Consider the following 230,686-nt stretch of genomic DNA (forward strand, 5'->3'; position numbering starts at 1 on the left):
TGAGCTGTTGAATCGTGGAATTATTCCAGATTTTGTGACAGACCAAACATCTGCACATGATCCGATTAATGGCTATGTACCAAATGGCATGACCTTTGAAGAAGCGCTAAAACTTCGCAAAGAGGATGTAAAAACATATGAGCGTAAAGCAAAAGAAACAATGGCAGAGCATGTTCGTACAATGCTAGAGTTCCAAGAGGCAGGCGCAGAAGTATTTGATTATGGGAATAACATTCGCGCCTATGCCAAAGAGATGGGTGTGACAAATGCCTTTGATTTCCCAGGCTTTGTACCAGCGTATATTCGTCCGTTATTCTGTGAAGGAAAGGGCCCATTCCGTTGGGCAGCGCTTTCAGGAAATCCTGAGGACATTTATAAAACAGATGCACTGGCGAAAGAGATGTTCGCTGAAGATGAGGGTCTTGTCAATTGGATTGATATGGCACAAAAAATGGTGAAATGGCAAGGGTTACCTGCACGCATTTGCTGGTTAGGCTATGGTGATCGTCATCGTTTTGCATTAAAGGTAAATGAAATGGTTGCAAGTGGTGAATTATCAGCACCGATTGTCTTTGGTCGTGATCACTTAGATTCAGGTTCTGTAGCATCACCAAATCGTGAAACAGAAGGGATGCTAGATGGTTCAGATGCGGTATCGGATTGGCCGATTTTAAATGCTCTTGTTAATACTGCTAGTGGTGCAAGCTGGGTAAGCGTACACCATGGTGGTGGTGTAGGAATGGGTTATTCACAGCATGCAGGTCAAGTCTTAGTAGCAGATGGATCAGAGCTTGCTGCTGAAAAAATTGCACGTGTATTAGTTTCAGACCCTGGAATGGGTGTTGCTCGTCATGCTGATGCAGGCTACGATATTGCTATCAATACAGCAAAAAACAAAGGTGTCCATATACCAATGTTAAAGGGTGATGCGAAGTGACCATTCTAATAAAAAATGCAAATGAAGTAATTACCTTGAAAAGTAATGCACAAGGACCACGTACAAAAGAACAAATGCAGGAAATTGCAGTAATAGAAAATGGCAGTGTTCTAATTGAGGAAGAGCGTATTGTAGCAGTAGGAGCTTATGAGCAACTAAAAGCCGACTTCCCAGAAATAATAAAGAAAGCAGAAACGATTGATGCTACTGGTAAGATTGTTATGCCTGGCTTAGTGGATTGTCATACACATTTAGTGCATGGTGGAACACGCGAGCATGAGTTTAATATGAGACTAAATGGTTCTACCTATATGGAAATCATGAATGCAGGAGGTGGCATTCATGCTACAACAAAGCGTACACGAGAAACAAGCTTTAACGAATTATATGAAAAGACGATGCAGCATTTAGATGTATTTTTAAAGCATGGTGTAACAACAGTTGAAGCAAAATCAGGCTATGGCTTAGACTGGGAAACGGAAAAGAAACAGCTAGAGGTCGCAAAAGAATTACAAGCTGCACATCATATTGATGTCATCAGCACGTTTATGGGAGCCCATGCAGTTCCTCGTGATTATAAGGGGCGTGAGGATGAATTTGTGGAAGTTGTGGTCCAAGAGATGCTGCCAAAAGTAGCGGAACTAGAGTTGGCTGAATTTAATGATGTATTTTGTGAAAAAGGCGTCTTTACACCCGAACAATCCCGACGCATTTTAGAGGCTGGAAAAGCACTTGGCTTAACACCGAAAATACATGCGGATGAAATCGAGCCGTATCAAGGCGCCGAGCTTGCTGCCGAAGTAGGGGCCATTTCGGCAGAGCATTTGTTAGTTGCTTCTGATGAGGGAATTCGAAAAATGGCTGAAGCGGGTACGATTGCTGTATTGCTGCCAGGTACCGCATTCTTTTTACGTGCACCTTACGCAAGAGGGCGGCTTATGATTGACGAGGGAGTACCTGTAGCGATATCAACAGACTTTAATCCTGGATCATCCCCGACAATGAGTCTACCTTTTATTATGAATTTAGCTTGTATGCATATGGGTATGACATTGGAGGAAGTATTAACGGCAACAACAATTAATGCGGCATATGCACTGAATCGAGGAGAGCAAGTTGGTTCCCTTGAAGCACATAAAAAAGCGGATGTACTGATCCTTGATGTAGAGAACTACAAGCAGCTGCAATACTTCTACGGTATGAACCATACACATACGGTAATCAAAAATGGGCAAGTTGTTGTACAAAACGGAATTTTGCTGAAAGATCAATAATAAGAATGGGCATAAATAAGGCAGAGTTGCTTTATTTATGCTTTTTTTATAAATCAGTTGCAAAAGCTTTGAAGAAAGATTATAATTTTAATAAATAGTAATTAGTGAATTACAAATTACTAGAACCTTGGAATTATAGAAGGGGTTATACAATGACAAAATTCCGTACTGAAGAAGAAGTGCTTGCACATTATGATTCTTCAAAATATCAAACACCTGATGGATATACCGCAGATATTGCCATTTTTACAATTACCTCAGAGAAAACAGAGGATAAGGCACCGCCAAACATGACGCTAAAGATTATGTTGATTAAGCGTGCTATTAAGGATGCTGAAGGTAATCCCAATATTGAAGGAGGGAAATGGGCACTTCCAGGAGGCTTTGTAGATGCCAATCAAAAAGAAACGGCCTTCATGGCAGCAAAGAGAGAATTAAAAGAAGAGACAAATGTAGAAGGTTTACATGTTCAACATTTTGGTGTTTATGATGAGATCGATCGAGATCCACGTGGTTGGATGATTTCGAATGCATTTTATGCCATTGTTCCTGAGACATATATTGAGCAACGTCAAGCGAATGATGATGCAGACGATGTAGAACTGTTTGATATAGAAAGTGTATTTACGCTTCCATTAGCTTTCGATCACCGAAAAATCATTTCCGATGCGTTGCATTTTATTAAAAGGGATATGATACAGACAACTGTTGCTAAAAACTTTTTACCACAAGAGTTTACATTGTCAGAGTTGCAACGAGTACTTCTAACAGTTGGAGAAGATCCACGAATCTCTAATGATTCTGTATTCTTTACAAAAGCACCGAAATTACCCTTTATCGAAAAAGCATTGGATGAAGAAGGTAAACCAAAGAAAACGAAACGAAATTCATTTAGGCCTTCACAACTTTATACATTCAATGATTTTGAAATCGTGGAGTCCATTTATCATTAGGAAAGAGCTTTCTTTCCTGATTATTTTAAAGAATGTAATTTGTAATTTAAAAATTACTAATTAAAAAATAGGAGTGATGAAATGATGAAAAAGCGTGCATTAATTAATATTGATTATACAGTGGATTTTGTTGCGACGGATGGGGCTCTTACTTGTGGAGAACCTGGGCAGCTGCTCGAACATGCAAATGTTGATTTAACAAAGGAGTTTATTAAGAGTGGTGATTTTACTGTATTTGCGGTAGATGTTCATGAAAAGGGAGATGTTTATCATCCAGAAACTAAGCTATTCCCACCTCATAATATTCGTCATACAGAAGGTAGAGAGTTATATGGTGCATTAAACTCATTATATGAAGAAAATAAAGACCAAGATCACGTCTATTACATTGATAAAACGCGTTATTCTTCTTTTGCAGGAACAGATTTAGAATTGAAATTGCGTGAAAGAGGAATTACTGAGCTACATTTAATCGGCGTTTGTACAGATATCTGTGTTCTTCATACAGCAGTAGATGCTTATAATAAAGGGTTCGATATCGTCATTCATAAAAATGCTGTCGCATCCTTTAATCAAGCTGGACATGAGTGGGCATTAAATCATTTCGAGCATACTCTAGGTGCCACTATTATTTGACATGAATGGAGGAGGAAATATGAAATATGTAGATGATAGTTTCATGTTACACACAGACCTATACCAAATTAATATGGTTCAAACGTATTGGCAAGATGGTGTTCATCAACGTAAAGCTGTTTTCGAACTATATTTTAGAAAGCTTCCATTTGGCAATGGCTATGGAGTTTTCGCTGGATTGAAAAAAGTGATTGAGTTTATTAATAACTTTGGTTTCTCTCAAAGTGATATTCAATATTTACGAGAAGAGGGGAAGTATCCTGAGGAATTTCTTGAATACCTAAAAGAACTTAAATTTACAGGGACAATTAAAGGGATGAGAGAGGGAGAACTTGTCTTTGCTAACGAGCCTATCCTGCGAATTGAGGCACCATTAGCCGAAGCCCAATTAATTGAAACGCCGTTGTTAAATATCGTTAATTACCAAACCCTGATTGCGACAAAAGCTTCACGTATCAAGCAAGTGACGGGTGAGGATGTTGTAATGGAATTTGGAACCCGCCGTGCACATGAATTTGATGCTGCTATTTGGGGAACGCGTGCTGCTTATATAGGTGGATTCTCTGCAACAAGCAATGTAAGAGCAGGAAAATTATTCGGTATTCCTGTGTCAGGAACACATGCCCATGCGATGATTCAAACCTATCGAGATGAATATACTGCGTTTAAAAAATACGCAGCAGCACATAAAGACTGTGTTTTTCTAGTAGATACTTATGACACACTACGTTCTGGTGTTCCTAATGCTATCCGCGTAGCGAAGGAGCTAGGGAATCAAATTAATTTTATTGGTATCCGTTTAGACAGTGGAGATTTAGCCTATCTCTCAAAACAAGCAAGGAAAATGCTAGATGAAGCAGGATTTACAGCAGCTAAAATAATGGCTTCGAATGACTTGGATGAATATACAATCATGCATTTAAAGTCGCAAGGAGCGCAAATTGATGCTTGGGGAATCGGAACTAAGCTGATTACAGCCTATGATCAAGCAGCTCTTGGTGGAGTATATAAATTAGTTGCGATAGAAAACGAAAGTGGAGAACTGGTTGATACCATTAAAATTTCAGCAAATCCTGAGAAAGTGACTACACCTGGACGTAAACGCGTTTACCGTATTATTAATGCAGAGAATGGTCATGCTGAAGGAGATTATATTGCGTTAGATAATGAAAACATACAGCAAGAAGAAAGATTGAAAATGTTCCACCCTATTCATACGTATATTAGTAAATTTGTTACAAATTTTACGGCAAAAGAGTTACATGAAAGTATCGTAGAAAACGGAAATATTGTTTATAAGGAGCCAACTATTCAAGAAACACAAAAATATGTAAAGGAAAACTTACATTTATTGTGGTGCGAATATAAGCGAACAATGAATCCTGAAGAATATCCAGTCGATTTAAGTCAAGCATGTTGGGACAATAAAATGGCATGCATACAGGCGATAAAAGAAAAGGTCTCACAACGTATTTAAAAGAAAATTGTAGGAGGTAGAGACGATGGCGAGAATAGGCATTTATGGTTCATCATTTGATCCTATTACCAATGTCCATCTTTGGACAGCAAGCACTGTCGCACATCGGTGTAAGTTAGATAAGGTTATTTTTTTGCCTTGTTCAAATAAACGCAAAGATAAAACCATCAAAACAGCTGATACACATCGTTGGAATATGCTTCAGTTAGCCATAGCTAAGGACGATCGTTTTATTGCAGATTCCTATGAGATGGATCAAGAAGGCTGGAATATTTACACATATGACACCATGAAATACTTTAGAGAGAAGAACCCAGAGGATGAGATACATTTTATTATGGGTGCTGATTTATTAGTGGATATTGGTGCAGGGTTATGGAAAAAGGGTGACGCATTAGTAGCGGAGAATAAATTTATTGTAATGGCACGACATGGCATCGATATGCTATCAACCATTAGTCGTTCCCCCATTTTAAGAAATAATGATGATGGAAGATTTCACCTTATCGATAAAGGGCTAGCGATGGAAATTAGCTCTACCTATATTCGAGAAGAATTTGCAATGGGGGGAGAACCAAGATACCTCTTGCCTACTGCTTGTTACAACTATATTAAAGAACATCATCTTTATCAAAAATAAAATAGTGAAGCTACAATTATAAGTGTGGATGACTACCACACTTATTTTAATTTTGAAAAGATGGTGAATTTTATCATATAGGCCTCAGCGTAAGCTATAATAAAAATAGCAATGGTATACAATTTTTTTGCTGTCAATAATTAATAATGATTAATGTTAGAAAGGAATTCATGAATGTGCAGCTTACATTAACATTTCTTATTTTAGGAGCAACAATTTTCGCATTTGTGACCAATAAAATACGAGCAGATCTTGTAGCAATTGTGTCACTTTTAGCATTTGTCATTATGGACATTTTAACGCCCGCGGAGGCATTAGCTGGTTTTTCAAACTCTGTAGTTTTAATGATTGCAGGGTTATTTGTCGTGGGTGCAGGGATTTTACGAACTGGCCTAGCAGGCATGGCGGGGCGACTCTTACTAAAATGGTCAGGCAATAGTGAGCTCAAGTTATTTGTGCTACTTCTTATTATTGTAGGATCGGTCGGTGCATTTATGAGTAATACAGGTACTGTCGCCTTAATGATGCCAATCGTTGTAAGTATAGCGATTAGTATGAAAGTAAGTCCTTCTAAATTTCTACTACCGCTCTCCTATGTGGCAAGTCTTTCAGGTTTGATGACACTGATTGCGTCACCAACCAATTTAATTGTCAGTCAGTTATTAGTTGATCGAGGCTATAATAAACTTGGCTTTTTTGAAGTGACTCCTATTGGCATCGTGGGGATGATTGCTGGCATTACTTATTTAGTACTTGTAAGAAATATTTTATTACCAAATGATCAAAACCGCACACAAAGCAATGAAGGCTATAAACTTTCGCCCAAAAAAATTATTAAACAATATGATTTAAATAATCGTCTATTTAAAATCTCTGTTCCTGAGGAGTCGCCTATTATTGAAACATCGTTAGCGGAATTAAAACTACCAGCTAAGTATATGCTCTGTATGATGAAAATTCACCGTAAATCTCAGGAGGGTATTAATTTATTACCGATGACTTATCAAGAAATGGCAGGACCAACTAGTGTCATTCATGCCAAGGATGAGTTATATGTTCAAGGAGAAATAGAGGATATTCATCGTTTTGTTGAGGATTATCATCTTGAGATGCAAGGATTAGTTGAAGGGGAAGCCGATGAATTAGTATCGAAGCATCTGGGTATTGCTGAGGTATTGCTTACCCCTAATTCGAGCTTTATCAATGAAACGGTTAGCTCCCTCGGTTTCAGAGAAAAATACAATCTAAATATCATTGGTATTAATCGCAAGGGTGGTTATAAACTTCAGGATATGGTATCTCACAAATTAAAATTTGGAGACGCAATATTAGTACAGGGAGCATGGGATGAAATTCTTTTGTTAGCAAGAGAAACACAGGATGTCGTGGTTGTTGGCCAGCCGAAAGAACACGCAAGTGTGGCAGCGGCTACAGGCAAAGCTGGAATTGCGGGAATTATTATGTTATTCATGATTATTTTGATGGCATTTGAAATTTTCCCTGCTGTAATCTCTGTGATGATTGGTGCCGTACTGATGATTTTAACAGGTTGCTTGAGAAACATGGAAGATGCCTATAGCAATATGAATTTTGAAAGTATTGTGTTAGTGGCTGCTATGTTACCAATGGCGACAGCGTTAGAAAAAACAGGAGGCATGACCATTTTATCTGATGGTATTATTAATGCTTTAGGTGGTTTCGGACCATATGGTGTACTCATAGGGATTTACATTTTGACAGCCATTTTTGGTCAATTCATTAGTAATACGGCAACGGCTGTATTGTTTGCCCCCATTGCCATGAGTGCTGCCATTGCCATTGAGGTTAGTCCCACAACATTTATGATTGCAGTCGCAGTCGCAGCAAGTATGGCGTTTGCTACGCCAATTGCTTCCCCCACGAATGCACTGGTAATGACGGCAGGGGGCTATAAATTTATGGATTTTGTAAGAATAGGGATACCGTTACAAATTATTATGTTTATTGTGATGATGATAGCCATCCCGTTCTTTTTCCCATTTTAAAAACTCGGTTTCTCTACCGAGTTTTTTGTTTTTTTAAAGATCTATTATTTTTTTGTAGGAAATTATGATAAAATTATTTTCTAGTTCATGGTCTAACATTGAACTAGCTTGTGATTAGATTTTAAAGTTATTAATATAGGAAGTTTTCCGTTGATAATAAAAAAAATAAAGTTTTTTATTAAAAAGTGTTGACCTTTTAAAAATAAGGGTGTAGTATTATACAAGTCGCCAGGGTGACACGCTAAAACAAAGCAAAACATGAACCTTGAAAACTGAACAAGCAAAACGTAATCAATAAAGTTTTAAGTAGCTAGCTTTGCTAGTAAACGAAACACAATTTTGGACATCAAACATGATGCCAGCAAAACAATTTGAGCTAATCAAATTTCTTTTATGGAGAGTTTGATCCTGGCTCAGGACGAACGCTGGCGGCGTGCCTAATACATGCAAGTCGAGCGAACAGAGAAGGAGCTTGCTCCTTTGACGTTAGCGGCGGACGGGTGAGTAACACGTGGGCAACCTACCCTATAGTTTGGGATAACTCCGGGAAACCGGGGCTAATACCGAATAATCTCTTTTGCTTCATGGCAAGAGACTGAAAGACGGCATCTCGCTGTCGCTATAGGATGGGCCCGCGGCGCATTAGCTAGTTGGTGAGGTAACGGCTCACCAAGGCGACGATGCGTAGCCGACCTGAGAGGGTGATCGGCCACACTGGGACTGAGACACGGCCCAGACTCCTACGGGAGGCAGCAGTAGGGAATCTTCCACAATGGGCGAAAGCCTGATGGAGCAACGCCGCGTGAGTGAAGAAGGTTTTCGGATCGTAAAACTCTGTTGTAAGGGAAGAACAAGTACAGTAGTAACTGGCTGTACCTTGACGGTACCTTATTAGAAAGCCACGGCTAACTACGTGCCAGCAGCCGCGGTAATACGTAGGTGGCAAGCGTTGTCCGGAATTATTGGGCGTAAAGCGCGCGCAGGCGGTCCTTTAAGTCTGATGTGAAAGCCCACGGCTCAACCGTGGAGGGTCATTGGAAACTGGGGGACTTGAGTGCAGAAGAGGAAAGTGGAATTCCAAGTGTAGCGGTGAAATGCGTAGAGATTTGGAGGAACACCAGTGGCGAAGGCGACTTTCTGGTCTGTAACTGACGCTGAGGCGCGAAAGCGTGGGGAGCAAACAGGATTAGATACCCTGGTAGTCCACGCCGTAAACGATGAGTGCTAAGTGTTAGGGGGTTTCCGCCCCTTAGTGCTGCAGCTAACGCATTAAGCACTCCGCCTGGGGAGTACGGTCGCAAGACTGAAACTCAAAGGAATTGACGGGGGCCCGCACAAGCGGTGGAGCATGTGGTTTAATTCGAAGCAACGCGAAGAACCTTACCAGGTCTTGACATCCCGTTGACCACTGTAGAGATATAGTTTCCCCTTCGGGGGCAACGGTGACAGGTGGTGCATGGTTGTCGTCAGCTCGTGTCGTGAGATGTTGGGTTAAGTCCCGCAACGAGCGCAACCCTTGATCTTAGTTGCCATCATTTAGTTGGGCACTCTAAGGTGACTGCCGGTGACAAACCGGAGGAAGGTGGGGATGACGTCAAATCATCATGCCCCTTATGACCTGGGCTACACACGTGCTACAATGGACGATACAAACGGTTGCCAACTCGCGAGAGGGAGCTAATCCGATAAAGTCGTTCTCAGTTCGGATTGTAGGCTGCAACTCGCCTACATGAAGCCGGAATCGCTAGTAATCGCGGATCAGCATGCCGCGGTGAATACGTTCCCGGGCCTTGTACACACCGCCCGTCACACCACGAGAGTTTGTAACACCCGAAGTCGGTGAGGTAACCTTTTGGAGCCAGCCGCCGAAGGTGGGATAGATGATTGGGGTGAAGTCGTAACAAGGTAGCCGTATCGGAAGGTGCGGCTGGATCACCTCCTTTCTAAGGATTATTTCGGAATACAAACCTTGGGTTTGTAAGATTACGTTTTGCGTTCAGTTTTGAAGGTTCATTCTTTCTGAATGAAATACTTCAAAACTTGTTCTTTGAAAACTGGATAAAACGACATTGAAATTGTAACAAACACATTTATTTTTTAAGTTTTTTTATAGGCTTAATAACTTGGTTAAGTTATTAAGGGCGCACGGCGAATGCCTTGGCACTAGGAGCCGAAGAAGGACGGCACTAACACCGATATGCTTCGGGGAGCTGTAAGTGAGCTTTGATCCGGAGATTTCCGAATGGGGGAACCCACTACGTTTAATCGCGTAGTATCTTGACGTGAATACATAGCGTCTTGAAGGCAGACCCAGGGAACTGAAACATCTAAGTACCTGGAGGAAGAGAAAGAAAAATCGATTCCCTGAGTAGCGGCGAGCGAAACGGGAAGAGCCCAAACCAAGAGGCTTGCCTCTTGGGGTTGTAGGACACTCTATACGGAGTTACAAAAGAGCGAGTTAGATGAAGCGACTTGGAAAGGTCCGCCAGAGCAGGTAAAAGCCCTGTAGTCGAAAGTTCGTTCTCTCCTGAGTGGATCCTGAGTACGGCGGAACACGTGAAATTCCGTCGGAATCCGGGAGGACCATCTCCCAAGGCTAAATACTACCTAGTGACCGATAGTGAACCAGTACCGTGAGGGAAAGGTGAAAAGCACCCCGGAAGGGGAGTGAAAGAGATCCTGAAACCGTGTGCCTACAAGTAGTTAGAGCCCGTTAATGGGTGATAGCGTGCCTTTTGTAGAATGAACCGGCGAGTTACGATTACGTGCAAGGTTAAGCTTTAGAAGGCGGAGCCGCAGCGAAAGCGAGTCTGAATAGGGCGATGTAGTACGTGGTCGTAGACCCGAAACCAGGTGATCTACCCATGTCCAGGGTGAAGGTGAGGTAACACTTACTGGAGGCCCGAACCCACGCACGTTGAAAAGTGCGGGGATGAGGTGTGGGTAGCGGAGAAATTCCAATCGAACTTGGAGATAGCTGGTTCTCTCCGAAATAGCTTTAGGGCTAGCCTCGTGATGAGAATACTGGAGGTAGAGCACTGTTTGGACTAGGGGGCCATCCCGGTTTACCGAATTCAGACAAACTCCGAATGCCAGATATTTATACACGGGAGTCAGACTGCGAGTGATAAGATCCGTAGTCAAAAGGGAAACAGCCCAGACCACCAGCTAAGGTCCCAAAGTAATCGTTAAGTGGAAAAGGATGTGGCGTTGCACAGACAACCAGGATGTTGGCTTAGAAGCAGCCATCATTTAAAGAGTGCGTAATAGCTCACTGGTCGAGTGACGCTGCGCCGAAAATGTATCGGGGCTAAACGATTCACCGAAGCTGTGGATTGACATCTACGATGTCAGTGGTAGGAGAGCGTTCTAAGTGCGTTGAAGTCAGACCGGAAGGACTGGTGGAGCGCTTAGAAGTGAGAATGCCGGTATGAGTAGCGAAAGACGGGTGAGAATCCCGTCCACCGTATGACTAAGGTTTCCTGAGGAAGGCTCGTCCGCTCAGGGTTAGTCGGGACCTAAGCCGAGGCCGATAGGCGTAGGCGATGGACAACAGGTTGATATTCCTGTACCACCTCCTCACCGTTTGAGAAATGGGGGGACGCAGTAGGATAGGGTAAGCGCGCCGTTGGTTGTGCGCGTCCAAGCAGTAAGGCGTGTGTGTAGGCAAATCCGCACACTGTAACGTTGAGCTGTGATGGCGAGTCCGTATGGACGAAGTTCCTGATTTCACACTGCCAAGAAAAGCCTCTATCGAGGTGAGAGGTGCCCGTACCGCAAACCGACACAGGTAGTCGAGGAGAGAATCCTAAGGTGTGCGAGAGAACTCTCGTTAAGGAACTCGGCAAAATGACCCCGTAACTTCGGGAGAAGGGGTGCTCTTGAGCGTGCAAGCGCATGAGAGCCGCAGTGAATAGGCCCAGGCGACTGTTTAGCAAAAACACAGGTCTCTGCAAAACCGTAAGGTGACGTATAGGGGCTGACGCCTGCCCGGTGCTGGAAGGTTAAGAGGAGTGGTTAGCGCAAGCGAAGCTGCGAATTGAAGCCCCAGTAAACGGCGGCCGTAACTATAACGGTCCTAAGGTAGCGAAATTCCTTGTCGGGTAAGTTCCGACCCGCACGAAAGGCGTAACGATCTGGGCACTGTCTCAACGAGAGACTCGGTGAAATTATAGTACCTGTGAAGATGCAGGTTACCCGCGACAGGACGGAAAGACCCCGTGGAGCTTTACTGTAGCCTGATATTGAATTTTGGTACAACTTGTACAGGATAGGTAGGAGCCAGAGATCTCGGAGCGCCAGCTTCGAAGGAGGCGTCGGTGGGATACTACCCTGGTTGTATTGAAATTCTAACCCATGCCCCTTAGCGGGGCAGGAGACAGTGTCAGGCGGACAGTTTGACTGGGGCGGTCGCCTCCTAAAAGGTAACGGAGGCGCCCAAAGGTTCCCTCAGAATGGTTGGAAATCATTCGTAGAGTGTAAAGGCACAAGGGAGCTTGACTGCGAGACCTACAAGTCGAGCAGGGTCGAAAGACGGGCTTAGTGATCCGGTGGTTCCGCATGGAAGGGCCATCGCTCAACGGATAAAAGCTACCCCGGGGATAACAGGCTTATCTCCCCCAAGAGTCCACATCGACGGGGAGGTTTGGCACCTCGATGTCGGCTCATCGCATCCTGGGGCTGTAGTCGGTCCCAAGGGTTGGGCTGTTCGCCCATTAAAGCGGTACGCGAGCTGGGTTCAGAACGTCGTGAGACAGTTCGGTCCCTATCCGTCGTGGGCGTAGGAAATTTGAGAGGAGCTGTCCTTAGTACGAGAGGACCGGGATGGACACACCGCTGGTGTACCAGTTGTCTTGCCAAAGGCATCGCTGGGTAGCTATGTGTGGACGGGATAAGTGCTGAAAGCATCTAAGCATGAAGCCCCCCTCAAGATGAGATTTCCCATTACGCAAGTAAGTAAGATCCCTCAAAGACGATGAGGTAGATAGGTTCGAGGTGGAAGTGTGGTGACACATGGAGCTGACGAATACTAATCGATCGAGGACTTAACCAATATGTTTGAAGCATTCAATGTATCGTTTATCTAGTTTTGAAAGAATAAGTCTTTCAGCTGAATAAGTGAAGTGATGATGGCAAAGAGGTCACACCCGTTCCCATACCGAACACGGAAGTTAAGCTCTTTAGCGCCGATGGTAGTTGGGGGCTTCCCCCTGTGAGAGTAGGACGTCGCTTCGCTTATTTTTTGTGGAGGATTAGCTCAGCTGGGAGAGCACCTGCCTTACAAGCAGGGGGTCGGCGGTTCGAGCCCGTCATCCTCCACCATTTTGGTCCCGTGGTGTAGCGGTTAACATGCCTGCCTGTCACGCAGGAGATCGCCGGTTCGATCCCGGTCGGGACCGCCATTATTATTGCCGGTGTAGCTCAGTTGGTAGAGCAACTGACTTGTAATCAGTAGGTCGTGGGTTCGACTCCTATCGCCGGCACCATTCCCTTGGAGGGGTAGCGAAGTGGCTAAACGCGGCGGACTGTAAATCCGCTCCTTAGGGTTCGGCGGTTCGAATCCGTCCCCCTCCACCATTTTAGGGGCATAGTTCAACGGTAGAATAGAGGTCTCCAAAACCTTTGGTGTGGGTTCGATTCCTACTGCCCCTGCCAGGTATTGAGGTACTCGTTCATATACAGCTATTATAAATTTATATAGTGGCGATTGTGGCGAAGTGGTTAACGCATCGGATTGTGGTTCCGACATTCGTGGGTTCGATTCCCATCAGTCGCCCCATTTTAACATTGGGGTATAGCCAAGCGGTAAGGCAACGGATTTTGATTCCGTCATGCCTAGGTTCGAATCCTAGTACCCCAGCCATTTTTTCTTTTTTTATGAGCCATTAGCTCAGTTGGTAGAGCATCTGACTTTTAATCAGAGGGTCGAAGGTTCGAGTCCTTCATGGCTCATCATTTTTTAATTAATATGCGCCCGTAGCTCAATTGGATAGAGCGTCTGACTACGGATCAGAAGGTTATGGGTTCGACTCCTGTCGGGCGCGCCAATAAATTCATGTTTACGGAATGTAGCTCAGCTTGGTAGAGCACTTGGTTTGGGACCAAGGGGTCGTAGGTTCGAATCCTGTCATTCCGACCATCTTTCATGATTAATGGGGCCTTAGCTCAGCTGGGAGAGCGCCTGCCTTGCACGCAGGAGGTCAGCGGTTCGATACCGCTAGGCTCCACCATTTTAATATTTTTGGAGGTATACCCAAGTCTGGCTGAAGGGATCGGTCTTGAAAACCGACAGGCGGGTAACACCGCGCGGGGGTTCGAATCCCTCTACCTCCTCCATTTTCGGGTCAGTAGCTCAGTTGGTAGAGCATTAGATTGAAGCTCTAAGTGTCGGCGGTTCGATTCCGTCCTGACCCACCATTATTGCGGGTGTAGTTTAATGGTAAAACCTCAGCCTTCCAAGCTGATGTCGTGAGTTCGATTCTCATCACCCGCTCCAAAATGGGCCTATAGCTCAGCTGGTTAGAGCGCACGCCTGATAAGCGTGAGGTCGATGGTTCGAGTCCATTTAGGCCCATCATTATTCCGAAGTAGCTCAGTTGGTAGTAGCACCTGACTGTTAATCAGGTTGTCGCAGGTTCGAGTCCTGCCTTCGGAGCCACGGCCCGTTGGTCAAGTGGTTAAGACACCGCCCTTTCACGGCGGTAACACGGGTTCGAATCCCGTACGGGTCATCAAGCATGTAGCACAGATGTGTGTTACATGCTTTTTTCTATTCTCCTTTAATTCTATTCTCCTTTTTCATGTTGTTGAAAAAAGATCACTAGCAGAAAAAGACCTTTTAGCAAGGTAGAGGTAGATTTCCGTTCTGCCAGCTTCCTTTCCAGGCGGCGTCCGATGAGCCGCTTCACTCACTTACGTTCGCTCCAGGGTACATCTGTGACGCTAAATCCCCCTCGGCGTGACGCTGGCTCCTCTCCAATCAACCATTCTGCAAAGTGTCTTTCCTTTTTTCAAAGTAGCATAGCGATCAAAAAGCCCATTATCTGTATTCTCAGAGAGGATAAGCCCTTATCTTCAATGTGGAGAAGGGAATGAGTTACAACAGCCATCCATAAGTGAATACCTACAATTTATTTGTGTGGATAAATGAGGAAGACTACTTATTGCCGGGGTTAGTCAGACAGAGACTAGCCCCAGCGCGAAAGTAAAGCGTCAGCAGCATGTAAGTAGCCTAAAATGGAAAGACTTTTATCTTTCACAAAATTCTATTGATTGCTTTGCTGCAACACTATGAAGATTACATGATTAATGTAGTCTTTTTATAATAATTAGGATCTCTCTTACATTCTCTTACGAAAGTGAGTCTATAGAGTAAATTTGAACAAACTATTTCATATATAAAATATGTATGTTTTTTTAATTACTATTTTCATGGTGCTTGTTGTTTTGTTCCTCTAATATGAGGATAAGTGGAGGAATCGATATGAATATACAGGAGATACAGCAGTTTTTAAGTCTATACCAGACAGAACAAAATGAATCAGAACTTTGGTTAAAGAATAGATTACAGGCAGTTAAGGATGCAGGTGAATATCACCCAACAACAGAAGAGTTAGTTTTTGGTGCACGAGTGGCATGGCGTAATAGCAATAAATGTATCGGACGTCTGTTTTGGCAGTCACTCCACGTGGTAGATGCACGCGATGTTTTAGATGAAAAGGCTATTTTCCGAAAATTACTAGAACATATTGATTATGCGACAAATCATGGGAAAATCCGTCCAACAATAACAGTGTTTGCTTCAGATAGAGTACGGATTTGGAATCATCAACTAATTCGCTATGCAGGCTATGAAACAGAGGCAGGCGTTATTGGAGATTCGCAGTCCATTGAGTTTACAAAAGTATGTGAATCTCTAGGGTGGAAAGGCAAAGGAACAGCTTTTGATGTGCTACCACTCGTTATACAGGTAGATAGCCGGGCTCCCCAAGTGTTTGTAATTCCTGAAGAAAATATAGTAGAGGTTCCAATCCGCCATCCAGAGTCAATCGATGTGGAGAAATTAGGAATGAAGTGGTATGCTGTACCCATTATTTCGAGTATGCGTTTTCAAATGGCAGGAATTGACTTTCAAGCAGCCCCATTTAACGGATGGTATATGGGAACAGAAATCGGTGCACGCAATTTAGCAGATCATGAGCGCTATAACATGCTACCTGCTATTGCAGAAATTTTTAATCTAGATACAACTAAACAAGCATCACTTTGGCGTGATCGTGCATTAGTCGAACTTAATATTGCTGTTCTTCATTCATTTAAAGAAGATGGTGTGAGCATTGTTGATCATCATACAGCGGCTCAGCAGTTTAAATTGTTTGAGGAAGCAGAAAAAACAGCAGGAAGAGAAGTTACAGGCAACTGGACATGGTTAATCCCGCCACTTTCGCCTGCAACGACTCATATATTTCATAAACCCTATGTAAATATATATCATACACCAAATTATTTTTATCAAAAACCATGCTATTAGAGTAAAGGAACTGTTTACTTTCAATAGTTAATTATCCATTCGTTATACTTTCGATGAGAGAGGGCTTACTATGTTAGATCAGCAAATTCCCAATATCCCATGGAGACAATTGACAACACCTTATGGTAGAGGTACAGCTATTCCTCAGCTGATTGAACAGGAGCAATACACACAGCTAGCTGATTTAATTGAACATCAAGGTACACTGTGGCAGGTGACACCATGGGTTTTGCTTATTCTTTTAAAAAAGCTTAAAAGTAAAAAAATAGAGGATGTCTCCTTACAAGAATTACAGTTATATTTAGCTGTGGCACATGCTATTACGAAGGATTATCTAGACCCAACCAATACTGTTGAAAATATGCAGGAGCTATTAAAAGTCAACTATTTATGGAGAGAACATGAGGACAATGATGAGCAGGAGTGGGAGGAAGAAACGCCAAAGGGCTATGAGCAGCAAGCTTTTATAGGCTATTACTATTATAGTTATAAGCTCTTACAAGAAGCTGTTCCTATTTTTTCTGCTATAACAGCTCGTAATAATGAAGAATCAGATTACCTTGCTGAATTGCTAACATTACTCCAGCAACTCGACAATTAAGTAATGTGGAAACACTATATAGAAATAGAGCAGATGGAGGAAGTCGATCCACCTGCTTTATTTAATTTTAATGCACATATTCATCCTTAGAGGCTCTCATTGAGCAAAAGAAGAGTAACATTGCCACAACGACAAAGAGCCATCCCGCAATATTCCAGCCACCAAATAAATCATGCAAGAAGCCAAAAAGAATAGGACCGATTGCGGCAAATAAATAACCCAAAGATTGGGCAAAGCCTGATAAATCTGCTGCTTCAAATGCAGTACGAGTGCGGAGAGTGAAGAACATCATTGCTAGAGCGAATGAAGAACCACCTGCTAACCCTAGAAGAACCATCCATAGTACTCCAAGACTTGTCCATTCCATGACAACCCCAACAAAGCCTACTAAATAGAAGGAAGTAAACATCAATACAAGTGGGCGTTGAGAAGTCATTTTGCCTGCAATAATAGGCACTGCCAAGGCCATTGGTACTTGTGAGAATTGCATGATTGAAAACATCCAGCCAGCTTTATCAGGTGCTAAACCTTGAGCAATATAGATTTCAGGTATCCAAGCTGCTGTTGTGTAGAATAATAAAGACTGTAAACCCATTGCCCCTGTGACAGCCCAAGTAACAGGTGATTTCCACAGAGGTGTACTGGTCTTTTTAGATGTAGTAACTGGTTCCGGTTTATTTGACTTTAGTTGAGGTATCCAAATTAAGATTGTAACTAGAACAAGTATGAGTGCAATGGATAGCGCCCCTTGCCAGCCTAACGATGAATTAGCTATAGGATAGCTAATACCAGCACCAAGGCCAGCAGTAAAATTCATGGACATGGTGAAAAAGGCCATCAATAAACCAACATGATATGGAAATTTCAATTTTAATAATCCAGGAATTAATACATTTCCAAAAGAAATGGCTACGCCAATTAACACAGTACCCAATAGAAGTAATTCTGTTGTACCAAGTGAGCGTAGGACAATCCCTAAGGCCAAGAGAAAAGTGGATAAAAATAATGTTAGCTCGAGCCCTAATTTGCGTGCTACAACTGGCGCAAATGGAGATATAATAGCAAAAGCCAGCAATGGAATAGTTGTTAGAAAGCCTGCCAATACATTAGATATCCCTAGATCTTCACGGATAAAGGATATAATTGGGCCAACAACAGTTAGTGGCATTCGTAATGTAGAGGCTATAAAGATAACGCCAAAGACTAAAAGTAAGGTTGTTCCTTTCCAGCTAATTTTTTTACTTGGAAAACTAGTGGAATGATCATTTGTAGTCAAAATAAAATCCCCCCTAATAATAACCATTCTAATTGAACTACTATAACACTTTATCACACTATTAAAAATAGTAGAAGATTCATAAAATACAGAACATTTCCCGTTGTATTGAAATGTCTATGGTCTTATGTTAGTATAATAAACATCATAAATTTAATAATTATATGCCTCATGTTTGTATTGAGGTAGAGGTCGCGATATTTATAAGTATGCTAATTGAAATGACAAGCATTGATGAAATTAGCTGAAAGGAAATATTGCCGAAGTGTGAGGGGACTTGAAAACCTCATGCTGGGGCTGTCTCCGAAAGGAACAGAACTGTCACGTTTGCACAACGTGTTGAGCTATCATGTAAGAAAAACTGAGGATTAACGTAGCCATCACAGTGTATATGTGATGGCATTTTTTTGCCTCATAAATAGGAAGGAAGCTATATCGTGAGTGAAATAAAAGTAAATCAGTTCGGACATAAAGCACCGAAGCTGAAAAAAGAATTAAAAAGTCGTCATATCACAATGATTTCTTTAGGCGGTACAATTGGTACGGGGCTATTTTTAGCCAGTGGTGGTGCTATTGCTCAGGCAGGACCTGGAGGAGCATTGCTTGCCTATGCTTTAATCGGTATTATGGTGTATTTTTTAATGACAAGCTTAGGGGAAATGGCTGCTTATATGCCATCATCAGGTTCATTTAGTACGTATGCAACCAAATTTGTAGATCCCGCTTTGGGCTTTGCATTAGGCTGGAACTACTGGTATAACTGGGCAATCACCATTGCTGCAGAAATTGCTGCTGTATCATTAATTATGAAATATTGGTTTCCAGATAGCTCATCAGCACTTTGGACAGTATTATTTATTGCTGTTGTACTGACGTTTAATTTACTATCCGTAAAAAGTTATGGTGAAAGTGAATATTGGTTTGCCATGATTAAAGTAGCAACGGTCATTGTTTTTATTATCATTAGCTTACTAATGATTTTTGGTATTTTAGGTGGGCAGGCTCCTGTAGGTTTCACTAATTTCTTTATTAGTGATGGGCCATTCCATGGTGGCTTCCTTGCCACATTTGGTATTTTCCTAGCAGCTGGATTTTCATTCCAAGGAACAGAATTACTTGGAATTACAGCAGGTGAAACAGATGATCCTGGTAAAAATATTCCGAAGGCTGTTAAATCTGTATTTTGGCGTATTATTTTGTTTTATATTTTAGCGATTGGTGCAATTGGGATGTTGATTCCATTCACAGATGAACGTTTATTATCAGAAGATATCGCAGTCTCACCGTTTACACTAGTGTTTGACCGCCTAGGTATTGCCTTTGCTGCTTCATTAATGAATGCCATTATTTTAACGGCTATGCTGTCAGCAGGAAATTCAGGACTATACGCATCTTCTCGTATGCTATGGCAATTAGCAGTGGATGGACATGCACCTAAATTTTTCTCAAAGCTAAGTCGTCGAGGTATTCCGATTTATGCACTTATGGCAACATTAGCTGTAGGCTGTTTAGCATTTTTGGCATCCTTCTTTGGTGATGGAGTGGTTTATATCTGGCTATTAAATGCTTCTGGAATGTCTGGCTTTATTGCATGGCTAGGTATTGCATTTAGTCATTATCGTTTCCGCCGAGCGTTTGATGCACAGGGCTTAGATCCAAAGTTATTACCTTATAAAGCTAAATTATATCCATTTGGACCATTATTTGCTTTTACTGTTTGTATGATCGTAGTCATTGGACAAAATTACACAGCCTTTACAGGTGAAAAAATAGATTGGTACGGTATCCTTGTTTCGTATATTGGGATTCCACTATTTTTAGCATTATGGTTGGGCTATAAAATAAAGCACAAAACAAAAATGCTTCCACTTAAAGATTGTGATTTAAAAGTTGAAGATTAATTAATAGAGCTGTTCTGTAAACCAAAAAGTGATGGTTTATAGGGCAGCTTTTTTTTAACACTCATGAACAAAATCTCTCCAATTAAACATCATAAATATGGTAATGTAATATACATATGGAAATTGGGTTTTAGTAGGAGAGGTGCATGATAATGCAAAAGCATATTTTACTGGTAGAAGACGATGAAGCCATTCGTGAAATGGTTGAAAATTATTTAACTATGGAAGGTTTCAATGTCACAACCGCGATCAATGGTGAAGAGGCATTACAAAATTGTTTGCAAAATACCTTTGATTTGGTCATCTTAGATATTATGATTCCTAAACTAAATGGATTGGAAGTATTAAAGATTATTCGAGAGCAGGCAGCACTTCCTATCATTATTATGTCTGCCAAAGACAGTGATGTTGATAAAGCACTAGGCTTAGGATTAGGGGCAGATGATTATATTGCTAAACCTTTTTCTATGCTAGAATTTTCAGCCCGTGTTAAGGCTGTTATCAGAAGAGCTACGAAATACTCCAGTCAAGCTGAACAAAAGCAAGAGGTCCTAGAAATCGATAATTTAAAGATAGATATCGTTAATTTCTCAATAGCAAAGAGTGGACAAGAGATAAAGCTAACATCAAAGGAATTTTCCATTTTAAAATTGTTTGTGACAAATCGTCACAGGGTTTTTACCAAAGAGCAAATTTATCAGATGATATGGAAAGATGCCTATTATGGAGATGAAAATATTATAAATGTACATATCAGAAGACTACGTGAAAAAATAGAAGATGATCCATCAAATCCTCAATATATTAAAACTCTATGGGGAATTGGCTATAAGTTTGAGGGTTAAAAATATGATGATATTTCTATTATTAATAATTGTATTGCTAATCGGGATTCTCACTTTTCAATGGAAAGTCAAGAAGGAACAAGATCGCGCTATCCAATACATTCATAGTAAACTACACGTAATTGTAAATGAACAGACGTATGAAAAGATTCTAGTTACAACTACAAATTCAGAAATTCAACAGTTACTTGTTACAATGAATGCTTTGCTAGATCAGCATCAAAAAATCCAGGCTACTCATCGTAAAATGGAAAATTCCATGAAAAAGATGTTGGCCAATATTTCGCATGATCTTAAAACACCTTTAACAGTTGTACTTGGCTATATTGAAATGCTTCAACTTCAAAATGCGATGAGTGACGAGGAACGCCAACGATTACTTACAGGTGTACATGCTAAAACATTAGAAGTGTTAAAAATTATCCATACATTTTTTGACTTGGCGAAATTAGAGGCTGGAGATACAGATTACCCAATCACTAAAATCAATGTCAGTGAAATATGCCGTAAAAATATTTTGTCTTTTTACGATCTGGTTACTTCAATGGGATTAGCTATTAATATTGATATTCCTGCAAGCCCCATGTATGCACTTGGTAATGAAGAAGCATTAAATAGGGTGCTAAACAATCTACTGTCTAATGCTATTGCATATGGAGCAGACGGCAATGTAATTGGAATTACCGTAAGAAATGAAGAAGCCAATATTGATATTGATGTGTGGGATTGTGGCAAGGGTATTGATGAATATCATATCGATAGCGTATTTGAAAGGATGTATACACTTGAGGATTCTCGCAATAAATCTTTTCAAGGCAGTGGTTTGGGACTAACGATTACAAAGCGACTAGTAGAAATAATGAATGGCTCCATCCGGTTATCGAGTATTCCTAATGAAAAAACTACTTTTACCATTTCGCTAAAACGAATGATGTATTGAATCCATTGTGCTTGTAGAGCTTTAATGCTTTGCAGGCTTTTTTACTTAAGAAATTTGTAAGAATGCAGTAATAAAATAGAGAGTTTCATTTTTTATAATGAATCTAGTCACAATTGAGGGAGAGAATTACATGACATACATTGTAAAAACAAATCAGCTTACGAAAGTTTACGATGGAAAAGAAGTTGTTTCAGCTGTCAATATGAACGTTAAGAAGGGGGAGATTTATGGATTTTTAGGACCCAATGGTGCAGGTAAAACCACTGTTATGAAGATGCTAACTAATCTAACGAAGCCTACTAGTGGGGATGTAGAAATTTTAGGGGAGAAATTGACAGACAAATCCTATGAATTACTAAAAAGAATGGGAACAATTATTGAATATCCTATTTTCTATGAAAAATTAACGGCTAGTGAGACCCTGGAATTACATTGTGAATACATGGGTTATTATGATAAGAAAGAAATTGCACATGTTCTTAATTTAGTAAAGTTAACGAATACAGAGAATAAGCAGGTTAAAGATTTTTCTCTTGGGATGAAACAGAGATTAGGCATCGCAAGAGCCATCATTACAAAGCCAGAGTTACTTATATTAGATGAACCAATTAATGGATTGGACCCAGTTGGGATAAAGGAGTTAAGAGAGCTTTTCAAGATGCTTTGTAAGGAGTATGGCATAACAATTATTATTTCAAGTCATATTCTGGCTGAAATAGAACAATTAGTCGATACAATAGGAGTTATTAAGAATGGAAGACTCATCACAGAGGTAGCGATGGACACTATAAACCGTGATCAGGTCAATTATACAGAAGTAATCGTAAGTGACGGAAAAAAGGCAGCATTTATAATTGAAAGTGAATTAAAAATTACCAATTTTAAGCTAATGGATGATAACTCTATACGTATATACGACTCAACCGTATCTCAGCAAAATCTATCGAGAGCATTAATTGAACATGACGTTGAGATTGAGGAAATTAGCAAAAAAACAAGTTCATTAGAGGATTATTTCTTAAAGCTAATTAATGGAGGCGTTGTTCATGCTTAATTTAATGCGTTTAGAAATGAAAAAGTTTCATTTAGGATCATATGTTAGAGGAGCTATCATTGCTAATTTAGTCATTCTCGGGTTTCTGTTTATGATTTTATTTATTTCTAAAGTAGAAGGGGATCCAGGGCTAGAAAATTACGAGGTTGCTTTAAGTGTCATTGATTCATTTGTAAGAGCAGTTTTTATTATTTTTGCTTCTACGTTAATAGCTAAGTTAATCATCGGAGAATATAAATTTAAAACCATTACATTAGCCTTTATGTATCCCATAAGTAGAAAGAAATTAATGGTCGCAAAGTTAGCCATTGTCATGCTATTTACTTTCAGTATGATCATTATCTCCAATGCTCTTATTACAACCATTTTTTGTGTCATAAGCGATCAATATGAACTAATTCCAGATGTACTATCAAGTTCTTTAATTATCCAGCATATACCCTCTGTATTGATGAACGCGATAGCTGCCTCAGGCATAGCTTTAATCCCATTGTATTTTGGGATGAGAAAATACTCTATACCGACAACTATCATTTCATCTATTATAATTGTGTCTGTAACTTCGTCCAATTCAGGTAACTTTACTTTAAACGATATTATTATTATTCCAATTACTTTAGCCATCGTGGGTCTGGGTATTGCTTATTTAGCTATACGGAATATTGAGAAGGTAGATGTTTAAAAAATACCAGGTACTCATGCTTAAGAGTACCTGGCTTTATTATTAGGAAAATATTGTTTCCCACAGTAAGTAGATATTCAATGCCACAACGATGACGACTACAAACCAACCTAAAACCGTTGTAATCCGATGATTGACTAAACTGCCCATGATGTCCCGTTTGCTTGTAAACATGACAAGTGGAACAAGGGCAAATGCAATACCAAAAGATAACACAACCTGACTTAGAACGAGAGCATAGGTTGCGTTTACCCCTGATGCAATAATGACTAGTGGAGGCACCATAGTAATCGCCCTACGTAAATATAGTGGTATTTTTCTTTGAATAAATCCTTGCATGACTACATCACCTGCTAAAGTTCCCACAGAGGAGCTAGCTAGCCCTGCAATGAGTAAACCTAAGCCAAAGGAAATAGCCGCCATTGGGCCAAGTGCCTCTTTTAAGCCATTATAGGCTACATCTAAATCTTCTACTACCAAGCCTTGGGTATGGAATACTGCTGCGGCAATTATAAGCATGCTCATATTGATGGCACCAGCAATAATCATAGCAATGATTATATCGATAAATTCAAAACGGAAAATACGTTTTTTTTCAGCCTCATTACGACCAATAATACGACTTTGTGTTAAAGAAGAATGTAAGTAAATAGCATGAGGCATAACGGTTGCTCCTAAAATACCTGTTGCTAATAATAGTGATTCTACCCCTTCAAAGTGTGGCGTGAACATGCCAATCGCTACATCGCCCCATGTGGGCTGTGCTAAAAATGTTTGGAAGGCAAATGCCAATACAACAATTAAAACCATACCAGAAATACCGGCTTCAAAGGCTCTAAATCCTCTTCTTTGTAACTCTAAAATAGCGAACGAGCCCACTGCTGTAATTAATGCGGCGGGAAGCATTGGGATATTGAATAGTAAATAAAGCCCTAATGCTGCTCCGATAAATTCCGCCAGGTCAGTGGCAATGATGACCAATTCTGCCTGTATCCATAAAAAGATAGATGTTTTTTTAGAAAAATGCTCGCGAGCGACTTCAGGTAAATTTTTTCCTGTTGCAATCCCAAGCTTGGCAGATAGGGATTGAATTAACACGGCCATTAAATTAGAAAAGGCTATAACCCAAAGTAGCAGGTAGCCGTATTGAGATCCTGCTGTAATATTTGTAGCAAAATTGCCAGGATCGATGTAGGCGACTGCTGCAATGAAAGCAGGTCCTAAAAATGGCAAAAATCTTCGCCAACCTTTTATATCTCCATCTAAAACCGCCTCTGCAGACGATTTTGTGACTCGTTTGTAAACCATATTGTTCCCTCGTTTCAAAAAGTATCATTAATGAAATAAAGTTTCCTATAGGAAAATAAGATATTAGTATTCTAACGCTAGGAATAAAAAAAGTGAAGTGGTTTGCTTTATCTTTCTAAAATAAGTATGCTCTTTTGGATGATGTGAATGAGTAGAAAAATCAAATTGCAGGAAAAATTAAAAATATATAGAACTAATGAATGGAGAAAGGAGACAAGATGATGGACATGGTATGGGTAAAATCAAAAGTAACAATTCCACGTACAGTGCCAGATGCATTAGAGAGGAAGAAATTATTTTCTATTTTATCTAACAATAGAATGAAGAAACTAACCATAATAAAGGCACCAGCAGGATATGGCAAAACGACACTCTTAAGCCTATGGTTGAAGCATATTGATGAATCGGTAGCATGGTTTACAATCGATCAAAATGACAATGATCCTGTGCGGTTTTTAAGGTACTTAATACATACATTATCTTTTAGCATATTGAATGAAGAGCAAAAGTTAAACAATATACTAGATGAAATAACCTCTTTTGAAACAATTGTAGATACACTGTTAAACGATTTGGATACATATAAAGGAAATATTCATATTGTTTTTGATAATTTTCAAGAAATCCACACCCCTCAAATTTATCAAATTTTAAACCGACTTATTGAATATTTACCAGCCAATGTACGGATATATATAATAACCCGAACTAATTTAGAACTTCCACTAGCAAAATGGCGTGTTAAAGGTTGGATACTAGAAGTGGGGGTGGGTCAATTATCTTTTGATTTAGAAGAGCTACAATCTTTCTTCACATCTGTTACAAATGATGAACAGAAGGATGTGCTGAAGCCTTTACTAAAGACAACAGAGGGCTGGATAGCAGGTATCCAACTGATAAAGCTATCAACAGGTGGAATGATAGATAATCTAAGTAGTGAAGAAATTTTAGCCAAAGCTAGTTCATATATTCATGAGTACTTCATGCAAGAAATTCTCTTAATATTACCTCAAGAATTGCAGGATTTTCTACTACGAACTTCCATTTTAAACTACCTAGAGCCGAGTGTTTGTACATCTGTAACAAACGAATTAAATAGTTTAACTATATTCTCAGAGCTGGAGAAAAATTGTTTGTTTATTGAACAAGTACAAGCACATCCGCCTGTTTATCGTTACCATACTTTATTTAGGCATGCCCTACAGGTAGAATTTCACAGGCAACAATCCTATGAAATGATTGCCTCTATATATTACGAGGTAGCCACTAATTTATGCCAAAGAGAAGACTATGTTGCAGCAATTGAGCTTGCCCTAAATGGCGAATTATATGAGCTTGCACATGAATGGATACAAAAATATTTAGTTGAAATATTTGCCGAGGGACATACTCTATTATTTGGGCAGTGGATACAAAAATTAAGGAATGCTCAGTTTCCAGTAGATATTAATTTGCTTGTCTTATATATTACTACACTGTTTTCAACCCATGAAATGGATCAGGCGAAGAAAATTATAGAGGAACTACTTTTTAAACAAAATAAATTGAAATGGATGGATGGTTTTCAATTTATTGCTGTATCAAAAATCTTCGAAATTATGAATGCTTATATAGGTTATATGGAAGATGGAGATCTTGAAAAAGCAAAAGTAGGTTTACAAACACGCGTAAATGTAAGAAAAAATAAGTCATCTTTATATCATATATCTTTAAAATATAATCAATTTGAGCCTAGAATTTTACGTACCTTTGTGGGAGCGCGAGGAAAATTCTTACCAGTGGGAAAAATGGAAGAACTGATTCACGTGTTGAATGAAAGTGAAATAAAGGAGCGAAATATTACAGGAGTTACCTATGGATTACTAGCTGAAATATTGTATGAGATAAATGATTTAGATAGGGCAAGTAAAGAGTTAGAAATCGGTTTACAATATGGTTTACGTTTTCAAGATCCAGGATTATTTATACCAATGTACTTGTTAAAGGCTCGTATTTATATGACTAAAAAACAATTTGAAGAAGCACATATGGTATTGATTGAAGCTATGAAGGAAACCGATAAACCTTATTGGGTCGGTATGCTCTATATTATGAAAGCACAATCTTATTTATTGGAAGGTAATATTTCATATGCGCAACAGGAGTTTTTTAGAGTGACAGATTTTATCAATTATAGAATTGCATCAAGAAATCCCTTTTATTTATTAGTTCAAGGTAAAATCCTATATGCCAACAATCAACTAGAGGAAGCATTGCAAATTGCTATTCGTTTAAAAGAAGGGGCAATTCAGGAGAAGCAAATTGTTACGCTTATTGAAGCGGGTCTGCTAGAAGCCATTTGTCATTTTTCGCTTGGGAAAGAGGATTTCGCTTTAACAGGATTACACGCTGCCCTTGAACATGGAGTTTTATATGGTTATTATCGTACATTTATAGAAGAGGATTCTATCTGGCCATTACTAAATAAATACTGGCGTATACGTCAGCATAGTAAGGGAGATACATTTAAGTCAGTGCCATTAGCATATGTAAATAAACTATTACAGAATGATAGCTCAGAAGATGAGTTTTTCGCTAACTTTACTGCAAGAGAAAAAGATGTTCTACAATTACTCGCAGAAGGTGCTTCTAATAATGAGATTGCTCATCAATTACAGCTGACAGAGGGAACTATTCGCGTCTATTTGACGGAAATTTACAGTAAAATAGGTGTGAGATCCCGTACCAAGGCCATTTTATGGGCGAAAGAATGGCTAGGCTTTTAAAGTTGTTAAAGAGAAAGGAGGTTTAAATGATGCCAAATATTTTATTAGCCTCAAAAACAACCGTACCCCAAACGGGCAAGCAAATTATTGAAAGAGAACGATTAAATGCCATTCTACATCAGTCAACAGCGAAACTTATAGTAGTGCAAGCGCCAGCAGGGTATGGTAAAACCACTTTGTTAAGTAGTTGGTTTCAGCAACTTGAAACGACAGTTGCATGGTATACAGTGGACCAAACAGATAATGATCCAATTCGTTATTGGAAGTATTTAATTCATGCTATTGGTCACTCCTTGCAGCAAGAAGCTTCCTCACGTATTGATTCTATACTCCATGCTCAACCACAGTTGCCTTTAGAATATTTAGTGGACGCTCTATTAAACGAATTATCGCTATCTACTGAAAAGGTTCATATTATGATTGATGATTATCATCATATTTTTAATGTTACCATCCATCAAACGATGACCCGCCTCATTGATTTCTTACCTGAACACTGCTTTATTTATTTGACTAGTAGATCAACTATTTCATTACCTATTGCAAAGTGGAGATTAAACCATTGCTTGCTTGAAATTGGCATGGAGCATCTACTTTTTACGTATGAAGAGGCAAAAGAATTTTATAAAAATTTAAATAAACAGCTAAAGGCAAAGGAGCTTCAAAAGGTTTTTGAGATAACAGAGGGTTGGGCTACAGGGTTACAATTAACCAATTTAGCAGGTTTCCACAATGTAGATGACAAAGAGTTTGGAGAAAGTAATTCAAATGTGATTCACTATTTAATGAATGAGGTATTTTCAAAACTAGCACCACCTCTCCAAACCTTTCTACTTTATACTTCGCTTTTGGAACAATTAACCGCAGATACATGTAATGTCCTAACAAACCGTACTGATGCTCAACTAGTATTATTAGAGCTTGATCAACAAGGACTATTTATTAGCAGAGTAGAAGCAAAAGAGCAGGTTTTTCGATATCATAATTTATTTAGAGAAGCATTGCGTCAAGAATTGAGCAATCGTTTTACCCAGCATGATATTTTAAATTTATATGAAAAAGCAGCTGTTGCTTTATATAATAATGGGAGTTTTTTATCTGCAATAGAGCTTGCTTTAAGCGGCAACGTGTTTATTTATGCTGAACAATGGATTCAGGAGCATCTTGTAACATTCCTTTCCTGTGGTCATTCCACATCCTATGTAAATTGGATTGATACTTTTTTGACGAATGGCTATGAGGTACACCCAGAATTGATGGTAATGTATGCCTATACACTCGCAGCATTCCACAATTTAGAAGATGCTTATCAGACGATACTAGACCTAGAACAAAAGCATGGGTCCAATCAATGGATGAATAAAAGTGAATATGCATCCGCTGTCGATGATTTTCTAGGTGTGAAAGCCTATGTCTTTGTCATGAAAAATGGAGATCTTTCACAAGCTGGGGAATATATTCGACAAAGGCTGGAGAGAAATCCTGTCGGGTCCAAATGGGACGCAATTTTTATACAATATAATCAAACAGAGCCTATGTTGTTTAGAACAAATATTGGCTCTCGAGGAAAATTACTTTCAGATGAACAGGCTATGTCTTTTTTCGCTAAGTTTAGAACAGGGGAATTCAAAAACTTAAGTATGACGGGCTATAGTTATGGCATGCGTGCAGAAAAATTATATGAGTGGAACCAATTTGATGAGCTACCAATAGAATTAGAGGAAGCTTTACGTTCTGGACATCAATTTCAAGATGCAGGATTGTTAGTACCGATGTACATTCTGAAAAGCAAAATAGCTGTGTTAGAAGAGCAGTATATTGTTGCTCAAGGTGTTTTAGATCATGCAATTGAAACGGTCAACGAACGTTATTGGATTGATAGTATAAGAGTAATGAAGGCACTTTTATTTTTACGTGAAGACAATATTGTCCAAGCAAAACAGGAGTTAGCCAAGATCGAAGAAAATGTGTATAGGGATTCTCCATTTTATTTACTAGTAAAAGCACGCTATTTACTCATGAAAGGGCATCTACTAGAAGCACAGCAATTGATTATACAGGTGCAATTACAGGCACAACAACAAGAACAGCTATCTACTCGTATAGAAGCTACAATTTTATTAGCCATATGTTTGGCGGAGCAAGAACAAGCAGAAGAGGCGTTGAGGACGTTACATCAAGCATTGAAATTAGCTGAACCTTATAACTATATAAGAACCTTTTTAGATGAGAATAAAATTATTCCCCTTATAAGGGACTATATTGATTTTCGCCGGAAGTGTGCTAAAGATGACTGGGATGAGGTAACCCTTGGCTATGCTTATCGATTGCTAGATTATGTTCAAGAACTAACACCAGTATTAGAAGCTCTTTCTGCTCGTGAACAAGAAATATTTTCACTACTTTCAGAAGGCGCTTCTAATAAGGAAATAGCAGAGCAACTATTTTTGTCTGAAGGGACCATACGCGTGTATCTTTCGGGAATTTACAATAAACTAGGAGTAAAAAATCGAGCCCAAGCATTATTATTAAAACAATCTAAATAAAACAAACCGCTATCAATTTTTTGATAGCGGTTTATTTATAGTTAGTGAAAAATTAACATTCCTCAATAGTAGAAGTAAATTGATTTTTTTAAGATAAAGAAGAGTGTTTTTCTTTATAAGGATAAATGTATGGAACTTCTTTATCGAGGATTCATAAAGGAAGGGGGCTATTTGAAGCTGAAAATTTACAAAAGGAGAGAGGATGAATGAAGAAAAACATTACCATTATGCTTATTGTATTACTGCTCTTTTTCCAATGGGGACAATCCCTGACCTATGCGAATGAACAAAATGACATAGAAGAAAAGGCTAAAGAAGCAGGTGGAAATGAAGTAGATAATAAGATTGAGGTTGATGATCATGAGCAAATAGATAATGATCGTAATTTAACCAATTTCAATACAAGCGAATTTGAGATACAACCAAATAGCACTGGTGTAACGATTGCTAAATATTTAGGTGCGGGGGGATCTGTTGTTATTCCTGAAACTATTGAAGGAAAACCCGTAACAATAATAGGAAATCTTGCGTTTTATGAATCTAACCTAACAGAAATAGTGATTCCTGAAAGTGTAATAACGATAGGTGATTGGGCTTTTGCCAAAACTCAACTAAGCACGATTGTGATTCCCGATAGTGTGGCGGATATAGGACGTTGGACATTCCAAAATAGTAAATTAACAAGCGTAACCATTTCAAAAAACCTAACTACCATAGGAGATCAAGCATTTTATGGTAATCAATTAGTACATGTGGACATCCCTGATGGTGTTACGGATATAGGTTATCAGGCTTTCTTTGGAAATCGATTAACAACTGTAAATATTCCTGATAGTGTAACAAAAATAGGAACCCAAGCATTTACAAACAATCGGATAACGAATCTTAAGATTCCAAATAGTGTAACAAGCATAGGAGATGAGGCTTTTGGCTATAATCAGTTAATTAATGTCGAACTTCCAAACAGTATAACAAGTATAGGAAATTATGTATTTGATAGTAATAGGTTAACAACTGTAAATATTCCAAATAGTGTTACCAGTATAGGGAAAGGGGCATTCCAAGCTAATTACTTAACGAATGTAGAACTTCCAACTAGTCTTCTTAGTATAGGGAATCTAGCGTTTTTTGGTAATAAGTTAAAAAGTATAGTCGTTCCTAATAATGTTATAAGTATAGGTGATTGGGGATTTGGTCAAAATCAACTAACATCTATACAACTTCCTAATAGTCTTCTTAGGATAGGAAATCTGGCATTTTATGATAATCAATTATCGACTGTATCGTTCCCAAACAGTTTAACGAGCATTGGGGATAGGGCATTTGAATATAATCGGTTACAATGGGTTCAATTTAATAGCCCATTAATGTTGGGAGTAAATGCATTTAACAGCCAAGGTAGTACTTTTGACGGTTGGTACCAAGATTTATCATGGGTAACAAAATGGGATGGAAATGTAACACAACCCTTGAGAATTTATGCCAAGGGAAATGTCCAACAGTACACAGTTACATTTGAAACAAATAGTGATAGTACTACCATAGAAGAACAGAAAGTATTGTCTGGGGAAAAGGTGGTAGAACCCGATGTTCCAGTGAAAGCAGGTTTTACATTTGGTGGTTGGTATAAGGATGAGGAATTGAATAAACCCTGGAATTTTAATACAGATGTGATAACAGAAAATAAAATCTTGTATGCAAAATGGTTAAAGAATTTGCATACTGTCACATTTCATTTTGATACCTACATTACAACTGTCGAAGTACCGGATGGAGCGCTACTCAACAAACCGAGTATTCCAATAAAAGAAGGACATAAATTTTTTGGTTGGTTTAACAAAGAGCGCACGGCAGAATGGGATTTTGAAAGATCTAGGGTAACATTTGATATAGATTTATATGCTGTGTGGTTGAAAAATGTATACGGTGTCAGATTTGAAGCAGGAAATAGTACTCCCCCTATAATAATTGTCGCAGAATATGGTGATAAGTTGGAAGAGCCAGAACCGCCTATCTTAGCAGGACAAATATTTGCTGGCTGGTATAAAAACCCTGCTTTAACTAAACTATGGAACTTTGCAACGGATGTGGTCACAGAGCACACAACTTTATATGCAAAATGGGATATAGTGCAACAACAGTATGTGGTTCAATTTGAGTCAAATGGTGGAAGTATGGTCCCAAGCCAAACTATTAATTCTTATATGACGGCTACTAAACCAGAAAACCCAATAAAAGAAGGATATACATTTGCAGGCTGGTATAAGGATAAAAAATTCACAACCCTATGGGAATTTGAGATAGATAAAGTGACAGAAAATATAACCTTATATGCGAAATGGGATTTAGTACAGCAATATGAGCTTAAATTTGAGTCAAATGGTGGAAGTTCAGTTCCAAGTCAAACTTTTACTTCTCCTATGAAGGCTACTAAACCAATTAATCCTACAAAAACAGGGCATCTATTTGTAGATTGGTATAAAGATGCAGAACTCAATAGTTTATGGAATTTTGAGACAGATAGGGTGACGGAGGATACAACCTTATATGCCAAATGGGAAAAGGTAGCCGTACAATATACGCTGGATTTTGAAACAAATGGGGGAAGTGCAGTAGCCTCACAGAAGGTAACTGAAGACACCTTCGCAATAAAGCCAGCAGACCCAACAAAAGCTGGATATGAGTTTGCAGGTTGGTATACAGATGCTGTATTCAGTACACCATGGAATTTTACAACGGATAAGGTAACCGAAAATACAATCTTGTATGCCAAATGGGAAAAGGTAGCCGTACAATATACGCTGGATTTCGAAACAAATGGAGGTAGCGCAGTAGTATCACAGAAGGTAACTGAAGACAACTTCGCAATAAAGCCAGCAGACCCAACAAAAGCTGGATATGAGTTTGCAGGTTGGTATACAGATGCTGTATTCAGTACACCATGGAATTTTACAACGGATAAGGTAACCGAAAATACAATCTTGTATGCCAAATGGGAAAAGGTAGCCGTACAATATACGCTGGATTTCGAAACAAATGGAGGTAGCGCAGTAGCCTCACAGAAGGTAACTGAAGACACCTTCGCAATAAAGCCAGCAGACCCAACAAAAGCTGGATATGAGTTTGCAGGTTGGTATACAGATGCTGTATTCAGTACACCATGGAATTTTACAACGGATAAGGTAACCGAAAATACAATCTTGTATGCCAAATGGGAAAAGGTAGCCGTACAATATACGCTGGATTTTGAAACAAATGGGGGAAGTGCAGTAGCCTCACAGAAGGTAACTGAAGACACCTTCGCAATAAAGCCAGCAGACCCAACAAAAGCTGGATATGAGTTTGTAGGTTGGTATACAGATGCTGTATTCAGTACACCATGGAATTTTACAACGGATAAGGTAACCGAAAATACAATCTTGTATGCCAAATGGGAAAAGGTAGCCGTACAATATACGCTGGATTTCGAAACAAATGGAGGTAGCGCAGTAGTATCACAGAAGGTAACTAAAGATACCTTAGCAATAAAGCCAGCAAACCCAACAAAGGTAGGCTATGAATTTGCAGATTGGTATATGGATCCCGCATTCAGTAAACCATGGAATTTTACAACGGATAAGGTAACTAAAAATACAATCTTGTATGCCAAATGGGAAAAGGTAGTCGCACAGTATACGGTGAATTTTGAAACGAATGGAGGTAGCACAGTAACATCACAGAAGGTAACTAATGATACCTTGGCAACAAGGCCAGTAGATCCAACAAAGGCAGGTTATATATTTACAGGCTGGTATAAGGATATTGCACTGACAATACCATGGGATTTTTCTAAGGATGTAGTGAAGTCCAATATCACCTTATATGCCCATTGGGTAACAGACGGTTCATCGGGTGGTGGAGGAAGTATATCTCCGAATCCATCACCAATACCAGAGCCAAACATACCTGAAAAACAAGAGCCTAAACCTGAAGAACCAATTGATCCGCAACCAACAGAGCCAACACCCCAACAAGAGCCAGATATCATCTTTTCAGATATTTCTCAAGGACATTGGGGCTGGGCGATGATTCAGGAGATGGCAAAGCAGGGCATTATTACAGGCTATCAAGATGGCACCTTCAAGCCAAATGCACCAATTCAGCGCCAGCATGCTGCCCTGATATTGACAAGAGCATTAGAGCTAGAACCGAAAAAAGATGCGCGAGAATTTAACGATATACCTAAAAGCCATCTCTATTTTGAGGTAATCGATCAGGTGCAACAAGCAGGTCTGTTTGAAGGCATAGATGGGAACTTCCAGCCAACTACGAATATGACACGCGCTCAAATGGCAAAAGTATTAGTTCTTGCCTTTAATTTAACTTCATCGAATAAAGATACTTTCAAGGATGTGCCAAAAACTCACTGGGCACACAACTTTATCGCTATACTCGCAGGAAATGGGATCACAATTGGAGATAATGGCAACTTTAGACCAAATGATCCTGTAACACGTGCGGAGTTTGTAGCATTTTTGTATAGAGCATTGCATCAATAATAAAAAACTCACCAATGGCTATCCATAAAGCTTTTGGTGAGTTTTTTTTGTTCAAATTATTAACATTACTCAATAGTGCGTAAGGATGTAAATTATTATGCTAATAGAAAAGGAAGTGTTTCTATTGAAAATCGTTCGTCTTACCTTCTTCATACTATTCTTAAGTTTAGCTTTTGTATCGATTAAACTTTCAATTAAAACAGATGAAAGGAATTATGATTGGCGTAATAACTCTGATGGTACAGTGACAATTATTCATTACAATGGTCCACATCTGGAGTTTCCCTTTCCAAGCCGTTTAAATGGCAAAAAAGTTGCTAAGGTAAGCTCAGGAATTTTTGAGAAAAGAGATATTTACAGCTTTTTACCGAAAGTTTATTAGTTAAAGAAATAATCAGTGTCAAAAAAAGAAATGTAGTGTCTTTCTCATCATTTTCTAATTAGACTTTCACCACTTGTATCGTATACGATGAAAAGAAAAGGCGAAGGACGGATTCGACATGACACATCGAATTTTAATTATAGAAGATGAAGAAAATATTGCGAGAGTACTACAACTGGAGCTTCAATTTGAAGGATATGAGGCAACAATGGCTCATACAGGAGCAGAAGGCTTACTACAATACCGTGAGCAGCAATGGGATTTAATTTTACTTGATATCATGCTACCTGAGATGAGCGGTATTGATGTGCTAAAGCGTATTCGTGCAACAGAATCCCAAACGCCTGTTATCATGCTAACTGCCAAAAGTGAGGTAGAGGATAAGGTAAAGGGCTTGGATTTAGGAGCCAATGATTATGTGACAAAGCCTTTTGAAATTGAGGAGCTGCTGGCACGTATACGCAACGCTTTACGATTTTCGCAGAAGGTCAGCCCAAAGCAAGTTGCTCTTACATTTGGCCATTTATCGATAAACGAGCAAACAAGGGAAGTTGTATATTTCGATAAGGAACTTCAGCTGACACCTCGTGAATACGATTTGTTGTTCTATTTACTGAAGCATCCTAAACAAGTACTGACAAGGGAGCAAATATTAGAGGCTGTGTGGGGCTATGATTATTATGGGGATACAAATGTTGTGGATGTTTATATACGTTATGTACGACAAAAGCTTGAAGCTGCTAATCCAACACCTCTTATCCAAACAGTTCGAGGTGTGGGGTATGTGCTAAAGGAACATAGTTATGAGACTTAAAACAAAAATTCATCTACTAACAACATTGCTTATGCTAGTTATAGTAGTGGCAACAAATAGTGGAATTTATTTGTTGTATGAGAAATTTGCCAATGATACGGAATATAATCAGCTCCAGTCACGGGCAAATGAGTTAAGCTCCACACTGAGTCAGTTAAATACACAAACCAACCTACAGCAAGTTTTAAGAGCATATATGCCAACAGATGGTGCTGTTTATATTTATGATGGTGAACGTTTGAAAACGAAGGTTCAGGCTACACTTGAAATGCACAAGGCGCCTTCCATTACCTACACAATGCCTGCTATTTGGATAGACGGAACGGTAGTGGACATTACATTACAGCAATCTATGGAAGAAGTAGAGCGGACTTTAGACTTGTTAAAGGTCATCTTAGTTGTTGTATCTTTCGTGGCAACGATTCCAATTTTCCTAGCGAGCTTGGTACTTGGGCGACTTATTTTATTACCGCTAGAACGTTTAAATGAGACCATGCGCAAAAGTGCATCTACTGGGAAATATGAAAAAATAGATACCACAGAAAAAGGTGGGGACGAGTTAACAAACATTAACCGCACTTTTAATATGATGATGGAGAAGCTTGAACAGCATTATCAAAAGCAACAAGAATTTGTATCAAATGCCTCCCATGAGTTAAAAACGCCTATAACTGTTATTGAAAGTTATGCAAAACTACTCCTAAGAAGAGGTTTTGATAATCGGGAGGTTGCTCAGGAATCCTTACAAGCCATTGCCAATGAATCATCTCGTATGCATGAAATGGTGTTGCAATTGCTAGAACTAGCTAAAAACAAAGAGCAATTGGACGTTCATTTCGAACAACTAGAGCTTGTCCCATTCTTAAACAAAGTAGCTTCACAAATGGAACAGGCTTATCATCGAACATTTAGAATTGATGCGCAGATTCCAAAATTTATTTATAGTGATGAAAAAATATTGAAGCAGCTCCTCTTTATTTTGCTTGATAATGCTAGGAAGTATAGTGAGGATGAAGTCCATATTCTAGCCACAGAAACAACTAATCAAGTACGTATTACCATCCAAGATTTTGGTATGGGTATTCCTGCAGAGCATATTCCTCATTTGTTTGAGCGTTTTTATCGTGTAACAGAGGATCGTAATCGTAAAACAGGTGGTTCAGGCCTTGGGCTAGCAATAGCACATGAGCTGGCACAACAATTAGGTATAACGATAGATGTGAAAAGTAAGCTAGGGGAAGGCTCAAGTTTTACTTTATGTATTCCAAAGGAGGGGCAGCAATGAAAAAGTGGATGTTGATAATTGTTGTTATTATCCTTCTTTGTAGTGGAGTAATTTGGTTTGTTCAAAATCGTTATTTTTACGTTCAACCTCTTAGTGAAGAGGAGGCTATTCGCTATATTGAGACTATCTATAATGGTCATGTTACACATGTGGAAAAACAAGGAGATGCCTTTGAAATGCTTTTTACGCGAGAGGATGTTAAGTATGCAGCTATACTGGATGTTACGACACAACAGGTGACTGATCTAATCATGAAAGAAGGACAAAGTAAATTACTGTTAACTGAAAAGCAGATTAGACAAATGGTTAAAAAGGAATATGGAGATGTAGAAAGCGTTATGCTTATAGACTCCATTTACACTGTCCGTGTTGAAAATGAGAAGATTCAGAAGGATTTAACACTTGATGGTTATACTGGCGAACTACTGGCAGAGAAAAAGGTTGAACCGCAAGAACAACCTATCGAAGAGCCTATTATTACTGAGCAACAGGCCATTCAAATAGCTCTCAAGCAATTAAAGGGTGAAGTGGATTCAGTTGATTTTGAAGAAACCTCAGAGGGTGGTTACTATTTAGTCGAGATTGAAACGCAGGAGGACGAAGCTACATTTCAAATTCATGCTGTTTCAGGAAAAGTACTGTCTGTGACATGGGATGACGATCATTAAATCATTCTCATGAAATTCTAATGTTCCTCTTATAGTTCTATCATCTTCACTTGGTAAGCTAAGTTTAGATAAAACAAAGGAGAGATGAACATGAAAAACATGAAAAAAATGATAATGATTCCAGCACTAGTAATTACTCTTGGAGTGGGAGCAGCGATTGGCTCGACGACTTTATTATCAGGAAATGCCCAAGAAAAAAAGGTCTTATCCATGCAGGAAATTGAGAAGAAAGCGCTCGCGGTAGTGGATGGAACAGTTGCAAAGATCGAATTTGATCAAAATCAGTTTAGCTCTATTTATGAAGTAGAGGTGCATACAGTTACAGAAGAATATGATTTGAAATTTGATGCTTATAGTGGAAAATTACTCAAGCAGAAAAAGGAACCTCTTGATGGAGATGATTGGGATGATCATATTCCTGCTACAACAAAAATAATTACAAAAGAGCAGGCTATCAAGACAGCCCAAACAAAAGCAAACGGTAAAGTGACAAAAATTAAGCTCGATGATGGTGTATATGAAATTGAATTGAAAGACGGTCAAAATGAATACGAAGTAGACGTGGATGCAGTCTCTGGGAGCATAATAGACTTTGAACAAGGCTACGATGACTAATTTAATGAGCTGTCTTAAAGGTAGAAACATCCCTTTAAGGCAGTTTTTATTGTTTGTATTGTGGGTATATACTAGGTATTCAGGAAATTTTATTTAAGAGGCAGTTATTTAAATGTTCAAAAAAGCCTATGCTTATACTCAAAAAAAAGAAAAATTTTCTTCTTTACTTTTTCAATTAGCAGGCGTAATATGACATCATTATAAAAGTTTCAAATTTCTAAATCGCTGAAGCAACTAGACGCGGGGGAACCAATTTTGACGGATGGCATAGCCATTCTTGGGGTGAATCTCTTCCTTTTGGAGGAGTAGGGCAACTCAGGCCCGAATCCGACAGCTAACCTCGTAAGCGTTAAGAGCAGAAAAGTGGAGCTTGGCAGACGGATGAGCGTCTACAAGTCTTATTTAGTGATGACTTGTAGACGTTTTTTGATGTTATTTAGAAAGGCGAAACACATTCTATGAAACCAGAAGGTGTTTATCAATGAAATCCTCATTCAAACGTTATGTAATCGGCAAACCATTAAGATCCGATGCGTTAGGGGAACAAAAGCTAAGTAAAACAAAGGCATTGGCCATATTATCGTCCGATGCGTTGTCGTCAGTAGCCTATGGACCAGAACAAATTTTAATTGTCCTGATGACGGTAGGTACAATGGCGTTTTGGTATTCTTTACCTATTGCCGCTGGAGTGGTTATTCTACTCGTGGCACTGATTTTATCCTATCGTCAAGTTATCTTCGCCTATCCACATGGGGGAGGCGCCTATGTCGTATCTCGAGAAAATTTAGGCGTGAATGCAGGTCTCGTGGCTGGGGGTTCTTTGCTTGTTGATTATATTTTAACGGTAGCAGTAAGTGTGTCAGCTGGGACAGATGCCATTACATCTGCATTTCCAAGTCTTCACCCTTACAATGTACCCATTGCTATTATATTTGTGATTTTCTTAACGATTTTAAACCTGCGAGGTGTAACAGAGTCGGCATCTATCTTGGCGTATCCAGTTTATCTATTTGTAGGCGTTATGCTATTGCTAATCGGGGTTGGGCTCTATAATGTAGCAACTGGACAGGTGCCTGCAGAATTGCATCCAAAGATTGGTACACCAGTGGCAGGGATTAGCCTATTTATTTTATTAAAGGCATTTGCATCAGGAAGCTCAGCGTTAACAGGGGTAGAGGCTATTTCTAACGCCATACCTAATTTTAGAAATCCTGCTCCTAATAATGCTGCTAAAACGCTTTTAGCAATGGGCGGCATTTTAGCCGTTTTATTCATCGGGATTGTTAGTCTAGCTTATTTTTATGGGGTTGCACCAACAGCAGAAGCAACAGTTGTTTCCCAACTTGCAGAAGCTAGTGTTGGTCGGAATTTCCTTTATTATATTGTACAGGGGACTACGGCAATGATTTTAGTACTTGCCGCAAACACAGGATACTCAGCATTTCCATTGCTTGCTGTGAATTTATCGAAGGATGGTTTTATTCCGAGAATCTTCCAAATTCGAGGGGACCGACTTGGCTATTCAAATGGCATTTTAATGCTAGGTGTTGCAGCCATTGTTTTAATTATCTTATTTGACGGGGCCACAGAGCATTTAATTCCGCTCTATGCAGTAGGTGTATTTATTCCCTTTACATTAGCGCAAACAGGAATGATGCGAAAATGGTGGCGCGAAAAACCTAAAGGTTGGGTAGCGAGATTTACGATCAATACAATTGGGGCAGCTATCTCTTTCATCGTAGCAATGATGTTTTTTGTGACAAAAATGCCTCAAGTTTGGCCAGTATTTATCTTTTTACCAATCATTATTTTTGTATTCCATCGCATTAAGCACCATTATCAAGCTGTTGGAGAACAGTTAAGATTAAATCATGAGGAACTGGATACTATTGAGGGGAATGTTTTCATTGTGCCAGTAGCTGGTATAACAAAGGTGGTCGAAAACTCCCTACATTATGCTAAATCGCTTAAGGTTGATAAAGTGATCGCCTTTTATGTAGCTTTCGATCAAGCAGAAGCGAAAGCTTTTGAAGAGAAATGGAATTCATGGCAACCTGATGTACGATTAGTTACTTACTATTCACCATATCGAAGCATTACACAGCCATTAATTAAATTTATTGATAAAGTAGAACATCAATGTACAAAGACAGGTCATAAAGTAACGGTTGTTATCCCTCAATTCTTACCGAAAAAAGGGTGGCATCATATGCTACACAACCAATCGAGTCTTCTCATTCGTACATCCCTGTTATTTCACAGAAATGTCGTCATTATGACAGTACCGTTCCATTTATCAAAATAATGCTAGCAAGCTAGAAAATAGTCTGCTATAATCAGTACGTTGATTGAAAACACGAACGTTTACAATTAAAAAGTTCCAGAATACCATTAAATTCCGAAAAATCAAACTTTTTTTGGTGAGAGATAGTAGCCCTTACCGAATAAAGTGATAAATTGGTTATTCTGATAGTTTCATACAATTCCACTCATATAATAGCGAGAATAGGGCTCGCAAGTTTCTACCGATTTACCGTAAATGAATCGACTATGGGTAGCAATGCTTTTAGAGAACTTCAATTTTAATGATGTTTTCTATTCATTTCGACGTTTTTGCGCTGAATGCTTTGCTCCACTCGTAGCAGAATGGAATCAAAGTATTCAGCGTTTTTTTATAATTTTTTACGAAAGAAGGATATGAAAGAAATGAAGTTATTACAAGACAAAATCATGCAAGAGGGTAAAGTATTATCTTCATCCGTATTAAAAGTTGATTCATTTTTAAACCATCAAATTGATCCGATGCTTATGAAGGAAATTGGTCATGAATTCGCAAATCGCTTCTCTGATCAAGTGATTACAAAGATTTTAACAATAGAATCTTCAGGTATCGCTCCTTCTGTCATGTTAGGACTAGAAATCGGTGCACCGGTAGTGTTCGCTCGTAAACGTAAATCATTAACACTTTCAGATAACCTTTACACATCGAAAGTACATTCATTTACAAAAAATGAAACAAATGATATTTCTGTATCACGTAATTTTTTAAGTGAAGACGACAATATTTTAATTGTAGATGATTTCTTAGCAAATGGTGAAGCTGTCAAAGGCTTACTTGATATAGCTGCACAAGCGGGTGCGAATGTTGTGGGAGTTGGAATTGTTATTGAAAAGGGCTTCCAAGATGGCGGAAAATTATTACGTGAGCAAGGTGTTCGCGTTGAGTCATTAGCGATTGTAGATTCTCTTGAAGATGGCAAAGTAACATTTGCTACGGAGGCTCGCGCGTAATGAATACCTTTAAATCGACTGCGCTAGCGATTCAACATTTACTTGCAATGTATGCTGGAGCCATCTTAGTGCCACTGATTATTGGTGGAGCAATTGGCTTCGATTCAACACAAATGACGTATTTAGTAGCGATTGATATTATGATGTGCGGGATCGCTACACTTTTACAAGTTTATTCAGGTAAATTCATTGGTATCGGCTTGCCTGTAGTACTTGGCTGTACATTCACAGCGGTAAGTCCAATTATTGCAATTGGTACAAACCCAGAGCAGGGTATTACGGACATTTATGGTTCTATTATTGCCTCTGGTGTAATTGTAATGATAATTGCGGGCTTCTTCGGAAAGCTTGTAAAATTCTTCCCACCAGTCGTAACAGGGTCAGTTGTTTCAATTATCGGTATTTCCTTATTACCAGTAGCGTTAAACAATATGGCGGGTGGACAAGGTGCTGAGGATTTTGCCTCTGCTTCTAATGTAGCTTTAGCCTTTATTACATTGGTTATCATTTTAGTCGTTTATCGCTTTTCTACAGGCTTTGTTCGTGCTATTTCTATTCTGATTGGATTAGTAGTAGGTACCGTTTTAGGTGCCTTCATGGACAAAGTGGATTTCACGCCAGTAGCAGATGCTAATGTATTTCACATGGTACAACCATTCTACTTTGGCATGCCAACATTTGATGTAACGGCAATTATTACTATGACACTTGTAGCAATGGTATCTTTAGTAGAATCATCTGGTGTCTATTTTGCGCTAAGTGATATTTGTAATAAAAAATTAGATTCAAAAGATTTAGCTCGTGGCTACCGTTCAGAAGGTCTAGCTTCAGTAATCGGTGGTATTTTCAATGCCTTCCCATACACAACCTTCTCACAAAACGTGGGACTTACACGTATGTCAGGCGTCAAAGATCGTAAAGTCATTTACATCACAGGTGGTTTACTAGTAGCACTTGGCTTCCTACCAAAAATCGCAGCATTAACAACGATTATTCCAACGTCTGTACTAGGTGCGGCAATGCTAGCGATGTTCGGTATGGTGATTACACAAGGTATGGGTATGCTTGTACCAGTTATGAACGAGTCAGCAGAAAATGCGATGATTGCTGCCATTGCAGTGAGTTTAGGCGTCGGTGTATCAGTCGTTCCTGGCATTTTTGATGCACTACCAGAAAAAGTGTCAATTTTAACATCTAACGGAATCGTCTGTGGTTCAGTCACAGCGATTATTCTTAATATTTTGTTCAACATGATTGGGCCGAAGCATAAAAAAGACCCGATGCATGGAGAAGTGTAAAAAGATAATTAAATAACATTCATCTAAATATCCTACATATTTTGATGAAAAGAATAGTGTCACCTACTTTTATCTATTGATTTAGATTTCAGGAGGTGCCACTTTTTTGTCGTTATGGATTGTATGTTTTTAACTATTGATAGAGGTTTTAGTTAAAATTTGTTCCTTAAAATAACTCTAGGCAGTCATATGGAATGTTTAACATTAGATTAAAAGGGAATTTAAAATAGAGTTGTTGAAATCGCATGTAACTCTCTCTTTCAACATATACTTATATAAAACTACTCTCAGAAAGGTCTAGCACAAATGCAAAGTATCGTTTTAATTTTAATCCTACAATTAGTATATGTACCTTTTTTAACATTACGAACAATATTTTTAGTAAAGAATATCACGTTCCTTGCTGCGATATTTGGGATGCTGGAGATGTTAGTATATGTATTTGGCCTTTCACTTGTTTTCAGCGGGAAGCAAAGTATGTTATCTATGGTTGTCTATGCTGTTGGGTTTGGCTTGGGTATATTTTTAGGAGCAAAAATAGAACGAAAGCTAGCGATAGGCTATGTTTATACAACCATTAATACGCAAAATAAGAATGAGGAGCTTGTGAAATTTCTTCGTAACGAAGGGTTTGCGGTCACGATTTATATCGGAGAAGGGCGAGATAGTAACCGCTATAAATATGAGATCTTAACGAAGAGGAATCGTGAAGGAGAGCTCTTTCAAATAGTAGAGCAATTTGAGCCGAATGCGTTTATTATCTCGTATGAGCCTAAATCATTCAAGGGCGGCTTTTTACTTGCTCGTATGAAGGCTAAGCAGAAATAATATTCAATATGAGAGGACCCTCGCTAAAAGCGAAGGTCCCTTTTTTACATATTACATAAATTTTGTTTCAACCCAGTTTTTGAATAAGGCATAATCTGTATAGACGGTTTCTTTGTAGCTCATTGCTTGTAAAATTGTATGTTCTATAAATACATTCTGTTCTTTACCGATTGCTTTTAAAATCTCCTCCTCGCTGTGATAGGTAAAAACATGAGAATAATCGATGTCAGCTCGTGCATGTATTTTAGCGGCAATTTTCCCCATAAGTGATGTTGTTGTAAAGTAATCCTCTACATCCTTATAGTTTTTAGGCTTAATCTTCTTTTTATAAGGAGAACGTTCTCGAATATAAAATTCCTGACCATTCATTGTAATAAAGGCTAAATGTGGGTCCTCTAAATGGTGCATGGCCTTTTGAGTTCCAACTACTCGTGCTCCCTGGTGCTCATAATGAGCCCAAAATAGATCCTGATAGGGAAGAAAGTAGGCAGGAATGGCTGTGCGTACTTCTTTCATTTCTAACACTAAATTTTCAACCCCTGATGCACCCTTTTCATCTTCCACTAAAATATAGTAACGTTTTAAACCGATTGAAGCTGTTCCAGAGCCATACTTATAAGCTATGTCCCTAATTTTATAAGTGGAAAGTGCGTTTGAAATGGAATTGTATTCTTCAGCAGTGACGGGTTGAATTTCTTCATTCCATAAGAAAGATCGTTCTCCATCTTCATTCAGATACGTAATATCCTGTAAAAAGAAAGATCTTGGGCGTTTCTCAAGCTTTTTTAATAACCTCTTTGCAGGTCCCTTTGTATTATCTTTTGTGAATATGAGTGTTAGAGGATCATCCTGTTTACGCTCAAATCGTTTTAGCTGAACGATATAACTGTTAAGGAAATGTTGAATAGCTGTTTCTTGAGTTGTTTTATGTAAGCCCTGCTCCTCTAAATAAAGTGCAATACTAACACTCATTCGAACAATAACGTATAAATAAGAGCCTACATAGCCCTCATCGAAATCATTGACATCAAAAACAATGGAGCCAGCTTCATTTTGAAAAGCACCGAAGTTATCCATATGCATGTCACCTTGAATCCAAGTTGGTTTTCTATCAGGAGTATGGAAGATTGAGGCGGATTTTGTCATATCAAAATAAAAGAGATAGGCACTTCCACGGAAAAAGCGAAATGGGCTTTCAAGCATTTTACGGTATTTCTCCAAGCGCTGTCCCTCTGTTAAACGCATTCGTTGAACATCGAACTCATCAAAGATTGTTTTTAATTGTTCTTGTCTTAAAAAAGTTCTAGTATGTTTAACTTGCTCCAATAAAGCATGCTCCATATCATAATCCCCTTTGTTAATTTAAAATTTATCTGTATATACGGAAATAAATTGAATAAGTTTCTAAGAAATTTAGCAAATGTACTCGATAAAAATGGCTAATCATCTAAGGTTATTTCATAACATGTTCAATAGCCTATTTTCATACTATAAGACATGCATAGACACGGAGGGGGGTTGTATGTATTTCTTTACAAAAAGTCTTGTCATTCTAATAGGAAGTATTTCATTGTCGTTAGGAATAAACTTATTTTTAACGCCTTATGAAATTTTAGATGGGGGAGTAGTGGGGTTAGCGCTAATATTACATTATTTATATAAGCTCCAAATTGGTTTAATGATTATTATCATTAGTATTCCAATTTTTATTATTGCGTGGTTTAAATATAAAACCTATTTTTACAATAGTATACATGGATTAATAACATCTTCCTTCATTATCGATTTTTTAAAGCCTGTCCGCAATCTTGTGCAAATTGATGCGCTTTATAGTGCCATTCTTGGAGGAATACTTGTAGGCTTTGGTATTGGTCTAATGCTGCGATTTCAGACAAGCACAGGGGGGACTGACTTAATAGCACAATTTATCTGTGATAAAACGGGTATCAATGTTGGGATATTAATATTTTTTATTGATTCCATCGTGATTGTTATAGGCGGCTTCCTCCTATCCACCTCAACCTTGCTATTATCTATAATTACAGTGCTAGTTGTGGGGATTACGACAAGCATTATTACTAGTCGAGTTTGATAAACATAAAAAAAGTTCCAGTATAAACTGAAACTATTTGGGGGTCTGATTATCAAGTGCTTTCATTAGCTTCTTTTTTGGATGTGCAGGTTTCACTTCGGCAATTAGTATAGCTAGTAAAATAAGTACGGCACCAACGACCATACGGCTTGTTAGCATTTCATGCAAGAAGATAACGGATAAAACCATGCCGAAAAAAGATTCAGTTGATAGTATAATCGCAGCCTTTGTGGCAGTTGTATATTGATTGGCCACATTCTGGAAAAGATAAGCTATTGTCGTAGAAAAAATCCCTAAATAAACAAGAGAGTAAATTGCCTCTTTTTCAAGCGACGTAGGAATTTCACCTTGACTAATGATAACTAGAACACCTATAAAGGATGCTGTAAGAAACTGAATAATGGTTAGCGCAATGGCATCTTCCTTTTGAACAAAAAGGTTTGTACAAAAGATATCAAAGGCAAAAGCAACGGCACAAGCTAATGATAGGGCATCACCTATATTCATTGTCAATGAGCCTTGTAATGATAGAAAGCCAATGCCCACAATCGCCATGATCGAACCAATGATTTCGTAGCCATCGATACGACGTTTATAAACGGCATACGCTATTAAAGGGACAATGATGACATTTACTGCGGTTAAAAAGGCGTTTTTAGATGGTGTTGTATATTGCAGTCCGACAGTTTGAAGGGCAAACGCTATATACAAAATCGTACCTAATAAAGCTCCCTTCCATATTACTGATTTCGAGGCCTTTTTTAATCGGGAGCCAAATAAAACAGTTAATATGATTGAAGCTAATAAAAATCTGCCAGCCATTACTTGATAAGCTGTTAAATATTCTAGAGCAATGGCCGTTACAACAAATCCACTACCCCACACGATTGCAGTAACTAATAGCATCCCATCAGCTATGTAAGTTTTCATGTTTTCTTCCTCCTAACTTCAATAGAATAGCATAAGAGAGAAGAAAAGAATTTAATTTTATTTCTAAATATTCAGGCGTTTTTTTGTACTTATTCCAAAGCGATTAGTCACTGTTCATTTTGCTATGTAATAAGTACAATTTAACGGCTGCAGCTAGGCGTTCATAAAAAACATAATCATTATCTACGGGTGCTACTAGCTGACGTATTTTAGCCATGCGATAGCGGATTGTATTTGGATGACAGAATTGTGCTACAGCAACTTCCTTAATATTTCCTTTTTTAATGATATAGGTTATGGCGGTCTCCATTAAGTCTGGATCAGCCTTTTTATCAAGTAAAGGGGCTAAAAAAGAGGTAACATAGTCCATTGCGAATACTGAATCTTTACGGTACAACTCGATTAATAAACAATCGGACGCGAGATTCTTATAATGACAGCTAGGGAGCATATCGATTTCAGCGAAAATATTAGCAAAAAAAGCTTCGCGTAATGCAATGGGAAATCCTGTCTGGGTATCATAGCAACTGCTATAGCCGAAAGTGATTGTATCAGTGGGTATGGCATATAATGCTAGCCATTCACATAACACCCTTTCAAATTGGAACTGCTGAGATGAATGTGTCATGATAATAAATAGACTTTTTTTATAAGAACAAATCAAACCCGATTTTAATAGTGGCTCCAACGAGTGAAAGGACTGCATCCGGCTCTGGTGGATTGGATCACTTGCTCGTAAATTTGCTATAAATACATATTTTTCAAAGGGTTTATTGAGCTGTTGTAAAATGGATTTTATTTGCTCCTGTGTTACATCTTCCTCCATTAACCTTCGTAAAATCGTCTCTAAAAAGTAGGAATAATCCTGTGTCTTAGCATAAGCCATCGTTTCTAAAATGATTTTTTCAAAAAACTCATCTCCACCAAAGCGCAATATAGGGAAATTATGCTGCTCTGCATACGACAAAACTTCTTCAGGTAATTCCTTAAAAATAACAGGCTTATAGGCTAAAGCACTCGCCCCAAGCTCAATTAGATTTTTAACAGCATTGAATAAATACTCAGGCTTTTGCTTTGCAAATAATAAACTACTTAACACAACACTGTTGGGGGTAAAGATAGTATCCCTGACATGGTGGATATCAGGTGAAAATTCAAAGTCTAATATTTCTACATTTTGAACAGCTTTATTTAAGCCGTTGTGACCAGCAATAACAGTGAAGTCTTTTGTAATAGGTAGTTGTAAAAATTTTTCTACATTCATGAATGGATCATTGCCTTTCCTGTAGTAAGCTTCTAGCTTCTATTATAAAATTACTTGTTCATAAAAAACCATTAGTATGAATCCACCAAAAAAATCTGCTCATTCAGCGGTATACCGCGAAGTGAGCAGATTTCCAACACTTATCGTTTAGATATTAGCAAAAATATTTGGCTTTCTAGTTCTCTGCGGATTTGCTTGCTCAACTGCATGGCCAACATTTAAAATGCGTCCTTCTTTATAGGCTGGACCAATAATTTGTAGACCTATTGGTAAGTTTCCTTTAAAGCCACAAGGAACTGAAAGGGCAGGTAAGCCTGTTAGGTTACTAGGGCCTGTAAAGCGGATAATATTATCGATTAAATCTACTTTTTGACCGTTTAACTCTGCGAAATCATCCCCAATTGTACTAGCTACAACAGGTAGGGTTGGGGTAATGAGCACATCTACCTCATTAAAAATCTCTGTAAACTCCTGCTTGATTTGACGACGTACCTGCTGAGCCTGTAAGTAATCGACTGCAGAAGGCAATTCACCAAGCTCAAATAGCAGACGAATATCGTCACCAAAATCTTGTGGTCTCTTTTGTAAATCTGAATGGTGTATAGCTGCTGCCTCTGAAAGGGATGTCACAAGCTCTGCCCATTCTGCATATTGTAGGGATGGAATACGCACTACTTCTACTTTAGCGCCTTGATCCACTAAGCTTTGAATACTCGCTCTAACAGCCTTCTCTACATCAGCATCAACATTTTTAAAGAAATATTCTTCATTGATACCAATTACTAGATCCTTGATATTGCCAGTAATCTGCTTCTTATAGTTGTCTATTGGAATATCAATGCAAGTAGGGTCTCGATGATCAAAACCAGCAATGATTTCGAGCAAGCCCGCTGCATCCTTAACGGTCTTTGTCATCGGGCCAATATGGTCTAAGCTCCATGCAAGCGGGTAGCAGCCATATTTACTTACACGACCGTGTGTAGGTTTTAAACCAACAATGCCGCAAGCAGAGGATGGGATTCGAATAGAGCCTGCTGTATCTGTACCTAGTGAAGCAACACTTGCTCCAGCTGCAACAGCCGCACCAGAGCCGCCACTTGAACCACCAGGAATTTTATCTAAATCCCATGGGTTACAAACAGGACCGTAATGAGGGTTGTTATTGGTAATTCCCCAAGCATATTCATGCATGCTTAACTTGCCAGTGAAAATAACACCAGCGTCACGAAGCTTTTCAACTACTGTCGCATCATAATCAGAAACGAAGTCCTTATGAATTTTTGAGGACATCGTTGTTATTTTATCTTTAAAATACAAGTTGTCCTTTAAGGCCATAGGTATCCCATGATACATACCCTTGTAATGACCTTGGAGAATCTCCTGTTCAACTTCTTTTGCCCTTGCTAAGGCTTCTTCCCGATAAAAAGCCATATAGGAATTAATTTTAGGCTGACTTTCCTCAGCAAAATCTAAAATAGCTTTCGTTAATTCCACGGGAGATAGCGTCTTTGATGCAAGTAAAGGTGCCAACTCTTCAACAGATTTTAAATGTAAATCAGTTGTCAATGTGATCACCTCCAGGAATACTACGTACTGCGATGTCTGCATCATCAATCGCAATACCTTCTAAATTGCTACGAAGGGACTGCATACCTTCCCAGCGTGTTTTTAATAGTTCAAGGTGTTCAGGTTTCGGTGTAATTCCTTTGTTCTCCAGTAATTGTTGAATAGACAAGCTCATTAACAGGATCCTCCCTTGAATAATTTTTATCTAAATAGGTTTCCCTATTAAGATCGATACAGTAAAAACACAAAAAAATATAATAGGTAATATAAACCTATTATTACAATCATACACTATTATTAGTTTATATCAAATAAATTATTTGCAATAGTTTTAATATTATGAAATATTTACTAGCCAAATGTTTTGTTAAATCGTATGTAGGAACTCGCTCTTTTTACATTCGATTCACAGTCTATTTACAATCAAAGCGTACAATGAACCATAATAACCAAATGAAGAGGTGCAAGAATGGAGTCTGCAGTGGGACAAAGGATAAAAACAAATAATTTATTTTCTTTTTTAAAATATTTATATAGTCAACATCAAAGCAGTTCGTTATATATGAAGCGTTTAAAAGCATTGAAACAAATTATTCAGCATAACGATTTACATACATACTTTCAACCTATTGTAGATTTACAGTCAAAGCAAACAATAGGGTTTGAAGCATTAAATCGACCTATACCTTCAACATTATTTAATAGTGTGGATCAGTTTTATGAGTTTGTAGGGCAAACAGATTGCGTTTTTTTATTTGAATGTTTTTGTAGAAATCTTTCCTTGCAACGTTTTAAGGAACGTTTACACAAAGACTTGGCGAATAAAAATTTTTTAGTGTTTCTTAATATACATCCGAATGTTTTATTAGATAAAAAATATCATAGTGGAGAAACACTACAATTACTGAAGGAGCTTGGAATTAAACCTCAGCAAGTCGTTTTTGAACTAACTGAACGGAGTGCTGTAATAGATTTTGTGGAGTTTGAACGAGTATTATCGCATTATCGATCACAGGGTTATCGCATTGCCGTAGATGATGTAGGATCAGGCTATAATAGTTTGAAAACGCTGATCTATTTAAAGCCAGAATTTATTAAACTAGACCGATCATTAATTCAATTCATTGACAAAAATAGTGAACAACAGCAGCTTGTTACATTGTTAATGAAATATGCCGAACAAGCCAATACAAAAATCATCGCTGAAGGGATTGAACGACAAGAGGAGCTTGATTATCTGCATCGTATCGGCATTCATTATGCACAGGGTTATGCTATAGGAAAGCCTGCAAAGGAAATATATATGGGGAAAATAAGGGTGGGTGACCATGAAGATAGGGGAAGTCATTGAGAAAGTTCCGTGTATTGATGAATTTGTGAAAAATAAAGAAGTAGATGTACTTTTTACAAGTAATCCATCGTTGCGTAGCGTTGTTGTTGTGCGTGATGAAAAACCAATTGGACATATTACACGCACACATTTCTATCAAAAAATCGGTACTCGGTATGGCTATCATTTATTAATGGAACGTCAAAATCAGCTGATGATAAAGAAAAATCCTTTAATCGTTGATCGTAATACACCAATCACAGAGGTCAGTACATTAGCTATGGCTAGACCTCCTGAGGATTTATATGATGATGTCATCGTCACGAAAAACAAGCTTTATTATGGCATGGTTAGTATTCGAGAGTTATTGTTAAAGCTTGTTGATACACAAGTAGCCATTGCAAGCTTCCTGAATCCATTAAGTAGTCTTCCTGGCAATAAATTAATCGATGAAAAATTAGAGGAAGCATTACAGCTATCGCAATATAGTTTAATCTATTTTGATTTAGATCACTTTAAATCCTACAATGACACATATGGCTTTAATAAAGGCGATAAAATTTTACGGTATTTAACAGAAATACTAAAAAGACATATCTGCGGCGTAGAGGATTTTTTAGGACATATTGGTGGAGATGATTTTGTAGCTATTCTACCTTATTACGAGGTAGAAAAGATGTGTCAAAAAATTATTGATGACTTTGATGCCAACATACTTAGTTTTTATGAGTTGGAGGATTTAGCATATGTTCAGGTAGCTAATAGATCTGGCGAACTGGAGCCTTTAACATGTACATCCTTATCCATTGCCATAATTACGAATGAATATCAGTATTTTGACTCCGTCGAACAATTATCCAATGCGGTAACACATGTAAAAAAGCAGTGTAAAAAAATAGCGGGTAGTTGTTACCTCATTAATAAACAACAAAATTATTTTGTTCATTAGCAAACTATGCTAGAATTACGGAACTAATATGTAAAATATATGAAAATTTAAATAAAATTGATATATATTTTGGTTACAGGAGGTTTAGATGGATTCAAGAAGACTGCACATTTGGCAACCCGTCACTTGCTTAGAAAGAGCCCAAATCGTTAATGCCACATTGAATTATACAGATCGAGGGCTCTGCTTAACATTAATAGATCGAAACAATACAGAAGTTGATATTATCTATGATAAGATGTCTCCTATTCACGATTATGTTTGGTCTTTTCGCTATACTGGAGAAATCCCACGATCTGATTTAGTAGACATGGTCACTGAAACCATGACCCAAGAACAATCTAAAAATTCTTCAGCAGAATGGTTTTATAAAATGAGCAATTCAGATTATATAGAATGGTTTGATCAACTCCCGTGGATTGGAAGCAAAGAAATTCCTACCGTAGAACATCATATCTACTGCTATAATGACGGTGTGTTTGACATCATTAGTGACTACGAACCAAGATTTGTAATTAGAAAATAATACTTAAAAGGCTGCCCCTGCACTGTTAAAAACTAACAGTATAGGGGCAGTTACTCATTTGTCACCAAATGTAGTGGCATTGATTAAACTAGCTATACATTTACAAACATTTTTTATGAGCTTTTCCATGATTAATCCTTTGTCAGAGGATGATTGTTACGCCATTTTTCGGGGTATAATCCTTAGCAAGAAAGCATTCTGTTATAGGAATTTATTAATCTTAATAAAACATACTTGAATTATAGGGATTATGGGTATATAATTCGATTACATTATTATAAAACATCTTAGGAGGCATTCCATTGTCGAATTTACAAATCATTCTTAACGTAGCAGTGTTGCTTGTGTTCGTTGGAATTTTATATGTTATGAATAAAAAGCACGTTAAGTTTTCTAATCGTGTTTTCGCCGGTTTAGGCTTAGGGATTGTACTTGGTCTTGGACTTCATTTTATTTATGGTCTCGATTCTGAAGTATTAGCCAAAACAACATCTTGGTACAATATTATCGGTACTGGGTATGTGAAACTGCTCCAAATGGTAGCAATGCCTTTGGTATTTATATCCATTTTAATTGCATTTACTAAAATGAAGATTGGAAAAAATTTCGGAAAAATGGCAGCACTTATTTTAGCCATTTTAATCGGTACAACAGCCGTTTCGGCAGCTGTAGGGATTCTTTCTGCAACAGTCTTTGATTTAGATGCAACACAAATTTTACAAGGTGATGCAGAAGCTGCACGTGGTCAATACCTTGAAGAAAAAACAACGGGCTTAGCAGCTCCTGATCTACCAACACAAATTATTGAGTTATTCCCAGCAAATCCATTCCTTGATTTAACGGGTGCTCGTTCTACGTCAACAATTGCGGTTGTAATTTTCTCTGCATTCCTTGGTTTTGCTTATTTACGTGTGGCACGTAAGGATGAGGGAACAGCAGCAACAATTAAAAAAGGCTTAGATGCTATCTATGCTCTTGTAATGGGCGTTGTAACAATTGTATTACGCTTAACGCCATACGGAATTCTAGCGATTATGGCTCGTACTGTCGCAACATCTGATTTTGGAGCGATCTACAATTTAGGTAAATTTGTGATTGCTTCTTATGTAGCATTATTTATTGTTTTAATCGTACATTTAATAATTCTTACATTAAGTGGTTTAAATCCATTTACGTATTTAAAAAAATCAGCAGAAACATTATTATTCGCCTTTACATCACGTTCTAGTGCGGGTACTTTACCGATGAATATTAAAACGCAAACAGGTCGTCTTGGTGTATCTGAGGGGATTGCAAACTTCTCAGGCTCATTTGGTTTATCAATCGGTCAAAATGGTTGTGCAGGTGTATATCCAGCAATGTTAGCCATTATGATTGCACCAACAGTCGGCATTAATCCACTTGACCCTGTGTTTATTATTACAGTTATTGCAGTAGTAGCTGTAAGCTCGTTTGGTGTGGCAGGTGTTGGTGGTGGTGCAACATTTGCAGCTATCCTTGTATTATCAGCACTTGATTTACCAATTGCTCTAGCAGGTGTATTAATCTCTGTTGAGCCTTTAATTGATATGGGTCGTACAGCGTTAAATGTAAGTGGATCAATGACAGCAGGTGTTACAACAGCACGTATTACAAAAGAATTAGATACAGAAATGTATAATAATAAAGAATTAGGTGCTCAGGTAGCAGACCTATAAGATCAAAAAAGCCCCTTTAAAGGTAAAACTTTAAAGGGGCTTCTGCTTTATACGATTTTTACATAAAAATCCTTACCGTTGATTAATTCGGATAGCTCAATTTGATAATTTTGTTTATAGTAATCATAAATATTGTAGGCTAAACCGGAGTGTCCATTCAAATAGGTTCCCTTTTTAATCTCTTTACGTGGATTATGGAAATCAAAATATAAGCGTGAATCATGACTCATTGTATTTAAAATAGCAAGAAATTCTTGTTCTTCAATATGAATTCCCCGTGTATACCGACATTCTCTACGATACGTATCATGTGATACATTTACGGGAGAAGCTTCAAGAATCATTTCAATATGTTTATTCAAATGATGACAGCTCCTTTCAAATTATAGGTAAAAACCATAAGAACAATCAGCTTTATTAATTCTAGTATATAATTGTCAGAAAATTATATCAATATTTTTCTACCAGTTTTGCTGTTGAATTTCTTCTGCTATTAGTTGTAAGTCATAGGCAGTTACTGTTAAAAGCTTATAATCATGGGACTCCATATATTTTTCTGCAAGCCGTTTGATATATTTCGGTGAACCCTCATTTTCTTCATCATAAATTAATAAAAGTCCATCTGTATTTTGGATAATAAATTTGTCCTTCTCAATAAATTGCCAAGGAGCTTCATACGGTTTTTTGGTCACGCTTGTGACAAAATCAGCTTGGGCAATTAATGCTTGATACTTTTCTTTTTTATGATCTTGCCAATTTTTCTCTTGCTCTAAAAAAGGTGTGATCACGGCGTATTTTAAAAGTGGAAATTCTTTTTTTAACATTAAAACAACTTCAGCACTCCAAGTTTCTACGCCCTGCTGACCGCTAATAATAACCCATTCGAGTCCTTCATCAAGCAGTGTACGCAGGTGAGCTTCCAGTGCTTTCTTTATGATAACAATACCGGGATGTTTATCATTAAAGATACCAAGCTCATGTGGTTTATAGCCAGTAATCATAATACGCTGTAACAACAAAATACCCCCTAAGCTGTATAGTTGTAATACTAGTATACAGCAAGGGGGCGAATGATATCGATATTGTCTATGAAAAGGCAAATAGTGTTAAAATTACTGCTACAGCTGCACAAATGCCTAAAAACCACCATGAGTCTGTAAAGTCTTCTTTTGTGTCACTATTCATAAAAAATAATTCCTTTCTAATTTGCTTGTTTGAGGGGTTTTACTTTACCTGCCCAGTCCAAGACCAATTTGTCCATATTCGTAAGATTGTTTCAAATGGACCACGTTTAAATTTCTTTAAATAGGCAAGGCTGAAAACACATTGCAAGCTATAAACAACGATTCCGAAAAGGATTCCGCCAAAGACTCCTAATTTGCCGTATAGGCCAAGGCCATAGCCATAAAAAACAGTTGTACAAATGATAGTTTGTAGTAAATAATTGGTTAGTGATAGTTTGCCAACGCTCTCAAAAGCAGGAGCCAGTTGTTGAACTGGACGTGTGTTATAAATGTATGCTGCGAGGCAAACATAGCCAATCGCTAATAACTGGGAGCCACCCATTAATAAGATAGAAGAAAATGCACTTTCACTTTCTATAAAACTTACACTTTTACATACGAGTCCAATGGGTACAAGGAGAGCACCTAGCTTATACCATTTCATTTCCTTGTTCATCTCCACGAAGGCTTGCTTCTTAGCAAGCGCCATCCCAAAAAGGAATAGTGGTGCGTAGAACATAGGTGCAAAAATTAATATAATGAAAATAAATGAAGAATCCTCCATTCCTGGTACTTCGGCATTAGCTCTAAAATCAAAAATTTCTAAGTAGCTGCCGTTAGCGTAAACATCATCCGCTTGCTGGATGTATGTGTCTATCTCTTTTTGTTCTTTTTTAGACGTTTCCATAGAGCCGTATGTTAAAGCTGTTGTTAATACAAATAGAATTCCAGCCCAAATAAATAAAGTTTTTGGTTTACGATTAATAAATGGGATTAAAAATAACATCATACTGCCATAGGAAAATAGAATATCGCCTTCCCACAATAAAATTGAATGTAATAAGCCAAGGGCAATTAATCCTGTTGCACGACGTAAAATCGACCAGCGGCTTTTAGTCTTTTTTCTGCGGATGGATTCAATTAATTTAATAAGTGAGAAGCCGAATAAAATAGTGAAGATGGGCATGAACGAGCCTTCAATCACAACTTTTACAAAATATAAAGCCCCGTTATCTAAGGTAGAAAGATTATTTAATTCATCTTTGCCATACATCCCGAATTGGAAGATTAGCAAATTTGCCATTAAGATGCCAAATAAACTAAATCCACGCATTGTATCAATGAAAGTAACACGATTAGTTGTCATTGCGTTTTATCTCCTTAATTGGTTATCTTATACATATAATAAATAAGGAAGCTTATGGTGAAATAATGACTACCTTAAAGTAATCTTAAAAGTAGGTGAGGAAATGCAGGAAGCATCAATTTTAGTGTTAGAGGATGAACGTGCCATTGCTGAAATGATTGAAATCATTTTAAGAAAAGAAGGAATTACCAATATTACCTTATGTAATACAATTGACGAAGCAAAAGATGAAATGAATACTAAAGCATTTGACTTTTATCTATTAGATATCATGCTACCAGATGGAAGTGGGCTGGATATTGCGAATAGTATTCGAGAAAAAAGTGACGCCCCTATTTTTTATTTAACCGCAAAAAGTAGTGATGCAGATAAGCTTCGTGGTTTTATGAATGGTGCAGATGATTATATTACAAAACCATTTAATCCCTTAGAGCTTGTAGCACGAGTAAAGGTGCAGCTAGTCCGTTATATGAAGAAAAAAAGTGTACCAGAAAATCACATATTTAGTTGTAGCCGTTTTACATTTGACATTGATGCAGCAGAAATCGAGGTAGACGGTGTAAAGGAAATAATCAGTGGTCGCTTGTTTCATTTATTAAAATATTTATGTGACAATGTAGGGCAAGTGTTATCAAAAGAGCAAATATATGAGCGCGTATGGGGTGATTGCTTATTTGATGATAATACAGTGATGGTACATATAAGAAAGCTGCGAGAAAAAATAGAAAAAAATCCTGGAAAGCCGACATGCATTATCACTGTAAGAGGCATTGGCTATAAGCTTGTTGGGGATATTTCTGCATGAAGCCTGCTGGAAAATTAACTCTTCGTTTTGTTTCGTATTTCATCATATTCTACCTCTTAATTATTTCAGGTTTTATTATAAGCTTGGTGTTTTTTGCTATCTTTATCAACGATCGTGTTGGTGATAATATTCATGTGATGAGCTCCTTTGAAATTGAAGATGATGCAGTTGTAGAGAAAGGGAAGACGGCTAAAATTGCTGATTATTTAGTGGAGAGAGCTGAGGAAAATGTAGGACAGCTCTATTTATTTGATCCATCCATGACGATTGTTGACTATACTGGAGATACATGTGGTCTATGTGGAAAGTCAGATAATGAAATATTGGCATTGCGGCAACCAGGCATGCATACATGGGAACTGCCGAATTACTACTTATTATTTCTTCCGAATACTCCTGTGCAACCACTCTTTGAGGAGGCACTTGAAAACTGGACAGCAACAGGGGACATTTCTGCTGTAACAAAGCAACGTCTAAAAGAAAATAAAGCTAGTGTTGAAATTTATGATGAGCAATGGAATCGGATTGAGGTCATAGGCGAACGCTATGAGAAGCTAAATAAGCCACAATTACTAGAGGAAAAATACGATATTTTCGAGCATGCGGAGCTGAATCAAAGTGCAGCGTTATCCAACGATAAGACATTTGTTGTAAGAATGCCTAACCCATCGTATAAGCCATTTGAAGAGCCTTTTAATAAGGCGATGGTATTGTTTGTTTCTATCTTTTTTGGGGGGCATATTATTTTGCTGTTGGGCGTTCTTTTCTTGTCTATTAGTATTTCACGTCAATTCGTGCGTCCGCTCGTCTATGTTATTTCGCGTATTGAGCGACTTACCCAATTTGATTACAGTGAGATTAGCGACAAAAAAATCCATCATAAAAAGACAGGAAAGCTGAAAAGGAAATTTAAACTGTTCCAACCTGTAGAGGAGTCACTCAACCACTTATCGGAGCGACTTAATTCAAATGAAAGGCAAATCAAGCATGCAGAGCAACTACGTGAGGAGTGGATAACAGGTCTATCGCATGATTTAAAGACCCCGTTAAGCTCAATTTACGGTTATTCAACAATGCTGGCATCGGAGGATTATGAGTGGACAAAGGATGAGATGCGTATTTTTGCACAGACCATGCAGGAAAAGGCAACCTATATGGATGCACTTATTCAGGATTTGACGTATACGTATCAATTAAAAAATAAAGCCATACAGCTCGATAAAGTGGTACTGCCGCTAGCAACATGGCTGCCACAATTTGCAGACGAACAGGTGTGTGTGAAGGTGTATGGTGATGTGTTGTTACAAGCGGATGAGCTTTTACTCAAGCGAATAATGGATAATTTAATTACCAATGCGAAAAAATATACTCCTGAAGGCACGAAGGTAATTGTGGAAGCACAACATACTGGTAAGGAAGTGATGCTTACCATTGCTGATCAAGGACCTGGCATTCCTCAGGAGGTGCTCGATAATCTATTCGAACGCTATTATCGAGGTACGAATACAACAGACGATATAACAGGAACAGGGCTAGGACTAGCCATTACGAAGCAGCTCATTGATTTACACAATGGCACAATTAGTGTCCGTTCAGGTCAGGATGGGACAATCTTTGTGCTAAAATTTCAATGTCATTAGGGTGAATCTCTGTGCTTTCTTAAAATTGTACAAAGGTCTGTCATAGAACTTAGTTTCATTCAACATCGTAAAGAGGTATCAAGGTGTTCATTTGATACCTCTTTTTTTTATTTCTTACAGCGTTCAGCGGGCTGTTCAATTTTTACGTAACGCCATAAGTTATTGGCGATGTCACGGGCTTCTGCGATATGTTCTGTGCCGACGAAGGCCTTACGGAAAGGTGTAAGAAGTGATTCGATGATAAAAAGCTTTGGTTTTTCTTTCTGCAATTCTTCTAATAAGAATTGTGCATACTCCAAACCTTCCATTGTTTCGTTATTTGATAATCCCTTTGTAAAGCCTTGAAGTTGTTCAATAACCATTTCTTTAGTAACAGTTTTATAGTTCACGACATTTTGAATGGTATTGATCATTTCAACACTTACGATAATTTCTTTCGACTCAAGCATAGTGGGTATAATTACGCTAATATTGCGCAATGCTACACGTACAATAGCTTCTCGATTGATATATTTATAATCGGCAATAAAGACAGCACGTAGAGTGAGGTTAATCATTCCGAGTGTTTGAACAGCACATTCATAGCTAATAGGGCTAATCTCTTCGCCAAAGACTTGTACTAGACGATTGGCGAGCCATTCTAATTCTTGTAAATGGTAATTAATAATAATTTTTTTTAGTTCTTTATCTCTTGATTGGAAGATGGATTCGAATATCTGTACTAAATTATGTTCACGATTGACATACATGAGAACAGCGACTTGCTGTGTCAATACTTCTAAATCTGTAGGGTCTTTACCATAGATAAGCTCATGGCGACGATTACTAGCTTCCTCGCGCCCTTCATCTAAAATGGCGATTAAGCATTCATTTTTCGAAGTAAAGTGATTATAAAACGTACCTTTAGAGATTTTAGCCGCATTGATGATGTCATTAATCGATGTATCTAGAAAGCCTTTTTCAATAAAAAGTTCACGTGCTGCTGTTATAATTTGTCTTTTTCTTTTGTTCATAACCTCACCTTTTTTATAATATTATACTCTTATTCTACACTCAAAACGCCTTTATATCAACGATTATAAAAAATATAAACTTATTTGTTGAAAAAAGTAGACTACGAGTATAAAATAAGTTTTATCGTAAAACACAAGAAAGAATTGAGGGATATAAATGAATAGTGAGCAAACAATGAAAAAGCCCCCTTATGGCATGATAGCTATTCTATTTGTGGGTGCTTTTGTTGCTTTTCTAAACAACACATTGTTGAATGTGGCATTACCAACAATCATGAAAGATTTTGGGATCACCTATTCAAAAGTACAATGGTTAGCAACAGGGTATATGCTAGTGAGCGGTATTTTAGTGCCAGCTTCAGCATTCTTTGTGACACGCTTTAAAAATAGACATTTATTTATTACAGCGATGTCCATCTTTACAATAGGTACAATTATGGCAGGCTTCGCTCCTAACTTTGGCATGCTGTTAGCAGGCCGTATGGTGCAAGCAGCCGGAGCATCTAGTATGTCGCCACTTTTAATGAACGTTATGCTAACAAGCTTCCCGAAAGAGAAGCGTGGGACAGCAATGGGGATCTTTGGTTTAGTTATGATTATGGCGCCAGCAATTGGTCCTACATTATCAGGGTATATCGTGGAACATCATGATTGGCGTATGCTTTTCCAAATGATTATTCCATTTGCTTTAATTAGCTTATTATTTGGTGTTTGGAAACTAAGAAACGTGATGGAGACACGTGAAGTTCACTTAGACTTCCTTTCAGTACTTTTATCAACTGTTGCATTTGGTGGTATTTTATACGGCTTTAGTACAGCGGGGGATAAGGGTTGGTCAAGTCCATGGGTATATGGCACAATTACGATTGGCTTCATTGCTTTAATTATATTCGTTGTTAAACAACTGAAAATGGATGAGCCATTACTGGAATTACGTATTTATAAGTATCCAATGTTTGCTTTAGGGTCAGTTATCTCTGTTATTGTCTCTATGGCAATGTTCTCAGGGATGATTTTGACACCGGCATATGTACAGTCTATCCGTGGTATCGAACCATTTGAAGCAGGCTTGATGATGCTTCCAGGAGCACTTGTCATGGGGATTATGTCACCAATCACTGGTAAGCTTTTCGATAAGTTTGGTCCCCGCGTGTTGGCCATTATTGGATTAACGATTACAACTATTGCAACTTTCGGTTTAACAAAGTTAGAAATTGATTCAAGCTACACATATATCGTATCTATGTATACGATTCGTATGTTCGGTATGTCGATGGTCATGATGCCTATTATGACAAACGGTTTAAATCAACTGCCACAAATGATGAATCCACATGGTACAGCGATTAACAATACATTACAGCAGGTATCAGGAGCAATCGGTAGTGCGATCCTTGTAACATTTATGAATAATCGTACAAAGGTTAAAGCGGAAGAGTTAATTGCGGAAGCAAAAGCGAATGCTGCACAATCAGGAGCAGCGCCTACAGCAGAGCAAATGCAACAAATGCAGGATCAAATTATGCAAAATGCCTTATTAGATGGTATTACACACTCCTTCTTAATTGCAACGGGTATAACAGTCATTGCAGTGGTACTTGCATTCTTCTTGAAACGCGTAAAAGTTGAAAGCGCAGCAGCATCAATGGATTTAAAAAAACCAACTAAGAGAGTCCCTAGCCAGTAAATATTTACTAGCTAGGGATTTTTTTATTGTGCACATATGAAAAAAAAATTTAGGATTACTGTTATTTTTCATCATTTTATTTTATATGATAATACTAATTTACAGAAAAATTAGATATTTAAGTTGAGAGGTGCTTATTTGGTAGGTGCATATATAAGTGACTTAGTGAAAGAACGAGAAATTCCAGGGGCTGTATTAATTGTTCAGCAGCAAGAAAGAAGGCTGTTTTCAGGCAGCTATGGAGCCTATACAGCTGAGGACGGCAGCGAGCAAGCTATTTTAAGCCATACGCTGTTTGATTTAGCCTCCTTAACAAAAGTTGTCGCAACACTCCCAGCTATTTTACTCCTGATAAGTCGAAATCAAGTTAATATAACAGATTCAGTTCGAACATTTTTGCCTCATTTTAAATATCCTCTCATTACAATTCAGCATTTATTGCAGCATTGCTCAGGACTGCCAGCAGATTTAATACCTGCAGTTAAGAGACATCATAAGCGTGACATCCTGCAGGAGGTATTGGCAAGTAATGTAGTATGTCAGCCAAATGAACAAGTGCAATATAGTGATTTAGGTATGATTATGCTAGGAAAGGTGATTGAGAAAGTTACAGGCGTTTCATTAAAAAGTTTTGTAGAGCAAGAGGTTTTTAAGCCATGGGGCATGCATCATACATGTTTTCAACTGCCTGAGCAAACAAGAAGGCTTGCAGCATCTACAGAAATGGTGGCAGGTCAATTTGTACAGGGAATAGTCCATGATGAGAAGGCTTTATTACTAGATGGTATTGCTGGGAGTGCAGGTTTATTTTCATGTGCAGAGGATTTAGCAAAGTATGCGGAAATTTGGTTGGGAATCAAGCAACAAACGGTAATTCCATACGAAGAGTTAGAGCTTGCCTATACGAAAACATTTAAAACGAGGGGACTTGGGTTTGAAGTATGGGGAGGAGATGAAGCATCATTTTGTTTTGGTAGGAGGTGGAGCAAGGGCTCATTTGGTCATACAGGATTTACAGGCACGAGTATTTGGATGGACCCTGTAAAAAAGGCATTTGTCATTTTACTAACGAATGCTGTGCATTATGGGAGAAATACAAACATGGGAAGGATTAGAGAGAAGCTTCATACGATGATTTATGAAAAATTACTGATATGAAGGGTGGATCTGCTGGTATGAGACAAAAGAGTAAATGGTTATTGTTGCTTCTTTTATTACTCGTTGTGGGTTTAGTAGGCTGTAACACGAACGAGAAAATAACGACCTCAACAACACCTGATAATGAAGAGAAATCGAAAACTGAAGAGGTTTCGCTAACAATAGGGAGTTGGCGCACAGAAGATGTTGCCAAGTATGAAAAAGTGATTGCTTTATTTAATGAACAACATCCTGAAATACATGTTTCATTTAACCCAACTAAAAATACTGAATATAATACAGTCCTCAATACGGCATTACAGGCTGGAGAGGGTCCAGATATTTTCCATTTGCGTCCTTATGCAGCTGGATTGAAGCTTGCAGAGGCAGGTTATGTTGAGAAAATAAACGGCTTAAATGGATTGAATGTATTTCCTGAAGAAGCTTTAAAGGCTTCTCGTGATGACCAAGGGAATCAGTACGGTGTACCAATTAACTTAAGCTCTACACAATTTTTCTATAATAAGAAGATTTTTAAAAATAATAATCTTGAAATTCCTACTACATGGGATGAATTCATAGCATTAAATGACCAATTATTAGAAAAGGGTATTACGCCAATTGCAATGGGTACAAAAGAAGGCTGGCTATTATCGTTGCTACACGGTATTGTCGGTCCTGCTGTTTATGAGGGCAATGACTTTTACCAAGCAGTGCTCGCAGGAGAAAAGGATTTTACAGATCCGAAGTTTATTGAATCAATACAAGTGATGAATGACTTGAAAAAGTATTTTCCTGTCAATTCAGAAGGCTTAGGAATGGATGATATCCGTACTTTGTTTGCACTAGAAGACGCGGCAATGTTTCCGTTAGGTAGCTGGGAAATTCCTGTTGTATTAGAAATGAATCCAGATTTAGATTTAGGTTATTTTCCTATTCCATCTAAAGAGGGGAATAAAACAGTAACGACCTGGGTTGATGGCTCATTTGCGATCAATGCTAATTCGAAAAATAAAGAAGCGGCTAAAGTGTTTTTAGAGTTTTTAACAACAAAGGAGTTTGGTGAGTTGTTTGTGAAGGAGTTTTCCATGATTAGCGCCATTCCTGGTATAACTTCTGACGATGTATTGTTAAATGATATCAGTCATTCGACTGCAAATGAAGCAACGCCATATATGTGGGTAACTAATTTTACTGGTGGGGACCCAACAACAAAGAGCTTACTTGAAAGTGAGCTACAAGGCATGTATTTAGGTCAAGTAACGCCTGAAGAGGTGGCCGCAAAAATACAGGAAAACGCTAAGACTTGGTTTACGCCATTTCAAAAATAATGAAAGCATCTAATCAGTAGACCCCTGAAGTGCTATACAGGAGTTTAGGGGTCTTGTTGTCTCAGTATTAGTAAAAGGAGGCTGCTCATGATGAGAGAATATACAGCTTCATCAGTAAGAAAACGGAAATCGAGAGCAGGGTGGACTATCCATCTTTTCCCTATACCTGCACTGGTAGTATATGGGTTGTTTGTGCTTTATCCGATAATAGCGGCATTATCCTATAGTTTTTTTGAATGGAAAGGGATGGCTCGTGGCGATTTTATCGGTTTCCAAAATTTTGTGACGCTTTTTACGACAGAACCCTATGGCTCCATGTTTTGGAATGCCTTTAAACATAATGTCCTCTATTTTGTTGTGCAAATGATTGTTATGAATGGATTAGCCTTCTTTCTTGCCTTTATTATTTATCAAAAAGTTAAAGGAGCGGAGTTTTTTAAAGCTGCCTTCTTTTTACCGCGATTATTATCAGTTATTGTTGTAGGATTCTTATGGAAACTCATTCTAAATCCCAATTTTGGTACTTTAAATGTTATTTTGGAGAAATTAGGTCTTGAAACTTTACAAAAGGCTTGGCTTGGTGATCCCAAAACGGCGTTAATTGCCATTATTTTAGTCAATTGTTGGTTTGGATTAGGTTTTGGTGTCTTAATTTTTCTTGCTGGCTTTCAAGGGATTCCAAGTGACTTAGTCGAAGCTGCAAAGTTAGATGGCGCTAAGGGCTTTACTTTATTGCGTACGATTTACTTGCCTTTAATGGTGCCATCAATTATGATCATGGGCATTTTAACATTTATCCAGTCGTTTGAGGCATTTGAATTAGTATATGCAATGCAGGGTTCTATGGGAGAGCCGTACTATTCTACAGATACGTTAGCCGTATTTTTCTATCGCTTAGCATTTGGTAGCTCTACCGCTTCTGGCACAACAGCTATTGGATTGGGTTCGGCATTGGCTACGGTACTATTCTTATTTATATTAGTTTGTACCACACTATTTTTACGTTTTGCCAATAAAAAGAATGTTCAAATGTAAGAGGTGAGTATAGTGAAGCAAGGCGCTATTTGGGTTCGACCATTTTATTATCTTGTGGTGTTTACGGTGGCGACCATTAGTTTATATCCGGTTTTGTTAATGATTTTATCTTCATTTAAAAAGAGCGTGGACATCTATAAAAATCCATTGGGTTTACCGACTAGCTTTAGCTTAGATACTTACCGTACATTATTATCAAAAATTCCATTTACAACGTACTTTCTAAACAGTCTATTTGTCAGTATTGTATCTGTTGTACTAATAGTGGTTGTTTGTTCACTTGCTTCATTTTATATTGCCCGCTTTAAATTCTCCTGGAATCATGCATTGTTCTTTATTTTTTTATTAGGCATGATGATTCCTATAAAACTGGGAATTGTTCCGCTCTTTATTTTAATGCGTGATTTAGGGCTGATCAATTCCTTATGGTCTTTAATTTTGATGAATACCGCGACAGGGATTCCATTATCCATGCTGATCTTAACAGGCTTTTTTAAAACAATGCCTTATGAGCTAGAGGAAGCGGCCCGGATAGATGGGGCGGGGAACTTAAGGGTTCTTTGGCATGTGATGTTACCGTTAATGAGACCTGCACTTGGCACAGTGGTAATTATAAACTTTATTGCTGCATGGAATGATTTCTTCTTCCCACTTATTTTTATTACAGAAAAAATGAAACGGACGATACCTGTTGGAATGATGTCGCTTTTTGGGGAGCATTCGGCAGATTGGGGCTCTCTTTTTGCAGGTTTAACATTAGCTTCATTACCAATGATCCTATTATTCTTGATTGCGTCAAAGCAATTTATGGAGGGGCTGACGGCTGGTGCCATTAAATAGACAATACATTATTGGGGTCGATGGTGGCGGGACGAGAACCCGTGCAGTGATTGGGACCAGAAAAGGTGAGGTGCTGGCTTTTGTTGAAGGAGCTGGAACGAATATAAAATCAATGCCACCAGAAAAGGTAAGGCTTCACATTATCCAGCTCCTTGCCAAGTTACTACAAAAGATAGATGCGACAAAGAATGATATTTCTACAGTGTTCTTCTGCGTGGCAGGAGGCGATCGCCAGGTAGATAAAGAACGCTGGGAGCAATGGATGAGCTTCCTTTTCCCTGATAGCTTCTGTAAGATAACCATCACCAATGATGCAATAGCGGCACTTACTAGCGGTACATTTACACAGCAAGGGCTCGTTGTGATAGCTGGAACGGGTTCTATCGTATATGGTGTTGGAAAAAATCATCAAATTAGTCGTGTGGGAGGATGGGGTTATTTATTAGGAGATGAGGGCAGTGGATACTATATTGGGCAAGAGGCATTGCGTTATATTGCACGACATTATGATGCATTTGGTGTAAATGAGAATCTATTTACTGAGACTATTTTGGAGCATCTGGCCTTAAAAAATCCTACTGAAATTATTACGTATGTTTATGAGCATCCACAGCCCCGAGTAATCATAGCCTCCATAGCTCGAGCGGTGTTACGTTTAGCAGAACAAAATAATGATAGGGCAATGAAAATTATTGAACAGGCTACTCATCATTTAGTTCAATTCATCCAGACAATGTTCAAAAAAGAGCCGCAGCTACAAGTTTATCCTATTGTCCTATGTGGAGGTTTATTCGGAAATTCATATTTTGTTCAATGCTTTCGAGAGAAATTACAGCTTGCTAAAATACCTAATCGACTATTACAGCCAGAAGTGCCTCCTGTTATAGGAGCCTTCGTTAATGGACTTCTCAGTGAAGGAATATCAATGACGGAGGCTTTACAACGAACGATAAAAGAAACTTGGGTGAGCATCCATGAAAAATAGCGTAGGAGGGATTTGATTTCAATGGAACGAATGACAAAACTGACGACTGAAGGCTATCATCCAGATACGACAAATCTAGATTTAATGTCCACTATTGAAATTATAAAGCTGATGAATGAAGAGGATAAAAAAATACCATTAGCCATAGCAAAGGTTTTACCTGAAATCGAACAAGCTATTACAGCTGTTGTACATGCATTAAAGAGTGGCGGTAGATTATTTTATGTAGGCGCAGGAACAAGTGGGCGAATTGGTTTGCTAGATGCAGTAGAATGTCCACCTACATTTAGTACGTCACCAAAGCTTGTGCAGGCAATATTGGCTGGCGGAGCAAATGCAGTAATGATTGCCATAGAAGGTGCAGAAGATGATCTTTCATTAGGAGCGGTTGAACTACAGAAACAACAGCTAACAAACCGTGATGTAGTGATAGGGATTGCAGCAAGTGGTCGAACACCTTTTGTGAAAGGGGCATTAATTTATGCACAACAACTAGGGGCAAAAACAATCAGCCTAGTCAGTAACGCTCATTCTGTTATTAGTGAGCATGCAGATATTGCAATAGAGGTGATTACAGGACCGGAAATTTTAACAGGTTCTACAAGACTAAAGGCTGCAACAGCTCATAAACAAATATTAAATATGATTACAACGACAACCATGATTAAGCTTGGAAAGGTCTATAAAAATTTAATGGTGGACGTTCATGCTAGTAATTTTAAATTGCGAGAGCGAGCCAAACATATCGTCTGTGAGGTAACGGGTGCTTCTTATAGTCAGGCTGAAAGTGTTCTTGAGCAAAACAATTATCAAGTAAAGCTCGCAATTGTGGTGCTACTGACGAATACAACGATTGAGGAAGCAACAGAATTACTTGCTCAAGCAGAAGGGCATGTTCGGAGAGCGGTGGAATTAAGAAAATACTGATGAGAGGGATGGATGGAAGACCTTCTTTTGTCGAAGGATGGGGATAGAAAAATGGAAAAAATGAATGCTGGTTTAATTATGCTCGCAGAAATGCGTGAAAAGTTACCACCCTCGGAAAAAAAGGTAGCTAGCTATATTTTAGAAAACCCAACACGGGCGATTAAAATGACTGCGGTTGAACTAGGAGAAGCAAGTCAAACAAGTAGTGCCGCGGTTATTCGACTGTGCAAATCGTTAAATATTAGTGGTGTTCAAGAGCTGAAATTGCGTATTGCAGGTGATTTACAACATACAATTACTGTAGATCGAGATATTGAGGCAGATGAGGCGTTACCATCAATTGTAGAAAAGGTAACAATGCAAAGTAGTGAAATTTTGTCACAAACAGCTAATTTAATAGATATAGCTGAATTAGAGCGTGCCGTAGCGGCCTTATCACTTGCCCATAAAATTATATTTTTTGGAGTAGGAGCATCGGGTATAGCAGCAATGGATGCCGATCAAAAATTTTTAAGAATCAATAAAAATAGTAGAGCATTTGTGGATTTACATTTAGGAGCTACCGCCGTTGTCAATGCGCAGAAGGGGGATGTGGTAGTGGGTATTTCCTTTTCTGGAGAAACGCATGAAGTGGCTAAAATTCTAGAAATAGCTAACCAAACACCAGCTACTACAATAAGTTTAACGCGCTATGGTAGTTCACTAGTGTCTAGCCTTGCAGACATTTGTTTATATGTATCTCCAAATGTTGAAGCAACTTTTAGAAGTGGTGCTACTTCCTCACGTCTAGCACAGTTACTGGTCATTGATATTTTATTTATGGGGGTAGTGACGAGTGCCTATGAGCAGACAGTGGATTATTTAGATGAAACACGTTCTGTTATTCAAGGGTTGCATAAAAAAGTGGCTAAACGAAAAAATAAAATAAAAACATATTAATATTAGTATGTTCAGCCTGTAGACAAAAGCAAACGAGACGTTTTCTCTCGATAGCTTTTGTCATTTTTCCTTTTCTCCCATATTAAAAATCAGTAAATAGGAACGCCTAGTTCATGACTAATTTATTATTAATTTAAATTTCCATTTTCTCTGTTGCAATGAAGGGAAATTATCCGAAATCATCTACTCTTATTTAGTGTCTTAGTAAGGTAAAAATAACGTTACAGGTAATCGTATTTCTAAGATCTTTTTGCATGAGTGATACCCGAAATAAAAATGAATTCTGTTTTAAGGTATATAGTTAAATATTTTTATAAATTTCTCTCTTAAAATTTCTTATAAGCAACAACAATGTATTGATATTTTGGATTAAATGGTAGGTGAGTTAGTCCATTTTGGAAAAAATATATTTTTTAACCCAATTTTAACCTTGCTATTGTAATGTGCTAGGTAAAGCAATATTTTGTAAGGAGGTTTTAAGAATGGATCAATATGTCGGAGAAATTCGATTATTTGCTGGTGATTATGCCCCAGATGGCTGGGCTCTTTGTAATGGTCAACTATTATCTATTTCCGAAAATGAAATACTTTTTTCTTTGATTGGCACAACCTATGGGGGAGATGGTCAATCAACCTTTGCATTACCAAATTTTCAAGGCAGGGTTGTAGTACATCAAGGACAAAATCCAATGACTGGCACTACCTTTGTCAATGGTCAAATGGGAGGGGTGGAAACCGTCACTTTAAATTCATCACAGCTTCCTGCACATACACATCAGGTAAGGGCATCTTCTCTTGATGGCACAACACCAAGTCCAGAAAATGCTGTTTGGGCAAAAAATATACAATATTCGACACAACCACCAAATAGCACAATGAATGCCGCCATTGTTTCAAGTGTGGGAGGAAACGCTCCTCATAACAATGTAATGCCGTTCTTAACAATTAGTTACATTATTGCCCTTTACGGTATTTATCCAACAGAATAGGAGGTATGAAGGATGAGTGAACCATTTGTAGGTGAAATACGATTATTTGGCTTTGGGACAGTTCCAAGGGGATGGGCACGATGCGATGGGCAAATATTGCAAATTAATACAAACCAAGCGCTGTATTCAATTTTAGGAGCAACTTATGGTGGTAATGGCTCCTCAACGTTTGCATTACCTGATTTAAGGGGAAGAGTTCCAGTTCATGTAAGTAGTAGTATCACACGTGGACAAAAAGCAGGAGAAGAGGTACATGTATTAACAATTAATGAGATGCCGACTCATTCACATATTGTTAATGGTAGTTCAGAAAGTGCTACGTTGAAAGTGGCTTCTGGAAACGTGTGGGGTACATCTGCTAATAATATTTATTCTGTCAATCAACCAAATACTAATATGAACACGCAAGCATTGTCAACATCAGGAAATTCGCAGTCACATCAAAATATGCAGCCATACAGTGTCGCTAATTACTGCATAGCTCTAGTAGGAATTTATCCATCAAGAGACTAGGGAAGGAGGAAGACGAAAGTGTCAGAAGCATATATTGGAGAAATTAGAATATTTGGCGGTAATTTTGCACCAAAAGACTGGGCCTTGTGCGATGGCAAGATAATAAACATTGCCTCGAATAGTGCATTATATGCTATTTTGGGTAACAGATATGGAGGAGATGGAAAAACAACGTTTGCATTACCCAATTTAAATGGTAGAGCAGCTATTCATCAAGGAACAGGTGTAGGATTAACGCCTAGAATTATAGGCAGTACTGGCGGTGCATCCTCTGTATCGCTGTTGGAAAATGAGATGCCTAGTCATAACCATCTAGCAAATTGTAACAATCTTCAAACCACTAATAATGATCCAACGGGTGCAATATGGACAGATCAGCAAGGGAAAGGAACTGTCCCAGTTTATACGCCACAAGTAAATAAACAAATGAATCTAATGACTGTTAATGTTGTTGGAGGAGGTCAACCACATAACAATATGCAGCCATATTTAGGACTGAACTTTATTATTTGTTTATATGGGGAATGGCCTCCTAAGAGTTAACGATTCATTAAATGAAGGGTGTGAAACCAAGAAGGAGAATATAGAATGGGAAAAAAGATATTAACCATAACCTTGTGTTTGCTGTTAGTCGCTTATAGTCAAATGGCAGGAATAGGTTTCGTTTCACCTTTAAAAGTAGAGGCAGCTACTTGTGATTCGACCAATTTTCCGAAGTGTATACAGGATTTAACACAAGTAGGATGGAAAGATGACACAAATAATGGCTTTGTAGTAAGCGGTCTTCCTGGTGATAATGGTATTGATTTATTTACGTATAGCAATGGATCACAATTTCCAGCTGGTTATTATTTTGATGCAGATGAATATTCACCACCAAAATCAATTAGAATTTCAGCTGGAGAAAGCTTTGCAGGCGGGATCTTCGATTTAAAATCAATAAAAATTAATACGACTAATAAACATCGTGAAAACGATGCATTTTCCTTATCAATTCAAGGGTATGATGGAGCAGGAAACCCAAAAGGAAATCCTGTAACTTTTAAGACAGTTGCAAATCATGAGCCTATTTATGATATTCCTATTAATATAGAAGGAATCAACTCATTTGTCATTACTGCGAGCGTAAATTTTATACCTACTGTACAGGCGGGACTATGGGATTTAACGTTTACCCAATTTACGATTGATATCCCAAATAATAATCCGCCAACAATTTCAAATGGTACTATTACTACCTCAAATATTACTACCTCAGGCGTACAGTTGGACTGGGCTAAAGCATCTGATGATATATCAGCTCAAGAGGATTTAGAATATCAAGTCTATCAATCTAGTAGTAACAATATTGATACGGTTAGTACCATTGAATTGAATGGGACACCATTAGATGGCTATACCAAAGATAGTAACTCCTTTAATGTTACAGGCCTTGCTGCCAATACAACCTATTATTTTAATGTCATTGTCAAAGATACCGATGGCAATAAGAGTGCATATATGATGCAGGAGGTAACAACCCTTGCCTTAAATAAACCACCGACATCCAGTAATGGAACTATAAATGTAAACGAGGGTCAAGTATATACATTTAATAGTACTTCCTTTTCTTTTTCTGATGAAGATGCAGGAGATACTTTGCAACAGATTCAAATCTCTACTATCCCAAATAGCGGTCAGCTCTTTCTTGATAACAACAATAACCAGCAATTTGATGGTGGGGAAGCGATTACAAATGGTATGACAATTAGTAAGGCTAATTTAGATGCAGGTAATTTAAAATATATTACGGAAAATGGCTCTTCTTCATCTTTTACATTTAAGGTAAGCGATGGTAATGATTTTAGTAGTGTCTATACGATGAATCTAATCGTCAATGCACGTCCAGCAGTGACCATTACAACAAATAAACCTAGTCCAACAAATAACTTCCCAATTTTTATAGCTATTGTTTTCAGTTGGTCAGTGACAGGCTTTACGATTGGAGATATAGAAGTTACAAATGGAAACGTGACAGCACTGTCTGGAATTGGTAACACATATACAGCCCTAATATCACCTGTTGCAGATGGAGCTGTGAAAATCAAAATTCCTGAAAAGGTTGTTGCAACTAGTGAAGGTGCATTAAATAAAGCATCAAATGAATTACAAATATTCTATGATAGTACACCACCTACTGATATTGAGCTCAATAATACTACTGTACAAGAAAAGAAACCCATTGGTACAACTGTTGGAACATTGGCGGCAGTGGATACAGGAAGCTCACAAACATTCAAGTATTCATTACAGTCTGGAGATACAAGCCTCTTTACGATTGATGGGAATGTATTAAAGACAAATGCACTGTTTGCATACGATACGAAAAATAGTTATAAGATTACGATAAGAGTAGCTGATGAGGCTGGTAATACGTTTGATAAGGAGTTTACAATCCAGATTACTAAAAATCATGCACCATCAGGTTCTATCCTTGTTAACGGTGGACAAATCTCGACAAGTTCTATAAACGTTACCTTAACTTTGACGGCAACAGATTTAGAAGGAGAAGCGATAGAAATGCGCTTTTCAAATGATGGTATTACTTGGTCCAGTTGGGAGTCAAAAGTATCTACGAAAAGTTGGACTTTGTCCCATGGAGAAGGTAGTAAAACAGTTTATATGCAACTAAGGGATACTGCTGGCAATATATCAAATACATTCTCAGATACAATTGTTCTAGATACAACACCTCCAGTCATAACAGGGGTTACAAATAATGGTGTTTACAACACCAACGTAACCATTAGCTTTAATGAAGGAACGGCAACCTTGAATGAAGCTATTTTCACAAGTGGATCCACTGTGAGTACCTCCGGAAATTATACATTGGTAGTAACGGATAGTGCAGGTAATACGGCAACCATTACATTTGTGATTGATAAAGCTCTGCCAAAAGCTGTAGAGGTGAAGATCAAATCGAATAATCTGGATCCTACAAAGGCTAAGGTAGGAGATACGATTACCTTAACAATGAAAACAGATAAAAATATACAAGCACCTATAATTACCATTTCGGGGAAAGCTGCTATTGTAACAGGAGCATCCACGAACTGGCAGGCAACATATGTTATAGCCAATGATGATTTAGATGGAACAGCATCTTTTACCATTAACTTTAAAGATCTGCTAGGTAATTCAGCAATAGAGGTAACGGACGTAACTGATGGAAGCTATGTCATTGTCGATAGCGTAAAGCCAACTGTAAAAAAGGTGACAATGGCTTCAAACAATGCTAATCCAACAGTTGCTAAGGTAGACGATGTAATCACAATCGACTTTGAGACAAGTGAGGACATTCAATCACCGAATGTATCTATCCTAGGACAAACAGCAAATGTAAATGATAAAGGTGATGGGGATGCTAAAACATGGCAAGCAAGCTATACGCTGAAGCCCGGAGACACAGAGGGACCAATTAGCTTTACAATTGATTATCAAGATTTAGCAGGGAATAACGGCTTACAGGTAACAGAGATTTCATCAGGAACAATTGTGATGTTTGATAAAAAGGCTCCTGAAATAACAACCTATTTCCCAGCGCATCAGGCAACTAATGTACAGCCTGCAGATAATCTTATATTAACATTTGATGAAAAGGTCTTACCTGTAACTAGTAAAAATATTGTCATAAGAAATGCTACAGATAACCAAATTGTCGAAACAATTGCTGTTACACAAGCAAATGTTTCTATCACTAATGAAACTGTGACAGTAAATCCTACGTTGGATTTAGCCCATAACACCACTTACAGCATTCAAATTGACGCAGGTGCATTTACTGATGTAGCAGGTAATGCGTATAAAGGTATTACTAATAATACATCCTGGAATTTTACGACTAGTGCACTGCAAACATATACGGTTACGTATGACAGTAACGGGGCTGATGGGGGGATAGTACCAATAGATTCAAAGCAGTATAAACATCAGGACCCTATCACAATACTGGGTAATACAGGTAATTTAATAAAAGCAGGCTATACATTTGTCGGATGGAATACGAAGGCTGATGGAAAAGGTGTTACTTATAAAATGGGGCAAACGATTCAAATGGGCAAAGGGAATTTGATCTTGTATGCTTTGTGGTCTAAAAACAATGTACCAGGAGATGGAGGATCATCAACGCCGAGTCCTACACCAACACCTGATCCTGCTGCACCAAGTAATCAGCTAAAGATAAATGTTGTAGATCAAAATATGCCAGATGATGTGGTCCTCCAAACCGTGTTAACACGTGTATTTAGTAACGGTAGCTTTCAAGATACAGTAAACTTTACGGTTGCAAATGCAAACGAGTTTCTTCGGATATTAGGAAATAAGGAAGATAAAAGATCTCGACTTGTGATCCCTAATATAGAACCACCAGCAAGTGCAACAAAGGTGATACTTGATAGAGGGGCTGCGAAACGATTAATAGAGGGCAAATCACATTTTAGTATAGCTATGGGAATGGTCGAAATAGATGTTCCTTTTGCTTCAATGAATGATTTTAATGAAGATATTTTCTTCCGAATTGTGCCGATTAAGGATGCATTGCAGCAAAAAGCTATCGAGGATCGGGCTAAAAAAGCTGAAATAGTTTTACAACTGGGTGATGGCGCTAATGTAAAACTCGTTGGTCAGCCAGTATCTATCGACACAAATCTCCAAAATCGCCAAGTAACATTGCTACTACCATTACCAGGGAATCTCACATCAGCTCAACGAGAAAATATGATGGTCTATGTAGAGCATAGTAATGGAACAGCTGAAATAATACATGGGCGTTTTGCAGAATTTACGAGAGGACAAACAAGTATAGCCTTTGATGTAGAGCACTTTTCTACATTTTCTCTACTTTATGTAGAACAAGAGCAGGAAGAAGGGCAACCAGAGAAAGAACCAATAGAGGTAGACAGCACATTTGCTTCCTATATTCATGGCTATACAGATGGCACTTTCCGTCCAAATGCAAATGTCACTCGTGCCCAAATGGCAGCGATGTTGGCAAGAAACCTAAGTGACAATCATGTACCAGAAGCCTCTAATCTATTTTATGCGGATACAGCTACTTCATGGGCAAAAAATGATATTGAATATATTCGTACAGAAGGAATTATGCAAGGACGTCATGATCGATCATTCGGACCGAATGATATGATTACTAGAGCCCAAATGGCGGTTATTGCTATGAGATGGATTGATAAGCAATGTGTAGAAGGGTCTACAGATACCTCGTATTGCGAAATAACGACAAGTGGAGAAACATATAGTGATGTGACGTTCACACATTGGGCAGCAAAAGAAATCAATCGCCTAAGTGCGATAGGTATAATGGTTGGCTCAGGCAATGGTGAATTTAGACCTGAAGAAAAACTAACACGTGCACAGGCAGTAAAGGTACTGAATCGAATCTTTAATCGTCCAATACCAACTGAGGACACAGAACAAATCTTCAAGGATATACCAAAAGAGCATTGGGCTTACTTTGAGATTCAAGCCGCTGCAAAAAAAGATCAATAGAATAAGCACGCTAGGTGGATAATGCCTAGCGTGCTTTTAATTCGATATAGTAGTTTGAATAAATTCGATTGCCATCAATGATATATATAGCTGGCTTTCTCTCCCCGAACTTATGGATTCGAAACAATGCATGCTTCAAAGACGCTCCTCTGTTTGAGGATCGAAGATATGGAGCTTTTCTTCCTTCATGACTAGGAAAACCTTGTCAGATGGATGCAAATTGTTATCAGCCTGTACTCGAGCTATGAAACTTTGATTTGCCAACGAACAATAGAGATAAGTTTCTGCTCCTAGTAATTCTGCGACATCAATCGTTGCAGTGAAAGTGTAAGGGGAAATAATATCAGTCATTTGTAAATCCTCAGGTCGTATACCCATAATAATCTCTTTCCCTAAATAATTTTTTTCCTTTAACAACGGGAAGTACATGGAGGGAATAGGGAAGCTTTGCTCGCCTAAAAGGATTTCGGTATCTGTTAGACGACAATGGAAGAGGTTCATGGATGGTGAACCAATAAAGCCTGCCACAAACATGTTATGTGGTGTATTATATACTTCTTTAGGTGTCCCAATTTGTTGGATAAGCCCATCCTTCATCACTACTAGACGGGTAGCCATCGTCATAGCCTCTGTTTGGTCATGTGTGACATAGATCGTTGTCGTTTGAATTCGATGATGGAGCTTCTGAATTTCTGCTCGCATTTGCACACGTAATTTGGCATCCAAATTCGAAAGAGGCTCATCCATTAAAAATACCTTAGCATCTCTGACAATAGCCCTGCCAAGTGCTACACGCTGACGTTGTCCACCTGATAAAGCTTTTGGCTTTCTTTTTAAATAATCCTCTAACCCTAAAATCTTAGCAGCTTCTTTTACACGACGATCTATTTCCTTTCTATCGACCCTTCGTAGCTTTAAGCTAAATGCCATATTATCATAGACTGTCATATGTGGATATAAAGCATAGCTTTGGAATACCATTGCGATGCTACGATCTTTTGATTCCACATCATTCATGAAAACATCGTCAATGTATAGTTCTCCCTTTGATATATCCTCTAAGCCAGCAATCATACGTAAGGTTGTTGTCTTACCACAGCCAGAAGGACCTACAAACACAATGAATTCCTTATCATGAATATGCAGATTAAAATCAGTTACGGCTTGGATATTTTTATCGTAAATCTTATAGATATGCTCTAACCGTAATTCCGCCATACATACTACACCCCTTTATAAGTCATATTTTCATTGTAAATGACTTTAGAGTAGAGTGTATATGGAAAGCGTGCACAGTGTTGTGACCATAAATTGTGCAGTTGGTCTTAAAGTGATTCTAAGAAAATAATGGCGAGATAAACTTCTAGTCGATGGGAAAATTGCCGAATATCCTTTTGCGTCATTTGTTGAAATTTATCTATGCGATTTTGTAAGGTATTGCGGTGCATATACATTTTTTTAGAGGCTAACGTAATGTTTCCCTCGTATTCAATCAATTTCTTGATTGTATGGAGTAACGCTGGCTGAGAGGTGGCACTTTTTAGAATAGAGGAGATAAAAATCTCTTTCTCTTGATAGGCTAGATGCTGCGTTAGATATGGCACTAAAAGCTCTTGCTGTGTGAGTACATGCTTTGATGTATAAGTCCAAATGGATGGTAGGAGGTGAACAAACCAGTTAAATCGTTCCTTGGTCATGGTATGGTCGTTTATAACATCAGAAACAAAAATCTTAAAGTATACCTCTAAGTCCGCCATGATGGGATCAAGATAATGAGTAAAATCTAATAATTCATCACTATCGATACATTCGATTATGACAAATAATTGTGGATGAAGTGATAGCAGTATAATATCCTTCCCAAGTAAAGCCTCGAAGACTGAACGCAATAGGGTAGGCGCTGTAAAGTCTTTGTCAAATTGAAGAAATAACAAACGATGCATAGGAAGGACAGCTGGGGCAATGTCTTTTTTCCCTGTTAGATAATCAAGCCAAACGATATTGTAGTCATCAAATAAGACAGTGGGTCCTGAGAATATCCGCAATAGCTCATACTCACTTTGTGTCATTGTGTGTATTGGAATTTCGTAAAGCTGATTTTCAAAATTAAATACATAATTTCCATCAGTTCTACCTGAGAAGGGGCTTAATAATGGGAAACGTTGCTGTAATTTTTGAAGATCCATGCATGCCACTCCTTATTTAAATAGAATGTAATAAGGTCAATTTACTAATTATATGATGAAATGCTTATAGTATTAATATAAAAAAACACGGACATGAGCATGTATGATAATCATACCTAGCTAATGTCCGTGCTATTTATTTAGGCATCCTTTTTAAATAACTTACCTGGCCAAAAAGCATATTTACCTAGTACTGTTGTGATAGCTGGTACGAGTAATGGTCGTACAATAAATGTATCGAGCAATACACCAATGGCTGTCACAACACCAAATTGAACAAGCACTTGAATCGGTAATGTTGCGAGCACCGCAAATGTACCTGCTAGGATGAGTCCAGCAGATGTAATAACGCTTCCTGTTCGGACAACACCTTCTTCTACAGCTGTTAAATGGTCAGTGGTTTTACGCTTTTTCCAAATTTCTGAGATCATAAAGATATTATAATCCTCTCCGAGAGCTACCAAGAACACAAAGGCATACAATGGAATAGCTCCAGAAATTGCCTCGGCCCCCATGATATGATGTAAGATTAACCATCCAGCGCCTAATGCCCCAAAGTAAGAAATAATCACAGTCGCTAATAGATAAACGGTTGCTGTAATAGAGCGTAAATAGACAAATAATAATAATGCGATTAAGGCAATCATGGTTGGCATGATTACTGTTTCATCACGCTTAGTTATTTGCTGTGTATCGTATTGACTAGCTGTTTCCCCGCCAAGCCAAACATGTTTCTCAGCTTGATTAAGACCTTGTGCCTCTAGCATTTTTATAACCACTGTTTGTAGTTCAGGAATATGAGCTAATGACTCCTGTGCATAAGGGTTGGCATGGAGAGTGAGCTCATACAAGTGTATATTCTTATTTTTTTCGCCAATTTGTACATCTGCCACACTATCAATATAAGAGATAGCTTCAAGTTGTTGCTGTAAATTAATATCACTACCTTCTGTATCAATGACTAATTGAACAGGTGCTAGCTCTCCAGGCGAAAAATTCTCTTCTATTAATGTAAATCCTTCTCTAGACGGCATATCTTTTGGGAAGGATGAAAGCAAATCAAAGGTATATTGAATACGTGGAACAAATGCTGCTAATCCTCCAAGTAAGATAACAGTGACAGCAATAACGACCCAAGGTTTATGGGTAACAAAATGACCAATTTTATGACTGACCTTATGTGAAGGCTTATGCTGTTTCTTGCCCTTTTTGTTTGCCATTTCCTCTGTGCGTGGAGTGAAGGGGAAGAATGCTACTCGCCCAATGAGGACAAGAATTGCGGGTAGGACAACAAGTGCTGCGATTCCCATGACAAGCACGCCAAAGCTAAATGGCACGGCAAAGCGTTGAAATGCGCCATAATGGGCAAGACTAAGGGTAGCTAACCCTATGACCACTGTTAGGGCACTCATTAAAATAGCACCACCCGATTCTTTAACAGCTAGCTTCATAGCGACCGTCTTATCCTCAACATCAAAAAGTATTTCTCTATATTTTGAAATTAAAAATAAACAATAGTCTGTACCTGCACCAAAAAGTAAAACCGTCATAATGGAAACTGCCTGTGAATCTTTTTCTATCCATCCCTGTTCAGCAAAAAAACCAAGTGTCGGGCTAATCACACCATAGGCAAGCCCTACAACAATTAACGGAATAATAGCTAGCAATGGAGAACGATAAATAATAATAAGTAATACTAAGACGAGTAATACAGTTGCGATCAATAGCTTCACATCTGCTTGTGAAAATAAACTGACAGCATCAGTGGCAATCCCCACTGGTCCAGAATAGCGCACATGGAGTGCATCGCTAGATAATTTTTCATCTAATTGTACTTGATAGCCTTCCATTATTTTTGTCAGCTTATCTAAACTATCCTGTAGCATATCTGTTGCGACACCTTTTTCAAAAAACACAGGCGTTACAATTGTTGTGCCATTTTCGGAAGCGGAAGCCATTAAAGCCTGAGGTGGCATTTGATCAAATGATGGAACCATTGTTTGATGGGCTAAGGGCTTTGCTTGCAGCTCGCTGTATACACCTTGTATAGCCGAAAAATCATCAGGTGATAAGCCATTTTCACGATGCCAAACCAACAATAGAGGTGTTCCGGCATCATTAGGAAATTGCTCTGCAATAATGGACGCAGCTTGCTCAGACATTTCTGTATCAGGTAGGTTTTTGCCTGACTCACTTTCTATACTGTTGATTTGTGGCCAAGCAAATGACAATACAACTACTAATAACACCCAAAAAGCTAGTGCTAATAATCGTCCCTTTTTACTTGCAACCATTGAGCCCCATTGCTCAAGTGGATGTTTATTCATAAAAGACCCCCATTTCGTGTAAGTGATTTAATTATATATACTAGAAGGTTAATTAATCAATCCATAAATATTAATATGTTATAATATGTATAAAAAGAATGCTTAATTAAGGAGGCGAACTTTTTGAAACAATCACCGCGTGTTCTCGGGAGACCTCGCCATGATGAAAATGCGAAACCTACAAAAGATATTGTCCTTGAAACCGCCACAAGACTTTTTATTAAAGAGGGCTACAAAAATATTTCAATGGATGATGTAGCAAAAGCTTGTAACGTAACAAAGGCGACTATCTATTACTACTACCCAACTAAAGGGGATTTATATACTTCTGCTTTAATCGCTATGATGGATCGTATCAAGCTATCTATTCTACAAATTTTAGAGCAGCCTAAACCATTTAAAGAACGACTCGAACAGCTCGTTGAAGTTCATTTATCAGCCACTATCGATATTGATATGAAGAATTTTATGAAAGAGGCTACCATCAATTTATCGGAATCGCAGCTGAGACAAGTTCAAGCATCCGAAAATGGTATGTATCAAACAATAGAGCAGGCTATGCAAAAAGAGATGGAAAAGGGCACAATTCGAAAAGGAAATGCAAAGTTTTTCGCTCATAACTTTATGGCATTGATGACTGTAGGGTATTTTAAAGATGGCGATGGTAAAACCTTACTAGGCTCAGTAGATGTGACGGCAAAGGAAGTAACAAATTTCTTTTGGCTTTCAGTTGAAAAACGTTAATACAAAATATGTTGTAAAAGGAGTTATCTCATTATTTGGGATACTTCTTTTTTTAAGTGATGTAAGTCACAGACAATCAGAGCGATTCTTCATTATAGTGGGGGTGTGGCCAAGAAAGTAGAGGAACATCGTAAATCAAAAAGAAACTATAGTAGCCTAAAGCTAGGGACAACAGTGTAATGGAGGAATGACAATGACAATTATACCAATTCAAGCAATGTTAGAAGAAAAGACAAAACATATTGGTAAATTAGGGAGTATCGCTGGTGCAGATATTTTGAACATTCAATTGCGTGCAGGTGAAAGAATTCCTGAGCATCATGCGGACAATGAAGTGCTAATTATTGTTCAATTTGGTGAAGTTCGCTTTCTTGTAGAAGGTGTGGAGGAAATTTTAACACAAGATACAATTTTAACTTTAAAACCATCTGAAAAGCATAGCTTAGAAGCAATTACAGACGCTCGTGTTATTGTAATTAAATTAAAATAAAGAATAATCTTGAGCTTTGGGAAAGCCCCGTTAGACAATAGTACACATTTCTATTGACACTAAAAAAATCTAGCTTTCTTATTGAATACTACAAGAGAAACCTTAAGTCGTCGTTTATCTCTATTCCAAAAAGAAGGGTAAATAGAGATGATAGGAAAAAGAATTATCTATTAAAAATTATGATGCGCTGGAAAATTTATTATAGCAAGACAGTTAATAGTTGATAAAATCAATGAATTTTGAAAAGATTGTCGAAATTGTGATATAGCTCATTGAAATAATGTACAAACAGTCTTATAATGAAGGTTGTAATGTCACCAAGACAAGATAAGGATGGTATTATGATGCGCTTTTTGCGATTTAAAGTAAACATTGTAATAACAAGTCATACGAATCGCTATCCAGCCCTTGTGACTGGTGATTGTGTAAGATATACGCTGTAACGACTGTTAAGTTTTACCTTAATGGTCTTTTTTACATGTAAGCAATAAAAAATAGTACTAGTGATGGCAAAGGAGAGTTCAAAATGTCAGAAACGAATAACCAAACACAGGCTGAACAAGTAACTGTGAGTAAAGAGCAATTAGATGTACTAGATCAATTATTAAAGCCTGAAGTTCAAGAATCACTTACAACTTTAGTTGAGCAATTACCGAAGTTAACTGAAATGATGACATTATTAACGAAATCATATGAGTTTGCTCAAGCTGTTGCAACAGACGAAGTGCTTAAAAACGATACTGTTGGAGCAGTAACAGAAATCGCTGGTCCTGTAGTTGGCTCTGCGAAAAACCTTGCAGCAACTGCAATTGAAGCGAAAGACCGTGCATCTGAAAGCCATGAAGTAATTGGTTTATTCGGTCTTGTGAAAATGTTAAAAGACCCTCAAGTTCAAAATGTTTTCCGTTTTGTTAATGCTTTCTTACAAGTTAACGCAGAACGCAAAGCTAAATAAGACTCAAGGTAAATTCAATTCGTTAGGACGGAGGATTAATTAATCATGTCAAAAGAAATCGTCATCTTAGGTGCAGGTTACGCTGGCGTTTTAACTGCATTAACAGCACGTAAGTATCTATCAGCTGATGAAGCTAAAATTACTGTAGTAAACCAATTCCCAACACACCAAATTATCACTGAGCTTCACCGTTTAGCAGGTGGTACAATTGCAGAAGGTGCTGTTGCATTACCACTAAAAAAAATCTTTAAAGGTTTAGATATCGACCTACACATTGCGAAAGTATCAAAATTCAATGTAGATACTAAAAAAGTTGATCTAGATAATGGTTATACATTAACTTACGATACACTTGTAGTATCTTTAGGAAGCCAAACTGGATTCTTTGGTATCCCAGGATTAGAAGAAAACTCTATGGTTCTTAAATCAGTAAATGATGCTAATAAAATTAACAAACATATTGAAGACCGCATTAAAGCATATGCACAATCTAAAGATGAAGCAGATGCAACAATCGTTATTGGTGGTGGCGGTTTAACAGGTGTTGAGCTTGTTGGTGAAATTGTGGACAACTTCCCGAAAATCGCTGCAAAACACGGTGTTAATTTTGCTGATCTTAAAATTAAACTTGTTGAAGCTGGTCCGAAAATCTTGCCAGTTCTTCCAGATACACTTATCCAGCGCGCTACTGAAAGCTTAACAAAACGTGGTGTAGAATTTATTACAGGTACACCAGTAACAGGTGTTGACGGCAACGTTATTTCTTTAAAAGACCGTGAACCAATTGTTGCAAATACACTTGTTTGGACAGGTGGGGTAGCTCCACTTCCAATCGTAGGCGAGTCAGGTCTAGCTGCTGATCGTGGTAAAGCAACGATTAATGAATTCTTACAATCTACATCTCACGAAGATGTCTTTGTTATTGGTGATGCATCTGTTGCACTACCAGCTGATGGAGGTCGTCCACTATACGCTCCAACAGCACAAGTTGCATGGCAAATGGGTGAATGTGCTGGTTATAATGTATTTGCACAATACAAAAACCAAGACATGAAACCATTCTCAGCTGTAAACTCTGGTACACTTGCAAGCTTAGGTCGTAAAGATGCTGTTGCTACAATTGGTGCGAGCAACACAGAGCTTAAAGGCCTTCCTGCAACATTAATGAAAGAAGCTTCTAATATTCGTTACTTGACACATATTAAAGCTTTATTTGGTTTAGCCTATTAAAAACAAAACACTCACTACTATCATGCTATGTCGTTGTTAGTAGTGAGTGTTTGTTTTTTTCTAAAGATGTATATTAATTACTTTAAATCCAGTAAAATAAATACATATTCAATATTCTATTTTCTGAGGTGATGGCTGTGTTAACAATGTTTCAATCAAAAAAAGTGGATATAGCGCAATTTAAGGCTAAAATTGATGAACTGAATGCAAAGCTGGATAAGAAAGATCATGAATTTCAAATTTTTTTAAACGAGTTACATAAGGAAATCATTGAAACTATTGAACAACATAACAAGGTAAATGACCAGCATACTATTTTAGGAGAAATGGTCGCAGATATTGTAGGAGAGTTTAATAAAGTTGAGCATAGCACAATTCAATCCAATAAAATTTCTGAAAATGCCCTAGATAAAGGGAACTTATTAATCTCTTCCTCGGATCAAATGATGACATTATCGGTTGAAAGCAAGCAGGCTGTTCAGGAAGTCGAGCATTTGATTGATGCGTTAGGAGAGCAGTCTCAAAAAACGTCTTTAAGCATGAGTAATTTAAGTGAGCGCTCAAAGCAAATAGCGGAAATTGTAAATGTTATTGGGGAAATTTCAAATCAAACAAATTTACTAGCTTTGAATGCATCTATTGAGGCAGCAAGAGCAGGGGAGCATGGTAAAGGCTTTTCGGTTGTTGCTGAGGAAGTTCGCAAATTAGCTGAAAATACGAAAACAAGCACAGAAGATATTGCAAATTTAACAAAGAAAATAGAAGAACAAATTGGACTTGCTTACGAGGATAATAAAAATAATATGCAGCTAGTAACGGAAGGCATTGATAAAAGTGCTAAAACATCTGTGAAAATGGATCAATTGCTGCACATTATGACAAATGTGCAAACGGGAATAAATGAGCTATTAGCTTCAATTAAAGATCAGAAGCTATCAAACGAAGATGTTATGCATAAATTTAATAGGACGACAGCCTTATTTGAGGAAACAAATCGCGTTCTAACAAGCCATATTGATGAATCAGAAATTGTAACGAAAAAATTATTAGAGGCAGTTGATCAAGTAAAGCATTTCCCAACTGATAGATAGATAATCTAACTTCATTCTATGGAAATTTAAAAAGAAAGAACCCTGCATAGCAGCAACTTTTCAACTTCTTAGTGACTACTACAGGGTTCATTTAATTATTACAAAAAGTCAACTTCAGTCATTTCATTCATCAATTTTCCATCTCTCATACCGCATCTTTCCATGATTTGAACACCTTGAGCGGTCCTCCACTGTGCTAACGCTGACTCGATATAGGCAGCATCAGTCCTATACAAAGATATACTCCACATAACAACATTTTCTATTTGTCATCCCAGATTAATAGGTAACAAATAGGAGGATGAGAAAATCAGTTATAGAATAAAGCTCCTTTTTACTTAAAATAAACTTTTAATCAATGTATCAATCATAACAGGCATCTCTTTAAACGCACTATCCACATGCAATCGTTCTGTTTTTTGGTGGGCATCCTTCCCAAATGGACCGACATTTAAGACAGGACCTTGTAATGCCGTCATTTCTTTGAATGGAATATGATACGTATCGCCCCATACTGGTGTGTTTCGTTCAAATGCTAGCCACTCATTGGATGCATCTGAATAGTTGACATAGCTTAAATCACAAATTCCGTTAAAGTAATGGATCTGCTCCACCTCAATATCAAAGGTTTGAGCTGTTTGCTTCATTAATTCAATCGACTGTTTCACTAATGGATGATTGGATGAATTAATGGCTGGATAGTAAGGTGGTGCATATAACAGGACGGTAGCAGGCGCTAATTCCTGACAGCGAATCATGAGCTGATCCACAATACGAATGGATTTTTCACGATCATCCCATGCACGATGCTGCTGCACCTGCTGCTTAATCGCTTGAACTTCTTCAGCCCCTAGCTTATGGATGGCATGCTCCAATAAGGCCTCGTAACGTAAAACCTTTACCTTGCCCACCCCCTGCACATTTTCTCGTGTACAAATGGCCTGATAGTGTGCATTGCAAGCAGCCATAGCCTGTAACGCAACTTCCTCAAAAATAGCCATCACCTCTGCCGCTGTCCGTTTTAATAAAAAGACATTGTAAAGTGCCGCCGCACGGTATGGTGTTTGTGTAGAATACTCCATTTTTAAATCTTTTAATTGTAGAGAGACAGGTAGTGGTGTGCTTTCACCTAAATCTGTTTCACGGAAAAGGGGGTTCCACTCCATATGCTGTGTCATATAGGAGGCGATAAAGGTAGCCGTCATTCCTTTTAATGGCTCACCAACATGTGTCTCTTTTCCATAGAACAGCGCAGCAGGCATGATTTTACCAATTGTACCTGAATAAATATATTCATTCGTATCTGACGGCCCTTGTGAAAATGATGGCTCACTATTTAAAAATAATTTATAGGATAAACCATACTGCTCACGCAGTCTCACCAGTTCCACAACAGCCGCTCTCATACCAGCAGAGTTGACTTCCTCATCAGGAACCGTCGTTAAAATCAAATTAATCGGCCATTGCTCAAAGCTTGCCTTTTCGATCAGCTGCATGTGTAAGGCAAGGCCCATTTTCATATCCATTGTGCCGCGTCCAAATAAGTAATTCCCTGACTCCAGGTCAATGCGAGCTGCCTCTGGTAAGTCTTTTAGGTATTTAGGTTCTAGGAGCTTTTTCGTTAGTTCTTCTGGAGAAAAGGCTAACGGCTCTAGTTCACCATATTCCTCCGTATGCACCGTATCAAAGTGACTGATTAACACAACGGTTTCTGTTGCCGTTGGATGCTTATAGAAGGCTGTCACCGCATTTCTGCCAAGTCCTGCATCATGTAATTCAATCAACTCCGGGTGTTTTTCAAAATATGGAAGCGTTAACAATTTATCTTTTAACTGATAGGCAAATTTATTTTCGCCCTCCGTTAATGTTCGGCTTTCCCAGCTCACAAGTTCACATAATAGGGCACGTAGTTTTTCAGGTGTATCCCACATAAAAGCATTCATGATTTTTTCTCCTTTTATAGTAATATGTTTTATTTTCATGATGATATAAATAGATAATTAGAAGAGAAATACATATTTTTACTGTCATTTATTTTTCACTATACGAAATTAAATCTATATAGTGGAATATAAATTCATCGTAAATGGAAAACAGCAAATTGTCAATTTTAATTTTTGTGAATACTCGTAATTTTCCGCACTAATTGAGTGGAACTATGTATATATTTCATGTAGCATCTATTTATATGCATAAAAATTAGTTAAAATAAAATGAAACTACATTCAAAAGCAGGGCTACATGTAAAAAATTGAAGGTACATAAAAATTTGATAATTTGCATGAATTTTAATTTCATAATGATCCCAGTTAAAGCTAACTGGATCTATATAAACCTTAAGATAGTGATCATATGGGGAAATGAAAGGGAGTAATTGTAATGATTCAATCAATCGAAAGAGCTATGTTAGTTATAAATATACTGGCGAAGCATCCGAAGCGTTTTTTTACTGTGCAAGAAATTTTTAATGAAACAGACTTGCCTACTAGCACAATATACAGATTATTATATACATTAGAAAGTTTTGATTTAGTAGAGAGAAATGAGAATAAAAAAGAATTTCGATTAGGGTATACATGGTTGCAACTGGGTATGAAAATGTATCATGAGACGGATATTAGAGAAAAAGCGCATCCTCTATTAGAAAACCTTGCATATAATGTTCGCGAAACAATCTATTTAAGTATTGCTAAACAGTTTGCATCCATTATTATTGATCGAATTGATAGTCCTAAAAATGTCCGTATTATTGATATGATTGGTGAAAAAATCCCATATCCTATAGGGGCTCCAAATAAAGTATTGCTTGCGTTTTCTAAAAGCGATGTACAGCAACAATTTTTCCAACAACTTGAGGAGCCTGAAAAAGAAAAATTGATAGAGAGCCTCAATGATGTAAGAGAAAAAGGCTTTGCCATAAGCGTTGGAGAAAAAACAAAGGGGACAGTATCCATAGCAGCACCTATATTTGATTCAAATAAACAAACAATTGCAGCCATTAGTGCAGAGTGCTTTGAATATGATACAGATGCTGAAAAATTAGAAAGTATAACACAGGAAGTCATTAAAACTGCACAGCAGCTATCCTATGAATTAGGGTATATATAAGATTGCTTATTTCGATAAAAAACCATCTAGTGTAAGTAATTAGTAGACATTAGATGGTTTTTATATGAAAAGTGAGATTATTGTTGCTTGCTACTTATCAACCTTTTATAATAGTGGCTTTTCGAAGGTTTTATATTTAGCCATAGTAGAATGACAGCTACAAATGCCATCATAAAGGATGCACTAATGACAACTGAGCGTATGGTAATCCATTCAGCGAAAATCCCAAAAATAGTAGTAAACATAATAATAAAAAGAGCTCCAAAAAATCCATAAATACTTCCTATACGACCCATGCTCTCAGAGGGAATATTATTTTGATAAAATGTATAAAATCCTGTATTCGCAAAGGCAGTTGCAAAGGATAATACAAAGCAACCTATAGCAGCTATAAGAAAGGAAAAGGATGAGGTAAATATTAAATAGCCCAATGCTGTTACGAGAGACCCCATACCTATTAACCAAGAAGTTGGTATTTTTTCGACAGTAACAGAGTTAGTTAGCGAGCCAATTAAAACACCTACCCCCGCGATACTGACTAAAATACCATATTCCCCTTCAGATAAAGCTAATATTTGTGTTGCAAAGGCAGCCTCCAAAGAATCAGTAGCTGTCATCAAGATGATGATAGCACTAAACAATAAATAGACTACCATCACGTAGGAATTTTTTAAGCTAAAGCGTATGACCATTTGCCAATCCTGAAGCAATACGCGATAAAGGGATGTTCTTTCTGTATGTCCAACAAATTTTTCAAAGGCTTCAATATTCGGCATTTTGAACGTTATACAGGCTGATAGAAATAACGCAATCGCATTTAAATATATAGCCATATGAGGTGTTCCAACTGTGAACAAGAAACCTGCGATTGCTGGCCCAGTTAGAAATGCACCAGAGTCGAGCAAGCTGCGTAATGAATTAAAGCGTTTCCTTTGTTCGATAGGAATTAACTTAGTGATATAAGTCATAGATGTCGGCTGATACATAGAGCTAGCTACTGTAATGATAAAGACAAAGACATACATCCACACTAGGCTTGAAAAGCAGGGGAGTATGACAATGAGTATAGATTGAATCATATTTAGAATAATCATTAGCTTTTTCTTATTAAAACGATCGATTAGGCTTCCTGACCAAAAATTAGTGAACAAGGAAGAAATCGCTCTTACAATATACAATCCAGAGACAGCCAAAGCAGATTCTGTGAGGTTTAACACAATTAAATTTAAGGCGATAAAATAAATCCATTCGCCAACACTGGAAACACCAATACTACATAATAGGATGGCAGGATAGCGCCAGCTTTCTAAAGCTTTTCTCATATAAATTCCTCCTTAAGCAAAGTGACGATTTGCAAAATAAAAAACCCCACCCCCAAGACGATTAGTCTTAGGGACGAGGTTGTAGAATTTATATACTCACGTGGTGCCACCCTAGTTCACTATTATGTCACCATAATAGCCTTTTCAGTACGGCATAGTGCCTATGCTTATACTGTAACTCTATAACGGGAGTTCCCGTCGCACCATCATTCAAACAAAATCCAATGCGCTACTCCGAGGCTTGTTTCAATAATTCGTTCTTACTCGTTTTCAGCAATCCGAGCTCTCTGGGAAGAACAGCCTTATTTACTCTTCTCTTCAATGTATTTTCGCTAGTGTAACATATGTACATGATTTTGGTAAATAGTCCTATAAAAAGATTACTAATTATTTTGTAGAAAGATTTTTAATTGTGTTATCAGCGATTGGCAGTGCTGTATGGATAAATCAACATTCAAGGGAATTTCAAGTGAATGATTAAGGTTCTCCAAAACAGCAAGCTGAAGGGTAGCAAGTTGCGCTAGCTTCTCCTGTGAATAATGAGGGTCCGCTGTACCAATTGCCAAAAATGCATGTTTGTCTAATAGATTTGCCATTGTATGTTGAAGAGAAAGTAATGGGGTGAAAAGTACATAACGAGCAGGGATAGAAGGAGTCTGCTGCATATAATAATCGACAATTGGCATAGTACCTAAAGATTTTCCTAGATAGACGACTTCTCTATAAGGCTTTGATTGCAAGCATTTCTCTACAATAGGATTGGCAACACGATAGACCATTTCTGATATGGCTTGGGAGTCCTGTTCAAAGTGCTGCTGCTCAAATGTATAATTGATTTGGATGACATCATAGCCAAGTTCTAGCAGTAATGCCGTAGAATAATAAAGTATAGGTTTATCATAGGTATAGCCTGTGCCAGAGAGCATAAAACATACCTTATCGCTTTTTCTATCAAAAAAGCTGTAGGATAGACCATTGTACATGGCGTGCTTAGGTTTGATTTTCATGAATATTCCTCCATCATTTCTATATATAGTATATAATTTTACTATAGCAAGGAGGGAGAAATTTATGAAGGCTATTATTATCAATGAATTTGGCACATCTGAGGTTTTAACATCTATTGATTGTCCAAAACCGACTATTTGTGAGGGTGAAGTCTTAATACGGACAACCTATACAAGCGTAAATTTTGCAGATATTAAAAATCGCACAGGTAATAAAGCTAAAGCAAATTTTCCGATGGTTCTTGGTTTGGATGTTGCAGGGGTAATTGAAGAAGTTTTTAATGATAGTAGTGGTTTTCAAAAGGGTGACCAAGTTATCGCATTCCCGAAAAACGGCGCTTATGCAGAATTTGTTGTAGCAAAGGAACAACTAGTCTTTAAAATACCTAGTGGTGTACCAATCGAGAAGGTAGCAGCTGTACCGACTGTTTTATTTTTATCGTATATGTTAACACATCAAATAGCAGCCATTGGTCAGCAGGATGCCGTCCTAATTCATGCTGCTTCTGGTGGGGTAGGTACAATGCTTGTTCAAATGGCAAAAAGGCTGGGAGCTAAACAGATTATAGGTACAGTGAGTAATTTAGAAAAAGCCCCAATCGTTTATCAGCTTGGTGCGGATCATGTACTAACATATGATCAATTTAGTACAAATGTCAATGAACTTACAAAGGGTCAGGGTGTTGATATTGTGTACGATTCCATTGCAGGAGCTATCACCGAGGAGAGTTTAACTTGCTTAGCGCCTTATGGTACGCTTGTCCAATTTGGGAATAGTGGAGGCAGAGCAGGTAATATTAAAACAGCAGATTTACACAATAGTTGCCGCAATATAAAAGGATTTAGCTTAGGTACGACAAGAGCTTTGAAGCCAGAACTGTTACAACAGGTGGCACAGGATATTTTCTCTTTAGTAAAAGAAGACAGTTTTCAGGTGCCGATTGCTAAAATATTTACCTTAGAGGAAATGAAAAAGGCTCACGAATTTATGGAAAGTCGTCAGCATCAAGGAAAAATACTTATTAAAATATAAAAGCACAAAAAAAATGACACTCCAAATATGGGTGTCATCTTTTGTCAATCAACCATCTAATTCAGTAAGTTTTTCATAAATACGTCTTTTACGATACAGCATCATACCCGTTTCGGCTACATCCTGAATCATGCCCTTATTGGCATAGGCTCCAAAAACCATCCCTGCAATAGGGATCATTTGAAACAGCTTTTTCCAGCCTAGCTGATCACGATATGTGTAAAATACTTCCTGCCATCCTTGAAGCTGAGAAATCATGTTATCGGAAGCCTTTTTTGAGCTATTCATAGCAGAAAGCTCCTGTAAGATTGCTTCTTTACCAACAATATCAGCAGAGGTAAATTGTAGACATTTTACAATAAAAATACGTTCCATTTTATCGTTCGGATCATAGCCATGTATAATTGCTATTTCTTGCAAAGTTTTTAGTGCAGTCCCTAAAATCATTGGAATATCAATAGCTAAAGTAAAGATGCCTCCAAAGCCAGTAGAGGCTCCTTGTACAGTAGCAAATTTCACACGTTCATTTTGTAATTTGTCACTGAGGGAGATCATGTCCTCTAAAGGAATCTGACCAATATCAGATATAGTTATAATATGCTGAGTGGAAGAATGGTCACGAATTTTTTGTATCATGGCTTTTTCATTGATTAAATACTTTCCACCGGACTGAATATAATTGCCTAGTTCATCTACCAATAAAGCAATTTTATTTTGGAGAAAGGCAGGTGTCATTTTATCTAATAATTTAAATGGTATTCTCCCTAATTTCTCCCAAAACCATAAATCTTTTTGATCTTTTTCCCACACTTGAATCTCTTGTAAATGCTGCTCTAATAACTCTCGATTCTCCATTATTGTCTTATCCCCTTATGTGTCCATTTAACTTTAAATACGAAAAAAACTATATAAAGTTTCGCTTTATTTAAATGAGATTTCGACAAACTAATGAATCACATGCTATTGCCAAACGGACGCAAGGAGTGCAATTCCTTCATTTATTTGCTGAAGTGTCAGTCCACCATACCCTATAATGATCATGGTTTCATTTGTTCCATTCTGATAGGAGGTAGAGCATGGATAGACTTGAACCCCTACCTCTTGAGCAAGCTGGATCGCTCTACTCTCGGTGAGATGTTGTGGTAGCTTGATGACTATATGAAGTCCGGATTTTTCACCGATTACTTGAAATTCATTTGAAAAATGTGAAGAGATGGCGGTCAATAATGCTTGTTGTTTTTTACGATAGATTGTTCGCATTTTTGCCAAATGCTTATCGAATAGACCTTGTGCAAGAAAGTCTGCTAAGACAAGTTGGTCTACTTTGGAGACAACCGATTTTTGCTCAGAATGAAAAGTCATAAACGGCACTACTAAAGACTTTGGAAGGATCATATAACTAATGCGTAAGGATGGAAGCAATGTTTTTGAAAATGTTCCGAAATAAATGACACGCTGAAGCTGATCCATTTTTGCTAAAGACGGGATTGGTAGCCCCTTATAACGAAATTCGGAATCATAATCATCTTCAATAATAAGCCCCGCGTTCGAGTTAGCCCATTGTAACAATGCCACTCTTCTTTCTATGGTCATAATCATGCCTAATGGAAATTGATGAGCAGGTGTTGTGTATAACATGTGAATTGGTGTTGCAGGGAGTGTAACCCCTGAATAGTCCACAGGAATCGCCTCTGTGGACAATCCACATTGCTGTAAAACGGCACGCACTCTTTTAAATCCTGGCTCCTCTAACCCAACGCGTGTCGCAGACCCAAGAAAATGACAAAGAGCCTGAAGCTGGCTTTGTGTACCACTGTATATAAATACCTGTGAAGCATCACAGCTAACCCCACGAGAACGCTCTACATAGCGGGCAATCTCTGTGCGTAAAGTTGTCTCTCCCTCCCAAGGGCTTGTTGATAAGTTGTTACTATTAAAATGTTTTTTAATAAGCTTGTGCCAAGCAGCATAAGGAAAAGCCTCGTTATCCACATGTCCATTTGTAAAATCAAATTGTATATTGTTAGGGATATTGTTACTTGGAACAGATACATGCTGGGGTACTTGCTGTAGCCAATCAAATTCAAAGGGCGCAATAAAATAACCAGAACGCTCTTTACTATAAATATAGCCTTCTGCAAGTAACTGCTCATAGGCTTCCTTTATGGTGTGTACACTCACATTCAATGTTAGGGCGAGAGCTCGTTTAGAAGGCAGTTGTTCATGAGCAAGTAATTTTTTAGTGATAATAGCATGCTTTATCTCTTCATAGATTTGGATGTATTTCGCTAGATTGCCTGTAAATATAATGGAGAGCTCCAGATAATTTCCTCCTCCTCTGGTATGGTTGATTTTTTAGTAATTGGTTATATATATCATATCAATTTTACCGTTAAATAAGTAAAAAGGAGTGAAGTGTAATGGAATTTATAACATTAGAAAATGAAGTGGTTAAACTAAAGCCTTTAGAATTGAGCGATTTACCAGGAATTTTAGAGACAGGAAGTTATCCAGAAATTTGGTCACATATGTCCACAACCATAGAAAAAAAGGAAGATGTGAATAAATTTGTGGAAAACGCATTAAAGGCAAAAAACGAAAAAACAGAATTTCCATTTGTGATTGTGGATAAACAATCAGGGGACATTATCGGGTCTACACGTTTTATGGATATTGATGACAAGCATCAGCGATTAGAAATTGGCTATACATGGCTAACACCCGCATACTGGCGTACAGCTATTAATACTAATTGTAAGTATTTGCTATTACGATACTCTTTTGAGCATCTTCATTTACAACGTGTACAAATAAAAACGGATCATGAAAATATTCGTTCTCAAAAGGCAATTGAGCGAATTGGTGCTACAAAAGAGGGAATATTGCGTAACCATATGATTCGCAAAGATGGGACAACTAGGCATACCGTTATGTATAGCATTACAATAGAAGAATGGCCACAGGTGAAAAAGCATTTAGAAAGTCTATTAGTGCAATTGGGATGTTAATAGGTATAAAAAGGGATTTATATAACCCGTAAAACCCTTTTTTCTTATAAAAAGTGTCAAAAAATAAAGGGGAGGGTAGAGTAGAGTACCGAAAAATTGAAAGAGGGTAATCTACTTGAAACCTAAATACACGTTAAGACAAATTTATGGTGATAATGCTGTGTATACACCAAGAACACCGTATAGCGATAATCCGTGGATGATGGATGATCCTCATAAGCTAGATGCTTTAACCTCAAGAGAAGTTGCTATTGCTGATATCCCCGTGCTAGTACATCGAGCAACACAAACAGAAAAGGCGCAAGAGCTTCATCAATTAGCAGGATTACCATGGGTAGAACAGCCTTATAGTTATGAGACTCAAGAGGAATATCTGGCACAGATCCAAACATGGTGTAAGGAAGGGAAGACCATTGTATGTCAATATATACACGACCTGGAGCATATGGATCGTCAATGTTATTGGATGGATGCGGAGAAATTTAATGAGTTGAATACAAAAGCTTATATTGATCATTTAATCGATAGTAAATATGTGCCAAGTCGTCTAAATGTGGAGACGTATAGACTTTCAGATGCCATTAAAAATTGGCAGCCTCCTGTAGTACTGAAGCCTGGCGATGATTCTCCGACATCGGGAGGATATGGCGTTACCATTTGTCATAATAAAGAGGAGCTGACGGAGGGTTTACGACAATTTCGGATGACTGGAACTGAAAGTATAATCATTGAGGAGCTTTTACAGACAAAGGACAACTATAGCTGTCAATTTGTTTACTCGGAGGAGCTAGGTATTCAATATTTAGGAGCTTCCCAGCAAATTACGGATGACAATGGCATTTACGAAGGGAATATCATTGTAGATAAAGTGCCCGAAAAAGTAATTGAAGTAGGAAAGCATATTATGGAACGTGGCGTTGAAGAAGGCTTTGTCGGTGTGGCAGGCTTTGATTTAATTGTCACTGAAGCTGGTGATGTTCAAGCGATAGATTTAAATTTCCGTCAAAATGGTTCAACCTCTATGCTGATGTTTCATGATGCTTTAGGAAAGCCCATCAATAAATTTAGCTCCTATTCAGCACAAAGCCCACAACAGAATAATTACTTCTATCAAACAATTAAGAAATATATAAAACAAGGTATGTTATTTCCCTTATCTTTCTATGATGGAGATTATTTTGAGGAGTCTGTACCTTCTAGATTTGTCGGTGTATGGTATGCAGATACGTTAGAGGAAATTGAAAAACGGGAGAAGGAATTATTACCTGAAGAAAAGAATGGTCTTTAATCGACCATTCTTTTTTTATAGATAATTGCTGCGAAAATCCAAGAAAGAAGAGACCATACAATTATCGTAATCATAGGAATAAGAACATCTGCCATAGAATACTTACCTTCTAACGCCTCTGCTAAAAGTAATAACTGTGAGCTTGGTAGCCATTCAGCTAATTTTAAGATTGGGTATGCCGAAGATAGAGCTAAGGCCAGAGGTCCAAATGAGAAGATAACCATTACAGGTAACACAATAATAGATGCTTCCATAATAGATTTAGCAAATAAACCGCATATTGTACCTAGAGCAATATAAAACACAGCAGAAAGCAATAATGCAATTGCTAAGATAAAAAGGTTTGCAGGTTCGTAGCCAACTAGAAAAATAGCCATTGTTACAGATACAATTGTAACAATTAGAACAAACAGGCTTTTACCAATTAAAATATCTCCAAGTGAGGCAGGGGAGAGCATAAGACTGCGAAGAGTGTTTTTTTCCTTTTCTTCTGCAATTAAACTACATTGTACGTAAGTAGTCACTATGGAAAATGTCATGTTAATTGGTAGAAAATACATGCTAATAGTATTTGCACCTAATCGATTATATAAAAACGCCATTATAAGTGGTAGTAATACCATAGTTGATACGGCATAGTTACGTGAGAATTCCTTATAATCCTTCATCAATATAGCTTGAATACGTGTCATTGAAATATTCATACTAAATCACTCCCTGTTATTTGCATAAAAATGTCACCTAGTGTTGGCTCGTTTGTATAGATACGTGTAACTTGATCGGATTGCATCCATTGATATAACTTCTCTGCATCTTGAGAACCATTCTCTATAATTTCCTGTTCGCCATTTTTAAGCTCTACTGTAATAGTGTCAGAGCCAAATTCTTTTTTTAGATCTTTTGGAGCGCCGATTGCTCGGATTTTCCCTTTATGCAGGAAAGCAACACGATCACAAAGTATTTCTGCTTCGCTCATATCGTGTGTTGTTAAAAAAATTGTTGTACCCATAGCATTTAATTTTCGTAAGCCATTATATATATGCTGTGTATTTACTGGGTCCAAAGCAGAAGTAGGCTCATCTAAAAATAATAATTCGGGCTTGTGCATAATTGCACGAGCAAGTGTAACACGTTGAATCATTCCTTTGGAAAGCTGACTGATCTTCTTTTTACGTTCTGCATATAAATTGACAAAGTCCAAAGCTTCTTTTACAGCAGATGGAGATAGCTGATATAAATTACTATAAAGTATTAAATTTTCTTCAATTGATAGTCTCGTATACAAGCCACTATTATCTGTCAAAATACCGAAACGTTTACGATTGTGACTTTGCTTCATTTCAGATGCATGTTGCCCAAATAATAGAACATTACCAGCCGATTTATCTGTTTGTGCGGTTAATATTTTAATAGTAGTAGTTTTACCAGAACCACTTGGGCCAAGAAAGCCGAATATTTCCCCTTTCTTAATGGTAAAGGAAACATCCTGTAATGCTGTTTCATTATTAAAAGTTTTTTTCAAATGTTGCACATCAATCACTGCGTTCATGTGTAACCTCCTGTTTGTTGTTGATGTCTACACTATAAACAACAAGGGTAAGGCTCACAGTAAAAATCATGTGAAAGGCAGAAAAAGAACCTTCAATGGAATTTTATTAAAGGTGACAGGAGTCGATTATTTCCTGGGAAATCTACTAAATTCCGAGTATTTCCTTTAAAGTTGCCAATTTATTTTTCGACAGTGGAACAACTGTCTTTTCTGTACTGTTGAGTGCTAAGCTATAGCTATTGCGTGTCCAAGTAATAATCTCTCGAACCTTTTGTAGATTCACAATATAAGAACGATGGCTTCTAAAAAAGCCGAATGGTGTCAATTTTTGCTCTAACTCATTTAGCGATAGAGTACATGGATAAGCTTCACCTGCTACATAAATAGATACTTCTCCTTCAACACTTTCAATATAATCAATTTCGGGTGGATTAAATAAAATAATCTTTTCATTTTTCTTTGTTGGGATTTTATCTAGTCGAATTGGTGCATTCTTAATGGTTATTGGTGCCTGTTCTACACCATCCTCTTTTACGTCTAAAGCATGTAAGTCTGCTCCATCTAATCGATGTATAGTTGTACTTGCAACCATTAAGTCTTCTAGATTATTTGATAATAAAATAATAATTTTGTGCTCTTTTGCGAGATTTTTTAATAACTGTTGGATAGTTTGCTTTGAAAATTCATCTATATTTTGAAAGGGTTCTTCTAAAATTTGAATAGATGCCGGATGTAGGTACATATTCAATAGTTTTAATCGCTGTTTTTCACTATTAGAAAGCTTACTAATTCTATTGTTTTTTTGTTCAGTAAGTTTAAAAAGCTTCAATATGTTCTCTGTTTCATTAGTTGGGCGGCTAAAAAGCTTTAAAATGAACTGGATATACTCGCGCGCTGTGAGTCGCTCATATAACGAGCTTTCACGAAAAGAAGTATACGTATCATCTCGTTTCATAAACCATTGCATTAATGTATGTATTTTGGAAACATCTGTATAGATGCCTATAATCATGCCAGGTTGTAGAGAAAGATGAAAGCTTGGATAAATAACATTGCCTGCTTCAATATATGGATCAACCTGAATATCAATATTTTGTTCCACGTTTATTCCTCCTATAGCTTGCTAGCTTGTAAAAAGTATTTGATGTCATTGAGTGCTTGCGAGTGGCTCATCTGACAGTAGTTTGAGTTAGAGGCATCCATAAAGCCATGTAAGCCTTGAAATTGTTTGACCTGAACATTCGGTATGCTTGCAAGTGTGTCCTTCAATGATTGAACATCAAAGCTATCTTCATGGCTAGGTAAAACAACCAAAGTTGGGCAAGATGGAATGTTATCAAGGTATTGGCGGATCCGTGAGCCATACACACAAATGACACGGTGTAAGGGGAGTGTAGTTAATCGCCAGGCTAAAGTTGCACCTACACTATATCCAATTAATATTACCTCATCGTCATTTTCACAAGCCTCCAATAATTTTTGTGAAAGTAACTCAAGAGGAGCATCAAAGCCAACTGTCTGTAAGAAAAAGTCATAGGCTTGTTTTTCCTGCTCATATGGAAAGGAAAGTCCTTCTGGATAAAGCGAAATAAGGGAAACAGCAGTGTCTTCATCGCCGTATTCTTGAATTTGTTTTTCAATAAAATGATTAACTCCATAGATCTCATGTAGTATATAGATTTTTCTTTTCATTGCGTCCTCTATTATCTTTTTTCCAATAGTGTATCAAAAAGTAAGTAAAACGTATAATTCGCTTCTAGAATGAACAGTAATAATTATTTTCAAAAGTACAATGATTTGGTCACCAATTATTAACATTATTATTTATATAATTAGAATTTGGTATAATTTTATTTGATAATGATTATCATTATCGTATAATGGAATTTAAGGAGGAAGTTCAAATCAGTTTACACAATTAGAAATACACAGTAGGACTGTCATGCGATATGAGTTAGTCCAATTGTTGAAATAGGTAAAGACAAATTGAAAGGTGTGTTAAAAATTGTTAGAACAAGAATTATATGATGTAACCATTATTGGTGGTGGGCCAGCGGGTTTATATTCAAGCTTTTATTGTGGTTTACGTGAAATGAAAACCAAGCTAATTGAATCACAACCACAGCTAGGCGGTAAAATTCATGTTTATCCAGAGAAAATGATTTGGGATGTGGGAGGTGTAACGCCTATATCAGGGGGGCAACTAATTAAACAATTAGTTGAGCAAGCCTTAACCTTTAATCCTTCTATTTATACAAATGAAAAAGTCCTGTCCATTGCAAAAAATGAAGATGGTATTTTTGTCATAACAGCAGAGTCAGGAAATATTCATTATTCCAAAACCGTTATCGTTGCTATTGGTGGTGGCATCCTAAATCCCCAAAAAATTGAAATTGAGGGGGCTGAACGCTTTGAAGTATCTAATTTAAATTACACAATTAAATCCTATGAAAAATTTAAAGATAAGGCAGTTATTATTTCTGGTGGTGGTAACACAGCGGTAGACTGGGCATTAGAATTAACGGAGGTGGCATCCAAGGTCTATTTAACTTATCGAAAAGATACATTGTCTGCACATGAGGCTCAAATTACAGAGCTTGCAAATAGTTCGATCGAATGCCATTTCAATTCTGAAATTACCAAGCTGATTGCAGACGAGCAAGCAGGAATGATTAAAGCTATTGCTTTAACAAATCATGAAACAGGGACTGTAACAGAAATTCCTATTGATGAAGTTGTCATCAGTCATGGGTATGTGCGTGATAAAGAGCTGTTAGATAATAGTCCATTAGCCATTGAGCGCAAAAATGATTATTTTATCGCTGGTACGATTAATAGTGAATCATCGATCCCAGGCCTTTATGCTGCGGGTGATATTTTGAGCCATGATGGTAAAATTCATTTAATTGCAGCAGCCTTTCATGATGCACTTCATGCAGTGAATAGTGCGAAGAAATATATCCAACCTGATGCTTCTGAGGGAGGTATCGTTTCCTCACATAATGATATTTTCAAACAACGTAATCGTAAGCTATTACAGGAAAGTTTAAAATAATCGATTTTAGGAGCACTGAAGTATTCATGGTGTTCCTTTCTTTTATCTTGATGTCTATTTTAGAAGAAACACTTCTGAGGGACTATCAATATAATAAACAAAATATAACGCTGATTATGGAGTATATAGAAGAAAATTATACAGAGAATATGATTGTCATGGTATCGTGAAATATTTGAGAAAAAATGGGTTTTAGTCCAAATTATCTCACTGATTTTCGTTTTCAAAAGTCTAAAATGTACTTGAGAACATCTCATTTATCCATTAAAGAATTTGCTGAAAAATCGCCTAGCCAATTCCGTAAATATATGAATTAACAAACACCTAATGAAAAAATAACTTTCATTAGGTGTTTTTCCTCTAGAAAGAACATAGCTTTTCCTTTTTTGGACACCCTAAACTAGAAAAAATGACATGGGGTGATGATCATGAAAATAGAAAGGTCGTCCGAGTGGGAAGAAGGCTTTATCGATCGATTAAATCATCTTGAAAAATGGGATAGCTGGACATTGTACAAGATGAACTATGATATTGTGAAAATGAAACTAATTCCTGATTTTACAGGATTGCAGGCTACAAAGTATTTACCTAATCTACAACCTTTGAAACACCAGCTAGAGGCAGCCGAAACAGTTATTGAACGTATGAATGGGAAAGCTATTTTAGCTGATGAGGTGGGGCTAGGGAAAACAATTGAAGCTGGCTTAATCTTAAAGGAATACCTTATTCGAGGTCTTGTGAAAAGAGCATTGATTTTGGCTCCTGCTTCTTTAATTAATCAGTGGATTGAAGAGTTAAATATAAAATTTCATATTCCTGCCGTTGCCTATAAAAAAAATTGCCCAATAGAGCGCTATGATGTCCTTATTATGAGTATGGATACGGCAAAAAAGAGTCCACATAGAGAGCGCATTTATGAGCAGGATTATGACATGATAATTATTGATGAGGCACATAAATTAAAAAATAATAAAACACAAATTTACGAGTTTGTACAAGGCTTAAAGAAAAAATTCTGCCTATTATTAACAGCCACACCTATTCAAAATGATATCTTTGAATTGTATTATTTAATCTCCTTATTAAAGCCTGGACATCTAGGTAACTATGACACGTTCCAATCTGCCTTCTCTGCTAGTAAGCATGATTTAGAACATGATGATTATTTAAAAGAGTTGGTTAATCAGGTAATGGTAAGAAATCGAAGGGAAGATACGGGGATTGATTGGACAAATCGTCGTGTACAAATTGTACCGATTACATTTACGGACGAAGAAAGAGAAGTTTACGAAATGCTTGGCAACCTTCAAAACACAGGGTCATTTTCATTAATAACGTTGCAAAAAGAAATGTGTAGTAGCAAGGAAGCTACAGCATTAACATTAACGAATATGCTGGATGATCATGTACAACCACAAGAAATTGAAGCGATTATAACTAAATTAATGACCTTGGAAGTGAATTCAAAGGCAGAAAAGGCATTGGAAATTGTTAAACAAGCAAATGACAAGGTTATTATTTTTACAGAATATCGTGCTACGCAAATTTATTTGCAATGGTACTTACATTCTAATGGCATATCAAGTGTGCTGTTTAATGGTAAGTTTAATAAAAGTAAACGAGATTATATGAAGCACCTATTTAAAGAGCGAGCCCAGGTGCTCATCGCTACTGAGGCAGGAGGAGAGGGGATAAACCTTCAATTTTGTCATCATGTAATCAACTATGATCTACCTTGGAATCCAATGAAGCTAGAGCAACGTATTGGCCGTGTCCATCGTTTGGGACAGGAGCATGATGTTCATATCTATAATCTTGCTATAGAAAATACGATTGAAGAAAAAATTCTGCAATTGCTTCATACGAAGATTGATGTGTTCGAGAAGGTGGTTGGAGATTTAGATGCCATTTTAACAAACTTTAAAGAATCAGTATAAGGTAGGGAGATGCAGCTATGTATCCGCAGCAAGTTCACCACTATTTAAAGGAATTTTTTATGGAGAATGACTGTGCAATTTTAGGAGAAGAGGATCATTATCTAACCGTTCAATTAACAGTAGACATAGATAAAAGAATTATGAATAGGCCATTTTATTGGCAATACGTTGAAGCGACAAATAGTGAGCCAAACCCCGCTCAAGTAACCTTCATTACAAACCAAACAGCAATGGCTGGTAACATTTTTGGGGAAGCTATTCATTACGGCTCTCCACGTTTAAATCAAGTATTTTTAGCTACAAGAGAACTAGGGGCCTATGTTCAATTGTTTGAAAAGGTTGATCGTGATATGGGGCAGGTTATTTTAACGCCCTGGTTAGGTGTTAACTTTAAAGTTTCGTATTGCTGTGATCGTACAAAAGAAATGCTTTACTCATTTGGCATTAATTTATTGACTGGTGTTATTAAGGAGGATTTTCATGAAATGATTTGTTCTTCGGACTTTAACACAAAACCCGAAGAAAATGTATTTCATGTGCAATATATTATTAAGCCTGCCCGAGCACTTGAAAGATTGAAAGCTACAATTGAGTCAATTATTGAGCAGGATGATCATTCTTGGGCAATGGAAGCACAAAAACGATGGCAACGTGATCAACGTGTATTAGATTATTTTTATGAAGATGTAGAGGATAAACCAGAATGCTATGAAATTGAAAGAAAAGCATTAGAGGAGCAATATGAAGCAAAAATTAAAATAGAAGTCATTAATGGGGGATTATTTTATCTCTTTTAAATAAGGAGCTGTCTAAAATAAACTGTACCCTTTGTAAAGGACATTTTAAAAAAAGCTAGGTAACTTGTTGAAGCTGCTGTCTGTATTTTGCAGGCGGCAGCTTTTTCAAATGCCATTGCCCTCGATAATGGTTGTAATACATCATATAACTCTTAATTTCTCGTTTGACTTCTTCTAATGTTTCACATTTCTCGATAGTTGTTTCATCTTTAAAATGTCCAAAAAATGATTCTTGTGGCGCATTGTCCCAACAGTTTCCACGGCGAGACATGGATTGTCCTAACCCCATTTTCTTCACAAGTTTTTGGAATTGTGGATTGGTATAATGGAATCCTTGATCCGAATGAATAAAGGCATCTTCCGTTAAATGGCGGTGTTTCTTCAATTGATGAAGCGTATTGAGGGCAATATCTATACTTAATGAAGACGACACTTCATACGCTAAAATTTCATTCGTTTCAGCGTCTTTAATCGTTGATAAATAAGCGCGTTTACTGCTTCCATACGTTAAATAGGTGATATCTGTCAGTAACACTTTTCCGGCCATACCCTGTTTAAAGTTGCGTTGTAATTCATTTGGGCACGTACGATGTTCTTTCGTTGCTTTTGCCATACGTCGAGTTGGATTCGCTTTTCGAATCGGGCAGATAATCTGATATTTTTTCATCACACGGCGAATACGTTTCAGATTGTACGTAATTCCATATTGATTTTCTAACGTCATTTTAATTTGACGTGCTCCTTTTTTTCGCCCTCTGAAATGATACGCTTTTAAAATGATTTCCTTTACCACTTCATCTGCTTGTTCTTGCTCCACACGCTTCTGAGCTGATTTTTCTAAAAAATAATTGTAATAGCCAGACCGAGATATACCCATCACATCACATAAATAGCTGACTAAACGCTTTAATTTATACTTTTTCATCGTGTGATGGATGAGTTCAAATTTTAGTGTCGTAGCGATTTTTATTTCTTCTTCAACATCTGCCTTTCGAGTAGATCGAGCTTTTTTAACAATTCATTCTCTGCTTCAAGTAACCGATTTTTCGCCTCTAAACGCTTCAATTTTTCTTCTAATGTCAATTCGCGTTCGGAAGGTCTACCTGAATTTGTTTTACGTGTATCTTGTAAACCTCCGACACCTGCTTTACGATAAGAAGCTCGCCAGCGTTTGCCTGAAGATTCGATTCGTTTTATACCGATTAATTCAACATCTAAACCTGCATTTTCAAAAATTTCTCTTGGGAATTTACCTTTTTCATTTTCCGCAATAAAATGACGTTTAAATTCGTCAGTATATGTGATCGCTTTCTCGCTAACTGCTTGCACATTTGGATTACATTTTAGTTGTTCTTGTTCCATTTTCGTAAAATATCTTTTGGTCATTTCACTCTACCCCAACATCTTTTTTCTCATTATAAACAAAAGTACCCTATAGGATAGACTTTTTTCAAAGTGTCTATCTTATAGGGTACAGTTTAAAAATGGACAGCTCTTTTTTACTTTTAATGATCCTCCACCATGCTTTGAAGCTGAGCCAATTTATTGTCCCAAAATAAATGGAAGTATTGGAGCCAATCTTCAATCTCCTTTAAGCGCTCACTATGCAACGTATAGATTTTTTCGCGCCCTTTTTTTTGAGCAGAAATTAGCTCCGCCTGTTCCAATATTTTCAAATGCTTCACGACAGCGGTTCGACTAATCGTAAAATGCTCAGTAATATTGGAAATAGGTCTGTCACTTGCTGCAAGGAGCTGTAAAACACTTCTTCTTGTTGGATCAGCGATTGCTTGAAAAACATCATACCTTATGGCTGCTTCAGTCATTAGGATTCAGCAGCCTCTTTTAATTTATGATTAATAATCATTGTCCAGCCACCATCCATATTAGTACGTATGGCTTCAGTGGCAGTGTTCGCTTTAGGAATAATATGTGATGCTTCCTTCCAGCCGCCATGTGTTAAAGTAAATTCAGTTTGCTCGCCTACTTCTTTTAGCTCAAAAGTGACGAACCAACCATCTTGATCCCAAGCAAATCGCAGAAAGTGCGGTGCATCAACACGTTCTACCTTGCAGGGTGAAGGGCCGAACGGTGATTGAATAGTAAATTCGTGACCTTCAATAGGTTGAAAATCATTTGGCATAAACCAGGAAGCAATTTTGTCAGCTGTTGCGACAGTCTCCCAAACTTTTTCGATAGGGGCATTTAATGTAATTGTTTTGACAATATCCTGCAATTTTTCAGTCATGTTCTATTACTCCTTTTGATTGATGAATGATACCTTGGTGTAATGGCGTACAACGTTATTCGAGTCCACTAAAGCAGAGGAATCTGTATGACATATAACCATAAGGTGTTATGAATATATAACACCTTATGGTTATATGTCAACGAAAACATTTTGTATCTTTCTGTTGCTCTTGGCGTATGTTACAATTATTTTTATAATTTTCTGACAGAAAGGGTGGGCGTAATATGGTCAATATATCTGTGTTCTTAGTTATGTGCATTTTACTTATTATTTTACCTGGCCCTGATACAGCGATTGCAACAAAGAACACACTGACTGTGAGCAGAAAGGGCGGTTTACAAACAATCATAGGTTCTTGTTGCGGTTTATTAATTCATACTTGTGCGGCTGTTATTGGACTTTCAGCGATTATTGTAAAATCTGCCTATATATTCGCTGTTTTAAAATATGTTGGTGCGGTTTATTTATGTTATTTAGGAATCAAGACCTTATGGACACTTCGAACTATTCGCACACAATCCCCGGCTGTACAAGATGAAGCAAGTATTGAGCACAAGTATTCTCAACAATCTTGCTTTAAGCAAGGGTTTCTCACAAATGTGACAAATCCAAAGGTCGCAGTATTTTTCCTAACATTTCTTCCTCAATTCGTAGATGGTAACAGTGGAACATTCCTCCCATTTTTAATAATGGGTCTCATTTATACAGCATTAACAATGCTATGGTTTATCTTCTATGTGTACCTTTTAGATCGAATTAGCGCATTTATGAAAAAGCCATCAACTAAGGCAGTAATTGAAGGACTAACAGGTGCAATATTAATTGCATTTGGGATTAAGTTAGCATTAGAAAAAGCACACTAAGTAGAAAATACACCACTTTTTAAGGTGGTGTATTTTCATGTTGTTGAAAAAAGGTGAGTCATCGTCAGAAAAAGCAATTTTGAAAGGTGAGGAGTTGATTTCCGTTCCGCCAGCGTCCTTTCCCAGGTGGCGTCCAATGAGTCTCTTCACTCCCTGCGTTCACTAGTAGTGACGCTGGCTCCAGTTTATAATTGATTGTAGGACATATAACCCTCAAAAACTCTCCATTATTAAAATATAGAAATCTAAAACTTTGATGATCAACTGATTGAAAAGGATTAAAAAGGAAGAGTGGAGAATTTATTACTAAAGGGAATTACTTATAGATACTTTATAAAAAATATGAATAAATGGAGACGATAGTGATGGAATTAAGAGATTTAAAAGCCTTTATGGCTGTTGTTGAACATAGGAGTTTTACAAAGGCTGCAAATGATTCCTTTGTATCTCAGCCTTCATTAAGCAAAAGTATCAAAAAATTAGAAGAATCATTACAAGTTGAATTGTTGAATAGGTCAACGCGTAATGTAGAACTAACAGATGCAGGTAGTATTGTGTATAATCAAGGACAAAAAATAATGCATGCTATCCAAGAACTACATATTTTACTAGATGATCTATTAAATATTAAAACAGGTGCTATCAAGTTAGGGATCCCACCTTTAATTGGAACATTATTTTTCCCTGAAATTGCTAGGGGATTTCATCAGCTATATCCTGAAGTGCATTTAGCGCTTGTCGAACGTGGTGCAAAAATGGTAGAAATGCTAGTAGAAAATGGTGATGTTGATATGGGCATCATAGTATTACCAGTAGATGAAAGGAAGTTTGCTGTTCAACCCTTTATAGAAGACCAGTTTTATGTTTTTATGAATGAATCTCACCCCTATGCATGCCAGGAATCGATAGCTTTACAAGATTTAAAAAATGAAACATTCATTATCTTTGCGGAGGAGTTCACCCTTCACGACTATATAATTAAATCCTGTGAAAGCGTTGGTTTTACACCTACAATTGGCTATAAAAGTTCACAATGGGACTTGATTGTAGAATTAGTATCCTCTAATTTAGGGATTACATTGTTACCGCATTCCATAGCTGCTAAGCAAACAAATACAAATGTGAAAATAATTCCATTAGATAATTTTGAAATGCCATGGCGTTTAGGGATTATTACGAAAAAGAATGCCTATCAATCTTATGCATTAAAACAGTTACTTGAAATGATGTGTAGGAATAGCGAGAAGAGATTTATTCTAAATAGGAATAAGTAGTATTCTAATTAATTCCTTTACTTGTAAAATAGCAATGATGTAGAATTTTCCTTAACAAACGAGCAATTCAGGGAGGTTTCGAGATGGGGAATGGGAAGGTATGGAATTCATTTGAAGAGGCGATTGCGGATATTAAGGATGGCGACACATTAGCTGTAGGTGGCTTCGGGCTATGCGGTATACCCGAAAAATCTATCGCAGCATTAGTGCAACAGGGAACAAAGGATTTAACGGTTATCAGTAACAACTGTGGTGTAGATGACTGGGGGTTGGGTCTACTATTAGCAAACAAGCAAATTAAAAAAATGGTTGCTTCTTATGTAGGAGAAAATAAGATTTTTGAACAACAATTTTTAAGTGGTGAGCTAGAAGTAGAGTTGACACCGCAAGGAACTCTTGCAGAACGTTTGCGTGCAGGTGGAGCGGGAATTCCTGGGTTTTACACAGCTACAGGGGTTGGAACGCCGATTGCTGAAGGAAAAGAAGCGAAGGTTTTTGATGGCAAAGAATATATTTTGGAGGAAGGCATTGTTGCCGACTTTGCTCTGGTCAAAGCATGGAAAGCAGATAAGCTAGGAAATTTAGTTTACAGAAAAACATCACGCAATTTTAATCCATTAGCTGCTATGTCAGGAAAAATTACAATAGCTGAAGTGGAGGAAATTGTAGAAGTTGGAGAACTAGATCCTGATCATATCCATACACCAGGGGTTTTTGTACAACGTGTATTAGTAGGTGAAAACTATGAGAAGCGTATTGAACGTTTAACGGTGAAAAAGGGGGAAGCATAATGGATACAAGACAAAAAATTGTTAACCGAGCAGTAAAAGAAATAGCCAACGGTATGAATGTCAATTTAGGCATAGGTATTCCAACACTTGTTGCGAATGCAATCCCAGCCGATTATGACGTGCTTTTACAATCCGAAAACGGACTTCTCGGTATTGGTCCTTATCCAGTAGAAGATGCAGTAGATCCTGATCTAATCAATGCAGGTAAAGAAACGGTTACAACAGTTCCAGGGGCATCCTTCTTTGACAGTGCAGAATCATTCGCGATGATTCGAGGCGGACATATAGACCTTGCCATCTTAGGAGGTATGGAGGTATCTGAAACAGGAGATCTTGCTAATTGGATGATTCCAGGGAAAATGGTGAAGGGCATGGGTGGCGCAATGGATCTCGTAGTTGGTGCCAAGAGAGTGATTGTCGTCATGGAGCATGTGAATAAAAATGGTGAATCTAAAATTAAAAAACAATGTGAGCTTCCTCTAACAGGTAAAGGTGTCGTACATCGATTAATTACAGATTTGGCTGTATTTGATTTTACGAAAGATGGTATGCAATTGATTGAATTAGCAGAAGGTGTTTCTTTAGAGGAAGTAAAAGAGAAAACAGCCGCTTCATTTACAGTTGCTCTTATACAATAACTTCAGACCTATGACTGTTTCCAGCGCTATTGTCTCATTTTACAATAGTCTAAAAGGAGATACATAACGATGGAACAACAATGGACAAATGAATTAGCAGTCTCACAGGTAAGAGTGGCAAGACCAACCGCTCAGCTAAAGGAAATAGCACGGTTTTACTGTGAAGGCGTCGGATTAAAGAAAATAGGCTCTTTTGCAGGTCATCGTGGCTATGATGGTCTAATGATTGGTCTTCCAGATGCAAGTTATCATTTAGAATTTACAGAGCATATTGAAGGTAGCCCTTGTCCTGCACCAAGTAAGGACAATCTTCTCGTACTTTATATCCCAAACAGAGATACAATTCGCCATATTGTCGAACGTCTTGCACTTATGGGATATCCCGAAGTAGAGCCTGAAAATCTGTATTGGGCTGAAAAAGGGGTAACCATTGAAGATCCTGATGGCTGGCGTATAGTACTCATGAATACAGAAGGCATTTAAATAGAAAATTTTAAGCACGAGCTATGTCTGTAGTCTCGTGTTTTTTATGCGACCTAAAATACCCTGTGTAGTATATAATTTGTTTAGGAGGTTACTAAATGCAACGAATAACAACATTGAACACGTGGTACGAAGTTTTGGAGCAATCGAAGTTCAAACCTTGTCTTGTATTAAAAATTAGCATGACATGTATAAGTAGTATTTCAGCTTTAAAGGAATATAAAGTATTACAAACGAAATTGCCTAAATATATTGTGATTGTACAAATGGACCGAGTAGTTTCAAATGCTATTGCCTGTGATCTTCAAGTGAAGCACGAATCACCACAGCTATTAATTTTGCAGGGTGGGAAAGGAATTTGGCAAGCAACTCACTACAAAATAAAGCAATCTCTTTTAGTAAACGCTATAGAACAATATGTAAAAAAAGATACTCCACAATAGGGCGTGGGGTATCTGTATGTGCTTAATCTTCCAAGGCCTCATCTTCATGATAATTTGTGGCGCTAGACTCGATATCGACCTGTAGATAATTGGCCCAATCTACTTTGTGAAAATCCTCTTCACTAAAATAAATATTCAAAACCTCTGTCATCGTTTTGTCCCCATCAGGTTCAGTGAGCGGAGCATACCAAGTAATAGCTGGTGTCTTCACATTTTTTAATTTGGACAAATCAGCGAAAATTTTAGTAGAATCTCTTAGCATCTGGTTTTTCGATCCTTCTGTCACATCTGTATCTTGAATGGAAATTGTGACAACACCGTTTTTTGATTCATCCACAGAGAATTCATTTTTCACAATCGCGCCTACAATATCTTCAACATTCGTATTTTGATCGACTGCTACTTCCTTTGGCTCTGCGTTCTTTCCACAAGCTACTAATAGTAGTGAAGTAAAAACCAATAGATAAATTAATTTTTTCAATGTCATAACCTCCCTTGTTACTCCATCTATGTGCAAAATGGGAGGGAATTATACAAAATATAAGAAGGTTGTCCACAGTTTTTAAGAATGGTTTGGAAGTGATTGAATAGAGAAGAAGGGGAAAATATGTTGAATAAAAAGCACCTTAACCAAAATGGCTAAGGTGCTGGATCAATAATGTAATGGAAAAAAGCCGCGTATGCCGTAGTTATTATAGAAAGTTTTAAACCACCACTCCTCAAAGTGGGTGTTCGCAGAAGTTTTCCTGCTTATCCTCATGCACCGTAGTGTGAGGCCCGTCATTCCAACTCCAATAATAAAACTCCCTTTTACAGCTTAAAGGTTAAAACTTAATATTATACGAACAATGCAGCCTTTATGGATATAATAAAGCATGAACGATAAACATGCAAGTAAGATGATAATGGCAAATTAGTCAATGGGCAAGTGTTCCAAATAGCGTAATGAGCATCTTGAAATACCTTCAAAAAGGTACGGATGCTTCATATTTTTTTCACAAATGCGAACGGAAAATACGAACAACCTTTGCTAATTAAGGTCGACTATGTAAAGATAGGAGCATAAAGAGGATTTTCCTAGCAAATATGTAAAAGGGGGAAGCGGAAATGGCAGCTTATCCAAATTGTCCAAAATGTCATTCAGAATATACGTATGAGGACGGAGCCAACTATGTATGTCCAGAATGTGCGCATGAATGGAGTATGGAGGCAACTGAACAGGAATCAGATGCACTTATTGTAAAAGATGCAAATGGTAATTTGTTAGCTGACGGCGATTCAGTTACTGTTATTAAGGATTTAAAGGTGAAGGGCAGTTCTTCCACTTTAAAAATTGGTACAAAGGTAAAAAGTATCCGTCTAGTAGAAGGCGATCATAACATCGACTGCAAAATTGATGGCTTTGGTGCCATGAAATTAAAATCAGAATTTGTGAAAAAGGCCTAACAAGCAAAAAAGCACCTCAACTTTGGTAAAAAAAGTTCAAGGTGCTTTTTTGTTTAGTGAAAAACCCTACGTAATAGAATGGCAAAAGCTGCGCCAATTAAGGCGAAAATGGTATGTAAAAGTGCAATGTAGCCAGCTCCAATCACAAGCGTTCCTATTTCTGTTAAGGAGAAGGTTGTAATATAGAGCTCATTATTAAGATTATTAATGATAGCCCAAACGAATACAGGCACAGAGCTTATGATAAAGACAATCCAGATGTTTTTATAGAAAAGGTAAGAAAGACAGCCGAAAAGTGCATATGAGATGACAAAGCCCTTTTGATTGCCGAGTAAGGACGAGTTAATGGCAAACATAAAGGATAATACAATAAATATGATATGAAAAAAGGATACTGTTCTTTTCATGGGTAAGTATGCGTTCTGAGTTGATGAATTGGCTACAAGCTTCTGACATTGCTGACAAGTTGTTAGATGCTGTTCAACAAATTCTATTGTTGATGCTTGAAGCATTTGTTTTTTATAAAGAGGTAATAAATCTTCTACAATTGAGCATTCCTGTGACAATACTTTCCCTCCATTCAATCTATCCTCATTATACGACTTTTTGTGGAAAATAAAAAAAGCCTTCCGTGAATTTTTCAATCGGAAAACTTGTACATGCACCCTATTAGTTTGATGTTAATACTTCATTTGTTAATGCTTGAATATCGATATGTGTTTTTTCCTTTACTGCGTCCTTTAAAATTTCTGTGCGGAAATATTGGACGGTCGCTTCAAGTGGAATCGCCAACAGTTTTGAAAGGGCTGATTGATACATATAGACAAATTCTTTGTCAGTATTGCCGCGCTTTAATTCTGCGAAAGCTTCATAAAATTGATCTAGTTTATCTGCAAATTCAAGTAGCCGACCCTCTATAGTCTGATCCTTTCCTTCTTTCATCCGTTCAAAGAAAATAGCCTGAAATTCTTGTGGGATTTCATTGATAATGAATTTTTCCATCATCTTTTCTTCCACGTGTGCTAGCATTTGCTTTAACTCTGGACTAGCATGTTTTACAGGTGTCTTGATGTCGCCAATAAATACTTCAGCAAAGTCATGATTAATCGTTTTTTCATATAAAGATTTCCAATCAACTGTTGCACCGTGCATTTCTTCTAATGTTGCGAAAAACATCGCATATTGGGACACTTTCCAAGAATGGGCTGCCACGTTGTGCTCTTCAAATTTGAAGCGACCTGGGCAACGAATAATACGCTCTAAATCATTAAGGCTTGTAAAAAATTGGTGAATTCCTATAAAAATCACTCCTTTTTGTTCTATAAGTGCATGTTACTATAAACAATACCCTCTTTATACGGTTTTCAAACAATTTAACAATGATTCAGGCTGTGTTTACAAAGGATTCACAATTGCTGATAAAGTAGATTCAGCTTGAATGCTATAATGAAGGGGACTGATGAAAAGGGGAGTACACAGCATGTTTTCCATTTATACACTTCTTCTTTATATACATATTTTAAGTGCTATTCTTTCGATTGGGCCTTTGTTTGTTGTACTAACCATTGTAAAAAAAATGCGCACAGCTTCCACTGATGACATGTCACCATATATAGAAGCATTTAAGGGTGCCATTGCGCTCGTAAAACATTCAGGGCATGTACTAGTAGCATCGGGTATTTTGTTAATGTGGTATGCAGGCTATCATTGGAATACCTCATGGATTGTATTAACATTCCTCGTGATGTTTGCATCGATTGTATTTCTAGCGAGAGCGTTTAAACCGACGTTGCGCACATTTAACACGCCTGCATATAACCATCAACAATTTGTTTCACTGTTACATCGAAAAACATGGATGTATATTTTATTATTGCTTATTATGCTTTGGCTGATGGTAGCAAAGCCCGTTCTTTGGTAAAAAAGATACTGTCATCTGCAGAAAAAGACCTTTTCACAAGGCGAGAGATTGATTTCCGTTCCGCCAGCGTCCTTTCCAGGGGGCGTCCGATGAGCCACTTCACTCACTTACGTTGGCTCCACTCCAATCAACCATTCTGCAGAAGCGTCTTTTCCTTATCAGCAGCATCGATCAGATCAAATAACCCATTATTTGAATTAGGGCTTTTATTTTCAATGTGAGAAGTGATGACACTCCTCACTAAAATGAGTAGTTAACACCTTCAATTTATTTGAAACATTTTCACCTTTCATAAAGATTTTATTTATTGATTTGTTTTTCAACACTTTGAAAAAATCGCACCCCTTAAGGAGTGCGATTTTTTTAGTTTACTAAGCGTTTAAAATAACTTTTTCGAATTAATACATAGCTAATGAGGAAAAGCACAAAGAAACAACAAGAGCTGGCCATGGAAACTTGTAAAAATGCTGTAGAAACCATTGATCGCATAGCCAAAAGTGTAATTAGCAAGAGTGTGATAGCTATGGTGAACGGTACAAAAATAAGGATCGCCAATTCTTTAGCAATTACAGTAGCTAATTCTTTTCTAGAAAGTCCTAACTTACGGATACCAATATACTTTTCTTTCTCTTGTTGTAATGTTGTTTGTAAATAGAAGTACAATATACTCATGGCTGCACTTAAGAAAATTAGACTTAACATGGAGCCGATAAAGAACATGACGCTTTTGACAAACATCTCTGAGTTATACAAATCAATTTTGGATGTTACATAACGTTCTCCAGGTAAAGAGGGTAAGTCATTGGTAATCGATTTCGCCAAATCTGTATGGGCTGTCCAATCCTCTAGTTCATAGATATAGGTTTTATAGACGGGATAGTCAATGGTATCGTAAATGTCATCAGATACAACGAAATAACTTTGTTGGAAGCCAGTAGAGAGCAGGTTTTGCTCATGTGTGCTGGCTAGTTTAAAAGTCTTTATATACAGATCGCCGGCAGTGTTTGTTATTGGCGCTATACCGCGGCTTCCAGCGACGGCAATAAACTCATCTTTACCTAGATCATTTTTCTGCTGCTGGATCAGATTATAATCCGATAATGCCATATAGCCAATTCGTTGTGCTTCGTGTGATTTAAATTCAATAAAATACTTGTGAGTTTGAACCGTTGATAAAGTATTTTCAAGATAATCAAGATCAGTCTTTACCATATTGTCATCAGCTTTTGGATCAGCAATGTATTGAAAACTATATGGATAATTCTCTTCACTATCCTGTTTTACATTGTAATAAGAGCTAAATAAAATACTTGTACATAGAAAGACACCGCTTAATAGGATGGTAATTAGAAACAGCATATTTGCATGTGATTTCATTTTTGCATTTAAATTGGATGCCAACAGCATATTTGTTTTTTGATGATAGGCAGGAGACCTTTCATATATTTTCAAAAACAAACGAAAACCTTGTGTGATGACTAAATAAATCGTACTAAGAATGCTAATAAAAAATAACAGATAATAAAGAACACTTAAAGTGTCTACAATGGAATGCTCGATTTTTAGCAAGTAAGCTAAAGTGGCAGTCATCAAAATGCTTAGTATTAATACCACATAATGTGGCTTAATGGATTTCTCGATAACTGTATCACTTTTTAAGAGTTGGATAGATGCTTCTTTATTAATGAACCTCGTAACGAGTGTCGATATCACCACAAATAAAAGCAGAAATAAGCCTATGGTTAAGCCAATTGCTTGAAGAGGCATGTACATACCAAATGTTTCTGCTTTTAAAATGACTTTTGCACCCATTAAGAAAAGAGGTGTAATGACAAGGCCGAGAACGATAGCTGCCAGAATAGCTAATATGCCAATCAAGAAATTTTCTCGGAAGACAAGCTTACGAATCTGCTTCATAGAAGCCCCAGTAATCATAAATATCCCTAGAGTTTTGGTCTTTTTACGTAAAAATGACCTGATTGAATAGGTGATGTAGATAAAAGAAAATAAATAAACGAGCATACTAGCTAGCATCAAAGAAATTCCAAGTGTAGAGTCTGGATCTAGGCTTTGTAAATTTGGATGAAAGACGATAACAGAAAATAGGAAGAAAATAATTATGGAAAACATACTACTCAAGAAGTAAGAAACATATGTCCATTTGTCACGTAAAATATTTTGAATCACAATATGGTTAAAGCTCATGCTGTCCACCACCTAGAAAAGCAAGCGTGTCCATAATTTCCTGATAAAACTGCTTGCGGTTGTTGCCTCGATGTATTTCGTTGTATAATTTTCCATCTTTAATAAAAATAATGCGATTGGCAAAGCTTGCTACATAAGGATCATGTGTCACCATGAGAATAGCTGTATTAAGCTCTTGATTAATTGAGGAAAATAAGTTCATGACATCATTGACAGCCTTTGAGTCCAAGTTTCCTGTAGGCTCGTCTGCTAACAATAAACTCGGCTCATGTATAACGGCACGAGCGATGGCTACTCGTTGTTTTTGTCCACCCGAAATTTCATAAATCCGTTTAGGCAATAGTTCCTCGATGCCGAGAAATTGAACGACATCCTTTAAACGTTGATGCATTTTTGAAGCAGGAAGGCTATCTAGCGTTAATGGCAATAAAATATTTTCTTTCACTGTTAATGTATGGACAAGATTAAAATCCTGAAAAACAAAACCTAGTTCAGAGCGTCTAAATTTAGCAAGCTCCTCATCATTTAATGCGTATGGATTATGATTGTTTATGACAATATCGCCAGCTGTAGGACGATCAATAGTGGATACACTATTTAAAAATGTTGTTTTCCCACTACCTGAAGGTCCCATGACAGCTACAAATTCCTGTTGCCGTAGCTGAAAATCGATACCATTTAACGCCTTATAGGTGATCTCACCGATGTATTCCTTGTGCAAATTGGTTACTTGAAGTATTGTGTTGCCCAAATTAAAACAACTCCTTTATGGTCATTAGATAACTTTAGTATAGAAAAGGAGCGGCATATAACCTATTTCTCTTGATGACATGAAGATGACAAAGTTGTCATCTTCATTTTTTAAGACTATTTGAAAAACGAATGGAAAAAGTAGTGATATGCTCAGAAGATTGTAAAGTAAAGGGATGCTCTAACGTAGTTAAAATCTTTTTCACTAAATATAAGCCTATACCTGTTGCTTCGCCACTCGTTCGTCCCTTTATGCCTGTATAAAATAAATCAAAGACCCGTGCTATTTCGCTAGTAGGGATGGTCTCACCACGATTTGTTATGTGTAAAGCTTCGTTTTCATAATCAATATGGATGGTGTTTGCCATTTCACTATATTTAATGGCGTTATTTAATACTTGATAAAGTACAATTTTTAACCACTTTCGATCTGAATAAATGATTTGGTCTTCAGCAAACGTCAGCTTTGGAAAAACTTCACTTATGATAAAGAAATCCTTCAAATCATTGATGACTTCTTGCACGAGTCCCTTTAAAACAATAGGTTCAATTTTTAAATCAGCTACTAAATGAGATGTGCGCTCATACGTTAATAACTGATTGAGGGTAAATGTCAATTTATTGCACTCTTTATTGATGGTATGCCATTGCTGCAATTCGTCAGTGGTCTTGTTGGACGTAGCTTGAACGATTAATTGAATAACAGATAAAGGTGTCTTCATTTGATGTGCAAAATGTGATAGAACTAGTTGCTTCTCATGTGCCTGTTCTTCCAATCTTTGCTGTTGGGTTAAAAATAAATACTGTATTTGCCTTAGTTTTTCACTATAGTATTGCTCAATAGCTGCACGTGGTTCAAATAAATGAAGATCATCCTGCGTTTTGATATTTTTTTGTAAATGATGATAAAACTTTCTTCTTCGATAATAACGACCAAGAAGCCATAGAATAAATAGAAAGCTGACAAGAAAAATAAAGTAGGCGTAGTGTGAGGATAGGTCATCTAATACATGAATAATCCAAGGAAGTAGAAGGAAGCTTATGCTATAGAGAATAATGATACTAAGATGATCTCGAAAGAATAGCTTCATTTACCTTCCTCCACCAATTGATAACCGAGACCACGAATTGTTTTAATCTCAAGTTGAGAGTGTACGGCTTCCAATTTTCTCCGTAACCGACCAATATTCACAGACAAAGTATTCTCCTCAACAAAGGTTTCATCATCCCAAATAGCACTTAAAAGCTTTTGACGAGGTACTACATTAGGGTAAGCTTCGAATAATAACTTACTTAGCTGCATTTCTTTTAGCGTTAACAGGCTCTCATTGCCTGTTGTTTGAAGACGAACTGTATCTGGATTTAATGTAGTATTCGCTATTGTTATAGTTGTTGTCTCGGTTAATGCGTATTCACCATAGGTACGTCGAAGTAGTCCATTTACTTTTGCCATGAAGACATCCAATGAAAATGGCTTTGTGATAAAGTCATCGGCACCATTTTCAATTCCATATACTTGATCAATATCATTTACTCTGGCAGAGACAATGATGATGGGACATGTTGAGAGTTGACGGATTTTCCGTGACCAAAAATAGCCATCGTAAGTGGGGAGATTGATATCCATTATGACTAGGTGTGGTTGTATAATGTTAAATTCTTCAATAATGTGTGGGAATTGTTGTACAGTATAGCATTCAAACTGATATTTAACTAAATGCTCGACAATCAGTGAAGCTATATTTGCATCATCTTCTATTATGTATATTTTGTACATACCAATCATCCTTCCTTTGTTTTATATGTATAATGTACCCTCGTTTCCAAAAATCTATAGAAGAATTGTAACTTGAAACTTTGGGAAGAGCCACCTCAAAACAAATAGAGATAGTATATTCCGTTTTTATTTGCAATATGGACAATCGGATGATTCTAAAACGTAAAAACAAAGATACAAATGAAGTAGTGAGCAAATGAATTTATGAACAAGGGTTAGGAGCAATAAATCACTAGTTTCACTCTAAATTTAAATAAGAACTTTAAGACTAAAAAAATTGAACTTTATGGGTATTATAGTTCGATTTATTTTTTTGCTGTATTGAGAATAGGGGAGAATTTATTAGTTTTTAAGTATTTTTTAAGAGACATGGCGTATGATGATTGAATAAATATATGAAGTTTGAGTTGAAACAAAGATAAAATTTAACGAAAAAATCATCTCAATGGGAGAAATGATCTATTGTGGGTAAATTCAAGTTAAAGTTATCGTTTCTTATAGTTAGTATGGCGATAATAGTTGTACTCGCGGCATCTAGTATTAGTATTTGGAGTAGCTATTTAAATTTTAATGAAATTTTGCAGGAAAATAAAAAGGATATGAAAGAAACCTATGTAAAGGAAGTTTCCACACTTACTACAGACTATTTACAAGGTTCTGTGAAAGATGATCGTTCATTAGAACCATATATGGAGCAAATAGTAGATACTTTACTTGATGAAAGAGCTATTTCTTTTAGTTTACTAATTAAGAAAACCATTATCCATATTATTATAGTAGTAGTTGTGGTATTAGGGTTAGCTATATGGTTAGCGAAAAAAATTACCCGACCACTTAAGGATCTTGCAACAAGAATAGAGATAGGGGAGACATTGCAAGGAACAGAGGATATTACTGATTGGTATTACGAAGTAAAATTATTGAAAAGTAATGTACAAAATATGATGATTTGTTCCGAAAGTAAAATTACAGATTTAACAGAGCAATTGAATCTAGACGCATTGACTGGAATTCCTAATCGAAGAAGAATGGATCAAACTTTACATGAGTTGATTGTTCAAAAAGTGCCACATGCGATCATCTTAATTGATTTAGATGATTTTAAAAGTATAAACGATACATATGGTCATACAGTTGGGGACGAGGTTCTAAAGGCTTTTGCTAATCATATGCAAAGCAGCATAAAGGATCAAGGCTTGTGCTTTAGATATGGCGGCGAAGAGTTTATGGTCATCTTACCTTCCATGAACATAGATGCTGCAGTCCAACTGGCAGAAAACTTACGGATTAAACAAGCTTTACAGGAAACTGCATGTGGTAGACCTGTAACCATGTCTGCTGGAATTACGGCTTTTACACCAAATGTCCAGAGTCCGAATCAAATGATAGAAATTGCAGATCATGCTTTATATAAGGCTAAACAATCAGGAAGAAACTGTTTATGTGTTGTTAGAAATATGAGACAAATGATTATTAAATGAATGTATGAAAGCATGCTAGTGTACGGTACTAGCATGCTTTTTCGTGTCTTCCAAATAATTCAATTAAAAGCTTGTTGGGTCTTAGAAAGAGCTCTTATTTCCATTGCTCGATTTATTTTTGTATCAGCTAAAAAATAGCAAACATCTAATATGATAAAGGTTAAACCGCCCTACTAAATTATAGATATATACGCAACAAATTGATTAATTTACTAAAAAATTAATTAAAATTGTATATTTTTCCGTTTTTATAGTAATAATTCCTAATATCAGGCAGCTAGTCCTGAGTTATTAATTTGCAAACTTATTGTTGCTTACATAATAGAGCATTCAACTCTAGTGTGCTAGCAACAGATTTGCAACAAATAATAAAATGATGGAGGTATTACTAAACATGAAGAAAAGAGCATTAGCTTTAGCAGTGGTATTGACATTTGGTGTAAGTCTCTATGCTAGTCCTTCTTTTGCTAAGGACAAATCGCCGGGCAATATATTATGGGCACTCCCGCAAATTTATAATTTAACTGTAGGTGAGTTCCAGCAATTAAATGAAATGGATTCATTATTGTTTTATCCAGAGCAAGACTTAGTAAAAGACACGTCAAAAGAAGAAGAACCGTCGGGAGATGAATATGTTATCAAGGGTGGTGACACATTATTTTCAATAGCTCGTATTAATAACGTAACAGTAGATGATTTAAAAAAGTGGAATCACCTTGCGTCAGATTTAATTTTAGCTGGTGAATCGCTAGCTATTAAAGCTTCCGCTGCAAAACCAGCACCAAAAACATCCGTGGGGATTGCATCTGCCAAGCCTGCAACATCGGCTAAAACAAAACCTGCAAGTGCTCCAGCGACAGGATCTGGCAAAACATTAACAATGCGTGCTACGGCCTATACAGCCTATTGTGAAGGTTGTTCAGGAATTACAGCAAATGGAACAGATATAAGATCTAATCCTAATTTAAAAGTAATCGCTGTAGATCCACGAGTTATTCCACTTGGTACAAAGGTTTGGGTGGAAGGTTATGGTGAAGCAATCGCTGCTGATACAGGGGGAGCTATTAAAGGAAATAAAATCGATGTATTTATTCCTACTGAAGGACAAGCACTTCAGTGGGGTGTCAAAACAGTAACGGTAAAAATCTTAAATTAATTATGGAAGGGATTTCCTAAACTTTAGGAAATCCCTTTTATCTTGGTTGAATTTTCTATTCAAGCTCCAATAATAGGAGCCATTATAGATGCGTAATTGATTAATTGTGCATAAGTACTGAAGAAATTGGAAATCATCAGAAAGAGAGGAGGTATTTTTATGAAAAAAATAAGCTTAATGGGCCTTTCTTTACTAATTTTTGTTGCGGGTTGCAGTTTTTTTGATAAGAAAGAGGAAAAAGTAGCTGTCAATGCTTCTTCCCCTTTAACAGCTACTGCAAAAGTGATTGGTGCTAATAATGAAAGCTATGGTAATGCATATCTTCAAGAGGAAGATAACGGCGTTATGATGACGCTCGCGTTAACAGGCTTACCACCAGGCACACATGGTATCCATATTCATGAAGTAGGGAAGTGTGAACCACCTAAATTTGAATCAGCTGGTGCCCATTTTAATCCAACAAAAAAGGAACATGGTAAATTAAATCCTAATGGCTATCATTTAGGAGACTTACCAAATTTGGAAATTGGTGAAGACGGCAACGTGGATCTTAACTTTTTAGCTGAAGGGTTAACTTTACAAAAAGACCAACCTAATTCGCTATTAGATAGTGATGGAAGTGCTATTGTCATTCATGAATCAGCGGATGATTATAAAACAGATCCTGCTGGTAATTCTGGAGCAAGAATAGCCTGTGGAGTCATTCAATAGGATGAAAAATGAGACTGTATCTGAACGTTAAAAGATACAGTTTTTTTATTTTAGGAATAAATAGAAAAAATCTGTGATTTAATCTAAAAATGCGATAGGTTTTATAGTTATAATGCATAATGTATATAATTTATTGCAATTTACTAAAAACCTATTGTATAATCCTTTTATCAGAAAATTCAATTAATAAGGAGTGATACGATGGGGAAGTTGTTAAATTCAAAGTTTGAAACGTATTTAATGGATCAAGAATATGATTTACGTGACGAGGAAGAGAAAAATGAGGAGCAAATGGTGAACATTCAGTATGAAGAGTATCCAGAAGGGTTTTTTACAAGTTTATAATGAGAATTTGATGGGCTATGTTGAAAGTGTATTAACTTTTAGCATAGCCCATTGTATTTTATACCTCTATTGATAAAGGGTTTTTTCAGCGCATATGTATGTACTATATAATTTAAATAAGTGGGTTAGGTCTGAAGACATATGTACTTTTCTGAAAAAGATTCATGTATAATGGGAAACAAAAATGCGTATAGAGGTGTAATTATGTCAAAAGCTTTAACAGTAGAAGAAACGATTTATCAATGGTTTGATCATTTTCATAAATATCCTGAAGTAAGTTGGAAAGAGTTTGAGACTACTAAAAAAATTGCTTCCATACTGGATGAATTGCATGTTAGTTATCGTTTATTAGGTGATATACCAGGATTAATAGCTGAAATTGGGACTGGTAATGAAATTGTTGCAGTACGTGCTGATATTGATGCCTTATGGCAGGAAGTTGATGGGAAGTGGCAAGCAAATCATTCGTGTGGACATGATGCGAATATCTCCATGGTTCTTGGTGCATTATTACTACTGAAAGATCGCACCTTACAACATCGTATTCGTTTCATCTTCCAACCTGCTGAAGAACTAGGAAATGGCGCGTGTGCAACGTTTGATAGAGGCGCGGTTGATGGAGTATCACATTTATTTGGTGTTCATTTAAGACCAATAGAAGAATTACCACTTGGCAAAGTTTCGCCTGCGATTCATCATGGCGCTGCTTATTTTTTAGAGGGATCTATTCAAGGTATAGATGCACATGGTGCTAGACCACATCAAGGTAAAAATGCCATTGATGTTATTATGGCCGTGCAACAAATGCTACACAGCATTCATTTATCACCATTTGAACCACATTCTGCTAAGTTAACAAAAATTATTGCGGATGGTGGTAGTACAAATATTATTCCAGGTAATGCTAGTTTCTCAATGGATGTTCGCGCACAGCATAATCAACAACTTGAATTGCTGCGCAGTAAAATTGAATCTGGCCTGAAATCAATACAGCAACAATTTGAAATTAATATGAGTTGGAATTGGATAGATTTCACACCAGGTGCTGAAGTTTCCTCGGTTGCTGCGAACATGGCGAAGACTGCCATCATTGAAGCTTTGGGGGAAGAGCATTTAGCGGATGAAATAACTACACCAGGCAGTGATGATTTCCATTTTTATACAGTTAAAAAACCGGAATTAAAAGCAGCAATGATTGGAATTGGTGCAAATTTAACTCCAGGATTACACCACCCTAAAATGACATTTGATCGTAGTGCCTTAATTGATGCTGCGAAAGTGCTTGCATGTGTATTAGAAAAAAAGCCTGAATAAAAAAATTTTTTAAAAGCTAGATGAAAAAATGTAACTATTTTTTCATCTAGCTTTTTTTGCATGAACATTTTTAATAATGCATGGATATTCAAGGGTTTGCATTGTTTTTTATTGCTACTTGAAAGCGTTTTATTACGCTAAAATAAAGGGATTTGCTAGGGAAGCATAAATTTTTTGCGTTGACTTTTAATTTTTTGAATATTAAGCTAAAAAACGTAAAAAATTATTTGCGTCTTGAAAAAACCGAAATGGAATTTGGTGCAAAAAAAGGGGATGGAAAAATGAAAAAGGATATTAATGCGGGCTGGGCACTACTAACTTTTGCAATTATGATTATTACTATGTTGATTACAGTAGTTGTTTTAGAACAAAGTCCTCACGTACCTCTTCTTGTAGGCACAACTGTAGCAGCAATTGTGGCCAAAATGCATGGATATAAATGGGCAGAAATTGAAGAGATGATGTATAAAGGGATACGTCTGGCATTACCTGCCATTGTTATTATTATTTTAGTAGGTTTGACAATTGGAGCATGGATTGGCGGCGGTGTCGTAGCAACAATGATTTTCTACGGTCTAAAGTTAATTTCTCCAGCGTGGTTCCTAGTGACAATCATGCTGTTATGTTCAATCGTGTCATTAGCTATTGGTAGTTCATGGTCTACAATGGCGACAATTGGTGTCGCAGGTATGGGAATTGGTTTAAGTATGGGTATTCCAGCGGCTATGATTGCTGGTGCAGTTATTTCGGGTTCATACTTTGGAGATAAAATGTCACCATTATCAGATACAACGAATCTAGCAGCGGGTTTAACAGGTACAGACCTATTTGCTCATATTAAGCATATGCTATATACAACGATTCCAGCGTTGATTATTTCACTTGTTGTTTTTGGATTCATGGGTAGAAAATTTGCAGAAGTTTCAATGCAATCTGAAGAAATTTTGACAACATTAAAAGTGATGGAAGAAAGCTTCGTTATTTCTCCTTTACTATTACTAGTTCCTGTTGGCGTTATTGTATTGGTGGCTAAGAAAGTGCCAGCAATTCCAGCTTTAATAATTGGAATTGTCTCAGGTTTCTTACTTCAGATTTTTGTACAAGGTGGTTCAGCTGCAAGTGCTGTACAAGCATTACAAGCAGGCTTTGAAATCTCAACAGGTAATCACATGGTGGATGATTTATTTAACCGTGGTGGTTTAGACTCTATGATGAATACGGTTTCAATGACAATCGTTGCGATGACATTTGGTGGTATTTTAGAGTATTCAGGAATGTTAAAGGCACTAATGAATGTAATTGTGAAGTTTGCTAAATCTACAGGAAGCCTTATTGCTTCAACGATAGCAGCTTGTGTAACAACTAACGCAACATGTTCCGAGCAATATATTTCAATTGTTGTACCTTCACGTATGTTTGCAGGTGTCTATCAACAACGTGGTTTACATTCTAAAAACCTATCTCGTGCATTAGAGGATGGGGGAACTTTAACATCTGTTTTCTTCCCTTGGAATACTTGTGGTGTGTTTATTTTAGCTACTTTAGGTGTAAGTGCAATGGAATATGCACCATATGCAATTCTTAACTTTACTGTACCGATTATTTCTATTATTTATGGATATATTGGATTTGCTATTGTTAAATTAACACCAGAAGAAATAGCAGAAGCTGAGAAGCATAAAAAGGCACAAGAGGCTGAAAATACGGATAATTTGGTAATGGCTGACTAAAATAAAAATTCTCGTAGATTCATGTGTATCTACGAGAATTCTTTTATGAGGTAGTTTAGTAAGTTGAAAAATTCAATTGATAAATTTTACGAGGACGTCCTTGCTGATGGGTCATTTCTTCACCAACAATCTTTACATAACCATTATCAACTAATTTTTTGATAATACGTTCGGTAGTACGTCGTGTTACTTGGAGGTATTCAGAAAGATTTTGAGATGTAAATTGAGCTGACTGTCGTTCATTACTGAAATTAATTAATTTAGAAATATTTAATGGACTTAAACTTGTAAGCTTAGCCATATGTAAAACATAAGGATCATCCGTTTTCAAAGAAACTTTACCTTCTGTATTAGGGAAAGGTCCTAATAAGTTTTTATGTTCATCAAGAATATAAATCTCAAAAGGTTTAGTAAATGTTAAAGCATGCTGTGCATTTTGTGTAGCTTCCAAAATGGAATAACCATAGCCGAATGCTAGCTTAAATGGTTGTTCAACTTGCTGTATGAGCTGTTCTAGGTTGTCCTTTTCTAGAGCATTTTGCAGATTGCCAGCAGTTGTGTATAGCTCAAAGGAATGTGTTGAAATCTGCTTAAAAGTTGAAAAGGTAGCTTTCGTAATTTGACTTAATACAGTTGATCCAATGGAACAATCTTTAGGGATTTCTAAAAGACCCACTACAGCCTTAAACGCTTCTGACTTCGTTAATAGTGATTTGGATTTTGTCTCTTCAAGGCATTGGATAATCGACTTGGTAGCATCTAACATACGCATGGATGGTATTTGAAGTGCTTGTAACTCATCAAATACACTATGAATACTTGTAATGACAAAATCAATGTTTTTAGAATTCCATAGGGCGATATGGCGTTTTAAAATATTCTCAGTTGGTTCAGTAATCGAAATATGCTGAACATATGGCTTTTGACCATGAAATTCTATTTCTGCTAAAACATTATCAACGAATGCAGGATTCATTACATCGATGGATATCCTGTCGATTGCCACTGCATGTTTGGCTACTAATGATAACAATGTTGTAGAAATGGTTGTTTCATCTTGCTTAATATAATTCCAAGGTATTGGTACTTCTGATAATAATGATTGAGTGTGTAAATAGGGTAACGTTCCTCCGAATAATATTGCATCACATGGTTTTATTTGCTTCATTAAAGTAGGTGCTTCAGAGGGGTGGCTGTAAAGATAAAATTCTAATTGAATATCGGTTATGTTTTGTGCGATACTAATAATACGCTTCATAAATGCTTTTGAACATATAATCGCTATTTTGGTAGACATGGGCATCCGTCCTTTTCTATTTTTTTAAACATTTAGCGACGTATTAGCGACAACTTTAACGACAAGGGAGACTGATTACGATGATAATTAAACAAGTAGAAATTTTTGCTATACATTTACCGCTAATTGATCCATTCATCATTAGTTATGCTACATATGATACAATGCCTTCCATTATTTTAAAAGTAACTACCGACACAGGTGTGGTAGGGTATGGTGAAGCAGTTCCTGATGAACATGTAACAGGTGAGTCATGGGAAAGCACATATGCTGTGCTGAAACATCAGCTTGTCCCGGCTATTATTGGGGAAAGTCCAATGGCCTTTGAAAAGCTACACGATAAAATGAATAAAGTTGTGAAAGATGTACCAGCAGCAAAAGCAGCTATTGATATTGCTTGCTTCGATATTGCTGGGAAAGCGCTAGGGGTACCTGTATACCAACTTCTAGGGGGGCGTTATCATGAAAAATTCCCAATCACACATGTACTAAGCATTGGAACACCTGAAGCAATGGCAGAAGAGGCAGCTAATCGAGTAGAAATGGGCTATCGCTCTTTTAAAATGAAGGTAGGTACAGAGGTACTTCGTGATGTAGCCCGTATAAAAGCGGTACGTGAGCGAGTAGGCGAAGACATTGCTATTCGAGTGGATGTAAATCAAGGTTGGGGTAATGCAGCCACTACTTTACAAGGTTTACGTGCTATGAAAGATTTAAATATCGATTGGCTAGAGCAACCTGTCGATAGCGAAGACATTGATGGAATGGTGGAAATTAAATCAAAGTCTGATGTGACATTAATGATTGATGAAGGACTACGAGGCGTACGTGAAATGCGTGAAATTATAGCCAAGCGTGCAGCAGATAAAGTAAATATTAAATTAATGAAGTGTGGTGGCATCTATCCTGCTATGAAGCTTGCTGTTATGGCGGAAATGGCAGGAATTGAATGTCAAGTTGGTTCCATGGTAGAGTCGTCAGTTGGTTCTGCTGCAGGCTTCCATGTAGCATTTTCTAAGAAGATTATGACGAGTGTAGAACTAACGGGTCCATTAAAATTCTCAAAAGATGTTGGGAACTTACATTATGATGTACCATTTATTTGCTTAAATGAAAAACCAGGATTAGGTGTAGATGTGGATGAAGCTGTAATCCAAGAATTATGTAAGTTTTCAACTGTTGTCACAGCCTAAGGAGGCGTAATATGGAAATTATTTATGATGGTATGCTTGGTGAGACACCGTTTTTTGTTATAAAATTAACGCCCCAGCATTTACAACAAGTTGAAGAGCTACAAGTTGCGGTTTATGAAGCATTAGCAGACAAAAGTATACTACAACCCTTAAGCACAGAGGAATTTGAGTATATTTTAAATGGGCATGGAATGATGATAGGTGCTTATGTAGGGGAAGAATTGATTGCCTTTCGTGCGCTGTTAAATCCACCTATTGATGAAGAACACCTTGGCTATGATTGTGGAATTGCAGAAAACGAATTTCAACGTGTGTTATATCAGGAAATATCGAATGTTTCACCAAAATATCGAGGTTACGGATTACAGAAAACATTAGCCACTGTAGTGATGGAAAATATCGATTTAGAAAAATACGATTATATATGCTCCACTGTAAAGCCCTATAATATTCCGAGCTTAAAGGATAAATTCTCGCAAGATCTCGTTATTAAAGGATTGAAAATTAAATATGTAGATAAGCTTCGTTATATTTTTTTTAAAGACCTACGACAAGAGATATTCCCGACCTTCACTGAAAAACAAGTGATATCAATGGGAGACACGACTGCGCAACAGCAACTTTTAAAACAAGGTTTCCTTGGCACAACGATGTATGAAGAAAACAACGATTGGTTTGTTGTATACGAAAAATAAAGCACAAAGCCTTACCTTTCACATGAATTTGTGGGGGGTAAGGCTTTTTTATAGGGCTCTATTATTTCTTCATTGGACAAAAACCACAAGCCATTAAACCTGGGATATCTTTAGAAAAACAACATGACTTTCTTACAGGAACATTGACTAAATTAGTCGGGCTAAGGCCACCTGTATATTGAGCCCACCAAGATTTATTGGAGAAGCGTGCCCATGTTTTAGGGTCTTCTAAAGCCTCAATATCCTCCATGGCTTGGTCGGCTAAGCCAGGATTAGATAATAATATATGATAATGCCATAGCAAGTAGCCAAAGAAATTTTCCCAAATGGTAAGAGGGGAGATGGATGTTACTTTACGAAGCTGTTGGACAATGACGTGGCCATCGTAAAGAATTTTCTCAATAACAGCTTGACGTTCATCTTCATCAACGTAGCGCCAATCATTTGGATTAGCGAACATGGCAACAGTAAAGCTGTTAAATTCCTTTGCAGCATCAAAACGCAATTCAAGCGGCTTACCATCCCATACTTCATCATAAGCGGCAAGCATATAAAATTGCATCGCAAAAAACATTCCATAGCGGCGTGCAAAGTGTGAAATAGCGGCTGTTTCTGTTGCTGCATCTGTTATACCCATCATAAGGTTTAAAAAATCAGGATGGTAAAAGTCTTTATGTATATCAGCTAAAGTAAATAAAGTCCGCTTAGGTTCAGTTGTATAAATACTGTACGAGTTTAATTGTTGAACTTGATCCATTGTTAAAGCTGGCATGGTTATCCTCTTTTCCTTTGAACATCTGTTAACATCATTATAAAGTAATCATTTTTGCTTCACAAATGGAATATCATGTAGTAAAATACATTAAACATATAAGAAAGGTGGGTTTTAGAGTGTCGCAGCCTCAGACAATTCCAAGGCCACTAGTTAGACTGAACCAGTGGACTATTCTTTTGAGTGTCATTTTATCATGGGCAACAGGAATTACCTGGATATTAATAATTCCACTAGCTGCAAATTTACTAGGTATTTTATGTAACTATAATCCAGTACTTCGTGTAGGGAAGCTCTTTTTAACAAAGCCTCCATCTGTGTATATACCAGAGGATGCTCAGCAACAAAAATTTAATTCCAGTATTGCAAGCCTTTGTTTAGCAGTGGGTTTGTTAGGTTATCTATTACATTGGCAGGTTGTTGGTCATATCTTTACTAGCATGGTTGCTATCGCATCGTCCATCGCAATAGCAGGCTTTTGTATAGGCTGTTTTCTGCATTTTCAGTTGAAGCAATGGCAGTACCGACGCTCATTAAAAAAATCTTTTTAAAAAAGTAAAAAAATTATAAGATTATGATTGACATTTTAATTGATAATGATTATCATTATCGTATAAAGATTATTCCTCCTCTACAATACAGTGTAGAGAGGATGAACTTTAGCTACTTTTCTCCAGAAGTTTGCTAGTTCATGATTACGCTCCTAAAACCCCCCTCATTTTTTGGGAACGTGAAAATCTCAGACGACTTATTCTAAATTTAGAATAGAGTCGTCTTTTTTTGTCAAAGAAACAGCCCATAAAATGGACTGCTAGGAAGTTGTGTTTTGTTGCACAGCATTCTTTTTCCCAATAATCATTGTATAGTAGCTATGTAATAGCATACCAACAATGATGACACCGAGACCTGCAAGTGCAATAGGGCTAGGAAAGGCAATTCCTAATAGTAATACTTCACCCATAATAACAAAAAGAATTTCTGTTGACTGAGTTGCTTCCACAGCAGCTAGCTTGCCTTGATGGTCTCTTACGCGATCCGTTGCTATGAAAAATAAAACAGTTGCTATAACACCTGAGCTAATTCCGACAAGCAATGATTGGAACATTTGACTTGCTGAGGGAAGTCCTACTGTAAGAAGGGCATAAATAGCCATGATGATCCATGCTGGCAGCGAAGCAATTGTCATACCTAACACTCGCTGAAAAGTATCAATTCGCCCCCCGCAAACTTCCATCATTTTGCGATTGCCGAGAGGGTAAGCAAACGCTGCAACAATGACAGGTAAAATACCAAGCATTAAACTTCTAAACGATACTGATTGTGCATGAGGTATTTGTATAAGCAAAATACCTACTAAAATGACACATGAAATAAGCAAAGATATAAAAGGTATTTTTTGTCGCACTGTTTTACCAGCAATGACCGAAACAAAAAGAGGAGCTAATAATACACCAGCAACGATTGTAAACTGCCATGTACCAGAAACCAACCAACCTGGACCAAAAGCAGCAGCATATGTTAAGGGCGCATAAAATAAGACAAAACCAACAAAGCTCCAAAGTAGCCATGCTATAGGCTGTGCTTTTATTTCACCAGAAAGCTGAGAAAAGCCTTTACGATAAAAGACTATGATGAGCAAGAAGGGGAGCATAAAAAAATATCGTAATGATGCACTCCATAGCCAACTACCACCTTGCATTTCCATTGCGTGATTTAGAATAAATGTCACGGCAAAGAAAAGGGAAGCTAAAATACCTAATGCAATTTCTTTCATAAACATCACCTCAACCTGAGTTTATTGCCTCAAGCCCTTTATGTAATTTGAAAATTCAGTAATTATGGCTGAAAAAATTACGAAGAGAGGAAAAACCTCTCTTCGTAGCTATAAAAATTTTTCATGACTCCTTAGGTAAATGCGTATAGAAATAAGCTCACTCAAAACTATTATTTTGCTTGCTGTTCAAAAAGCTGAACGATTTCTATGATAACCTGAGTTGCTTTTTCCATTGTTTCAGCGGATACATACTCGAATTTACCATGCATGTTTTCGCCACCAGCGAAAATATTTGGTGTTGGTAGGCCCATATAGGATAATTGTGAGCCATCTGTACCACCACGAATTGGCAGGGTATTCGGTGTAATATCTAATTTTTCCATTGCAGTCCGTGCAATGTCAACAATTTCTTTAACAGGCTCAATTTTTTCACCCATATTGTAGTATTGATCTTCAATTGTAATGCTCAGTGCATGCTCACCAAATTGCGCTTGAATTTTAGCTGCAGCATCACGCATTAATTGTTTTTTCTCTTCAAACTTTTGGCGATCATGGTCACGCACGATATAAGATAGCTCAGTATGCTCAAGAGCCCCTTTAAAGCCCATTAAATGAATGAAACCTTCATAACCTTCTGTCTTTTCAGGAACTGCGTCAGCAGGCATTTCATTTTGGAAGGCGATGGCCATTGTAATAGCATTTACCATTTTATTTTTGGCAGAACCAGGATGCACGCTAGTGCCTTTGGTAACTACTTTTACGCCAGCGGCATTGAAGCTCTCGAATTGTAGCTCACCAAGAGGTCCACCATCCATAGTATAGGCATAGTCTGCACCAAAGGCAGCGACATCAAATTTATGTGGCCCACGACCAATTTCTTCATCTGGAGTGAAGGCTACACGGATTTTACCATGCTTAATAGTAGGGTTTTTAATGAGGTATTCCATTGCCGTCATAATTTCAGCAATGCCTGCCTTATCATCAGCGCCTAATAATGTAGTACCATCTGTTGTGATAAGTGTTTGACCTACATAGTTTTTAAGCTCAGGAAAGTCAGTTGGAGACATAACTAAGTTTTCATTTAACTGAATATCTCCACCATCATAATTATCTACGCGCTGTGGCTTCACATTTGTGCCTGTATAGTCAGTAGCTGTATCAACATGGGCTAAAAAGCCGATAGTTGGTACTTCTTTATCTGTATTAGCTTCTAATGACGCAAATAAATAGCCATTTTCATCTAATGTAATGTCTGTTAAACCAATTTCGGCAAGTTCGTCTTTTAAAACATGTAATAGGTCAAATTGTTTTTGGGTAGAAGGAGTTGTATCGCTTGTGAAGTCTGATTGTGTATCAATTTTTGCATAGCGTATTAATCGCTCAATTACTTGTTCTTTCATAAGTATGGCCCCCTAATGTGTATATGTTAAAATTCTTTGTGCATTTACAAAGCAGATTTCAGACGCAATTATGCCTTGGCATAATTGATATTATTGTAACACTTTACTTCGGATTTCGGAATATTGAAGGATACTTAAAGCAATAAGTAATTGGGCGCTATAATAAGTCAGCATGATAATTTCATGAGAAAAAGCTAGTGGCATGACAAATTTGTTAATAGCTAAATAAGAGTCAGATGCAATAAAAAATAATGCACCACTTGCTGCTAGCGTAGATCCAGTTTTAATAGCTGTCCATCCCATTGTAAGTATCACAGAAATATAGGCGATTACTGCGATACCAAGTATGGTTTCGCCTGTTTTAAAGACAGACCCCGCAATCCATATTGCCATACTTGCTCCGTAGAGTAATAAAAGTATTTTTGCCCATGTTGGTATATGCCGCTCATTTGCAGTAGAGAAAGCAAAAATATAAAAAATATGCCCGATAAGAAAGCTAGTTAGCCCAATTAAAAACCACTGCAATGTATAGTCTCCAATCATACAAAAAATAAGTCCCGCAATAATCAAAAGCTGGTATTTTTTAATATGTAATGGCTTCTGAATCGCTGCTAAAATAATGATGAGCAACATTGGAATTACTTTAAAGATGAGTTTTAAACTTTCCGCAATATGGGAAAAGAGAAAAATATAATAAAGACCCAATAAAATAATGACACCGATTAATAATTTTTTTAACAAATTTTTCAGCTCCTTTCCTTTTGAAATTCAATATTTATGGTAGAATTCCTTTCTGTACAACGTATGTATGAAACTTTTTTAGTATGTGACCGTAAAGTAAGTAGTGAGAAAGAAGAAGAGAGGATGAACCAAATGACTAAGCTACTGATAGCTTCTGCAGTCATTGCATTGATCGCAAGTGTGTTAGTGACACCGCTTATTACGAAGAAGCGAGAAGATGGACAATCGAAAAAGGTAATCGGATACTTTTTTATTGGAATCTTTGTATTAGGATTTTTAGCCACAGGCATTACTTTATATGTAACAAAAATTGATGTAAATTGGCTTGTTTTTTGGCCTGCTATTATTTTATTAACATTGGCGGGAGCTCTGCTAGCAAGTGGTATCGAACGGAAAATAAAAGGTCTTTTATTTTTAGCAAGTCTGGGTGTAGCTGTGTATGTATTATCAGCACCTTTATGGAATGCTAATGAAAAATTTAAGTCATCTGAAATGAAGGAAGAAGTAGAAATAAAACCATTCGATGAGACACAAACACCTGCAAGTGTACCACCGAAATTTGCTCGTAATAAAATGAAAAAGGCTTTTGGACAAGTGCCAAACACGAGTTACTATGAATTAGGACGCTTACAAATTCAAAAAGTGAAGGGCGAATATGTTTATATCGCGCCAGTTGAATTTTCGGGATTCTTTAAATGGATGAACGGTAGTACAACACCTGGTTACTTCATAATGAGTGCTACAGATTCTGCGGATAATCCTAAATTTATTAAAGAGGAAATGAAATACGTACCTTCTGCATATTTAAATGCTAATTTAGAGCGTCATATTCGTTTACAACATCCATTCCTTATTTTTTATGGTGACGTACAACTGGAAGTAGATGATGAAGGAAAGCCATACTACATTCGCTCATATGGTGAATTTATTTCCGCGCGTAATGGCTTTGATGTAAAAGGAATTGTCTTGGTTGATGCACTGACAGGGAAATCAGAAGTAATTAAACTGGATCAAGTACCTGAATTTATTGATGGTGCTGTATCACCAGAGACAGTAAGTTTACAAAACAGTTATTTTGGTAACTATGTACATGGTTTTTGGAATAGTATGTTTGGTAAAAAGGATGTAAAGATTCCTTCTGATGAAGGAACAGAATCGAATGTTAGCCCAATTTTCGACGAGAAGGGTGATATGTATTACTTTACAGATTTTACAAGTCCTAAAGAAGGTGTGGATTCAATGTTAGGCTATTCACTAACAAACGCACGAACAGGGCATGCAACATACTATACAGGGAATCAAGACTCAAGTTATATGGATTCACAAGGTAATTTACAAATAATCGAGAAGAAATTCATTGAGAAAAAGTGGAATGGTGAAATGCCAGTGTTGTATAACTTTTATGGAGAAGCGAGTTGGCTGACAGCTGTGCTAGATTCCAATGGTTTCTTACAAAACTATTTTATCGTGTCCGCAGCCAATCCTGAAATTTCCGTTTACGCTACTACTCCTAAGGAGGCATTGAAATTATATAAAACTGCCTTAAGTCGAGGAGGAAATACTGTAGATGGTAGCTCAAGTGCTGAGGAGAAACAAGTTAGCGGAAAGGTATTGCGTGTATATAAAGAACGTCTAGGCGATTTTACAACTGTATCTTTCTTATTAAACAATGGCGAAAATTATTTAGTGAGTGCTGAAACAGAACCTTTAGCAATTTATTTACAGGAGGGTGATGAGGTAATACTCACTTATGGTGATACAGGAGAGCAGTTCCTACCAGTGCGCTCTCTTATAATTAAAGGACTACAATAAAAGAACAAAAGACGATCTTGATATTACGAAGATCGTCTTTTTTATGTAGATTGTTCTTGAATATAGGTAAGCATTTTTTCTCTATGGTTCATAAATAGTCTTTCGGCATGATCATTTAGTGTAAAGATTTCTTGTATATACCCTTTTAATAATTTATCTTCATATTCAAAAGCATGGCCGTAAGTGTTTTCTAAAATATAGGATAATAAAAGAGCATGCAAGACAACGACTTCTAAATTCTGTGTATTCGTAACGAATTTTAAATTGAGAATAGTAGTATGAGAAACGAACTGATTGACATAATCAATGGGTTTTTTATATACATTCAAATCAATATGTGACTCTAGTCGTTTTCTTAATTGGGTGCATTCATTATTTAAGTCTTCAATTTTTAAAAATAAACCTCTTACACTTCTCTTATGCTGTTGTTCTAAGGTGCGAGCAAGATGTTTATTGATATTGGACATTATTGGTATAACTCCTTTCTTTGTTAGGTATCATTTATTAACTATGAATGGAATAGTTGGAAAAGGAAAGAGTCTTTTCGTTTAATTTATAGATATAGTTAAATTAAGAAGTGTGGCAATATACCTGTATCGGACATAAGTAGGTAATAATTTTATGTAAAAAATGGAATTATTATCATACGATAGTAACTCCATTTCTGTTATACTATTTCCAATTAAACCCTTTTGTTGCTAAAAATTCTTTAATATGCGGACGTCGTTGCTCGATTAAAAAATCAGCCATTTGTTTTGTCCAATTATCAATTTTTCTGTTTGATGAACGGCTGTTATAATATTTTTCCATTTCCTCGTTGTAGGCTGGTAAAAGCTCTTCATATTTTTCAACATTGTATTCATTTTCATGTAATACAGCAGATACAGGTAAACGAGGTTTTACCTCATTGCGACGTGCTGGAACGCCGATTGTTAGCCCAAATAATGGGAAAACGTGATCAGGTAGATTGAATAATTCGCTAATTTCAGAAGGTTTATTGCGTACCCCTCCAATATAGCAAATGCCATAACCCATTGATTCAGCTGCAATAACAAAATTCTGTGCAAACAATGATACATCAGCTACACCAACAAGGACATTTTCAGCAGAATCGGCTACAATATCTACTCCTTCTAGTTTCCCAGCCATTTGAAGTCGCTTGAAATCTACACAAAAAACAAATGCCCCACCTGAGGTTTCATATTGACGTGGATTACCAGATAGTAAGCCTAATTTTTCCTTTTTATCTGCATCTGTTACCCAGATTACACTATAGGCTTGCACAAAATGGGATGTTGCAGCCATTTGTGCTGTTCCAATTAAATCTTCAATGATTTCTTTTGAAATCGGTTCACCATCATAGATGCGTACCGAGGAATGGCTACGTAATAGTTCTTTAACCATTAAAAACTCCCTCCTTTGTGTCTGTTCTATACCTTGAGCATAGCACGCTTTTCTAGCAAAATCGAATAATGAGGGATAAAAAGTTATACATCAATAATTTATAAATGTAGAAATTATCTCGTAAAGTAAAATATTTCATTTGATATAGATTAAATATTCTAAATAGTATAAAATTATAGGTGCGACTGTTTATTTGGTTGTGCTACCAAAAATTACAAAATCTTTATTCTCAAATGTTTAGACAGCATTAGCTATTAGGTGATGAAATGCTCCTGGAATAAAGATATAGCCTCTGACGGATGTCACAGATTTACTGGAACCAAATATGCAAGTTGAACAAAAATAAAGTGGAATGGAGGAATAGGGAATGGAAGAAAAATTTGCAAAAAAGCTTCGTCATGAACAATTACGAAGTAAGGTTGTAACAGCCGAAGAAGCAGCATCTTGGATTAAGGATGGCATGGTATTAGGGATGAGTGGATTCACACGTGCTGGCGATGTAAAGGTTGTACCTCTTGCACTTGTAGAGAAAGCGAAAAAAGAGGATTTCCAAGTAGATGTCTTTACAGGTGCATCACTTGGCCCTGAGGTAGACCAATACTTAGCAGAAGCAGGGGTCATTCGTAAACGCGGTCCTTTCCAAGCAGATGCTGGCATTCGTAATAAAATCAATAGCGGTGATATCACATTTGTCGATGCCCATCTTTCCCATAATGCTGAGCTTGTTCGTCAAGGTATTATTGGACCAATCGATTTTGCGATCATTGAAGCGGCTGCAATTACAGAAGATGGCTTATTAATTCCTACAACTTCAGTTGGTAACTCTCCTATTTTTGTGCAAGAAGCAGACCAAGTCATCATTGAATTAAACGTAGCACAGCTTGATGCATTAGAAGGTATACATGATATTTACGTGCCTGCACCACAAGGAAAGCGTGATCCAATTCCTTTACAGAATGTTTCTGATCGTCTTGGTATAATTGGAATTCCACTAGATTTAGATAAAGTAAAAGGCATCGTCATTTCGGATATATTAGATGCGCCATCAACTATTGTCCCCGCGGATGAAGAGACAGATGTTATGGCTACTCACTTATTAAATTTCCTACGTGAAGAGATTAAAGTAGGTCGCTTAACAACAAGTTTGCGACCAATTCAATCTGGGGTAGGTTCAGTAGCCAATGCTGTATTGCTAGGCTTTAAAGATTCTGAGTTTGAGAACTTAGAAGTTTATTCAGAAGTTCTTCAGGATGCAGTGTTTGAATTGATTGATGCAGGGAAAGTGAATTTTGCTTCTGCAACTTCTATTACCCTTTCTGAGCAAGTAGGAAACCGTGTTTATGGGAATTTTGAAAAATATGCTGATAAATTAGTGTTGCGCCCTCAAGAAATTTCGAATCAGCCTGAAATTATTCGTCGACTCGGATTAATCTCAGTGAATACGGCATTGGAATTAGATATTTACGGTAATGTTAATTCGACACATGTTTCTGGTACAAAGATGATGAATGGTATCGGTGGGTCTGGAGACTTTGCTCGTAATGCACGATTAGGGATATTTGTGACAAAGTCTTATGCTAAAGGTGGAGATATTTCGAGTATTGTCCCAATGGTCTCGCATGTTGATCATACAGAGCATGATGTTGATGTCATAGTAACTGAACAGGGCGTAGCAGATTTACGAGGACTTGCTCCAAAAGAACGAGTTGGGCTTATCATTGATAACTGTGCACATCCTGATTATAGGGAACAGCTGTGGCAGTACTTTAATGATGCCAATGAGGCAACGGGCGGACATCATACACCACATGACCTAGAAAAAGCACTATCATGGCACGTTAATTATGCGAAAAATGGTACGATGAAGGACCCTGCTTTCACGAAACAATAATACTACTTTAAAAGCCTTGAAGGACAGTTAGTCTGTTTCTTCAAGGCTTTTACGTTTTATTTAATCAAAGTCTTATAATAATCCAATCCATTTCCAATAAGTTGCAGAGAACAAAAGTACGAGAAGGAAACCAATAATGGTTAATGGAATGCCTGATTTCAAGAAATCCTTTGTTGTAAAGGAACCTGTACCATAGGCAAGCATGTTTTGTGGTGCACTAATCGGTAATAGGAAGCCAAAGCTTATGACGAATTGTTGCACAATAACAAAACCAACTTGATCCACATTAGCCGTTAATGTGGAGGCTAAAACGATAAACACAGGTATAAGTGCTGAGGCTAAGCTAGTTGCGCTTGCAAAGCCTAAATGAATCAAAATGTTAAATAAAGTTACGAGTGCGATTGTTGCTAGTAAAGGCATTGCATCTAGCCCAAGTGAACCAAAAACTTTATCTGATAACCATGCAGCACCTTTCGTATTCAGTAAAATGGTTCCTAGCATAATGCCTACAGCAAAGACGATAATTGTCCCCCATGGAATATGAGGCTCAACTTCCTTCCATGAATACACACCAATTTTAGGCATTAATAGAATAGCGATAGCAACTATTGTGACTGTGGTCGTATCGAAGGGATGTAATTTACCTTCAGTTGCCCAGAAAAATAGTAAAACTAAGGAAGTAACGATTAAGCGAATTTCAGGAGCCTTTAATGGGCCAAGCTCTGCAAGCTGTTTTTTGATGACCTCTTTACCACCTTCGATATTGCTAGTCTCAGGTTTAATTAACGCAATCATAATGAAAAATAAAACGATCGACATAATAATCGAGAAGGGAGCAGCGTAAAGTAGCCAAGCACCCCAGGAAATATCCACATTAAATTGCTCTTGGATAAAGTTTAAAGCCACCATATTTTGAGCTGCTGCAGTTTTAATGCCGATATTCCAAATGGAAACGGCTTGTACCGAAGTAATAACTAGCAAAGCAGCAAGCCGACTATCACGTGGTAAACCAAATGCTGCCACCATTCCAAGCAATATCGGTACTACAGCGCCAGCTCGTGCTGTAGCAGAAGGAACAAAAAATGCGAGGACGATAGAAACTAAAATGGCGCCAAATACGATAGCCTTTGTTTTCGTTCCTACCAGTGAAAGAATCCACAGAGCAAGTCGTTTATGTAGATTAGTAATTTGCATTGCAGCCGCTAGAAAAAGAGCTGCTGCTACTAAAGCAACGGCAGAATTACTAAATCCACTTAAGGATAATTTTAATGCGCCAGCTGTTCCTAGCTCTGTAGATGGGTCATCCATTGACGGAGCGAGTCCTAGTAAAACAGTTACTAGTGCAATGATCATGGCCGAGCTAACAGGATATGAAACAGCCTCTGTTACCCAAAGGATGACTGCAAAAGCTAAGATGGCTAAAGCTCGTTGCCCAGCTATAGGTAAATCGCCGTTATTAGGTAAAAAAGTAATAATGATTAGTAAAGCGAATGCTAAGCCAATCCATAGAGGCTTTAAGTTACGTTTTGTAGCTGCTTGTTTTGGTGAAGACATAATTTCTCATCCTTTCTACGATAAAAATGACGATTATTATCCATAACATCGGACTCCGTAATGTTTTATTAAGATAAGAATATGTCTATTTTATTGTAGAAAAAAACCTGTGTAAAATAGATGTTTTTTACAGCAATATTAGTAGATAAAGAGAAAATATATGGTCACACAAAATACAAAAATATCCATAAAATATTATTTCTTTTTCTTAAAAGCAGTAGTTACTTTAGGCTCTGTCCCATTAACTAAACGTTTAATATTTTCTATATGCAGGATGATAGCTATGCCAAAAAGAAGGACAGCTATAATGGTTGGGCCAATGCCTGGAATCCATAAATAAGTTGCTGTACAAAAAACGAGATAAAATTCTAGAACACCTACAATTAAATAATTTGTTGCAAAGGATAAAATAACAAATAAAATAAGTGCAAATAAACCAATCTTCCAATCAACAGCAAGTAAAATACCAATGATGGAGGCCGTTCCTTTCCCGCCGTTGAAGCCCATATAGAATGGGAAATTATGACCTAAAATAACCCCAGCAGCCATAATGTAAGTAAGCAGCCATATTTGTTCTTGTGTCAAATGAGTGGCATCCGCTAGATAAAAATGTGCACCGATAATAGCGACAACGCCTTTGCCGATATCAATGAGGGCTACTAAAACGCCATATTTCCAGCCAAGGGAAAGAGTAGCATTCGAGGCACCCGCATTTCCGTGGCCAGCTTTTTTTAAATCAACCCCAGATAAAAATTGAGCCACTTTAGAGCCGTGAATACAGCCTATTAAATAGCCAATCATAAGAAAAATGATCACGGCCTTTACCATAAAAATACTCCTCTCAAAATTTTTTCTAAAATAGTGTATGCGTTCATATTACGTATAAGAGCAGACAGAAGTTTCGGAAAAAATAAAATTTACATGTTGACAGAAAAAAACTCTATGTTTATACTGTGTAACAACGATGGAAATTGAATCTCATACTCTTATCAAGAGCGGCGGAGGGATAGGCCCTATGATGCCCGGCAACCAGTAAGTAATGAGCTTACTAAGGTGCTAATTCCTACAGATTCTAACTTGGATCTGGCAGATAAGGGGAGGAAAACTTGCAACCGCAACCCTCTTCTTAGCTGAAGAGGGTTTTTTGTTTTCTACAGAAAAATCCTCCTCATCTCCGGTACCATCGTAAAAAAATAACCATTTGGAGGTACACAATGACAAATTTTAAACCAGAAACATTGCTGTTACATGGTGGTCAAGAGCCAGACCCAGTGACGGGTTCTCGGACAGTTCCAGTCTATCGCTCAACTGCTTTTGTATTTAAAGACACTGCTCATGCGCAACGTCTTTTTGCCCTAGAGGAAGCAGGGAATATTTACACACGAATTACCAATCCGACTGTTGATGTGTTTGAAAAACGTGTGGCTTTATTGGAAGGTGGAACAGCAGCAGTAGCACTTTCATCTGGTGCAGCGGCTATCGCATTTTCCATTTTAAATCTAGCTGGAGCTGGTGATGAGATAGTAGCAGCTAGTTCTTTATATGGCGGTACGTATAATTTATTTGCTAACACATTACCAAACTATGGTATTAAAACAATTTTTGTAGATGAAACAAACCCAGAGAATTTCAATGCGGTGATTACTGATAAAACAAAAGCTGTCTTTGCAGAAGTTTATGGTAATCCAAGCTTAAAGGTTTTAGATATTGAAGCAGTAGCTAAGATTGCACATGATAATGGGCTACCACTAATTATTGACAGCACGTTTGCTTCTCCTTATGGTTCTACACCTATTGAATATGGTGCAGATGTTGTTGTTCATTCAGCAACTAAATGGATAGGAGGCCATGGTACAACCTTAGGGGGCGTTGTTGTAGACGCTGGTAAGTTTGATTGGGCTAGTGGGCGATTCCCAGGTTTTACTGAACCAGATGCTTCTTACCATGGGTTACGCTATGGAATTGATACAGCTTCTGCTGCTTTTGCTACAAAGCTACGCGTACAATTATTACGTGATTTTGGTCCAACATTAAGTGCAGATGCTGCCTTTAATTTATTGCAAGGGTTAGAAACGCTTCATTTGCGTATCCCTAAACACAATGAGAATGCATTGGCAGTGGCTGAATATTTACAAAACCACCCATCTGTGGAGTATGTAAATTATAATGGCCTAGAAGATTTCCCGACACATGAGTTGGCAAAAAAATATTTAAGAAATGGCTTCGGTTCAGTGCTTACATTTGGCATCAAAGGTGGACGTGAAGCTGGGCGAAAGCTTATTGATAGCGTGAAGCTATTTTCACATGTAGCAAATGTAGGTGATGCTAAGTCATTAATTATACATCCTGCTTCCACTACCCATCAGCAGCTATCAGCAGACGAATTAGTTCAAGCTGGTGTAACCGAGTCGCTCATTCGCTTATCCATCGGTTTAGAGGCAGTAGAGGATATTATTGCTGATTTAGATCAAGCCATTACACAGGCAACAACAAGTGAACAAACTGTAGAAGCTTAAGATTTAGAACAGAGGGAAGAATGGTGTAGCGTTTACGTATTTTCTCATTCGATTTGCCTCATTTGGTAATGCGTTAAACGTTGCTACATCAACTATTTACAACATCCGTTAATTATCAGAACCTTATAAAAAATAATACCAAGTAATTTTATATGTATTATTGACTTAATTAAATCCATGCTATATACTAGGAAATAAGTTAAGAGTACGGAAATTATTGTTAAAAAGGAAAATGTTTTCATAAGTGCTCCCCCACTTTTGAATATATAGAAGAGTAGTTGCCTAGCCAGTAACTGCTCTTCCAAAAAACTGATGATAAAGGAGTGTTTAAAATGGGTAACATCTATAGTGCGCAAAACATTGTATCCTATCTAATATATGAGCTAAATGAAGGACACGTTTTTGTCAACAATAAATCCATTCAACACCTTCTTACATCAGTCGAAAAGAAATGGCAACAAGTTTTTGGTCATACAGCATTTCAAGAACAAGTTTTTACTGAAAAAGAAGACTATACTGTTAAGGAAGTATTTGAGACATATGAACAGTACGGTGTGAGCCATATCTCACTTCCTGCCACAGAGATTTACTTAAAGTATGGTACATTTCAATTAGTGGAACGTACGTATGCAATACCAGATTTTACAGAAGAAGAAATTAGTCTTGTTCAACACGCTTTAGAACAATATCGCTATCAATTGCTTTCAAGAGCAAGTTAAAATCCCCTCATATTTTTATGCTCATTCTCTGCTGCTACAGGGAATGAGTTTTTTCTTTAAAGGGATTGTTATGAATGTCTGAGCATACATATATAATAGAAGAAAGACATTCATATATTGAAATGTAAAGAGTCAATATTTGTTCAAATCTTATAGAATGATTAATAAAACGTATAATAAAGGGAATGAAACCGATTTCTTTTGCACATCTAGAGAAAACAAATGTCCTTCCTAGAAAGATTTTTCTTGTGCAATGTATGTATTTGCGTTACAATTTTCTTTAAGTTAAATTTTGAATTATTTGAATTTGTATGTGTTCCAACACATATAGAAATAGCGAAACTCATACAAAGAAGAGTTGTTGGCTAAAGACTGCGGTGGGTGTCAAATAGTCATGACACAACCCCATGGAAAATTAGCATTAATGAAACTGCGGAATGTAAGTTGGAGGGAATAACAAGAATGGCAACTATAAAGGCAGCGATTTTAGGATTTGGAACGGTAGGTCAGGGGATCTATCATATTTTAAATGAAAAACGAGAAGAGCTAAAAAATAAATTAGGTATTAAATTAGAGGTAGCGAAGATTTTAGTGACAGATGCTAGTCGTGAACGTGTGCCTGGCACAGCACATTTAATGACAACAAGTATGGATGAAGTCTTAGCAGAGCCAGGTATGCAGGTTGTGTTTGAAGCAATTGTGAACGAAGAACCTGCATACAGTTATTTAAAGCGAGCTGTTGAACATAAATGTCATGTTATTACTGCTAATAAAGTGATGTTTGCCAAACGAGGTTTGGAGTTACAGGATCTTGCAAAAGCTAATGGCGTTTTTGTAGGCTATGAGGCTACCACTGCTGGTGGCGTACCTGTTATTAAAACAATGAAAAATATTTTACTTGTTAATGATGTAAGTCGTATACAAGGCGTCTTAAATGGCACATGTAATTACATATTAACAAAAATGCGTGCACAGGGCTGGTCGTTCGAAACAGCTCTAAAAGAGGCACAAGGCTTAGGCTATGCTGAAGCAGATCCGTATAATGATATATCTGGGCAGGATGCATTTAAAAAATTAATGATATTAAGTGCCTTAGCTTTTGGTGAGCAACCAGATTGGTCAGATGTAGAAGTAATTGGAATCGATAGTATCTCTGCTGAACAAGTTCATGAAGCGTGTGAAAAGGGTCTGCGTTACCGCCATGTTGCTGAAGTGGAGAAACGAGCTGACGGTAAAATTATTGCAAAAGTCGGTCCACAACTAGTTGATAAAGAGCATCCACTTTATCCAGTCGATGATGTGTTTAATGCAGTGGCATTAGAGACTAACTATATTGGTACATTAACATTAGTCGGTCCTGGAGCAGGGATGTATCCAACTGCGAGTGTCATGGTAGAGGATTATGCGGAAATCATTGGGAAAAGAGCAGGATTTGTTGTGACAATCTAATAAAAGCTTAAAAAAAGCCCGCCATTCAACAATGTTCATTGTATGAATGGTGGGCTTTTAGTCTTCATCTTTGACATCAATATCCTCTGGAATAGGGGTAGAACGCCAAATCTCAATTTCTTCTTTAATACGTTCCAATTGATTAAAATAAGTGCTGAATTGTCCACTATTGATTAAAATTTGTTGGCCATCGTAAACAGAACGGATGCGTCCTTCGTAAATTAGACGCATTACTTGATCCACAGGCATGCCAAGATCAATAGCTGTCTCTTCAATTGTTTTGTACATACGATTCGCTCCTTTTACTGTTTTTATTATAACGTCCATTAATGAGAATGCATACTGTGGTAATTAAAAGAAAAGTAAAAATGATAATTGTTTGATTTTGGATAAATATGTATGATTAGTATTAATAAAGTTGTGAAGCGGGGATGAGTTGAAAAATGTTAAATTCATTGTTTGTATTACTAGCAGCTATTTTATGGGGAATGACAGGAACTGCCCAAACATATTTGGAACAAGGGGTCTCTCCTATAGCAGTGGCCACAATTCGTTCTGCAATTGGTGGCGGTTTATTATTAGCTATTACAATTATAATGAAGAAAATTAACTTTTTAAGATGGTCATGGAAATGGACAATTTTAGCTGCGGCTAGTATTGCCCTTTTCCAAGGACTTTTCTTCTCATCTATTCGTCTAACAGGTGTAGCCATTGGAACTGTTGCTACTATTGGTAGTGCACCAGTATTTTCTGGTGTATTAGAATGGCTAGTATGGAAAACACGTCCTACAGCAGTATGGGGACTTGCTACATTGATGGCCATTATCGGATGTCTTTTATTATTCATGAATAATGGAGAAGAGTCAGTACACGTTGGTGGATTCACATTAGCTCTTTGTGCAGGTTTATCCTTTGCATTTTACACAAACATAAGTAAAAAATTAATGGCACAGGAAGATGCATTACCCGCAGTTGCTATGACATTTTCCATTTGCACTTTGTTTTTACTGCCATTTTCATTAGAAGGTGGTTTTTCCTGGCTAGGAAACGTGGACAACTTATGGACAATGCTGTTTATGGGGATTATGTGTACAAGCGTAGCGTATTTACTGTTTTTAAGTGGATTACAAAAAATTAGTTCATCCTCAGCTGTAACACTTTCATTAGCAGAACCATTAACTGCTGCAATTCTTGGTGTGTTTTTAATAGGAGAACACTTAAGTATAGTATCCTGGCTTGGTGTAGCGATGCTTTTAGGAGGCATTGTTGTTTTAACTTTAGGTGGGAGAAAAAAGCTAAAACCTTAAGAAATTCTTCATTTTTATAATAGCTGGTTTTTAAGATTTAGAAGATACACTTATATTTGAGAGCGAGGTGTATATCATGACGAAATTAACAGTTCTTGTTACAGATGACGATCAAGATATTCGTGATGGTATTGAAATTTATTTGAAAAATGAAGGCTATCATGTCATTAAAGCAGCAGATGGCTTAGACGCATTAAAAAAGCTAGAGAATAATGAAGTACATTTAATCATTTTAGATATCATGATGCCAAACATGGATGGAATTACAGCAACATTTAAAATTAGGGAAGAGCGCAATATTCCCATTATCATGCTGAGTGCAAAGGCGGAGGATGGCGATAAGATTCATGGATTATCAGTTGGAGCAGATGATTATGTAACAAAGCCATTCCATCCATTAGAGCTATTGGCACGTGTAAAATCCCAGCTGCGTCGTTATGTTCAGCTAGGAACGTATAGTGAGGGTGCTACAAAAGTGGAAATAGACGGACTTGTTCTTGATGAAGAGGCAAAAGAGGTTGTATTAGAAGGAGAGCCTGTTCGACTAACACCGATAGAATATAAAATAACGGAATTATTAATGAAAAATGTAGGGCGTGTATTTTCGATTCGTGAAATTTATGAACGTGTTTGGAATGAGGAAGCTTATAATGCTGAAAATATTGTAGCTGTTCACATTCGGAAAATACGTGAAAAGATTGAAGCTGATCCGAAAAATCCGCGCTATCTAAAGGTGGTATGGGGCGTTGGCTATAAAATGGAAAAATAAACTAGAGAAGTATATGACAATTGCAGGATTTGTTGCAGGCGTTGTTGGACTCATTTATTTTGGTGTTTATGCCTATCAAATTGTCAATTCTCGCTCCTCAGAGGTTTTACAGTTACTAGAAAGAATTTTTTAGAGGAGTGTAAAGATTTATGGTGAAAAAATGGAAATCCCTTCTCGTATTAATGTGTTTAATCTGGACGATTTTCGGTATGTTTACTTTTTGGCATGTAGGTTATCAGTATATTGGTAAATCATATTTCGATTCAGAAAATTTTCAGCATGAAATCGATAATTTCACGGCAGAGCTAGGACCGTTAGTAATAAATGTACCGAATGCTGAAGATTTGAAAGATAAAATAGAGGTTACGCAATCGGAAATAGAAGAGCATCGTAATTACTACGGAACACTGGGACAGCAAATCGATAATATTAAAGCACAATACGAACAGCGCATTCAGGAAGCTGTAGATGCCAATGCAACAGAACTAAAGGCAAAGCTAGAGGCTGAACGCGATAATAAAATTAAAGATATTACGACAAATTTTGAAGATGATGAGCATGTACGAAAGAAGATTCTTGCTGGGGAAGAAGCACTTATCGATCAATATATCAAGGCAGCACAAGGAGAAGCTAAAAACTTTAAAAAGGCTTATGATTACTGGTCTTATGAGCTGACGAATAGTGAAACAGGCAAAACGTACCGTGCAGGTAATATTTCAGAAAGTAGTGCCTATAAAATCAAGTATACTGAGCGAAATCCATTATATGTAGGGAACATAAGTGAGAATTTAAGGGATACTTTTTACCGTACAGAAAATTATGTGAATGTAGATAATCTTTATGAAACTGCTGAATATACGGGTGTCTTAACCATCTCAAAAAAGGCAGTCCAATCATTAGGGGTTATGCAGGATTATAGCCGTTTTCATCGGAATCAATATACCTTTTTCTTTGTGTGGCTCACTAGTATTGTAACGGCAATCTTTGCTTGGAGAGGTCGTAAGGATTTACTACAAACTGTCAAAGGTATGAAGGAACAAGAGATTTTAAATAAAGCAAGATTCGACTTTCAAGTTATTCTAGTATTGATCACAGGGTTGATGTATCTTATTGCTTCTCAAGTTGTTTTTGAATCGATTGAATACACTTACGACTACAATTATCAACATAATTATGTACGCTATATATTAGATGTTGCTTTTAAAATTGCTGTTTTAGTGATAATTGGCAGTGCTTTCTTCGTGCAATTAATATGGTTGTATACAAGAGTAGATACTTTGAAAAAGCTAGAGGAAAATGTGAAATCTAGCTATCTATGGTCACTAGGGGATTCAATAACTGATTTATTTATCAATCGTTCGATTGCATTGCATTCAATTGTAATGCTAGCTGCAGCCTTCTTTGGAGGAGGTAGCCTTGTCGCTACCATGATAGGAGCAGGAGTAGGGGGCTTCGCAGTCCTTGTGCTTGGTATTTGTATGTTTATAGGATTCCCTGCTATGATCATTTTCCTATCTAGAATGGGTTACTTAAATCGTATTATGAAGGATACGAAGGATATGGCTGAAGGGCGATTGAATCGTGATGTGAAGGTGAAAGGGAAGTCTCCACTTGCAGGTCATGCGGAAAACCTTAACCATTTACGAGAAGGTGTTCGTACGTCCATGCATGAGCAGGCGAAAAGTGAGCGTTTAAAAACAGAGCTGATTACAAATGTGAGTCATGATTTACGGACTCCTTTAACGTCTATCATTACGTATACCGATTTACTGAAGAAACCAAATATTACAGAGGAAGAACGCCAACAATACATTCATATACTTGATAAAAAATCTGAACGTTTAAAAGTGCTGATTGAAGACCTTTTTGAAGTATCTAAAATGGCAAGCGGTAATATTGAACTTCACCGCAGTCGAGTAGATCTAACGCAGCTTATTCAACAAGCAGTAGGAGAGCATAAAGAAGATTTGACACAGTCCCAACTAGATTTACGAATGACCATGCCACATGATCCAATCTTTGCATATGTGGACGGTCAAAAGTGGTGGAGACTTATTGATAATTTAATTGTCAATGTTTTGAAGTATGCGCTAGAGGGAACGCGTGTTTATGTGACATTAAAGCGTACGGCAGATGGCGATGCTGAATTTACTGTGAAAAATGTAGCGAAGTATGAAATTAGTGAGGATGCTGAGGAATTATTTGAACGCTTTAAACGTGCAGATGCTTCACGTCATACAGAGGGCTCGGGGCTTGGATTAGCCATTGCACAATCCATTGTTGATTTACATGGAGCAAGAATGAGCATTGATGTAGATGGCGATTTATTTAAAGTAATTGTTAGAATTTCAGCAATTTAATGGTAAAAAGGCGGCAAACATTTGCCGCCTTTTTTTTATAAGCCTAAATTTTTGGCGATAATAACCTTCATGACTTCATTTGTACCCGCATAGATCGACATAACAGGTATATCTCTATACCTTCTAGCAATCTTATATTCCTCCATATAGCCATAGCCACCATGTAATTGCATACATTGGGTAGCAAGGTCACGTGCATTTTCAGTAATCCAGTATTTTGCCATAGATACTTTTGTCACAACATCATTTCCTGCAATATGCTCTTCAATCAAGGTTTCCAAAAATGATTTACCAAGCTCGATTTTAGTCGCCATTTCAGCTATTTTAAATTGTGTATTTTGGAAGTCACCAATTGTTTTGCCAAAAGCCTGACGTGATTTCACATAATCGAGCGTTAACGCAAGCATATCCTCAGCGGCTGTTTGTGCGGCAATCGCTACTGCTAATCGCTCTTGTTGTAGTTTTTCCATCATGTATTGAAAGCCCTTGCCTTCTTCTCCAAGTAGGTTTTGAACAGGCACTCGACAATCTTCAAAATAGAGTTCAGCTGTGTCTTGGGCATGCATACCAACTTTTTCGAGCTGTCTTCCTTTTGTAAAGCCAGGTGTACCTTCTTCAATAACAAGTAGGCTGATGCAACGATGCTTTTTCTCAGCCTGAAGATTTGTCTTTACTGCAACAACCGCTAAGTTTGTATGGATGCCATTTGTTATAAAGGTTTTTTGACCATTTACGATATAATGATCGCCATCGCGAATGGCTGACGTTTTTATATTCGCCAAATCTGAACCTGTACCAGGCTCAGTCATTGCAATAGCTGTTATATAGTCGCCTGTAACACATTTGGGTAGCCAACGAGATTTTTGTTCGTGTGTTCCATATGCTTCGATATAAGGGACGACAATATCATTATGCAGGCCGATTCCGATAAAACTAGAGCCTATACGTTCAAGTTCCTCTTGAATAATGATGCCAAAGCTGAAATCCAGCCCTAGCCCACCATATTGTTCTTCTACTTGTGGACAAAGATAGCCCATATCACCAAGCTTACGCCAAAAAGAAAGCGGAATAAGATGATCCTTTTCCCATTGTGCATAATGCGGTTCAGCTTCTTCAGCTAAAAACTTACGAAAGGTTTTACGAAATAACTCATGCTCTGTTGTTTCAAATTTATAACGTGTCATTTGAAATAGCACCCCTTTTTCCTCGTAAATGCGTAAATTTGCTCGTTCATCTACTATGTTACTGGAAGATTTGTGAAAATTAAAGTGCATTTAGTGTGTAAATGACGAAAATGACATCTATATACAGTGAAATGTCATGTAAAACGAGAGTAACTAATGAAATGAAAAGGTAAAATTAAATTTGTCATTGCATAAAGTGACAAGTTCCTATTTTCTCTAGAAGATTATTCAAGTGCTTTCGGCAATATGATTGCTAAATGTAATGATATAATCAATTAAATTATAGAAAGAAAGTAGAGGACTTGGTTATGCCAAAAGTAATCGGCGGTGTTCTTTTAATTAGTATTTATAGTGCGTTGACTTTCTATTTAGGGTGGGGAGTAAAGCAGTGGCTTGTAGCAATGGGATGGTTCCGTTTTCCAGCTTTATTTTGGTTAGTGCTGTATTTTGTTGCTTTTAGTATTATAATCGGAAGATTACATGAGTCTTTACGAGTGTTTTCTGTAATCAGTAATTACTGGATGTTTATCTTTGAATATGGCTTATTGCTATGCTTAGTTGCACAAATCATTATTTGGTTCACACCTTTTAAAAATATACAATTAATAGGTAGTATAGCAGTAGTAATCCTATTCTTGTTAAATATCATGGGCTCTTATTTAGCCTACTCTCCAGTTGTTCGTCATTTAGAAATAACAATTGATAAAAAAGATAGTGAGTTAAACACACTAAGAGCTGTTGTGGCATCGGATTTTCACTTAGGTGTTTTATCACATAAAAAGCATTTACAACGTTTTGTAAGTTTAGCTAATGAAGCACAACCAGATATCGTGTTGTTAGCTGGGGATATCGTGGACGATGACCCGAAATGGTTTGTTCAAGAGGGGATGGCAGATGTCATGAAACAATTAACCTCTACATATGGAACATATGGTATATTAGGTAACCATGAATATTACGGGAAAAAAATTCCTGAATTTATTAAGGAAATGGAAAATGCCAATGTAAAAATGCTCCTAGATGAAACAATTGTTATAGAAGATGCGTTTATATTAACAGGGCAAGAAGACAAAACGAATAAAGAAAGAAAAACACTTGAAGTACTAAAGCCTTCTGCAAACTTACCATGGCTTGTGATGAATCATACACCTGACGACTTGATTACGCCTTCTAAAATGGGCGTTGATTTACATATGTCTGGTCATACACACAAGGGACAACTGTGGCCAAATCAGTATATAACAGCTCGTGTATTTGAACTAGATTATGGTTATAAGTTAAAGGAACAGATGCATACACTTGTTTCATCAGGCTATGGCTTCTGGGGCCCACCGATGCGAATTGGCAGTAGATCAGAGCTTTGGGTAGTAGATATAAAATTTCAATAGTATGTGATAATCTAACAATGGCTTGTTAGGTGAAATGGCAGTAGTATATGAAAACGGAGTATTCTATAATAAATGAGTATTTGATTAAAAAAGGTAAGGTGACATGGTGGAAATTATAGAGTTATTAAAAGCATTAATATTGGGCTTTGTCGAAGGTATGACGGAATTTGCACCAGTATCTTCTACGGGTCATATGATTATCGTGGATGATATGTGGTTAAAGACAGAGGAGTTTTTAGGGAAATATCCTGCCAACACATTTAAAATTGTTGTACAACTTGGGTCCATATTAGCGGTTATCGTAGTTATGTGGAAACGTATGTTAAGCTTAGTCGGTTTATATAATATTGAAGGTCAAGCTAAGTCCATAAATGGCCGCTTTAACTTATTGCATGTTATTGTTGGGATGCTACCGGCAGTTGTCTTAGGTTTTGCATTCAAGGATTTTATTGACGACCATCTTTTTAAAGTAGAGCATGTTGTTTATGCATTAGTGGCGGGAGCAATTCTAATGATTGCTGCAGATAAGTTAGCACCTAGAAAACCAAAAGTAGATTCTTTAGATAAGATTTCCTATGGTTTAGCATTTAAGGTAGGGCTAGTACAATGCCTATCTCTATGGCCAGGTTTTTCTCGTTCAGGCGCAACTATTTCGGGTGGGGTACTATTTGGTATGAGTCATCGTGTTGCAGCTGATTTTACATTCATTATGGCTGTGCCAATCATGGCAGGAGCTAGCCTCGTATCCGTTTTGAAAAACTGGGATACTTTATCAATGGACTATTTCGGTTTTTATGCTGTCGGATTTATTAGTTCGTTCGTCTTTGCATTACTGTCCATTAAGTTTTTCTTAGCACTTATTTCAAAGGTAAAATTAATGCCTTTTGCAATTTATCGTTTAGTTTTAGCCGCAGTTCTTTGCGTTATTATTTTCATGTAAACAATAAGCCACGCTTCTTCTTCAAGAAGCAGTGGCTTTTTTTGCGTTAAATTTATTGAATCCTCCATCCATTTTTTCATTAAAGTGAAGGAAAGTGAGTATAAAGAATCATCTTTATACATAAAATAATAGCAAATTATAATAATATTAGACATCATTTACCTATATATTGTTCATTTATCTGTTTTGAGATTATAATTGATACATAAAGTGTCTAATTATATGTTGTTTTATAATGAAAAATAGGAATATAGACTTAGTTAAATATATATGATTAAAATATGAGGTGGAGAAAATGTTTCAACTTATCAATAGATCTAAGAAAAATACAATTGAAATAAGCAATGAAACAACTATCGGTATTTTTATAGAAGATCCAGACCGTTTACTACAATTAAATCTTGTAGGGTTAAGTGTTCATGATCTTCAGCTGATTAGTAGTTTAAAACCATATGTAGAAAGAAATGTAGTAGAAGTGGTAGGGGCATTTTATCATGCAATAGAAAGTGTTCCTTCCTTACATAAGGTTATTCAATCAAATAGCTCCAGCGAACGTCTACGTCAAACATTACGTCATCATATTATTGAAATGTTTGAGGGGCGAATAGATGAAGCCTTTTTAGAGAAGCGGAGACGTGTGGCAAAAATGCATGTAAAGATTAATTTATATCCGAAGTGGTATTTAGCTGCTTTTCAAATTCTTGAGAAATCACTTCGCAAAATAGTCTATGAGCTTCGATTACCAAAGGGTGAGGAAGAGAAGTTTTGTGATGCTATCAGTAAAATATGTAATTTTGAACAACAAATCGTTTTAGAAGAATACGATAACTATGCAAGCATACTAATTGAGGAACAACGCAATAATGTTAGGGATCATGTAAAGGATATTATAGGCGGAATTTCTACGCAATTAGAAGTTCAATCTCAAACTACGACTGAAACAGTAACAGAGCTTGTCTATAGCGCAAAGCGTGTCAACGCTTTCTTGAAGGAAAGTGTATATGAGGCTGAATCTATGCAAAAAGTGTCTAGTGAAGGTTATACTAAAATAATATCTATTGATGAGCAAACAGGGAAGATTCATCACAAGACCGTTGAAATGGCAAATATGGTAGAGCAATTAGATGCATCTTCTTCGAAAATAAATGCCGTTGTAGAAATTGTGAAAAGTATTTCTGGGCAAACAAATTTACTTGCGTTAAACTCTGCGATTGAGGCAGCACGTGCTGGTGAGCATGGTAAAGGCTTTGCAGTTGTTGCAAACGAAGTACGCAAGCTTGCGGATCAAACGAAAAGCTCTGTTGAACAGATTGCTGAGTTAATCATGACGTCAAATGGTATTACAACTCAAGTTGTACAAGCTATTCAGGACATACAGGAGCTTGTGAATAGTAGTATCGAACGTAATGCTGAATCTCTAAAAGCATTTGATGCGATTTCTGGCTCTGTAGAGGATTCGATCTCTAATTTTCAAAAGGTTGGTAATCAAGTATCTGAACTGGCTACTATTATTGAATCGATTGGTGAATCTTCGGAAGAATTAGAGAGAGTGGCGAATCGCTTAAATACAACAATTAGAGAGTTTTAAAAGAAATATAGCTATGCATTCTATTTATGCATAGTTTTTTAGTATGTGAATTAGGATGAAAGGTCTTATTTTATGGATGAATCAACTAATAGGCTGATGAAATAGCTAATAACAAATTTTATAGAAAGAGGAAGACTACAAAACCCTAGAAAATGCTTGTTTTAAGTGTTACGCTATAGGCGAATTAGGGAATTGAGTAGAGGGGTGTTTGGAGCATGAAAAAGAAATTATTTATAGCACGTAAGTTTCCTGCACATATTGTTGAACTATTACAGGAGTTTTATGAAATCTCACAGTGGGATGAGGAAGAGATTGTGATCCCACGTGAAAAATTACTAGCAGCTGTCGCTGACTGTGAGGTACTGTGGGTAACGTTAGCCGACCAAGTAGATGAAGAATTACTTTCACATGCACCCAACTTAAAATTAGTGACGAATTTAGCAGTTGGATATAATAATATCGATGTGAAGGCTTTAAAAAAACGAGGCATTATGGCGACAAATACGCCGGGTGTTTTAACGAATACAACTGCAGATTTAGTATTTGGCTTACTGCTTGCAACTGCCCGTAGAATTCCAGAAAGTGAAAGATATTTACGTGAGGGCAAATGGAAAAGCTGGTATCCAATGCAATTGGTTGGCAAGGATGTTTCAGGAGCCACAATTGGCATTATTGGCATGGGGAGAATTGGCCAAGCCGTTGCTAGAAGAGCAAAAGGTTTTGATATGAAAATCTTGTATAATAATCGCAGACGTCGTCATGAAGCGGAAGAAATGTATGGCTTCCAGTATGTTTCACTGGAGGATCTATTAAAGCAATCTGATTTTGTTGTGATCATGACACCTTATAATAGTGATACGGAAGGACTTATTGGAGCGCGGGAACTTGCATTGATGAAAGAAGATGCGGTATTAATTAATGCCTCACGAGGTGGAATTATTGATGAGGGTGCGCTATACGATGTTCTTAAAAATGGGAAGCTTTGGGCTGCAGGACTAGATGTGTTTGAACAAGAGCCGATTGCGATGGATCATCCCTTATTAACACTTCCAAATGTAGTAGCTCTGCCACATATCGGTAGCGCGTCATTAGAAACGAGAACAGCTATGCTAATGTTAAATGTAAAAGCTTTGACTGCTTATGGACAAGGCAAGGCAATATCCAATCGAATTGATTAAAAAGAGGAGCATATCGGTGAAAGATATGCTCCATTTTTTTATCTATTGAATAAATCGAATAAGCCGCCGATACCGCCTTCACCTTTTGATTGACCGCCTCCGCCTTGCGAAATAGGGGCAGCTGCAAAGACACGACTGGCTAAACGGCTAAATGGTAATGATTGTACCCACACTGTTCCAGGACCACGTAATGTAGCAAAGAAGATTCCTTCGCCTCCAAACAGTGCTGTTTTTACGCCTCCAACCATTTCAATATCGTAATCCACATTGGATGTCATTGCTACAAGACATCCTGTATCCACACGTAAAACTTCACCCGGTTGTAATGTTTTTTCATGAATGGCTCCTCCTGCATGCACAAACGCCATGCCGTCACCTTCTAGCTTTTGCATAATGAAACCTTCACCACCAAAGAAGCCTACTCCAATTTTTTTCTGAAATTCAACGCCAACAGAAACACCTTTAGCAGCAGCTAAGAATGCATCTTTTTGACAGATAATTTTACCGTTTAATTGGCTTAAATCCATTGGAATAATCTTCCCTGGGTATGGTGAAGCGAAATAAACATGTTTTTTACCTGAGCCAACGTTTGTAAATGTTGTCATGAATAAGCTTTCCCCTGTTATTAGCCGTTTCCCTGCACCTAATAATTTCCCCATTAGACCACTTTGTGAGCCACCTCGTGAGCCGTCACCAAAAATAGTTTCCATATGGATCGAATCATCCATCATCATTAACGCACCTGCTTCTGCAACAACTGTTTCCTGAGGGTCAAGCTCAACTTGCACATATTGCATGTCGTCACCAAATAACTTGTAGTCAATTTCATGATTATTCATAAAGGGATTCCTCCAAAAATAAATTTAATGATATTGTATACGATTATAAGCTGCATTGGTTTCAATAGAAAATTAAATATTTTAGAAAAAAAGGGAATTAGTTAGAAAATGTCGAATATAAAAAACTAGAATGTGTATTATTTATTTTCATTTAACTAAGGGTATTGTGAATATACATAACCCTAAGAGGCTTCTAAATTAAGAAGCCATCCTCTATATAGAGGCAATGAAGTTAAGTGGAAATAAAGCCTCTGGCAGTTGTCACCGATTATTATTGAAATGCTAGTATTACAAGGTGTGGTGTATATTGAAAATTCGGAATTTTGACATATTTTATCTCCGCTCACTCCAAGATTCCTAATGAGACATTTTTTCTTTTGGTGGAGAGCAACTATTGATGTATGGAGATAAAGCCACTGGTAGCTGTCACGAAAAGTGAAACGTGCAAGCACATTCCACTGCTCGGACGCAATATCCAAAGGCAAAATGGATTCTGGTTAAATTCATAGACTTATACCTATGGAATACGACTGGTACAACAGCTGAGGCATCATAGAGTATTTCAGGGGGTGTATGTAGTGGAGATTAAAAACTATATCGGTGGTAAATGGATCACACATTCACATTTACAAAGTATAGCAGTGACGAACCCTGCAAACGGTGAGCAGCTTGCTACCATTCCACGCTCTACTTCGAATGAGGTAGGCGAGGCTGTAGCTGCTGCTAAACAAGCACAAAAGAGCTGGGCACTTATACCAGCACCAAAACGTGCAGATTATTTATATGCCATCGGTCAAAAAATGAAAGAAAAAAAAGAACATTTGGCGACCGTTTTAACAAAAGAGATGGGCAAGGTCATTGAAGAGGCTAGAGGAGAAGTCCAAGAAGGAATTGATATGGCATACTATATGGCTGGTGAAGGACGTAGATTGTTTGGTGAAACAACACCGTCTGAGCTTGCCAATAAATTTGCTATGAGTGTAAGGGCACCTATAGGCGTAGTAGCACTCATTACACCTTGGAATTTTCCTGTTGCTATCGCCACGTGGAAGTCATTTCCTGCCATTGTTGCAGGGAATACATTCATTTGGAAACCGTCTAATGAGACTCCAATGATGGCCTATGAAATGGGTAAAATTTTTGAGGAAGTAGGCTTACCTGATGGTGTTGCTAATATCGTATTTGGTACAGGACCTACAGTAGGTACAGCATTAATTGAACATCCTGACGTCAAAGTTATTTCATTTACAGGTTCTACAACAACTGGCAGTAAAGTAGCTGAACTTGGCGGGAAACATTTGAAAAAGGTTTCTTTAGAGATGGGTGGAAAAAATGCTGTTATTGTCATGAATGATGCTGATTTACAGCTAGCTACAGAGGGGATTTTATGGAGCGCATTTGGTACTGCTGGGCAAAGGTGTACAGCATGTAGTCGAGTCATTGTGCATAAAGATGTAAAAGAACAATTAGAAAAACGTCTCTTAGATGAAATGCAAAAGCTCACAATTGGGGATGGTCTAGATGAGGGAGTTAAAATCGGGCCAGTGATTAATAAAGCAGCATTGGAAAAAATTAATCACTATGTACAAATAGGTAAACAAGAGGGTGCTACATTATTAGCAGGTGGCAGGATATTAAATGAACCACCTTATGATAAGGGGTTCTATTATGAGCCAACATTGTTTACGAATGTGAAGCCTGACATGATTATTGCCCAAGAAGAAATCTTTGGTCCAGTCGTATCTCTAATTGAAGTGGCAAGTTTGGAAGAAGCAATTGAAGTAAATAATGGTGTGAAATTTGGCTTATCTAGCTCAATATTCTCACAAGATGTCAATACAATTTTCCGCGCACAACGTGATTTAGACACAGGTATTGTTTATGTAAATGCCGGCACAACAGGTGCTGAAATCCATTTGCCATTTGGAGGTACTAAAGGGACAGGAAATGGTCACCGCGATTCAGGTGTAGCAGCCCTAGATGTATACACAGAGTGGAAAAGTATTTATGTAGACTACAGCGGTAAATTACAAAGAGCACAAATCGATACAGAGTAACAGATCAACGAAAGGGGATGTTCTTGATGAAAGTTGTTGTATTAGGTGCAGGTTTAATGGGGAAAGAGGTAGCTCGTGATTTAATAAAAAACGATAAAGTGGAGCGTGTATATTTAGGTGATATCGATGTAAAAGTTGCACAGGACTTTGTAGATACGCTAGATACGAATAAGGTAGAAGTGGTAGAACTACATGCAGAACGTGACGATTCATTAATGAACGTTATTTCGAAGGGGGATGTTGCCGTCAATGCATTGTTTTATTCGTTCAATGAGCGAGTAGCAAGAGCAGCTATTGAGGCAGGTGTCCATTCCGTCGATTTAGGTGGTCATATCGGTGGCGTTACAGAGAAGATACTAGATTTACATGAGGAAGCAAAGGCAAAGGGTGTTACAATTATCCCTGATTTAGGTGTTGCTCCCGGCATGGTCAATATTCTAGCGGGCTATGGTGCTTCAAAATTAGACGAAGTAGAATCTATTAAACTATTTGTTGGTGGTATTCCAACTGAACCAAAGCCTCCGCTTCATTATACACGCGTATTTTCTTTAGATGGCGTATTCGATCATTATACTGAGCCTTCAAAAACGATTCAGAAGGGTAAGCTTGAAGAAGTTCCATCCCTATCAGGCGTTGAACCTATTTATTTTGATGATTTTGGTGTGCTTGAGGCATTTTATACATCTGGTGGTATCTCCACATTGTATAAGACATTCCCGAATGTCCGCACATTAGAATATAAAACCATCCGTTATAAAGGCCATGCTGAGAAATTTAAACTTTTAGCTGATTTAGGTTTCCTTGATTCTGCAAATAAGGTAGAAGTGGATAACCAAGAAGTACCTGTTCGTGCAGTCGTACGAGAGGCACTCAAAAAGAAACTAGAATTAGGCACAAAACCTGATGCTGTATTGTTACGTGTTATTGTGGCTGGTGAAAAAGCCCAGCAGCAGGTGACATATGAATATGAAATGGTTGTACGTAAGGATATGACAATTAATGAAACAGCTATGGCGCGTGCTACCGCAAATACAATTTCAGTTGTAGCACAGATGATTGGTGCGGGTGCTATTACAGAGCATGGTGTATTCCCGCCTGAAGCAATCGTGCCAGGTGATACGTATATTGAAGAGATGGCAAAACGCGGCGTGGTGATTAAAGAGACATCACATAAATCTGCTATGATTGTGAAATGGTAGGTGCTGACCATGAACTTTGAAATGTCCACTGAGCAAGAAATGCTACGAAAAACAGTAAGGCAGTTTGTTGATGATGAAATCATTCCCTATATTGCAAAGTGGGATGCTGAAGGTGGCTTTGATGCTAAAATTTGGTCAAGACTAGCTGAGCTTGGCTTAATGGGGGTTTGTGTTCCTGAGCAATACGGAGGTAGTGGCATGGATTATAATTCACTTGCTATCGTATGTGAGGAGCTTGAACGAGGAGATACAGCATTTCGCACAGCTGTATCTGTCCATACAGGTTTAAATAGCATGACCTTAATGCAGTGGGGGACTGAAGAGCAAAAGCAGCGATACCTTGTTCCACAAGCTAAGGGTGTTCGGATTGGCGCTTTTGGTCTCACAGAGCCGGGCGCTGGATCTGATGTAGCTGCTATGTCAACAACTGCTGTTCTTGATGGAAATCATTATATCCTCAATGGGCAAAAAACGTGGATCTCCTTATGTGATATTGCAGATCACTTTATCGTATTTGCCTATACAGACAAATCGAAGAAACATCATGGGATTAGTGCGTTTATTGTAGAACGTTCCATGGCTGGCTTCACATCTAAAGCGATTAAAGGGAAATATGGTATCCGGGCTGGTAATACTGGTGAGCTCTTTTTTGAAGATTTACGCGTGCCAATCGAAAACCGACTTGGTGAAGAGGGCGAGGGCTTCAAAATTGCCATGTCTGCTTTAGATAATGGTCGATTTACAGTAGCAGCAGGTGCTGTTGGTTTAATCCAAGCTTGCATAGAGGCTAGTGTGAAATACTGTCATGAACGAGAGACGTTTGGTAAGCCTATAGGTGAGCATCAGCTTGTTGGACGAATGATTGCTAATATGGAAGCAGGCTATCAAATGAGTCGTCTCCTTGTCTATCGTGTTGGAGAATTGAAAAACAAGGGTGTTCGAAATACTCGAGAGACATCATTGGCAAAATGGCAGTCTTGTGATTTTGCCAATAAGGCTGCTGATGATGCGGTACAGATTCATGGAGCATATGGCTATTCAGACGAATATCCAGTTGCCCGTTATTTAAGAAACTCCAAAGCTCCAGTCATTTATGAAGGAACTCGAGAAATTCATACTATTATGCAGGCTGATTATGTATTGGGAAGACGACAAGATAAGCCATTAAAAAATATGTTGCCTAAATGGCCATTTGAAGAATAAACGAGAGGGAAACATTTCCCTCTCGCTTTTTGTAGTGGTTTAACTTACTTAGAAAATTTCAGAAAAATGTAACTTTCCTCCTTTTTACTAGTCTAATTGATAAACAAGTATATGAAAGAGAGGGAACATAATGAAAAGTAAATGGCTCGCAATTATGCTGATTATTGTTCTAGCTATCGTGCCTGGCATTTTTACATGGATAGTGAATACAGATGTGACGGCAAAGGCCGCTAGTGCAAGTATGGCAACACAAAACTGGCAAGCATCTTTTTCGGTTGCTTTAAAGAAAAACAAAATTACTGAAGAATATGTCTATATCACTACGGAAAAAGGACGCAAAGTACCTGCAACAATTGAATTGTTGGAAGATCAGAAAACGGTAGTGGTGAAAAAGTTAGCACCAGGTAGTTATCAGTTGCATGTGAAAAAGGAAGCCTTTGCACAAGGCGGACTGAATGTAGCTTCACAAACAATCCCATTTACAATTATCGAGACTTTAACAGCCGTCAAATCTGAGAAAGAGTTACAGCGGTATTTTAAAAAGTTGTTAACAACTCAAAGAGTAGAAATTAGAGAAGAAGAGAGCGCCCAAAATGCAACAAGTGAAGATAAGGCAACTGCTAATAATGAGTCTACTACCAATAATCAAGTAGAAGGGGTAGAAGAGGGAGACATTGTAGTTGTAAAAGATGGCTTTATTTACACTGCAAAAGATCAGAGCATTACTGTTGTGAATGCTAAAGATCCTAAGAATTTAAAGATGGCTACAAGTATTAAATTAAAAGAGTCCCAATACATTTCTAAGCTTGCGCTATATGACAATCTATTAATTGCCATCGGGGATCAATATATTGAAAAAGCAGGCACTGCTATGGTAACAGCCTCATTTTATGATATTTCAAATCCGAGCAATCCAACGCATGTACGTGATGTGGGGCAAGAGGGCTTCTTACAGGATATTCGAATAACAAAGGACACATTATATTTAATTGGTAATATGTATCCAAATTATTGGATGCTACAAGAAAATAATAAAACGGATTTAAAGCCTAAAACGTTTGATAGTATGGCAGGATCAGAATACAAAAGTCTACCTTTAGAAAAAATCTCGATTTTACCAAATACGATGGATGGTACCTATAGTTTAATTACAGCTGTCGATTTAAAAAATGGAGCTAAGACAACGGCCAATACCAAAGGGTACTTAGGCGGAAGCAGTGGTCTTTATATGTCAGAGAATGCTCTGTATTTAACGACACCAATGTATGAAAGTAATATTGATGTTTCATCAGAAAAGCGCATCATGGATATGATTTGGTTACCGAGGTCAGCTGACACTCAAATTTTCAAGTGGAAAGTAGATGGAACGACTTTGAACTTTGTTGGAAGTACTGAAGTAAAGGGAACTGTGCTAAATCAGTATTCAATGGATGAATATAAGGGGAACTTCCGAATCTTTACAACAGAAGGTAATACGTGGAATGAAAAAAGTACTTCTTATAACCATCTCTTTATTTTGGATGAACATTTAAAAACGCTTGGTTCAGTAAAAGATATGGCGCCTGGAGAAAAGATATATTCAGCTAGATTTATGGGAGAAAAAGCATATGTGGTGACATTTAAACAAGTGGATCCACTGTTTGTCATTGATGTAGCGAATCCGAAAAAGCCTGCTGTACTAGGTGAATTGAAGATTCCTGGCTTTAGTAATTACCTCCATCCATTAGATGATACGCATTTAATTGGTATTGGTTATGATACGGAGCAACGCTATGATTCGTATACGAAACGTAATTTTACTGTGACAACCAATATGAAGATGTCCCTATTTGATGTATCAGACTTCCGAAATCCGAAAGAGCAATCGACCGTAAAAATCGGTGGGAAAGGTTCTTCCTCTGAAGTGCAATACAATCCTAAAGCGCTATTCCGCAATAAGGAATTCAACTATTTTGGCTTCCCTGTAGTACTGTATGAGGCAGGTAAGGGAGATGAAGTTGTCTATCAAGGTCAAGGTGCTCAAATTTATGAGATTACTGCTGAGAAAGGGATTGTATTGAAAGGAAATATAATCAATCGAAAGAATGGTGAGTCATATGAAAATTGGGAGCAGGTTGTACAACGTGTTGTCTATATAGATAATACGCTGTATACAATAGCGCGTAACGAGATAAAAAGCTATCAGTTAAATGACTTCAAGCCTTTAGATACATTAACAATAAAATAATAAGAAAAACAAAACAGTCAATTGAAAGGTATCAAGTAGCCTACTCTTTATGAAGAGGTGTTGTCACCCATCACTTCTCCGCATTGAAAATAAGAGTTTACTCTAAGTATACAGAAAAAGGGCTATTTGATCGCTAAACTACTATGAAAAAGTAAGACCTATGCAGAATGGTTGATTGGAGAGGAGACAGCGTCACTCCTAGGGGATTGAGCGGCTCAGCGGACGCCCCCTAGAAAGGAAGCTGGATCAACCTCTCACCTTGCAAAGTTGCTTTTTCTGCCGTTGACATCATCTTTTTTCAACAAAAAGGAAAGTCCAATGAAATTCATTGGACTTTTCTTTGTTAATTACTATTGTCGATATGGCAGTATCTCGGATACAGTCACAAATTCATAACCCTGCTCTTGTAAATAGGCAAGAACAGCGTCAAGTCCGTCAGCAGTGGATTGATGAATATCATGCATTAAAACAATGGCATTATTGTGTAAATTATTTTTTACATGTGGTAAAAGCTGCTGTGCATTGCGGTGTTTCCAATCTAATGTATCAATCGTCCATAACACAACAGGAATAGGAATTTCAGCGTTAATTGTGTCATTAGTTGCGCCGTATGGCGGTCTAAAAACGGTGGCACCTTGATTGATTGCCTTCTCTATTTCAGTGGCAGTAGTGTTATACTCTTTCATCACTTGCTCTTGCGGAAGCTTTGTTAAGACAGGGTGGTTCCACGAATGGTTTCCAATTTCATGACCGCGTGCAAGAACATCTTTTACGATGTCAGGGTAATATTGTACACGACTACCGAGCATGAAGAAAGTAGCCTTTGCGTGATACTTATCGAGAATATTTAAAATTTGCTCTGTCACTTTTGGATGTGGACCATCATCAAACGTTAAAGCAATACGTTTTTTATTTGGATCACCGGTTGGTGGTGGATTGATTGGTTTTACATTTTCCATTGCGATTTGAAACTCGGAGGCTAACAATGGATTAATAAGTGAAAGGGGTAGCTTCACTATTGGGGTACCTGCTGCTCCACTAGCAATCTCATATTCATCGAAATAGATTTGTAATGAATCGTCAACAATAGCAAAGCGACTGAAGTTAGACCATTTTGGTTCCGTAGCTTTTAATAATTCATCGTTGAAAAGCTCATCCTTTAATTGGAGGTTTTTTTGCAAATCTTTTCGGACGTTTACAGCTAACGTAGATAGATTATTCTCATCATTTTGTAAGAGTGTTTGGATCGTAATTTGTTCGCCAGTTTCGTTGTTAATAAAGAATGTTTTTGTTGAGACTTCGTGATTGGCACCACCTAGATATAGCATTTTTGTTAACACAAAGGAATAGTAATGCTCTCGGTATGGAAAAGTTTCAAGACTAATATTTAATTCACCCATTGCTTCTTTATCTTTATTTTTTTTCATCGATGTTAGATAGTTTTCTTTTGAATCCGATATGTATTGTAATACGGCATCATTAAGAACCTCGTTATCTGTTTGTGGGTAATGAATAGCAAATGGTGTTCGTTTGTCATTTGAAACGTCTGTAACAATACGTATGCCAGGAAACGCAGAACTTTCAGTCGATAAATGACTATTTACCGATTCTGTCTCGGATTCTTTTGAAGCACTAATCTTTTGAAACTTAAATTCATCCTTTGAAAGGATAATAAAAAGTATAACGGTCGTTAAGGTCACAATAAGGCTAAGTAATAAGAAATCAATTATTGGACCGCGTCTTTTTCTGCGTTCCTGCATGGTTTTGGATACGCTCCCCTCTTTTTTATTTTCTATACAATCAGACGTGTCAGTCATTAAAAAAGTTATACAAATCTATAATCTTTTTATGTTATTTTATGGAAAATTATTAACATCACTTTTCTTCTATAATTAGTGAATGAATTGTAGTTGTACTTCTATATAAGAGGTTGTAAAATACCTACTAAAATAGAAAAAATGCTCAATATTAGTTGAAAATAAATTGAACGATAATAACCCATTGCTTATGAAAAAATTTTCAGTTGAGTTTTTATTGGCAGTTCGTTAATATTGGCAAGGAACCTTTTGAAGGAGGCAGATAGCTGCAATGGTCTTACAAGATGTGGATAATGAACTTACGATTGACTGTTTGTTGCTTGCGGGACGTATTATGATCGAAAGTGGTGCAGAAACATATCGCGTAGAGGATACGATGCTGCGCATGGCACATTCTCAAAATATGCCAAATGCTCAATGTTATGCCACACCAACTGGCATCATTTTTTCGTTAGGCAAGACACAGCCAACAAGAATTACATCAATTCCCAGCAGGGTTACAGATTTACAAAAAATAGCCTTGGTAAATTCAGTATCTCGTAGACTCACATCTCAAATCATAACACTAGAAGAAGCTTATGACGAGCTAAAGTCGATACAAAAAACAAATTATTTTTTACCAACTTATTTACAAGTTTTGGCTGCTGCACTTGCTAGTGGTTGTTTCCTTATTATGTTTAAGGGTGGATGGTCTGATTTTCCTATCGCCTTTTTAGCAGGTGGGCTAGGTTTCCTAGTACTTGTAATAATCAATCATTTAACAAGGGTAAAGTTTTTTTCTGAATTTACAGCATCACTCGTCCTCGGCTTTGTTGCCTTCTTTGCAGTAAAGTATGGTTATGGTACTGAACTTGATAAAATTATTATTAGTTCCGTCATGCCACTCGTACCAGGTATTTTGATTACAAATGCAGTTCGTGATTTAATGGCAGGTCATTTTATGTCAGGGATGGCAAAGGGAGCAGAGGCCTTTTTAACAGCCTTTGCTATTGGTGCAGCAATCGCCGTCACACTAGGATTTTAGGAGGCGGACAATATGCAGATGATGGACATTATTATACAATTAATAGTTAGTTTTTTTGCAACGGCTGGGATTGCCATTATTTTTAATGTTCCTAGAAAAACACTACTTCATTGCGGACTCGTTGGGGTAATTGGCTGGATTATATACTATGTTCTAACAGAGCAAGGTATGGATGTTGTCAAAGCTTCTTTCTTTGGCTCATTTGTCATTGCAATTGTTGCTCATTTATATGCCCGACGTTTTAAAATACCCATGATTATTTTCATTGTTGGTGGAATTATACCGTTAGTGCCAGGGGGCATGGCCTATAATGCAATGAGAAATGTGGTAGAAGATGATTACTTACAAGGCTTGCAATATGGCTTGAAGGCATTTTTAATTACAGGTGCCATTGTTATTGGACTAGTTTTTGCAGAAGTAATTATTCAACTCATCTTCCGCTCAGTGCGTTCAAGTAAAGTAAAATTACAAAAGGTTTATAAAAAATAGAAGGAGGCTGCGTGCACAATAAACGCAGCCTCCTTATTTATTTATTTATTGTTTTTTAGTCAGTACTAGTTCAATTTCTTCTGGTGTCACGGGTTTGCTAATATAATAGCCCTGAATGGCATCGCAGCCGTAAGTGATTAATAGATCTGCTTGTTCAGCTGTTTCTACACCTTCAGCAACAACTTTCAATTCCATGGATTTACCTAGCTGTACCATACCATGCATAAGCTTTTGGCTCTTTTCGGATTTCAAGAGTGAATTTGTAAAGGTTTGATCGATTTTTAAAGTACTTATTGGTAAAATTTGCATATATCTAAATGAACCGTAGCCAGTACCGAAATCATCTAATACAAAAGCGATACCTTCGTTTTCAAGCTTACGCATTTGCTGTGCGATAGAAGATGCAGCTTCAGCTTCTAAAGCAAATTTTTCAGTAATCTCTATTTGTAATAGATTTGCTGGACAACCTGTTTTTGTAATCATTTCAAGTATGGATTTTGCCATATTCTTATCACGGAATTCACGTACAGAAGAGTTAATAGATACTTTTAAATCATAGCCAGCCTTTTTCCAAAGTAAGGCTTGTTCACAAGCCTTTTCCAGCATGAAGGACCCAATATTGTTAATCAGACCTGTTTCTTCCGCGATAGGAATTAACTCATCAGGCGTTACAACACCTATTACCTCATCTTCCCAACGTACAAGTGCTTCAACAGCAGTAACTTTCCCGGAATACACATCAATTTGTGGCTGATAGAGTACCTTCAAGTTTTTTTGGTCAAGTGCTTGGAGTAAGCGCTTTTCAATTAATGCTTTACGATTTAAAGCTTTATGTGTTGCTGTTGATAATGAAACAATTTTGTCTCCACCAGCCTCACGTACTGTGGAAATAGTAGCAATGGATGCCTTCATAAGCTGAGAGAATGTTGATTGATCTTCAGGATATCTAGTTATGCCACCACTAATAGAAATTGGTACAGCAATATTGCCGCTATAAATCGGATGTTGTTGTAAGTAAGATAAGAAGCCTTGAATAAACCATTCACTTAAAGGCGTGATGACAACAAAATCATTTTCATTTATACGAGCCATCGTGCTATCTTGGAAATACATTTTTATACGATTTGTAAATTCAACAATTAGGCTTTGATCAATTTGTTGATCATGTAATTCTTTAAGTGTATAAAATTTATCAATACTTAGATAAACAAATGAAAAGTGTCTTTCATCGTCAATCATATTGGTAATTACTTTTTCAAGTCGATGTGCATTCATCAAACCAGTTTCTGTATCGATGTAAGCAATTTTTTCAAGTTGGTGTTGAATTGTTTTTGACTTTGTAACATCTTTTTCAATTAGGATAAACTGTTGTTCATTTGTTTCAAGATTAACGAGGGGAATAGCCGTTAGTAGTACCCAATAGGATTGCCCCGTTTTTGTAATTTTTTCAACTTCTCCCTGCCATGTATGACCGTTATTTAAATTACGCCAGATTGTATGTGTTATTTTTTCACTCGCTTCATTATCAGGGAACAGTTGCCAAAAGGTTTTGCCGATAACACGCTTTGGTGTCCATTGGCTTGTTTTTAAAAATTCATTATTACATTCTAAGATAAATCCATCGTGATCGAGTGTAACAGTCATGAAGGTCGCATCTAAACCTTGCTTAAGATTTACAAAGGTATTGCAATGAGAGATAGCTTGCGTCATTAATTCTGGTAGCATAAAAATCAATAGAATAAAACGTTCTCCCTCATTTGTAAAAGGTTTAGCAAGCAGAGCTGTTGTTATTTCTACATTTGAAGCTGTGTGTACTTGAATTTTTTCTAGATACGTACTGTCCTCTTTTTGTAAAATAGATTGAAGTGTTTCGACAGGAAGCTGACGCAGTAGATTTTCGTGTATAGATGGAGTAGTATTTCCTTTAATATCATTAGCTGATAAGCCAATCAGATGTTCAGCACTCTTTCCCCAAACCGTCGCTTGTCCATCTTGATTAATGATAATTGCAGGAAAAGGAAGTGAATTTAAATAATGTTCATCAATCGTAAATGATTTATGCATATGACTCATGATTATTCGATCTCCTTGGGTAATCAATATATACTAATATTATAGATAATAATCGGGAATTAGTCATTATGAATATATTTGTAAATATTTGATAGTGAAAAATAATAGGACTTTTCTAGTGAAGTTCAAGAAATGATTTGAAGAAAAGTAACAATTTTTAGTACGTATATAGGAAGCAGGATTGGTATGGAACGTTTAAAAGGAATAATATTTATCGTCTCAGGTGCTATGTTATGGGGAGCAACTGGCCCTTTAATGGAGTGGTTGCTAAATCATACACCTTTGACTGTATCCTTTATGTTAACAATCCGTTTATCGGTTGCAGGTATATTACTACTTACATATTTATTGTTAACAGGAAAAAATATTTTTGGAATATGGCAGCACAAGCTATGGGGGAGGCAACTCATCGTTTTTGGTATTGCAGGTATGCTGGGTGTACAATTTGCCTTTGTTGCTGCAATTAATGAAAGTAACGCTGTGTTGGCTACCTTGCTTCAGTTTTTAGCGCCAATATTTGTTGTCGCATATGTCTCTCTTAGTTTAAAGAAGTGGCCACCAAAATATCAAGTATTAGGTATTATTGGTACCCTTATAGGGTTATTTCTATTACTAACGAATGCATCATTTGATAGTTTGCTTATTAGTCCAAAAGCCTTGATGTGGGGTATAGCAGTAGGCTTAACATTTGCATTTTACACCTTGTATCCTGCACGCTTAATGAAGGAGTGGAGTGTGCTTTTAGTAGTTGGCTGGGGGATGCTGGTGGGTGGCTTCACTTTAGGCTTAGTAAGCCGTGTTTGGCAGTCCACTCAATGGGGTGTTCTAGTAGACTTAAAAATTTTAATGTTATTAGTTGCTTTAATATTTTTTGGAACAGTAGCTTTTATATTGTTTTTAAGTAGTATGAAATACATTTCGGCAGTTGAAACGAGCATTCTTTCCAGTATTGAACCATTAACAGCAATGGTTATTTCAGTTATTATTTTCGGTACCTCTTTAGGTTTCTGGCAATTAATAGGAGTATTCGTTATGCTTGTTTGTGTAACTTGGCTTTCAATAGCAGGAGAAAAAGCATAAATATACTATAGTGTTAATAGTTTTTGACTACCTGGAAATTTTATCTACCAACAAGGGGGAAAGAATATGAAAGAAGTTTTTTCCTATGTAAAGCCATATAAATGGACAGCTATTTTTGCTTTATGTTTAATGCTTTTAGAATTATTTGTGGAGCTAGTGCAGCCACTCATCATGGCCAAAATAATCGATGAAGGAGTAAGGGCTCAAAATCAAGGAATGGTTTTGCAATGGGGGGCTGTTTTACTTGCGCTATCTTTTGTTGCCTTTCTGGCGGGCATTATCAATTCTTATTTTTCTTCCCATACAGCTCAAAGCTTTTCGTATGATCTTCGAAATGCCATGTTTGATAGGATTCAATCCTTTACGCTAGCAACCTATCAAAAATTCTCCACAGCATCGCTTATTACGCGATTAACAAATGATGTCACACAAGTACAAACAGTGCTGTTTATGAGCTTACGTATTATGCTTCGAGCGCCACTTGCTGTTATAGGAAGTATTATTATGGCTTTTGTCGTAAATCCGAAATTGGCTTTATTTTTGGTTATCGGTGCACCGATCATTTTTATTTTTCTTATTTTTATGGTGGCAAAAGGTGTGACTTATTTTGGACGTGTACAAAAGAGGGTTGATCGTTTAAACAGGGTTTTACAGGAGAATTTACAGGCAATACGGTTAGTGAAGGCTTACTTAAGAGGAGCTTATGAGGCTACACGCTTTGATGAAGTTGCATCGCGGTTAAAAGTTGATACTGTGAAGGCTTTACGCATAATGGAATATATTATGCCGGTTCTTTTGTTAATTATGAATATGAGCCTGCTTGCAGTTTTATGGTTTGGTACAAAACAAATTGCGACAGGAACAACACCGCTTGGAGATATTGTGGCTATTGTGAATTATGCAATGCGTATGACAGGCTCATTTTCAATGTTCGCGTTTATTATTATCTTCTACGCACGTGCCAAGGCATCTGCAGAACGTATGGCAGAAATCCTTTCGATTGAAAATGAGGTTGAAGATACGTCCCTTATAGAAGAAGTAGGCCATGCAACACAATATGGAGAATTAACGTTTGACCATGTTAGTTTTACTTATCCAGGAGGAGATGTTCCTGTTTTGTCAGATGTGAGCTTTCAAGTTAAATCTGGTGAGAAGCTTGCGATTATGGGGGCTACTGGTGCGGGAAAATCAACATTATTACAGCTCATTCCTCGTTTCTATGAAGTAACGCAAGGCAGAATACTTGTCGAGGGCCAGGATGTTCAACATTGGGATTTACAAGAGTTACGGGAAATAATTGGCTATGTCCCTCAGCAGTCATTGTTATTTACAGGAAGTATTGCAGATAATGTGCGTTGGGGAGATACACAGGCCGAAATGGATGCTGTACTACAGGCTACAATGCAGGCACAAATACATGCATCTGTTGAAGATTTTCCAAATGGTTATGATACCAAGGTTGGGCAAAAAGGTGTTAATTTATCGGGAGGGCAAAAACAGAGATTATCCATAGCTAGAGCTCTTTTGAGAAAAGGACATATTTTAATGCTTGATGATAGCACTAGTGCCTTAGATGTTAAAACAGAACAGTCTTTGTGGGAGGCATTGAGTGAAGAAAAGGCGACGATGCTTGTTGTGACGCAAAAAATACGTACAGCAAAAGGTGCGGATCGCATTTTACTGATTGATGCTGGAAAAGTTGTTGCTTATGGCACACATGAAGAGCTTTTACAGACTTCCTCGCTTTATAAAAAAATAGCTATCTCACAACAGGAGGTGGAGGAATAATGGGATTTTTCCAGAAACCTTTTGGTTATGAACCGATTTTGACAAAAGATGATCTGAAACAGGCTGTGAAGAAAAAGAAGGGGCCACGTGCAGCTGATTGGAGAAGTACATTGCTGCGGTTATGGAAAATTGTCGATGAACAACGTGCACTTCTCATTGTGGTGCTTTTATTAGTGATGATTAGCTCCATATTAGCTTTACTTGGCCCTTATCTAATTGGTCAAATGATTGATCACTATGTTATGCATGGCGAGCTTTTAGGGTTAGGTAAGGGGATTGGCGTATTAATTGCTATTTATGTTTTATTAGCCGTTTCACTTTTCCTACAAAACTATTGGATGATTGGCATCGCCCAGCAAACGATCTATAGATTAAGAACAAGTGTATTCGCTCATTTTCAACGACTGCCAGTGGCATTCTTTGATCGTCGTCAGCATGGTGAATTGATGAGTAGAATGACGAATGATATTGAAGCGGTCAGCTCAACATTGAACAGTTCTTTTATCCAGGTATTTTCAAGTGTACTTACGCTTGGAGGGACCGTCATTATTATGCTCAGTTTAAGCCCATTGTTGACAGTTTTGACGATGATTATTATTCCACTGATGTTTTGGGCGATGCGATGGATTACACGTCGTACAGCACCACTGTTTAAAGAACAGCAGGTAGCTATTGGTGCCTTAAACGGAATGATAGAAGAAACAATTTCAGGACAGCGGATTGTGAAGGCATTTTCACAAGAGGAGCGAATGAAAGCGGAGTTTCGTGAAAAAAGTTTGCGCTTAAAAAGGACTGGTTTTTGGGCACAGACTTACTCAGGTTATATTCCTAAGGTTATGAACTTCTTAAATAATATGAGCTTTACCATTGTCGCAGGTGTAGGAGGAGTTCTCGCATTATATGGACATGTAACGATAGGAGTAATTGTGATATTCACTGAATATGCACGACAGTTTACACGTCCTTTAAATGACTTAGCAAACCAGTTTAATACGGTATTGTCAGCTATTGCTGGTGCAGAACGTGTATTTGCCTTGCTCGATGAACAACCAGAGGCAGAAAACGTGTCAGCACAAAAGCATCAGCTATTGGGACATGTAGCGTTTAAGCAGGTGTTCTTTAAATATGTACAAGAAGAAGAAGGGTACACACTAAAAAATGTAGACTTTAAAGTGGAACCTGGTCAAACGGTAGCCCTCGTTGGTGCAACTGGTGCTGGGAAAACGACAATCCTTCAACTTATTGCAAGATTTTATGAGGTCTCAAAGGGAGAGGTATTATTTGATGGTATAAATGTACAGCAAATTGATCGACAATCCCTTCGTTCACAGATGGCCTTTGTCTTACAGGATCCATTTTTGTTTGAGGCTTCTGTTCGCGAGAATATCCGATATGGTCGACTGGATGCGACTGATGCTGAGATTGAGGAAGCGGCCAAGCGGGCTAATGCACATGATTTCATTATGAAACTCAAGGATGGGTATGATACCATTCTTGCTGCGGATGGGCGCGAGATTTCACAGGGTCAAAAGCAATTACTATCTATAGCAAGGGCACTTATTGCTGATCCGAAAATTTTACTATTGGATGAAGCCACAAGCAGTATTGATACTGTGACAGAACTAGCGATACAAGAGGCTCTTGATACGTTAATGCAAGGGCGCACCAGCTTTGTGATTGCACATCGTTTAAATACTGTGCATAATGCCGATATGGTCTTAGTTATGCATAAAGGGGAATTAGTTGAGGCTGGACCACAGCAAAAACTAATCGAATCAGGTGGTCTTTATGCACAAATGTTACATTCATCCTCACACCATCTTGAGGAATAGATGGGAAAAGAGCAATTTCATTTGAAATTGCTCTTTTTTATTGAATTAAAAATGTTATTAATTTGAATAAATAGTATAATTATTATAAAACATTATTAAAACAGAAAGTAGTATATAGTTTAAAAGTAGCAGGTTGTAAAAGGATGAATATCTCTATTTTCGCAGAATTAGTATAATATTTTATAGCTATTATTTCTAGTAAATTTCAGTCACTTTTCTAAATTTTTATAGTAAAAATCCTTTTATTTTCCCATTATATGGAGTAAAATTCTGATTAATAGAGGGGATAAATATATTTTGTTGCCAGCTTATTTTCATTCTTGCTACAATAGGGCAATAGTCTGTTACAGGAACGGAGTAAATGATGAATATTTCAGTGATGACAGTGTCTTTTCCATTAGATGGAGAAACATTGAAAGAAGTAAAGTTTTTATGTGAAGAAGCAACAGTGCAAGATTATCGAGTATATGAAACCATTATGAATGTACCAATGGCTAGCTCTTTCGAGACTAAGGGCTTTATGGTACTAGCGTATGAGGATGATAAGGATTTATTAGTTGGTGCTGCTAGTGCAATTGACTTAATGGGGCTTCATACATATGAGTGGTCATTAGTGGTGACACCTGCATATCGACAAAAGGGTATTGGAACAGCGTTAGTTGAAGGTATACAAGTTGGGCTAGAAGAGAGAGGGGCAGAGGGGCAATTAGCTGTAATAATTGATGGCTCACCTTATGGGCACACATTTATTGAAAACAAAGGTTTTACCTACAGTTTTTCCGAAGCTACTCTAGAAACAAAAGCAGAGGCCGTTACATTACAAAAAGATATTAATATTCAACCCTATAATGGTGAACAAGCTGAACTGATTACTATTTATAGTGAAGCATTTGGAGATTTACCAGAAGAATCAGAAGAGCTTATTGCCTTTAATACATCAAAAAATGGACGAAAGCTTTGGATTGCTTATCGGGATGGCGCAGTTGTTGGAACAGTGACAACGGCTAAGGAAAATGAAATTCAGTGGGTAACAGCACTTGCTGTACATCCGAATTGTGAAGGACAAGGTATTGGGACAGCACTTCTTTCCTTCTCAAAGGATTATGCGAGTAAGGTTGGTGCAGCATTCGTCATGCTAGATGTAGAAGTAGACAATAAAAAAGCACTTTCTGTCTATGAAAAAGCGGGCTTTATGAAAGCGCAGCAAATTGATTATTATGTAAAACAATAGAAAAAAAGGGCTATGAGTGATTAAAATGTACCCTTTGTAAAGGACATTTTGAAAAAGGTTAGGCAACTTCTTGAAGCTGCTGTCTGTATTTTGCAGGCGGCAGCTTTTTTAAATTCCATTGCCCTCGATAATGATTGTAGTAAATCATATAACTCTTAATTTCTTTCTTTACTTCTTCTAACGTTTCACATGCTCTAATAGTTGTTTCATCTTTAAAATGCCCAAAGAACGATTCTTGTGGCGCATTATCCCAACAGTTTCCTCGACGTGACATGGACTGTCCTAAGCCAATTTTCTTCACTAAGGCTCGGAATTTTGGATTCGTATAGTGGAAACCTTGATCCGAATGGATAAAGGCATCCTCCCTTAAATGCCGATGTTTCTTTAATTTATGTAACGTATTGAGCGCAATTTCTATACCCAATGTAGAGGATACTTCATACGCTAAAATTTCATTTGTTTCGGCGTCTTTTATCGTTGATAAATAAGCACGTTTACCGCCTCCATATGTTAAATATGTGATGTCGGTTAGTAATACTTTTCCTGCCACACCTTGCTTGAAGTTGCGCTGTAAATTGTTAGGGCATATACGGTGTTCCTTCGTTGCTTTTGCCATACGACGCGCTGGATTGGCTTTTCGAATGGGACAGATAATATTAAACTTTTTCATAATGCGACGGATACGCTTAAGGTTGTACGTAATTTCATATTGGTTTTCTAGTGTCATTTTTATTTGACGTGCGCCTTTCTTTCGTCCTCGGAAATGAAAGGCCTTTAAAATGACTTCTTTCACCACTTCATCTTCTTCATTCTGTTTTTGACGAGTTAAGACAGCTTCTTCTCTAAAATAGCGATAGTAGCCTGAGCGTGAAACCTTTGCCATTTCACAAAGATATCGTACCATCCGTTTTAATTGATATTTTTCAATAATTTGATGGATTAACTCAAATTTTTGTGTAGTACTTATTTTGATTGCTTCCTTATCAGCTGCCTTTCGAGTTGATCTAGCTTTTTTAAAAATTCGTTTTCTGCTTCTAACAATTTCATCTTCGCCTCTAAGCGGGCGTATTTTTCTTCTATACTTAATTCGCGTTCTAAAGGGCGACCTGAAGCATGTTTTCTGGCATCTTCTAAGCCTGTAAGCCCATGCTCTTTATAAGCTGTACGCCAACGATTCGAAGCTCTCCGAATACGAGCTGGACCAAGGGCTTCAATGTCAAAACCCGCCTCAAAAAAGATTTCACTTGGATATTTTCCTTTATCGTATTCATCAATAAAAAATTCTTTAAATTCATCTGTATAAGTAATGGCTTTCGCGCTTACTGTTTTGACGTATGGATTTAATTTTAATTGTGCCTGTTGTTGTTCCGAAAAAAATTTTTTAGTCATACAATCTACCACCGCTCGTTTTTTCTTCATTATAAATAAAAATACCCTATAAGATGACCTTTTTGAAAGTGTCTATCTTATAGGGTACATTTTAGATATTTAATATCAACTCATTGCCCTTTTTTATCATAATCACCTACTATCTTCATATAATATTAATAAGCTTTAAGAAAGGAGCCGTGATCATGCGCATGCCAGCATTGCCAAAGAAAAAGTCTCCTCCGAAGGAAGCCCCTAGCTCATGGTGGAAAGTTGTGAAAGCTTATTTATCCAAAGGGAAGTTTTATAAATTACCACCAAGAAATTAATGATGCAAAGAAAAAAGTCGCCCATTAGCGACTTTTTAATTTTCTAATAAGAACGAACTTTTAGATGGACCGATTAAGTATAGCTCATGCATGGCTCGTGTAAGAGCTACATAAAGTAGCTTTCGGTCAATTGGCGTATCGTAAAAGGGTGTATCATAGGCAGCTACAATGACGGCATCGAATTCAAGTCCCTTAGCTAGGTGACTTGGCACAACAAGTAACATTTCTTGATTAATGGATTCATTTTCCGTTAGTAGTTGTGAAGCAATCTCATTGTCTTTTAATGTCTGTTGTATAGTAATGGCTTCTGCAGTAGTTTTGCAAATTAAAGCAATGGATCGATGGCCATTTTGACGTATGGTTTCAAAGATTTCTTTAATTTTTAAAGCATCAAATTGCTCTGCTTGAATAAAACTTGGTACGCTACCGTGACGAACAACGGGTTCTACTAGAGGTAGCTGTTCATTCATTTGCGCTAGAATTTGATTCGCGACTTCCATAATTTCAATGGTTGTTCGATAGCTTTTTTGCAAAGTTCGGAAGGTTGCACGAGGAAATAAGCTTTGGACAGGCTCCCATGCTGTTAATGAGCGATAGCTATGAATACCTTGAGCTAAATCACCGACCATTGTGAACATATCCGTATCAAGACCTGCTTTTAAAGCAGCAAGCTGAAATAAACTATAATCTTGGACCTCATCGATAAAGACTACACGCATTTTCCATTCATCTGCAATGCCTTTTAAACGTGCATGTAAATAGTATAGTGCAGCTAAATCTTCGAGTACCCATTGTTCTTTACGATGTGCCTGCAAAAATTGTTGCTGTTCAAGATAATGCCATTCAGGAGCGAGTTCTGCTAATAGTTCTGCATCGGTGAGAAGGGTACGATAGAGTGTTTTAATATTATGTTTGGTAAAGCGACGCATATAAGCTGATGCCGTTGATTTAGCTTCTTTCTCAATGGCGGGAATTCGCTCATCTCGCTCATCGATGAATTTTGTGACAACACGTCGCCGTTTTTCATCATCTCGTATTCCATTTAAGGCTTTACCCAATGCTTCATCATACTTTTTATGGAGTGTAGCTAAAACAGCCTGTTTTTTTTGACGAACATGGCTTGCTAACACTTTTTTAATATGTTCAAGTCGCTTTTCGATAGGCATATATGAAAATTCATATAAAAACAGCTTCTTCAGGTGGGAGGCGCGCATGATACAGTATTTTTCAATATAGACATCTTCGAATTGTTCTGCGATCTTTTGTTCCAGCTTTTGTAAGTATCGTTCGATGACATCACGATAGTATAGGGAACCTTTCATTTCAGCAATCCAGGCAGTAGGCTGATGACTACCTCCAGCAACGAGCGACTCTAATTGCTCATTCGGATTTTGAAGCTTAAGCTTTAACTTAGTGGCAGAAAGAACATAGTCTGTAAAAGTAGTTTGGCATATTTTATCGACGCCAAGCTCTGGTAAAACATCGCCTATATAATCAATAAATAACTTATTCGGTGCTAAAATCATGAGCTGCTCAGGATTAAAATGTTCACCCATTGTGTAAAGGAAATAGGATATTCTGTGTAGAGCAATGGTCGTTTTTCCACTGCCAGCAGCACCTTGCACAATGATTGGTTGACGAAGATGTGCTCGAATAATTTCATTTTGTTCCTTTTGAATGGTTGAAACAATTTCAGTTAGACGAACATCTGCTTTTCCAGCCAATGCTTCTTGTAGGAGTTCATCATTTGTTGTTAAGTCAATATCTCGTATATCGAGTAATTCGCCATTTTCAATCTTGTATTGCCTTTTAGCAAAGAGATGCCCTTTATGAACTTCTCCACGGACATCGTACTCCATATCGCCAAGACGTCCATCATAATAAACATTAGCTACGGGTGAACGCCAGTCAACAATAATGGGCTCATGGGTTTCACGATGAAATAGAGACGTTTTCCCGATATAAAGAAACTCTTCCGGGTCACCTGTTTTTTGGAAATGGATTCTAGCGAAATAGGGCTTCTTGCGAACGGCCTCTAGACCTTCTTTTTGATTACGTGCCATTTCAAAGAATCTGGCATTTGTTAAGATATTTAAATAACTTAAACTTGAATCTAAGTAATCAAGATCGGCCATAGATTTGCGGATATTTTCTTGAGCAGATTGTAAATCTCGTTGTGATTCATCTAATATTTGTTGCATATAGCCTTGGGTATACGCTAACCGTTCTACTTCAGCCTGAAAATCAGGATGTTGTACAGTCATTTTTTAGCACCTCCTAGGTACTTACAATTTCAAAGTAGATTATCATACTACTATATATAATATTTACCATCAAGTGAAAGCTAAAAAGTTAATTATGCTACTATTACAAGGGGATGGAAGGTTTTTCTTTAATAAAAAATAGAGGAGGTTAATGAATTTGGACATATTTGCACATAGAGGTGTTTCGATAAACTATCCAGAAAATACGATGGCAGCCTTTCAAGCAGCAGCAAAGCTCCCTATAGCAGGGGTAGAGCTAGATGTTCATTTAACTGCAGATAAAGAGGTAGTGGTGATTCATGATGAAACCATTGATCGTACCTCCAATGGCTCAGGCTATGTAAAAGATTTTACATTACAGCAATTGCGTACATTTGATTTCGGTTCGTGGTTTTCGCGGGAGTTCGGAGATGAAGTAATTCCAACGTTGGGGGAAGTGTTAGAGCTTTTTGCAGGTACCAATCATCGCATCAACATTGAACTGAAAACAGACATTATTGCATATGAAGGGATCGAAGCGCTCGTGCTCAAAGAAGTAGCAGCACAGCAAATGACAGAGCGGGTGATCATTTCCTCTTTCAATCATGAATCATTGCAAACAGTATCAAAAATAGCGCCTTATATAGAAAGTGCAGCATTGTTTGCAGAGGTGTTGGTGGATTTTCCTACTTACATTGCTCTTATTCCAGCTAAGGCGTTACATGTAAGTTTGCCAACTTCCTTTCGTAAATCAGTTAAGCTAGCCCTCACTGAAGGTGCAACTGTACGTGTATATACCGTAAATGAGCAACGTGATGCTCGAAGCTTACAGCAACTAGGTGTACAGGCGATATTTACAGATGATCCAGAAAAAATATTACGAGCCCTTAGTTAGAGCAAATTAGTGACAGGTAGGAGACAAAAAGCTTCCGTGGAATCATTTGCATTTTCAAAATACCCACGGAAAGCAACGTCTTCTAGAGGATTTGTGCTACCATTTTGCACGATGTTCCTCAATACATCCTAGCATTTGTTGAATAACAAGTGTTTCGCCATTGTCGAGTAAAATGGAACCGTCGTAATAGCCAAATAGTTGATGTACCTCTGATTTAACTAGTTTGGCATTCGTTAGAGCAGTACGCTCAAAAAAAGGTGAAAAGGTTAAGGAAACCTGATTGGAAAATTTTGTGTCCACTTTCCAACGCTGCATATAATCTTCAGAATCATATTGAAATAATAAATCCTCATGTATTTTTGTCATTTTACCATCTACAAAAACAGCATTTTCAGTCATGCCGGTGCCATCTGTCCACTTACCTCCTAAATTAAGTCCAATCCGTCGTCCACGTACTCGTTGAGAGGCCATTCCCCAATTCCATAATGCCTCACGTGGCCATACACCTCGTCCAAAATCTAACACAGCAAAATTCTCCTCAGCTGAGAAATTAAAACGTCGAGTACCAATTGTGACAACACCTGAGGTTGGCAGTATGTGATGCTTACCTGTAAACTGAAATGTTTTACGATTCCAAGGAATAACGACATTTAATGTTTCATCCGTTGGTGGGTGCTGAATGATAAGCTTTGCTCGTAAAACATCTCCATCAAAGTTTGGTATGGAAACAGATAGATGCGTCTCATTTTGTATATATACTAAATCAATCATCATTTCGCTATTTTTAAATGAAACAGATTCTAAAACCTGTGTAGGCATTTTTAATTTACCACCGAAGGGAATTGTGATCGTTTTTTCGAAATAGCGCTGTGTTTCATATTCAAGAAAATAAACGAAGCAGACTGCTGCGTAATCTAGATGACTGATTGTAGCTGAAAACAAGATTTCATCACCGTAGACACACCAATAGTTCCATTTCTTTTTGCGCATGAGATGGCCGCTTAAATTGCTGTTAATAAGTGGCTTGCGTGCAAATCCGATGGCTGCTGGATTTAAATTACCTTTTTTATCGCATAAAAGAGTTGGCTGTAAAATCTCTTTCTCAGCATGCTGCTTCACATTCAACATCCCTTCTGGTCATAAAATAAAATTGACATATCTTTAATCCTTATTGTAGCAAAAATGTTCTTGAAATTGGAAAGGAACATGCTGAATATAATGGATTTCAATAAGAATTATGAGGAAGGACCTAACTAATAGAAATACTTGAATAGACATATGATGGCATGAGGAGGGGATGTATGGCAAAAATGTATAATAGGCAGGCTGCAGTTCAATATGCTAATTTGTGGTGGAACAGACGTAATCCAGCTTTTCCAAACTTTGATGTAGATTGCACGAACTATATATCTCAGTGTTTACTTGCAGGGGGGGCACCAATGCGAGGTGCACCAAATAGAGATAAAGGCTGGTGGATTCAGCAAGGAAATTGGAGCTTTAGCTGGTCTGTTGCCCATTCATTACGATGGTATTTAGAAGGGTCTACGACTGGATTGAAGGGTAGACGTGTACAATATGCAGAAGAACTAGAGCTTGGAGATGTCATTTTTTATGATTTTCAAGGGAATGGAAGAATTGACCACTCTGTTATTGTTACAAGTATTCAAAATGGTATTCCATATGTGAATGCCCATACCTCAGATAGTATTAATCGACCTTATTTTTATGAGGATTCCACTGCCTATACGCCAAGCATGACCTACTTTTTCTATCATATAGATGACAGCTTTGCTTAAGGACAGGTAGTTTTAAAGCATACAAATTTATGATAATGTGAAAGATAGAAGAGATAAACTCTAATATGTTGTCTTATGGTAGAAGGAGAATTGATATGAGCGAACAAATTTTATCTGTTAGAGATGCAATTATTCAGCGTCGTTCCATTAAAAAGTTTAATGGTCAGCCTGTGGAGCGTGAGGATTTAATGGCTATTATTGACGATGCGGTATGGGCTCCAAACCATGGTAATCGTGAGCCGTGGCGATTAGTTGTTGCCTGTGGAAAGGAATTAGCAAACCTTCATCAGCTATTACGTGACCTGACAATTCCGAAATGGCAGGAGCTTTCAAGTGAAGATTTAGCGAAGCAGATGTTGAAATTTACATTACCAGGTGGCTATGCCTTTGTGATCGTGCCAGAGGATGTGCGTCAAAAAGAACGTTTAGAAGATTATGCAGCAGCAAGTACATTTATTCAAAATATCCAATTACTTGCATGGGATAGAGGCATAGGCTCTTGCTGGAAAACGCCAGGCTTCCTAGATAATCCTAAATTCCGTGAAGCATTAAAGGTTCAGCCAGGTGAGCGTGTCATTGCTATGCTACAAGTTGGTTATTTTGATGAAGTGCCAAAAGGCAAAGAACGCAAACAAGCAGCTGATATCGTTACGATTTTTGGTGAGTAATCAAACAAAAAAATCCCTTCACTTTAAAAGTGAGGGGATTTTCTAATTACTCGATATTTATTTTTGTAATGCTGAAACCTCATATAAATAATCACTAAGAACACGTAAGCCTTTATCAAAGTTTTCTAAATGGAAGTGTTCATTTGGTGCATGGAAGTTTTCACTTGATAGACCGAAGCCCATTAACACCACAGGTAATTCTAAAATTTCATCAAACGCAGCGACGATAGGGATGGATCCACCGCCACGTGTGTATGCTGTTGGTACATTATACACTTTTTCATAGGAGCGTCCAGCAGCCTGAATAAATGGATGATCGAAAGGCGTTAGAAATGGACGGCCTTTATCGAATTCAGAAATGTTGATCTCTACACCAGCAGGTTTGTGCTTTTCAACATGTGCTTTTAAAAGTGCCACGATTTCATCGGGCTCTTGATTTGGTACAAGACGGCATGTGATTTTAGCGCCAGCTTCAGCTGGTAGCACTGTTTTGATGCCTTCCCCTGAGAAACCACCAAATACACCGTTAACCTCTAGTGTTGGGCGCGCCCAAGTTCGTTCTAAGTAAGAATAGCCTTGTTCACCGAATAATTCTTTTACGCCAACTTCCTGTTTAACAGATTCTTCATCAAAGCCAAGTGCAAGATAGGCTTCACGTTCCTCTTCAGTTAATGGCAACACTTTGTCATAGAAACCTTCAACTTGAATCGTACCATGCTCATCACGGAAAGATGCTAAAATTTCAGCCAATGCATGAATGGCATTTTGTACGCCACCACCATAAAGACCCGAGTGTAAATCGCCCTTAGCTCCACGAACATCAATTTGAATGCCTGTTAAGCCACGTAGTCCATAGCACACAGCAGGCTTACCAGGACCATAAAGCCCAGTATCGGAAATTAAAATTAAATCGGCTGCTAGTTTTTCTTTATATTGTTCAACATAGGCAGGGAGATGAGGGCTACCGATTTCTTCTTCACCTTCATAAATGAATTTAACATTGACTGGTAATGTCCCTGTTGTAGCAAACAATGCCTCGATCATTTTTAAGTGCATAAATACTTGCCCTTTATCATCACTAGCGCCACGAGCAAATAATTTATTGTCTCGAATCGTAGGATTAAAAGGCTCACTATCCCATAAATTTAAAGGATCCACAGGTTGAACATCATAATGACCATAAAATAAAATAGTTGGTTTACCTTCAGCATGTAGCCAATCTGCATAAACAACAGGGTGTCCAGCTGTTTGTGTAATAGAGATATTTTCAAGATTTAGTTTTTCGAATGCACTGGCTAGCCATTGAGCTGCATGTTGAATATCTTCTTTATGTTCTGATAAAGAACTGATACTTGGAATTCGTAAAAATTCATTCAGTTCATTTAAATGTGCCTCACGATGTTCTGTAAAATAAGCATCTATTTGCTGTAAATTAGTCATCTAGTATCCCTCTTTCCAATATTTCGATAATAGAAATAGTATAGCACAATTTGCTTTTAGGAATCTTAAATTGTCTTGAAAGATTACACATAGCACCTACAAAATAAACCACAAGAGCTAAATCGCAATTGTGGTTGAGTCTTACTTGAGTTTAAAGGGATCAGACACACCAGCCAGACGCTTCATACCATTAATGGCTAGAACTGCATGATTACATGTACTAGCTATCAGGCTATTCAAAGTCCCATTAGTGAGCAGTATAACCGCCATCAACAAGAAGGGTTGTCCCATTGACGAAGCTTGCGTCATCGCTAGCTAAGAAGAGAACGGCTTTAGCGATTTCCTCTGGTTTACCAAGACGACCTTGTGGATGAAGGGATGCTAAATATTCTTTCTTTTGAGCATCCACTTCAGCCAGTAGAGGGGTGTCGATATAGCCAGGACAAACCGCATTTACACGAATACCCTGTTTAGCGTAAGCAGTACATAGGTTTTGTGTTAATAACTTTACGCCACCTTTTGCAGATGAGTAGGCTGTAGGGTTTGGTAAGGCAACGAAGCTATGAATTGAACCAGCGTTAACAATGACGCCACCTGTTCCTTGAGCCAGGAATTGTTCAATGGCATATTTATCAGAAAGAAATACACCTGATAAATTAATATCAATTGTTCTTTTCCATTTTTCGAAAGAAAGCTCGTGTGCTGGTGCATCGTCAGCTACGCCAGCATTTGCATACATAATATCAAGTTTACCGTATTTAGTAACGGTTTCTTTTATCATGTTTTGAATGTCTGCTTCATTTGTTACGTCAGTTTTCACGAAGAGTGTATCAAAACCCTTGTTATTTAATTCTTCAGAGACGCTTTGTCCACGATCAGAAAAATCGGCAATAACCACTTTAGCTCCTTCTTCTACAAAGAGACGAACTGTGGCTTCACCAATACCACTAGCCCCACCTGTAACAATTGCTACTTTATCTTTTAGTTTCATATTAATGACCACCTTTAATGTTATTTTGCTGTTGCTCCGCCATCAATGACGAATTCTGCACCTGTTGAGAAGGAAGACTCATCAGAAGCTAAAAACAATACAGTTTGCGCTACTTCCTTAACTGAGCCCAAACGTCCTAATGGGAATAAATTTTTGCCTAATTCATCTTTTGAGCTTCCTGTTGTTGCTGATGCATAGTCTGCCATACCTGTATCGATGTAGCCAGGATGAATGGAGTTGACACGTACGCCATATGGAGCATATTCCATAGCAGCATCTTTGGTCATAATGCGAACAGCTCCTTTGCTAGCCCCATATAAGACGTGACCAGCAGCACCTGTTAAGCCTGCAATAGAGGAGGCATTAATAACAGATCCATGATGTTGCTTAGCCATAAGTGGCATAATATGTTTCATACCTAGGAACACACCTGTCACATTAATGGACATTAAGCGGTTCCAGTCAGAAAGCTCGATTTCTGCAAGTGGTTTTATGATATAAATACCTGCATTATTGAAAAGAATATCGACTTTGTTAAATGTTTTTATTGATTCATCTGCAACCTTTTTCCAGTCTTCTTCATTACTAACATCGTGACGGATAAATAATGCCTCACCGCCAATAGCTTGAATATCACGGACTGCCTCGTTACCAGATTGCTCATTTATATCAGTAATAACTATTTTTGCTCCTTCTTTAGCAAATAATAGTGCAGTTTCTTTCCCGATTCCTGTACCTCCACCTGTAATAATGGCCACTTTATTTTCTAATCTCATTTCAAGCACGCACCTTTCATTATTTCTGGTTATATGGTTACCTTAGGATTCAAAAGTATTCGCATTATTTAGCGATACTTTCATCTTACTCCTTTCAATTTGAAATACTATCCTATAAGATGCTGTATAATATAGTGAGTGAATATCCTCTATTTATAGGGGTATTTTAGTGTGAAGGAGAAGAATTTCCTATGACGCATCCATTTCAGTCAATTGAAGAAGTTACACTTCAAGAGTTTGTGTTGTTTATAAAAATTCATCATAAGCAAATTGAAGAGAATACAAATATCTACCTTAATCTAGAACCTTCTATAACTGGGGCAGATCGAAAAAGAGCAGCAATACTATTAGATTCATTTTTGCGTATAATGACACATGCAAATATTGATGAATTAAATAATGATGATAAGTATTTTTTTAACATATGGCTTCAATCACACTTGTCTATTATTGATAGGAAGAGCTTTAATTTATTCCAATTAATTTTCGAGAAATCATTGATTACTTTTATGATTCAACAGAAGAGCAGCCGAACGAACGCCGTCTTAATGTATGTATTATCGTTATTTACGTTACTTGTAGAGCTTTACTATGACTGTGAGGGAGCCAACCAAACTAGTAACATAGCTACCGAAAACCAGAAAATTAGGCACCTACAATTAGATAGGCTTGATAAATTGCTCATTAGTTCCTCAGGCTATCAGGATTTAGCCCATATTTTAAAAAAGTGTGAAGAGTATTTTAGTTATAAAAGATGCGTATTTTACGCATATGTCCCATGGTCAAATCAGTTTTATGGAGTTATTGGCGCAGAGCTCCCTAAGGTGCAAAGCATGAAAGGGGAGTTGACTGGGGAAAATACGATACTTAGTTCAAAAAAACCCATTTATTTAAGAAACCCTAAAAATTACGTGAAAGAAGAGCATATCCAATTATTTAATTTATCCTCGATTATTTTTATTCCCATTTTGAGACAAGACCAATTATTTGGTTGGCTAACATTTGATCAGCTAGGTGAGGAATTTGATTGTACAAAGGAAGAATTATTACTCCTTGAGGAAGTAGGGAAGCGATTAGGTTTATTTTTATCACGTAAGGGGGAGAAGGTAGAAAAGAATACCGAGCTTCACTTAACTGAAAGGGAGTCGATGATACTCGGCCTGCTTGCCGAAGGATATGATAATAAAAAAATTGCGGGTTTATTATTTTTAAGTGAGCATACGGTCAGGGATTATGTAAGTAGTCTTATGACAAAGCTCAAAGCAAAGAATCGAACACAGGTCGTTGCCTCTGCCTTTCGTCTAGGACTGTTAAGCTAACAAACCAATGCACTTCAATTAGGAGTGCATGTTTTATTTCCCCAACACCAATAAATGGCTGATAAAAATTCTGACAATAAATATTATTGAAAATATAGTTTAAATAATAGGTAACTATTGTCATAAATGGACTTTTTGGAGTGAAAGCAATATAGTAGTAAAACAATTTTTACGAATATTACAAGTGAAAGCGATTAAGCTTACACGATTGTAATGAAATTGAAAGCCAATGCGATAGAGTGTAATACATTATTTTGCGAGAATGTGTATAGAAGCAAGAACAAGAAGCGGAGGCATACACAATGAATGAAAAATTAGAAGGCGTATACGAGGAATACAATCGATATATATATCACTTATGTTTAAAACTAACTCGCAATAATATAGAAGCTGAAGATTTAATGCAAGAAGTTTGGGTAAAAGTTGTACGCTATGAAGATAGCGTGGCCGAAGTAGAGCACATTAAAGCTTGGTTGACGACTATTACAATGAACACATTCAGAGATCGCTATCGTAAAAAAGTACGACGTAGCAAATATATGATGAACCAACCTGAAACATTAGACGTACCGATTCTAGATTTGGTTCCCAATAACGATATTTCTACAGAAGAAAAAATTGAAAAGGATATTGTTACAAAACTAGTGCAGGATAAAATGGAGCAATTAGATGCCATTTATAGAAAGACTTTATGGTATTTCTACATAGACCAATATTCACTTGCAGAAATCTCTACAATTATGAAAGTTTCCATTGGTACTGTGAAATCTCGTTTATTCCGTGCAAAGGCTCGATTAAAAGAAATGCTCATGTCAGATACAGCTATTGTGGAATCTGTGCTACCAGCGTAATGAAAGCAGATTGGTCGCACAACACAGTACTTAGACGGAAGTATTTGGTCGACTAATCTAAAAAAGATGCATTCGCAACTATTTGCGAATGCATCTTTTTATTGTGCTTTATTCTGGCCGATTTGTCTCCACGTCCAGTAAACATTTAGAAAAAATAGTTCGTAAGGTTTGCAGTTCTTCTGCTGTTAGCATACCAAACATATTATTAATGATTTCACTCACTTGTTGACGAGATTCTTTTAATATGTTTTCACCGTCAGCAGTAATGATTAGCTGAGAAGCACGGCGGTCTGTGGCATGCTGCGTTTTTTCAATAAAGCCACCGTTTATCAGCTTGGTTGTTAAAACAGTGACACCGCCAGTAGTTACTTTTAACCGCTCAGCAATAGCAGAAGGGCGTTTTGGGCCCTCCTGCGATAAGTAGTCTAAAATTAAAATGTGGGATTTTGAAAAGCCGAGTACATTATGATTATTCCACTCGTTTGCCCACTTACGCTCAATAGATGAAACGACTTCAAACAACGAGGTAATGGCTTTTTGTTTTTCTTGGTCCATAGAAGGTCATCTCCAAAACTGTTTTAACTTTCCTGTGCCAATCTTGTCATCGCATTTAATTCGTAAGCACGTACTTTACGTGGGATAAAACGACGGATGTCCATCTCATTGTAACCAACTTGAATACGTTTTTCATCTATTATAATAGGGCTACGCAACATTCTTGGGTGTGCCTGAATGATAGCAAATAGCTCTTGAATAGAAAGTTGGTCGATGTCGATATTTAAGTTTTTAAAATCGTTTGAGTTTGTTGCAATGATTTCATCTGTACCATCTTCAGTCATGCTTAGAATTTCTTTGAATTCTGCCAATGTAAGTGGGTGAGAAGTAATACGTTTTTCTTTATATTCTATGTTGTGATCTTTTAACCATTTAAGTGCTTTTCTGGATGAAGAACAGCTCGCTTGTGAGTAAATTGTAACTGTCATTCTTCATTCCTCGCTTTCTTTTTTAGATTATATTTTACAAATAGCTTATTAGTAAGTTAATAGTTTATATATATATCTTACTAGTAAGCTATATATAAATCAATAGTTAATTGAAAAAATTTCTCAATCGAATTATTGTTTTTTCAGTTATATTAAAATATACGAAGATAAGCGTAAAAAGTTTCGTTTATTCAGCTTACAATGATGTAAGTTTATGTTAACCATTTAGAATATGACTTTTTAAGCTATAAAATTGGTGATGAGTTAATAGGGACTACTAGGATTCTGAGTTTACCTTGTAGGAGAGAGTTAGTTGGAGTAAAATTGTTAGTCCACTGATTATAGTATGTTTAAATGAGGCTAATTATACATCGGAGTTAAAAAAAATAAAAGAGCAGCTCCATAAAATGTTGGAGCTGCCCTTGAAATAATTATTAGTCTTGGCTTTGTTGTCCAGAAGTAAACCAATCTTGTACATTCCAAACTTTTGTTACGAGACCTTCATAGAAATCAGGTTCGTGGCTTACTAGCACAATAGTACCTTTAAATTCCTTCATGGCACGTTTTAATTCATTTTTTGCATCTACATCTAAATGGTTTGTCGGTTCGTCGAAGAGTAGCCAGTTAGCTTCCTCCATCATTAATTTACATAAACGAACTTTAGCTTGCTCGCCACCAGATAATGAATTAAGCGGACGTGTAATATGGTCGGTTTTTAGACCAGCTCTTGCTAAAGCTGCACGTACTTGGGCTTGTTCCATAGAAGGGAAGGCATTCCAAACATCATCTATCGGTGTGATTTTCTCTGCTTTTACTTCCTGTTCAAAGTAAGAAGGATACAGGTAGTCACCACGGACTACTTTCCCGCCAAGCGCATTAATTTTACCTAACATTGTTTTTAATAATGTGGATTTACCCACACCGTTCATACCGACTAAAGCAATTTTTTCCCCTCGTTCAATAGCAAAAGATAGTGGGGGAAGTAATGGCTTGTCTTTATCGTAACCAATAACTAAGTTCTCGGCCTCTACAACATAGCGGCTAGATGAACGGGCTTCTTTAAAACCGAATTCTGGTTTTACAGCTGTTTCTGGGCGATCTATTCGCTCTAAACGATCAAGTTGCTTAGCACGCGATTTTGCACGACCAGTAGTGGAGTAACGTGCCTTGTTTTTGGCTATAAAATCTTCTTGCTTTTTGATGAATTCCTGTTGCTTTTCATAGGCTTCAATATGCTGACGTTTATTAATTTCAGCAAGTTCAAGGAATTTTTCGTATGTTGCAGTATAACGAGTTAACTTTGAAAATTCCAGTTGGAAGATGACATCCACTGTTTCGTTCATAAACTCTGTATCATGTGAGATTAGAAGGAAGGCATATGGATAGTTCTTTAAATAAATTTTCAACCAAGTAATATGTTCTTCGTCAAGATAGTTCGTAGGCTCATCTAGTAAAAGTACTTTTGGTTTTTCTAATAAAAGCTTAGCAAGTAGTACCTTTGTGCGTTGTCCACCAGAAAGAGCAGCTACATCACGCTCTAAGCCAATGGCATCAAGTCCAAGTCCACGTGCCACCTCTTCAATTTTCATATCTAATGAATAAAAATCTCCTGCATCTAATGCATCTTGCACTTCTGCCATTTGTTCTAAAAGTACTTCTAATTCTTCAGGCGTTGCCTCTGCCATCTTGCCAGTAATTTCATTCAGTTCTTCTTCTTTTTTATATAATGGTAAAAAGGCATCGCGTAATACTTCACGCATGGTTCTACCAGCCGATAGGACGGTATGTTGGTCTAGATAACCATAGTGTGTGCCAGGCAGCCACTCAACTTTTCCTGTATCGTGGATCGTTTGACCTGTAATGATGCCCATTAAAGTAGACTTACCGACACCATTCGCTCCTACAAGTCCAATATGATCACCTTCCACTAAACGAAACGATACATCTTTAAAGAGTGTACGATCACCGAAAGAGTGACCTAAATTTTCTACTGTTAATATTGCCATATCTGTTCCTCCAACTATCTTTCTTGTTTACATTTTATAGTTCTGCAAGTTGCTTGTTAAGTTCGGCTAATTGTGCTTCCATATTCGCAAGACGTTGCTCTGCCTTAGCTACCTGATCATTGTGCCCAGTGGACTCCAACTTTTCTATATCACCTTGTAAATTGATATAGTCCATTTTTAACTCTCTAATTTGGTATTCAATATCACTTTTTGTTGGCATGATGACTACTCCTTTTGAGAATGTTTTTATAGTGAATGCGTGTAAAAGCGATGGAGGTTTTGCTAATCCCCCACCGCTTATTCTTTAAAATCAATCGGGTACTTGTTGAATATACTGATGTCCCAACTTCTATAAGAGGAGTTGGAGTGAAAAATTCTTATATATTGTATCATAATCATCTTGGAAGTAGCACTAAGTAGAAGCGATATTATGACGATCATAAGCAAAATCTAAGAGTAATGCTTGGAGTGTCTCATTATTACCAGCAAGATTAAGCTGTCGCTGTTTTCTCACTGCTCGTTCACTGCGGGCTTCGTGTAAAAGAAATTCCATGACAGCATTTTGTATTTGTGATTGCTTCATTTTACGACCAAGTCCTAGATGGATAAAGCCGTTGTGCTCGCGAGGGAAAGCATGTAAAAGCTCAGCTTCAGTTTGCGCAAGTGTAATGCATGGTACACCATAAGAGGCAATTTTATAAGGTGTATAGTTAGCATTACAAATAATGACATCTGCTTTAGGTAGTAGTTTGAGGAGTGCATTTTTATCTCGAAGAATGGCAGTATTACGACGACTAAGTACCATCATTTGCAAGTCATCCGTTGCATGGCGATAGCTGTCGTCAATCATAACTGTAATTTGTAGTGGTATTTGTAGTTGAGTTAGGTGTCGAAGTGTTCGATATGTTAAATTATGCTCGTCCCCATCCTCAAAAGCGACAACGATATGAGGCGGATTTTCAGGTGTTTTACTATCAGGTATATTATCGAAATGTTGATAGGCATCTGGAAGAGCAAAAACAAAGCTTCCACCAATATAATGCGATGGTAAATAATCTTTTACTTCTTGATAGAGTGCTAGTAGTACACAATCACAGGCTTGGCCACCTTCACCAAAATCGTCAAAATGAATAATTGTTTTGCAGAAAGGTCGTAATTCCTCTACTTGCCAGCCTTCAGAATTTCGCCCATCTCTAACAATTAAATCAGGTTGAAGTCCTTTGATTTGCTTAGGTAATTCGTTAAAGTGATCAAATAGAATAGGCGTAACTCCTTCATTCATTAAAATTTGGATTCCGTCATTTGAAGGAGTCTTTACAAAGATAAAAACCTTCTCATTCGAAAGTAGTTTAGCTAATGTTGAAACCCGCTCAAAAGGATACAGCCCTTTATCAATACAGCTTTCAATAATGAAAACAATCGTTTTTTTTGGTTCAATTGCGTGTGTTTCGTTTTGCAAATGTATCCCATCCTTTCCTCTGTCTCTTTAAATTATGGCGAAGAAAGAGCAAGTATGTGTAAAATTTAGGATTTGATCATGAATGTCTCTAGAGGAATCCTCTAAAATAGCTATCTTTAATCTGTTTTAATCATTAAAGAAATGGCCGATATAGATAGTAAGGCCAATGGTAGGAATGATACATAACAACTGGAAGGTCTTTATCTTGATTTAGAAAAATCCCTCTGCACAAAGAGAGACGATAGCATGTTTTTGTTTAATTCCAATGTGTCAGGATACAGCCTACGTAGGGTATCGCGGATTTGGAAGACGAGCTTGTGGTGTGAATTTGGAAAAATCTGGATGCTGTTAGCGTGAGGCGTCATTGATACACTATCAATATGTAGAAGGATGGGAGAAAAAATGAGTATGCGTGCAGCGATTGTTGTAGGGGCGACTGGTTTAACCGGCTCCGCTCTAGTTGAACAATTATGTGAAAATGATGAGTATATTTCAGTAACAGTTATTGCACGAAGAGGGCTAACTTTTACGCATCCGAAGTTAGAAGTGAAAATTCGTGATTTTGATAGAATAGAAGAAAACGATATAGGATTTGCTCACGAGTTGTATTGTTGCTTAGGTACAACCATTAAAAAGGCAGGCTCTCGTGAAATGTTTGAAAAGGTAGATTTTGAATACCCATTAGCAATTGCCTCTTTAGCAAAAAAACGGGGAATCCCTCATTTTCTTGTGATTACGGCAATGGGAGCTAATGAGAATTCTCCATTTTACTATAATCGAGTTAAAGGCAAACTTGAGCATGATTTACAGGAACTAGGCTTACAAAGACTTTCCATTATTCGTCCCTCACTCTTAGTAGGGAACCGAGGAGAATTTCGATTAGGAGAAAAGGCAGGAGAAAAATTATTAAAGCTTGCACAGCCTTTATTAATTGGACCTTTAAAGCGTTCTAGAGCAATCGAAGCTACACAAGTGGCAAAGGCTATGATTATCATTGCCCTATATGGTAAACAGCAGCCAGTCACTATTTATCCATCAGATGAGTTAGCAACATTAGAGTATCCAGAAGTATCAGAAGAGGACATTTCAAGAGAGATATTATTTAATTGGGATAAGCTGAATGAAGGCGAGAAAGTAAATCGTGAGGTTGTTATTAATCGAGATAAATATAAGCTTGAGGAAACGGTCATTGATAAGGAAGTCCATTTCCGACATCATGATCAGGATAATTAATTTAGGGAATAATTTTAGCGTTCCGTCTAAAGGCTGAATTTATATCTAAAGCCATGACAATCCTTTCCGAGCCACTTTTCATTTGTTACAATATTATTGTAGAAGATGAATGTGGAGGCATAGTAATGATGAAAATTTTACTCGTAGATGGCACGATGTTTGGTCGTAAAACTGGTGCTATTTTAGAGCAAGTGGAGCAATATATTAAAGAATTAGATGCTAGTTTCGAGTTAGAAATGATGCATTTTAGTCAATATAAGCATCAAATTGTGGATGGTTCTCCATTAAATGATGATATGAAAAAAATGATTCAACAATTTGAGGAGGCAGACGCTTACATTATTGCAACGCCTATTTTCCAAGCGTCTATTCCAGGTGTTTTGAAAAATGCCTTTGACTTCTTACACCCTAAAACAATGCGCTATAAGCCTGTATCCATTGTTGCAAATGGAGGCACATACCAGCATCATCTTGTAGTCGAAAATCAATTAAAGCCTATTTTAGACTACTTCCGAGCGCTTGTTACGCCAAATTATGTGTATACACATACATCACATTTTGATGCAAACAATAATATTGTAGATGCAGACGTTCATAGCCGTTTACGTGAATTAGCACGGGTATTTGTTCAGTACTGTGAAATGAGCAAGAATTTGCCGAAGGAAACAATTGATCAACATTAAGATAGCCCTTGTACGGTGGTAAGAAATCACTGTGCAGGGGATTTTTCTTTGTAAGTATTGTTTTAGGATGTGATAAAATAAAACTTTAGTGACACAGGAAGGAGGGCTGCTCATGCAGGACATCGCTTTACTAGAAAAACAACGCTGTAATCTTATTTTGACCAATAAGGCGAAGGAAGCGGTAGAGGAATGCTCAGCAAACGAGCATGCCTTTTTTGCGTTACAAAGATCCTTTACTGTCTATATTGAAAAACGAAAAGCAAAAACAGTTGGTGAAACCTTTTTATCCATCTATTTTAATGCGGAGGACAACGAAAAATTATCCGATCTTCTTGCTGAGAAAACGGTCATTATGGATTGTGTGCTAAAGGTGGAAGGTTTGCTGGCAACCAATATACGATTTGTCCATATGCGTGGACCTATTAACACAAACCGTCGCCTAGCAGCCGCATTACAATTTGTGACGAAGCCTAATAATGGAGCAGGTATTCCACTTGAGCTGCACAGCAAAATAAGACAGCTACCGATTGCAGAAGAACGTACAGAGTATGTAAAAAAACGTATAGCCAGCTGGGAAGGCTATCTAAAGATACAAGAACAAGACGCGACAATTGATGATATTCATACAGAATTTAAGCAAAGCTATTTCAATGAAGACTTTACACGCTTAACCATTGTATGCCCCTACATAAAGAGTAAAGAGTGGAAAAAGCTAGAGGGTTTAAGTGTTAGCATTCAAGGAGTTCGTGGCGAAATTGGGCAGATTTTAAAGGCGAATGCAGGAAAGCAAACGGTTGAAATTGATTTAAAACCTTTCGTACAGGATTTAGCTCGCAGAGATCAGCTGAATCTTCGTACAAAACAAGCGAGCTTCAGTAATTTTGCAACATTAAGCCAAATTCGACGACTACGTAATGGTTTTACAAAGCTAGAAAAGGGTGAGGCAGTAAACCCTAATTTAGAAACAATACTGTTTGAGCGGCGTCCTACAGTTCGCGCATCCAAGCTACGCGAAGATATTGAGTTTCATAATAATTTAAATGAATATCAACGACGAGCCGTTTTAGGTGCATTATCCGTTGAGGATTTGTATGTCATTCAGGGTCCACCTGGTACGGGGAAAACAACTGTCATTTCAGAGATTTGTCAGCAAAATGTTAAAGCAGGCTTAAAAACACTTGTTGCCTCACAGTCTAATTTAGCTGTAGATAATGCATTAGGACGCTTACTGTCCAATCAAGAAATTCGAATTTTACGCTATGGTAGAACGGAGAGTATTGAGGAAGAGGGTAAAAAATTTATAGAGGAAAATGTTGCACTGCAGTGGCGTGAGCAGACACTTGCTGCGATTGAAGAAGCAATTACAATATTTCCAGAACGTCAGCAAGAGCTAGAAGCAAATCTTGTAAAAGCAAAGGATGAGCAAGAGAAATTAGAGCAATGGCTAGAGCAATTAACACAGGAAATTGCTGCAAAAGAGCAAGCAGCTATTGAAGAACCCATTCTACAGCAGGAGATTCAAGCATTAAAAAAAGAATTGAAGGCTGCTAAAACAGAGCAACAAACATGTGAAGCTCAAAAAGAGCATTATGTAAAACAGCTCGCACAAATTGAGCCAATTGTACAGCAGCTTGAACAGACACTTGCTGATTACCCTTCAGTTGAGCAATTACAAAGTACGATTCAGGAAACTACTGAAAAAGTAAAACATCTAGAGGCTGCTGCTCAATATAAAGAACTACAAGAGCAAAAGCACCAGTTAACACAGCAATTTGAAGAGATACAGCAGAAATATGAAATCGAAAGCAATCGTCTCGTTATCATGAAGGAAGCGCAAAAATATATATATACCTTAACCTCATTTGAGCTTATCCAGCGTTTTTTACAACATTATCAAATTCGTCCTTCTCATGTACTTTCGCAGCAAATTGGTCGCTTGCAGCATTTAGAAGATGCTAAGGACTTAGAGGCATGGTCAACAATTAATGCTCGTTTACAAAAAGCAATTGTGAAGCTAGAGGCTTTGGTTACGCATGAAGTCAAGGAGCGTGCCCTTGCTAAAAGTAGACTACAACCAGTACAACCGTTTTCTTTGCAAAACCTTACTGGTGTATTCGCACAGTTAAACACGGCTTTTCAAGATGGTCAAGCACCAGCAACTGATGTTATTGAAAGTTATTTGCTCGGGCTATATATGCGTCGTGATTTTGTTTGGCAAAAGGGAATAGCACTAAAGCAACAGCAAGACCATAAAGATCAGGAATACGAAACTTTTCGTAAAAATCTAGTAACTTTAATTCATCAGGAGTGTGCAATAACTAGTTTTGATGTGCAAAGTTACCAGCGGCAGCTCCAACCCTTTATACAACATACTGAACGGTTACAACAACTGGCAAACGCCTTTCAGATTACTGAAGAACCAGAAGAATCTGTAGAATATTTAAAAATTCTTGCCTCACAAGCTAGAGAGTCTCTTCAACAAGCAAAGCAGCAGCTTGAGGCAGTGGAACAGGCTAAAGTACAACTTGTTCCTAAACAAGCCTCTTTACAGACTATCCAAACAAACTTGCAGGAAGTAGAGCAGCAGCTAACGCAGATGGAAGAACAGATAAAAGACATTAATATAGCTGGATTGAAGAAAGAAAAGCAATTAGCTTCCTATACAAAGCTTTTACAATCTACGCCAGAACGAACGGCAGAAGAGGTGAAGGAAGCTATACAAACTGCAAACCAAGCAATTAAAGCATTACAACGTCAGGAAAAACAGCTACCACTTCGTAAAAAACTACAAGAACAATGGCGTGAAAAACTACAAAACGCAACAGAGTATGATTTAGATGAAATTCGAAAATTATATGTGCGTCATGCTAACGTTATTGGAACAACATGCGTAGCCTCTGCTAGTAAGGAGTTTATGGAAAACTATCCAACCTTTGATGTGGTTATTATTGATGAAGTTTCAAAGGCAACACCCCCAGAATTACTCTTACCAATGCTGAAGGGGAAGAAAGTTATATTAGTAGGTGATCATCATCAGCTACCACCATTGCTTGGGGATGATACACTAGAGGAAACATTAAAGGCAATGCTTGAAGAAAATCCAAACTTTGAGGGTGCACAGGAATTAAAAAATCTGTTGCGTGAATCTCTATTTGAGCGCTTATTTAATAATTTGCCACCAACACATAAGCAAATGCTAGCACTGCAATACCGCATGCATGAGAAGATTATGCAAAGTATCACACCATTTTATGCCAAAGAGGAAAATGGCTTGCAATGTGGCTTACCAGATTCGGATGCAGCAAGAGATCATGGCTTAGAGGGGCAATTTATAAAACGTGATGACCATTTACTATGGATTGATATTCCAACAGAAAAACCTTATTTAGAGGAGCAAGTAAAAGGTGGAACGAGTCGTTATAATGAAGGTGAATTACTAACAATTAGACGTATTTTGCTGGATCTCAATGAAGCGGTGAAGGCGGCAAAAGAAGCAGGGCGTATGCCACAGGATGCTCAAAAAAGCGTTGGTGTCATCAGTTTCTACGGTGAGCAGGTAAAGAAAATTAATCGCCTTCTTCAGCAGGAATTACAGCTACCACACCTGCAATTTAGAACAGGGACTGTTGATAAATTTCAAGGAATGGAAATGGATGTCGTTTTAGTGAGTATGGTTCGTAATACACCTAAAGGCGGGGATATCGGTTTTGCCAGAGATTATCGTCGTTTAAATGTCGCGCTATCTCGTGCTCGTGAGTTACTACTGCTTGTTGGAAGTGCAGAAATGTTTGCAAAACGTGCAAAACATCAAGATACAAGAGAGATGTATGCAAATTTATTAAAGACAGTAAAATCCTACGATGGCTTGCGTAATCATGAAGGATTGGTGATATAGATTGTCAAAATTACAGCAACGGCTTATGCGTGAGCTTCAGCAGAATCGTAATATTAAGATTGTCAAAACGGCTGAATGGTGTATTCCCATTCGGACAGTTGATGTGACCTATAAGCCAGTTCGCCGTTCAACAATGGATGTCTTAATGACAATGCTTCTGCTTAGTATTCAAGAGGCCGATTTTGGAAACACACAGGAATTGAGTGAGCTATTGCTTGTAGACCCATTATTTATCGAGGACTTGATTTCTTTAATGATTCGAGTAAATCTTGTGAGGAATGAAGATGATTTCTATAGACTAACTGAGAAAGGGCAGCAACAGCTAGAACGAGGTATTTTTGAAGAAGAACTAGAAGAAGAAACCTCCACGCTTTACTTTAGTCCTTGCCATCAATCATTTCTCACAGTCGATACGAATAATGATGAATATGATGAATTGCCAGAGCTCTATCGTTATATTGACAAAGAAGCAGAGCAACAGGAACAGTTTGAGGAGTCCATGGTGATCGCAGCTTTACAGGAAGTGGATGAAGAGGAGGAAGGGAACTCTCAGAAAGTCATCGCAAATATTGTTCAAACAGAAGCTCGACAAATTAATGATAGCCCGTGTTTAGAGTTTGTTCTTTATGATAAGGAGCAGGATATAGTATTTGTACGAGTGTGGAATACATTACTCAATCAATGGGATCATCATTTAGAACAACAGCTTACAGACAAAGAACAATTATCATGGCGCGAGCAATATTTATCTTGATTCAGCAGGATATCAAATGCTAGAAAAAAACGAACGTGAGACGCGTTCGTTTTTTTTGATTTACATGATTAATTTACAAAGTTAGGTGATAATCGGAAAATGTTTTCGATAAAATACTACATTAGCATATAGTAAAACCTTATTAAGGAGGGGACAGATGTTATCAATTAGTTTATGTATGATTGTGAGAAATGCACAATGTACGATTGAAAGATGCTTAGATTCGGTTCAGCACCTAGTGGATGAGATCAACATCATTGATACAGGCTCAACTGATCGAACAAAGGAGATTGTCCAAAATTTTACCTCTCGAATTTACGATTTTTCCTGGTGTGATCATTTTGCTAAAGCACGAAATTTTTCCTTTCAGCAAGCAACAAAAGACTATATTTTATGGCTCGATGCTGATGATGTTATGACAAAGGAAAATCAGTACAAGTTCAGCCAACTAAAGCAATCCTTATTTCCCTCTATTGATGCTGTAACAATGGATTATTATTTGACGCTTGACTGTGACGGAGAAGTGGAGTGTAGTGAACGAAAATATCGTCTAGTAAAAAGGGCGAATCATTTTCAATGGGAAGGTGCTGTCCATGAGAATTTAAGGGTGTCTGGGCAGCTCTACCATAGTGATATCGCTGTTACACATTTACCGTTAACAAAAGATATCCATCGTAATATACGTATTTATGAGGGATTAATAAAGGATGGACATTCTCTTTCAGCAATTGAGACATTTCATTATGGGAATGAATTAAAATTACATCAACGTTACCTAGAAGCTATTAATCAATACAATCTATTTTTGGATAGTAACTTAGGCACAACAGATGATTGCATTGAAGCTTGCTTACATGTAGGGGAATGCTATCGACGTTTACATGATGATCAACAAGCACAGCAAGCTATTTTGCAATCTTTCTTATATGATCGACCAAAGCCAGAAGCATGTTGCCGAATGGGCCAATTTTTTATGGAGCAACTAAAACATAAAGAGGCTATTTACTGGTACTCTCAAGCCTTGCAACAAGCTCCTGCCGATACAATGACTATCCAAAAGCGTGCTTATTCAACATGGATTCCTCATTTACAATTAAGCCTTTTATACAGGGAGTTACGGTTATTTGAAAATGCCTATCAGCATAATCTAGAGGCACAAAAATGGAAACCGAATCATCAGGAAATAATCAATAATGGGAAATATTTACTTAGTCAATTAAAGATATAAATCTTTCTTATGGAAAAGGTACATCAATAAACAAGACATAAATAGCTTGGCCAATTAACACAGAGACACCTACAACAACCGTCATAAAAATTACATTACGTGGCCTAAAATTTTTTGCTTCCATTAAAAACCTCCCTCGATATAGAATATTCAGTCAATTCAAGATATGTTTAGATGGGGTGAGTATGCATAATAAAAGAGCAAATTCACATATAGAGTGAATTTGCCCTTTTAATTAATCGAACTTTAATCCCTTCAATGCTTCAGCAAGTGCATTGTTCACAGGCTCCTCGTTGTTTTGCTGCTTTAAGTACTTTTGTACGGAGCGCTTGTCGACCTTGCCTCCGCCTTCTTTTTTACGTCTTGCTTCAAAGGCGGATAATTTTTCACGATAGCCACATTTACAAACGAAAATTTGACCATCACCTTCTCCGCGAAGCTCTAATTTTTTATGACATTGTGGACAACGTGCATTTGTGGTACGTGAGACATTTTTCCGATGACCACATTCGCGATCTTGGCAGACAAGCATTTTTCCTTTCTTGCCATTCACTTCAAGCATTGGTTTACCGCAATCAGGACATGATTTGGTAGAGATATTATCATGCTTATACTTTTTGTCACTACCCTTAATCTCTGTAACAATTTCCTTTGTGTAATTTTTCATCTCGCTAATAAATACATCTTTTTTTAGCTTGCCCTTTGCAATAAGTTCAAGCTTTTGCTCCCAATCTGCTGTCAGGGCAGGGGATTTTAATTCCTCTGGCACTAGGTCGAGTAGTTGACGACCTTTAGAGGTAATATAAATATCTTTGCCACCACGCTTTTCTATTAAGAAGGAATTGAAAAGCTTTTCAATAATATCTGCACGTGTAGCGACTGTGCCAAGACCGCCTGTAGATTTTAATGTATCGGCTAATTTTTTATCATTCGTTGCCATATATTTTGTTGGGTTTTCCATGGCTGATAAAAGAGTAGCTTCATTAAATCGAGCAGGTGGCTTTGTTTGACCAGAAGTTTGGGCAATAAGCTTTACTTTTAATATATCGCCCTTATCAATGCGTGGTAGTATTTGTTCCTTTACGTCATCTGTTGTGTCCTCATCATCAAAGCGATGCTCATAAACTTCCTTCCAGCCAGATGATAAAATCGTTTTTCCACGAGCAATAAAGCTTTCATCGCCAATTTTTGCACGCAGTGTTAGTTGTTCATATTCAAAAGCAGGCAGTAGAACAGCTAGGAAACGCCTTACAACAAGATCATAAATTTTACGTTCCTTATCTGTGAAAGCTGAATAATTTACATAGCCCTCTGTTGGAATAATCGCATGATGATCTGATACTTTACTATCGTCGACAAATGCCTTTGTTGGCTTGATAGGTTTTGTAAGTAATTTATTGGCGATGGAGCGATATTCACCAATACCACAGGCCTTTAAGCGTTCAGGTAATGTGGCAACAATATCCTGTGAAATAAAGCGAGAATCCGTACGTGGATAAGTTAACACTTTATGTTGTTCATAGAGTTTTTGCATGATATTTAAAGTTTCTTTCGCTGAATAGCCGAAGATTTTATTGGCATCACGCTGCAACTCTGTTAAATCATAAAGTCCAGGTGCAAATGATTTTTTTGGTTTCTTTTCAATGTCCACAACGATGGCATTGCTATTTCCAATTTTTTTGACCAGCGTATCGATTTTATCTTTATCGAAGCTACGACTATTTCCATTTTGGTCTTGCCATGTGAGCTTCAAGTTGTCAGTTGTTTGCGCTTCAATACCATAATAAGTTTGTGCCTTAAAGTTTTTAATTTCATCTTCACGTGTAGCAATTATCGCTACCGTTGGCGTTTGTACACGTCCACAATTCAACTGTGCGTTAAAGCGGGTAGTCAAAGCACGAGTAGCATTAAGCCCGATATACCAATCAGCCTCTGAGCGAGCTACAGCAGAGGCATATAAATTATCATATGCTTTGCCTGGCTTTAAATTGGCAAAGCCATCTTTAATTGCCTTATCTGTTACAGATGAAATCCATAAGCGCTTAAGCGGCTTTTTAATCTTTACTTTATCGAGTATCCAGCGTGCCACTAATTCACCTTCACGCCCAGCATCTGTGGCAATAATGACTTCACTGACATCATTACGTGTAAGCTGACTTTTGACCGCATTAAATTGCTTTCCAGTTTGCTTTATAACAGTTAATTTTAACCGATCAGGTAACATAGGTAGATCTTCTAGATTCCATGTTTTATATTTCACATCATAGCTTTCAGGGTCTGCCAGTGTTACAAGATGTCCAAGCGCCCAAGTAACAATGTATTTGTCTCCCTCAAGGAAACCATTTCCCTTTTTATTACACTTCAGTACACGTGCGATATCACGTGCTACAGAAGGTTTTTCAGCGATTACTACGCTCTTTGCCATTGTTAACACCCTTTCATAGTTCCATGGTTTTAAATATAGCATAGGTTGAGTGGGTTCGCAGTTTAACTGCAATGTAAAATGCATTTAATAGGCAAAGAAAAGAAAGGGAAGAAAATTTGTCATGAAGAGCAAAGAAACTTCATATGGTGTATATGTGATTTTAGCTTTTTAATTTCTGTTCTATGTAAAATTTTTGCTCGTAATTTTGCGAAAAATCTATTTTGTTGCTAGACACCAAATTTTGAGAATGCTATATTTATGTTGTCATAGTATTTTTATAATTAGGAAAAAATAGAATACTCTAAGGGTTTAATGGTTTTTCCTGATTATAAGGAGTGATGAAGTATAGAGCTAGATGAAGGATGATAGGGCCTATGGTAAAGAAAACGTTAAAACAAAGAATTGTAGACGCTTCAGTTGAATTGTTTCAACAAGATGGTTATCACAATGTAACCGTGGATCGTATTGTGGAATATATTGGGGCATCAAAGGGTGGATTTTATCATAATTTTAAATCAAAAGATGAACTGTTGTATGAAATTCATGATGTCTTTATTTCATATGTCATTCAACAATCGCAAGCTGCATATGACAAATTCGATACACCCATCACACGTTTGTGTGCCATGCTGCAAACACTGACACAAGTATTTGATATGTATCAAGCACATATTACGATTTTTTATGAAGAAAGTCGTTCACTCTCAGATGAATATAGTGACATCATCCATAAAAAGCGAGATCACTATCGTGATATTTTACAAAGAGTGATAGCAGAGGGTCAGGAAGCAAAGGTTTTTCGTACCGAATTACCTTGTACAATTGTAACAATGGCAATTGTCGGGATGATTAACTGGACGTACAAATGGTTTAAGCAATCAGGACCATTAACGATGGAGCAAATCACAGATGTTTTTACCGATATGGTATTACGGGCAATTGTGACAGAACAAGCCATGGGAGAAGCGAAGCAATTTATAATAAAGGGGTAGCCAGTAGGAAACACTGGTTTTATTATTTGTTTTTACAAACCGACTAGTCGGTATTTCACTGTAAGCAATTGTTCTTGAGCTACATCTACTATGGCAAATTCAACAATAGGGGGATTAGGGATGAATTTTGAATTAACAAAAGAGCAAGAAATGATTCGAGACATGGTGCGTGATTTTGCTGAGAAGGAGATTAAACCGTATGCTCGTGAGGTTGATGAGACATCAACAATGAGAATAGAGAGCTTTAAGAAGATGGCAGAACTAGGCTTATTGGGTATCCCGTTTCCTGAAGAATATGGTGGATCAGGTGGGGATACAGTGTCCTACGCTTTAGCTGTAGAGGAAATTGGTCGAGCATGTGGGGGCACAGGGTTAAGCTATGCAGCTGCTGTTAGCTTAGGAGCCTCACCAATTTACAACTTCGGTACAGAAGAACAAAAGCAAGAGTGGCTAGTTCCATTAGCTAAGGGTGAGACATTAGGATCATTCGGTTTAACAGAGCCAAATGCAGGTTCAGATGCTGGTGGCACACGTACTACAGCTGTTATTGATGGTGATGACTACATCATTAACGGAGAGAAATGCTGGATTACCAATGCAGGATATGCTCGACAAATTATTGTAACTGCGGTAACGGGTAAACGTGAAGATGGTAAAAAAATTATTTCTTCTATTATTGTGCCAACAAACACACCAGGTGTAACAATCAACTGTAACTATGACAAAATGGGTGTACGTGGCTCCAATACATGTGAGATTGTGTTAGAAAATGTTCGTGTCCCAAGAACAAATCTATTAGGGGATGAAAAACGTGGCTTTAGCCAGTTTTTAAATACACTTGATGGTGGTCGAATTTCCATCGCTGCTCTTTCTGTTGGAATTGCCCAGGCTGCTTATGAAAAGGCACTAAAATTCGCGAAGGAACGTGAGCAATTTGGTGCACCTATTTCGAAGCTACAGGCGATCCAATTTAAATTAGCTGATATGGCGATGGAAATAGAGCTTGCTCGTACGCTAGTACATAAAGCAGCATGGTTAAAAGATCAAAAGAAGCCATTTGGCAAAGAAGCTGCAATGGCTAAACTATTTGCTTCTGAAATGGGCTTCCGTACATGTAATCAGGCAATCCAAATTCATGGTGGTTCTGGATATATGAAAGAATACGATGTAGAGCGTCATTTACGTGACATTAAATTAATGGAAATCGGTGAAGGAACATCTGAAATTCAACGTCTCGTTATTTCTCGTCTAATTGGCTGTTAATCATCATCAGTTAAGTTAAATAGCATAAATAAGGGGGATCTTCATGGCAGAACTTGTGTATCAAACAATTGGTCAATTGCTAGATGAACAATCAAAAAAGTACCCGCAGAATGAAGCATTGGTCTATGCTGACAGAAATTTACGCATGACTTATGAGCAGCTAAACCGTCAAGCACGTTACGTAGCGAGAGGTTTAATGGCTCTTGGAATTGAAAAGGGAGACCATATCGCAGTATGGACGACGAATGTTCCTGAGTGGGTACAGCTTCAATTTGGTACAGGGAAGATGGGTGCTCCAATTGTAACGGTAAATACGAATTACCGTGCGAGTGAGTTGGAGTATTTATTGAAGCAATCTGATGCTAAAACGATTTTTCTAATTGAAAATTATCGAGACCATTCTTTTATCAATACACTGCAAGAGTTATGTCCAGAGCTTGAACATTGTGAACCAGGTAATTTGCAATCAAAGCGACTACCTTTATTAAAAAATGTTATTTTAATCGGTGAAAATAAATACCCTGGTGTACTTAATTGGTCAGACGTTTTAACTGCTGCCGAGCAAGTAACCGAGGAACAGTTAGATCAGAGAGAGCAATCTCTCCATTATGATGATGTCATTAATATTCAATATACATCTGGTACGACAGGCTTTCCTAAGGGAGTAATGCTAACGCATTTTAACTTAGTCAACAATGCTGTTAACATAGCAGAATGTATGCGTTTAACGGCAGAGGATCGTCTATGTATCCCAGTTCCATTCTTCCATTGCTTTGGTTGTGTCATAGGAACATTAGCTATTACAACGAGTGGTGGAACGATGGTACCTGTGCAGGAATTCTCACCTGAAGAGGTACTAAAAACCGTTCAACAAGAGAAATGTACTGCATTACATGGCGTGCCAACAATGTTCATTAGTGAACTGAATTTATCGAATTTTGCATCTTTCGATCTTTCAACTTTACGTACAGGAGTCATGGCAGGATCAAACTGTCCAATTGAAGTTATGAAAGCGGTCATTGAGAAGATGGGCATGAAAGATATAACAATATGCTACGGTCAAACAGAATCATCACCTGTTATTACGCAGACAAGAACGGATGACCCGTTAGTGTTAAAGGTGGAGACGGTTGGCCGCGCATTACCTAACCTAGAAGTAAAGATTGTTGTTCCTGGAACTACCGAAGAAGCTCCGACGAATGAACAGGGAGAGCTGTGTACAAGGGGCTATCATGTGATGAAGGGCTACTATAAAAACCAAGAGGAAACAGATCTGGCGATTGACGAGGATGGTTGGTTGCATACAGGTGATTTAGCAACAATGGATGAAGCCGGTTATGTCCGTGTAACAGGTCGCTTGAAGGATATGATTATCCGTGGGGGTGAAAACCTATACCCTCGTGAAATTGAGGAGTTCCTTTATACACATCCGAAAATTTCAGATGTTCAGGTTGCAGGTGTTCCTGACCCTGTTTATGGGGAGGAAGCGGCGGCTTGGATTGTTTTAAAAGAAGGAGAGCAGGCAACAGCGGAAGAAATCCGAGATTATTGTCGGGATAAAATTTCAAGACATAAAATTCCACGACATATTTTCTTTATTGATAACTATCCAATGACTGCATCTGGAAAAGTTCAAAAATATAAATTACGAGAAGATTTCGTTATGACCGTAAAGTAAGGAGGGGCAGTGGATATGTTCAACAAGGTATTAATTGCAAATCGTGGGGAAATTGCTAGACGTGTGATCAGAACATGCAAGCGCCTAAATATTCATACGGTTGCTATCTATTCAGAGGCAGATGCTGAAAGCTTACATGTGAAAGATGCAGATGAGGCTTTCTGTGTAGGGAAGCCACCTGTTGCACAAAGCTATTTAAACATCGACCGCATTCTAGAAATTGCACTAGAAAGTGGCGCAGAGGCTGTTCATCCTGGCTATGGTTTACTATCAGAGAATGCAAATTTTGCAAAACGGTGTACAGAGGCAGGTTTAGTGTTTATCGGTCCAAGTGCTGATGTGATCGCTTCAATGGGCAGTAAATTAGAGGCTCGTAAGACAATGAAAGCTGCTGGTGTACCGATTGTAGAGGGTGTAGAAGCGCCTGTGAAGGATGTAGAAGAAGCCACTGACATAGCGGAGCGTTTAGGCTATCCGATTATGTTAAAGGCATCGGCAGGCGGTGGCGGTATCGGTATGCAGCTAGTTGAAAATGCTGAGGAACTAGCCAAAGCTTTTGAGGGCAATCAAAAGCGTGCACAATCATTCTTTGGTGATGGCACGATGTATATGGAGCGCTTCATTGCTAACCCTCACCATGTTGAAGTGCAAATTATTGCTGATCATCAAGGCAATGTCGTTCCATTATTTGAACGAGAATGCTCTATTCAACGAAGAAATCAAAAAGTAGTAGAAGAAGCACCATCACCGTTTATCTCACAAGAGACAAGAGAAAAAATGCTAGAAGCGTCAGTTAAGGCGGCGAAGCATATTGGTTATGTCAATGCTGGAACAATCGAATACTTGGTTGATGAAAATCAAAACTTTTATTTCTTAGAAATGAATACAAGACTACAGGTAGAGCATCCCGTAACAGAGGAAATTACGAAGCTTGATTTGGTTGAAGAGCAATTGAAAATTGCGGCAAAACAACCTCTTGCATTTACAAGAGAAAGTCTTACTAAAGAAGGGCATGCGATTGAAGTGCGCATATATGCTGAAAATCCTTCGACATTTTTCCCGTCTCCAGGTACCATTACGACCCTTGAATTACCGACAGGTGAAGGCGTTCGACATGAATGTGGTGTTGAATCAGGTTCAGTGGTAACACCATTCTATGATCCAATGATTAGTAAATTGGTGGTGTGGGGGGAAACAAGAGAAATTGCCTGTGAAAGATTAGCACAAGCGCTAAAGGCGTACAAAGTGGAGGGGATTCAAACGAATATCCCAATGCTGTTAAAAACCGTCACACATGAGCAATTTTTAAAAGGCTATACGACGACAAAATTTGTTGAGCAATATTATTTACCGCAATTAGCAGAAACAAAATAACAATTTTCATGTATTCGTGCTTCCATAGAGGGACGAATACATGATTAAAAAATTAGGAGTGAATGAATATGGCAACAGTAAAAGCAAGCATGGCAGGAACAGTATGGAAAATCGTCGTAACAGAGGGGGAGAAAGTGGCAGCAGGTCAAGATGTAGCCATTTTAGAATCGATGAAAATGGAAATTCCAATTGCAGCAGAAGAGGATGGCGTAGTGACAAAAATCATTGCCAATGAGGGCGACTTCATTAACGTTGATGATGATATTTTAGAAATTGAGTAAGAGGAGGCTTGTTTATGCAGCTACCTAAGCAAGTCATAATCAAAGAAGTTGGTCCACGTGATGGCTTACAAAATGAAAAAACGCATATTACAACAGCTGATAAAGTGCAATTAGTTAATTTATTAAGTCAAACAGGATTAAATTATATTGAAGTGACATCGTTTGTGCATCCTAAATGGATTCCTCAATTAGCAGATGCAGTCGAGGTTCTGCAAGCCATTAAAAGACATAAGGATATTACCTATGCGGCACTTGTACCCAATATGCGTGGCTTAGAACGTGCATTGCAGGCTGAAGTAGATGAAGTAAGTATTTTTATGTCTGCTAGTGAAAGTCATAACCAAAGTAATATTAATAAAACCATAGCAGATACATTTCCCATATTAGAAGAAGTTGTAGTAGGAGCTAAGGCTGCAAAGAAACATGTTCGAGGCTATATCTCAACGGTTATTGGTTGTCCCTATGAGGGGTATATACACCCTGACAAGGTATTACGAGTAACGGAAAAGTTATTGGAGATGGGTGTGACTGAAATATCGCTTGGCGACACAATTGGTGTGGGTGTACCGACACAGGTTGAGTTTCTTTTAGAAGAAGTACTAAAAAGGTATCCTGCTGAGAAATTTGCCATGCACTTTCATGATACACGTGGTACAGCACTAGCCAATATTATGAAATCCATAGAAATGGGTATTACCAAGTTTGATAGCGCGCTTGGTGGGCTAGGGGGCTGCCCATATGCAAAAGGTGCCTCAGGCAATGTAGCCACAGAAGATTTATTGTATTTATTCGATGAGATGGGCATTGAAACAGGGGTAGATCGACAAAAGGTGCTAGAGGCAGCACTCTTTATTGAAGAGAAGTTAGGCAAAGCTGTTGCATCAAAGCAAATGGCTATTGTCCGCAATGAAAGGAGTGCAAATCAACTATGACACAACTCGTTCGTTTTGAATTACTAGAAGGTAGTATTGGACTTATTACTCTTTCAAGACCAGAAGCTGCTAACGCTATGTCGGTTCAATTACTTCATGAGCTATCTGACACGCTTGATCAAATCAATGGAGATCCAGCAGTGCGCGTAGTCCTTCTAACAGGTGCAGGCGAAAAGGCATTTTGTGCAGGTGCTGATTTAAAGGAACGTAAAGGCATGTCTGATCGACAAGTGAAGCAGATTGTGCAGCTGATTGGTGCCACTGTGGCAAAAGTTGAAACGCTTGCACAGCCTGTCATTGCTGTCCTAAATGGCGTAGCCTTTGGCGGAGGCTTGGAGTTGGCACTAGCTTGTGATTTACGAATTGCGGCTACACATGTAAAGCTGGGCTTAACCGAAACATCGCTCGGTATTATTCCAGGAGCTGGGGGAACACAACGACTTCCACGTCTAATTGGTCTTGGTAAAGCAAAGGAATTAATTTATACAGCGCGTAGGCTGAATGCCGAAGAAGCTAAAAATTATGGCATTATCGAGTATGTTTATGAAGGACATGAGGTATTAAATAAAGCACAACAGCTTGCACTGGAAATGGCAAAAAATGCACCACTCTCTTTAGTGCAAGCCAAAGTTGCGATCAATCAAGGTGTTGAGGTAGATTTAGCTACCGGATTAAAAATTGAATCACTTGCATATAGTGCACTGATCCCAACAGAAGACCGATTAGAGGGCTTACTTGCCTTCCAAGAGAAGCGAGCGCCACAATATTCAGGGAAATAAAACGCCAAGAAATCATTTTGGTGTAATCGATTGGGCAAAGGGAGGAAATTAACATGAGCAATATCTCGACAGAAAATACACCACCTACAATGAAAGATAAAATTTTAGCAGGTGGATTACCAAAATATCATGACAAAAATGCACAACAAGGCAAGCTATTTGTACGTGAGCGTCTTGAACTGTTACTTGATGATGGTCTTCAATCAGAGGATGGGCTCTATGCGAACTGTTTAGCAGGAGATTTACCAGCAGATGGTGTTGTCACTGGTATTGGTAAAATCCATGGTCGTACAGTTTGTGTGCTAGCGAACGATTCAACGATTAAAGCAGGTTCTTGGGGAAAACGCACGGTTGAAAAAATGATTCGCATTCAAGAAACCGCTGAAAAGTTGAATTGTCCATTACTCTATTTAGTGGATTCTGCGGGTGCGCGTATTACAGATCAGCTTGAAATGTTCCCGGGACGCCGAGGTGCAGGACGCATTTTCTACAATCAAGTCAAACTGTCAGGAAAAGTTCCGCAAATTTGCTTATTATTTGGTCCTTCGGCTGCAGGTGGTGCCTATATTCCTGCATTTTGCGATATCGTGGTAATGGTAGAAGGGAATGCTTCTATGTATTTAGGTTCTCCTCGTATGGCCGAAATGGTTATCGGTGAGAAAGTAGATTTAGAAACAATGGGTGGCGCAAAAATGCACTGTTCTGTTTCAGGTTGTGGAGATGTGCTTGTTAAATCCGAACAAGAGGCTATTACTTATGCGCGCAAATATTTAGGATACTTCCCTAATAACTATGCAGAGCGTAGCAAGGTAGAGACACCCAAACCGCCGGCTTCATTTGATAAATCTATTGAAGAATTAATACCTCAAAACCAAAATGTTCCATTTGATATGTATAAGCTAATTGATCGTATTATCGATGAAGATTCGTTTTGTGAGGTTAAGAAATTATTTGCACCAGAATTAATTACAGGGCTTGCGCGAATTAATGGACAATCAGTTGGGATCATCGCTAACCAACCTCGCGTCAAGGGAGGCGTGCTATTCCATGATTCTGCTGATAAAGCGGCGAAGTTTATTTCACTTTGTGATGCTTTCAATATCCCGCTGTTATTCCTAGCAGACGTTCCAGGATTTATGATTGGTACTCAGGTTGAAAAAGCAGGAATTATCCGTCATGGTGCTAAAATGATTTTTGCCATGAGTGAGGCAACTGTTCCTAAGCTAACGGTCATTGTGCGTAAAGCGTATGGTGCAGGATTATATGCAATGGCTGGTCCTGCGTTTGAACCAGACTGCTGTATTGCCTTATCAAATGCACAAATTGCCGTAATGGGACCAGAAGCTGCTGTCAACGCCGTCTATGCCAATAAAATTGCAGAACTTCCAAAAGAAGAGCAAGCAAGCTTCATTGCCGAGAAACGTAAAGAATATCAAGAGGAAATTGATGTGTATCGCTTAGCTTCAGAGCTTATCATTGATGATGTGATTGAGCCTAATGAGCTACGCCAGGTACTAGAAAATCGCTTAGAACTTTATATGTCAAAATACTTATTATTCTCACAACGTAAGCATGGGGTAAACCCGGTTTAAACATACTTATTGCAAGGCTGTCTCTGCTGATAAGAGACAGCCTTTTTGGATGATAATTTTTTTCAGCTACTTGCAAGCAATAGTTGAGCATATTAAAATATGGGAAGGAATAAAGGGAAGTGGGTGTTAAGCTTGTCTAAAAACAACATAGCGGATGTTCAGAATAATGCCAAGCTCCCATTACCATATCGGGATGTCATTGATACATATTATTTGCCGCTAAAGGTAGCAGGTTGGATTTTATTTAGTATCTATTCATTTATGGCTTTTTATAAATTGGTTATTGATCGCCTAGTAGATGTAGTCGTCATTTTATTTAAAGGAGATTACTCTATAGGTGACTTAGGATTGTTTGATTATAGTAGTTGGCGTTTAACTACAAATTTTATTCCCTTCGAAACGATTCTCCGTTATATAAACTACTCTCAATATTTTAATTGGGAAATTATAATCGTTAACTTACTTGGCAACTTGTTAATTTTTACTCCAATGGGCTTTTTACTGCCATTACTATCGAAGAAATTCCGAAAAGCATGGATTATTATTTGTTTGGGCTTTTTTGCTAGTCTTGCTGTCGAAACCGTTCAATTTATTTTTACCGTTGGCTCTGCGGATATTGATGATTTAATTTTAAATACAATGGGGGCATGGCTTGGTTACTTAGCTTATAAAGGTATATTGATTAAACCCAAAAAATGAGAAAAGCAGTCCAGAATGTGAGGACTGTTTTTTTTATGTTGATTAACACTATTTGTTTAGTGTATATGTAATAAATTTTATTGAAAATAGTAGAGAGCTAATAAATGAATATGAAAAGTATTAGTCGGATGAGGTTCTTTATACCTATTTTTGAAAATGATTAGTATCTCTTTAGGAGGTTAGTAGTAATTAGTGCTTGAATTTAATAGTGAAAATTCCGATAATGAGTGTACAGAAACTATTCAAATGGTATAGATAGAGTGTGAGAAAGAAAGTTCATATCTGTTAACTTATTAGCATATGAAGATAAAAGGGCGAGGTGAAAACTATGAAAATAACAAATTTAATGGAACAAGAAAGAATTTCATCCCAGCATAATCGTAAAAAAATACTGCAGCGTAAAGAGGCAGGAGATGCCTATAGAAAAAATGCGATGTATTTTCAGCCAAAGAAAAACCCATTATTGATTGAACTTGAAAATTTACTGTTAGGGCGTACTGACCAAGATTTATATGAGCAACAGCAAGAAGAGTCAAAAGAAGTAACTCCTCGGCAGCAAGCCATTATGGAGGATTTACAGCAAACAGAAAAGAATGTACGGGCCCATGAGCAAACCTATAAGGTAGGAATGAATGATAACGCTGATTCCTCGCATATATCCGATTCAGAACTAGGTGACACACTACTGCCCATTTTAGAGCAGGTACGTAATGCAGCATTGTCATCAGCAGAGCCTTCTCCTCAAGATTTACGTGTGGCGCAAAGCGTTGATGCTCACATACAGCATATGTTAAATAATTCAAATGGTGACGAGGTTTCCACAAATGAAAGCGAACCATCTTTTGTACGTGACATCATCGAAGTGAAGGTTCCTGAACGTTACGCGAAGGAATTGAAATTGGACCCATTTGCAGATACAATTTTCGGTAAGAATTATGAGACTGCATTCAAGTTAAGAGCATTCAAACAGGCATCGGAAAGATATGCGGCTCACGTTCAAATGACGAAAAATGGCTATCGTCCAGACAAGGATTCTATGTTCTCTTTGATAGCCTGATGCTGTAGATAGGAGATTGTTGACATGGCAAAGGCAAAGCATGCGAAAACGAATGCGATTCGTTTATTAGAACAACAAAAAATGCATTTTGATGTGATGGAATATGAAACAGGGGACGGTCAAGTTGATGGTGTTTCTGTAGCTGAGAAAATAGGACAGCCTGTTGCTCGGGTATTTAAAACATTAGTAGCAAAAGCAAGTGCACAAAAGCTATTTGTATTTGTTATTCCAGTAGCTGAGGAGCTGGACTTAAAAGCAGCGGCAAAGGTGGTTGGGGAAAAGAAAATCGAAATGTTAGCGGTAAAAGATCTACTTAGCCATACTGGTTATGTTCGTGGTGGATGTTCACCAGTAGGAATGAAGAAGTTATATCCAACGGTCATTGATGCATCTGCTCAAGAACAAGGTAGTATAATTGTTAGCGCTGGGAAAATTGGTATGCAAATTCATGTTCAAGTAGATGATCTGAAAACTATAACAAAGGCACAACTTGCCTCAATTACAGCTACCCATGAGTGAGAGAATGGGTAGTTTTTTTATGTGTTAAGATGAAAGGTTTAGATCAAGCACAATAGCTTAATTTTGGTTGAAAGTATGATAAAGTAATAGCAATAGCAATATTATTCATAGAGAGAAGGATAAGGAATGCGTAGAATAATGGGGTGGCGTTGGACCTTTTTTATTGGTGGCTTAATTGTGATGTCACTTGGAATCACGATGTCGATAAAGGGGAAAATCGTTGGCACAAGCCCATGGGATGTTTTACATGTAGGTCTCTTTCAAAATTTTGGGTTAAGTATCGGCACATGGTCTATTGTAACAGGACTCTTTATAGTTGCTTCAACATCCATTGTATTACGTCAATGGCCAAAGATAGGTACTTGGCTCAATATGCTGCTAATCGGCTCGTTCATTGATGTATTTAACTGGCTGTTGCCCTCAACGGATGTATATGGCTTACAAATTACATATTTTATTATTGGTTTATTTGTTTTGAGCTTTGGCTGTGGGATGTATATTGCACCGAATATGGGCGCAGGACCAAGGGATACCTTAATGATGATACTTGTTGAAAAATTTGGTGGATCTATTAAGACAGCAAGAATGGGAATTGAAGTACTTGTAACAATTGTTGGCTGGCTTCTAGGAGGGCCAGTTGGAGTGGGGACGGTATTGATCGCCTTAACCTCAGGCTATATTGTGCAATATTCATTACCGTATTGTCGTAAAATATTAATGAAATGTATTGGAAATATGGAGGGCATGAAGCCTTTCTATTAATTCATGAAGCTACTTTTATCTGTCATAGATAGAAGTGGCTTTTCATCTTTTTTGGTGTTCCTTCATATAATGCAGGGCGGAAGCTAAAGGAGGAACGACATTTGAACGGAAATGTAACGTATTATTTTGGACACGCATTGACTGGTCAAGGTGTGAAGCATTTATATAAAGAAATGATGGAAGAAGCGGCGCTTGTTTATTTTTTGCAAGGGCCTGCCACATTTAAAGGTTCAGAACTGTTAAAAGAACTAGGATACTTCTATGTGAAACAGGGCTTTGCCGTCGAGTGGTTTAAGCATGCTTTATTAGAGGAAGTTGTTGAGGCCGTTTATGTAAAAGGCTGTAACAGACTTTTTGTATGGGCATCTGAGTGGAATATCGAGCCAACTTTACTCGGTACAAAGCATCGTGTCATGTCTTTCTATGACTGCTTAGAGGATATACAGCTTAAAAAGGTTGGAGAACAACTTGCTGAGGCGATGCAGGAGCGTGCAACTTGGCGTGAAAAATGCATAGCAAAACTGGATCAAGCAATCAAGCTACATGATGACTGGGAGGTTGTCACACAAAGTTGTATGAACTGGCAGGCATTAAATGAACAGGTAGAAAATTTAAAGAATGAAGTGTTTCAATCCATTGTTTTGAATAAATCAGGTAACCGAACACATCGTTTACTTGGAACGTTAACTCCTAGAGGTGCGGAAAATACAGTGGAAAGTATCACCAAGAGTATCACGACTCGCTTCATGATTAAAGGCAAGCCAGGTACAGGTAAATCTTCATTAATGAAAAGTTTAGCGGATGAGGCAAATGCAAGAGGGCTTGATGCACAAATTGTTTGGTGTGGCTTAGATGCGGGATCTGTGGATATGGTCATTATCCCAGAGCTAAATTTCTGTATCTTTGATAGTACAGAGCCACATATCTTTTATCCAGAGGATGGTAGATTAGGGGATAAGATATTTGATATTGGGCAACATTGTGCGCTTTCAGAGGAAGCAGAAACTGCGATTGAAGCAGTGCGAGCGCAATACAAAGAAGCTATACAGGATGCGATGGGCCATTCCAAACGATATGCAGAAGCAGAATATACCGTCCGTCGCCTATTAGATAATTGTCTATCCGCTTCTTTATGGCGTGAAAAAACAGCGCCACTATTCGAAAGATTAACAAAGTAATGTAGCTAATGGCTTGCATGTGCTAAACTAGGAGCGAGAACAGTTTTCCTAGGAAAGGATGATACGCTTGTCAAAAGTATTGAATGCATTTTTAGATGAAAACCTACAAGCCCTACATGAACAAGGCTTATACAATGAAATCGATCCAGTAGAGGGAGCAAATGGCCCGATTATTCAGGTCCGTGGAAAAAATCTTGTTAACTTATCCTCTAACAACTATCTTGGTTTAGCAACAAATGAAGAATTAAAGCGTATTGCCAAAGAGACAATTGATAAATACGGTGTTGGAGCAGGTGCTGTTCGTACAATCAACGGGACACTTGACTTGCACGTAAAATTAGAAGAAAAGCTTGCTGAATTTAAAGGAACAGAAGCGGCTATTTCTTATCAATCTGGATTTAATTGTAATATGGCAGCTATTTCGGCTGTAATGGATAAAAATGATGCCATTCTATCTGATCAATTAAACCATGCCTCTATTATTGATGGATGTCGCTTATCAAAGGCAAAAATCATCGCGTTTAATCACTCTGATATGGAGGATTTACGTGCAAAGGCAAAGGCAGCAAAGGAATCAGGTTTATACAATAAAATCATGGTTATCACAGATGGTGTCTTCTCAATGGATGGTGATATTGCTAAATTACCTGAAATTGTGGAAATTGCGAAAGAGTTTGATTTGATTACGTATGTGGATGATGCACATGGTTCAGGTGTAACAGGTAAAGGAAAAGGAACTGTGAAGCATTTTGGATTAGAAAAAGAAATTGATTTCCAAATTGGTACATTATCAAAAGCCATTGGTGTAGTAGGTGGCTATGTAGCAGGTAAGAAAAATTTAATTGATTGGCTAAAAGTTCGCTCACGCCCATTCCTATTCTCAACAGCATTACCACCAGGTGATGTAGCCGCTATTACAGCAGCCGTGCAAATGCTGATTGATTCAACAGAGCTACACGATAAGCTGTGGGATAATGGCAACTATTTAAAAGCGGGGCTTGAGAAGCTTGGCTTTAATATTGGCGCGTCTGAGACACCAATTACACCATGTATCATTGGGGATGAAAAGTTGACACAGGAATTTTCAAAACGTTTATTTGAAGAAGGCGTTTATGCAAAATCGATTGTCTTCCCAACAGTTCCAAAAGGTACAGGACGCGTTCGGAATATGCCAACAGCGGCACATACAAAAGAAATGCTTGATGATGCAATTGCGATTTACGAGAAGGTTGGTCGTGAATTAGGCGTTATTCAATAAGAAAAAGGCTTCCTCATTAATGGGGAAGCCTTTTTGCATGATAGAAATGAAAAAGTGTAGGATAGAATCAAAAAAGTGACCGATAGAAGCTTAAATCTAATTGGTAGCGATCTAAAAATAGACAATCACTTTATTTTGACCCAATTATTTTGGCTGCCTTGAGCTGTTGAATAGCTTGATCAGAAATATTTAATGCCTGTAAAATTTCTTCATTATGTTGCCCTAAAGTAGGGGCTGCATTTGTTAGCTGTCCAGGTGTTTGTGAAAACTTAGCTGGGAAGCCCAATGTTCTCATTGGTCCAGCAGTAGGGTGCTCATAGGACAGTACCATGCCACGCTCTAGTATATGAGGGTCATTTAATGTTTGATCATAAGAATAGATTGGACTAGATGGTACACCGTGCTTATCCAATAGTTCGAGCCAGTAGATAGCCTTATGCTTGATTAGCTCGCTTTCAATTTCTGCTTCCAGCTCCTTCACATGTTGGGCACGTGAATAGTTGGTAGCAAAGAGAGGATTGTCTAACCAATCAGGTCGATTGACAACCTTTACAGCAAAAATCTCCCATAGCTTTTGATTGCCAGCACCTACTAGAATATAGTCATCCTGTGTTTTGAAACCTTGATAGGGCGCTGACACACGATGGGCGGTTCCTGTTCGCTCAGGTAACTCACCTTGTCCGAAGTAAGCAGCGGCTTCCCAAACAGTCCACGCAAGACCTGACTCCACTAAGGACACATCAATATATTGACCTTCACCACTACGAAGCTTATAGATATAGGCCATTAAAATGGATTGTAAGGCTGTTTGTGCAGCGGCAATATCATTCACCGCAAAGCCAACTTTTACAGGTCGGCCATCTGCTTCACCTGTCATATGCATTAAGCCACTCAGACCCTGAGCCATAATGTCATAGCCACCCTTTTGACTATAAGGACCTGTTTGACCATAACCGGAAATAGAGCAGTAAATTAGGCCCGGATTGATGGCTTTTAATGTGTCATAATCAATCCCAAGCTTTTTCGTGACACCTGGTCGATAATTTTCCACAAGTACATCAACAGATTGAATCAATTCTTTAAATAAAGCCAGTCCCTCAGTAGTTTTTAAATTGATGCAGACACCTTTTTTATTACGATTAACCATCATATACATATGACTTTCTTCATTAACGAATGGACCCATTGTACGGGTATCGTCTCCATTTGGATATTTTTCAATTTTGATAACTTCTGCACCCATATCTGCTAACACCATCGTGCAATAAGGACCCGCTAAGACTTGTGATAAATCGACAACCTTTAATCCTTGTAATGCTTGTTTCATTTAACCTCAGTCCCATCCTGTTTGACTAATGTGATGTTACGTAATCCCTTGACAGAGGTGGCGCCTGCTAATGCGATGGAAACCTTTAATTCATCATAAAGATTGGTCATCACCTTTTCGACGCCTTGTTGTCCTTCAAGGGCTAGCCCATAGACGAAAGGACGCCCAATTGCAACGGCATCCGCTCCTAAAGCAAGTGCTTTTAAGGCATCCATGCCACGATATACACCACTATCTAATATAATAGGAATTTGTCCATGCACAACTTTCGCAATAGCAGGAAGGGCATCAAGTGAACCAATCACGCCATCTAATTGACGGCCGCCATGGTTTGATACAATAATGCCATCAATACCATTGTCGATAGCTAGCTTTGCATCTTCAGGATGTAAAATTCCCTTCAATAATATAGGAAGATTTGTACGTTTTTTTAACTCTCGAACATGCGCCCAATTAAGTGTTGGGTGGAAGACATTTTGCAAGACACCTTGTACATAGGACTCGAATGAATCATCAGGTAAAGTGGCTGTAAAAACGGGGTCATTCATATAATTTCCTCTTGCATAGCCTAGCTTCAATGGTGAAAATTGATTGCGTACATCTTCTTCACGCCAGCCAAGCATTACGGTATCGACAGTTAAAACGATCGCTTCAAATCCAGCTTCCTCTGCACGTGTAGCCATACTAAAAGCAATTTCTTCATTAGTAGACCAATATAATTGAAACCATTTTGTTGCAGAAGGCGCAGCTTGAGCAACTTCTTCAAGAGCAAAAGTAGAAACGGTGCTTTGTATATAAGGAATATTTAAAAACTGGGCGGCACGTGCAACGGCAAGCTCACCTTCATCGTGAACCATTCCGTTCATGCCTACAGGAGCAAAAAGCAAAGGAGTTGGATATGTTTTACCAAACAAATGAACCGATGTATCAACTTTTGACACATCATTTAAAAATCGGGGAACAATGGAATACTTCTCAAAAGCTGCACGATTATTGCGCCGTGTTTGTTCACCGCCAGCACCTGAACGGATGTAGCCAAAAGGTCCAGCTTCGATTTTTTCCGCTACGGCCTTTTCTAAATCTGCAAAGCAAATGGGGAAGGGGGCTTGTGCAGTTATATTTTTTAAGAGTAGATCGCCATCAGTTATGTTTGTCATCGTTACTACCTCACTTATTGATTGAAAATAGGCTTTCTTTTATTTAAAAAGGCTTGAATACCTTCGTTATAATCGTCTGAACTAAATGAATCCAAAACTAACTGTGCCAGCTCATCGTTTTCTTCATTTTCACCATCTACAATTGCTTGGATAATTTTTTTGATGCCTGCGTTTGCAATGGATGATTTACTTAATAAATGTTCAGCGAATTGCACTGTGGCCTTTTCAATATCCTCTGGTTCGTGTAGGGCCGTGATTAAACCAATATTTTTTCCTTCTTCAGCTGTAAAAATAGTAGCTGTGTACAAAATTTCCTTTGCCTTAGCGACACCAACAATATTGATGAGACGTTTCGTGCTTTCTAAATTATAGACAATACCTATGTTTGCAGCGGTGATACCTAGCTTACTCTTAGGTGTTGCTATTCTAAAATCACAAGCGTTTGCTAACTCTAAGCCTCCACCAATTGCTAAGCCCTGAATCATAGCAATTGTCGGGTGCGGAAATTTATAAAGAGCATCGATCGCCTTTAGAGCCAATTCATTATAGGCTTTGGCATTGTCTGTAGCATAACGAACATCTAAAAACTCGCTAATATCTGCACCAGATGAAAAGGCTACTTCATTGACACCGCGAACAATTAAGAGCTTGATAGTAGAATCTACACGTAGTTGCTCAAGGTGGTCTGCTATAGCTTGAAACATTGCCCTTGATAAAGAATTTCGTTTTTCTGGGCGGTTTAATACTAACGTTGCAATATAGCCATTTTTCTCTACATAAATTTCCTTTGTCATCTTCATTCTCCTCTTAATCTTTTTTCAACTTCGCAGCGAAGCGGTTTCCGATGGATTGAATGCTCTGCACAAGGATGATTAAGATAAAGACAGTTGCATACATCACATCAACCTCATAACGTAAATGACCATAGCGATAGGCAAGGTCACCTAAACCGCCAGCACCAACCATTCCTGCCATTGCTGTTGCACCAATTAATCCTATTGTGGCAATCGTTAAGCCTAAAATAATAGATGGTCGAGCTTCACGTAATAGGACATGCCAAATTATATGGCGACGTTTAATACCCATGGCTGTGTAGGCTTCTACAACTCCTGAATCCACTTCTAAAAGGGCAGATTCCATCAGTCGTGCAATATAAGGAGCCGTGTAAACAACTAACGGAACGATTACACCTTTAACACCAATTGTTGTACCAACAATTAGCTTGGTAAAAGGTAAGATGAAGAATAATAAAATGATAAATGGAACAGAGCGAACAATATTGATGAATAGATTAAAAAACTGATAGAAAAATTTATTTTCAAAGGATTGTCCTGGTCGAGTTAAAACGATTAATAGCCCTAATGGAATACCAATTAGAATGGAGAACAACAATGAAATTCCGACCATTTGAAATGTTTCCATAATTGCTTTGCCAATAACATCTGACCAATCTGTAAAGAAGCTTTGGATACTACTCATTGAACGCACCTCCTAATTCTTCCACTGCTACGCCATTTTCTGAAAAATACGTTAGCGCCTTTTGGACAATATGCGTCTCGCCATGTAGATGCACCACAATATTGCCGACAATACCGTTTTTTAATTCAATAATATTAGCTGTTAAAATATTTGGTTGCACATCGTATATCTTAGTGACTTCTGCTAATAATGGCTTACCAGTACTTTCACCAAGAAATGTTAAACGGATTACACTTCCTGAAACATTTAATTGCTCAATAAGAGAAGGGGATAAATTACGTTGTGAAATTGTATTCAAAAACTTTCGCGTTGTAGGGTGCTTCGGTTTTGCAAAAAGTTCAATCGCTGTGCCAAATTCCACAACTTTCCCTGACTCTAGAACAGAAACCTCATCGCAAATTTTTTGAATTACATTCATTTCATGGGTGATGAGCAGAATCGTAATGCCTAATTCCCGATTAATTTTTAACAACAATTCAAGAATGGCTTCCGTTGTTTCAGGATCAAGTGCACTTGTTGCTTCGTCACTAAGTAAAATCTCTGGTTCCTGTGCTAAGGCACGTGCAATAGCCACACGCTGTTTTTGACCACCTGAAAGTTGATTTGGGTAACTATCTAGTTTATCTGTTAAGCCGACAATTTCGGCATACTTAGCTACTCGGTTTTTTACTTCCGCCTCTTTATAGCCTAGCAGCTTTAAGGGAACAGCAATATTATTGTAAACCGTTGCTGTTTTTAGTAGATTGAAGTGCTGAAAGATCATCCCGATTTTTTGGCGTGTTTGACGTAATTCATGAAGAGAAAGGGTCGTAATGTCTACATTGTCTATCACTACTTTTCCCGCTGTAGGACGTTCTAGTAGATTAACGCAACGAATGAGTGTACTTTTCCCAGCACCACTATAGCCGATTACTCCATGAATTTGTCCCTTTTTTACATGAAGATTGATGCCATCCACAGCTTTTATGATGCCTTTTTTCGATTTAAATTCTTTTGAGATATTTTGTAATTGAATCATGCGATTATTTGCTCCTTTCTCAACCTTCTAAAAAGCAAGAATCTGCTCGTTTTCCTATAGAGGAATTTCGGCAGATTCTTCGGCTTTAGAAGCTTTCTGAATGTTTTACCAGCTAGGGATTACAGAACCTTTAAACTCTTCTTCGATGAATTGACGTACCTCATCAGATTGATAAGCCTCAACGAACTTTTTAATTGTTGGATCATTTTCATTTTCAGCACGCACAACAATATAGTTCACGTATGGAGAATCAGTAGATTCCAATAAAATAGAGTCATCTTTAGGATTAATGCCAGCTTCTAATGCAAAGTTTGTATTAATAGCTGCTACATCTACTTCACTAAGTTGTTTAGGAATTTGAGCTGCCTCTAATTCAATGAATTTTAAATTCTTTTTGTTTTCTTCTACATCACGGATCGAGGCTGTTAAGTCTGCGCCATCTTTTAACTTAATATAGCCAGCTTCCTGTAAAACAAAGAGGGCACGTGCTCCATTCGTTGGGTCATTTGGTAAGCCAAACGTTGCACCGTCAGGAATGTCATCAAAGGATTTATATTTTTCTGAGTAGATACCCATTGGATTTAAAATCGTCTTGCCCACTGGTACTAAATCTGTATCATGGTCTTTATTAAATGTATCTAGGAAAGGCTCGTGTTGATAGCTGTTAGCATCAAGATCACCTTCAGCTAAGGATGTATTAGGTAAAACATAGTCAGAAAATGATTTTAGTTCTACTTCTAGCCCATTTTCTTTTGCTACTTTAGCGGCTACTTCTGCAATTTGTTCGTGTGGACCAGAAGTGACGCCTACAACGATTTTCTTTTCATCAATTCCTTCAGTTTGGCTTTTACTATCTTCTTTAGAGCCACAGCCTGCTAAAGCTGCTACTAATGTTAAACTTGCTAAACCTACTAAAAATTTATTTTTCTTTTTCATGAAAATACCTCCAAGATTGTTTTTATCGGTTTTTTGAAAATAAAAAAACTCTCTTACAAATTAAGAGAGGCTCATGAAAAGATGTCCTCTCTTATCTATCAAACGAAGATCGTTTGCAGGATTTAGCACCTTCCTATAAAAAGGAGGTTGCCGAGCTTCATAGGGCCAGTCCCTCAGCTACTCTTGATAAGAGATTTATAATATTTTTTTGTAATTCCGATAGAACTAATATAATTTATAGGGTATAGTAAGTCAATAAATAATTTTTAAATTTTTTATATAATTATAATATTTCGACGCAAAAGAGGGATAACAATGTCTGTAAGAGTTAATTATGGTATAGGTTCATTTGGTAAGGTTATTAGTGCTCGTTTTCTAACGGGAACAGATATCATTGAAGGGATTGAAGCGCTTTGCGAAGAGAATAGCATAGAGTCAGCAACAATTGTAAGCTGTATTGGCAGCTTTCAAAAAAGCAGCTTTGTTTATTTAGTGCCAGATGCAACAGCTCAAATTCAAGTTCGTTTTAGTGATGTGATTGAAAAAGAGGGACCATTAGAATTTATTCAAGGTTCAGGTGTGGTGTGTAAGCGAGATGGTGGATATGAGACACATTTCCATGGTTCTATGAGCGATCAATGGGGTGTTGTATCAGGTGGGCATTTAATAAAAGGGGGCAACCCTGTTATTACTGCTGACATCGTGTTGGCAGAGGTACAAGGGATTCAACATATTCGAAAATGGGATGATGAAACAGGTCATGTTCAATTTTATCCATTAGAAAATGGTTTAGGGCAACCAAGGAAAATTGAAAAATAGTAATAATCCTGTAGCTAGGGATAGCTACAGGATATGGCGTCATTATCTTTTAAACAATTGTAATTGCTCGATTCTATGGATTGCTTCACGTAAGCGCTCCTCACTAACCAGCAATCCTACGCGTACATAGCCTTCACCATATTGACCGAAGCCATTACCTGCTGCTACAGCGATATCAGCTTTTTCGAGCAAAAGATCAGCAAACTGTTCACTTGTATAGCCTAGTGGTACAGGGAGCCATGCGAAGAAGGAGCCTTTTGGAGCCGTAACATGCCAGCCAATTCTTCGAGCTTCTTCAATGAGTACATTGCGGCGACGCTCATAAGTAGCTCGTAGTTCATCCGCACATTGTTGGGAAGCCGTCAGTGCTACTGCTGCGGCTTGTTGAATGGCAGGGAATTGACTACAAAACAGATGATCCTGAATTAGATTAATAGCAGCAATAATCTCGGCATTCCCTACAGCGAAGCCTATACGCCAGCCAGCCATATTATAGGTTTTCGATAATGTATACATTTCAACTCCTACTTCTTTTGCACCCTTTGCTTGAAGGAAGCTAACTGGTTTATTACCGTCAAATCCTATTGCCCCATAAGCAAAATCATGTGATACGATAATATTGTGCTCCTTCGCAAAGCGAACGGTCTCTTCAAAAAACGCAAGTGATGCTGTACCACCTGTAGGGTTGTTCGGGTAATTTAAGTAAAGAAGCTTTGCTTTTTCTTTCACTTCATCAGGTAATGCATGATAATCAGGTAAGAAATCATTTTCAGCAAAAAGGGGCATTACTTCAAAATTGACGTCTCCTAGTACAACACCTGATAGGTAATCTGGATAGCCAGGATCTGGTAAGAGCATCGTGTCACCAGGGTTTAACACAGCTAAAGGTAGCTCAACTAGACCAATTTTTGTTCCACCAAGAATCGCTACCTCTGTATCTGGATTTAGTTCTACCTGATATTCACGTAGATAAAAGTCCGCAGCAGCTTGGCGTAATTCAGCGAGACCTCTAAAAGGTGAATATTTGTGGTTTTGAGGATTTTCAGCTGCTTCCTGTAATGCTTGAATGATGTGAATAGGCGTTGGCTGATCGGGATTTCCTTGCCCAAGGTTAATGACATCACGCCCTTCTTCTAGAGCCGAGTTTACTTTTTGAACGAGTGCTGCAAAAAATTGAGTGGGTAGTTGCTGTAGTTTTTTAGAGAATTCCATGCATGATCACCTTTTTCAGAATATAATAATTATTATTGAAGAATATGAAGCAAATAGTATTACTTTTTCTGTTAATTGTCTAGAGGAGGAATAGAGATGAAAATCGGTTGTATTCAATTAAATGTTGGCTTTGGCAAAGTTGAAGAAAATTTTGAACGTGCCGAGGATAAGATTCGTGAAGCTGCAAAAAATGGGGCAGAAATCATAGTGTTACCTGAAATGTGGAATACAGGCTATGCTTTAGAGAAACTGCCTGAGCTAGCAGATATCAATGGTGAGCGGACAAAGACCTTTTTGGCTAAACTTGCTAAGGAACTTGATGTACATATTGTAGGGGGCTCTGTTTCAACAAAGAAAGGCGATAAATTTTATAATACGATGTATACCTTTGATCGTAATGGAGAACTTGTTGGGGAATATAGCAAGGCACATCTTTTCCGTTTAATGGACGAGCATCTTTACTTGGAAGCAGGGGATGAAATGAATCGTTTTGCTTTAGATGATATTGAAGCTGCTGGTGTCATTTGCTATGATATTCGCTTCCCAGAATGGTTACGTGCACATGCATTACAAGGAGCAAAGGTATTATTTGTACCAGCGCAGTGGCCAACTCCAAGGATTGACCATTGGAAAACGTTGCTACAGGCTCGTGCAATTGAAAATCAATGCTTTGTCATTGCAGTAAATCGTATTTCGAAAAAGGTAGAAAATTTTAATGGGCAGTCTATGATTATTCAGCCTTGGGGAGAAGTATTATGGGTAGGTGCTGAGGACGAGGAAGTAGCAGTGATCGATGTAGACTTTTCTATTGTCGATGAAGTACGTGGAAGAATTCCTGTTTACGATGATCGTAGACCTGGATTGTATCACGATGTAGTTGTGAAAGGGTAATAAAGGGCACGCTTAGGAGGGGAGTTAACCTTTTAAGCGTGCCAACTTTTTTCTAGCTCTTATCCTCGATTAATGAATTGGCTAGTAGCATAAATTCAAGTGTAATGCGGTTATGCCCGTTCATAAAATTTTTACCAAGTAAACTTTCAAGCTTTTTTAAGCGGTGATAGAGTGTTTGACGAACAATAAACAATTGATTCGCTGTTTGCTGTTTAGAGCCATTTGTTTGTAAATACACTTGCAATGTTTCGAGAAGCTTACTATTATATTTTTCATCGTATTCAATAACGGGCTGTAAATAGTCGTAAATCACTTCCTGTAAATCCACCTGCATTTGTAATTTATAGATTAAATGATATAAATGCAGATCATCATAAAAGAACGAGGACGTTTGTACTTTTCGACAAATATATAAGGTTTCCAGTGCAGTTTGATAGCTTTTGGGAATTTCATCCACATCACAAACAACCTTCCCAATAGCTATCTGATAACCTTGTGCCTGCTGCTTTTTATAAAATTCAGTTTTGACCAAAGAGGAAAACATGTTGTTTAACATATCACGAATGGCTTTACTATCTTTTGTATGCAGTAAAATAAAAATAACATAGCTTTTTCTTTCAAATAAAAATGGAATAAAGCCATGTTGCTCAAAGAGATTACGATAATAAAGCTTACTATAGACTACATCCTCCTGTGCCTTTGTCAAGGTATTAGGAGAAGCCAAAATAAAGACAGTGCCACTGGATTGTGTATAGTTAGTATAATGTGTAACGATAAATTTATAGATTTCCTCCTTAGATAGTTTTTGATCAATCCAATCAGCTAAAATCGAAGCATCCTCAATATTCTTTTTTTCCTCAATATAGAACTCTCGCATAAAAAGCTGTGCCAACGCTGTTGCCGTGCGATCTAATATTAATAATTCAAATTCGGAGAAAAGCCCATCTTCTCGATAAATTGATAAATCGGCATAATGTTGATCAAATAGAAAAATAGGCTCATGTTTAAATTGCTGAGACGATGTATTCAATGTTAGGAATTGCTGCCGCTTTTTATGAGCCATATTCGGGAAAAAGACAGGTTCTCTTCCCTTAATGGAAAACATAATTTGTATTTTCAATTCATTATACATATTTTGTAAAATATCGTCCGTGTTTTGTCCCAATACTGCATTTTTGTTCAATGTTTGTGAGTAAGCTTCTAGTGAAGAAATCAATAGATATTGCTGATTGATAATTTGACTATGTAAATCCTGTGTAATACGAACAAAAGGAACTGCTTCATGAAAAACAATAATAGGAAACTGGTGGCGGTTGGCAAGTGTTAAAATCGCTTCAGGTACTGCTTGAATAGAGGTGCCATATTCAATACAAAGTGCTGCACAATTTTTTTGAATGATGGCTTCTATAAAGGATACAAAGTCCTCAATACTATGTTGGAGACTAAGCCCTGTAGTTAATACTAACTCTTCACCAACTAAAAAATTATCAACATGTATGATTTCTAGTACATGTGCCCATTTAACGCTCCTTGTTAATCCCTCATGACCTGCAACTACCTCTGCATTTTGAAAATATTTATTCTGTAAAACGTCTAGTACTTTTAGTTGAAATGTGCTCATTTTTGCCCCTCCTTTTGACATGCGTGTCAGTGGTTAGAATTCAATAATTTCTGCTTGGTGCTGAGAATTTACTCATAAAATCGTTTAAAAAATATTTTAAGAATATTTAGTCTATTTTACATTATGTATAAAACAAAAGTATAGAATTTTACAGTTTGTCTATTACTTCAACGTTATGAAAGATGTAAGATTTTTGTAAGCGATCAAGCAATCTACTAAAAGAGGTGACAGATATGGGGCAACAAACGCATTTACAAAGAGGATTAAAGAAGCGGCATATGACGATGATTGCGATTGCCGGTGTAATCGGTGCTGGACTATTTATGGGGAGTGGCTCGGTCATTAACCTAGCTGGTCCAGGGGCAATTTTATCGTATATATTTGCAGGAATTATCGTTGTATTAGTTATGCGTATGCTAGGTGAGATGGCGGCAGTCAATCCAACGAGTGGATCGTTTGCTCACTATGCACATGAAGCCATTGGTCCGTGGGCAGGTTTTATGATTGGATGGTTGTACTGGTTTTTCTGGGTGATTGCCATTGCTTTAGAGGCAACAGCAGCAGCTGCCATTATTCAATATTGGTACGATGGGATTCCTTTATGGCTTTTAAGTCTGTTATTAACTGTAGCACTTACATTAACAAATGTTCTTTCTGTCAAAGCTTTTGGTGAGTTTGAGTATTGGTTCTCTCTTATTAAGGTTGCAAGTATAGTCGTTTTTCTAGGTCTTGGTGCTTTTATTATCTTTGGTATTGCTCCAAACTTTAATGCTGTTGGTATGACCAATTTAGTTGAACAGGGTGGTTTTTTACCAAATGGTTTTGGCGCTGTTCTAATGGGTGTCGTTATCGTTATTTTTTCATTTATGGGGACAGAAATCGTTGCGATTGCTGCTGGTGAATCGGATGAACCATTAGCCGCTGTCACAAAAGCTACCAATTCTATTACTTGGCGTATTTTAATTTTCTATGTAGGCTCTATTGCAGTTGTAGTGACGCTATTGCCTTGGCATTCCTCAGATATTTTAACAAGTCCTTATGTAGCGGTACTTGATTATATTGGTATTCCTGCAGCCGCACAAATTATGAATTTTGTTGTTTTAACTGCTGTATTATCATGCCTAAATTCAGCACTATATGCTACATCAAGAATGGTATTTTCTTTAGCGGAAAAAGGAGAAGCACCAAAAGCATTTTTAAAATTAAATAAAAATGGTGCACCTGTTAATGCCATACTTGCCGCAACATTTTTCTCATATATTGCGGTCATTATGAACTATGTGTCGCCAGATAAAGTATTTATGTTTTTATTAAGTTCTTGTAGTGCTATTACGTTGATTCTTTATTTAATCATTGCCTTTTCACAGTTAAGAATGCGACGGAAGATTGAGCAAGAAAATCCAGAGCTATTAAAGGTGAAAATGTGGCTATTTCCATATTTAACATATTTAACAATAGTAGCAACAACAGCATTACTCATTGCGATGTTCTTTATAGAGTCTATGCGCTCACAAATTTTATTTACATGCGTTATTGTGGCCATTGTGATGATTTTCTATATGCTGACTCAAAAGAAAAAGGTGATCAAACAAGCCGATGAATCAAGTTCCCTTTTCACAAAAGACAAGTTTGATTTTGAACAATAAGACGAAAAAAGGAGTGGTCAATTATGACAGTTCAACAAGAAATGAAAACGCTAACACATTTTATCAAAGGAGAAGAGGTAGCAGGTACAAGTAACAGATTCTCTGAAGTATATAATCCGTCAACAGGTGAGGTTATTGCAAGAGTACCCCTTGCTTCAAGAGCCGAGGTAAAGCATGCTATTCAGTTAGCTAAGGAAGCCTTTCCAGCATGGAAAAAAACATCAATTGGGAAGCGGGTAGAAGTGCTACATCGTTTCCGTCAGCTGTTAGTAGAAAGACAGGAAGAACTTATCAATGTGATTTGCCAAGAGAGTGGAAAAACTAAGGAAGATGCGAAAGGTGAAATTGTTCGTGGTATTGAATCTGTGGATATGGCGATCAGTGCCCCACAAATGCTAAAAGGAGAGTATTCCGTCAATGTAGGTGGAAATATTAATGCTTTTTCTGCCAAATCGCCTCTTGGTGTAGTAGCAACCATTGCACCATTTAATTTCCCTGTTATGGTACCACTGGCTATTACAAGTATGGCTGTTGCGGTAGGAAATGCAGTTATTCTAAAGCCATCTGAACGTGTACCTATTTCAGCATTATATTTGAGCCAATTATGGAAAGAGGCAGGTCTACCAGACGGTATTTGGACAGTGGTTAATGGAGATAAAGAGGCAGTCGATGAACTATTAGAAAATAAAGAGATTCAAGCAATTTCATTTGTTGGCTCAACGCCTGTTGCTGAATATATCTATCAAACTGGGACAAAGCACAATAAACGTGTTGCGGCATTTGGTGGTGGAAAGAACTTTATGATTGTAATGCCTGATGCCAATTTAGAACAGACAGCAAATGCCTTTTTAGGAGCAGCATATGGTGCAGCATCTCAGCGTTGCATGGCTATTTCTGGTGCACTCGTTGTAGGGAAGGATACGGAGCAACGATTTACAGAAATATTGAAAAATAAAATATCCCAACTAAAGGTAGGGCCTTATACAGAGCAAGACGTCGATTTCGGTCCTGTCATCTCTAAACAATCAAAGGAAACGATTATACGTTATATCGATGGGGCGGTCAGTGAAGGAGCGAATCTTGTCATCGATGGAAGACATCCAAAAGTATGTGAATCGTCAAATGGTTTTTATCTTGGTCCTACTCTACTTAATCATGTAAAACCAGAAATGACGATCTTCAAAGAGGAGGTCTTTGGTCCAGCACGTATTGTAGTGGGGGTTGACTCTCTACAAGAGGCTATCGACTTAATAAATGATCATGAGCTTGGCAATGGTGTCACAATGTTTACAAGCAGCGGCGCAGCGGCGCGTAAATTCCAAGAAGAAATAGAAGTGGGCATGGTAGGAGTAAATGTACCAATACCAATTCCAGTTGGCTATCACAACTTTGGTGGATGGAAACGCTCTAAGTTCGGTGAAGGGCATATGTTTGGCCCAGATCAGGCGAGATTCTTTACAAAGGCAAAAACGATTTCTGAGCGCTGGCCAGATGAAACAGAAGATACAACAAGCTCCTTTGCGTTCCCGAGTAATAACGATGTGAAAAACTAATGTAAGGAAAATAATAATGAGGGGTGTTTGGCGATGACGCAGATCAATCTTAAAAGTGATGTATTAGCAAAGGATGAGCAATATGTATGGCATTCAATGAAACCCTATAATCCGCAAGCCACGTATGTAGTAGAGAAATCTGATGGTGCAAAAATCACAGATACAGATGGTGCGGAATATATTGATGCGATGGCTGGGCTATGGTGTGTCAATGTTGGCTATGGTCGTAAAGAATTAGCGGATGCAGCACATGAGCAAATGATGAAAAATGCTTATGCACCTTTATCTCAGGGACATTTACCAGCAGTCGAACTAGCCGAAAAACTTAATGAAATGCTTGGTGGAGATTATGTTATTTTCTTCTCTAACAGTGGTTCAGAGGCGAATGAAACAGCTTTTAAAATAGCACGCCAATACCACCAGCAAAAAGGACAAAGCTCGCGCTATAAAATTGTCTCTCGCTACCGTGCTTATCATGGGAACTCCTTTGGGGCTTTAGCGGCAACAGGGCAGGCGGAGCGTAAATATAAATATGAGCCTCTATCACCTGGCTTTATCCATGTTGCACCACCTGATCAATACCGTGAGCATGAAAGTGATACTATTGCGCCATTAGATTTAGCGAGTGTAAAGGCCGTAGACAAAACGATGACATGGGAGCTGGGCGACACAATTGCAGCGATGATCTTAGAGCCTATTATTACAGGTGGTGGTGTCATTATGCCTCCAGAAAACTATTTAAAAGGTATTGAAGAAGTATGTAAAAAACACGGCGCTTTAATGATTGTGGATGAGGTTATTTGTGGCTTTGGTCGTACAGGAAAGCCATTTGGATTTATGAATTATGGTGTAAAGCCTGATATTATTACCATGGCTAAAGGAATTACAAGTGCCTATTTACCATTATCAGCTACAGCAGTAAAGCGTGAAATATATGAGGCGTTTACTGGATCAGATGCATACGGCTATTTCCGCCATGTAAATACATTTGGTGGCTCACCGGTGGCATGTGCAGTCGCATTAAAAAATATTGAGATTCTTGAGCAAGAGGCATTATTTGACCGTTCCAAGGAAGTTGGTGCAGCAACACTAAAAACATTGCAGCAAGAATTGCAGCAACACCCAAATGTGGGGGATGTACGAGGTAAGGGCTTATTGATTGGGATTGAATTAGTTGTAGATAAAATCTCGAAAGAACCTTTACCTGTGGAGAAAGTGAATGCAGTCATTGCAGCATGTAAAGGGCAAGGTGTCATCATTGGGAAAAATGGAGCTACTGTAGCAGGATTTAATAACGTCTTAACGTTATCGCCACCACTTAATATTGCACAAGAAGATCTTGACCGCATACTAAGTGTGGTTGTGAATAGTATAAATACGCTATAGTAACTATTCATGTAGGTTCTAAAAGCCATATCAAAAGGGCTTTTAGAACTTTTATTAATGGGCTTTGGAGCAACAATCAGCTGTAGGGAGCATTATTATAGCTCAATAAAAATAAATATAAAATTCTGAAATTTATTAAAAAAATACTGGAAATATTAGATTTCATCGTTTATAGTTGTTAAAAATAATGAAATTTTCTGATAATAAAACAATTTTCTGAGA

196 protein-coding genes, 17 tRNA genes, 3 rRNA genes, 1 other RNA gene, 5 riboswitches and 1 other annotated feature (1 of these 223 cut by a window edge) are annotated in these 230,686 nt (G+C 37.6%); of the genes, 147 read left to right on the forward strand and 70 right to left on the reverse strand.

Annotated features, from left to right (window positions below):
• The 29 genes from hutU to MKZ14_RS01295 all read left to right on the forward strand — a co-directional run.
• A protein-coding gene (gene hutU, locus MKZ14_RS01155) for a urocanate hydratase (RefSeq protein ID WP_016993652.1) crosses the window boundary here: on the forward strand, window positions 1–937 show its 3' portion. 734 nt of this gene lie to the left of the window's left edge; only the last 937 of its 1,671 coding nucleotides appear in the window; the start codon falls outside the window, past its left edge; it ends in the stop codon at window positions 935–937.
• Window positions 934–2,211: an imidazolonepropionase gene (gene hutI, locus MKZ14_RS01160; RefSeq protein WP_312126619.1), complete on the forward strand. Its 1,278-nt coding sequence runs from the start codon at window positions 934–936 to the stop codon at window positions 2,209–2,211. The genes hutU and hutI overlap by 4 nt, the downstream gene beginning before the upstream one ends.
• 152 nt (window positions 2,212–2,363) lie before the next feature.
• A complete protein-coding gene (locus tag MKZ14_RS01165; protein WP_036075977.1) occupies window positions 2,364–3,164 on the forward strand; it encodes an NUDIX domain-containing protein in 801 nt (266 codons plus the stop codon).
• 81 nt (window positions 3,165–3,245) lie between these two features.
• Entirely contained in the window at window positions 3,246–3,800 is a 555-nt protein-coding gene (locus MKZ14_RS01170; protein WP_312126621.1) for an isochorismatase family cysteine hydrolase, read from the forward strand.
• A 19-nt stretch (window positions 3,801–3,819) separates the two neighbouring features.
• Window positions 3,820–5,277 carry a nicotinate phosphoribosyltransferase gene (locus MKZ14_RS01175; protein ID WP_258859412.1) on the forward strand — a complete coding sequence of 486 codons (1,458 nt, stop codon included), beginning with the start codon at window positions 3,820–3,822 and terminating at the stop codon, window positions 5,275–5,277.
• 25 nt (window positions 5,278–5,302) lie between these two features.
• The gene (gene nadD, locus MKZ14_RS01180; protein ID WP_036075981.1) at window positions 5,303–5,917 is read left to right on the forward strand and encodes a nicotinate-nucleotide adenylyltransferase; all 615 of its coding nucleotides are present in this window, start codon (window positions 5,303–5,305) and stop codon (window positions 5,915–5,917) included.
• Window positions 5,918–6,087: 170 nt separating this feature from the next.
• On the forward strand, window positions 6,088–7,941 hold the full coding sequence (locus MKZ14_RS01185; RefSeq protein ID WP_339280584.1) for an SLC13 family permease: 1,854 nt from the start codon (window positions 6,088–6,090) through the stop codon (window positions 7,939–7,941).
• A gap of 390 nt (window positions 7,942–8,331) precedes the next feature.
• A 16S ribosomal RNA gene (locus tag MKZ14_RS01190) occupies window positions 8,332–9,884 on the forward strand.
• Window positions 9,885–10,066: 182 nt separating this feature from the next.
• Window positions 10,067–12,994, forward strand: a 23S ribosomal RNA gene (locus MKZ14_RS01195).
• Between the two features lie 66 nt (window positions 12,995–13,060).
• A 5S ribosomal RNA gene (gene rrf / locus MKZ14_RS01200) occupies window positions 13,061–13,176 on the forward strand.
• Together the 16S, 23S and 5S rRNA genes with 17 tRNA genes alongside form the textbook arrangement of a ribosomal RNA operon.
• 11 nt (window positions 13,177–13,187) lie before the next feature.
• Window positions 13,188–13,263 (forward strand) — tRNA-Val (locus MKZ14_RS01205).
• A 4-nt stretch (window positions 13,264–13,267) separates the two neighbouring features.
• Window positions 13,268–13,343, forward strand: a tRNA-Asp gene (locus MKZ14_RS01210).
• A gap of 8 nt (window positions 13,344–13,351) precedes the next feature.
• Window positions 13,352–13,427 (forward strand) — tRNA-Thr (locus MKZ14_RS01215).
• 7 nt (window positions 13,428–13,434) lie between these two features.
• Window positions 13,435–13,518: transfer RNA gene (locus MKZ14_RS01220), tRNA-Tyr, on the forward strand.
• Window positions 13,519–13,522: 4 nt separating this feature from the next.
• A tRNA-Trp gene (locus MKZ14_RS01225) sits at window positions 13,523–13,596 on the forward strand.
• A gap of 48 nt (window positions 13,597–13,644) precedes the next feature.
• Window positions 13,645–13,720: transfer RNA gene (locus MKZ14_RS01230), tRNA-His, on the forward strand.
• A gap of 9 nt (window positions 13,721–13,729) precedes the next feature.
• Window positions 13,730–13,804 (forward strand) — tRNA-Gln (locus tag MKZ14_RS01235).
• Between the two features lie 16 nt (window positions 13,805–13,820).
• Window positions 13,821–13,893: transfer RNA gene (locus tag MKZ14_RS01240), tRNA-Lys, on the forward strand.
• A gap of 18 nt (window positions 13,894–13,911) precedes the next feature.
• Window positions 13,912–13,988 (forward strand) — tRNA-Arg (locus MKZ14_RS01245).
• A 15-nt stretch (window positions 13,989–14,003) separates the two neighbouring features.
• Window positions 14,004–14,080 (forward strand) — tRNA-Pro (locus MKZ14_RS01250).
• A 15-nt stretch (window positions 14,081–14,095) separates the two neighbouring features.
• Window positions 14,096–14,171: transfer RNA gene (locus MKZ14_RS01255), tRNA-Ala, on the forward strand.
• Between the two features lie 13 nt (window positions 14,172–14,184).
• Window positions 14,185–14,277: transfer RNA gene (locus MKZ14_RS01260), tRNA-Ser, on the forward strand.
• A 5-nt stretch (window positions 14,278–14,282) separates the two neighbouring features.
• Window positions 14,283–14,358 (forward strand) — tRNA-Phe (locus tag MKZ14_RS01265).
• 5 nt (window positions 14,359–14,363) lie between these two features.
• Window positions 14,364–14,437 (forward strand) — tRNA-Gly (locus MKZ14_RS01270).
• Between the two features lie 4 nt (window positions 14,438–14,441).
• Window positions 14,442–14,515: transfer RNA gene (locus tag MKZ14_RS01275), tRNA-Ile, on the forward strand.
• A gap of 7 nt (window positions 14,516–14,522) precedes the next feature.
• Window positions 14,523–14,599, forward strand: a tRNA-Asn gene (locus MKZ14_RS01280).
• Window position 14,600: 1 nt separating this feature from the next.
• Window positions 14,601–14,672: transfer RNA gene (locus MKZ14_RS01285), tRNA-Glu, on the forward strand.
• 752 nt (window positions 14,673–15,424) lie between these two features.
• Entirely contained in the window at window positions 15,425–16,471 is a 1,047-nt protein-coding gene (locus MKZ14_RS01290; protein WP_036075000.1) for a nitric oxide synthase oxygenase, read from the forward strand.
• A gap of 70 nt (window positions 16,472–16,541) precedes the next feature.
• The gene (locus MKZ14_RS01295) at window positions 16,542–17,072 is read left to right on the forward strand and encodes a hypothetical protein (protein ID WP_339280585.1); all 531 of its coding nucleotides are present in this window, start codon (window positions 16,542–16,544) and stop codon (window positions 17,070–17,072) included.
• A 67-nt stretch (window positions 17,073–17,139) separates the two neighbouring features.
• Here the strand turns inward: MKZ14_RS01295 and MKZ14_RS01300 are convergent, their stop codons facing one another.
• The gene (locus MKZ14_RS01300; protein WP_333006837.1) at window positions 17,140–18,348 is read right to left on the reverse strand and encodes an MFS transporter; all 1,209 of its coding nucleotides are present in this window, start codon (window positions 18,346–18,348) and stop codon (window positions 17,140–17,142) included.
• Window positions 18,349–18,526: 178 nt separating this feature from the next.
• Window positions 18,527–18,703: riboswitch (Lysine riboswitch) on the forward strand.
• Between the two features lie 82 nt (window positions 18,704–18,785).
• Between MKZ14_RS01300 and MKZ14_RS01305 the strand changes: the two genes are divergently transcribed.
• From MKZ14_RS01305 to MKZ14_RS01325, 5 genes are all read left to right on the forward strand, one after another.
• Window positions 18,786–20,249 (forward strand): amino acid permease, encoded by a 1,464-nt coding sequence (locus MKZ14_RS01305; protein ID WP_333006836.1) that lies wholly within the window; start codon window positions 18,786–18,788, stop codon window positions 20,247–20,249.
• A gap of 152 nt (window positions 20,250–20,401) precedes the next feature.
• Window positions 20,402–21,094: a response regulator transcription factor gene (locus MKZ14_RS01310; protein WP_312125650.1), complete on the forward strand. Its 693-nt coding sequence runs from the start codon at window positions 20,402–20,404 to the stop codon at window positions 21,092–21,094.
• Window positions 21,095–21,098: 4 nt separating this feature from the next.
• Complete coding sequence (locus tag MKZ14_RS01315) at window positions 21,099–22,034, forward strand: sensor histidine kinase (RefSeq protein ID WP_036074991.1); 936 nt, start codon at window positions 21,099–21,101, stop codon at window positions 22,032–22,034.
• Window positions 22,035–22,164: 130 nt separating this feature from the next.
• The gene (locus MKZ14_RS01320; RefSeq protein ID WP_036074989.1) at window positions 22,165–23,088 is read left to right on the forward strand and encodes an ABC transporter ATP-binding protein; all 924 of its coding nucleotides are present in this window, start codon (window positions 22,165–22,167) and stop codon (window positions 23,086–23,088) included.
• Entirely contained in the window at window positions 23,081–23,770 is a 690-nt protein-coding gene (locus MKZ14_RS01325) for an ABC transporter permease (protein ID WP_333006834.1), read from the forward strand. The genes MKZ14_RS01320 and MKZ14_RS01325 overlap by 8 nt, the downstream gene beginning before the upstream one ends.
• 42 nt (window positions 23,771–23,812) lie before the next feature.
• Here the strand turns inward: MKZ14_RS01325 and MKZ14_RS01330 are convergent, their stop codons facing one another.
• Window positions 23,813–25,078 carry an Nramp family divalent metal transporter gene (locus MKZ14_RS01330; RefSeq protein ID WP_016994504.1) on the reverse strand — a complete coding sequence of 422 codons (1,266 nt, stop codon included), beginning with the start codon at window positions 25,076–25,078 and terminating at the stop codon, window positions 23,813–23,815.
• Window positions 25,079–25,299: 221 nt separating this feature from the next.
• Here MKZ14_RS01330 and MKZ14_RS01335 point away from each other — a divergent pair, with 221 nt between their 5' ends.
• The 12 genes from MKZ14_RS01335 to MKZ14_RS01390 all read left to right on the forward strand — a co-directional run bounded on the left by MKZ14_RS01335 (window position 25,300) and on the right by MKZ14_RS01390 (window position 44,108).
• A complete protein-coding gene (locus MKZ14_RS01335; protein WP_333006833.1) occupies window positions 25,300–27,843 on the forward strand; it encodes a LuxR C-terminal-related transcriptional regulator in 2,544 nt (847 codons plus the stop codon).
• Window positions 27,844–27,872: 29 nt separating this feature from the next.
• A complete protein-coding gene (locus MKZ14_RS01340; protein ID WP_333006832.1) occupies window positions 27,873–30,389 on the forward strand; it encodes a LuxR C-terminal-related transcriptional regulator in 2,517 nt (838 codons plus the stop codon).
• 206 nt (window positions 30,390–30,595) lie between these two features.
• Window positions 30,596–34,927, forward strand: coding sequence for an InlB B-repeat-containing protein (locus MKZ14_RS01345; protein WP_339280586.1), 4,332 nt, complete (start codon window positions 30,596–30,598; stop codon window positions 34,925–34,927).
• Window positions 34,928–35,051: 124 nt separating this feature from the next.
• Window positions 35,052–35,309 carry a hypothetical protein gene (locus MKZ14_RS01350; RefSeq protein WP_128568303.1) on the forward strand — a complete coding sequence of 86 codons (258 nt, stop codon included), beginning with the start codon at window positions 35,052–35,054 and terminating at the stop codon, window positions 35,307–35,309.
• 118 nt (window positions 35,310–35,427) lie between these two features.
• Window positions 35,428–36,123, forward strand: coding sequence for a response regulator transcription factor (locus tag MKZ14_RS01355; protein WP_333006365.1), 696 nt, complete (start codon window positions 35,428–35,430; stop codon window positions 36,121–36,123).
• Window positions 36,113–37,408 carry a HAMP domain-containing sensor histidine kinase gene (locus MKZ14_RS01360; protein ID WP_333006364.1) on the forward strand — a complete coding sequence of 432 codons (1,296 nt, stop codon included), beginning with the start codon at window positions 36,113–36,115 and terminating at the stop codon, window positions 37,406–37,408. The genes MKZ14_RS01355 and MKZ14_RS01360 overlap by 11 nt, the downstream gene beginning before the upstream one ends.
• A complete protein-coding gene (locus tag MKZ14_RS01365; protein WP_016993549.1) occupies window positions 37,405–38,076 on the forward strand; it encodes a PepSY domain-containing protein in 672 nt (223 codons plus the stop codon). The genes MKZ14_RS01360 and MKZ14_RS01365 overlap by 4 nt, the downstream gene beginning before the upstream one ends.
• Before the next feature lie 90 nt (window positions 38,077–38,166).
• Window positions 38,167–38,691 (forward strand): PepSY domain-containing protein, encoded by a 525-nt coding sequence (locus MKZ14_RS01370; RefSeq protein ID WP_333006363.1) that lies wholly within the window; start codon window positions 38,167–38,169, stop codon window positions 38,689–38,691.
• A 213-nt stretch (window positions 38,692–38,904) separates the two neighbouring features.
• Window positions 38,905–39,054: riboswitch (cyclic di-AMP (ydaO/yuaA leader) on the forward strand.
• Window positions 39,055–39,172: 118 nt separating this feature from the next.
• Complete coding sequence (locus MKZ14_RS01375; protein WP_333006362.1) at window positions 39,173–40,996, forward strand: APC family permease; 1,824 nt, start codon at window positions 39,173–39,175, stop codon at window positions 40,994–40,996.
• A 164-nt stretch (window positions 40,997–41,160) separates the two neighbouring features.
• Window positions 41,161–41,262, forward strand: a riboswitch (purine riboswitch).
• Window positions 41,263–41,397: 135 nt separating this feature from the next.
• Window positions 41,398–41,982, forward strand: a complete 585-nt coding sequence (locus MKZ14_RS01380; protein ID WP_026023439.1) for a xanthine phosphoribosyltransferase — start codon at window positions 41,398–41,400, stop codon at window positions 41,980–41,982.
• A complete protein-coding gene (locus MKZ14_RS01385) occupies window positions 41,982–43,280 on the forward strand; it encodes a nucleobase:cation symporter-2 family protein (protein WP_004227687.1) in 1,299 nt (432 codons plus the stop codon). The genes MKZ14_RS01380 and MKZ14_RS01385 overlap by 1 nt, the downstream gene beginning before the upstream one ends.
• A 306-nt stretch (window positions 43,281–43,586) precedes the next feature.
• Window positions 43,587–44,108 (forward strand): DUF2179 domain-containing protein, encoded by a 522-nt coding sequence (locus MKZ14_RS01390; RefSeq protein WP_004227692.1) that lies wholly within the window; start codon window positions 43,587–43,589, stop codon window positions 44,106–44,108.
• A 51-nt stretch (window positions 44,109–44,159) separates the two neighbouring features.
• Here the strand turns inward: MKZ14_RS01390 and MKZ14_RS01395 are convergent, their stop codons facing one another.
• Window positions 44,160–45,449, reverse strand: coding sequence for a DUF2252 family protein (locus MKZ14_RS01395; RefSeq protein ID WP_333006361.1), 1,290 nt, complete (start codon window positions 45,447–45,449; stop codon window positions 44,160–44,162).
• 181 nt (window positions 45,450–45,630) lie between these two features.
• Here MKZ14_RS01395 and MKZ14_RS01400 point away from each other — a divergent pair, with 181 nt between their 5' ends.
• A complete protein-coding gene (locus tag MKZ14_RS01400; RefSeq protein ID WP_016991751.1) occupies window positions 45,631–46,200 on the forward strand; it encodes a YitT family protein in 570 nt (189 codons plus the stop codon).
• Between the two features lie 33 nt (window positions 46,201–46,233).
• On the opposite strand, the gene MKZ14_RS01405 is transcribed toward MKZ14_RS01400, so the two are convergent.
• The 4 genes from MKZ14_RS01405 to MKZ14_RS01420 all read right to left on the reverse strand — a co-directional run bounded on the left by MKZ14_RS01405 (window position 46,234) and on the right by MKZ14_RS01420 (window position 50,135).
• Entirely contained in the window at window positions 46,234–47,130 is an 897-nt protein-coding gene (locus MKZ14_RS01405) for a DMT family transporter (RefSeq protein WP_016991752.1), read from the reverse strand.
• Between the two features lie 103 nt (window positions 47,131–47,233).
• Entirely contained in the window at window positions 47,234–48,394 is a 1,161-nt protein-coding gene (locus MKZ14_RS01410) for a PucR family transcriptional regulator (protein ID WP_333006360.1), read from the reverse strand.
• A 147-nt stretch (window positions 48,395–48,541) separates the two neighbouring features.
• Entirely contained in the window at window positions 48,542–49,960 is a 1,419-nt protein-coding gene (locus MKZ14_RS01415; protein ID WP_016991753.1) for an amidase, read from the reverse strand.
• The gene (locus MKZ14_RS01420) at window positions 49,950–50,135 is read right to left on the reverse strand and encodes a hypothetical protein (protein ID WP_009373346.1); all 186 of its coding nucleotides are present in this window, start codon (window positions 50,133–50,135) and stop codon (window positions 49,950–49,952) included. The genes MKZ14_RS01415 and MKZ14_RS01420 overlap by 11 nt, the downstream gene beginning before the upstream one ends.
• Window positions 50,136–50,429: 294 nt before the next feature.
• On the opposite strand from MKZ14_RS01420, the gene MKZ14_RS01425 reads away from it, so the two are divergent.
• The 4 genes from MKZ14_RS01425 (at window position 50,430) to MKZ14_RS01440 (ending at window position 54,462) form a co-directional block, all read left to right on the forward strand.
• The gene (locus MKZ14_RS01425) at window positions 50,430–51,311 is read left to right on the forward strand and encodes an EAL domain-containing protein (protein WP_312125614.1); all 882 of its coding nucleotides are present in this window, start codon (window positions 50,430–50,432) and stop codon (window positions 51,309–51,311) included.
• Window positions 51,289–52,239, forward strand: a complete 951-nt coding sequence (locus MKZ14_RS01430; RefSeq protein WP_036075391.1) for a GGDEF domain-containing protein — start codon at window positions 51,289–51,291, stop codon at window positions 52,237–52,239. Before MKZ14_RS01425 ends, MKZ14_RS01430 begins: the two co-directional genes overlap by 23 nt.
• An 88-nt stretch (window positions 52,240–52,327) precedes the next feature.
• Window positions 52,328–52,765 carry a hypothetical protein gene (locus MKZ14_RS01435; protein WP_333006358.1) on the forward strand — a complete coding sequence of 146 codons (438 nt, stop codon included), beginning with the start codon at window positions 52,328–52,330 and terminating at the stop codon, window positions 52,763–52,765.
• 302 nt (window positions 52,766–53,067) lie between these two features.
• The gene (locus tag MKZ14_RS01440) at window positions 53,068–54,462 is read left to right on the forward strand and encodes an L-cystine transporter (protein ID WP_333006357.1); all 1,395 of its coding nucleotides are present in this window, start codon (window positions 53,068–53,070) and stop codon (window positions 54,460–54,462) included.
• Window positions 54,463–54,509: 47 nt separating this feature from the next.
• Here the strand turns inward: MKZ14_RS01440 and MKZ14_RS01445 are convergent, their stop codons facing one another.
• From MKZ14_RS01445 to MKZ14_RS01455, 3 genes are all read right to left on the reverse strand, one after another.
• A complete protein-coding gene (locus MKZ14_RS01445; protein WP_036075397.1) occupies window positions 54,510–54,824 on the reverse strand; it encodes a hypothetical protein in 315 nt (104 codons plus the stop codon).
• A gap of 99 nt (window positions 54,825–54,923) precedes the next feature.
• Window positions 54,924–55,478 carry a DUF1273 domain-containing protein gene (locus MKZ14_RS01450; protein ID WP_333006356.1) on the reverse strand — a complete coding sequence of 185 codons (555 nt, stop codon included), beginning with the start codon at window positions 55,476–55,478 and terminating at the stop codon, window positions 54,924–54,926.
• Between the two features lie 208 nt (window positions 55,479–55,686).
• Window positions 55,687–56,832 carry a DUF418 domain-containing protein gene (locus tag MKZ14_RS01455; protein ID WP_333006355.1) on the reverse strand — a complete coding sequence of 382 codons (1,146 nt, stop codon included), beginning with the start codon at window positions 56,830–56,832 and terminating at the stop codon, window positions 55,687–55,689.
• 103 nt (window positions 56,833–56,935) lie between these two features.
• Between MKZ14_RS01455 and MKZ14_RS01460 the strand changes: the two genes are divergently transcribed.
• Both MKZ14_RS01460 and MKZ14_RS01465 read left to right on the forward strand, forming a co-directional pair.
• Window positions 56,936–57,637 carry a response regulator transcription factor gene (locus MKZ14_RS01460; protein WP_333006354.1) on the forward strand — a complete coding sequence of 234 codons (702 nt, stop codon included), beginning with the start codon at window positions 56,936–56,938 and terminating at the stop codon, window positions 57,635–57,637.
• Window positions 57,634–59,277, forward strand: a complete 1,644-nt coding sequence (locus tag MKZ14_RS01465) for a HAMP domain-containing sensor histidine kinase (RefSeq protein ID WP_036075408.1) — start codon at window positions 57,634–57,636, stop codon at window positions 59,275–59,277. Before MKZ14_RS01460 ends, MKZ14_RS01465 begins: the two co-directional genes overlap by 4 nt.
• A gap of 107 nt (window positions 59,278–59,384) precedes the next feature.
• Here the strand turns inward: MKZ14_RS01465 and MKZ14_RS01470 are convergent, their stop codons facing one another.
• A complete protein-coding gene (locus tag MKZ14_RS01470; RefSeq protein WP_036075411.1) occupies window positions 59,385–60,290 on the reverse strand; it encodes a TetR/AcrR family transcriptional regulator in 906 nt (301 codons plus the stop codon).
• Between the two features lie 157 nt (window positions 60,291–60,447).
• On the opposite strand from MKZ14_RS01470, the gene MKZ14_RS01475 reads away from it, so the two are divergent.
• The 12 genes from MKZ14_RS01475 (at window position 60,448) to MKZ14_RS01530 (ending at window position 76,217) form a co-directional block, all read left to right on the forward strand.
• Window positions 60,448–61,977: a DHA2 family efflux MFS transporter permease subunit gene (locus MKZ14_RS01475; RefSeq protein WP_339280587.1), complete on the forward strand. Its 1,530-nt coding sequence runs from the start codon at window positions 60,448–60,450 to the stop codon at window positions 61,975–61,977.
• A gap of 138 nt (window positions 61,978–62,115) precedes the next feature.
• A complete protein-coding gene (locus tag MKZ14_RS01480) occupies window positions 62,116–63,135 on the forward strand; it encodes a serine hydrolase domain-containing protein (RefSeq protein WP_333006352.1) in 1,020 nt (339 codons plus the stop codon).
• Window positions 63,136–63,152: 17 nt separating this feature from the next.
• Window positions 63,153–64,445 carry an extracellular solute-binding protein gene (locus tag MKZ14_RS01485; RefSeq protein WP_333006351.1) on the forward strand — a complete coding sequence of 431 codons (1,293 nt, stop codon included), beginning with the start codon at window positions 63,153–63,155 and terminating at the stop codon, window positions 64,443–64,445.
• An 87-nt stretch (window positions 64,446–64,532) separates the two neighbouring features.
• On the forward strand, window positions 64,533–65,480 hold the full coding sequence (locus tag MKZ14_RS01490; protein ID WP_333006350.1) for a sugar ABC transporter permease: 948 nt from the start codon (window positions 64,533–64,535) through the stop codon (window positions 65,478–65,480).
• A 12-nt stretch (window positions 65,481–65,492) separates the two neighbouring features.
• Entirely contained in the window at window positions 65,493–66,320 is an 828-nt protein-coding gene (locus MKZ14_RS01495) for a carbohydrate ABC transporter permease (protein WP_052125300.1), read from the forward strand.
• Window positions 66,307–67,305, forward strand: coding sequence for a BadF/BadG/BcrA/BcrD ATPase family protein (locus tag MKZ14_RS01500; protein WP_128568191.1), 999 nt, complete (start codon window positions 66,307–66,309; stop codon window positions 67,303–67,305). The genes MKZ14_RS01495 and MKZ14_RS01500 overlap by 14 nt, the downstream gene beginning before the upstream one ends.
• A 21-nt stretch (window positions 67,306–67,326) precedes the next feature.
• A complete protein-coding gene (gene murQ, locus MKZ14_RS01505; RefSeq protein ID WP_016991768.1) occupies window positions 67,327–68,232 on the forward strand; it encodes an N-acetylmuramic acid 6-phosphate etherase in 906 nt (301 codons plus the stop codon).
• A 51-nt stretch (window positions 68,233–68,283) separates the two neighbouring features.
• Entirely contained in the window at window positions 68,284–69,171 is an 888-nt protein-coding gene (locus tag MKZ14_RS01510) for a MurR/RpiR family transcriptional regulator (RefSeq protein WP_312125591.1), read from the forward strand.
• Window positions 69,172–69,653: 482 nt separating this feature from the next.
• Window positions 69,654–70,160, forward strand: coding sequence for a tail fiber protein (locus tag MKZ14_RS01515; protein ID WP_016991770.1), 507 nt, complete (start codon window positions 69,654–69,656; stop codon window positions 70,158–70,160).
• Window positions 70,161–70,172: 12 nt separating this feature from the next.
• On the forward strand, window positions 70,173–70,673 hold the full coding sequence (locus MKZ14_RS01520; protein WP_333006349.1) for a tail fiber protein: 501 nt from the start codon (window positions 70,173–70,175) through the stop codon (window positions 70,671–70,673).
• 18 nt (window positions 70,674–70,691) lie between these two features.
• Window positions 70,692–71,216, forward strand: a complete 525-nt coding sequence (locus tag MKZ14_RS01525) for a tail fiber protein (protein WP_333006348.1) — start codon at window positions 70,692–70,694, stop codon at window positions 71,214–71,216.
• Between the two features lie 45 nt (window positions 71,217–71,261).
• Window positions 71,262–76,217: an S-layer homology domain-containing protein gene (locus MKZ14_RS01530; protein WP_333006347.1), complete on the forward strand. Its 4,956-nt coding sequence runs from the start codon at window positions 71,262–71,264 to the stop codon at window positions 76,215–76,217.
• A 135-nt stretch (window positions 76,218–76,352) separates the two neighbouring features.
• Here MKZ14_RS01530 and ugpC read toward each other — a convergent pair whose 3' ends face one another.
• The 3 genes from ugpC to MKZ14_RS01545 form a co-directional block, all read right to left on the reverse strand.
• Window positions 76,353–77,435 carry a sn-glycerol-3-phosphate ABC transporter ATP-binding protein UgpC gene (ugpC, locus tag MKZ14_RS01535; protein WP_333006346.1) on the reverse strand — a complete coding sequence of 361 codons (1,083 nt, stop codon included), beginning with the start codon at window positions 77,433–77,435 and terminating at the stop codon, window positions 76,353–76,355.
• Window positions 77,436–77,542: 107 nt separating this feature from the next.
• Entirely contained in the window at window positions 77,543–78,403 is an 861-nt protein-coding gene (locus tag MKZ14_RS01540; RefSeq protein ID WP_333006345.1) for a helix-turn-helix domain-containing protein, read from the reverse strand.
• A gap of 140 nt (window positions 78,404–78,543) precedes the next feature.
• A complete protein-coding gene (locus MKZ14_RS01545; protein WP_333006344.1) occupies window positions 78,544–80,730 on the reverse strand; it encodes an MMPL family transporter in 2,187 nt (728 codons plus the stop codon).
• 123 nt (window positions 80,731–80,853) lie between these two features.
• Here MKZ14_RS01545 and MKZ14_RS01550 point away from each other — a divergent pair, with 123 nt between their 5' ends.
• The 6 genes from MKZ14_RS01550 (at window position 80,854) to MKZ14_RS01575 (ending at window position 85,240) form a co-directional block, all read left to right on the forward strand.
• Window positions 80,854–81,474, forward strand: a complete 621-nt coding sequence (locus MKZ14_RS01550; protein WP_258859030.1) for a TetR/AcrR family transcriptional regulator — start codon at window positions 80,854–80,856, stop codon at window positions 81,472–81,474.
• Between the two features lie 193 nt (window positions 81,475–81,667).
• Window positions 81,668–81,964 (forward strand): AraC family ligand binding domain-containing protein, encoded by a 297-nt coding sequence (locus tag MKZ14_RS01555; protein WP_016993442.1) that lies wholly within the window; start codon window positions 81,668–81,670, stop codon window positions 81,962–81,964.
• Window positions 81,965–82,275: 311 nt separating this feature from the next.
• Complete coding sequence (locus MKZ14_RS01560) at window positions 82,276–82,407, forward strand: hypothetical protein (protein ID WP_255349861.1); 132 nt, start codon at window positions 82,276–82,278, stop codon at window positions 82,405–82,407.
• 83 nt (window positions 82,408–82,490) lie between these two features.
• Window positions 82,491–82,919 (forward strand): DUF1641 domain-containing protein, encoded by a 429-nt coding sequence (locus MKZ14_RS01565; RefSeq protein WP_016993443.1) that lies wholly within the window; start codon window positions 82,491–82,493, stop codon window positions 82,917–82,919.
• A 45-nt stretch (window positions 82,920–82,964) separates the two neighbouring features.
• Window positions 82,965–84,149 (forward strand): NAD(P)/FAD-dependent oxidoreductase, encoded by a 1,185-nt coding sequence (locus MKZ14_RS01570; RefSeq protein WP_036075433.1) that lies wholly within the window; start codon window positions 82,965–82,967, stop codon window positions 84,147–84,149.
• A gap of 131 nt (window positions 84,150–84,280) precedes the next feature.
• A complete protein-coding gene (locus MKZ14_RS01575; RefSeq protein ID WP_244905106.1) occupies window positions 84,281–85,240 on the forward strand; it encodes a methyl-accepting chemotaxis protein in 960 nt (319 codons plus the stop codon).
• Window positions 85,241–85,338: 98 nt separating this feature from the next.
• Here the strand turns inward: MKZ14_RS01575 and MKZ14_RS01580 are convergent, their stop codons facing one another.
• Both MKZ14_RS01580 and MKZ14_RS01585 read right to left on the reverse strand, forming a co-directional pair.
• Window positions 85,339–85,476 carry a hypothetical protein gene (locus MKZ14_RS01580; protein ID WP_333006343.1) on the reverse strand — a complete coding sequence of 46 codons (138 nt, stop codon included), beginning with the start codon at window positions 85,474–85,476 and terminating at the stop codon, window positions 85,339–85,341.
• A 102-nt stretch (window positions 85,477–85,578) separates the two neighbouring features.
• Window positions 85,579–87,183, reverse strand: coding sequence for a M20/M25/M40 family metallo-hydrolase (locus MKZ14_RS01585; protein WP_339280588.1), 1,605 nt, complete (start codon window positions 87,181–87,183; stop codon window positions 85,579–85,581).
• 436 nt (window positions 87,184–87,619) lie between these two features.
• On the opposite strand from MKZ14_RS01585, the gene MKZ14_RS01590 reads away from it, so the two are divergent.
• The gene (locus MKZ14_RS01590) at window positions 87,620–88,348 is read left to right on the forward strand and encodes an IclR family transcriptional regulator (protein WP_036077981.1); all 729 of its coding nucleotides are present in this window, start codon (window positions 87,620–87,622) and stop codon (window positions 88,346–88,348) included.
• A gap of 77 nt (window positions 88,349–88,425) precedes the next feature.
• Here MKZ14_RS01590 and MKZ14_RS01595 read toward each other — a convergent pair whose 3' ends face one another.
• Entirely contained in the window at window positions 88,426–89,670 is a 1,245-nt protein-coding gene (locus MKZ14_RS01595) for an MFS transporter (protein WP_333006869.1), read from the reverse strand.
• Between the two features lie 66 nt (window positions 89,671–89,736).
• Window positions 89,737–90,001 (reverse strand) — a binding site (T-box leader).
• Window positions 90,002–90,053: 52 nt separating this feature from the next.
• Entirely contained in the window at window positions 90,054–90,677 is a 624-nt protein-coding gene (locus MKZ14_RS01600) for a hypothetical protein (protein ID WP_333006868.1), read from the reverse strand.
• Window positions 90,678–90,741: 64 nt separating this feature from the next.
• Here MKZ14_RS01600 and MKZ14_RS01605 point away from each other — a divergent pair, with 64 nt between their 5' ends.
• A complete protein-coding gene (locus MKZ14_RS01605) occupies window positions 90,742–91,710 on the forward strand; it encodes a zinc-binding dehydrogenase (protein ID WP_036077989.1) in 969 nt (322 codons plus the stop codon).
• A gap of 48 nt (window positions 91,711–91,758) precedes the next feature.
• On the opposite strand, the gene MKZ14_RS01610 is transcribed toward MKZ14_RS01605, so the two are convergent.
• Both MKZ14_RS01610 and MKZ14_RS01615 read right to left on the reverse strand, forming a co-directional pair.
• The gene (locus tag MKZ14_RS01610) at window positions 91,759–92,565 is read right to left on the reverse strand and encodes an EcsC family protein (RefSeq protein ID WP_333006867.1); all 807 of its coding nucleotides are present in this window, start codon (window positions 92,563–92,565) and stop codon (window positions 91,759–91,761) included.
• Between the two features lie 105 nt (window positions 92,566–92,670).
• Window positions 92,671–94,032, reverse strand: a complete 1,362-nt coding sequence (locus tag MKZ14_RS01615; protein ID WP_333006871.1) for a PLP-dependent aminotransferase family protein — start codon at window positions 94,030–94,032, stop codon at window positions 92,671–92,673.
• A 98-nt stretch (window positions 94,033–94,130) separates the two neighbouring features.
• On the opposite strand from MKZ14_RS01615, the gene MKZ14_RS01620 reads away from it, so the two are divergent.
• Window positions 94,131–94,718 carry a GNAT family protein gene (locus MKZ14_RS01620; RefSeq protein WP_009373719.1) on the forward strand — a complete coding sequence of 196 codons (588 nt, stop codon included), beginning with the start codon at window positions 94,131–94,133 and terminating at the stop codon, window positions 94,716–94,718.
• 115 nt (window positions 94,719–94,833) lie between these two features.
• A complete protein-coding gene (locus tag MKZ14_RS01625) occupies window positions 94,834–96,006 on the forward strand; it encodes an ATP-grasp domain-containing protein (RefSeq protein WP_333006866.1) in 1,173 nt (390 codons plus the stop codon).
• On the opposite strand, the gene MKZ14_RS01630 is transcribed toward MKZ14_RS01625, so the two are convergent.
• The 4 genes from MKZ14_RS01630 to MKZ14_RS01645 all read right to left on the reverse strand — a co-directional run bounded on the left by MKZ14_RS01630 (window position 96,003) and on the right by MKZ14_RS01645 (window position 99,247).
• The gene (locus MKZ14_RS01630; RefSeq protein WP_036078002.1) at window positions 96,003–96,710 is read right to left on the reverse strand and encodes an ABC transporter permease; all 708 of its coding nucleotides are present in this window, start codon (window positions 96,708–96,710) and stop codon (window positions 96,003–96,005) included. The two genes, MKZ14_RS01625 and MKZ14_RS01630, sit on opposite strands and share 4 nt — an antisense overlap.
• Complete coding sequence (locus MKZ14_RS01635) at window positions 96,707–97,555, reverse strand: ABC transporter ATP-binding protein (protein ID WP_036078004.1); 849 nt, start codon at window positions 97,553–97,555, stop codon at window positions 96,707–96,709. The genes MKZ14_RS01630 and MKZ14_RS01635 overlap by 4 nt, the downstream gene beginning before the upstream one ends.
• A gap of 145 nt (window positions 97,556–97,700) precedes the next feature.
• Complete coding sequence (locus MKZ14_RS01640) at window positions 97,701–98,657, reverse strand: LytTR family transcriptional regulator DNA-binding domain-containing protein (protein ID WP_258859022.1); 957 nt, start codon at window positions 98,655–98,657, stop codon at window positions 97,701–97,703.
• An 11-nt stretch (window positions 98,658–98,668) separates the two neighbouring features.
• Complete coding sequence (locus tag MKZ14_RS01645) at window positions 98,669–99,247, reverse strand: dienelactone hydrolase family protein (protein WP_258859021.1); 579 nt, start codon at window positions 99,245–99,247, stop codon at window positions 98,669–98,671.
• Window positions 99,248–99,560: 313 nt separating this feature from the next.
• Between MKZ14_RS01645 and MKZ14_RS01650 the strand changes: the two genes are divergently transcribed.
• The 3 genes from MKZ14_RS01650 to MKZ14_RS01660 all read left to right on the forward strand — a co-directional run bounded on the left by MKZ14_RS01650 (window position 99,561) and on the right by MKZ14_RS01660 (window position 103,344).
• Window positions 99,561–100,610, forward strand: a complete 1,050-nt coding sequence (locus MKZ14_RS01650) for an NAD(P)/FAD-dependent oxidoreductase (RefSeq protein WP_333006864.1) — start codon at window positions 99,561–99,563, stop codon at window positions 100,608–100,610.
• A 422-nt stretch (window positions 100,611–101,032) separates the two neighbouring features.
• Window positions 101,033–102,547, forward strand: a complete 1,515-nt coding sequence (locus MKZ14_RS01655; RefSeq protein WP_258859020.1) for an SNF2-related protein — start codon at window positions 101,033–101,035, stop codon at window positions 102,545–102,547.
• A 17-nt stretch (window positions 102,548–102,564) separates the two neighbouring features.
• Window positions 102,565–103,344 (forward strand): YqhG family protein, encoded by a 780-nt coding sequence (locus tag MKZ14_RS01660; RefSeq protein ID WP_036078017.1) that lies wholly within the window; start codon window positions 102,565–102,567, stop codon window positions 103,342–103,344.
• A 55-nt stretch (window positions 103,345–103,399) separates the two neighbouring features.
• On the opposite strand, the gene MKZ14_RS01665 is transcribed toward MKZ14_RS01660, so the two are convergent.
• The 3 genes from MKZ14_RS01665 to MKZ14_RS01675 all read right to left on the reverse strand — a co-directional run bounded on the left by MKZ14_RS01665 (window position 103,400) and on the right by MKZ14_RS01675 (window position 105,592).
• A protein-coding gene (locus MKZ14_RS01665) for an IS3 family transposase (RefSeq protein WP_339280167.1) occupies window positions 103,400–104,730 on the reverse strand; the annotation gives its coding sequence in 2 pieces (ribosomal slippage) (window positions 103,400–104,349 and window positions 104,349–104,730; 1,332 coding nt in all).
• A 119-nt stretch (window positions 104,731–104,849) separates the two neighbouring features.
• Complete coding sequence (locus MKZ14_RS01670) at window positions 104,850–105,170, reverse strand: metalloregulator ArsR/SmtB family transcription factor (protein WP_036078020.1); 321 nt, start codon at window positions 105,168–105,170, stop codon at window positions 104,850–104,852.
• Window positions 105,170–105,592 carry an SRPBCC domain-containing protein gene (locus MKZ14_RS01675; protein ID WP_036078021.1) on the reverse strand — a complete coding sequence of 141 codons (423 nt, stop codon included), beginning with the start codon at window positions 105,590–105,592 and terminating at the stop codon, window positions 105,170–105,172. The genes MKZ14_RS01670 and MKZ14_RS01675 overlap by 1 nt, the downstream gene beginning before the upstream one ends.
• 227 nt (window positions 105,593–105,819) lie before the next feature.
• On the opposite strand from MKZ14_RS01675, the gene MKZ14_RS01680 reads away from it, so the two are divergent.
• The 6 genes from MKZ14_RS01680 to ytxJ all read left to right on the forward strand — a co-directional run bounded on the left by MKZ14_RS01680 (window position 105,820) and on the right by ytxJ (window position 110,087).
• The gene (locus tag MKZ14_RS01680; RefSeq protein ID WP_016992167.1) at window positions 105,820–106,458 is read left to right on the forward strand and encodes a LysE family translocator; all 639 of its coding nucleotides are present in this window, start codon (window positions 105,820–105,822) and stop codon (window positions 106,456–106,458) included.
• A 365-nt stretch (window positions 106,459–106,823) separates the two neighbouring features.
• The gene (locus MKZ14_RS01685) at window positions 106,824–107,732 is read left to right on the forward strand and encodes a LysR family transcriptional regulator (RefSeq protein WP_333005713.1); all 909 of its coding nucleotides are present in this window, start codon (window positions 106,824–106,826) and stop codon (window positions 107,730–107,732) included.
• 83 nt (window positions 107,733–107,815) lie between these two features.
• Complete coding sequence (locus MKZ14_RS01690) at window positions 107,816–108,523, forward strand: CoA transferase subunit A (RefSeq protein WP_333005711.1); 708 nt, start codon at window positions 107,816–107,818, stop codon at window positions 108,521–108,523.
• Complete coding sequence (locus MKZ14_RS01695) at window positions 108,523–109,161, forward strand: 3-oxoacid CoA-transferase subunit B (RefSeq protein ID WP_016992169.1); 639 nt, start codon at window positions 108,523–108,525, stop codon at window positions 109,159–109,161. The genes MKZ14_RS01690 and MKZ14_RS01695 overlap by 1 nt, the downstream gene beginning before the upstream one ends.
• A 69-nt stretch (window positions 109,162–109,230) precedes the next feature.
• A complete protein-coding gene (locus tag MKZ14_RS01700; RefSeq protein ID WP_016992170.1) occupies window positions 109,231–109,644 on the forward strand; it encodes a VOC family protein in 414 nt (137 codons plus the stop codon).
• A gap of 98 nt (window positions 109,645–109,742) precedes the next feature.
• Window positions 109,743–110,087, forward strand: a complete 345-nt coding sequence (gene ytxJ, locus MKZ14_RS01705) for a bacillithiol system redox-active protein YtxJ (protein WP_333005709.1) — start codon at window positions 109,743–109,745, stop codon at window positions 110,085–110,087.
• Between the two features lie 22 nt (window positions 110,088–110,109).
• Here the strand turns inward: ytxJ and MKZ14_RS01710 are convergent, their stop codons facing one another.
• Both MKZ14_RS01710 and ssrS read right to left on the reverse strand, forming a co-directional pair.
• The gene (locus MKZ14_RS01710; protein WP_238542703.1) at window positions 110,110–110,574 is read right to left on the reverse strand and encodes a hypothetical protein; all 465 of its coding nucleotides are present in this window, start codon (window positions 110,572–110,574) and stop codon (window positions 110,110–110,112) included.
• A gap of 180 nt (window positions 110,575–110,754) precedes the next feature.
• Window positions 110,755–110,947: non-coding RNA, 6S RNA (gene ssrS / locus MKZ14_RS01715), on the reverse strand.
• A gap of 247 nt (window positions 110,948–111,194) precedes the next feature.
• On the opposite strand from ssrS, the gene MKZ14_RS01720 reads away from it, so the two are divergent.
• Window positions 111,195–111,533 carry a zinc ribbon domain-containing protein YjdM gene (locus MKZ14_RS01720; protein WP_016992173.1) on the forward strand — a complete coding sequence of 113 codons (339 nt, stop codon included), beginning with the start codon at window positions 111,195–111,197 and terminating at the stop codon, window positions 111,531–111,533.
• A 53-nt stretch (window positions 111,534–111,586) separates the two neighbouring features.
• On the opposite strand, the gene MKZ14_RS01725 is transcribed toward MKZ14_RS01720, so the two are convergent.
• The gene (locus tag MKZ14_RS01725) at window positions 111,587–112,099 is read right to left on the reverse strand and encodes a zf-HC2 domain-containing protein (RefSeq protein WP_016992174.1); all 513 of its coding nucleotides are present in this window, start codon (window positions 112,097–112,099) and stop codon (window positions 111,587–111,589) included.
• Window positions 112,100–112,202: 103 nt separating this feature from the next.
• Window positions 112,203–112,841, reverse strand: coding sequence for a YfbR-like 5'-deoxynucleotidase (locus MKZ14_RS01730; RefSeq protein WP_333005614.1), 639 nt, complete (start codon window positions 112,839–112,841; stop codon window positions 112,203–112,205).
• A 172-nt stretch (window positions 112,842–113,013) separates the two neighbouring features.
• Between MKZ14_RS01730 and MKZ14_RS01735 the strand changes: the two genes are divergently transcribed.
• Window positions 113,014–113,454, forward strand: coding sequence for a DUF2269 family protein (locus MKZ14_RS01735; RefSeq protein WP_016992176.1), 441 nt, complete (start codon window positions 113,014–113,016; stop codon window positions 113,452–113,454).
• A 363-nt stretch (window positions 113,455–113,817) separates the two neighbouring features.
• Here MKZ14_RS01735 and MKZ14_RS01740 read toward each other — a convergent pair whose 3' ends face one another.
• The 4 genes from MKZ14_RS01740 to MKZ14_RS01755 form a co-directional block, all read right to left on the reverse strand.
• Window positions 113,818–115,659, reverse strand: a complete 1,842-nt coding sequence (locus MKZ14_RS01740; RefSeq protein WP_333005613.1) for an ABC transporter permease — start codon at window positions 115,657–115,659, stop codon at window positions 113,818–113,820.
• Window positions 115,649–116,410: an ABC transporter ATP-binding protein gene (locus MKZ14_RS01745; protein WP_016992178.1), complete on the reverse strand. Its 762-nt coding sequence runs from the start codon at window positions 116,408–116,410 to the stop codon at window positions 115,649–115,651. Before MKZ14_RS01745 ends, MKZ14_RS01740 begins: the two co-directional genes overlap by 11 nt.
• A gap of 103 nt (window positions 116,411–116,513) precedes the next feature.
• Window positions 116,514–117,500 (reverse strand): HAMP domain-containing sensor histidine kinase, encoded by a 987-nt coding sequence (locus tag MKZ14_RS01750; protein ID WP_339280589.1) that lies wholly within the window; start codon window positions 117,498–117,500, stop codon window positions 116,514–116,516.
• Window positions 117,497–118,186 carry a response regulator transcription factor gene (locus tag MKZ14_RS01755; protein WP_016992180.1) on the reverse strand — a complete coding sequence of 230 codons (690 nt, stop codon included), beginning with the start codon at window positions 118,184–118,186 and terminating at the stop codon, window positions 117,497–117,499. The genes MKZ14_RS01750 and MKZ14_RS01755 overlap by 4 nt, the downstream gene beginning before the upstream one ends.
• A 464-nt stretch (window positions 118,187–118,650) precedes the next feature.
• On the opposite strand from MKZ14_RS01755, the gene MKZ14_RS01760 reads away from it, so the two are divergent.
• The 6 genes from MKZ14_RS01760 to nhaC all read left to right on the forward strand — a co-directional run bounded on the left by MKZ14_RS01760 (window position 118,651) and on the right by nhaC (window position 124,923).
• Window positions 118,651–119,667 (forward strand): GGDEF domain-containing protein, encoded by a 1,017-nt coding sequence (locus MKZ14_RS01760; protein WP_312124665.1) that lies wholly within the window; start codon window positions 118,651–118,653, stop codon window positions 119,665–119,667.
• A 394-nt stretch (window positions 119,668–120,061) separates the two neighbouring features.
• Window positions 120,062–120,823: a 3D domain-containing protein gene (locus MKZ14_RS01765; protein ID WP_016994419.1), complete on the forward strand. Its 762-nt coding sequence runs from the start codon at window positions 120,062–120,064 to the stop codon at window positions 120,821–120,823.
• Window positions 120,824–120,982: 159 nt separating this feature from the next.
• On the forward strand, window positions 120,983–121,534 hold the full coding sequence (locus MKZ14_RS01770; protein ID WP_016994420.1) for a superoxide dismutase family protein: 552 nt from the start codon (window positions 120,983–120,985) through the stop codon (window positions 121,532–121,534).
• Window positions 121,535–121,735: 201 nt separating this feature from the next.
• Window positions 121,736–121,879: a hypothetical protein gene (locus tag MKZ14_RS01775; RefSeq protein WP_016994421.1), complete on the forward strand. Its 144-nt coding sequence runs from the start codon at window positions 121,736–121,738 to the stop codon at window positions 121,877–121,879.
• 204 nt (window positions 121,880–122,083) lie between these two features.
• Window positions 122,084–123,193, forward strand: coding sequence for an amidohydrolase (locus MKZ14_RS01780; protein WP_339280590.1), 1,110 nt, complete (start codon window positions 122,084–122,086; stop codon window positions 123,191–123,193).
• A 281-nt stretch (window positions 123,194–123,474) separates the two neighbouring features.
• The gene (gene nhaC, locus MKZ14_RS01785; RefSeq protein WP_026023485.1) at window positions 123,475–124,923 is read left to right on the forward strand and encodes a Na+/H+ antiporter NhaC; all 1,449 of its coding nucleotides are present in this window, start codon (window positions 123,475–123,477) and stop codon (window positions 124,921–124,923) included.
• A 55-nt stretch (window positions 124,924–124,978) separates the two neighbouring features.
• Here nhaC and MKZ14_RS01790 read toward each other — a convergent pair whose 3' ends face one another.
• The gene (locus MKZ14_RS01790) at window positions 124,979–126,220 is read right to left on the reverse strand and encodes a hypothetical protein (protein ID WP_016994426.1); all 1,242 of its coding nucleotides are present in this window, start codon (window positions 126,218–126,220) and stop codon (window positions 124,979–124,981) included.
• 80 nt (window positions 126,221–126,300) lie between these two features.
• On the opposite strand from MKZ14_RS01790, the gene MKZ14_RS01795 reads away from it, so the two are divergent.
• Window positions 126,301–127,413 (forward strand): dipeptide epimerase, encoded by a 1,113-nt coding sequence (locus MKZ14_RS01795; RefSeq protein ID WP_339280591.1) that lies wholly within the window; start codon window positions 126,301–126,303, stop codon window positions 127,411–127,413.
• 11 nt (window positions 127,414–127,424) lie between these two features.
• Window positions 127,425–128,108 carry a hypothetical protein gene (locus tag MKZ14_RS01800; RefSeq protein WP_016994429.1) on the forward strand — a complete coding sequence of 228 codons (684 nt, stop codon included), beginning with the start codon at window positions 127,425–127,427 and terminating at the stop codon, window positions 128,106–128,108.
• 61 nt (window positions 128,109–128,169) lie between these two features.
• Here MKZ14_RS01800 and MKZ14_RS01805 read toward each other — a convergent pair whose 3' ends face one another.
• Entirely contained in the window at window positions 128,170–128,880 is a 711-nt protein-coding gene (locus tag MKZ14_RS01805) for a hypothetical protein (protein ID WP_036078049.1), read from the reverse strand.
• Window positions 128,881–128,999: 119 nt separating this feature from the next.
• Here MKZ14_RS01805 and MKZ14_RS01810 point away from each other — a divergent pair, with 119 nt between their 5' ends.
• Window positions 129,000–129,431 carry a DUF4395 domain-containing protein gene (locus tag MKZ14_RS01810; protein ID WP_312124658.1) on the forward strand — a complete coding sequence of 144 codons (432 nt, stop codon included), beginning with the start codon at window positions 129,000–129,002 and terminating at the stop codon, window positions 129,429–129,431.
• Between the two features lie 260 nt (window positions 129,432–129,691).
• Here MKZ14_RS01810 and MKZ14_RS01815 read toward each other — a convergent pair whose 3' ends face one another.
• The 3 genes from MKZ14_RS01815 to MKZ14_RS01825 all read right to left on the reverse strand — a co-directional run bounded on the left by MKZ14_RS01815 (window position 129,692) and on the right by MKZ14_RS01825 (window position 132,795).
• Window positions 129,692–130,654, reverse strand: a complete 963-nt coding sequence (locus MKZ14_RS01815) for a multidrug resistance efflux transporter family protein (protein WP_036078053.1) — start codon at window positions 130,652–130,654, stop codon at window positions 129,692–129,694.
• A gap of 170 nt (window positions 130,655–130,824) precedes the next feature.
• Window positions 130,825–132,054: a peptidase T gene (gene pepT / locus MKZ14_RS01820; protein WP_016994434.1), complete on the reverse strand. Its 1,230-nt coding sequence runs from the start codon at window positions 132,052–132,054 to the stop codon at window positions 130,825–130,827.
• Between the two features lie 90 nt (window positions 132,055–132,144).
• Window positions 132,145–132,795 (reverse strand): lysoplasmalogenase, encoded by a 651-nt coding sequence (locus tag MKZ14_RS01825; RefSeq protein WP_339280592.1) that lies wholly within the window; start codon window positions 132,793–132,795, stop codon window positions 132,145–132,147.
• A gap of 132 nt (window positions 132,796–132,927) precedes the next feature.
• Here MKZ14_RS01825 and MKZ14_RS01830 point away from each other — a divergent pair, with 132 nt between their 5' ends.
• Window positions 132,928–134,607 carry a hypothetical protein gene (locus MKZ14_RS01830; RefSeq protein WP_016994436.1) on the forward strand — a complete coding sequence of 560 codons (1,680 nt, stop codon included), beginning with the start codon at window positions 132,928–132,930 and terminating at the stop codon, window positions 134,605–134,607.
• Window positions 134,608–134,648: 41 nt separating this feature from the next.
• On the opposite strand, the gene MKZ14_RS01835 is transcribed toward MKZ14_RS01830, so the two are convergent.
• Window positions 134,649–135,074, reverse strand: a complete 426-nt coding sequence (locus MKZ14_RS01835; RefSeq protein WP_258860732.1) for a hypothetical protein — start codon at window positions 135,072–135,074, stop codon at window positions 134,649–134,651.
• Window positions 135,075–135,279: 205 nt separating this feature from the next.
• Window positions 135,280–136,011, reverse strand: a complete 732-nt coding sequence (chrR, locus tag MKZ14_RS01840) for a class II chromate reductase ChrR (RefSeq protein ID WP_016994441.1) — start codon at window positions 136,009–136,011, stop codon at window positions 135,280–135,282.
• Between the two features lie 367 nt (window positions 136,012–136,378).
• Between chrR and MKZ14_RS01845 the strand changes: the two genes are divergently transcribed.
• Window positions 136,379–137,902 carry a succinate CoA transferase gene (locus MKZ14_RS01845; protein WP_339280593.1) on the forward strand — a complete coding sequence of 508 codons (1,524 nt, stop codon included), beginning with the start codon at window positions 136,379–136,381 and terminating at the stop codon, window positions 137,900–137,902.
• A gap of 72 nt (window positions 137,903–137,974) precedes the next feature.
• Here the strand turns inward: MKZ14_RS01845 and MKZ14_RS01850 are convergent, their stop codons facing one another.
• Both MKZ14_RS01850 and MKZ14_RS01855 read right to left on the reverse strand, forming a co-directional pair.
• A complete protein-coding gene (locus MKZ14_RS01850; protein WP_339280594.1) occupies window positions 137,975–139,456 on the reverse strand; it encodes a DASS family sodium-coupled anion symporter in 1,482 nt (493 codons plus the stop codon).
• Window positions 139,457–139,651: 195 nt separating this feature from the next.
• Window positions 139,652–140,284: a glycerol-3-phosphate acyltransferase gene (locus MKZ14_RS01855; protein ID WP_339280595.1), complete on the reverse strand. Its 633-nt coding sequence runs from the start codon at window positions 140,282–140,284 to the stop codon at window positions 139,652–139,654.
• A gap of 155 nt (window positions 140,285–140,439) precedes the next feature.
• A riboswitch (SAM riboswitch) is annotated at window positions 140,440–140,553 on the forward strand.
• 117 nt (window positions 140,554–140,670) lie between these two features.
• Here MKZ14_RS01855 and MKZ14_RS01860 point away from each other — a divergent pair.
• The 3 genes from MKZ14_RS01860 (at window position 140,671) to MKZ14_RS01870 (ending at window position 144,140) form a co-directional block, all read left to right on the forward strand.
• Window positions 140,671–141,972, forward strand: coding sequence for an O-acetylhomoserine aminocarboxypropyltransferase/cysteine synthase family protein (locus MKZ14_RS01860; RefSeq protein WP_339280596.1), 1,302 nt, complete (start codon window positions 140,671–140,673; stop codon window positions 141,970–141,972).
• A gap of 332 nt (window positions 141,973–142,304) precedes the next feature.
• Window positions 142,305–142,691 carry a hypothetical protein gene (locus tag MKZ14_RS01865; RefSeq protein ID WP_016994449.1) on the forward strand — a complete coding sequence of 129 codons (387 nt, stop codon included), beginning with the start codon at window positions 142,305–142,307 and terminating at the stop codon, window positions 142,689–142,691.
• Between the two features lie 462 nt (window positions 142,692–143,153).
• Window positions 143,154–144,140 (forward strand): homoserine dehydrogenase, encoded by a 987-nt coding sequence (locus MKZ14_RS01870; protein WP_016994451.1) that lies wholly within the window; start codon window positions 143,154–143,156, stop codon window positions 144,138–144,140.
• Window positions 144,141–144,197: 57 nt separating this feature from the next.
• Here the strand turns inward: MKZ14_RS01870 and MKZ14_RS01875 are convergent, their stop codons facing one another.
• Window positions 144,198–144,428 (reverse strand): hypothetical protein, encoded by a 231-nt coding sequence (locus MKZ14_RS01875; protein WP_016994454.1) that lies wholly within the window; start codon window positions 144,426–144,428, stop codon window positions 144,198–144,200.
• Window positions 144,429–144,583: 155 nt separating this feature from the next.
• Between MKZ14_RS01875 and MKZ14_RS01880 the strand changes: the two genes are divergently transcribed.
• The 4 genes from MKZ14_RS01880 to MKZ14_RS01895 all read left to right on the forward strand — a co-directional run bounded on the left by MKZ14_RS01880 (window position 144,584) and on the right by MKZ14_RS01895 (window position 148,576).
• The gene (locus tag MKZ14_RS01880; RefSeq protein ID WP_016994455.1) at window positions 144,584–145,447 is read left to right on the forward strand and encodes an EamA family transporter; all 864 of its coding nucleotides are present in this window, start codon (window positions 144,584–144,586) and stop codon (window positions 145,445–145,447) included.
• A gap of 76 nt (window positions 145,448–145,523) precedes the next feature.
• Window positions 145,524–146,216 (forward strand): response regulator transcription factor, encoded by a 693-nt coding sequence (locus MKZ14_RS01885; protein ID WP_016994456.1) that lies wholly within the window; start codon window positions 145,524–145,526, stop codon window positions 146,214–146,216.
• Complete coding sequence (locus MKZ14_RS01890; RefSeq protein WP_016994457.1) at window positions 146,194–146,349, forward strand: hypothetical protein; 156 nt, start codon at window positions 146,194–146,196, stop codon at window positions 146,347–146,349. The genes MKZ14_RS01885 and MKZ14_RS01890 overlap by 23 nt, the downstream gene beginning before the upstream one ends.
• A 16-nt stretch (window positions 146,350–146,365) precedes the next feature.
• A complete protein-coding gene (locus MKZ14_RS01895; protein WP_339280597.1) occupies window positions 146,366–148,576 on the forward strand; it encodes a histidine kinase dimerization/phospho-acceptor domain-containing protein in 2,211 nt (736 codons plus the stop codon).
• A gap of 35 nt (window positions 148,577–148,611) precedes the next feature.
• Here the strand turns inward: MKZ14_RS01895 and MKZ14_RS01900 are convergent, their stop codons facing one another.
• Window positions 148,612–149,760, reverse strand: coding sequence for an acyl-CoA dehydrogenase family protein (locus tag MKZ14_RS01900; protein WP_339280598.1), 1,149 nt, complete (start codon window positions 149,758–149,760; stop codon window positions 148,612–148,614).
• 308 nt (window positions 149,761–150,068) lie between these two features.
• On the opposite strand from MKZ14_RS01900, the gene MKZ14_RS01905 reads away from it, so the two are divergent.
• From MKZ14_RS01905 to MKZ14_RS01920, 4 genes are all read left to right on the forward strand, one after another.
• A complete protein-coding gene (locus MKZ14_RS01905) occupies window positions 150,069–151,148 on the forward strand; it encodes a metallophosphoesterase (RefSeq protein ID WP_312124652.1) in 1,080 nt (359 codons plus the stop codon).
• A gap of 106 nt (window positions 151,149–151,254) precedes the next feature.
• Window positions 151,255–152,088 (forward strand): undecaprenyl-diphosphate phosphatase, encoded by an 834-nt coding sequence (locus tag MKZ14_RS01910; protein WP_026023486.1) that lies wholly within the window; start codon window positions 151,255–151,257, stop codon window positions 152,086–152,088.
• A gap of 295 nt (window positions 152,089–152,383) precedes the next feature.
• Window positions 152,384–153,676, forward strand: a complete 1,293-nt coding sequence (locus MKZ14_RS01915; protein ID WP_016994460.1) for a globin-coupled sensor protein — start codon at window positions 152,384–152,386, stop codon at window positions 153,674–153,676.
• Window positions 153,677–153,891: 215 nt separating this feature from the next.
• Complete coding sequence (locus MKZ14_RS01920; RefSeq protein WP_036078082.1) at window positions 153,892–154,854, forward strand: D-glycerate dehydrogenase; 963 nt, start codon at window positions 153,892–153,894, stop codon at window positions 154,852–154,854.
• Between the two features lie 38 nt (window positions 154,855–154,892).
• On the opposite strand, the gene MKZ14_RS01925 is transcribed toward MKZ14_RS01920, so the two are convergent.
• Window positions 154,893–155,693 (reverse strand): TIGR00266 family protein, encoded by an 801-nt coding sequence (locus tag MKZ14_RS01925; protein ID WP_004229711.1) that lies wholly within the window; start codon window positions 155,691–155,693, stop codon window positions 154,893–154,895.
• 578 nt (window positions 155,694–156,271) lie between these two features.
• On the opposite strand from MKZ14_RS01925, the gene MKZ14_RS01930 reads away from it, so the two are divergent.
• From MKZ14_RS01930 to MKZ14_RS01945, 4 genes are all read left to right on the forward strand, one after another.
• Window positions 156,272–157,750, forward strand: a complete 1,479-nt coding sequence (locus MKZ14_RS01930; protein WP_036078085.1) for an aldehyde dehydrogenase family protein — start codon at window positions 156,272–156,274, stop codon at window positions 157,748–157,750.
• A 26-nt stretch (window positions 157,751–157,776) separates the two neighbouring features.
• The gene (locus MKZ14_RS01935) at window positions 157,777–158,949 is read left to right on the forward strand and encodes a saccharopine dehydrogenase C-terminal domain-containing protein (protein WP_004229703.1); all 1,173 of its coding nucleotides are present in this window, start codon (window positions 157,777–157,779) and stop codon (window positions 158,947–158,949) included.
• 9 nt (window positions 158,950–158,958) lie between these two features.
• Window positions 158,959–160,152, forward strand: coding sequence for an acyl-CoA dehydrogenase family protein (locus MKZ14_RS01940; RefSeq protein ID WP_036078088.1), 1,194 nt, complete (start codon window positions 158,959–158,961; stop codon window positions 160,150–160,152).
• 130 nt (window positions 160,153–160,282) lie between these two features.
• Complete coding sequence (locus MKZ14_RS01945) at window positions 160,283–162,379, forward strand: beta-propeller domain-containing protein (RefSeq protein ID WP_333005574.1); 2,097 nt, start codon at window positions 160,283–160,285, stop codon at window positions 162,377–162,379.
• Between the two features lie 350 nt (window positions 162,380–162,729).
• On the opposite strand, the gene MKZ14_RS01950 is transcribed toward MKZ14_RS01945, so the two are convergent.
• Window positions 162,730–164,139: a polysaccharide deacetylase family protein gene (locus MKZ14_RS01950; protein ID WP_258859159.1), complete on the reverse strand. Its 1,410-nt coding sequence runs from the start codon at window positions 164,137–164,139 to the stop codon at window positions 162,730–162,732.
• A 328-nt stretch (window positions 164,140–164,467) separates the two neighbouring features.
• Here MKZ14_RS01950 and MKZ14_RS01955 point away from each other — a divergent pair, with 328 nt between their 5' ends.
• A complete protein-coding gene (locus MKZ14_RS01955) occupies window positions 164,468–165,220 on the forward strand; it encodes a threonine/serine exporter family protein (RefSeq protein ID WP_016994658.1) in 753 nt (250 codons plus the stop codon).
• A gap of 21 nt (window positions 165,221–165,241) precedes the next feature.
• Window positions 165,242–165,709 (forward strand): threonine/serine exporter family protein, encoded by a 468-nt coding sequence (locus MKZ14_RS01960; protein ID WP_175400783.1) that lies wholly within the window; start codon window positions 165,242–165,244, stop codon window positions 165,707–165,709.
• 45 nt (window positions 165,710–165,754) lie between these two features.
• On the opposite strand, the gene MKZ14_RS01965 is transcribed toward MKZ14_RS01960, so the two are convergent.
• Window positions 165,755–167,782, reverse strand: coding sequence for an EAL domain-containing protein (locus MKZ14_RS01965; protein WP_258859158.1), 2,028 nt, complete (start codon window positions 167,780–167,782; stop codon window positions 165,755–165,757).
• 186 nt (window positions 167,783–167,968) lie between these two features.
• Here MKZ14_RS01965 and MKZ14_RS01970 point away from each other — a divergent pair, with 186 nt between their 5' ends.
• The 4 genes from MKZ14_RS01970 (at window position 167,969) to MKZ14_RS01985 (ending at window position 173,713) form a co-directional block, all read left to right on the forward strand.
• Window positions 167,969–168,862 (forward strand): EamA family transporter, encoded by an 894-nt coding sequence (locus tag MKZ14_RS01970; RefSeq protein ID WP_333005570.1) that lies wholly within the window; start codon window positions 167,969–167,971, stop codon window positions 168,860–168,862.
• Window positions 168,863–168,928: 66 nt separating this feature from the next.
• Window positions 168,929–170,650 (forward strand): ABC transporter ATP-binding protein, encoded by a 1,722-nt coding sequence (locus tag MKZ14_RS01975; protein WP_333005569.1) that lies wholly within the window; start codon window positions 168,929–168,931, stop codon window positions 170,648–170,650.
• Window positions 170,650–172,482, forward strand: a complete 1,833-nt coding sequence (locus MKZ14_RS01980) for an ABC transporter ATP-binding protein (protein ID WP_333005567.1) — start codon at window positions 170,650–170,652, stop codon at window positions 172,480–172,482. The genes MKZ14_RS01975 and MKZ14_RS01980 overlap by 1 nt, the downstream gene beginning before the upstream one ends.
• 361 nt (window positions 172,483–172,843) lie before the next feature.
• Complete coding sequence (locus MKZ14_RS01985) at window positions 172,844–173,713, forward strand: GNAT family N-acetyltransferase (protein ID WP_244905043.1); 870 nt, start codon at window positions 172,844–172,846, stop codon at window positions 173,711–173,713.
• A 58-nt stretch (window positions 173,714–173,771) separates the two neighbouring features.
• Here MKZ14_RS01985 and MKZ14_RS01990 read toward each other — a convergent pair whose 3' ends face one another.
• The 3 genes from MKZ14_RS01990 to helD all read right to left on the reverse strand — a co-directional run bounded on the left by MKZ14_RS01990 (window position 173,772) and on the right by helD (window position 177,674).
• Window positions 173,772–174,782 (reverse strand): IS3 family transposase, encoded by a 1,011-nt coding sequence (locus MKZ14_RS01990; protein ID WP_339280999.1) that lies wholly within the window; start codon window positions 174,780–174,782, stop codon window positions 173,772–173,774.
• A complete protein-coding gene (locus MKZ14_RS01995) occupies window positions 174,677–175,102 on the reverse strand; it encodes an HTH domain-containing protein (protein ID WP_058844812.1) in 426 nt (141 codons plus the stop codon). The genes MKZ14_RS01990 and MKZ14_RS01995 overlap by 106 nt, the downstream gene beginning before the upstream one ends.
• 343 nt (window positions 175,103–175,445) lie before the next feature.
• Complete coding sequence (helD, locus tag MKZ14_RS02000; RefSeq protein ID WP_333006207.1) at window positions 175,446–177,674, reverse strand: RNA polymerase recycling motor HelD; 2,229 nt, start codon at window positions 177,672–177,674, stop codon at window positions 175,446–175,448.
• A 157-nt stretch (window positions 177,675–177,831) separates the two neighbouring features.
• On the opposite strand from helD, the gene MKZ14_RS02005 reads away from it, so the two are divergent.
• The gene (locus MKZ14_RS02005; protein WP_016992005.1) at window positions 177,832–178,548 is read left to right on the forward strand and encodes a glycerophosphodiester phosphodiesterase; all 717 of its coding nucleotides are present in this window, start codon (window positions 177,832–177,834) and stop codon (window positions 178,546–178,548) included.
• Between the two features lie 96 nt (window positions 178,549–178,644).
• On the opposite strand, the gene MKZ14_RS02010 is transcribed toward MKZ14_RS02005, so the two are convergent.
• On the reverse strand, window positions 178,645–179,667 hold the full coding sequence (locus MKZ14_RS02010; RefSeq protein WP_333006206.1) for a DUF2804 domain-containing protein: 1,023 nt from the start codon (window positions 179,665–179,667) through the stop codon (window positions 178,645–178,647).
• Window positions 179,668–179,849: 182 nt separating this feature from the next.
• On the opposite strand from MKZ14_RS02010, the gene MKZ14_RS02015 reads away from it, so the two are divergent.
• Together MKZ14_RS02015 and MKZ14_RS02020 are read left to right on the forward strand one after the other, a co-directional pair.
• A complete protein-coding gene (locus MKZ14_RS02015; RefSeq protein WP_036078108.1) occupies window positions 179,850–180,344 on the forward strand; it encodes an amidase domain-containing protein in 495 nt (164 codons plus the stop codon).
• 95 nt (window positions 180,345–180,439) lie between these two features.
• Window positions 180,440–181,012, forward strand: a complete 573-nt coding sequence (locus MKZ14_RS02020) for a nitroreductase (RefSeq protein ID WP_016992008.1) — start codon at window positions 180,440–180,442, stop codon at window positions 181,010–181,012.
• Between the two features lie 57 nt (window positions 181,013–181,069).
• Here MKZ14_RS02020 and MKZ14_RS02025 read toward each other — a convergent pair whose 3' ends face one another.
• The 3 genes from MKZ14_RS02025 to MKZ14_RS02035 form a co-directional block, all read right to left on the reverse strand.
• Window positions 181,070–182,452, reverse strand: coding sequence for a dipeptidase (locus MKZ14_RS02025; RefSeq protein WP_036078110.1), 1,383 nt, complete (start codon window positions 182,450–182,452; stop codon window positions 181,070–181,072).
• A gap of 247 nt (window positions 182,453–182,699) precedes the next feature.
• Window positions 182,700–183,443, reverse strand: a complete 744-nt coding sequence (locus tag MKZ14_RS02030) for a glucose 1-dehydrogenase (protein WP_036078112.1) — start codon at window positions 183,441–183,443, stop codon at window positions 182,700–182,702.
• A gap of 20 nt (window positions 183,444–183,463) precedes the next feature.
• Window positions 183,464–184,219, reverse strand: coding sequence for a glucose 1-dehydrogenase (locus MKZ14_RS02035; protein WP_016994719.1), 756 nt, complete (start codon window positions 184,217–184,219; stop codon window positions 183,464–183,466).
• Window positions 184,220–184,410: 191 nt separating this feature from the next.
• On the opposite strand from MKZ14_RS02035, the gene MKZ14_RS02040 reads away from it, so the two are divergent.
• Together MKZ14_RS02040 and MKZ14_RS02045 are read left to right on the forward strand one after the other, a co-directional pair.
• Window positions 184,411–185,538, forward strand: coding sequence for a LuxR C-terminal-related transcriptional regulator (locus tag MKZ14_RS02040; protein WP_333006204.1), 1,128 nt, complete (start codon window positions 184,411–184,413; stop codon window positions 185,536–185,538).
• A gap of 302 nt (window positions 185,539–185,840) precedes the next feature.
• A complete protein-coding gene (locus MKZ14_RS02045) occupies window positions 185,841–186,389 on the forward strand; it encodes an RNA polymerase sigma factor (RefSeq protein ID WP_036078118.1) in 549 nt (182 codons plus the stop codon).
• 108 nt (window positions 186,390–186,497) lie between these two features.
• Here the strand turns inward: MKZ14_RS02045 and MKZ14_RS02050 are convergent, their stop codons facing one another.
• From MKZ14_RS02050 to MKZ14_RS02070, 5 genes are all read right to left on the reverse strand, one after another.
• Window positions 186,498–186,944 carry a MarR family transcriptional regulator gene (locus MKZ14_RS02050; RefSeq protein WP_016992346.1) on the reverse strand — a complete coding sequence of 149 codons (447 nt, stop codon included), beginning with the start codon at window positions 186,942–186,944 and terminating at the stop codon, window positions 186,498–186,500.
• Window positions 186,945–186,967: 23 nt separating this feature from the next.
• Window positions 186,968–187,372, reverse strand: a complete 405-nt coding sequence (gene spx, locus MKZ14_RS02055; RefSeq protein ID WP_004225558.1) for a transcriptional regulator Spx — start codon at window positions 187,370–187,372, stop codon at window positions 186,968–186,970.
• 434 nt (window positions 187,373–187,806) lie between these two features.
• Window positions 187,807–189,378: an ABC-F family ATP-binding cassette domain-containing protein gene (locus MKZ14_RS02060; RefSeq protein ID WP_016992347.1), complete on the reverse strand. Its 1,572-nt coding sequence runs from the start codon at window positions 189,376–189,378 to the stop codon at window positions 187,807–187,809.
• A 34-nt stretch (window positions 189,379–189,412) separates the two neighbouring features.
• Entirely contained in the window at window positions 189,413–189,598 is a 186-nt protein-coding gene (locus MKZ14_RS02065; RefSeq protein ID WP_016992348.1) for an SE1832 family protein, read from the reverse strand.
• 192 nt (window positions 189,599–189,790) lie between these two features.
• Window positions 189,791–190,837: a CMP-N-acetylneuraminic acid synthetase gene (locus tag MKZ14_RS02070; RefSeq protein WP_066037048.1), complete on the reverse strand. Its 1,047-nt coding sequence runs from the start codon at window positions 190,835–190,837 to the stop codon at window positions 189,791–189,793.
• A gap of 402 nt (window positions 190,838–191,239) precedes the next feature.
• Between MKZ14_RS02070 and MKZ14_RS02075 the strand changes: the two genes are divergently transcribed.
• From MKZ14_RS02075 to MKZ14_RS02095, 5 genes are all read left to right on the forward strand, one after another.
• Complete coding sequence (locus MKZ14_RS02075) at window positions 191,240–192,070, forward strand: oxidoreductase (RefSeq protein ID WP_258859150.1); 831 nt, start codon at window positions 191,240–191,242, stop codon at window positions 192,068–192,070.
• A 128-nt stretch (window positions 192,071–192,198) separates the two neighbouring features.
• Entirely contained in the window at window positions 192,199–192,753 is a 555-nt protein-coding gene (locus MKZ14_RS02080) for an NADPH-dependent FMN reductase (RefSeq protein ID WP_026023374.1), read from the forward strand.
• Window positions 192,754–192,865: 112 nt separating this feature from the next.
• Entirely contained in the window at window positions 192,866–196,648 is a 3,783-nt protein-coding gene (locus MKZ14_RS02085; protein ID WP_036078123.1) for an AAA domain-containing protein, read from the forward strand.
• Between the two features lies 1 nt (window position 196,649).
• Window positions 196,650–197,402 carry a hypothetical protein gene (locus MKZ14_RS02090; protein ID WP_333006203.1) on the forward strand — a complete coding sequence of 251 codons (753 nt, stop codon included), beginning with the start codon at window positions 196,650–196,652 and terminating at the stop codon, window positions 197,400–197,402.
• Window positions 197,403–197,559: 157 nt separating this feature from the next.
• Entirely contained in the window at window positions 197,560–198,630 is a 1,071-nt protein-coding gene (locus MKZ14_RS02095) for a glycosyltransferase family 2 protein (RefSeq protein WP_333006202.1), read from the forward strand.
• Between the two features lie 235 nt (window positions 198,631–198,865).
• Here MKZ14_RS02095 and MKZ14_RS02100 read toward each other — a convergent pair whose 3' ends face one another.
• The gene (locus tag MKZ14_RS02100; protein ID WP_333006201.1) at window positions 198,866–201,055 is read right to left on the reverse strand and encodes a DNA topoisomerase III; all 2,190 of its coding nucleotides are present in this window, start codon (window positions 201,053–201,055) and stop codon (window positions 198,866–198,868) included.
• 374 nt (window positions 201,056–201,429) lie between these two features.
• Between MKZ14_RS02100 and MKZ14_RS02105 the strand changes: the two genes are divergently transcribed.
• From MKZ14_RS02105 to MKZ14_RS02170, 14 genes are all read left to right on the forward strand, one after another.
• Complete coding sequence (locus MKZ14_RS02105) at window positions 201,430–202,047, forward strand: TetR/AcrR family transcriptional regulator (RefSeq protein WP_036078131.1); 618 nt, start codon at window positions 201,430–201,432, stop codon at window positions 202,045–202,047.
• 120 nt (window positions 202,048–202,167) lie between these two features.
• Window positions 202,168–203,310 carry an acyl-CoA dehydrogenase gene (locus MKZ14_RS02110; protein ID WP_036078132.1) on the forward strand — a complete coding sequence of 381 codons (1,143 nt, stop codon included), beginning with the start codon at window positions 202,168–202,170 and terminating at the stop codon, window positions 203,308–203,310.
• 43 nt (window positions 203,311–203,353) lie between these two features.
• The gene (locus MKZ14_RS02115; protein ID WP_312124013.1) at window positions 203,354–204,988 is read left to right on the forward strand and encodes an AMP-binding protein; all 1,635 of its coding nucleotides are present in this window, start codon (window positions 203,354–203,356) and stop codon (window positions 204,986–204,988) included.
• A gap of 15 nt (window positions 204,989–205,003) precedes the next feature.
• Window positions 205,004–206,362 carry an acetyl-CoA carboxylase biotin carboxylase subunit gene (locus MKZ14_RS02120; protein ID WP_016992213.1) on the forward strand — a complete coding sequence of 453 codons (1,359 nt, stop codon included), beginning with the start codon at window positions 205,004–205,006 and terminating at the stop codon, window positions 206,360–206,362.
• A 68-nt stretch (window positions 206,363–206,430) separates the two neighbouring features.
• Window positions 206,431–206,643 (forward strand): acetyl-CoA carboxylase biotin carboxyl carrier protein subunit, encoded by a 213-nt coding sequence (locus MKZ14_RS02125; protein WP_016992214.1) that lies wholly within the window; start codon window positions 206,431–206,433, stop codon window positions 206,641–206,643.
• 14 nt (window positions 206,644–206,657) lie between these two features.
• A complete protein-coding gene (locus tag MKZ14_RS02130) occupies window positions 206,658–207,575 on the forward strand; it encodes a hydroxymethylglutaryl-CoA lyase (RefSeq protein WP_312124015.1) in 918 nt (305 codons plus the stop codon).
• Window positions 207,572–208,354, forward strand: a complete 783-nt coding sequence (locus tag MKZ14_RS02135; protein WP_016992216.1) for an enoyl-CoA hydratase — start codon at window positions 207,572–207,574, stop codon at window positions 208,352–208,354. The genes MKZ14_RS02130 and MKZ14_RS02135 overlap by 4 nt, the downstream gene beginning before the upstream one ends.
• Before the next feature lie 53 nt (window positions 208,355–208,407).
• Window positions 208,408–209,946 (forward strand): acyl-CoA carboxylase subunit beta, encoded by a 1,539-nt coding sequence (locus MKZ14_RS02140; RefSeq protein WP_016992217.1) that lies wholly within the window; start codon window positions 208,408–208,410, stop codon window positions 209,944–209,946.
• Window positions 209,947–210,069: 123 nt separating this feature from the next.
• Entirely contained in the window at window positions 210,070–210,645 is a 576-nt protein-coding gene (locus tag MKZ14_RS02145) for a VanZ family protein (RefSeq protein WP_238542710.1), read from the forward strand.
• A gap of 328 nt (window positions 210,646–210,973) precedes the next feature.
• Window positions 210,974–211,702, forward strand: coding sequence for a hypothetical protein (locus MKZ14_RS02150; protein ID WP_333006200.1), 729 nt, complete (start codon window positions 210,974–210,976; stop codon window positions 211,700–211,702).
• Window positions 211,703–211,726: 24 nt separating this feature from the next.
• A complete protein-coding gene (gene ybaK / locus MKZ14_RS02155; protein ID WP_036078139.1) occupies window positions 211,727–212,221 on the forward strand; it encodes a Cys-tRNA(Pro) deacylase in 495 nt (164 codons plus the stop codon).
• A 126-nt stretch (window positions 212,222–212,347) separates the two neighbouring features.
• A complete protein-coding gene (locus MKZ14_RS02160) occupies window positions 212,348–212,983 on the forward strand; it encodes a YitT family protein (protein ID WP_016992221.1) in 636 nt (211 codons plus the stop codon).
• A 101-nt stretch (window positions 212,984–213,084) separates the two neighbouring features.
• Window positions 213,085–214,161 carry a hypothetical protein gene (locus tag MKZ14_RS02165; protein ID WP_016992222.1) on the forward strand — a complete coding sequence of 359 codons (1,077 nt, stop codon included), beginning with the start codon at window positions 213,085–213,087 and terminating at the stop codon, window positions 214,159–214,161.
• Between the two features lie 58 nt (window positions 214,162–214,219).
• Window positions 214,220–215,419, forward strand: coding sequence for a glycine C-acetyltransferase (locus MKZ14_RS02170; protein WP_016992223.1), 1,200 nt, complete (start codon window positions 214,220–214,222; stop codon window positions 215,417–215,419).
• Window positions 215,420–215,549: 130 nt separating this feature from the next.
• Here the strand turns inward: MKZ14_RS02170 and MKZ14_RS02175 are convergent, their stop codons facing one another.
• The 6 genes from MKZ14_RS02175 to MKZ14_RS02200 all read right to left on the reverse strand — a co-directional run bounded on the left by MKZ14_RS02175 (window position 215,550) and on the right by MKZ14_RS02200 (window position 221,336).
• Complete coding sequence (locus tag MKZ14_RS02175; RefSeq protein WP_312124018.1) at window positions 215,550–216,746, reverse strand: CoA transferase; 1,197 nt, start codon at window positions 216,744–216,746, stop codon at window positions 215,550–215,552.
• Complete coding sequence (locus MKZ14_RS02180; RefSeq protein WP_333006199.1) at window positions 216,743–217,903, reverse strand: alpha-hydroxy acid oxidase; 1,161 nt, start codon at window positions 217,901–217,903, stop codon at window positions 216,743–216,745. Before MKZ14_RS02180 ends, MKZ14_RS02175 begins: the two co-directional genes overlap by 4 nt.
• Window positions 217,904–217,917: 14 nt before the next feature.
• Window positions 217,918–218,697 (reverse strand): enoyl-CoA hydratase-related protein, encoded by a 780-nt coding sequence (locus MKZ14_RS02185; RefSeq protein ID WP_016992226.1) that lies wholly within the window; start codon window positions 218,695–218,697, stop codon window positions 217,918–217,920.
• Window positions 218,698–218,710: 13 nt separating this feature from the next.
• Window positions 218,711–219,382, reverse strand: coding sequence for a methionine ABC transporter permease (locus MKZ14_RS02190; protein WP_016992227.1), 672 nt, complete (start codon window positions 219,380–219,382; stop codon window positions 218,711–218,713).
• The gene (locus tag MKZ14_RS02195) at window positions 219,375–220,400 is read right to left on the reverse strand and encodes an ATP-binding cassette domain-containing protein (RefSeq protein WP_036078150.1); all 1,026 of its coding nucleotides are present in this window, start codon (window positions 220,398–220,400) and stop codon (window positions 219,375–219,377) included. The genes MKZ14_RS02190 and MKZ14_RS02195 overlap by 8 nt, the downstream gene beginning before the upstream one ends.
• 105 nt (window positions 220,401–220,505) lie before the next feature.
• Window positions 220,506–221,336 carry a MetQ/NlpA family ABC transporter substrate-binding protein gene (locus MKZ14_RS02200; protein ID WP_333006198.1) on the reverse strand — a complete coding sequence of 277 codons (831 nt, stop codon included), beginning with the start codon at window positions 221,334–221,336 and terminating at the stop codon, window positions 220,506–220,508.
• Window positions 221,337–221,424: 88 nt separating this feature from the next.
• Window positions 221,425–221,529, reverse strand: a riboswitch (SAM riboswitch).
• Between the two features lie 122 nt (window positions 221,530–221,651).
• Here MKZ14_RS02200 and MKZ14_RS02205 point away from each other — a divergent pair.
• Window positions 221,652–222,155 (forward strand): PPC domain-containing DNA-binding protein, encoded by a 504-nt coding sequence (locus MKZ14_RS02205; RefSeq protein ID WP_112117230.1) that lies wholly within the window; start codon window positions 221,652–221,654, stop codon window positions 222,153–222,155.
• Between the two features lie 42 nt (window positions 222,156–222,197).
• On the opposite strand, the gene MKZ14_RS02210 is transcribed toward MKZ14_RS02205, so the two are convergent.
• Window positions 222,198–223,367: a pyridoxal phosphate-dependent aminotransferase gene (locus tag MKZ14_RS02210; protein ID WP_333006197.1), complete on the reverse strand. Its 1,170-nt coding sequence runs from the start codon at window positions 223,365–223,367 to the stop codon at window positions 222,198–222,200.
• Between the two features lie 96 nt (window positions 223,368–223,463).
• On the opposite strand from MKZ14_RS02210, the gene MKZ14_RS02215 reads away from it, so the two are divergent.
• The gene (locus tag MKZ14_RS02215) at window positions 223,464–224,258 is read left to right on the forward strand and encodes a carbon-nitrogen family hydrolase (protein WP_103117388.1); all 795 of its coding nucleotides are present in this window, start codon (window positions 223,464–223,466) and stop codon (window positions 224,256–224,258) included.
• Between the two features lie 52 nt (window positions 224,259–224,310).
• Here the strand turns inward: MKZ14_RS02215 and MKZ14_RS02220 are convergent, their stop codons facing one another.
• Window positions 224,311–225,879, reverse strand: coding sequence for a PucR family transcriptional regulator ligand-binding domain-containing protein (locus MKZ14_RS02220; protein ID WP_333006196.1), 1,569 nt, complete (start codon window positions 225,877–225,879; stop codon window positions 224,311–224,313).
• Window positions 225,880–226,112: 233 nt separating this feature from the next.
• On the opposite strand from MKZ14_RS02220, the gene MKZ14_RS02225 reads away from it, so the two are divergent.
• From MKZ14_RS02225 to MKZ14_RS02235, 3 genes are read left to right on the forward strand one after another with little or no spacing between them, the layout of a single operon-like run.
• A complete protein-coding gene (locus tag MKZ14_RS02225; RefSeq protein ID WP_048393384.1) occupies window positions 226,113–227,525 on the forward strand; it encodes an amino acid permease in 1,413 nt (470 codons plus the stop codon).
• Between the two features lie 23 nt (window positions 227,526–227,548).
• Window positions 227,549–229,078: a CoA-acylating methylmalonate-semialdehyde dehydrogenase gene (locus MKZ14_RS02230; RefSeq protein WP_333006195.1), complete on the forward strand. Its 1,530-nt coding sequence runs from the start codon at window positions 227,549–227,551 to the stop codon at window positions 229,076–229,078.
• A gap of 33 nt (window positions 229,079–229,111) precedes the next feature.
• A complete protein-coding gene (locus MKZ14_RS02235; protein WP_016993407.1) occupies window positions 229,112–230,464 on the forward strand; it encodes an aspartate aminotransferase family protein in 1,353 nt (450 codons plus the stop codon).
• Window positions 230,465–230,686 lie beyond the last annotated feature (222 nt).

This window comes from Lysinibacillus sp. FSL P2-0066 (assembly GCF_037969495.1).
Classification (GTDB): domain Bacteria; phylum Bacillota; class Bacilli; order Bacillales_A; family Planococcaceae; genus Lysinibacillus; species Lysinibacillus boronitolerans.

Excerpts from the sequence above, each read along its gene's own strand:
- MKZ14_RS01310 (WP_312125650.1), top strand. The coding sequence starts at position 20,402 with ATGCAAAAGCATATTTTACTGGTAGAAGACGATGAAGCCATTCGTGAA.
- MKZ14_RS01290 (WP_036075000.1), top strand. The coding sequence starts at position 15,425 with ATGAATATACAGGAGATACAGCAGTTTTTAAGTCTATACCAGACAGAA.
- MKZ14_RS01830 (WP_016994436.1), top strand. The coding sequence starts at position 132,928 with ATGACTAAGCTACTGATAGCTTCTGCAGTCATTGCATTGATCGCAAGT.
- MKZ14_RS01490 (WP_333006350.1), top strand. The coding sequence starts at position 64,533 with ATGATGAGAGAATATACAGCTTCATCAGTAAGAAAACGGAAATCGAGA.
- MKZ14_RS01605 (WP_036077989.1), top strand. The coding sequence starts at position 90,742 with ATGAAGGCTATTATTATCAATGAATTTGGCACATCTGAGGTTTTAACA.
- MKZ14_RS02045 (WP_036078118.1), top strand. The coding sequence starts at position 185,841 with ATGAATGAAAAATTAGAAGGCGTATACGAGGAATACAATCGATATATA.
- MKZ14_RS02160 (WP_016992221.1), top strand. The coding sequence starts at position 212,348 with ATGCGTAGAATAATGGGGTGGCGTTGGACCTTTTTTATTGGTGGCTTA.
- MKZ14_RS01430 (WP_036075391.1), top strand. The coding sequence starts at position 51,289 with ATGAAGATAGGGGAAGTCATTGAGAAAGTTCCGTGTATTGATGAATTT.
- MKZ14_RS01920 (WP_036078082.1), top strand. The coding sequence starts at position 153,892 with ATGAAAAAGAAATTATTTATAGCACGTAAGTTTCCTGCACATATTGTT.
- MKZ14_RS01575 (WP_244905106.1), top strand. The coding sequence starts at position 84,281 with ATGGCTGTGTTAACAATGTTTCAATCAAAAAAAGTGGATATAGCGCAA.
- MKZ14_RS01365 (WP_016993549.1), top strand. The coding sequence starts at position 37,405 with ATGAAAAAGTGGATGTTGATAATTGTTGTTATTATCCTTCTTTGTAGT.
- MKZ14_RS01170 (WP_312126621.1), top strand. The coding sequence starts at position 3,246 with ATGATGAAAAAGCGTGCATTAATTAATATTGATTATACAGTGGATTTT.
- MKZ14_RS01800 (WP_016994429.1), top strand. The coding sequence starts at position 127,425 with ATGGAAATTATTTATGATGGTATGCTTGGTGAGACACCGTTTTTTGTT.
- MKZ14_RS02085 (WP_036078123.1), top strand. The coding sequence starts at position 192,866 with ATGCAGGACATCGCTTTACTAGAAAAACAACGCTGTAATCTTATTTTG.
- MKZ14_RS01325 (WP_333006834.1), top strand. The coding sequence starts at position 23,081 with ATGCTTAATTTAATGCGTTTAGAAATGAAAAAGTTTCATTTAGGATCA.
- MKZ14_RS01510 (WP_312125591.1), top strand. The coding sequence starts at position 68,284 with ATGGAAAAAATGAATGCTGGTTTAATTATGCTCGCAGAAATGCGTGAA.
- MKZ14_RS02080 (WP_026023374.1), top strand. The coding sequence starts at position 192,199 with ATGAAAATTTTACTCGTAGATGGCACGATGTTTGGTCGTAAAACTGGT.
- MKZ14_RS02075 (WP_258859150.1), top strand. The coding sequence starts at position 191,240 with ATGAGTATGCGTGCAGCGATTGTTGTAGGGGCGACTGGTTTAACCGGC.
- nadD (WP_036075981.1), top strand. The coding sequence starts at position 5,303 with ATGGCGAGAATAGGCATTTATGGTTCATCATTTGATCCTATTACCAAT.
- MKZ14_RS01435 (WP_333006358.1), top strand. The coding sequence starts at position 52,328 with ATGGATTCAAGAAGACTGCACATTTGGCAACCCGTCACTTGCTTAGAA.
- MKZ14_RS01330 (WP_016994504.1), bottom strand. The coding sequence starts at position 25,078 with ATGGTTTACAAACGAGTCACAAAATCGTCTGCAGAGGCGGTTTTAGAT.
- MKZ14_RS01540 (WP_333006345.1), bottom strand. The coding sequence starts at position 78,403 with ATGGATCTTCAAAAATTACAGCAACGTTTCCCATTATTAAGCCCCTTC.
- spx (WP_004225558.1), bottom strand. The coding sequence starts at position 187,372 with ATGACAGTTACAATTTACTCACAAGCGAGCTGTTCTTCATCCAGAAAA.
- MKZ14_RS01455 (WP_333006355.1), bottom strand. The coding sequence starts at position 56,832 with ATGACAACTAATCGTGTTACTTTCATTGATACAATGCGTGGATTTAGT.
- MKZ14_RS02175 (WP_312124018.1), bottom strand. The coding sequence starts at position 216,746 with ATGAAACAAGCATTACAAGGATTAAAGGTTGTCGATTTATCACAAGTC.
- MKZ14_RS01340 (WP_333006832.1), top strand. The coding sequence starts at position 27,873 with ATGCCAAATATTTTATTAGCCTCAAAAACAACCGTACCCCAAACGGGC.
- MKZ14_RS01995 (WP_058844812.1), bottom strand. The coding sequence starts at position 175,102 with ATGACTAAAAAATTTTTTTCGGAACAACAACAGGCACAATTAAAATTA.
- MKZ14_RS01590 (WP_036077981.1), top strand. The coding sequence starts at position 87,620 with ATGATTCAATCAATCGAAAGAGCTATGTTAGTTATAAATATACTGGCG.
- MKZ14_RS01975 (WP_333005569.1), top strand. The coding sequence starts at position 168,929 with ATGAAAGAAGTTTTTTCCTATGTAAAGCCATATAAATGGACAGCTATT.
- MKZ14_RS01765 (WP_016994419.1), top strand. The coding sequence starts at position 120,062 with ATGAAGAAAAGAGCATTAGCTTTAGCAGTGGTATTGACATTTGGTGTA.
- MKZ14_RS02130 (WP_312124015.1), top strand. The coding sequence starts at position 206,658 with ATGCAGCTACCTAAGCAAGTCATAATCAAAGAAGTTGGTCCACGTGAT.
- MKZ14_RS01520 (WP_333006349.1), top strand. The coding sequence starts at position 70,173 with ATGAGTGAACCATTTGTAGGTGAAATACGATTATTTGGCTTTGGGACA.
- MKZ14_RS01425 (WP_312125614.1), top strand. The coding sequence starts at position 50,430 with ATGGAGTCTGCAGTGGGACAAAGGATAAAAACAAATAATTTATTTTCT.
- MKZ14_RS01185 (WP_339280584.1), top strand. The coding sequence starts at position 6,088 with ATGAATGTGCAGCTTACATTAACATTTCTTATTTTAGGAGCAACAATT.
- MKZ14_RS01655 (WP_258859020.1), top strand. The coding sequence starts at position 101,033 with ATGATCATGAAAATAGAAAGGTCGTCCGAGTGGGAAGAAGGCTTTATC.
- MKZ14_RS01695 (WP_016992169.1), top strand. The coding sequence starts at position 108,523 with ATGGATACAAGACAAAAAATTGTTAACCGAGCAGTAAAAGAAATAGCC.
- MKZ14_RS01940 (WP_036078088.1), top strand. The coding sequence starts at position 158,959 with ATGAACTTTGAAATGTCCACTGAGCAAGAAATGCTACGAAAAACAGTA.
- MKZ14_RS02050 (WP_016992346.1), bottom strand. The coding sequence starts at position 186,944 with ATGGACCAAGAAAAACAAAAAGCCATTACCTCGTTGTTTGAAGTCGTT.
- MKZ14_RS01955 (WP_016994658.1), top strand. The coding sequence starts at position 164,468 with ATGGTCTTACAAGATGTGGATAATGAACTTACGATTGACTGTTTGTTG.
- MKZ14_RS01360 (WP_333006364.1), top strand. The coding sequence starts at position 36,113 with ATGAGACTTAAAACAAAAATTCATCTACTAACAACATTGCTTATGCTA.
- MKZ14_RS01560 (WP_255349861.1), top strand. The coding sequence starts at position 82,276 with ATGTCACCAAGACAAGATAAGGATGGTATTATGATGCGCTTTTTGCGA.
- pepT (WP_016994434.1), bottom strand. The coding sequence starts at position 132,054 with ATGAAAGAACAAGTAATTGAGCGATTAATACGCTATGCAAAAATTGAT.
- MKZ14_RS02035 (WP_016994719.1), bottom strand. The coding sequence starts at position 184,219 with ATGAGATTAGAAAATAAAGTGGCCATTATTACAGGTGGAGGTACAGGA.
- MKZ14_RS01960 (WP_175400783.1), top strand. The coding sequence starts at position 165,242 with ATGGACATTATTATACAATTAATAGTTAGTTTTTTTGCAACGGCTGGG.
- MKZ14_RS01790 (WP_016994426.1), bottom strand. The coding sequence starts at position 126,220 with ATGTCTACCAAAATAGCGATTATATGTTCAAAAGCATTTATGAAGCGT.
- MKZ14_RS01900 (WP_339280598.1), bottom strand. The coding sequence starts at position 149,760 with ATGACACGTTATAAATTTGAAACAACAGAGCATGAGTTATTTCGTAAA.
- chrR (WP_016994441.1), bottom strand. The coding sequence starts at position 136,011 with ATGGTTAAAGAACTATTACGTAGCCATTCCTCGGTACGCATCTATGAT.
- MKZ14_RS01465 (WP_036075408.1), top strand. The coding sequence starts at position 57,634 with ATGAAGCCTGCTGGAAAATTAACTCTTCGTTTTGTTTCGTATTTCATC.
- MKZ14_RS01775 (WP_016994421.1), top strand. The coding sequence starts at position 121,736 with ATGGGGAAGTTGTTAAATTCAAAGTTTGAAACGTATTTAATGGATCAA.
- MKZ14_RS02195 (WP_036078150.1), bottom strand. The coding sequence starts at position 220,400 with ATGATTCAATTACAAAATATCTCAAAAGAATTTAAATCGAAAAAAGGC.
- MKZ14_RS01585 (WP_339280588.1), bottom strand. The coding sequence starts at position 87,183 with ATGAATGCTTTTATGTGGGATACACCTGAAAAACTACGTGCCCTATTA.
- MKZ14_RS01410 (WP_333006360.1), bottom strand. The coding sequence starts at position 48,394 with ATGAATGTAGAAAAATTTTTACAACTACCTATTACAAAAGACTTCACT.
- MKZ14_RS02230 (WP_333006195.1), top strand. The coding sequence starts at position 227,549 with ATGACAGTTCAACAAGAAATGAAAACGCTAACACATTTTATCAAAGGA.
- MKZ14_RS01370 (WP_333006363.1), top strand. The coding sequence starts at position 38,167 with ATGAAAAACATGAAAAAAATGATAATGATTCCAGCACTAGTAATTACT.
- MKZ14_RS02235 (WP_016993407.1), top strand. The coding sequence starts at position 229,112 with ATGACGCAGATCAATCTTAAAAGTGATGTATTAGCAAAGGATGAGCAA.
- MKZ14_RS01400 (WP_016991751.1), top strand. The coding sequence starts at position 45,631 with ATGTATTTCTTTACAAAAAGTCTTGTCATTCTAATAGGAAGTATTTCA.
- MKZ14_RS01165 (WP_036075977.1), top strand. The coding sequence starts at position 2,364 with ATGACAAAATTCCGTACTGAAGAAGAAGTGCTTGCACATTATGATTCT.
- MKZ14_RS01405 (WP_016991752.1), bottom strand. The coding sequence starts at position 47,130 with ATGAAAACTTACATAGCTGATGGGATGCTATTAGTTACTGCAATCGTG.
- MKZ14_RS01795 (WP_339280591.1), top strand. The coding sequence starts at position 126,301 with ATGATAATTAAACAAGTAGAAATTTTTGCTATACATTTACCGCTAATT.
- MKZ14_RS01385 (WP_004227687.1), top strand. The coding sequence starts at position 41,982 with ATGAATACCTTTAAATCGACTGCGCTAGCGATTCAACATTTACTTGCA.
- MKZ14_RS01315 (WP_036074991.1), top strand. The coding sequence starts at position 21,099 with ATGATGATATTTCTATTATTAATAATTGTATTGCTAATCGGGATTCTC.
- MKZ14_RS02210 (WP_333006197.1), bottom strand. The coding sequence starts at position 223,367 with ATGGAATTCTCTAAAAAACTACAGCAACTACCCACTCAATTTTTTGCA.
- MKZ14_RS01175 (WP_258859412.1), top strand. The coding sequence starts at position 3,820 with ATGAAATATGTAGATGATAGTTTCATGTTACACACAGACCTATACCAA.
- MKZ14_RS01980 (WP_333005567.1), top strand. The coding sequence starts at position 170,650 with ATGGGATTTTTCCAGAAACCTTTTGGTTATGAACCGATTTTGACAAAA.
- MKZ14_RS01770 (WP_016994420.1), top strand. The coding sequence starts at position 120,983 with ATGAAAAAAATAAGCTTAATGGGCCTTTCTTTACTAATTTTTGTTGCG.
- MKZ14_RS01935 (WP_004229703.1), top strand. The coding sequence starts at position 157,777 with ATGAAAGTTGTTGTATTAGGTGCAGGTTTAATGGGGAAAGAGGTAGCT.
- MKZ14_RS01690 (WP_333005711.1), top strand. The coding sequence starts at position 107,816 with ATGGGGAATGGGAAGGTATGGAATTCATTTGAAGAGGCGATTGCGGAT.
- MKZ14_RS01720 (WP_016992173.1), top strand. The coding sequence starts at position 111,195 with ATGGCAGCTTATCCAAATTGTCCAAAATGTCATTCAGAATATACGTAT.
- MKZ14_RS01295 (WP_339280585.1), top strand. The coding sequence starts at position 16,542 with ATGTTAGATCAGCAAATTCCCAATATCCCATGGAGACAATTGACAACA.
- helD (WP_333006207.1), bottom strand. The coding sequence starts at position 177,674 with ATGACTGTACAACATCCTGATTTTCAGGCTGAAGTAGAACGGTTAGCG.
- MKZ14_RS01320 (WP_036074989.1), top strand. The coding sequence starts at position 22,165 with ATGACATACATTGTAAAAACAAATCAGCTTACGAAAGTTTACGATGGA.
- MKZ14_RS02200 (WP_333006198.1), bottom strand. The coding sequence starts at position 221,336 with ATGAAAAAGAAAAATAAATTTTTAGTAGGTTTAGCAAGTTTAACATTA.
- MKZ14_RS02225 (WP_048393384.1), top strand. The coding sequence starts at position 226,113 with ATGGGGCAACAAACGCATTTACAAAGAGGATTAAAGAAGCGGCATATG.
- MKZ14_RS02015 (WP_036078108.1), top strand. The coding sequence starts at position 179,850 with ATGGCAAAAATGTATAATAGGCAGGCTGCAGTTCAATATGCTAATTTG.
- MKZ14_RS01710 (WP_238542703.1), bottom strand. The coding sequence starts at position 110,574 with ATGACATTGAAAAAATTAATTTATCTATTGGTTTTTACTTCACTACTA.
- MKZ14_RS01735 (WP_016992176.1), top strand. The coding sequence starts at position 113,014 with ATGTTTTCCATTTATACACTTCTTCTTTATATACATATTTTAAGTGCT.
- MKZ14_RS01860 (WP_339280596.1), top strand. The coding sequence starts at position 140,671 with ATGACAAATTTTAAACCAGAAACATTGCTGTTACATGGTGGTCAAGAG.
- MKZ14_RS01600 (WP_333006868.1), bottom strand. The coding sequence starts at position 90,677 with ATGAAAATCAAACCTAAGCACGCCATGTACAATGGTCTATCCTACAGC.
- MKZ14_RS01815 (WP_036078053.1), bottom strand. The coding sequence starts at position 130,654 with ATGAAAGAAATTGCATTAGGTATTTTAGCTTCCCTTTTCTTTGCCGTG.
- MKZ14_RS01335 (WP_333006833.1), top strand. The coding sequence starts at position 25,300 with ATGGACATGGTATGGGTAAAATCAAAAGTAACAATTCCACGTACAGTG.
- MKZ14_RS01485 (WP_333006351.1), top strand. The coding sequence starts at position 63,153 with ATGAGACAAAAGAGTAAATGGTTATTGTTGCTTCTTTTATTACTCGTT.
- MKZ14_RS02095 (WP_333006202.1), top strand. The coding sequence starts at position 197,560 with ATGTTATCAATTAGTTTATGTATGATTGTGAGAAATGCACAATGTACG.
- MKZ14_RS01680 (WP_016992167.1), top strand. The coding sequence starts at position 105,820 with ATGGTCAATATATCTGTGTTCTTAGTTATGTGCATTTTACTTATTATT.
- MKZ14_RS01875 (WP_016994454.1), bottom strand. The coding sequence starts at position 144,428 with ATGTACAAAACAATTGAAGAGACAGCTATTGATCTTGGCATGCCTGTG.
- MKZ14_RS01610 (WP_333006867.1), bottom strand. The coding sequence starts at position 92,565 with ATGGAGAATCGAGAGTTATTAGAGCAGCATTTACAAGAGATTCAAGTG.
- MKZ14_RS01570 (WP_036075433.1), top strand. The coding sequence starts at position 82,965 with ATGTCAAAAGAAATCGTCATCTTAGGTGCAGGTTACGCTGGCGTTTTA.
- MKZ14_RS01565 (WP_016993443.1), top strand. The coding sequence starts at position 82,491 with ATGTCAGAAACGAATAACCAAACACAGGCTGAACAAGTAACTGTGAGT.
- nhaC (WP_026023485.1), top strand. The coding sequence starts at position 123,475 with ATGAAAAAGGATATTAATGCGGGCTGGGCACTACTAACTTTTGCAATT.
- MKZ14_RS01530 (WP_333006347.1), top strand. The coding sequence starts at position 71,262 with ATGGGAAAAAAGATATTAACCATAACCTTGTGTTTGCTGTTAGTCGCT.
- MKZ14_RS01970 (WP_333005570.1), top strand. The coding sequence starts at position 167,969 with ATGGAACGTTTAAAAGGAATAATATTTATCGTCTCAGGTGCTATGTTA.
- ugpC (WP_333006346.1), bottom strand. The coding sequence starts at position 77,435 with ATGGCGGAATTACGGTTAGAGCATATCTATAAGATTTACGATAAAAAT.
- MKZ14_RS02110 (WP_036078132.1), top strand. The coding sequence starts at position 202,168 with ATGAATTTTGAATTAACAAAAGAGCAAGAAATGATTCGAGACATGGTG.
- MKZ14_RS02060 (WP_016992347.1), bottom strand. The coding sequence starts at position 189,378 with ATGGCAATATTAACAGTAGAAAATTTAGGTCACTCTTTCGGTGATCGT.
- MKZ14_RS01880 (WP_016994455.1), top strand. The coding sequence starts at position 144,584 with ATGTTAAATTCATTGTTTGTATTACTAGCAGCTATTTTATGGGGAATG.
- MKZ14_RS01945 (WP_333005574.1), top strand. The coding sequence starts at position 160,283 with ATGAAAAGTAAATGGCTCGCAATTATGCTGATTATTGTTCTAGCTATC.
- MKZ14_RS01915 (WP_016994460.1), top strand. The coding sequence starts at position 152,384 with ATGTTTCAACTTATCAATAGATCTAAGAAAAATACAATTGAAATAAGC.
- MKZ14_RS01755 (WP_016992180.1), bottom strand. The coding sequence starts at position 118,186 with ATGTACAAAATATACATAATAGAAGATGATGCAAATATAGCTTCACTG.
- MKZ14_RS02140 (WP_016992217.1), top strand. The coding sequence starts at position 208,408 with ATGAGCAATATCTCGACAGAAAATACACCACCTACAATGAAAGATAAA.
- MKZ14_RS01660 (WP_036078017.1), top strand. The coding sequence starts at position 102,565 with ATGTATCCGCAGCAAGTTCACCACTATTTAAAGGAATTTTTTATGGAG.
- MKZ14_RS02180 (WP_333006199.1), bottom strand. The coding sequence starts at position 217,903 with ATGACAAACATAACTGATGGCGATCTACTCTTAAAAAATATAACTGCA.
- ytxJ (WP_333005709.1), top strand. The coding sequence starts at position 109,743 with ATGCAACGAATAACAACATTGAACACGTGGTACGAAGTTTTGGAGCAA.
- MKZ14_RS02125 (WP_016992214.1), top strand. The coding sequence starts at position 206,431 with ATGGCAACAGTAAAAGCAAGCATGGCAGGAACAGTATGGAAAATCGTC.
- MKZ14_RS01420 (WP_009373346.1), bottom strand. The coding sequence starts at position 50,135 with ATGAGCTTGTCTATTCAACAATTACTGGAGAACAAAGGAATTACACCG.
- MKZ14_RS02120 (WP_016992213.1), top strand. The coding sequence starts at position 205,004 with ATGTTCAACAAGGTATTAATTGCAAATCGTGGGGAAATTGCTAGACGT.
- MKZ14_RS01870 (WP_016994451.1), top strand. The coding sequence starts at position 143,154 with ATGGCAACTATAAAGGCAGCGATTTTAGGATTTGGAACGGTAGGTCAG.
- MKZ14_RS01390 (WP_004227692.1), top strand. The coding sequence starts at position 43,587 with ATGCAAAGTATCGTTTTAATTTTAATCCTACAATTAGTATATGTACCT.
- MKZ14_RS01475 (WP_339280587.1), top strand. The coding sequence starts at position 60,448 with ATGAATAGTGAGCAAACAATGAAAAAGCCCCCTTATGGCATGATAGCT.
- MKZ14_RS01355 (WP_333006365.1), top strand. The coding sequence starts at position 35,428 with ATGACACATCGAATTTTAATTATAGAAGATGAAGAAAATATTGCGAGA.
- MKZ14_RS01950 (WP_258859159.1), bottom strand. The coding sequence starts at position 164,139 with ATGCAGGAACGCAGAAAAAGACGCGGTCCAATAATTGATTTCTTATTA.
- MKZ14_RS01460 (WP_333006354.1), top strand. The coding sequence starts at position 56,936 with ATGCAGGAAGCATCAATTTTAGTGTTAGAGGATGAACGTGCCATTGCT.
- MKZ14_RS01555 (WP_016993442.1), top strand. The coding sequence starts at position 81,668 with ATGACAATTATACCAATTCAAGCAATGTTAGAAGAAAAGACAAAACAT.
- MKZ14_RS01740 (WP_333005613.1), bottom strand. The coding sequence starts at position 115,659 with ATGAGCTTTAACCATATTGTGATTCAAAATATTTTACGTGACAAATGG.
- MKZ14_RS02025 (WP_036078110.1), bottom strand. The coding sequence starts at position 182,452 with ATGACTAATTTACAGCAAATAGATGCTTATTTTACAGAACATCGTGAG.
- MKZ14_RS01835 (WP_258860732.1), bottom strand. The coding sequence starts at position 135,074 with ATGTCCAATATCAATAAACATCTTGCTCGCACCTTAGAACAACAGCAT.
- MKZ14_RS01545 (WP_333006344.1), bottom strand. The coding sequence starts at position 80,730 with ATGAATAAACATCCACTTGAGCAATGGGGCTCAATGGTTGCAAGTAAA.
- MKZ14_RS01395 (WP_333006361.1), bottom strand. The coding sequence starts at position 45,449 with ATGGAGCATGCTTTATTGGAGCAAGTTAAACATACTAGAACTTTTTTA.
- MKZ14_RS01700 (WP_016992170.1), top strand. The coding sequence starts at position 109,231 with ATGGAACAACAATGGACAAATGAATTAGCAGTCTCACAGGTAAGAGTG.
- MKZ14_RS01670 (WP_036078020.1), bottom strand. The coding sequence starts at position 105,170 with ATGACTGAAGCAGCCATAAGGTATGATGTTTTTCAAGCAATCGCTGAT.
- MKZ14_RS01595 (WP_333006869.1), bottom strand. The coding sequence starts at position 89,670 with ATGAGAAAAGCTTTAGAAAGCTGGCGCTATCCTGCCATCCTATTATGT.
- MKZ14_RS02220 (WP_333006196.1), bottom strand. The coding sequence starts at position 225,879 with ATGAGCACATTTCAACTAAAAGTACTAGACGTTTTACAGAATAAATAT.
- MKZ14_RS01620 (WP_009373719.1), top strand. The coding sequence starts at position 94,131 with ATGGAATTTATAACATTAGAAAATGAAGTGGTTAAACTAAAGCCTTTA.
- MKZ14_RS01630 (WP_036078002.1), bottom strand. The coding sequence starts at position 96,710 with ATGAATATTTCAATGACACGTATTCAAGCTATATTGATGAAGGATTAT.
- MKZ14_RS02030 (WP_036078112.1), bottom strand. The coding sequence starts at position 183,443 with ATGAAACTAAAAGATAAAGTAGCAATTGTTACAGGTGGGGCTAGTGGT.
- MKZ14_RS02185 (WP_016992226.1), bottom strand. The coding sequence starts at position 218,697 with ATGACAAAGGAAATTTATGTAGAGAAAAATGGCTATATTGCAACGTTA.
- MKZ14_RS01380 (WP_026023439.1), top strand. The coding sequence starts at position 41,398 with ATGAAGTTATTACAAGACAAAATCATGCAAGAGGGTAAAGTATTATCT.
- MKZ14_RS02215 (WP_103117388.1), top strand. The coding sequence starts at position 223,464 with ATGAAAATCGGTTGTATTCAATTAAATGTTGGCTTTGGCAAAGTTGAA.
- MKZ14_RS02135 (WP_016992216.1), top strand. The coding sequence starts at position 207,572 with ATGACACAACTCGTTCGTTTTGAATTACTAGAAGGTAGTATTGGACTT.
- MKZ14_RS02065 (WP_016992348.1), bottom strand. The coding sequence starts at position 189,598 with ATGCCAACAAAAAGTGATATTGAATACCAAATTAGAGAGTTAAAAATG.
- murQ (WP_016991768.1), top strand. The coding sequence starts at position 67,327 with ATGGAACGAATGACAAAACTGACGACTGAAGGCTATCATCCAGATACG.
- MKZ14_RS02170 (WP_016992223.1), top strand. The coding sequence starts at position 214,220 with ATGATACGCTTGTCAAAAGTATTGAATGCATTTTTAGATGAAAACCTA.
- MKZ14_RS02105 (WP_036078131.1), top strand. The coding sequence starts at position 201,430 with ATGGTAAAGAAAACGTTAAAACAAAGAATTGTAGACGCTTCAGTTGAA.
- MKZ14_RS01885 (WP_016994456.1), top strand. The coding sequence starts at position 145,524 with ATGACGAAATTAACAGTTCTTGTTACAGATGACGATCAAGATATTCGT.
- MKZ14_RS02205 (WP_112117230.1), top strand. The coding sequence starts at position 221,652 with ATGTCTGTAAGAGTTAATTATGGTATAGGTTCATTTGGTAAGGTTATT.
- MKZ14_RS02190 (WP_016992227.1), bottom strand. The coding sequence starts at position 219,382 with ATGAGTAGTATCCAAAGCTTCTTTACAGATTGGTCAGATGTTATTGGC.
- MKZ14_RS02115 (WP_312124013.1), top strand. The coding sequence starts at position 203,354 with ATGGCAGAACTTGTGTATCAAACAATTGGTCAATTGCTAGATGAACAA.
- MKZ14_RS01965 (WP_258859158.1), bottom strand. The coding sequence starts at position 167,782 with ATGAGTCATATGCATAAATCATTTACGATTGATGAACATTATTTAAAT.
- MKZ14_RS01685 (WP_333005713.1), top strand. The coding sequence starts at position 106,824 with ATGGAATTAAGAGATTTAAAAGCCTTTATGGCTGTTGTTGAACATAGG.
- MKZ14_RS01345 (WP_339280586.1), top strand. The coding sequence starts at position 30,596 with ATGAAGAAAAACATTACCATTATGCTTATTGTATTACTGCTCTTTTTC.
- MKZ14_RS01675 (WP_036078021.1), bottom strand. The coding sequence starts at position 105,592 with ATGACTGAAAAATTGCAGGATATTGTCAAAACAATTACATTAAATGCC.
- MKZ14_RS01845 (WP_339280593.1), top strand. The coding sequence starts at position 136,379 with ATGGAAGAAAAATTTGCAAAAAAGCTTCGTCATGAACAATTACGAAGT.
- ybaK (WP_036078139.1), top strand. The coding sequence starts at position 211,727 with ATGGCAAAGGCAAAGCATGCGAAAACGAATGCGATTCGTTTATTAGAA.
- MKZ14_RS01375 (WP_333006362.1), top strand. The coding sequence starts at position 39,173 with ATGAAATCCTCATTCAAACGTTATGTAATCGGCAAACCATTAAGATCC.
- MKZ14_RS01515 (WP_016991770.1), top strand. The coding sequence starts at position 69,654 with ATGGATCAATATGTCGGAGAAATTCGATTATTTGCTGGTGATTATGCC.
- MKZ14_RS01470 (WP_036075411.1), bottom strand. The coding sequence starts at position 60,290 with ATGAACAAAAGAAAAAGACAAATTATAACAGCAGCACGTGAACTTTTT.
- MKZ14_RS01850 (WP_339280594.1), bottom strand. The coding sequence starts at position 139,456 with ATGTCTTCACCAAAACAAGCAGCTACAAAACGTAACTTAAAGCCTCTA.
- MKZ14_RS02100 (WP_333006201.1), bottom strand. The coding sequence starts at position 201,055 with ATGGCAAAGAGCGTAGTAATCGCTGAAAAACCTTCTGTAGCACGTGAT.
- MKZ14_RS02040 (WP_333006204.1), top strand. The coding sequence starts at position 184,411 with ATGACGCATCCATTTCAGTCAATTGAAGAAGTTACACTTCAAGAGTTT.
- MKZ14_RS01750 (WP_339280589.1), bottom strand. The coding sequence starts at position 117,500 with ATGAAGCTATTCTTTCGAGATCATCTTAGTATCATTATTCTCTATAGC.
- MKZ14_RS02150 (WP_333006200.1), top strand. The coding sequence starts at position 210,974 with ATGAAAATAACAAATTTAATGGAACAAGAAAGAATTTCATCCCAGCAT.
- MKZ14_RS01855 (WP_339280595.1), bottom strand. The coding sequence starts at position 140,284 with ATGGTAAAGGCCGTGATCATTTTTCTTATGATTGGCTATTTAATAGGC.
- MKZ14_RS01635 (WP_036078004.1), bottom strand. The coding sequence starts at position 97,555 with ATGAACGCAGTGATTGATGTGCAACATTTGAAAAAAACTTTTAATAAT.
- MKZ14_RS01895 (WP_339280597.1), top strand. The coding sequence starts at position 146,366 with ATGGTGAAAAAATGGAAATCCCTTCTCGTATTAATGTGTTTAATCTGG.
- MKZ14_RS01925 (WP_004229711.1), bottom strand. The coding sequence starts at position 155,693 with ATGAATAATCATGAAATTGACTACAAGTTATTTGGTGACGACATGCAA.
- MKZ14_RS01805 (WP_036078049.1), bottom strand. The coding sequence starts at position 128,880 with ATGCCAGCTTTAACAATGGATCAAGTTCAACAATTAAACTCGTACAGT.
- MKZ14_RS01645 (WP_258859021.1), bottom strand. The coding sequence starts at position 99,247 with ATGAAAAGAAAAATCTATATACTACATGAGATCTATGGAGTTAATCAT.
- MKZ14_RS01905 (WP_312124652.1), top strand. The coding sequence starts at position 150,069 with ATGCCAAAAGTAATCGGCGGTGTTCTTTTAATTAGTATTTATAGTGCG.
- MKZ14_RS01780 (WP_339280590.1), top strand. The coding sequence starts at position 122,084 with ATGTCAAAAGCTTTAACAGTAGAAGAAACGATTTATCAATGGTTTGAT.
- MKZ14_RS01865 (WP_016994449.1), top strand. The coding sequence starts at position 142,305 with ATGGGTAACATCTATAGTGCGCAAAACATTGTATCCTATCTAATATAT.
- MKZ14_RS01985 (WP_244905043.1), top strand. The coding sequence starts at position 172,844 with ATGATGAATATTTCAGTGATGACAGTGTCTTTTCCATTAGATGGAGAA.
- MKZ14_RS02020 (WP_016992008.1), top strand. The coding sequence starts at position 180,440 with ATGAGCGAACAAATTTTATCTGTTAGAGATGCAATTATTCAGCGTCGT.